A 183,923-nucleotide genomic window follows, 5' to 3' on the forward strand; every position below is an offset into this window, starting at 1 on the left:
CGTCACCGGGCTGCAGATCCTGAACCTGAAGTGCCGCGATCAGCGCCGTGGTGCCGTTGTTCACCGCCACCGCATGACGAGTACCGACCAAAGCCGCGAACTCGTCCTCGAGCCGCTTGACCTTGGGGCCCTGCGCGACGATCCCCGATCGCAGAGTGTCCAGCACCTCGCGCTCGACTTCTTCCCCGAACGAGATACTGGATATCGCGATCACTGAGTTACCTCCGATAGATTCATTCGACTGTCGTCGGAACGAAATACTCCGACAACCAACGAAGCGTATCGAAACGCAATTCGATACTTCGAGAGGATTCCGGAACACGCATGTCTTCACGTCCTGACTGCCATATCCATCCCACCGCCCTGGTCGGCGCCGAAGTACTGATCGGAACCGGTGTGACGATCGGACCGAATGCAGTCCTGACCGGTCCACTCGACATCGGCGACGACTGCTGGATCGGGGCGGGAGCCGTGCTGGGAGCACCACCGGAGATCCTCGGCGCACACCATCCCACCTCGTGGTCCGACAGCGCCGGCCTCGGAATCCGCATCGGCGCCCGAACCACAATCCGTGAACTGACCACCGTCCACCAGGGCAGCGAACGACGCACCGAAATCGGTGACGATTGCTTCGTGATGAACCGTGTCGGCATCGAACACGACGTTCTGGTCGGTGACCGGTGTGTCGTGTCGTCCGGGACTACGCTCGCCGGGCATGTCAGCGTCGGAGACGGCGTCAATCTGGGGATGCATACCGTCGCTCATCAACGACGCGTCATCGGATCCGGATCCATGATCGGAATGGGAACCGTGGTGGTCAAAGATGTTCCTCCGTTTGCCAAGGCCTTCGGCAATCCGGTGTCACTGCACGGCGTCAACCGGATCGGTATGAGCCGTTCGGGCATCTCCGAAGAAGCTATCGAGGCAGTTGCGGCGATCTACGCCGCCGGAAGCTTCGACGGTTTAGCCGCCTTCCCGGATTCTCTGCGCGACGCCTTCACCTGGTGGCGCGAACGGGCCGACAAACCACTCGTTGTGTAGCTGGGAGAACCCTGGTTGGTATCGTCAGGCAAATGACGAACGGGTGGGAAGTTTCAGGCGCGTGAGTACACCCCCCGAATCCGAACATCCCAAACCCGAAATGCCGGTCGACGATGTCGAGCCAGCCGCGAAGCCGAACACTCTGCGCGGACTGCTCGTCAACGGATTCAAAGTTCTGGTCACCGTCGCGATCGTCATTGCAATCATTTTTGCGGTGAAGTCCCAATGGGCCGCCGTCAAAAGCACGATCACCGAACTGAACTGGTGGACGCTCGCTGCGTCGTCGCTGTTCATCTTCCTCGGCATGGGCGCCGCAGTGCGATCCTGGCAACACGCACTCGGTGCCCTGGAACAACCGATCCCGGCGTTCGACGCTGCCCGCGCTTATCTGGTCGGCCAACTCGGCAAGTACCTTCCCGGCAGTGTGTGGGCATTTGTGCTGCAAACGGAACTCGTGAGGCGCGCCGGCGTTTCCCGGGCCGCAGGCTTTGTCGCAGTGCTGGTCACGGTCGGGTTGAGTACAACTTCGGCGTTGGTCGTGGGACTCTTCGGTCTACCTGCTCTGTTCGAGGTCAGCACGGTAGCAGCGGTCGGCGTGATCATCCTGGTACCGATCGCATTGGTCTGCGCGTACCCACCCGTCCTCACCCGTTTGGTGAACCTCGCGCTGAAATTGCTCCGCCGCGCACCCCTGCACAAACCGCTCACAATGCACAAAATAGCCCTCGCGCTGGGTTGGTGCGCAGCTAGTTGGGTGCTCTACGGCATCCAACTGTGGCTGCTCGCGTCCAGCTCGGCGGGATTCGAAATTCGTGGGCTCGTCCAATGCATCGGGGCTCTCGCCCTCGGTATGTGCGCGGGCGTCCTGGTATTTGTCGTCCCGTCCGGAATCGGTGTCCGCGAAGCCGTCATCGTCGCGGCGCTTTCGCCGTTCATGGATGCGGGCGTCGCGCTCGGCCTCGCGCTGGCGTCGAGGCTGCTCTTCACCCTCTGCGAAGTCTTTGCCGGCGTCGTGGCTGCGCTCTCGGGATCGCGGGTCCTGCGCAACGCTCTCGTGCACGAGCGTTCCCGGGTACCCGCTCCCAGCAAAGCCTGAGCTGACAAGTCCAGTAAGCCGCTCAGTCCACGACAGCTTCCGAAGCTGAATAGCCTGCCTCGGTGACAGCCTTCTGTGGACGCCACCACTGTTCATTGTCGCGATACCACTCCACGGTGGCTTCCAATCCACTGCGGAAATTGCGATATAACGGCTGCCATCCCAGTTCCCGTTGAATTCGCGACGGATCGATCGCGTACCGCATGTCGTGCCCTGGACGGTCAGTGACAAAGTCGAATTCGTCTGGTTTGCGCCCGAAAATCTCGAGCAGGGCTGCAATCACCGTCCGGTTATCCGTTTCACCATCCGCGCCAATCAGGTACGTTTCGCCCGACTTGCCTCGTTCCAGGATGTCCCAGACCGCACGATTGTGATCGTCGACGTGAATCCAATCGCGAACGTTGCGACCTTCCCCGTACAACCGGGGACGCACACCGTCGATCAGATTTGTGATCTGGCGCGGGATGAACTTCTCGACATGCTGAAACGGGCCGTAATTGTTGGAGCAATTGGAAATCGTTGCCTCGATCCCGAACGAACGCACCCATGCCCGCACAATCAGATCGCTCGACGCCTTTGACGCCGAATACGGACTCGAAGGGTTGTACGGCGTCGACTCGGTGAATCGCGTCGGGTCATCCAGTTCAAGATCGCCGTACACCTCGTCCGTCGAGATGTGGTGATACCGAACCTCATGCGCCCGAACAGCCTGCAGCAGCGAGAACGTGCCCATCACGTTGGTTCGGATAAACGGTTCCGGATCACTCAACGAATTGTCGTTGTGGCTCTCCGCCGCAAAATGCACCACCGCATCGGATCGCGATACCAACTCGTCCACCAAGCCCTGATCGGCGACGTCACCGTGAATGAAGTGGATACGATCCTCCACCTCGGCAAGTGAGCTCCGATTACCGGCATAGGTGAGAGCATCGAGAACCGTAACCTCGACGCCCGGACGCGAAGTCACCGTCTGGTGAACAAAATTGGCGCCGATAAACCCGGCACCCCCGGTGACCAGCAGTCGCACGTTCATCTCCTCAAGCTTGCCGAACCCTTCGAACCTTACCGCCCGTCGGCGCCTGACCGGTTTGCTCGTCGGATCTGACCGCTTTGCCCATTAGTGCCCGATCCGTTTGCCCATCGGTTCCCGATGCGTTTGCTTCGATATGCGCACGTGAAGGACACTGCACGTATGCGTGGAATCATTCTGGCCGGCGGCACAGGCTCTCGCCTGCACCCGATCACTCTCGGAGTGAGCAAGCAGATGCTGCCGATCTACGACAAGCCGATGATCTACTACCCGCTTTCCACCCTGATGTTGGCGAACATTCGCGACATTCTCATCATCACCACGCCGCACGACTCCGAACAATTCAGGCGCCTACTCGGTGACGGTTCCCAATTCGGGGTCAATCTGACCTACGCGATCCAGCACGAACCGAACGGACTCGCAACAGCATTCGTCCTTGGCGCCGAACACATCGGGAGCGAATCTGTTGCACTTGTCTTGGGCGACAACATCTTCTACGGTCCGGGTCTGGGCACCCAGTTGAAGCGATTCTCCGACATCGACGGAGGGGCGATCTTCGCCTACTGGGTCTCCGATCCCACTGCCTACGGGGTCATCGAGTTCGACGACGCCGGACGCGCGATCTCCATCGAGGAAAAGCCGGAATCCCCGAAATCGAACTACGCCATACCCGGACTGTATTTCTACGACAGCGACGTTGTGGACATCGCGCGAGACCTGAAGCCCTCCGACCGAGGCGAATTCGAGATATCCGACGTCAATCGCCACTACCTCGATGCGGGTCGTCTACAAGTCGATATCCTCCCCCGTGGAACTGCCTGGCTCGACACCGGCACCTCGAACTCCCTTCTCGAAGCCGCCAACTACGTGCGGACAATCGAGCATCGTCAGGGCCTCAAAATCGGTTCACCCGAAGAAGTTGCCTGGAGGCAGGGATTCATCACCTCCGACCAAATGCGCTCCCAAGCGGAAACATTGGGTAAATCTGGCTACGGCGATTACCTCCTCGCCCTACTCGAACACGGCAAGGAATGGTGACATGGACATCCGCGAACTGAAAATTTCCGGAGCTTGGGAAATCACTCCCCGACAGTTCGGAGACAACCGCGGCGTTTTCCTCGAATGGTTCAAGAGCTCAGCATTCACGGCCGCAACAGGCCGCAACCTCGAACTGGCGCAAGCTAATTGCTCGGTTTCTGCAGCGGGCAGTCTGCGCGGAATCCACTTCACCGACACACCTCCCGGGCAAGCCAAGTACGTCACCTGCGTCAAAGGGGCGTTCCTCGACGTGATCGTCGACCTGCGCGTCGGATCCCCGACATTCGGCGAATGGGATTCCGTCCTGATCGACGACATCGACCGCAAAGCGGTCTACCTGTCCGAAGGCCTGGGGCACGCCATTCTGTCCCTCGAGGACGGATCGACCGTCATGTATCTCTGCAGCATCGAATACTCCCCGCAATTCGACCGCGACCTCGACCCTTTCGATCCGGAACTGAACATCGCCTGGCCAACAACCGACCGGGCGGGTCACCCCCTGGCCTATGAACTGTCTGCAAAAGATAGTGCCGCACCATCACTCGAGGCACTTCGCACGCAAGGACTATTGCCCAGGTTCTAGGGGCCCAGATTCTAGGCGCCCAGATTCTAGGCGCCCAGGTTCTAGTGCCCCGTTTTGTGACCGCACCACCGCCGAATCGGTAATCTGCACCAAAATAGATACACCGGTACTGGTAACCGACGGGCATGGGTACACAGGCGACATGGGTACACCGACGACATGGGTCCACGGATGAGCGAAGACAGTGGTAGCCGCGGCACCAAACGGGGCCTGTGGCTCGCCGTACTGCTCGTCCTGGGACTCGGTGGTCTCACGCTGGCCGCGCCGCCGCTGACACCGAGCTCACTAATACCGAACTCACTGCAACCGAGCTCACTGCAACCGAACGCCCAGTCACCCGTCACGGTCATCACCACCACCCCGCCGCCGCCTGCGATTTCGCTGACGCCACAAGAACTGGTCGCGCGGGTCGTCTCCAGCATTGTCACCATCACTTCGTCCGCCAGGTTCACCACCACGGCAGGAACAGGTATTGTCCTGTCTCCGGACGGGGTGGTCTTGACCAACCATCACGTGATCAGCGGTGGCACCGAAATCACGGCCGTGAACATGTCCAATGGACTGATCTACGACGTAGAAGTACTCGGTTACGACAGCGGCCAAGACCTCGCAGTACTCCGGCTCGTCGGAGCGTCCGACCTTCCAGTTGCCACCGTGGGAAGCTCACAGACAGCCGCGCGAGGCGATCCCGTTACCGCCATCGGAAATGCCGATGGAGAAGGAGTTCCACTTCCTGCGCTCGGCACTATCACCGGTTTCGGGGTCACAGTCAACACTCGCAATTCGACGGATGGCTCACGAAATCAGCTGAAGGGCCTCATCGAGGTCAATGCCGACATCCGGCCCGGCGATTCCGGCGGACCACTTGTGAATGCTGCTGCCGAATTGATCGGAGTCAGTAGCGCCGGCAATGCCATCGCCATCGAAGATCGAACGGAAGTCTCACCCGCCCCGCAGTCTTACGCGATCCCGATCGACACGGCGCTTCCGATTGTCGACCAAGTACTCAGTGGTCGCTCCTCGGAGACGGTACGTGTAGGCCCCACGCCGGTGCTCGGCGTAGCAGTCAAAGATCACGTGGGCTCCCCGCCTGGTGCGGAAGTGGTTGCAGTGAGCTTCGATTCGCCAGCAGAGCTTACCGGGTTGACCGAAGGTGACGTGATCACGAATTTCGGGGGAGCTCCTATCGCCTCGACGTCCGACCTGAATATCGCGATGAGCATGCGTCACCCTGGCGATACGGTCGACCTGATCTGGTTCGACGCGCAAGGCCAACAGCGGTCAGATTCCCTCGTCCTCGACGAGGGACCGCCGCGTTGAACTGCCACGTTGACCTGTATCAAGCTCTTCAATTCGGCTCAGGATCTTGATCCTCTCTCGAAGACCGTCTCTGCCGATTCGGGTCTCCTCGATGTAGTTTCTTGCGCCACGCAATGATCGAATGCGCTCGTTCCAGCAATTCTCGTGGATGGTGCCGGGAGTTCACTCGAGGCCGCCGTTCCGGATCGATATGCGCCGGCGGTGTCCACTCCGTTCTTCCGGTGTACCCGTCGTTCTCGTTCCGCGCGTTGGTGATCCAGCCCTGCGGGCCCTTTTTGACCAAGCTGTGGCAGCTGTCGCAGACGAGTGTGAGGTTTTCGATGTCGGTGAGTCCGTCATCATTCCATTCGGTCATGTGGTGGACGGCGCACCGCGAGGGCGGTGCGTCGCAATCGGGCCGCGTACATCCCCGGTCAGCTGCAATAAGTGCCAGGCGCTGATCAACAGTCGCGAGGCGCTTCCCACGACCGAAATGCAGCGGGCGGCCGTCATGATCGAAGAGAACCAACACCGGATGGGATTTCTCGGACATCGCGAGCGCGTCCCGAATCGGCAGAATACCGCCGGTTGCCGTGGTTGCCACGCCGCCGATCGATTCCTCCAACTGCTCCAATGTCATGGTGACGATGACTGTCGCGGGAAGGCCGCGATGGTTGCCCAGCACACCTCCGTCGAGGACACATTTCAACAGCGCTGAAAATGCGTCGTGGTTTCGCTGACCGGCGGTACGTGTGTCACGTGACGCGGCTGCCGCAATTGCCGACTCGCCCACCTCAGAGCAGTCCCCGCCAGGTGATTCCGGATCATCCGGGTTGTTCATCCCTGGTCTCGCCCATTTGGCCAGCACAACATCAAGTTGTGCCTTTGCAACCGGATCGAGCTCACCGGAGATCCGTGCCATCAGATCTGCGTCCTGTCTGCGCACACTGAGGTACCGCCGACGTCGCCGATCCCTGTCATCGGTTAGTTCACCGTCTGGGTTGAGCCAAGCCAATGCCTCGATGCCAGCAGCCGTCACTCCTTCCGGAGTGCCCGTGCGCGCGTATTCGGCGAGCACCATTTCGAGGCTTTGTCGGTCTTCGAAATCAAGTGCCGCAGGCGCTTTGTGCATGACATCCGCGATCGCCGATATGTGATCACGGCCGATATCCCCGTCACGTGCTGCATCAGCGGTTTCGGGGAGCACCGCGGGAGTCTGCTCCCCGAAGGCCGAAACTTGTTGCACCACAGACCGTGCCGCCCGCACACGCCGTGATGCGTCCGACGCAGAAATACGGAGAACCTGCACGAGCAGTTGATTCGGCGACCGAAGCCCCTGCCCCACGTGCAGGCTACGTTCCATTCCTTCGGCCACGAGTTGATAACCAACAGCATCGATCAGCCGAACTGTTCGCTCGAGATCTCGCAAAGCAGAGATGATTCCGTCGTCGGTCAACGCCGCAGACGAGCACTGCACCAATTCTTCGGCAGCGCACGACAACACATCGACCAACTGGCGATGACCCCCGTCATCTGGTGCAATATCGCTCACTGAACCCCCCGGTTCGAACTTGCACCACACCCTATTCCGAGGGTCCGACAAGAAACTCCGGCAAGACGAGCGTCAGATGAACACCGTCAAGACTCAGGCGATGCGCGCCCGAATAAACGTTGCGACGTCACGGAGAGCTGCACGGCTTTCGGGCAGACTCGGCCACACCGCTGGGAATGCGTGAATCTGCCCGTCCCAGATTTGCAGTGAACATTCGACACCGGCTATCGAAAGTCGTTGCGCCATCAGTTCCGCGTCCACTCTGAGCACTTCGGATTCCGCTGCTATCAGCAGCGACGGCGGAAGCCCTGCAAGGTCTCCGTCGACCGGCGACGGCATTACGCCGCCCAACGAACCGATTGCTGTCAAGGCAGAAACCGGGGCGATGACATCGCGTCGAGCATTGGCGTGTGCAGATTTTGCGGTGCAGTCCAGGTCGAGGAATGGCGACAAGCCAACTAACCCTGCAGGCGCAAGATCAGTGGCAGCCGCCGCCAACGCTGTTGCGAACACCAAAAATCCGCCCGCCGAATCACCGGCGAAGACAATCTTTTCCGGTAATCCGCCCTGCGCGAGAAGCCAGTGATACGCGCTCAGGCAATCATCAACCGATCCACTGATGCTCGTGTACGGCAACTGCCGGTATGCAACATGCAACACCGGCAAACCTGTCCGCTTGGCAATGCTCGCAACCACTGGACGATGTGTGTTGAGGCCACAACACATGAAGCCGCCCCCGTGCAGGTACAAAACCGCTCCGTCGCGAATATCGGCCGTAGAACCGGCTGTGCGCACCAGTTCTCCGTCGAAGCCCGATCCCCCGCCGGAATCAGGAAAACGAATCATCTCTCGATCGATTCCCGACGGAATTCGCATCCGTGCCGCGGAGTCCAATACCGCTGCGCGCCGAATTGCGCCGTATGTCAACGGCGCCACTCCGACAACCGGACGCACCATCGCGCGACACACGTTGTACAGAATCCGCGACGAGGTACTCGGGCTGCCGAACCGCGTGCCGGTTCGGCGAGTGATTATCGGAGACAGGGACATCCGCCTAGATTAAGGGCGGTCAGTTTCCGGCGAGGTCGACTTCGTCAAGATCTTCGACGATAGTGACTTTTCGCTTCCGCCCACCGATCACTTTCCCGAGGTTGCGTAGTCCACCGGACGTCGGCTTGGGTGCGGGCGGAATGCGCTGGGGTGCAACGCGGGTGCGGGCTGCACGTTGTACCGGTTTAGGAGCGGGTGCCACCGGCGCAGCAGGAACAGGAGCAGCCGGCGCGGCATATCCAACCGACTCAGCGACTTCCACAACCTCGCGAACGACAACCTCGCGCACCACAACCTCAGCCACCTCGACAGGCTCGGGCACTTCAACAGGCTCGGGCACTTCGACAAGCTCCGGCAAGACAACCCGCTCCTCAACAAACGTCGCCTCAACCTGCGCCGGCCCGTCGAAGACGGGGAATTCCAGCGCCCATCGGACGCGGCTGTCCAACCAACGTGAGTCGAGTTCGCGCAGTAGATCCGGATGCCACGACGCTTCCTGCGTGTCACCGAACGCCCGTGTGTCATCGCTGACCCACAGTATTTCGGTGCCGGGATTCCGATCGGCCAGATCGAGCAGGGTCAACCAGTTCAGTGTCGCGGGGTAGCCGTCACGCTTTTTCTTGTCGACGTACGGCCGTTGCATCGCTATCGCGCGTTCGGCCATAAGTAGGTGCGGCACGTCGACAGGGTCGATGACCTCTATGCCGATTCCCTGCAGATCGTCGACCAGATCTTGCACATAGCTGTCCGCTTTGTCGTGGGCGGCGTCGATGAATCGGGTGAGGTCCCGGCGTAGACCGAGTCGGTCGTACATCCGCGCTTGCACGCTGAGAGCGGCGATCATGTCCGCGGATTCCTTGCGGTAGCGATTTGCGACGTCGAGGGCAACGAGGCGCGGGACCACAACGCGGAGTCCGCGAGCTTTGGCGTCGGCGACGGAATTGTCGAACCGTGCGCCGCGGACCAAGGCGGAGGAGTCGAGGACGATGATCATGACCTGCATTCTCCCTCAAGAACGGGACGAATGCGCCAATTCACGCGGCCCTTAATTCACACAGCCCTTAATTGCTGCAACTCTTACTTGATATTGAAGATCACAGCTCGCTGGACGATGAAGTTGATGACCGTTGCGGTGCCCTGCGCGATGACAAACGCCAGAGGCATGCGCCACCATTCGTCGGCGAGCACATGCAACATCACTGCGTTGAGCCCGACCTGAACGGCAAAGGTCACCGCGTACAGCACGACAACAGCGATAAACCGGGCGCGCGACGGCTCGGCCTTGAACGTCCACCGGCGATTGATCAGATACGCCGTGGTGGTACCGGCAACGAAGCTCAGAGCTTTTGCTGCGGTGTACGACAGCCCCAACGCGTGGAGCAGCGCATACAGCCCGTAGTCCACGATCGCCGACAACCCGCCCGTCGCAACAAACCGGACGATCTGCGTTTTCAGGTCGAGAGCGTCATCGGCGAGGTCCGTCGTGACGGGAATCTCCACCGGCAGAGGGACGTGGGGTTCGTGCTGGTGGTTCGCAGGCGTTTCGGGCACGACGACGAGCGTAACGACTCCAGCCCAAGCCGTCCGGCTGTACTCCCAGGTAACCTCTACGTTGATGTCCACGACAGCAGAAGAGACGCCCAAGCAGGCTCTCCACACCCAAGCCCGCACCCTCACCGGTTGGGGACGCACCGCCGCCACCACCGCACAGGTGTTGTCCACCCCCGACGTGGAAGTGATCGCAAGTGCGGTCGCCCAGGTTGCGGAGAAGAACGAGTCCAAGCCGTCGCATTTGCGACGCGGTGTCATCGCGCGCGGCCTCGGCCGTTCGTACGGTGATCCGGCGCAGAACGCAGGCGGCTTGGTCATCGATATGAATGCGCTCAACCGTATTCATCGCATCGATCGTGACACCGCTTTGGTGGACGTCGACGCCGGGGTGAACCTGGATCAGCTGATGAAGGCTGCTCTGCCGTTCGGCCTGTGGGTTCCCGTGCTGCCAGGTACGCGCCAGGTCACGATCGGCGGCGCCATCGGTTCCGATATTCACGGCAAGAACCACCACAGCGCGGGAAGCTTCGGCAACCACGTCGTGTCGTTGGATCTGCTGACGGCTGACGGCAAGGTTCGCACCCTCACCCCCAAGGGCGGGCGTAACGATCCCAAGGCTGCGCTGTTCTGGGCCACGATCGGCGGTATGGGCCTGACGGGCATCATCCTGCGGGCCACCATCAAGATGACGCCGACCGAGACGGCATATTTCATCGCCGACGGCGATGTCACCAACAGCCTTGACGAGACCATCGCCTTCCACAGCGACGGTAGCGAAGGCAACTACACCTACTCATCCGCATGGTTCGACGCGATGTCCGCGCCGCCGAAGCTCGGCCGGGCAGCTATTTCGCGGGGCAGTCTGGCAAAGCTCGATCAGCTTCCGACCAAGCTGCAGAAGGACCCGCTCCGGTTCGACGCGCCCCAACTTCTCACCGTTCCCAACGGACTCCCCAATGGGCTGGGCAACAAGCTGATCTTCGGCGCAATGACCGAGGCATGGTTCCGCAAGTCCGCGACGTACCGCGACAAGGCCCAAAATCTGACGCAGTTCTACCACCCCCTCGATATGCTCGGGGAGTGGAACCGCGCCTACGGATCCAATGGATTCCTGCAGTACCAGTTCGTGGTTCCGCCGGAGGCTGTCGAGGAGTTCAAGAAGATCATCGTCGACATTCAGCGCAGCGGTCATCACTCGTTCCTGAATGTGTTCAAGCTGTTCGGCGAGGGCAATCAGGCTCCTCTGAGCTTCCCGATCCCGGGTTGGAACATCTGCGTCGATTTCCGCATCAAGCCGGGCCTCAACGAATTTGTCACCGAACTCGACAAGCGAGTCCTCGAATTCGGCGGACGCCTGTACACGGCCAAGGATTCGCGGACGTCCGCAGAGACCTTCCATTCCATGTACCCGCGCATCGACGAGTGGATGGCGACGCGCCGAAAGTACGACCCCACAGGCGTTTTCGCCTCCGATATGTCCAGAAGGCTGGAACTGTGATCAACGCTGTAGGTAACCCGCAAACTGTTTTGCTTCTCGGTGGAACGTCCGAGATCGGCCTCGCGATGTGCGAGGAGTACTTGAAGAAGTCGCCGCTGCGCATCATTCTGGCGACGCTGCCCGGCGATCCCGGCACCGATGCCGCGGTCAAGGGCCTCGAAGCCAAGGGCGCCACCAAGGTTGAGGTCGTCGACTTCGACGCTGTGAAGTTCGACAGCCACCCCGACGTCATCGACAAGGCATGGGCCGGCGGCGACGTAGATGTCGCGATCGTTGCGTTCGGTTTGGACGGTGACGCCGAGGAGCTGTGGCAGAACCAGCGCAAGGCTGTCCTGGTCGCAAACGTCAACTACACCGCGGCAGTCTCCGTCGGCGTGCTGATCGGCGAGAAGATGAAGGCTCAGGGCTTCGGCAAGATCATTGCGATGTCGTCGGTTGCCGGTGAGCGCGTGAAGCGCGCCAACTTCGTCTACGGCTCCACCAAGGCCGGTCTCGATGGCTTCTATCTGGGCCTCGGCGAGGCTTTGGCGGAGTTCGGCCCGAGCGTAACGGTGGTTCGACCGGGCATGGTGCGCACCAAGTTCAGCGCCCACGTCAAGGAAGCACCCCTGACCGTCAACAAGGAAGACGTCGCGCGGCTTGCTGTTGCAGCGTCGGACAAGGGCAAGGAAATTGTCTGGGCACCGGGCCCGTTCCGCTTCGTGATGATGGCTCTGCGCCACGTGCCGCGACCTATCTTCCGGAAGCTGCCCGTCTAAGCTCTTTTTCGTGTCACAGACAACAGCTGAACCAGCTCTGACAACTGCCTCCCCGTCGCCGTGGCGTAATGCCGCGGCGACGGTGGTGGAAATGGCGCTCGCGGCACTGGTAGCGGTCGTCGTCGCCGCTGTCGGACTGTTCGCGTTCAGCCGGGTCGACTGGCCGGCGTTCACGTCGTCGAATGTCACTCAAGCCGTCACGACGGTCTTGCAGGTTGTCTGTATCGCCGTGATCGGCGTCGCCGTGCTGATGTTCCGCGCCCGCAAAGCGCAGCGAACTGCAAAGCTCCTCTCGTGGGCGGGGCTTTCGGGCTTCGTCACCACGACGCTCGGACTCCCTCTCGCCGCAACCACGCTGTATCTGCACGGGGTTTCGGTCGATCAACAATTCCGCACCGAATACCTGACCCGGCTCACGGATTCCGCTGCGCTGCAAGACATGACGTATGTGGATCTCCCGCCGTTCTACCCGGCCGGCTGGTTCTGGGTCGGTGGACGCGTCGCAAATCTGCTGGGTATGGACGGCTGGGAAGCCTTCAAGCCCTATGCGATCGGCTCGATCGCCGTTGTCGCCGTGATTGCACTCGTGTTGTGGACCAAGCTCATTCGACGCGACTGGGCGGTAGTCGCGGCGTTGGCCGTTACCGCGGTTGTGTTGGCGTACAACTCCCCTGAGGCGTACGGCGCCGTCGTCAACCTCCTGATTCCGCCGGTGCTCATCCTCGCTTGGGGCGCCCTCGATCGCCCGGGTTCGTCCCGGTTTGCCGGAGCGGGAGCAGTTCTCGGCACCGGCTTGTTCCTCGGATACGCAGCGACCGTCTACACGCTGTACCTCGGATTTGCCGCGTTTGCGGTAACACTGATGGGTATCGTCGCGGCGGTTCTCGCAGCCCGCGCCCAGAACACCTGGAAAGCCGCACTAGGACCACTGATCCGACTGGTCGTCATCGCCGTCATCGCCGGCGTGGTCGCTCTGACTGTCTGGGCTCCCTACCTGCTCGAAGCGCTCTCGGGCGCTCCCGCCGAGTCGGGCACCGCTATGCATTACCTCCCGGATTCCGGCGCGGTACTCCCCTTCCCGATGCTGCACTTCTCACTCGTCGGCGCGCTGTGCATGTTGGGCACGATCTGGCTGATTTCCCGGTTCCTGTTCTCACGCAGGGCACGGGCGCTGGGTATCGGCGTGATCGCCGTGTACCTGTGGGCCCTGTTGTCGATGATGTTCACGGTTGCCGGCAGCACTCTTCTCGGATTCCGGCTCGAGCCGGTTCTGATCGGGCTCCTCGCCGCGGCAGGTGTGTTCGGCTTCTTCGAGTTCGCCGGCTGGATCGTGTTGGCCACCAGCGAGAATCCGCGGGTCAAAGCAGTACTCGTTGCTCTCGGCGTCATCGGCGCGATTTCCTTTGCGCAGAACATCCCGCAGGTGCTGGCCCCGGATATCGCTGTGGCATACAGCGATACCGACGGAAACGGCGAGCGCGGAGACAAGCGCCCGCCGGGAGCCGAAGCGAATTACGCGGACATCGACCGCATCATCCGCGAACAATTGGGCCGCGAGCCCCACGATCTGGTGGTCCTGACAGCCGATATCGGCTTCCTGAGCTTCTACCCGTACTTCGGTTTCCAAGGATTGACGTCGCACTACGCAAATCCGTTGGCAGACTTCCGGGCCCGCGCGGAGCTGATCGAGAAGTGGTCGGAACTCGAGACACCCGACGAGTTGATTGCCGCATTGGATGCCGCACCGTGGCGCAGCCCCGACGCATTTGTCTTCCGCCAGGGCGCCGACGGATACACCCTGCGCCTGGCCGAGGACGTCTACCCCAACGATCCCAATGTCCGCCGGTACACGGTCACCTTCCCCAAGGAGCTGTTCGACGATCCTCGCTTCACGATCACCGAGCAGGGACCGTTCGTGGTTGTCACCCGCAACTGACGCGGTACCCCCGATAACAGTAAACAAACGGGATATTCTTCACAGTCGGCTTGCCGGTGACGGTCGTTGACGCGCCCCCTCCGCACCCCTAACTTCATAACGTGACAAAAACCGATGCCCGCACGGCCATGATCGATGCGGCCGAGCGATTGGTGGCGGAGCGCGGTTTAGCAGCACTGACCTTGCGCGACGTCCAGATCGAGGCTGGGCAGGCAAACAAGTCGGCAGCGCAGTACCACTTCGGTTCACGCGAAGGCTTGCTGTCCGCGGTGATCGAGTCACGCATGAAGCCGGCTGCGGAGCGCCGACACGATCTCCTCAACGCGATCGACGTCGCACAGCAACCGCCGACCATGCGCCAACTCGTGGAGGCGTCGGTGCTGCCGTTGGCCGAGCAGACGATCGAACGTGAGCACAGTTTGTACGCGCGCTTTCTGGTGCAGTCCATCTTCGATCCAGGAATGTCGACGGTCATCCGGGACCACCTGCAGGCAGCGACCTTTCGCGACGTTCAGCAGCGCATTGCGTCGGCGTCGGAGTTGCCGGCCGATATCGCGGATCTTCGCGCGGGCACACTCAGCGTTTTGGCCATCGTGACATTTGCTACCTGGGAAGGACGAGTTCACAGCCCTGCACAAGCCAAGCTCATCGTGGCCGATCTGATCGAGAGTTGCCTCGGTGCGTTGAACGCGCCGGCACCCCAACCCTGATCACACCCGGCCCCAGTTAGACCCCTAGTCAGACAGGGGTCGAGTTTGTCCTCGCCACCACCGGGGTATTCGACTGCTTCACGACGCGGTTGACATGACAACTGCGCACCCATCGTGGCGGGGCAGGTGATGACATTGAGCGAACTCGTTGCGCAGAGTCACGAATTGGTTCCACATCGCGCGATCCTGGACGCAGCAGAGCACACTCTTGTCATTGCGCGAGGTAAGCCATACGGCCCCGAGCAGGCATTTCACGAGCTGCTCCGTGTTGCGACAGAGCATCGGATCGCGGTGCTCACTTTGGCGCGGGCTCTTATCGACGTGTCGCAGACACGTGAGCCTGAGAGCCTTCCGAAGGATCTGCCGCATACCGTCGCTGCGGCGCAGTGGGGTGCACTTCTGGATCTCCCCACCCGGGAAACACTGCACGCGCACGACACCGACGACGCCGAGGTAGAAAGTCACCCAGCCGACGAACCTGCTGTCGATTACCTGCTCTCGACAGATCTTGCCGGTCGCATCGTCTTTGTGTCGCTGGCGTTCACCATCGCTGCGATTGTGGGATTCTTTGCCCACGACTGGGCGCTGTTACTTCTTGTGACGGCGGCATGCACGGCGTGGGCGGCGGTGGCACTCGCAATGAAGGCCTTCCGCGCCTCCCGCACTCACCGCCGGTCGATCCCTACCGAATACCGGTCGAATACGCAGGCTCCCAACAACTCTCACCGTCACACTGTTGCAGCGTGACGGTGAGAGTCGTAACGATCAAAGCCTCTGCCCTTTAAAGTCAAAGTCTCTGCGGCGCTCCGTATGTGACGACCGTGTCCCCATTGGATGTCACGGCCTTTGCGTACGGCCGGATGGTGACCGGACCGATGGCACCCTGCACGTATCCGTGGATTCCTTGCATCCGCACCGTCGCTTCGCGGCCGTCGAATGTCTGATCTTCGAGCAACTCCACGTCGGTAATTCCACCCGGCGCCAAATCCACGTCAAGTTCCTGTGACGGGATGATGTCTCCACCGAGTACAAATGCATTCGAGATATCGAGTCCCAGAGCCGGTTCGGGAATAAACCCGATTCCGAGGTTGGTTCCGCTCTCCACGCCCCAGTCGAGTCCGGGGCTGTTGAGGACAACCGTGGCACCGGTCAACGCGATCGGGTAGCCGATTTGGTAGCCGATCGTCAGTTGGGTTCCGGTGAAACTGTCCGCATCTGGGCCGTCGATGCGCACCGACGCAACGCCGTCGTGGAAGAACTCGACGCTCAGTGGCGAACTGTCGAGCGGCGGGACTGTGTGGATGGCTGTGTCCATCTGCAGGACTTCTATGCGGTTTCCCTTGACGTCCGTGATCGAACTCGCGTTGTCGACTCCCGCCGACGCGTTGGTGCTGCCGAACGCGACGGCAAGGGCGGCCACTGCCCCGACAGCCCCGAGGCGAGCCCCGTTACGAGCCTTGTTCCTACTCGCTGCGCGTTTACCCCCTGCGCCGCCGCAAACCCGTGTGTTCGTCATGCACAAGCACCATCCCATCAGGTTGTGACCCCGATGGGTTCCCGCTTTGTCGAGAACGCGATCCGTCGGGGCTGTTTGAACGAATTCGGGGTACACGAATTCGAGCAGGACACCTCCGAGGTACCCATGTCACAAAGCCGCCAAACTCGACCGACCGGTTATCTCGAATGAGGCACGAGCGGGCCTGAACTGCCCCGAATACGGCCTGCTCGCGCAGCTACAGGCTGGCCTCGAGGGCATCGTTCGTTACGCTGGCGGGATAAGTTATCGAATCGATACCTTCAGCGGGTACCTCGTAACCACCGAGGAGCCGCCGAGACAACCACCGAGACAACCACCGAGGTTGGTTTCATCCGAAAGGCGCCGACTGCATGACCGAGACTCTGCCCGAACCTCAACAACAGCTGGTCGAGGCGACACCAGGGCGGGTCCGTTCAGTTATCAGCCGAGGCCGGATGGTCGATCTCGCGATCATGGTGCTCTTTGTCCTGGCCGCGTTCTGGGTGATGTCGAATCTCTGGCGCAACCTGGAGTCCGGTTATCTGGTCAACGCGGGCCGCGACCAGTCGATGTGGGAATGGTTCTTCGCCGACACCGCGCACGCGCTCTCTCAGTTCCGCACACCGTTGTACAGCGACCTGCTGAATTATCCGCTCGGTGTGAACCTGATGGCCAATACCGCGATGTTCGGCATCAGCATGCCGCTGGCGCCGCTCACCTTGCTTTTCGGGCCGACGCCGACTTATGCGATCGGGCTGACCTTAGGCCTGGCCGGTACCGCAATCGCCTGGTACTGGACATTTTCTCGGCATGTGCTGACGGGCGTTTCCGTTCGGGTGAAGTGTGCGGCCGCAATTGGTGGCGGGTTCTGCGGATTTGCCCCTGCCATGATCTCGCACGCAAACGGTCACCCGAATTTTGTGGCCTTCTTTGTCATTCCGTTCATCTTCATGCAGGTTATCCGCGTTTCACGTGGAACCAATGTGGTCAGGGACGGCGTCGTCCTTGGCCTGCTCATGGCGTGGCAGATCTTCCTCGGCGAAGAACCACTCCTCATCTTCACCATGTCCGCGATGGTGTTCGGCGCGGTGTACGCACTCTCGGATCTTCCGAGAGCGCGGGCTGCGATCAAGCGCAGCCTGCCCGGCTTGGCCGTCGGCGCAATCGTGTCCATCCTCATCACTGCGATACCGCTCCATTCACAGTTCTTCGGCCCCGCAAGCTACGACGGCGTCGGCCACGGCCAGGCGGGAGCCGACTTCGGCGCGTTCACCACCCTCCCCACCGAATCGATGGGCGGCGACAAGACCGGCGCCGAGTACCGCATGAACCCCACCGAGGAGAACTCGTACTTCGGTTGGCCGATCGTCATTCTGATCTTCTTCGCGACGGTATGGCTGTGGAAGATGAAGCTCACTCGCGCCGCTGCGGCCGTTATCGTCGTGATGGGCGTGCTGTCACTGGGGTCCGAGCTTGTCTACAAGGGCGATCACACCGGCATCACGTTGCCCTGGAAGTTCCTGGCCCACTTGCCGCTGTTCGAGTCGGTCCTGGAGTCACGCTTTGCCATGGGTGCAATTCCCGCCATCGGTTTGCTGCTGACATTGGGTACGTATCGCGCGCTGGTGGAGCTTCGTAATCCCCGCGGCGGCAATTCTCGCGGCCCTGGCCTGATATTGCCCGGCGCGTGGTTGGCGGTGCTGGCACTCGCAGTGGTTGTCCTGATTCCGACCCGCATCGATACCGTCGAACGCCCGGACACCCCGAAGTTCATCACCAGCGGATCGTGGGAGAACTACGTCAGCGACGGCAGCCTCGTGTCGGTTCCCGTGTCCAGCGGTGAAGAAGCGCGGGCCATGCGCTGGCAGATCGATGCCGATTTCGGCTTCCCGATCGCCGGCGGCTACTTCGTCGGCCCTCATTCGATTACCCGCGGCGGCATCTACGGGGCTGAGTTCCGCCCCACGTCGTCGCTTCTGGTCAAGACCAACGAGACCGGTCAGATCCCCGTTGTCGACGCCACCACCCGCGCCGACGCCCTCACCGACCTGCGGTTCTGGCGTGCCGACGTCCTGGTACTCCCGAAAGCAAGCAACGACAACGCGTTGCGTCAGACGGTCAACGCTCTGGTGGGCTTCGACGCCACCTCGGTCGACGACGTCTGGGTGTGGGACGTCCGTGACCTCGTGAGCGGTAAGACGACCAACAAGTAGCGCTTCCTTAAGTCGTCTCTCAGGATGTAACGGGCGACACTCGCCTAACATCGTTCCTTGTGCCGTCTGACGTAGTAGTGCCCCCGCAGTCTCCGCCCACTGGCCCCGACGCTCGCCCCGAGTCGGATGCCCAACGGGTGCAGAAGGCACGAATCATCGCGATCGTCACCGGTCTGCTCGGCATGCTGCTGGCGCTCGCCACCCCGTTCCTCCCGGTCGATCAGAAGGCAGCAAGTGTCAGCTGGCCGCAGGACGGATCGTTGAACAGCGTCTCGGCGCCGCTGATCTCCTACTCCCCGACCTCCCTCGACATCACCATCCCGTGCCCCGCGCTTGGCCAGCTCGGCGAAGACGGCGGCACGCTGGTCTCGACCATGCCGAACGGTGCGCCCGACCGCGATGCGCGCGGCCTGACCGTTCGGACCACCGCGGATCGCCTCGAGGCGATCACCCGCGAATCGGTCCTGATCTCGGCGCCATTGGGCGAACTCACCGGATGCACCGCGCTGACCATCACCAGCGACTACCAGCAGACCGTCGCCACCGTCACCGGAATCGACGGCCTTACTACAACCCTGACCGGCGACTACCGTCCGCAGGTTGTCGGCATCTTCACCGATCTGCAAGGCGCTCCACCTGCGGGCCTGTCCGTCAACATGGACATCGACTCCCGATTCTCTTCCAGCCCAACACTTCTCAAACTCTTTGCGATGATCGTCGCGGCACTCTCCACGATCGTCTCGCTGTACGCGCTACACCGGATCGATGGCGTCGACGGCCGACGCGCACGACGGTTCCTCCCGGCGCGGTGGTGGAAATTCACGGGCGTCGACGGCCTGGTCATCGGCACGCTCCTGCTGTGGCATGTGGTGGGCGCCAACACGTCCGACGACGGATACCTCCTCGGCATGGCCCGGGTTTCGGAACATTCGGGATACATGGCCAACTACTTCCGTTGGTTCGGTGTTCCCGAGGCACCGTTCGGTTGGTACTACGACGTCCTCGCGGCGTTCACCAAGGTGAGTACTGCCAGCATGTGGATGCGGTTGCCCGCGTTGATCGCCGGCATCCTGTGCTGGATGGTGATCAGCCGCGAGGTGATCCCGCGGCTCGGTGTTGCGGTGCGCCGCAACAAGGTTGCCATCTGGACCGGCGGCCTCGTGTTCCTGGCGTTCTGGTTGCCGTACAACAACGGTTTGCGTCCCGAACCGATCATCGCGCTCGGCGCTCTGCTGACGTGGTGCTCCATCGAACGTGCCGTTGCCACAGGCCGTTTGCTGCCTGCGGCGGTTGCGGTGCTGATTGCCGCGTTCTCCCTCGCTGCCGGCCCGTCGGGACTCATCGCGATCGGTGCACTGCTCGCCGGGGCGCGCCCCATTGTGCAGATCTTGATCGCCCGAGGCAAACGAGTGGGTTTCTTCTCGCAGATCATGCCGGTCCTCGCGGCCGGAACCGTCGTACTTGTTGCGGTGTTTGCCGATCAGACGTTGGCAACGGTGCTCGAATCGACCAGGGTGCGAACAGCTATCGGCCCCAACGTCCCGTGGTTCGAGGAACGAGTTCGCTGGGACGCTTTGATGACCATCTCCCCCGACGGCTCGTTGGCACGCCGCTTCGGCATGTTCGTGATGATCGTCGGACTGATCTTCTGCGTCATGCTGATCCTGCGGAAGGGCCGGATTCCCGGCACCGCGATCGGGCCGTCGCGCCGGATCCTGGGCATCGTGTTCGCGTCGCTGCTCCTCATGCAGTTCACGCCGACCAAGTGGACCCACCACTTCGGTGTGTACGCGGGGCTGGCGGCGACGGTGGCCGTGCTCGCCGCGGTGGGAGTCAGCGCGTCGAGCATGCGTTCCAAACGGAACCGTGCGCTCTTTGCCGCAGGCATCCTGTTCATCCTGGCCGTGGCGTTCACCAGCTCCAACGGCTGGTGGTACGTCTCGAGTTACGGCGTCCCGTGGTGGGACAAGCCGCCGTCCATCGCCGGCAAGGGCTTCTCCACCGCGTTCCTCGGCCTGACGATTCTCGCGTTGCTGCTGGCTGCGTGGTTCCACGTTCGTGAACCCCTCGAGAAGTCGACTCCGAAGAAGAACAACGGCCGGACAGCTCGCCTGCTCGCAGCGTCCCCGTTGACGATCGCGGCAGGCGCGGTTGTGCTGTTCGAGGTGTTGTCCCTGGTCAAAGGCGCGGTCGCGCAGTATCCGGCGTACTCGATCGGCAAATCCAACGTCGAATCCGTCTTCGGCGGAACTTGTGGCCTCGCCGGCGAGGTCCTGGTCGAATCCGATCCCGATACCGGTGTTCTGCAGCTGATCGACCGCCCCGCCGACCTGGCAGGCGCAGGCGCTTTCGGGGCAACCGAATCAACAGGATTCACCCCGGACGGAGTGGCGAGCGACCTGACCGCAGATGCCGAGGACAAGGCTGCCGGCAGCGCCAACAGCCTCGACACCACCACGTCGGCAAACGGCACCACCACCCCGGGAACGGGCGCAGGTACCGGAGGCGGATCGGCGTCGACGGCCGGAATCAACGGAAGCAACGTTGCGCTCCCGTTCGGCCTCGATCCCGCGACCACTCCGGTTCTCGGCAGCTTCGGCTCGTCGGAAGCCGCTTCCCTGACCACCGGTTGGTACGCCTTGCCGCAGCGCAGTGACGCGGCGCCGCTGCTGACCATCGCTGCCGCCGGGCGTATCCGCTACGTCGACACCGACGGCATCGTCACACCAGGTGCAGTTGTCCACGTCGAATACGGCAAGACGCAGGCCGACGGCAGCGTGACAGCGCTCGGCCAGATCGATCCGATCGATATCGGCCCGTCTCCGTCGTGGCGCAACCTGCGTGTCCCGATGGATCAGCTCCCCGCCGATGCCGACACCGTGCGTGTGATCGCCAGTGACTCCGACATCGGCGGCGAGAAGTGGGTTGCACTCACCCCGCCGCGGGTTTCCGACATGCGCACTCTGCAGAGCGTTGTCGGATCCACCGATCCGGTACTGATGGACTGGGCTGTGGGTCTTGCGTTCCCGTGCCAGCGTCCGGTCGATCATCTCTACGGCGTGGCCGAAGTTCCGGACTGGCGCATCCTTCCCGATCGCATCGGTGCGGAGTCCACCAATGCCTGGCAGGACCACTACGGCGGCGGTCCGCTCGGCTGGACCAGTGAGTTGCTCGCAGCCCGCACCTTGCCGACGTATCTCGACAACGACTGGGATCGCGACTGGGGTTCGCTCGAGCAGTACACACCGCTCGATCCGGCGGCGGAACCCGCTCAGATCGACGTGACAACCGAGACCCGTTCGGGCACCTGGACACCAGGTCCGATTCGTTACCAGTCATAACTGTTACCGGTGGACCTACCAAACCTCCCGGGCACGGTAGGTCCACGGGTAACACTCGCATAACATCGGTAGCCGTGCCAGACGTCGCCACAGTGCCACCCTTAACTCCGAGTTCGCCGCCATCCCGTCCGGATGCACTGATGCGCTTCCGACAAACGCGATTGATCGCGATAATCGCGGGCCTCATCGGTTTTGTTCTGGCACTCGCCACCCCGCTTCTTCCTGTGGTGCAGACGACGGCAGCGGTCAACTGGCCGCAGAACGGCGTCATCGGCGACGTCGAGGCACCCTTGATGGCTCAGGTCCCCATCGACGTCAACGCGTCGATACCCTGCACCGCTGTCGGCTCCCTTCCCGCGGGCGGCGGCATCCTCATGTCCACGGCCCCCGCTCAGGGGGACGGTGCGGCCCTCAGTTCCATGTTCGTGCGTGTGTCCGAAAGCAACGTCGACGTCCTTGACCGCAATGTCGTCGTGGCGTCGGCTTCGCGTGAGGACGTCGAGTCCAGTCGCTGCAACGCCATCACGTTCAACTCCGACGTCGACCGGACCGCCGCAGCATTCGAGGGACTCACCTACCCCGACGGCAACCCCGTTCGTGGACAACTCGACGGCGACTTCCGCCCCCAGGTGGTCGGTGTCTTCAGCGACCTCCCCGACGGCGCGGCCCCCGAGGGTCTCGGATTCTCGATGACCGTCGATTCCCGGTTCTCGTCCAGTCCGACGACGCTCAAGCTGGTTGCGATGATCGTGGCCGTCTTGTCCACCATCGTGTCGCTGATCGCCCTCGCCAAGCTCGACGGAATCGACGGCCGCACTCACCGCCGCTTCCTCCCCGCACGCTGGTGGAAGTTCTCCGGACTCGACGGCGTTGTTGTCGGCACGTTGACGTTGTGGCACTTCATCGGCGCAAACACCTCCGACGACGGCTATCTCCTCACCATGGCCCGCGTTGCTCCCGACGCCGGATACATGGCCAACTACTTCCGCTGGTTCGGCGTCCCCGAAGCCCCGTTCGGTTGGTACTACGACGTGCTGGCGGTGATGGCCAAGATCTCGACGGCCAGCCCGTTCATGCGCCTGCCCGCGTTGATTGCCGGAATCCTGTGCTGGATGGTCATCAGCCGTGAAGTTGTTCCACGCCTCGGACGTGCGGTCCGCCGGAGCAACGTCGCGCTGTGGACCGGCGGGATGGTCTTCCTCGCATTCTGGCTCGCCTACAACAACGGTCTGCGACCCGAGCCCATCGTCGCGCTCGGCGCCCTGCTGACGTGGTGTTCCATCGAGCGCGCCATCGCGACCGGCCGACTGTTCCCGGCTGCCGTTGCAGTGCTGATCGGCGCCTTCACGCTCGCTGCTGCCCCCACCGGATTGATGTGTATCGCAGCACTTCTCGCGGGTATCCGGCCCCTCATCCGAATCGTCGTGAAGCGTCACCGTGAGGTCGGCACACTCCCACTGCTTGCACCGATCGCGGCGGCCGGAACCTTGGTGCTTGTCGTCATCTTTGCTGATCAGACGCTGGCCGGCGTTCTCGAGGCCACCCGCGTCCGGACCATCATCGGACCGAATCTCGAGTGGTACAAAGACTTCCTGCGGTACTACTACCTCTTTGTCGACACGGTCGACGGCTCGGTAGCCCGCCGATTCGCCTTCCTGACGATGATCCTGTGCCTCTTCACGACGCTCTTCGTGTTGCTCCGACGCGGCCGGGTTCCCGGCGCCGCGACGGGTCCGTCGTGGCGTCTGGTCGGAGTTGTCTTCGGCACCATCTTCTTCATGATGTTCAACCCCACCAAGTGGACTCACCACTTCGGTGCGTACGCCGGCATCGCCGGTTCGCTCGCGGCACTGACAGCTGTTGCAGTATCCGCGTCGGCACTGCGATCGCGCCGCAACCGCTCGGTGTTCGTGGCCGGCCTGCTCCTGATGCTGGCGTTGACCTTTGCCGGCATCAACGGCTACTGGTATGTCTCGAGTTACGGTGTGCCGTGGTTCGACAAGACCGTTTCCTTGAGCGGACACGAATCAAACACCCTGTTCCTCGCACTCTTCGGGCTCGCTCTGGCCGTCGCGGCCTGGCAGTACCTGCGTGAGGGATTTGCGGCGGCACCGGAAAAGCCGAACACCGTCAAGGGCAAGCGGATTCGCAAATTTGCCGCAGCACCTCTGACCGTGATCGCCGGCCTCATGGTGCTCTTCGAAGTCCTCTCTCTCCTCAAGGGCGCCGTCTCCCAGTACCCGGCATACTCACTGGGCCGTAGCAACATCGAAGCCCTCGCCGGAAAAACCTGCGGCATGGCCGAAGACGTGTTGGCCGAGACCGACGTCAACTCCGGCAACCTGGCGCCTATCCCCCGTCCCGGATTCAATGCCGAAGACCCCCTGGCCGGCGAAGAGGCGAAGGGCTTCTCCGCCAATGGTGTTCCCACCGATCTGACCGCGGACTACATCGAAGTCAAGCAGGGCATGGGAAACACCGACACCCAAAGCGTCGGACCCACATTCGAAACCGGTTCGGACTCCGGAACCAGCGGCGGCACCGGCAATATCGGCGTCAACGGGTCCACCGCCAAACTCCCCTACGGCCTCGACCCGGCCACTACGCCCATCATGGGCAGCTACCAGGCCGGCGTGCAGGAACCGGCGTCACTGATCTCGAGCTGGTATCAATTACCCGCTCGCAGTGAACAATCTCCGCTCGTTGTCATGTCGGTAGCCGGACGCGTCTGGTCCGTCGACAACACCGGAGCGGTGACCTACGGCCAGTCACTGCTGGTCGAGTACGGCAAGACGCAGCCGGACGGGACAGTGGCACTGCAGGGTTCGTACATGCCCCGCGACATCGGGCCGGCGCCGTCGTGGCGCAACGTTCGGATCCCGATCGACGAACTCGCCACCGACGCCGACGCCGTCCGCGTGGTTGCCTTCGATCCCAACCTCACCGGCGATCAGTGGATGGCGTTCACACCGCCACGCGTGCCGAAGCTCGAGTCACTCAACTCGTACCTCGGCAGCGAGCAGCCGATTCTGCTGGACTGGGCTGTCGGCCTTCAGTTCCCGTGCCAGCGTCCGTTCTCGCATGTGAACGGCGTCGCAGAGATGCCGAACTTCCGCATCCTCCCGGACCGGCCACTGGCTGTCAGTTCGACCGACACGTGGCAGTCCGCGGACAACGGCGGGCCGCTCGGGTTCACCGAGGTCCTGGCCGAGGCCACGGCAGTCCCGACGTACCTGAAGAACGACTGGGCCCGCGACTGGGGATCTCTCGAACGTTACGACCGGTACTTCCCGAATGCCGTTCCGGCAGAAGTGGAGACGGGCACCGCAACCCGCTCGGGAATGTGGATGCCCGGCGAGATGCGGGTGCACTAGACGGCACTACCTACTCGGGTGCGACGTACGGAGACGGCCGAGACCGCTCCGACAACTACGACGCACCCGAGTAGCTGCGCAGCACTTGGCCGTTCACCCAGGAGAACGACCGCCAGCAGTACGGCGAGTACCGGCTGCATGAGCAGTAGCGTCGCACCCACCTCCGCAGGCAGCCGAGGTAGCGAATAGCCCATCAGCATCCAGCCGAACACCTGGCCGACCAGAGCAAGAGCGGCCAGCCAGATGAACGCTTCCCAGCCGGGGGTGAAATCGATCTGCCCCCACAGTGATCCGATCAGGGAACCGGCAATACCTGCCGAGGCTGTCGACACCAGTACCTGACTCGCCGCACGGTCGGCCGCGCCGATCCGGCCGACAACGAAGATGTAGCCGCCGTAGGCGATTCCGGAGATCAGGGACAGCACTGTTCCCCACAGCAGATCCGTCCCGGCCGCTGCGCCGCCGAACACACCGCCCGCCAAGGCAATTCCGGTGAACATGAAGGGCAACGCAAACAGAAAGCGCAGCGGAACGCGATTGCCGAACACCAGCCAGGACAGTGCGGGCACCACGATCACCTGCACATTCACGACGACGCTTGCTATCCCGGCGCCGATCATGAGAATCGACTGCGACCACAGAGCAAAGTCCAGCCCGAGCAGGATGCCGCCCAATGCTTGCAGCACCAGCGCCCTTCGGGTTGGCATTCCCACCCGTCGATACTCGCGCCACGCCAGCAGGGCCAGCGGCGGCAAGGCCAGGAAACACCGGAAGAAGACCGCCGTCGACGGCGATACATCTGCCAGTTTGATCAGAATCGAACTGACGGAGATAGCAGCGGCGCCGCCGATGACCAGTAGTCGAGGATCGAAGCGAGCCTGAGTAATTCGGGTGGGCGTGCGCGTGGGTGAGGTCAAGGTGGTCACTCCCACAATGTTCCTGCCGCTAACTATTCAGCACAAGCAAATATTCGGATCGCATATTGCGTAGCATTACTACCGTGTTGAACCTCGAAAGGCTGCGTGCCCTGCACGCCGTCGCAGAAAACGGATCAGTTGCCGCTGCCGCGCGCACTCTGCACGTCACGCCGTCGGGCATCTCACAACAGCTGAACAAACTCGAGCGCGAAGTTGGTGTGGCGCTCCTCGTTCCCCAAGGCCGCGGGGTACGGCTCACCGAAGCGGGCCGCGTCCTCGCCCGGCGAACCGCCGAGGTTCTCTCGGTCCTCGCGCAGGCCGAAGCCGAAATCGCGTCGCTGCACAGCGAAGTGACGGGACGACTGCGCCTGGGTGCACTCGTCTCTCCCAGCCGGACGGTGCTGCCGAAAGCTGTCGCCGAGATCAAACGCGCGCATCCTCAACTCGAAATCACCTTCACCGAAGGCGAATCCGAGGAACTTCTCCCCGCCCTCATCCGCCGCGACCTGGATGTTGTTGTGGTCGACAGCTGGAGCACTCTGCCCATCGAACTCCCTGACGGACTCTCGTTCACCCCGGTGTACGACGACGTCGCGGTGGTCGCCATCCCCGCGTCACATCCGCTGGCGGAGAACAAGGTTGTTGCGCTGCGCGAGTTGTCCGACCACGCGTGGGCGAGTTGGACGCGCGGCACGGATTTCCACACCTTCACCGTCAGAGTCTTGCGCGCACAAGGATTCGACCCACGAATCGATTACGAGGTAGCCGAGTTCCCCGCGCAAGTGGAATTTGTGGCGCAAGGGCTTGCCGTAGCGCTGATTCCGCGTCTCGCGAGAGTGATACCACCGGTAGGTGTTCGGATGCGCGACACACTTCCGCCGCTGCGACGCGATATCTATGTAGCCTGGCGAACCGACAGCGAGCGGCCCGCTGTGCGGGCAGCGATCGAGGCGCTGCGTGAACAGTTCGATGCCCTGGATACAGCGCTGGATACGGCACAGGACACGGTTGACTAGGACAATTCAACGACAACGGCCCGGCACTTCGAAAGAAGTACCGGGCCGCGACAACTGAACGGTTACAGCGGCATCAAGTTGTGCTTGCGCGGGTTCTTGAAAATCGTCTTGTCCTTGAGCAACTTCAGAGCCTTACGGATTTCGAGACGCGTCTGTGAGGGCTCGATCACCGCGTCGATGTATCCGCGCTCAGCCGCGATGTACGGCGTCGCGACAAACTCGTTGTAGTAGTTGATCAGCTGAGCACGCACAGCGGGGGCATTGTCGCCGGCTTCGGCGAGCTGACGCCGACCCATGATGTTGACGGCACCCTCGGCGCCCATTACTGCGATACGTGCCGTCGGCCACGCGAGGTTGATGTCGGCGCCGAGCTGCTTGCAGCCCATGACGGCGTACCCGCCGCCGTACGCCTTACGAACCACCACGGTCACCTTCGGCACAGTGGCTTCGATGTACGAGAACAGGAAACGCCCGCCGCGCTTGATGACGCCGACTTTTTCCTGATCGACACCGGGAAGGAAACCCGGTGTATCGACGACAAAGACGAGCGGGATGTTGAACGCGTCGCACAGGCGGACGAAGTGCGCAGCCTTGTCGGAACTCGCCGCATCGAGGGCACCACTGAGGTACGTGGGCTGATTCGCGACAACGCCCACAGGCAAGCCGTCGACGCGGGAGAACCCGGTGATCACGTTGTGCGCGACCTGGGCTCCGATTTCGTGGAAGGTGCCGTCGTCGAAGATCCGCAGAATGATGTCGTGCATGTCGTAGCCGGCGTTGTCTGCGTCCGGCATGAAGGCATCGAGTTCGAGGTCCGTCTCGGTGATCTCGGGTTCGAGGCCCGGATTGATGAGCGGCGCCTTCTCCTGCCATGAGGAGGGCATGAAGCTCAGGTACTCACGCACCCACTCGAACGCAGCCTTCTCGTCCGGGGCGACGTGATGGATGTTTCCGTTCTCTGCCTGCTTGCGCGCTCCACCGAGGTCGTCAAGGCTGACCTCTTCGCCGGTCACCGATTTGATGACGTCGGGGCCGGTGACAAACATGTAGGACTCTTCGGTGGCAACCACGACGTCGGTGTTGATCGGCGCGTATACCGCTCCACCGGCACACTTTCCGAGAATCACCGAAATCTGCGGGCACACGCCGGACAAAGGCTCCTGACGTGAACCCATGTTGGCGTACCACGCCAGTGAGGAGACCGCGTCCTGAATTCGGGCTCCACCGGAATCGTTGATGCCGACGACCGGGCAGCCCACTTTGAGGGCAAAGTCGTTGACAGCGGCGACCTTCCGGCCGAACATCTCGCCGGCAGCGCCGCCGAACACCGTCTGATCGTGCGCAAATACAGCGACGGGGCGCCCGTCGACGGTTCCGTGTCCGGTCATGACGCCGTCGCTGTACGGATTGCCTTCGCCCGCCATTTTGACCAACGCGCCGATCTCGATGAAACTGCCTGGATCGAGAAGCATGTCGATGCGCTGACGGGGCGTGCTGTGCCCTGCCTCGTCGCGCTTGGCAATGGCCCGGGCGGAGCCGGGTTCCTTTGCCTTCTCCAACTTTTCGCGGAGTTCAGCAAGCTTCTCCGCGGTGGTTGTCGTCACTTCTGAACTCCGGTTTCCGCTGCTTTGATCTGGGCTGTTTCGATCTGGGCCAGCTTGGTGGTGAGGTCTGCCGCGACCTTCGAGATATACGGCTCGTCCACGATCTGCAGGTGATCCCCGCCGATGTAGACGACCTCGAGGTTCTTCACGTAGCTGCCCCAACCACCGTCTGCCTTACGGGTTTTGAACGCAGGCTCGAGCGTCATCAGTTCGTCGTGGTACTTGTCTGCCATGTAGATCACGACGTCGCCGTCGTAACTCTGGAACTTGGCGGTCTGGATGGCGCGATTGTCCAGGAACGACGTCCGCTGGTGCTCGATGATGCCGCCGGGGATCTTGACGCCACTCATCTTGATCATGTCCATCAGGAACTGCATCTGATCTTCATCGGATTCGATTTCTGCCAGAACATCCACGGGCAGTGGGACATCCAGGTTGTAGGTGCGCTTCGCGAAGGCTCCGTACCGCTCCCACCGCTTCCGTCGCTCCTCAGCAGTGTCGGGAACGTCCTCGCCGGCCATGACGGTGTCGAGCATGCCGACAACCCGCACATCGGCCCCCTGCTTGCGCAGGATGGCTGCGACGGCATACGCCAGCACGCCGCCGAGCGACCAACCGCACAAGACGTACGGTCCGTCACCCTGAATTTCACGGAGCAACGGCACGTATTCTTCGGCGCGCTTCTCGATCGGGCCTTCTGTGCGCTCGAACCCGTACATCGGCGTGCCGGCAGGCAGACGCTTGAGCAGTGGTTCGTACGCAACGGTGGATCCACCGGCCGGGTGGAACACGAATACCGGTACGGCAGTGGAACCTTCGGGGCGGCCGCGCAGAATACGCACCACTCCGTCGATCTTGCCCTCGTCTTCGAGGTACTGACGCACAACGTCCGCAAGGTCTTCGATCGTGCCTGAACCACGTACGTCGTCGACGGTGACTTCGCCGCCGGCCCGCTCGGACAGCCGGACAGCCAACTTCTGTGCCAGATCGTCGTCGACGGTGGGCAGAGCATTGAAAATGCCCTTGGCCGACTTGCCGGTGACCACTGCCCACGTCGCAAACGTCAAGCGTTCAGCGGCATCTCGCGGCGGGACGTCGGAACCTGCGTCGTCCGCTGTGCCCGCACGGGAAGGATCGGCAGCAGGCATCTCCACCGGGAGCTCTACTGAAGGCGAGACCACCTCGTCGTCGCCGGCATCCGCCGCCAACTTTTCGGCGGCCTGCTGATCGGCCATCGCCTGAACCTCTTCGCGGTTCTCGATGGCGTAGCGCAGGTACTTGTTGACCTCGAGCAGGCTTGCATCCTTGACTGCCTGGAGCTGCAACTGCGGAATGTCGAACTCGTACTCGACGCGGTTCTTGATGCGCATCGCCATGAGCGAATCGAGACCGAGTTCGATGAGCGGAACCTCGGCCGGCAGATCTTCCGGCGAGTAGCCCATGGATTCGGCTACAACGATCCTCAGACGGTCGTCGAGGCTCTGCGAACCGTGGGGATCCCACTTGTCGCCGGCATCTTCGACTACCTCGGCAAGAGCTTCCATAGTGCCCGTCGGACGGGCCGGTGCGGCGACGACAAGCTCGGGCAAAGCCTCACCCGACGTGACAACCGCGTCGAACAGCAACCGGAAGGAGCCGTTCTCGCGGGCATGCACCTGCACCGACGCTCCGCCCGGGTGCGGGTTGAGCGTAGTGGTGACCGTCGTGGCGCCTGAAAGCTCGCCGTGCGGGACGGCCGCGGTGAGCGTCACATCCGAAAGAACCTGAGCTGCAGCGGCAGTCACCAGAGCGGCCAAGTCGGAGACGACGGATGCGTCGGCTTCCCACACGTGGCGGCCGTCGGGCAGTGCAACGTGCGAACCGGGAGCGCGTCCCGAGCCGCCCGCATTGACCCGAATGTCGAGCCAGTACGGCTTGCGCACAAAAGCAGTGCGTGGCAGAACTGCGAATTCACCTGCGGGAAGCAGAGATTCGAGATTCACAGCGTGACCGTGAACGTACAACTGAGCCAAAGCCGACAGCACGCCGACGGACTCGTCTTCCTTACGCTTGAGCGTCTGAATGAGCTGCATGTCGTGCAGGCCGGCATCGAATGCCGTTGCGGCGACGGACATCAAGGTCACCGGATTGGGAGCAAGTTCCACAAACGTGGTGTGACCGTTGGCAACTGCCAGACGCACAGCGTTGGTGAAGTACACACTGTGGCGCAGTCCCTTGACCCAGTACGCTTCCTGGTGGATCGGCTCGTGGCCGGCCTTGTAGAACGTGTCCTGATCGACGGACGAGTAGACGCCCACCTTCAACGTCGACGCTTCGATACCGGCCAACTCGGCAGCCAGTTCGCCGAGCAGCGGATCTACCTGCGACGTATGGCTTGCACCCTTGGTCTGCAGAACGCGAGCCATCTTGCCGTCGGCCTCAGCGGCGGCGACGATTGCCTCGATATCGGGCTGCGGTCCACCGATCACCGTGTGCGTCGGCGCCGCGTACACGCAGACCTCGAGCTTGGGATACGTGGGCAGTAGCGCTTCGATCTCGGTCGCGCTGTATTCGAGCAGAGCCATCAGGCGGATGTCGTCACCGACCAGGGCGCCCTCGGCTTCGCCCATCAGACGCGAACGCGAACAGATAACGCGGACAGCATCTTCCAGGTTCAGGCCACCGGACACGTAGGCCGCCGCAGCCTCACCCATCGAGTGCGGAACAACAGCGGCGGCGTCGGCGCCGTGATGACGCAGCAGCGCGGCCAGGCCGACCTGAATGGTGAAGATCGCGACCTGAGCGGTTTCGACGTTGTACTCGAACGAGTCGTCGAGGAACATCTCCGCCACCGAGTACCCGGCCTCGTCCTGGATCAGCACGTCGACCTCGTCGACGGCTGCCTTGAACGCCGAGTTCTCCAGATACAGCTGCTTGGCCATCTTGCGGTGCTGCGAACCGAAGCCCGAGAACACCCACACCGCCCCCTTGGGCGACGGTGCGTCGGCGGAGAACACACCGGCAGCGGGCTTTCCGGCAGCAACGGCGCGCAGGGCGCTGATGGCTTCGGAACGAGTCTTGACCACAACGGCGGCGCGTGAGCGGCCGTGATTACGACGCGAGAGTGTGCGCGCGACATCCACCAGCGGCGTCGTGCTGCCCTCTTCGGTTTCGAGCCAGTCCGCCAGATCAGCGGCCGCGCGGCGACGACGCGACGGCAATGCGCCGGACACAGCGAGCACAACCGTCTGGTCTTCGACGAGCCCCATCGACTGCGCTGCGTCGGCAAGAACACCGGCAGCTTCGGTCTCGACATCCAGAGTCTCGACATCCAGATCAGCATCGGAGTCCGAAACAACAGCGGCTGCCGGCACGTACTCCGTCACCACGACGTGCGCGTTGGTTCCACCGAAACCGAAGCCGGACACACCGGCGATGGCCTTGCCGGTGTAGCGGGGCCACTCCGTGGCCTCGGGCGTCACCTGCAGGTGCGCCTTCTCGAAATCGATGTGTGGGTTCGGGCCCAGGTAGTTGAGCGTCGCGGGAATCTTGTTTTCCTGCATCGCCAGGACAACCTTGATCAGGCCGGCAGCACCGGCTGCGGCCTCGAGGTGCCCGAAGTTGGTCTTTGCGCTGCCGAGCAGTGCCGGCTTGTTGTCGTCACGTCCACGCCCGACAACGCGGCTGAGCGCGTCGGCCTCGATGGGATCACCGAGATCGGTGCCGGTGCCGTGAGCTTCGATGTAATCGACGGTGCTCGGCAGAATGCCGGCGTCGCGGTACGCAAAACGCAACACGTCGGCCTGAGCGTCCGGGTTGGGCGCGAGCAGTCCGTTGGAGCGGCCGTCCTGATTGACGGCGGAACCGGCGATGACGGCAAGGATGGAATCGCCGTCACGCTCGGCATCTTCGAGACGCTTGAGTACAACAAGTCCGCCGCCCTCGCTGCGAACGATTCCCTGTGCCTGAGCCGAGAAGGCGCGCAGTTTGCCGTCGGGAGCGAGCATGCCGATCTGATCGAACCCGAGAGTTCCGGGAGGGGCCAGCAGCATGTTGATGCCGCCGGCAAGAGCGATGTTGGAATCGCCGCTGCGCAGCGAGCGCACAGCCTCGTGCACTGCGACCAGCGAAGACGAGCACGCGGTGTCCAGCGCGATGGACGGCCCGCGGAAGTCGAAGAAGTACGAGACACGGTTCGCGACGACGGCCGTCGACGTTCCCGTCAGTGCGTACGGGTGGGCGTTCGTGGGGTCGCTGACCGCGAGCAACTGGTAGTCGTTGGCGGAACTGCCGATGAAGACACCGACCTGCTTGCCTTTGAGATCGCTCGCGGGAATGTGCGCATGCTCGAGCGCTTCCCAGGTCAGTTCGAGAGCGAGGCGCTGCTGCGGATCGACGTTGACGACCTCGAGCGGGGACATCGCGAAGAACTCCGCGTCGAATCCCTTGACGTCGTCGAGGTAGCCGCCCTTGGTGTTGGCGTTCTCGATCGCGGCCTTGAGAGCGGGATCGGACTTGAACTCGACCCAACGATCCTCGGGCAGGTCGCTGATGCCGTCGCGGCCCGCGGACAGCATCTCCCACATCTCCGACGGCGTATGTCCGGCGCCGGGGAAACGAGTCGACAAGCCGACGATGGCAATGTCGTGGGCATCCGTGCTGGCGCCTGGCGCGTAGTACGACGCGTCGACGCTCTCTTCCGGCACCTCGGGCTCGCCCTCGATGATCCGAGTGGCCAGCGACGCGATGGTCGGGTGCTGATACGCAACGGTGGCAGTCAGTGTGATTCCGAGCAGATCCTCGATGTCGCCGCTCAGGGCAACCGCATCACGTGATGCGAGCCCGAACTCCTCCATCGGACGATCGTCCGTGATCGTCGTGGCCGGCTGACCGGTCGCGTCGGCGATCCAGTTGCGTAACCACTCACGGAGCTGCGCGACACTCATGTCGACACCGCTCGCGTCAGCAGTAGCGCTCACGTCTACGGAACTGTCCTGCGCACCATCTTGTTCAACCATCAACTCACCAAGCTACCGATCATGAAGGGGATGTTCCTCAAACGCTATCGGGGAATGCCGTCTGCTGATAGCCACCACGCAGCGTCCCCTCGATGTAGCTTGCCTTGCACGCGCGGCGAGCGATCTTGCCGCTGGACGTACGCGGAATGGAACCGGCCGGAACAAGCAGGATGTCGCGTGCGGTCACACCGTGACGAGTCGAGATCGCGGCGCGGACCGTATCCGCGATCGGCTGCGGGTCGGCTTTACCGGCACCGGGTGCACGCTCGGCCACGATGACCAACTGCTCCGAGGAATCGTCGTCGTCGAACGTCAGACCCGAGTGGGAATTCGAGAAGACGACGGCAGGCAACTGGTTTGCCGGAACGGCAAACGCCGCGATGAAGCCCGGACGCAATGCGGGGCTCGCGTCCTGAGCGGAAGACTCGAGATCCTGCGGGTAGTGATTGCGGCCGTCGACGATCACCAGGTCCTTGACGCGACCGGTGATGTACAGCTCGCCGTCGACGTAGACGCCGTAGTCGCCGGTACGCATCCAGTGCGCGTCCAGCGGCAGATCGTCGGTGTGGCTGTCTTCCGGCAGGCGGTTGGTCAGCGTGTTGTGGAACGTCTCGGCGGTCTCTTCGGGGCGGCCCCAGTAACCGACGCCGATGTTCTCGCCGTGCAGCCAGATCTCGCCGACGTGGTTGTCGGGGACCTCGGTCTGCGTTTCGGGGTCGACGATGGCGGCCCACTGGCTGCGTGAGACGTATCCACAGGACACCTGCGCGATGGCGTTGTCGGCGTGCTGATCGACGATGACCATGCGGCCGTTGTTGAGCTCGTTGCGGTCGACGTAGATGACCTTGGCCTCGTCGGAATGCTTGGTCGACGACACGAAAAGCGTCGCCTCCGCCATGCCGTACGACGGCTTGATCGCCGTCTTGGGGAGACCGTAAGGCGCAAACGCCTCGTTGAATTTGCGCATCGACGCCGTCGTGACCGGCTCACTGCCGTTGATCAGGCCGATGACGTTGCTCAGGTCGAGGTGCTCGCCGTCCTTGGGCAGGCCACGGGCAGCAGCATGCTCGAAAGCGAAGTTGGGGGCGGCCGCGAAGGTGCCTGCGCCGTCCGAGGCCGCCGCGAGTTCCTTGATCCAGCGGTTGGGCCGCTGAACGAAGGCGCGCGGACTCATGATGGTGATGTACTTGCCACCGAACGCAGGCAGGATGACCGTCAGCAGACCCATGTCGTGAAACAGGGGCAGCCAGGTGACGCCGCGCGAATCTTCGGTGAGCTCGATGGAGTCGACCATCTGCAGTGCATTGGTGCCGACAGCACGGTGGGTGATCTCCACACCGGCCGGAACTCGCGTCGAACCCGACGTGTACTGCAGGTAGGCGATGTCGTCGAAGCCGATATCGGGGCGAACCCAGGTTTCGCCGACGGTATCGGGAATGGCGTCGACGGCGATGATGCGCGGGCGTTCGGCGGCGGGCAGCGAACGGAACAACGCACGCACACCTGCGGCCGATGATCCGGCAGTCAGGATTGCCGACGGCTTACAGTCCCCGAGAACGGCGTGCAGGCGATCGGAGTGGCCGGGCTCGTCCGGATCGAAAAGCGGAACGGCGATGGAACCGGCCTGGATGGCCGCGAAGAACGAAATGACATAGTCGAGACCCTGAGGTGCCAGGATCGCCACGCGGTCGCCAGGCTTGGTGACCTGCTGGAGGCGGGCGGCAACAGCACGCAGACGTACACCGAACTGGTGCCACGTCAGCTCCTGTGCTTCACCGTCACGCTCACGCGAGTAATCGATGTAGCGGTACGCGAGCTCGTCCGCGTTCACACGCGAGTGTTGCTCGACGTAGTCGACCAGAGTGAAGCCCTCTTTCAGGCGAATCCGGCCCTTCTCGTCGAGAAAACCATCGAACAGCGCGTTCATTCCATCTCCTCCGAAGCGATCACACAAGCATTTTTGGTCATGCTTGCGCCCCAGACTTCCTTCGCTCTCTCGGGTATATCGTCAATCAATCGAAACGCACTACGTGCGCAACTCACCTGAATCACTTCATCGATCCCAAACCATCGATATGTTACAGATCGGCATCATCCGCATCGCCGCGCGTGCTCGGCCTCAGGGATCGTGGCGAGCGAAGAACCGATCGTGGCGATCGTGTCCAGCGGCGTCGACACAGCCGATTCGCACTCCTCGAAAGTGCCGACTGCCAGGCACGCAGAGCCTGGCGGCTCCGGGGCGCCGCGCGTGCGCTCCACCGCTGCACCCCGCGGGATGCCGTGACCTGGAGTTGTGATCATCCCCACCCTGCAGCGAACTGCGAGCCGGGGCGCGCGACGCGCACCAAGGCTGTGGGTGGAACCCATGGATCACTCCTTCGTAGTCAAGGCTGGAACATCCGAACTTACTCGCCAGTCACGTTCGTGACAGCACTTTAGAGGACCAGGCGAGCAGTGGTCGCACTTTGCCACGACCAATCCAGCAGACTACTCGCCGACGCACCCCAGCCAGACAAAAAGGATCAACTGTGCGGCGGCGTCGGCGCACCGTTGATCATGTCCGCTGCCCACTGTGCCACCCATTGGGTCGCCGTCGTGCCCTCCGAATCAACTTGGAAGGAGTTGTACATGGCATGCACAGGATTGTTGTAGTACTCCGCCAAACGCGGCAGCGACGTCATGAGGTTGCCCGGATTCATCGCTCCTGCCGGGGCGTCACAGATTCCGTCACTCGGCGCACAGATCTGATAGGTGCGGTCGTTCAGCTTGCCGAACCCACCCTCACGGGGACCCGTCATCGTCAGACCCGGCAACTTCAAACCGTTCAGCGACAGCTCGGCACCCACACCGGCAACGCTTGGGCCAACGGTAATTCCGTACGCGGGATCACGACGCCCGTCCGCGATCAAGCCGACACCGAGCACCAGATCTGCCGGCACTGCGCCCGTCCCGTTGCCGATACTCGCGGCTACGTCACCGGCGATGACCGCGCCCTGCGAGAAGCCGGTGAGTACGTAACTCGTCAGTGGGCACTCGGCATGGCGCTGCACCAGAAAGTCGTTGGTGGCAGCAGTTCCCGCACCCCGGCTGTTGTTGTACGACTGCTGCCCGTCCGGCGGAAACGCCACCGGATTCGAGAACTGCGCAACGTAAGGAACCGTGTAGACATCCGCACGTGAAGCGTCGAACTGATTCTGCAAAGGACCCGTGACGTTGAGCATCAACGAAGCCGGATTTGCCGCCGGAGCATACGGATCGTCGGCAGCGCTGGACTCCCAGGTTCCAGGGATGGCAACTACCTGGACATCGGGACAACTAGCCGGCTGCGACGCCGGTTTCTCCGGTCCGGGTGGCAACGGCTCGGGTGTCGGCACCCGCCCGGCAAGGATGTACCAACCGCCGATCACCACGGCAGCGACCACCAGAATGATCAGCAGCGGGACCAGGCAACCCCGACGCTTTCCGCCTCGCGCCATCATCTATTTGCAGAATGTGGCGTTGGCGACATCGATGTAGATCTGAGCGTTGGCGGTGGCCTGCTCTGACGTGATCGCAGTGCCATCCGTCGCCGCGGAACCCACGACGGCCGTCACCAACGCAAGAATCTCCTCGTCCGAGGTGCCCTGAACATTCGCGGCGCAGATGTAGTTGGCCGTGTTGATCGCGATGCTGCCGTCACCCTCGGGAGTAACTCCCTTGGCCTTCAAACCGTCGAGGAATGCCTGTGCTTGCGGGTTGACCTCTACTTCTGTCGGACCGGGGAAACCCTCGATGCTCTGGGGCTGCTCCGGCGGAGCCGTAGCGGCCGCTCCGGGACTGGTGGGCGCTGCGGACGCCGTTGTGGTCGCGCTCGCGGAAGCCGAACTGCTCGCAGCCGACGACGATGCCGCGACGGACGTCGTGGTCGGGGTGGAGGTGACCGTCGAGTCGTCACTTCCACAAGCGACGAGCATCCCACCGGTGATCAGTGTCAGAGAGCCCACTGCGATCGCGCGCGCAAAAGTATTTCGGTTACCCGAGAAAAGCGACATCAATGTCCGTCCTTGCCTTCAGTCGAAAGTCCATCATCAGGTTACGCAACGCACAGCGGGCAGGCACCGATCCGTGATCGGGCCCGCCCGCCGTGCGTTGTGTGTCGTACGTTGCGTCCTACGGGTGAATCTCGGTCTTGCCGTCGATCACCGTGATCCAGCCGAACTGGAAGTTCTGCTGAGTTCCACCGGGGATGTCGAACTTGTCACTGAGCGGGTATCCGAGCTTGCCGCCTTCGTAGCCGACACTCTTCCATCCGTCGAAGATCGGGCCGTTGGCGACGGACCAGGCGCCCGTTGCGGGGCTCCAGTAGATGTTGCCGCCGTCGAACTCCGTGAAGCGACCGTTGTCCTTGATCGCCACTTCGTTGGACTTCGGGAACCCGAGCCATCCGTTTTCCCAACCGAGTTCGCCGTACTTGCCCATGATCATGCCGAGCACGGCGTACGTGCCGTTTGCACTGTTGTACATGGCGCCGATTTCGAAGCCCTGCACATTTCCGGCCTTGCCGGGGGTCGCGATCTCCGCTGCGGTGGGGTACTTGAGCGGACCGCCCTCGTAGCCCTGTGCTGCCCATTCGTTGAGGATCGCTCCGCGGACGGCGTGTGCGCCGGTCCACCAGGTCCAGTAGATGGAGCCGTTCTGGAAGTGGTTGAACCGTCCCTGACCGTCGGGGGTTCCGAGTTCAGGGGTCGTCGGGAAGCCGAGCGGGCCGGCAGCTGCGCCGGTGTTCATGTACTCGCCGGCGATACGGCCCGCGATGGGGTTAGCGCCGGTGGCGGAGGTCCAGTAGATGCGGCCGTTGCGGAAGTCCTGAGCCAGGCCACCCGCGACGCTGTACTCGGCAGTAACACAGTCACCGATCCAGCTGTTTGCCGCTGCGGTTGCCGCGATGGCACCCGAAGCGCCACATGCCGGCTTCTCCACGTCGGTGCCGAGCGCGTTGGCTAGCTGCGGCCACAGCTGATGAAGCTCGAACTGCCAGTACGGCCACGAGTGCGTGCCGGACGGGCGGTAATTGATCTGCGCGGGAATGCCGAGCGAGTTGAGCTTGGTCGCAAATGTCTGCGAGGTCAGGCGCGCAAGAATCTCGAGGCCCATACCGGCGTAGTTGGTGCTGACACCGGGGATTCCCGACGGCTGATCGTACGGTCCGGTGGTGCCGCTACCGCTCGAGACGTACAGGCTGACGCCCTTGAGCTTGTCGGCCTGGGTGTACGGATCGTGGGCTGCCCACTGCGGGTTCGACGGCGGGCCCCACATCGCTGCGGAGTTGAACTTGCCCGCGTCGTTCATCGCGAACTGGATTGCCTGCGGCATTCCGAGCGACGTCGTGGTGAGGATGCCCGAGAGCGACGCGGCGAACTTGAAGAATCCGGGGTTGCGCGCGGCAAGAGACATCGCGGCCGTGCCACCCATGGAGAGACCGACCACGCCGCGGGTCTGCGTTGTGCGCCAATCGTTCTCGAGGATGGACGGAAGTTCCTTGGTGAGGAACGTCTCCCACTGGTAGAACACACCGTTGTCGGCCTCGAGCCAGTCGGAGTAGAAGCTGGACTGTCCACCGACGGGGAGAATCACGTTGACGTTCTTGTCCGCGTAGAACGACTCGGCGTCGGTCTCGGCGGTCCAGCCGTTCTCGATGTCCGTGGCGCGAAGGCCGTCGAGCATCCAGACGGACGGGAAGGTTGCCGACGGGTTCACGTTCCAGTCGCGGGCCAGAAGGATCTGAACCTGAATGGGGATTCCCATCGACGGGGAGTTGATCCACAGTGCGACACGGCGCTCGCTGAGCCATTCGACCTTGCCGACGGTGGCGCCGCCCTGGTTCTGGGTTGCGGCGGGCGCGGTGAGGGCCGGACTCGGCGCAGCGGCAGCGGTTCCTGCCGTGGTCAGACCTGCTGCGATCGGCAGAACCAGCAGTGCTGCCAGCGCTCCGACGACCTTGGTTCTATAGGTCCCGAAGGACCGACTGCGGTCCCGCTTGGCAAGGCCTACTCGCATGAGTTCACTCTCTTTCCCTTACTTCCGGTCCGCGTGTCTTACTACCCGGTGTTTCACGTACTCGGTGTCTCACGTATTCGGTATCTCACGTGTTCAGTGCCTACGCGGCGAGGCATCTCTGCCTCGCACACCACCTCGGCGACCAGAGCCCTGTCGAAACTCTTTCTACACGGAAACGACTCCGACTAGGGGTTGCCGCGCTGTTACTGGTGGTGCAATTGTTACCGAAGTTCCTGTTTACGGCATCTCCAAAACAGAAGTGCCGTTCCGGTCTTCCTCACGGAAGTCCGGAACGGCACTTGTCTGTCTAGGTCTTGCGGTGATGCAGCGCCACGCAGTGATGCACGGTAAAGCGGTGAAGCATGGTCACCAGGCGTTCATGGTGTCGAGGATCTGGCCGCGGGCCTTGAACAGTTCCTCGGACCAGTACGCCCACGAGTGGGTGCCGTTGGACGGGAAGCTGTAGGTGGCCGGAATGCCGAGCGTGTTCATCCGGATCTGGAATGCACGGGTGTTGGCCAGCGCAAGTGCTTCGAGGCCCATGGCGTTTGCCGTGTTGTAGTAGCCGACCAAGCCCTTGGGGTTGTCGTACTTACCGGTCAGACCGCTTGCTGCGGAGATGTACATCGACAGGCCCTTGAGGCGAGGCGCGAAGACGAACGGGTCGTTGCGCAGCCATGCCGGGCTCCACGGGGGTCCCCACATGGAGTCGACGTTGAAGCGGCCGGCATCGAGCATCGCGACGCGGATTGCTTCACGCATACCGGGAGCCGAGATGTTCAGGTAACCCGACAGCGAGCCGGCGAACTTGAACTGGTCGCGGTGGTACGCGGCGAGAGTCAGTGCGGCACTGCCACCCATCGACAGGCCGAGGACAGCGTTGTTGTTAGGCGAGACGCCGTAGTTCGCGAGGAAGTTGGGCAGCTCTTCCGTGAGGAAGGTTTCCCACTTGTAGGTCATCTGCTGACCGTTGAAGTTCGAGGGTGCGTACCAGTCCGTGTAGAAGCTGGACTGTCCGCCGACCGGCATCACGAGGGTGATGTTGTCGTTGCGGTACTGCTCGAGAGCGTTGGTCTCGAAGGACCACGCATTGGCATCGTCACGAGCGCGGAGGCCGTCGAGCAAGTAGAGGGCAGCGTTTCCGCCGCGAGCGGCCCACTGGACCTGAACCTTGATGTTGCCCATCGTGGAGGGCACCCACAGCTCTTCGAATCCGCCCCACGGCGCGGTCTGGACCGGCGCAGCGTGCGCGGGAGCAGCGGTAGCAACTGCGCTACCGGCGACGCCTGCGGCAAGGGGAAGCACGAGTGCTGCCGCACCGATGGCAAGTGCTCGGTGCTTGAGGCGCTGTGTCAGCCTCGTCGGGGCAAATCGCATGGATACTGCTCTCTCTCTTCGTCTGCGGTAGCTACCCCCGACTAGGGGAAGTACCGACGGATTCCGTCGGGGAACAGGTATGTGCGCCAGCCTGGACAAACCAGACTGGCAGCGGACCTCGTTCCAAGTCACACTGCGCTCGGTGGACCCTATGTCACAGGTTTGGTTGTGACAAATGGATCTCAACCACCGGGCGCTTCTCCCCTGGTGCTCACGGGAGCATTTCGGGTAGGTGAATCGTCTTCGGATACATCGGCGCCGATCACGGGAGCGTTACGGGATCGCAACATGTTTTCTCCTACGGCATAGTGATCTGCATCACTTTTGGGTTTCAAGTGGCACAAGACCACATCGCTGTAGTTCGTACGCGGGCACTCGATCGAATCGATATTTTGCCAAGTCGAATGCCTGACGGAAGTTCTGCTTGAATCGCGCCCACGTCAATTCACTGCGGTAGGAGGTCAGCAACTCCTGCGTTTCCGGACAGGTCAGCGCCAGCTTCGCGTCAGCTACCCATTCCTCGTCGAGGAAGAAGGGCAGCCACGGGTGGACGTCGACCATCCCGGTGTCCGCAACCACCCAATCCGGATACAGGTTCTTGTCGTGACCGATCCGGCCGTCTTCCAGCCTCTCCGTGTGCGCGGCGAGCGGGTACGCCAATCCCATCTGATCGAGCACACGAACGTCGAGCCCGACGTTCATGCTCGTCATACCGAGGTTCAGGAAGAAAACGACATGCTCGCCCGATTCGTCTATCGGCCCTGGCGGCGGAACGACGAACCACGCGTTGTAACTGGGAGACGGAATGAGTAGTCCACCGTCCGGGGTGTCCGCGATGGTCTCGACCATTGCTCGCATCCAGGGGTAGTCGAGGTAGTCCTCGGCTCGGATCGGATGCTCGTGACCGGTGTTGAGAGCGTAGAACGCACGCTCGTCGACGATGCCCGAGCGTCCGACGATCGAGCCTTCCGGCATGCCGGTGGTATTTGCGGCGACGGCTGCCCACACGATGGTCCCCACCCACAGCACTGCGGAGACACCGAAGATCGCGGTGTCCCGGTTGCGGCCGAATGCCGTGCGCGCTGGGACGCGAAGCGGAATGACCGCCACCGGGATCAGAAGGCAGAACAACACCGGAAGCAGGACGCGGCCGTGCATGAAGTCGCCACCGACTCGAACCGAGTACACACCCAGAATCAGGCCGCTACCGAGAATGAACGTGACAACGGCGCGTGGGGTGCGCAACCACGCCTGCAACCGCACCCAGCGCGACCCTGAAACGGTCTGGGGCGCGGACGTGCGCTCGTTCCTGCCGATCGCAAGAAGTAGCAGCGCACCGACCAGGAGAAACAGCAAAGGCAACCACAGCAAGTACGGTCCGACGAGATTCCACAGATAGGCAAATCCTTGCGACCACTTTGCACCGCCTGCATCCTTCGAGACCGCGGTATTGGGGTACGGAAGCCCGTAATAACCCATGCGCCAGATCTGGTACGCCACCGGAACGAGTCCGGCGACAACCACGATCATCGCGCGGACCTTCCACGTCAAGCCTGCGGACACGACGATCATCATCAGCGCGAGAGCACCAGGGATCGCCATCTCCGGGCGCACGAGGGGCCCGAGCCCGGCAACAAAAGAGAGAATCAGAATCGACGCCGTCGACGGTACTGACGCCTGTGCCCACCGAACCATCAGCAACCACAGCAGCGCGATCCAGAAGATCACCAGGCACGTCTCGAGGCCGGACGTCGCAAAATCTCGGGCGGGCGGAACAGCAATGTAGACGAGAACGCCGGCCGGAACGAGGAAAACCGTCCCGCCGACGCCTGGTCGCAGATCGCGGTACAGGCGGGCCGTTCCGAGCATCGCCAAGACCACAGCTGCGGTCGAGAGCACCAAAGCGATTGCCAGGACGACATATTCGAGCCGGATCTGCGTCAGCCAGCCGAAGGCGTAGACGATGTAGGTCCACGCGGTACTCGTATTCGCCTCGACGCGTTCACCGGCATTGAAGACGGGGCCGTTGCCGGCCAGCAGATTTCGCACCGTGCGCAGGACGATCAGTCCGTCGTCGGCGATCCATCGACGCTCCCACGCTCCCCAGAACGTGAGGACGGCAGCAAGCACCACCCCGCCGAGGAAAACTGCTCGGTTAGGGGTGGTGCTCGGTGCCGCGGTGTCGGCGACCTGGTCGGCTTCAGTGGCCGGCTCAGACGATGTAGACAGCGACACCCACTACTCCGATCCACGCCACTGCGAGGAATTGCAGAACCCGGTCACCGAGCGCGATTTCCTCGGGCTCACCGGCTTCGCCGCCGTCGACGTCCACGGCGTACCGCAGCACTGCGACAGTGAAGGGGACCATCGAAATGGCGTACCAGTTGGTGCCCTTGATGTCGTCCTGCTGGAAGGCCCACAGTCCGTAGCAGAGCACGAGTGCCGTCGCGGCCATCGTCCACACGAACCGCAGGTAGGTCATCGTGTAGCTCTCGAGCGACTTGCGGATCTTGGCGCCGGTACGTTCGGCCAGCTTCAGTTCGGCGTACCGCTTTCCGGCAGCCATGAAGAGCGAACCGAATGCCATCATCAGCAGGAACCACTGCGACAGTTCGATCTCGGCTGCGACGCCACCGGCTATGGCGCGCAACAGGAATCCGGACGACACGATGCAGATGTCGATGACGGCCTGGTGCTTCAAACCGAAGCAGTAGGCAAGCTGGATGACGATGTACACGGCCATCACCACGGCAAGTTGCCAGTTGGCGATGAACGAGAGAGCGATCGAACCGGACAGCAGCACCACGGCCATGCCGTACGCGATGTTGACGGGCAGAACTCCGGCCGCGATGGGGCGGAAGCGCTTGGTGGGATGCGCTCGGTCTGCCTCGACGTCCATCGCGTCGTTGACGAGGTAGATGCCGGACGCCGCCATGCAGAACACGACAAATGCCAGCGCGACGGGCAAGAGCACGTCGGCTTCGGTGGCTGTGCCTGCCGCGATGGGCGCGGCGAGCACGAGAACGTTCTTGACCCACTGGCGTGGGCGGAGCGCCTTGACGATGCCGGCGGGCAGGGACTTAGGGGGTCCGCTGACCGTGGCCGCTTCCTCGCTCATTTCTCTCCATATTTCTGTTCGGCCTTATGCACCAGCGCCGCGGATGCGGCGCCCAGTGCCGCACCGGCAAGCACGTCGGTCGGGTAATGAACTCCCAGAACCAGGCGCGAAAGCATCATCGGGGGCACCAGCAACGCCGGTAAGGGTAGCCCGGTGAGTCGACCGATCAGGAATGCCGCCGCCGTCGTCGACGTGGCGTGCGAGGACGGGAAGCTCAGCTTGCTCGGCGTCGAGACGTTGACCTGCAACGACGGGTCGGACGGGCGTTTGCGCCGCACGACACGCTTGATCACGACCGACGCGGCGTGTGCCCCGAAGGCACCGACGGCAGCGCCAGCCCATTCGCGGCGACGCGGCTTGTCGACGGCAGCGCCGACGGCAGCGATCGCGATCCAGCCGAGTGAGTGCTCACCGAAGTGCGACATTCCGCGAGCAACGGCGACGGCTCCAGGCACCTGCCCGACGGTCGACTGGATTCCGGCGAGGATCCTGACCTCGGGAGATACAGCCTCGGGAGATACAGCCTCAGGAGATACCGAAGACACGTTCCCACCTTTCCGTGCTGGTCAGTGAAGGAACGGCATCCTGGTACTGCTTCTTCAGTTCGGGGAACCTGGCAGCAAGTTCGCGGCGCAACCGGGTGGCTTCCTTGAGCAGTTCGAGTGCCTGCTTGGGGTTGCGCTTGCGGTAGACGACTCCGCGGCCGTCGGCGGTGGTGACGGTGACGCCGTCCACCTGCGAGAGCAGGAACCAGCGGGCGTCGATGGTCGGCACGTTGAGCTGGGGTCGCTCGAGGTGTTCGGCCTTGGCCGGCTTCACGTTGTGAACGGCGGCCCGAAGGACTCGGGTCACCTTCGCGACGGTGGTGAGCGGCAAGCTCACGTCTCCGACGTCGGCACCTGACGGCAGTGGCAGTTCCGTCGACGACGGCAGTACGACGGCGTCGGAGAATTCCTTGCGCTGGGCGTGTACCTCGCCGAGTGCGGTCGGCAGCATGTTCGCGACGTGCTCGGGGCCGGCGAGGAAGTCGGCGATGGCCTTGTTCTGGATTGCGACGGTGGAGTACTCGAGGCACAGCAGGTGCTTGAGCGTTGCCTTCACCGTGTTGACCACGAGGCCGCGTCCGTTGCCCGGCATGTGCAGTGCGGCAACGACGAGACGGTTGCGGAGGTGGAAGTACGCCTGCCAGTCGATGGCGTCGTCCTTGTCGCTCCACGCCATGTGCCAGATCGCGGCACCCGGAAGTGTGACGGTCGGGTAGCCGGCTTTCTTTGCGCGCAAACCGTATTCGCAGTCATCCCACTTGATGAAGAGCGGGAGTGGCTGCTTGATTTCTTCGGCGACCTGGCGCGGGATCATGCACATCCACCAGCCGTTGAAGTCGACGTCGATGCGGCGGTGCAGGAGCTTCGATTCGCGCAGCGGCTTCTTCGAGAAGTCGTGGTCGTATTCGACGTTCGGCGCTGCGGTCCACATGAAGATGCCGCGGTTGACCACTTCACCCATCACATGGAGGTGGCTGCGTTCCTGCAGGTTGAGCATCTGGCCGCCCACCAGCATCGGCGATTTCGCGAACCTAGAGAAGGACAGGGCGCGCAGGATCGAGTCGGGTTCGATCTCGATGTCGTCGTCCATGAACAGGATGTGCTGGCACGACGTGTTCTTGAGTGCCTCGTACATGATTCGGCTGTATCCGCCGGAGCCGCCGAGGTTGCCCTGATCGTGGATGGTAAGCCGATCACCAAGCGCTGCAGCGGCTTCGGTGAATCCGGGTTCGTCGCGCACCTTGCGGGTGCCTTGATCCGGCATGATGACTGCCTTGATCACGTCGGACACCAGCGGATCGGATGCCAGCGCGGCAAGTGCCTTCACGGCGTCCGTCGGGCGGTTGAACGTCGGAATACCCACGGCGACAGTCGCTTCGCCGGGAGCCTCGACGGGGGCGTACCAGCCGCCACTCTCGACAACCACGGCCGAATCGGTGGTGATGTCGAACCAGATCCAGCCACCGTCTTCGAACGGCGCCAATTCGATCTCGAACTCGAGACCGGCGTCGCCGTCGTGGAATTCCTTGCCCTCCACGTGAATTCGCGAGGAATCCGCCTTGGAACGGTAGATGTCGACGCGGCCGTGGCCGGACAGTTCCAGACGCAGGACCACCGATTTCAGGATGGACCAGCGTCGCCAGTAGCTGGCGGGGAAAGCGTTGAAGTAGGTGGCAAACGAGACCTCGGTCTCGGCGCCGAGCGCTACAGACGTGCGCGAAGTCGAGTGCGCCCGCCGGCTGTTGGACCAGGACTCTTCCAAGTAGAGCGTACGAACGTCGAGTGGTTCACCGGCGCGCGGCAGGATGATCCGCTGGAGAAGCGACTTACCGAGGTAACTCACCTCGTCCCCCACGTCGGCGTTTTCACCCTCGAGTAGATGACGTGCGTTCATTCGCTCTCCCCTGCCAATTCCGCACCCGATTCCAGATGCGGACGCAGGGTGTTCTCGAACATCGTCAGCGCACTGGCAATGGCCATGTGCATGTCGAGGTACTGGTAGGTGCCCAGGCGGCCACCGAACAGCACCTTGTTGTCAGCGGTTTCCGCCTTGGCGCGTGAGCGGTACGCGGCGAGCTTGGCGCGATCCTCCGGCGTGTTGATCGGGTAGTACGGCTCGTCGGTCGACTCGGCGAAGCGTGAGAACTCGCGCATGATGACGGTCTTGTCGGCCGGGTACTCGCGTTCCGGGTGGAAGTGGCGGAACTCGTGGATGCGGGTGAACGGGACGTCCGCGTCGTTGTAGTTCATGACCGGGGTGCCCTGGAAGTCGCCGACTGGCAGAACTTCGGTCTCGAAGTCGAGGGTCCGCCAGCCCAGCTCACCTTCGGAGTAGTCGAAGTAGCGGTCGAGCGGGCCGGTGTAGATGACGGGTGCGTCGGGGTTGGCGCTGCGCAGCTCGTCCCGGACGTCGAAGTAGTCGGTGTCGAGACGGACCTCGATCTTGGGGTCCGTGACCATGTTCTCGAGCCACGCGGTGTAGCCGCCGACGGGCAGGCCCTCGTACGTGTCGTTGAAGTAGCGGTTGTCGAAGTTGTAGCGGACCGGCAGGCGGCTGATGTTGGCCGCGGGCAGCTCCGTGGGATCGGTCTGCCACTGCTTGGCGGTGTAGTCACGCACAAAGGCTTCGTACAGAGGGCGGCCGATCAGCGAGATCGCCTTCTCCTCGAGGTTGGAGGCGTCCTTCGCATCGATCTCGCTGGACTGTTCCGCGATGAGCGCGCGTGCCTCTTCCGGCGTGAAGTACCGGCCGAAGAACTGCGAGACGAGGCCAAGCCCCATGGGGAACTGGTACGCCTGGCCCTTGTGCAGCGCAAAGACGCGATGCTGGTAGTTCGTGAATTCCGTGAACTGGGTGACGTAGTCCCAGACCTTCTTGTTGGAAGTGTGGAACAGATGCGCTCCGTACTTGTGGATCTCGATGCCTGTCTCCGGCTCGGGCTCGGAGTAGGCATTGCCACCCAGGTGGTGACGGCGATCCAGAACCAGCACTCGCTTACCCAACTGGGTGGCGGCGCGCTCGGCGATGGTCAGCCCGAAGAATCCCGAACCGACGACGATGAGGTCGTACTGAGCAAGGGCGGTCTCTGAATTTGCAGCGGTCACGATGAACCAGGGTATCGGACCTGATCTACCGGGGGCGTATTAGCAGTCGTGATCACACCCGCTGTGGAACCGATACCCGGTTCGATACGTCCAAGCACGTGGGCTGCCCGGGTGGGCAGCGGGAGGTGGGGCCCAACATGACACGCATAGCCGGAGCGCTGATGCTGGCGACCGTTCTGATCTCGGTGGTGACCGGATGCGGTCGCAGCGTCGAAGGGACTGCGCGGGCGCAGGCGGCAACGGCCACGCTCGAACAGTCCCCAACCAGCACCACACCGTCCCCCGAACCAGCAGCCGACGACGGTTTGTGCAACATTCCCGACGACGTCGCGACGGAGTTGAACGTCGACAAGTCCACCGCTGAGCGGTCGATGGAATCGGCTACCACGCTGCTGGACGACTGCGCGTGGCGTGGCCCGGATTTCGAGTTGCGAATCGCGAGCTACGAAGTTGTTGCGGCCCCATTTGCAGCGCGTCTTGCGCAGGAAGTCTCAGCCGACAGCAAAGAAATCACCATCGGCACACATCAGGCATTTGTTCTCACCCAATCCGAGGAGGAGTTCGAACCCGGCTGCGTGATCGTCCTGGACATGATGGACAACAGCATCGTGGTCATCAGGGAAGACGACACCTACATCAGTCGCGCCAGCATGTGTTCTCGCGTCCGTTCTGCCGCGACCACCATCGAAGACGCCCTGGAGTGAGACGGCCAGGGCGTCCTCGAGAGCTGGCGTCTACAGACTCTTCGCGATGATTCCCTTCATCACTTCGTTGGCGCCGGCGTAGATCTTCTGCACGCGGGAGTCTTCGTACATGCGCGCGATCGGGTATTCGCGCATGTAGCCGTAGCCGCCGTAGAGCTGAACACAACGGTCGACAACGGCACACTGCTGCTCGGTGAGCCAGTACTTGACCATCGCGGCGTCGGCGCCGTCCAACTCACCGTTGAGGTGATCCTCGATGCAATTGTCGAGGAAGACACGGCAGGTGCGTGCGATCGTCTGGCACTCGGCCAGTTCGAAGGCGGTGTTCTGGAACTCGAAGAGGCTGTGCCCGAACGCTTGACGCGCCTTGGTGTACGCGACGGTCTCCTCGACTGCACGCTCGATGGTGCCGATGGCCTGAGCGCCGATGATGAGACGCTCCTGCACCAACTGCGCCATCAGCTGACCGAAGCCGAGGCCTTCGGACTCGCCCAGGAGATTCGAGACGGGAACGCGGACGTCCGTGAACGAGAGCTCGGACGTGTCGGCTCCGTGCTGGCCGACCTTGTCGAGCACGCGGCCCACGGCAAAGCCCTCGCAGTCACGCAGATCGACGATCAAGAGCGAGACACCCTTGGCGCCGGCCTTGGGGTCCGTCTTGACGGCGAGCACGATCATGTCGGCGCTGCCACCGTTGGTGATGAAGGTCTTCGACCCGTTCACCACGTAGTGGTCACCGTCGCGGATAGCCGACGTCGTGATTGCCTTGAGGTCGGAACCTGTTCCCGGCTCGGTCATTCCGATGGCGCCGAGGATTTCGCCCGTCGCCATGCCCGGCAGCCACGCCTGCTTCTGCTCTTCGTTGCCGTACTCGAGCACGTAGTGCGCGACGATGCCACTGTGCACGGAGTTACCAAGCGCGTAGTCGCCGCAGTACCCCTGCGCCTCGAAGACAGCGAGGTCGTGCGCGAAGGTTCCGCCGCCCCCGCCGTATTCCTCGGGAATGGAGCAGCACAGCAGGCCGAGCTTGCCGGCTTCGAGCCACACGGAACGGTCGACGCGATGCTGAGCGTCCCACTGCTCACGCTTGGCGATCAGCTCACGATCGAAGAAACCGCGAGCCAGTTCGGCGACTGCGGTGATCTCGTCGTCGTACCACGACGGCTTGCGCTTGGTTCCCATGATCAGACTCGCTTGAGCAGGGCGGCGAGGGCCTGGCCGCCACCGATGCACATGGTGACGATGCCGAATTCGAGGTCGCGGCGCACCATGTCGCGGGCAGCGCGCAGCGTCAGGATCGCGCCGGTTGCGCCGACGGGGTGGCCGAGGGCGATGGCGCCGCCGTACGGGTTGGTCTTCTCCGGGTCGAGGCCGGCGTCGCGGATGACGGCGATGGCCTGCGAAGCAAATGCCTCGTTCACCTCGGCGGTGCCGATGTCGGACGGCTTCAAACCTGTTTGTGCAAAGAGCTTTTCGAGGGCGAGCACGGGAGCGTAGCCCATCAGGCCTGGCTCCATGGCTGCCGTCGTGACGGCTTCGAGCGTGACCAGACCGGTCAAGCCGCGCTTGGCTGCCTCGGTGCCCGTGGCGAGAACGAGGGCTGCTGCGCCGTCGTTGATGCCCGACGCGTTGCCGGCGGTGACGGAGCCGCCCTCTTCGAATGCGGGGCGCAGCTTCGCGAGGGTTTCCATCGTGGTGCCGGGCTTGGGGTGCTCGTCCTCGGTGACGGTGACGGAGCGACGGCCACCGGTTTCGACCGCGGTGATCTCCTCGGCGAAAGCGGCCTTTGCGGCGTCGGTGGCTGCGCGTCGCTGCGATTCGACGGCAAACTCGTCCTGCTGCTCGCGGCTGACGCCGTACTTACGGGCGACGGCTTCGGCGGTGCGGCCCATGTGGGCGTTGCTGAAGGGGTCGGTGAGCATCGCGACGGTGCCGTCGACGAGGCCGTGATCGCCCAACTTGAAGCCGGCGCGGGCGGAGAAATCGTAGAACGGCATGCGGGACATGCTCTCGTCGCCGCCGGCGAGCGTGATGGCGGCGGCGCCCCAGCGCATCTGCATGGCTGCCGACCAGATTGCCTGCAGACCGCTGCCACAGAGGCGGTTGACGGTGTACGCGGGAACGTTCTCGGGCAGTCCGGCTGCGATGCCGACGCGGCGCGCGTTGTAGGCGTCTGGACCGACCTGGCCGATGCAGCCCATGACAACCTCGTCGATGTCCTCGGGTGCAACGCCGGCGCGGGTCAGCGCGGCCTTGGCAGCCGTGGCGCCGAGCTCGTGTGCGGGGACGTCCTTGAAGACGCCACCGAAGCTACCGACCGGGGTGCGAGCCCCGTCGACGATGACGATCGGTTCGGGTGTGGTCATGATTGTCCCCATCTGCTGTGCGCACGGCGCTCGAAATTCTCGTTCCGTGGCCGATACTAGGACATCTAAGTATCGCGCAGATGGGGACGTAGGCGTCAGGCCTTTGTGGTGGCTGCCGCTGTTGTCGTTTCGACCGTTGGAGTTACCTCAGTCGGGGTGGCCCCGGTCTTGTGGTCGTCGGTCTTGTGGTCGTCGGCCTTGTCGTCGTTCCGGTAGCGGTAGAGCCCGATTCCCACGAGGATCGCCGCCAGACCCAGGGATACGAACATCTGACTACGGGTCGAGTCGAGGACGACCATGCCGATGCAGAGCGCGATGATTGCCGCGATGGTGGCGTAGGTGAGGTACGGGAAGAGCCACATCTTCAGTTCCAGTTCCTGGCCTGACGCTTCGAGCTTGCGACGAGTTCGCAACTGGGACACGGAGATAACGAGCCACACGAAGAGCGCGATCGCACCGGAGGAGTTCACGAGGAACAGGAACACCTTGTCCGGGGACAGGTAGTTCATGCCAACCGTCAGGAATCCGACGATGGTCGAGACCAGCACGGCGCGCATCGGGACGCCGGTCTTCTCGATGCGGGAGAGCGACTTCGGGGCGTCGCCGCGTCCGGCGAGGGAGAAGATCATGCGGCTTGCGGTGTACAGGCCGGAGTTCAGGCAGGACAGGACGGAGGTGAGAACAACGACGTCCATGATGTTGCCCGCGGCCGGGATGCCGTACGAGTCCATGACGGCGACGTACGGGCTGAGCGCGACAGACGCGCTGTCCCACGGCAGCAGGGTGACGACAACAGCGATCGAGCCGATGTAGAAGATGAGGATTCGCCACACGACGGATTTGACGGCTGCGCGAACAGCTTCCAGCGGATTAGCCGATTCACCAGCGGCAATGGTCGCGATTTCAGCTCCGAAGAACGAGAACACCACCACAAGGACCGCGGCAAGCATCGCCCCCGTGCCGTTGGGCAGGAACCCGCCGTGGCCGGTCAGGTTGGTCATGCCTGGTGCTTCGACGCCGGGCATCCATCCACAGATCGCGACGACACCCATGCCGAGGAACGCGATGATGGCAACAACTTTGATGGACGCGAACCAGAACTCGAACTCACCGAACGACTTGACCGAGATGATGTTGGTCAAGGTCAGCACGATCATCAGAATCAGTGCCCAGGTCCATTGCGGAACACCCGGTACCCATCGGTTCATGATGAGAGCGCCTGCGGTGGCCTCGATTCCGAGGACGATGATCCAGAACCACGCGTACAGCCAGCCGATGGAGAAGCCGGCCCAGCGGCCGATGGCCTTGTCTGCGTACGAGGAGAACGACCCGGTTTCCGGGGACGCCGCCGACATCTCACCGAGCATGCGCATCACGAGGATGACGACGACGCCGGCAAGTGCGTAGGAAATCAGGACGCCGGGGCCCGTTTCCTGGATCGCCACGCCGGAGCCGACAAACAGTCCGGCCCCGATGACGCCTGCGATCGCGATCATCGACAGGTGCCGCTTCTTCAGCGTGTGCTGAAGCGCGGGTTGGTCCGTACTGGACATCGAAACTCCTTGTGGGATTCTCCGGTGGGATTTTGGTGGCGCTTTTTGGCTAGCGCCAGTGTCGGACCTCGAACCCCCTCGCGACAGGCTCCACTTTGTACAAACGTGACCGCAGGCACTACATAGTGGCGCGAACGAGGTGCCAGACTGAACCCATGCCCATCACCCTGCGCCAGCTCTGCGCGACCGAACAGTTCGGCCTGCGAGTACTGGCCGGGCAAGATCAGCTCGACCGCACCCTGACCTGGGCACATGTCTCCGAACTCCCCGACCCGACGCCCTTCCTCGACGGCGGCGAATTACTCCTCATCACCGGGGTGTCGCTACCCATGACGGCCGCGGGAACAACCCGATTCGTGCGGACCCTGGTGGGCGTCGGAATTGCCGGAATCGGTTTCGGAACCGGCCTCGGATACGAGGAAGTACCGCAGGCTCTCGTAGATGCGGCCACACGTTTCAACGTGCCTCTTCTCGACGTCCCACTGCGAACGCCGTTCATCGCACTGACAAAAGCGGTGTCCCGGGCACAGTCCGAGGACGACATGAAAGCCCTGCGCAACAACTATCAGAGCGTGCGGCGACTCCTCCAAGCCGCTGTGACGGTCAACGGGACCCGAGCAGTTGTGCGCCGGGTCGCGGAGTTGATCGGCGGATGGGCCGCACTGCTGGACTCGGCAGGCCACACCGTCGAGATATCGCACACCGCCGCGGCCGCGGGAATCGAGCGCACCGCCCCCGAGCGTGAGGCCCGTCCGATGGAGGTCAGCTTTGTCACGAGCGAGAACGAGGACGTCATCTCCCATCCCCTGACAACGTCGCGGGGAAAGCTGATGGGATACCTCGTCGCCGGCTGCCCCGGCGCCGTCGGGTCACTGAATCAGGGCATCGTGATCACCGCCGCTTCCCTTCTCACGTTGATGACGGCCCGCACGCGAGATGCACAGCTGACGATGAATCACTTACGCACGGTGGCGATGCATCAGCTCTTCGAGGGCCAGAATACGCTCGCGCGCAACATCTCCGGAGAGCTGTGGGGCGGATTTCCGATTGAACCCTTTCAGGTCTTCCACGTCGCGGGCTCCGTCGGCCTACTCGAGAGCGTGTCCGTCTCATTGCTCGACGGCCTCAGCCGCGATTTGGCATTCGGCATCACCGACGGCGCGCTCATCGCCGTCGTCTCGGCCACGGACAGCGAACGAATTCTCGCTCGTATCAAAGGTATCGACGTAACCGTCGGAGTGTCGGACATGCTGTGGTGGGACGATCTCTCGCGGGCCAGAAGGCAGGCCGCGCAGGCAGCAGCCGAGGCCAGTGCCCGTAACCTGCCGTCGATGCGTTTTGCGGAACTCTCCGAAAGTGGATTGTCGGCGTTTCTCGATCCCGATCGGTCGACGGCTTTTGCGGCGGCCCACCTTCGCCCACTACTCGAAGCAAAGGGTGGCAGCGACCTCTACCGGACCTTGGCCATGTGGCTGGCCCACAACGGAGTGGGAGACGCTGCGGCCACTGCACTGAACATTCATCGACATACGTTGCGCAGCAGGCTCGCTCGCATCGAGAGCCTGCTCCAACTCGATCTCAGCTCCCCTACCGAACGGGCCGAACTGTGGCTCGAATATCGACTGCTCGGCGACGCCCCCACCATCTGATCTCCGGGCCGTAAACGACCTGTCGGGCCTACACCGGATTGCGGCGAGGCCCGACAGAATCGTTTTTGTGCGAGGTAAATATCGACCGATCTTCCCCTAGCTCATATCCGTCGGTATCCACTCGCGGAGCACGTTGGCATCAACTACCTGCGCACCCAAAATCTCGGTCCAGATGATGGTTCCATTTTCGAAGACGCGGAAGGTACCGGCCTCGGAGGGCAATTGCATCTCCGGGCCGACCGGAGCGCCGAGAGTGCCGGTGGCGCCACCGAACTCTCGATACTTTGCCTCGATCTGCGTCTCGACAACCGTACCGGACGAATCAGTAATTTGCGAATTTAGTTCTGGCGCTACAGCTTCCGATACCGGACTCTCTACCACACCAGCGCCGTCACCGATAGTGAACCAGTCGGATTTCAGCCCCAATTTCATCCTCGCCTGCATTCCGGTGACACCGACGGTTGCCTTTGTTCCGACAACTTCGAGAGCCGTGACGCGGCCGCCGTCGACGCCGAGGCCGTTTCGGGAGAGAACTTTCAGCGACGTCAATTCGCCGACCCCGAAGGCCTCCGCGATCTCGCCGGCGGAAAACATCTGCGTCCAGTCATGATTGGGCGAGATGGTGTCACCTTCGTCTGCCACAGCCGGGAATGCTCCCCCTGAGCTGTAACCGCCTGTAGACGAGGAGAATTCGGTGGCAACGATGTCGCCGTCGCGTGAGAGAACTGCGCCGGTGGTGCTGCGCACGGCCTCGGTGGTTCGTGGATCTTCCTTGCCTGCGCCGCCGTAGACCTGGCAGTCCTGCGTGTCGCAGGTGTCGGCGTAAGAGCTGCGATGCTCGACTGCGGCATACGACCGCGCGGCGACGGCCTGCGCCCGCAGTGCTTCTGCCCCACCGGAATCGGCCCAATCGGCCTTCGCCTCGACCGGCACGACTCCGAGTAGGTAGTCCTCCATGTCGAGCAGGTTGACCGTGCGCGCCGCGCCGTTGTCGAGCACAACACCGAGCGCGCCGCGATACGGGGCGTTGTCGTCGCACATCGTCAAGAATTGGTCGGCGGGCCGGTCCGGGGACAGATCGACCGGGTCCACCCACGGATGATTCATGACCGCTTCCCAGACGACACCGCCGCCGCAGCCGCTGGTGACGACCACGCTGGCGCCGCCGCCCGGAAGCGCGGTCAGGTGGGCGGCTTCACCGGGCGCGGTGCGCTGCCCGTTCACGACCATTCCGGCGGCGGAGTACACGTCGAGGGTCTCGTCGTCGCGGGCCGTCAGCCGAACGCTCATCTGAGCGGGCGGCATGGAGTCGAGAACAGTGCCGCCGTAGTAGTGGCTGAGAATTCGCTCGCCGGACCAACCCTGGTTTTTGGCGTAGCCGTAAGCGCCCCATTGACCCATTCCGCGGCCGTGACCGTTGCCATGGCCGGAGAGAGTGAATTGGGTGTCGGCGGACACGACGGGCATAACCGACGGCTCGTCCTGGTAAAGAGTTCCGATACCTCCGACGGCAATTCCGAGCGCCAGAGCGGGAATCAATCCCAGCACGGAGATACGCATCACGGAACGGCGTCGACCGGGTCCACTCACCAGGAAACGGCGTCTAACAGGCTTTTTACCTGCGGTTCCGCTTCGCTCGTTCTTCGCCATCAACGCTCTCCTCATCGCCACCGGACTCACGGGGCTGCGAAGTCGGTTCTCCGCACGTGGTCCAGTCCACAACGATTTGGCTAAAGTCTCACCCTAAGGTTGAGCGTTATGGACTCTTGTGACTAGTGTGGCAAGAGTGCCTGGACTTAGCAACACCAGTCACACGAGTCACATCCGCATCACGAGTTGCAGACATATGCGACCGAAAGATGGAGTTGATCCGCGCAACATGGCCTCCGACCTGCTCGGATCCGGTTCCGGCCGATTCTGTTCGAGGCCGTTACCGGCCCTGAAATTCGCTCGTAAGTAACTACAACCGAGGAGTCATCCCTTGCCACACCGTCGACCGAAGCCCTCATTCGTACTTGGGGCCGTAGCCGCACTGGCTGTCGCAAGTCCTTTTGCGGTATACGGCCTCACCAACGACACGCCTGACGTCCGCTCGGCAAACGAGACGTCGTCCGTGGCGGTGCCCACCCAGATCTCGCAGGTTCTGCTCGCGTCGGTTCCCGACATCGTCATTCCGCTCAAGGAACTGACGGGGCTCGATCTGCCCGACATCAACCTCGGCGATCTCAAGGCACTGATCCCCACCGACATCGCGCTGCCTCCCGGAATCACGATTCCGACGGAGCTTCTGCCGGCACCGGCCGATCCGGCTGCGCCGACGGAAACGCCTGTTCAGGATGAGGAATTCCCCGGCGCTGTGGTCAAGCAACTCACTCGCGACGCCCCGTTCAGCATGGTCGCGTTGACCTCGGACACCGTTGACTCGGCGAAGTCCAAGATCCGCGCGCTGTCCGAGGACGGCATCTGGGGCCCGTGGTTCTCCCCCGATGCCATCGACGCCGAACAGGCGACGAACACTCTTTCCGCTACCGAACCCCTCTACGTCGGACTCACCAAGGCCATCCAGATTCTGACTCCGCGGGACGCACCGGCAACCGACGCAGCTCCCGCGCCCGCCTCATCAGCGCCGGCAGAGGTAGCGCCCACCACCGAGGCCGCCCCGGCTCCCGAAGGCGAACTCGGTTACACCCCGGCATCGGTGTCGAAGCCGCTTCGCCAGGTCGAGACCACCGCTGACGAGGTCACGGCCGTACTCATCGATCCGGGCACCAGCCCGTCGGACGACAATCTGCAGGCAGTTGCGGCACCGTTCTCGACCGGCGGTCCCGCAGTGATCACTCGCTCGCAGTGGGGTGCTGACGAAGGCTTGCGATGCGACGGCCCGACGTACGACGACGGCCTCGGCGGTGCCACCGTGCACCACACCGCGGGCGTCAACAACTACACGAAGGCCGAGTCGGCTGGGATCGTCCGTTCGATCTACGCCTACCACGCACAGACGCTCGGCTGGTGCGACGTCGGATACAACGTGCTCGTCGACAAGTACGGCCAGATCTTCGAAGGCCGCGCAGGCGGTTTGGACAAGCCCGTCCAGGGTGCGCATGCCGGTGGTTTCAACGAGAACACCGTCGGTATCGCGATGATGGGTGACTACTCCACCGTTCAGCCGTCGTCGGCGATGCTGAATTCGGTTGGTCAGTTCCTCGGGTGGCGGCTCAAGTTGGCCGGTCTCAATCCGATGGGCCGCACCACCATGTACTCCGAAGGCACGCCGTACACGCCGTACCCGCAGGGTGCTGCAGTCGATTTGCCGATCATCTTCGCTCACCGTGACGTCGGAAGCACCGCCTGCCCCGGCGATGCCGCGTACGCCCGCATGGGTGAAATCCGCCAGATCGCAGCCAATGCGGCTAACGGAGTAACGGCCCCGGCCAACCCCGTCACGCCTCCCGTGCAGAAGCCCAACACTCCGGCTGACACCGTTGCCGGTGGCACGGGGTCTTCCGTGACGGACCTCGTCAACCAGGTTCTGAAGTTGACCGACAACTCCCCGCTCGCACAGAAGTGGATCGCCGAAGGCGGCGACCTCGGCCGACTCGGTGAGGCCATCACCGGAGAACTGCAGGCAAAGTTCGGCAATCTGGGAGCGTTGTTCCAGAACGGCGCTATCTACACCTCCCCCAACGGGGGCGTGTACACCGTGGTCGGCGAGATCTTCAAGGCATGGCAGAGCTACGGATCGGATCTGGGTTCCCTCGGACTCCCCATCTCGGACGAGTACTCGATTCCGGACGGATTCCGTAGCGACTTCGAGAACGGCGCCCTGATCTTCAACCAGATCACCGGTGTAGTCACACAGATTCTCAATGCCGTGGGATAACTCCTGCGGGAAGTCCTCGGGCGCTGGTGGGTTTTACGACCACCAGCGCTCGAGGACTTTTGCGACCCCGTGCTGGGAATTGGTCTCGGTAACTTCGTCTGCCGCAGCTTTTGCCTCGGGGTGGGCGTTACCCATCGCGACGCCCAGATTTGCCATCGCGAGCATGGGAATGTCGTTGGGCATATCGCCGAACGCCACCAGGCCAGACAGGTCGAACCCGAACTGATTCGCCGCAGCCACGAGGCCCGACGCCTTCGTGATGCCGGGAGCCGAGAGTTCGATCAGCCCGTTCTCCGTGGAGTACGTCATGTCTGCCAGCGACCCGACGTGCGGGGCCAGAGCGTCGTACATCGCGGTGCTTGTCATTCCCGGCCGACGGATCAGCAGTTTTACAGCCGGGACCGCCAGTACATCGTCCTCGGACATCTCCGTGTTGTCGGGGTTGAGCCACGCATGTTCGTAGTCCGGGGAGCTGACAAATTGTGGGGTGGCCGCGTCGTGGGCGCTCTCCCCCACTCGTTCGGCTGCCAGGCCGGCAGCGGGAAGCACGGAGAGTGCCAGCCCCGAGAGTTCGATCAGCGCCTCCACCGACAAGGTTGCGGCGCTGAGCACGCGGTCGGCATAACTGTCGTAGACAACAGCACCGTTGGCGCAGACCGCCAAAGGTGCGTATCCCAGGCTTTCGACGACTGGTGAAATCCAGCGCGGCGGGCGACCCGTTGCCAGGAGGAAGGGCGTCCCCGATTCCACGACGGCATGAATCACCTCGCGGGTGCGAGCGCTGACCAACTCGTCCTCGTTGATCAAGGTGCCGTCGACATCAGTCGCGACAAGAGTTGGGCGGGCTGGGCTGGTCGGACGCTCTGGGCTCACCCCGCCATTGTGCCTGTCAGGTACGACGGTCTCGCTCAGCGCGTCCGCAATGGACATTCCGACACTATTGATTGAACGAGAGGTAGGACATGAGCGATCCGCGGGTGGAATCGGCTGCCTATCAGGCAACCAACCACGCGCGGGTGATCACGGATGCGGATCTCATGGCCATTGTTGAAGGGCTGACCGGCGAATCGGAACCCCCGACGAGAGTTGACCTTGCATCTCCCGACCCTGATCTCATGCAGGGTCTGTTCGACTGATCGATGCTGAAAGCGACCCGCGGCCCCAACTCTCTCGATTTGAGTTGGGGCCGCGTCTCTGTGCTGACGTTCGCTGCAGTTAACGATTTCCGCATAATCGCTCAGCTTCGACGCGATGGTGGAGAGTTCGGCAATCACCGAATCCAACGTAGAAAGCGCATCAGCGTGTTGCTCGCATCAGAAACCATCGGAAGATTCGGGTGCTCATGTCAAGGCTGGAATATCGATCAATTCCTTGTCAGCCAAGGGCTTTTCCCCTCTCGCGGCCTCGATGGCTCGTGGCGATAATCCTTGATCGAGTACGAATGTCATCAGTTTGTCCACAGTCGATTTCGCCGCATGCAGGTGAGTCAGCTGCCCGGATTTAGGATCGCTGAACGCAGCGAGTCGATTGATACGAGCAGAGAGTTTCGTCTCCACATCTGCCAACTGATACCACAGCGATTCGTCATGAGGAAGTCCAAGCAGCTTGTGCGCATGCTCGGTCGATACCCGCAAGATCAACGTGGTCGAATCCGCAATCGGCTGTTCCGAGGCGCCGCCACCCACTGCTGCAGATGCGGCCACTGCGGCACCAGTTGAAGCCAAGCCACCAAGCATGGCAAGGCCACCGACCATTCCACCGGGTCCAAATGCTGCGAGGCCACCAGTGAGAGCCGCCGCTCCGAATGCCGTTGCCGGCGCAGCCATTACGAGTCCAACCGGACCTGCTGCTACCAACGCGAGACCGACCGCAGCTGTGACCACCCTGCCCCAAGGAACACCACCGCGACTGTCCAGGCATTTCTGGACGTCTTCGAGGGCGGTACTCACTATCGTTCCGAGTTGACGATTGAACCCGAGTTCGACGGCGATGTCGGCGAGCGCACCTCTAGGTGCGTTGCCAACATCAAGCTCGTACGGATCGATGATGTTTGTCAGCGCGAGAATTACCAACTCGCCGACCACTTCGTGCACTTCCCACCTATGCGGAAGCATCGGTAGCTGCCCGCTGGCCAGTTGCTGCATTTCAGTCGCGACAGGCTGTCCGCCGACCGACGCAGCCTGCTCAATTTGAGCGACGACGTTGTCCTGGACGATGTCGAGCGCATGTGCGTAACGTTCGGCCAGCGCCTTGTCTTTGATATTGCGACGCACCGAATGCGCGTAGTGCAACATCAGCAACACCGAGGCCTCGTTGTCATTGAGACGAACCGCGATGTCCGACGTTCGCAGTGCGACTTCCTTCGACGGATAGAGCAGATCTGCCACCAACGCGGAAACTGCGCGGTGCCCGAGATATGCACCAGAAGCATGCGATGCGCCGTTGTCGATGACAAAATCCTGAGCACCCGGGAACGTAGTCGCCAACCCTCGACCGCCCGTGACAACGTCCCCGACATCAAGAAAGTTCGACCAGTCATCGACCCGGCCGTACGGAAACTTCTTGAGTAGACGCTCGCTGCCGTCATGGACGGCCTGAACATTCGCCGGACTTCCGATAGTGATGAACCTACGGACATGGACGTCTTCAGGAAGATGGTCGAGAAGGTCGATCGCGATAACGCTGCCCAGACTGTGGCCGATCAGAATGATCTCGCCGGAGGTCGGCAGATGATCGAGGATGTGTCGAAGGATCGCTCCCCGAACCGGTTCCTCCCGTACATATTTGCGTACTTGCTGCAGATCGAAGAACGGTAGCGATCCGATTGCAACCTGCTGCAGCGAAGCGAGTACCTGCCCCGGGACGCGGTGGAACCCGAAGGTGCGCACTCCGCCCTCGAGACCCAACTTCCGCTGGACTTTCGCCTGACGCCGCTCGAATCCACGCCGACTAGCCGAGTCGTCACGTGGTTTATATGTCACCGGCGGCAATTTCGCGCTGATACCGCTTGTGGTGAGGAACGAACTGTAGTGAGGCGCGATGACCGTGTCCCGGTTGACCGCACCGAAACCGGCCTGCGCGAGACCGCGATCGAGGCCGTCGAGCCAACCCGATTTCGGGTCGCCGTCACCAATTCCGTGCAGAAAAACAATCTTCACAACCGCGTTCCTCTCGAGGTTCGAACCCTGATATCGCCGTAGCTCATGCCGCTATTCACTACAAGAGTTGGAGAGAGGTGAGGACCAGTGGCAATCTCATCCGAGTTCTTAGCGCTTAGCCGTTCAATACCGTACCGAGCACGTCCGACACTTTCCCAACCAGCTGGCAAAATCTCGTTCACAACAGTGACATGGCAGGTAGATCAATTAACGAGAGCGACCCGCTTGATGTGTCGGAGAAGATTCCGTTGCGGATTTACTCCGCATGCCACTCGGCGGCGGTAACGATGCATTACTCATACGAGATGATACGAAAGTGAAACAGTTGGAAGCGCATGAGGTACCCCTCCGCAAAGTGTTCTGCAGTGACTACGATTTCCGGATCCCGGAGTACCAACGTCCATATTCCTGGGGGACAGAGCAAGCCTGTCAACTACTCGAAGACCTGACAGAAGCCCTCGACCGAGGACCCGACGAACCGTATTTCTTAGGCTCGGTAGTCCTCGTGAAGTCGAGCGACGAAACCTCTGCCGATGTCATCGACGGCCAACAACGTCTCACCACCCTGACGATTCTGCTAGCGGTACTGCGCGACCTCACTACCGATTCAGGCCTTGCCCGTGAACTCGAAGTGATGCTCCAAGAACCGGGCAGCAAAGTCCAGGGACTGGCATCAAAGCCACGACTGACCCTCCGCGACCGGGACACAGAATTCTTCACCCAGCACGTCCAGAATCCCGGTCAACTCCAGGCACTCTTTGCACGTAAACCGGAAACACTGGCAACCGACGCGCAACGATCAATCCATGCCAACGCGAAAGCACTATGGGAATTGCTTCACTCGCGCGACGAGAATGCCCGTCTCGGCCTCGTACAATTGCTCGGGCAAAAGACATTCCTCGTCATCGTGACCACACCTGATCTCAACAGTGCACACCGAATCTTCTCCGTCATGAATGCGAGAGGACTCGACCTCTCCCCGGCCGACATCTTCAAATCACAAGTCGTCGGAGCAATATCGGAAGTCTTGTCCAAGGTCTACGCAGACAAATGGGAAGATGCCGAGGCCACTCTCGGCCACGACGATTTCGGTGATCTGTTTCTCCATATCCGGATGATCTTCTCCAAGGAACGTGGAAAACGGGAACTACTCAAGGAATTTCCCGAACAAGTTCTCAATGCGTATCTCCCGGATCGAGCTACAGAATTCGTCGACGACATCGTCGTCCCCTACGCCAACGCCTACGCACAGATGCGAGATCACTCGTACACCGCCGCCCACGGCGCCGACCTGATCAATGCATGGTTCCGACGGCTCGACAAGATCGAGAACAACGACTGGCGACCCGTCGCGCTCTGGGCTCTGCGCCACCACAGCGACGAACCCGCCTGGCTTGATGCATTCCTCAAACAGCTCGAACGACTCGCCGCCAGCATGCTGGTCCGTCATGTGTACAACACACCCCGTGTCCGGCGATACGCGGAAATACTGCGTGAACTCGATGCCGGTGCCGGACTGAATGCGCCTTCCTTTGATCTCACTTCAAGAGAGATCGAGGAAACTCTCCAGGGGTTGGAAGGCGACATCTACCTCTACACCAAAGGACGCCGCTACATCCTCCTGAGACTGGACGAGGCATTGGCGAAAAGCCCAGGCGTGCGATACGAGCATCGCCTCATTACCGTCGAACACGTACTCCCCCAGAACCCCAGTCCTGGATCGCAGTGGCTGAACGATTTCACCAACAAGGAACGCCAGGAGTGGACACACCGCCTCGCGAACCTTGTTCTGCTGAACCAGGCCAAGAACTCCGAAGCGCAGAACTTCGACTTCGAGAAGAAGAAATCGAAGTATTTCACTGGTAAGCGCGGAGTGGCGACATTCGCACTGACGAGCCAAGTACTCAGTGAACCGGAATGGACACCCACAACCATGCAAGACCGGCAGAAGACCCTATTAGGAGCACTGCGGGACGAATGGGATCTCGCCTAATCAGAGGCGAACACCTGGATCAGACAACCAATCTGCGCCGGAACGATCTGTAGAGAACCAGTTATCTGCAGCGCACACTCCACTAATCCACCACGGCAAGCCCCTCTGCTCGATCGTCCATTCGATCGGGCAGAGGGCGAGGACCACCATGCATTTCACAATGCCAAGATCATCAGATGTGAGCGATACCCGTATCTTCATCACCGAGGTGACCGCCAGTGCCTATTGTTTACAGCGAAAAATCATCCGTTACAACAGTTTCGAGGTATCTAGCGTCGACCGAGCCGAGGAAGAAGTAGATGCGTTTGCGCACCTACAAAGCCAATATCCCCGCTCACCTCGACTTTCGGCCCTTCCAGAATACGAGGGTAAATCGTCCACACCGATGGCTCGCCCACTGCCCAAGAGTTGCGAAGATCATCGAAAACCGCAGTAAGAAAAATTGGGTCGTCGAACAGACAATGCCCTCACTGTCCCCACCACCACCGGAGACAGGCCTACGCGACCAAGCAATGGTGGTTGGTTCAGAGTGCCCGCTTCGCGCGATCCGCCATATCCATTGCCGCAGCTTCCTCCGGAGTGGGCGCTCCTCCCCCGAGCCGGCGCGGGACCCAGTACCCACCAGGCTCGTGAGCAAACCCATCCTGAACGTGATGCAAGATGGCGTCCATCTCGATTCTCAGGATTTCGGTAAGTGCCTCTGCCGGTTCTACCGGATCAATTGGCGCCCCAACCTCCACGGAGATGGGAAAGTGGTTGCGGCCCAAATTCTTCGGTCCGCCTTTTGTCACCAACCGCTGCGCACCCCAGACAATCACGGGAATGATCGGCACATTCGCTTCGATTGCCATCCGGGCCGCGCCGGACTTGAATTCCTTGATCTCGAAGCTCCGACTGATTGTCGCCTCCGGATACACGCCAACCAATTCGCCACGACGCAACGCGTCGACGCCGACCTGGAAGGCCGCGGCACCCGCCGAGCGATCCACTTCGATGACGCCACATCCGCGCATGAGGAACGCGAGAACCTTGTTGTTCGCCAATTCCGTTTTGGCCATCACCCGAAGCTTCCGCTTCGACTCGCGCACGGCAAGGGCCGCATGGATGAAGTCCAGGTAGCTCGTGTGGTTGATCGCGATCACCGCTCCGCCGGTATGCGGAACGTTCTCGGTGCCGGTTCTGGTAACCGCCAGACCCTGTAGACGGCAGAGAACACGCGCGGTGGTCTCGACTGCCGTGTACACGGGTTCGGCGGTCACGGGCTCAGCCTTCCGACTTGCGGGCCTCGCGTGCTTTTGCCTTGGCCTCAGCTTCTTCGGCATCCATCTTGTCTGCCTGTTCGAGGGTGGGCGCACTGCCACCCAATCGTGCGGGTACCCAGTACTCACCTGCGGGGTGCTGGTAACCCTTCTGAGCTTCGAGCAGCAGTTCCTGCATCGTCGTGCGCAGCTTGGCTGTCAGCTCGCTGGCCGGCTCGAACGGTTGGATGGGCTCACCGACAGCAATGGAGATCGGAGTATTGGTGCGGCCCAACCGCTTCGGATATCCCTTGGTCCACACGCGCTGTGCACCCCAGATCGCGACGGGGACGATGGGAACACCGGCCTCGATGGCCATGCGGGCAGCACCGGACTTGAATTCCTTGATCTCGAAGCTCCGACTGATCGTGGCTTCCGGATATACGCCGACCAGTTCGCCGCGCTTGAGGAAATCGACGGCCGCCTTGTAGGAATCGGCACCGGCACCACGATCGACGGGGATGTGCTTGAGGGCTCGCATGATGGGCCCGGAAATCTTGTTGTCGAAAACTTCCTTCTTGGCCATGAACCGGATGTACCGCTTCGGGGTGCGCGCCGGCAAACCCGCGTAGGTGAAGTCCATGTATCCGGTGTGGTTGATCGCGATCACCGCACCACCGGTTGCGGGGATATTCCGATCGCCCTGAACCGAGAACTTCAGGCCTTCTAACGCGAAGACGGTACGGGCGATGCCGATGACTGTTCTGTATACGGGGTCCACAGGTTCCCAGCCTAGCGGTGAACCCGTGATCTGACCCACCGCGTGGGCGCGTGTTTCCCATGGTGACGTCGGGTTATCCGCGATGCCCAGGGGTTGCCTGATCGAACCCGCCGCGCGGAGGGCCTACCCTGGTACCGTCGCTCAGCACATTTTCAGGAGGCATACCAGTGCAGGTCACCAGCGTCGGTCACGCCGGATTCCACATTCAGACGACCGCAGGCTCGATCCTGTGCGATCCGTGGGTCAACCCCGCGTATTTTGCGTCGTGGTTCCCGTTCCCGGATAACTCGGAGTTGGATTGGGACGCCATCGGTAATTGCGATTACCTGTACGTCTCGCACCTTCACAAGGATCATTTCGATCCCGAGAACCTGAGCAAGCACGTCAACAAGGACGCCACAGTCCTACTGCCGGACTACCCGGTCCCGGACCTCAAGCGTGAGCTCGAGAAGCTCGGTTTCCACAAGTTCTTCGAAACCGAGGACTCCGTCAAGCACACGGTCTCGGGCCCCAAGGGTGACCTGGAGATCATGATCATTGCCCTGCGCGCTCCGGCTGACGGCCCGATCGGCGACTCCGGCATCGTGATTTCCGACGGCGAGACCACCTGCTTCAACATGAACGACGCGCGTCCCGTCGACATGGACGTACTGGGCGAGCAGTTCGGCAAGATCGACATCCACCTTCTGCAGTACTCGGGCGCCATCTGGTACCCGATGGTGTACGACATCCCCAAGGGCACCAAGCGCAACTTCGGCAAGCAGAAGCGTCAGCGCGGCATGGACCGCTGCCGTAGCTACATCGAGCAGGTCGACGCCACCTGGGTCGTCCCGTCGGCCGGCCCGCCGGTATTCCTCGACGACGCTCTGCGTGACCTCAACGACGATCACGACGACGAGGGAAACATCTTCCCCGATCAGATCGTGTTCCTCGAGCAGATGCGCATCCACGGCAACAACGGCGGCCTGCTGATGATCCCCGGCTCGGTCGTGGATATTCATGGCAGTGAAGCTGTTCTGTCCCATCCGATTCCGGATGCAGAGGTCGACAAGATCTTCTCGAACAAGGCCGAGTACATCGAGAACATGGCCCAGAAGATGGCTCCCGTTCTCGCTGCCGAAAAGGCATCGTGGGCACCGGCCGAGGGTGAACCGCTCCTCGAAGCGATCAAGGCAAAGTTCGAGCCCATCATGGCCCAGTCGGACGTCATCTGCGACGGCATCGGCTACCCGGTCGGACTTGTCATGGGCGACGAGACGGTAGTCCTCGACTTCCCGAAGCGCCTCGTCCGCGAGCCCATCGACGGTGAAGGCAAGTACCGCTACGGATTCCGCATCGCACCCGAGTTGGTTCGCACCGTCCTGCGCGACGACGAACCTGACTGGGTCAACACCATCTTCCTCTCCACCCGCTTCCAGGCGTGGCGAGTGGGCGGGTACAACGAGTTCCTCTACACGTTCTTCAAGTGCCTCACCGACGAGCGCATCGCCTACGCCGACGGCTGGTTCTCCGAAGCCCACGACGACACCGCGTCAATCGAGCTGGGCGGTTACGAGATTCAGCGTCGTTGCCCGCACCTGAAGGCCGACCTCACCAAATTCGGTGTGGTGGAAGGCAACAAGCTCACGTGCAACCTGCACGGCTGGCAGTGGGATCTCGAAACCGGCGCCTGCAAGACGTCCAAGGGACACGAGTTGCGCACCCGCAAGCTCTAGCCTCGACCTAGCCGAAAGTGGGGCTGCAGGTCGTCAGACCTGCAGCCCCACTTCATGTTACGGGCGAAGAACGATCAATTCCGCTCTACGAGCCGAAGATGTTACCCAGCGAACCCGATCCACCGGGTTCCGTGCCCGCCTCAGTGACGTTGATCGTCGACCCGGTAGATTCCGACGCCTTCATCCCGGGACCACCGCTGAACACCGCAGTGATCGAATGATTACCCGCAGTGGCGAAGGTGTGATCAAGAACAGCAACACCATTGACCACGTCCACCGCTGCGCCCAACGGCACATTGCCCTCGAAGAACTGCACTGTGCCGACGCTGCCCAGCGGAGACACATTGGCCTTCAACTGAACACTCTTACCCACAACACCTGAGGCCGGAACATTCAACGTTGTCGTCGTATCCACATCAGTCGACGCTTCAACCGTCACATTGATAGTCTCCGCGTTCGACGTCGAGCCGGCCAACGTACCGGAACCGCTGTACACCGCAGTCACCGTAACCGTGCCGACGGCGTTGAACGTGTGTGCCAGCGTCGCTGCACCGTTGACTACAGGAACCGAACCAACACCGACACCGTCAACCTTGAAGGTGACCGTGCCGCCCGACGGAGCCGGATCACCTGAAGGCTGACCGGCAACCGCAGCGGAAAGATCCAGTTCCACACCGACCTTCGCTTCACCGGCAACACTGAGCACGGTTGTCGAAGTCGTGTCGACCACCACTGCATCAGACACCGTCACCGTCGACGGACCCGCACTCGACGCCACAAAACCAGCGCCCGAGAAGTCTGCCGTCACCGACTGCACACCAGCAGCAGCAAACGTGTGCGAAAGAGTCGCAACACCATTCGACACAACAGCGGTACCAACCTCGACACCGCCAACCTTGAACGACACCGAACCCACCGCATTTGCCGGAGCAACCGTCGCCGTCAAATCAACCGCGTCACCCGTCGTCGCCGCAGCCGGAACACCCAGCACCAGAGACGTTTCCACATCCACCGGAACCGGATCAGAGACCGTCACCGACGACGGACCCGCACTCGACGCCACAAAACCAGCACCCGAGAAATCAGCCGTCACCGACTGCACACCCGCAGCAGCAAACGTGTGCGACAGCGTCGCAACACCATTCGACACCACAGCAGAACCAACCTCGACACCGCCAACCTTGAACGACACCGAACCCACAGCAGAAACCGGAGCAACCGTCGCCGTCAAATCAACCGCGTCACCCGTCGTCGCCGCAGCCGGAACACCCAGCACCAGAGACGTTTCCACATCCACCGGAACCGGATCAGAGACCGTCACCGTCGACGGACCCGCACTCGACGCCACAAAACCAGCACCCGAGAAATCAGCCGTCACCGACTGCACACCCGCAGCAGCAAACGTGTGCGACAGCGTCGCAACACCATTCGACACCACAGCAGTACCAACCTCGACACCGCCAACCTTGAACGACACCGAACCCACAGCGGAAGCCGGAGCAACCGTCGCCGTCAAATCAACAGCAACACCCGCCGTCGCAACAGACGGAACCGACAAACCCAGCGTCGTATCAACATCAGGCGGAGCCAAGACGGTCACAGTGACCGGAGCTGAGATCGGACCGACACCAACAGCATTCGCCGCAACGGCAGTCACGGTCAGGGTGCCGACCTCGCTGGTGACGATGTCACAGCTGAAAGCACCGGCAGCACCAGCAGTGACCTTGCACGTCTTCTCACCAGCTATGACAGTGACCTCCGAATTGGCCTCAGCAGTCCCGGAAACCGTCACAGTGCCGCCGACAACAACAGATGTCGGGTTCACGGTGACTGCGGTCGGCGCCGCAGGGGCGGTCGGCGCAGCTGCCACAGTCCCGGTCTGCGCGGCCGAGGTCGATACTGCGTTGGTGGCGTCGCTGAGGTACTTCGCGGTGATCGAGTACGGCTGGCCCGCGTCCGCGCCGGACGGAGTCCACGCGTAGGTAGCGGTGCCGTTGGCGATCGTGCCGGTACCGAGGAGGTTGCCGTTGTTCAAGAAGTCGACGTTGCCGGTGGCACCTGTTGTGACGGTGGCCGTCAGAGTCGAGGCTCGATCAGCCTGCGGTGCAGGCGCTACGGTGAGGCTGGTCTGCGTTGCAGCCTTTGCAACGGTGATAGACGGACCCGTATTGGCGGTTTCAGAGCCCGTACCCTGGTTCGCGCTGATGCCGGCGCCCGTTATCAAGGCGACGTCGCGGGCACAGTTCTGGCCGACGGTGTACTTGACCGTGTAGTCGATGTTCCGATCGACGGCGCTGCGGATCCACGATCCTGTCATGCTCACAGATGTGGAGGTCGAACTCGTGCCGACGCCATTTCCGGCGACTTTTGACGAATCCACGACGTAGGTGAGGCAGTCCGGGTGAATGTCCTTGAAGGCACTGATGGTCGGAGCGAGACCACCGTTCCAACGGATGTTGTTCGTGACGGTAATTGTCTCGCCGGGGACGGGCGTACCGTTGCTGATCGTTCGGTTGAATGTCCAACTGCCTGACGCCGTCGATGTGCTCACGGGCGCAGCGGACGCCGTCATGACGCCGAACGTCGTGGCGAAGCCCACCGCCATCGCTGCGGTGCTGACGCCGGCTAACAACCGACGTAACTTCTTGTCTTTCATGTACTTCGAGCCCTCTCTTGCGATGCGCTGACTGGACGGAACAACCGCCGCAGCCAGTGCCACAGCAGCAGTTGAGCTGAATCCGAATCTGCTTTGCGCAGCAGAAGGGAAGCCCACCCAGCGAGCCGACATTTTGGTTAGGAACTGTTGATCAAAAGTTGAATCACAGAGTAGCTAGAAAACTGCTACCTGTATCAGTTTTGGTAAGACGGACGTCCAATAAGGAGCAAAATGTTGCTGGCCACCGTCTTGGGTGAGCTAAGCAGGCCGAAATAGACAAGAGCGGAGCTGCAGATCATCAGACCTGCAGCCCCGCTCTGCGCGAAACAACTACCCCCAAGCCGAACACACCTGGTCGGGCGGAAAAGCAGCCGAGGCCGCGACAAAATCGTCGCGGCCTCGGCTTTTCAGCTAGGAAGAAGTCAGCGCAACACATCCGTGCCGACAAACGGAACCAGTGCTGCCGGCACGCGAACGGTGCCGTCGGCCTGCTGGTGGTTTTCGAGGATCGACACGATCCAGCGCGTCGTAGCCAGGGTGCCGTTGAGGGTGGCAGCTGTCTGCGGCTTGCCGTTCTCGTCGCGGTACCGAACACTCAACCGTCGCGCCTGGAAGGTCGTGCAGTTGGAGGTCGAGGTCAGTTCGCGGTACGCCTGCTGCGTCGGAACCCATGCCTCGCAGTCGAACTTACGGGCAGCCGAGGAACCAAGGTCTCCGCCGGCAACGTCGATGACGCGGTACGGAATCTCCATGGCGTCCAACATGTCCCGCTCCCAACGCAGGAGACGCTGATGCTCGGCGTCGGCGTCCTCCGGTCGGCAGTATGTGAACATTTCGACCTTGTCGAACTGGTGGACGCGGATGATGCCGCGGGTGTCCTTGCCGTAGCTTCCCGCTTCACGGCGGAAGCACGAGGACCAACCGGCGTAGCGCTTCGGGCCTTCGTTCAGCTCGAGAATTTCACCCGAGTGGTAACCGGCCATCGGGACCTCGGAGGTGCCGACGAGGTAGAGGTCGTCTTCCTCGAGGTGGTAGATCTCATCGGAGTGAGCGCCGAGGAAGCCGGTACCGGCCATGATCTCGGGGCGCACGAGCACCGGCGGAATCATCATCGTGAAGCCGTTGGAGATAGCCTTCTGCGCCGCGAGCTGCAGCAGTCCGAGCTGGAGCATCGCGCCGTACCCGGTCATGAAGTAGAAACGCGAACCCGAGACCTTCGCGCCGCGCTCCATGTCGATGAGGTTGAGCGATTCACCGAGCTCGAGGTGATCCTTCGGCTCGAAGTCGAACGACGGAATGTCGCCGACAGTCTCGAGGACGATGTAGTCGTCTTCGCCGCCGGCCGGAGCGCCCTCCTGCACGACGTTGGAGATCGCGCGGTGCGCGGCGTCGAGCGCGGCCTGCGCCTCGTGCTGCGCGGCTTCGGCTTCCTTGACCTTGGCCGCAAGTTCCTTGGACCCCGCGAGCAGTGCGGGACGCTCCTCCGGAGATGCCTGTCCGACCTTCTTGCCGAACGCCTTCTGCTCGGCGCGGAGGTTGTCTCCGGTCAGCACAGCGGCGCGTCGGGACGCGTCGGCTTCGAGCAGAGCGTCGACCAGTCCGGGATCTTCTCCACGGGTGCGCTGCGACTCGCGGACGATTTCGGGATTCTCGCGGAGGAACTTGAGGTCAATCACGACTAGGAACTTTACCCACTCACCCCAGGTAGCCAACGGTCACGTCCGCGGCCGCTCCGGGCGACGCTCAGGATTCGAGCAGGGAAAGATAGTCCTCGCGTCCGAACATCCGGGCCGCGTCGATAGCGCTCGGATGCCCGCCGCGCGGGTCGGCTCCCCCGCTCACCAGTGCTTTTACGACGGCGTCCTCACCCTTGAAGACGGCACCGGCAAGGGGTGTCTGGTTCTTGTCGTTGGCCCGATTGACGTCGGCGCCACGCTCGATCAGAGCAACGACGGCATCAACGTGGCCGTGATATGCGGCCAACATCACCAGCGTGTCGCCGCTGCTGTTGGTCAGATCCACCGGAATCCCGGCGTCGATGTACGACGCCAGAGAAGCCGCGTCGCCGGTCCGCGCCATGTCGAAGAGGCGCCCGGCAAGTTCGACGGCTTCGGGTTCGAGCCCGGATTCTTCGGTCATAGTCCATAAAATACCTGCTTCGGACGTAAACGTTTTGCCGTGAAGGTTCGGTACGGCATGGAAAACAGGCATGATGGGATCGATGCCTGAAGACAAGATCGAGAAGCCGTCCGATCCGGCGGGCCCGACGGGCGCGTCGGGGAAGAAAACCGTCTCAGCGCACCGCACCAGACGCGTTCTGGCTGCTGTTGCGGTGGGCGCGGTTGTTGCCGCCATTGCGACAATCGCGATTTCCGGCGGCCTGAACAGTGGCGACAAGCCAGCTGCCACTGTCGGCGGAATCGGCTCTCAGGCCACCAACAAGTCCGCCGAAGAAAACGCCTTCACGTCGGCCGGCGCGGGCGATTGCCTGAACTGGACGCCTGCGACGGCATCCGGTGGTGATCGCACCGACATGTCCATCGTCTCGTGCGACACCGAGCACCGCTTCGAAGTTGCCGGCCCGCTCGACTTGTCGGTGTTCCCGGGCGCGGAGTTCGGCCCCGGATCGCGATACCCGGGCGCGCTGCGGTTCGCAGAACTGCGCGACGAGCACTGCACTCCGATCGTGAACTCGTACCTCGGCTCGCGGTTCGACCCGAAGGGCAAGTTCAGCGTCGGACTGATGTTCCCGAGTGAATCGTCCTGGACGTCCGGCGACCGTTCGCTGCGCTGTGGTCTGCAGTTCTCGACCACAACCGGTGAACTTCTGCCATTCATCGGCAGGGTTGCCGATCAGGATCAGTCGAATGTCTGGGACGTCGGAACCTGCATCGGCATCAACCAGAATCTCCCGACCGACCCCGTGGATTGCGCGAACCCCCACGCATACGAGGTCATCTCGGTGATCGATCTCGGCACCCAGTTTCCCGCAGGCATGCCGTCGGTCGAGGATCAGGACGCCTATCTCGAAGGAGTCTGCACGCAGGCTGCCAACGAGTACCTGGGTTCAGCCGACGCGTTGCGCGACAAGACACTGACCCTGTTCTGGGACAACATCGCCCTCGAGAGCTGGTTGGCCGGCAGCCGACGCGTCAACTGCTCCGTCGGCACGGAAGTCGCCACCGGCGGGTTCGCGGCCATCACCGGCAGCGCCAAAGGCGAAATCCTGATCAACGGCGCGGCTCCGGTCCCGCCGCCTTCAGCACCGGAAGGTCGGTCAGTGCCGACACCGTTGCCCGGCGCGTCCCCGCCGTCGTAAGCCATGACGGTAACCATGAACGACGACCGGTTCGAAGACCTGGTCGGCGAGGCACTCGATCTCATTCCGCCGGAATTGGCAAAGGCCATCGACAACGTTGTTGTCCTGGTCGAACCCCGTGACCCCGAGGAACCGGGGCTTCTCGGGCTGTACCAGGGCATTGCCCTCACCGAGCGCGATTCTCAGTACGGCGGATACCTGCCGGACACGGTGACCATCTACCGCGACGCGATCCTCGACATCTGCGAGTCCGAAGAAGAGGTCGTGCACGAGGTTGCGGTCACGGTCATCCACGAGATCGCCCACTACTTCGGAATCGAAGAGGACCGCTTGCACGAACTCGGGTGGGGTTGAGAAACCAGTCCGATTTCGAGGGAACCGACAGCTCCCGGCGCGCATCAAAGTAGGTGCGGGGAGTTTGACGTTCGGCGTCTGTAGGGCGACGGATGATGATCCTCGCCCATCATTCGCACTGGTCACCTAGGAGTTCGGCACATGCACGTCGATCCTCACGCACTGATTACCGCTGCCCTCGAACTCGAAGCCGGGGCCGCACGGCTGCGCGGAGTCGTCGCGTCCACAAGACCCGCCCGGCAAGTCCTGCCGTCCGGCTCCGACGAAGTGTCCACCAGCGCCGCGAGCAGTTTCAATGCGACGTCCGAAAGCTTGGCATCGTCAGCCGACCGCGCTGTTGCCGAACTCGAAGACGCAGCCGCCGCACTGCGCCGCTACGCCGCCGCCTATGAATTCGAGGACAACCGGACGCAGGCGGATCTGGCTTCGGCTCCACTCTGATCCTCGTCCGCAGACACGTCACTACTTCGCACATTTTCACTTCTGGGGGGAAGAACAATGGTCGGCATCACCGGCGTCATCTGGTATCCACGCGGCGCAGCGCCCAATTCGGCTGCGTTGATCGCCGGCGCGGGCCCGGTGCCACTCAGCGTCGCGGGCGGAGCCTGGACGGCAGTATCCGCCGGACTCGGAGACACTGCGTCGACGGTCAGCCGAGTGATGGCAAATCTACGAATCGGCTGGACGGGCGACGCTGCCGATGCCGCTCTCGCCAAGTTCAAACCGTTCGAGGAGTGGGCGGCGCGGTCTTCCATGCTCGCCCAGAAGACCGGCGGCAAAGCGCAGGTTCAGTCGGCGACGTACACCGTCGCGGCTATCGCCATGCCGTCGTTACCGGAAATCGCTGCCGTCGAAACAGCCAAGCTGGCCGCGTACACGCTCGGCGGCGCCCTCACCGGATCGGCTGCGGTGGCTGAACTGGCTGCAGAGCAGCTCAAGCTCCGGGCAGCGGCGGCCATGGAAACCTACGATTCCGCTACGGCTCCCCTCGCCGTGCGGGACGAGTTCGAGCCGCCGCCATCCATCACCATGTCCGATGTTGCCGGCCAGGGCTCTCCGCAGAATGTCAGCGTCGCCGAACAGACCGTCAACGCATTTGTCGAGCCGGTCCGCACTGCTGCGGCGGCAATCACGTCGGCGCTCTCCAACCCTGCAGTCACTGCGGCCGCTTCCCAGCTCGGCGCCGTATTGGGCGGAGCCAACGCCGCCACTACCGCAGCAACAGCAGCCGCAACGACGGCCACCGCTGGGGCTGGTGCCGTATCGGCGGCAGTCGGCCTGGGCGGCGGGCTGGGCGGCGGGCTGGGCGCGGGTGCACCATCATTCCTGAGTTCACCATTGACTGCCCTGACCGGCGGTAACAACGCCGGGCGGCATGCCGCAGCCACCACCGCAGCGGCCGCCACAACACCCGTCGGCGCACATTCGACCAGCGCAGGGCTTTCGGTCAGTTCTGCCGACCAGATCACGCCCCGCGCGGCGTCCGGGACAGTAGTCAATGCTGTCGGCACCGAAAGTGTGCGCTCCGACGCCGTCCGCGCTACGCCGAGTTCCGGAACGGGCCCCGTCGCCAGTGGTCGACATGCCGCGGCGGATGACGACGACACCGAATTCCATGAAACCCCCGACTACCTCAAGCACTTCGAGCATTTTGCCGATGGGCGTACCGTCATCACCTCGGTGATCGGTGCCGCCGATGTGGAATCGCGCCTGTGAGCACCCTTGATCTCGGAATAGCTACCGACACCGACGCTTTCCCCTCCGTCGATCTGACGTCGGCGGAGATCGAGTACGCCCGCGAGCGCCTTGGCCTCGACGTGCTCCCGGTGGTACTCGGCGGCACAGCACTTTGGGATTCGGTAGCCGAATACGATGCGGCAATGCGCAGTGCAGCAACATCTTTGGCTGCGCGAGATCTTCTACTGGGCGGCGAGATCCATCACGGCGTTGCTGCGACACTGCGCACCCTGACGCGCCCCGCATGGGAACTTGCGCTGCGCAGCCACAACCAGGGAACACTGACCCGAGTGTGCGTTGCCGCCGATGAATCACTGTGCGTGGAAGCATCTTTCAACGAAGAAACCAAAATCTACACACTTCACAAAGTCGTAAATCCGGCAGATGCGGTGGTGCGCGCACTCGGCCCGTCGGAACCCATGCCGATTGCCGTGATCAACGCACCCACCGACATGCTGAGCGCCGCACTGAACGCCGGACCCGACGCAGACACCGTCGCCGACGCTCTGACCCAAGCCGGGGTACCACCCGTCGAGGCCGGCCAGCTCGGCAGTGCGATTGTCACCTGCACGTCCTTCACGGAAATTGTTGCCGTCCCGCGGGGCGTCGGCATCGAGAAGCTCCCCGCCGGAGTGGTGTCGGTCTTCAACACCGCGCATGGCCGCATTGTCGCGTCGTCAAGCACGTCGGCCGACGGTACACAGTGGAGCTCGATCAGTTCCGGAACACCCCAACGGCTCCGACAGGCGGTGAATTCGCTGGTAGAACTGCTGTCCGAATCGCCTGGTGCCGTCTCCCGGTAACCTAGGGCGATCCCCTAGACGCCCGGAGCCTTCACCCAGCATGCCTTTGACCACCCCCGCCACCACCGTCGAGTCACCGCACAAACCAAGAACACGGCAGTACCGCGAAGACCTCAACGGGCTTCGGGGACTCGCTATCGCCTTGGTGGTGGTCTTCCATGTGTGGTTCGGCAAAGTGTCCGGCGGGGTCGACGTCTTCCTGGTTCTGTCCGGCTACTTCTTTGTCGGTTCGCTGGTTCGCCGGGCCGAGGCCGGTGGCTCGCTCAATCCCCTACCGGCGTTCAAACGGGTATTCGTCAGATTGTTCCCCCCGATCGCGGCAGTGACGTTCCTGACCGCGGCGGCGGCCTTGGTGCTGTTGCCCCGAACCCGATGGGCCGGCCTCGCCGACGAGCTGACAGCTGTTCTCGGCTTCTTCCAGAATTGGCAGCTTGCGCTTACGTCGAGCGACTATCTGGCGGCCGACGGTTCGGTGTCTCCGCTCCAACACTTGTGGTCGATGGCCGTGCAGGGTCAGTTCTATCTAGTAGCCATCGCAGTGGTGCTGGTGGTTGCGTCATGCGTATCACGCACTCGCCCAGAGCTTCTGCGACCAACACTGACGCTGGTGTTCGGCGCGTTTGCGATCATGTCGTTTACCTACGCCGCAGTGATGTCCGGCCACGATCAAGCCTGGAACTACTACGATTCCGCGGCCCGCCTGTGGGAGCCGTCGGTGGGCGCACTCGCGGCGTTGATGCTGACACGCTGGAATATCACGCGGGTCGGGGCGTGGCCACTTGCACTGAAAACAGCTCTCGGCATCGCCGGATTGGCGTCGATTCTGCTGTGTGGGTTCTTCCTCGACGGCGCCGAGCAATTCCCCGGACCGTGGACGCTGGTTCCCACGCTCGCGGCCATCGCACTGATAGTCAGCGGCGAGGGCAACAAGACTTGGACCGCACACATTCTCGCGCACCCCGCCCTCTCGCAGCTTGGCTCCTTCGCCTTTGCGCTGTACCTGGTGCACTGGCCGATCCTGGTGTTCACCCTCGTTGTGACCGGGCGCCCGGAAGCCGGATTTGTGGGCGGGACGTTGATTATCGCCGCATCGCTCGCGGTGGCCTACGGCTTGCGGATGGCGGTCGAGGTACCGATCGAGCGCGATGCTCCGGCACGGAGGCCGATCCTGCTGGCCTCCGTCGTCGGTGCGGCGGTCATCGTCACCGGAATGTTCGGTTGGCAGGCCTACGTGGGAAGTCAGAGCACGGGTCAGCGCGCAGCCGATACCCTCGACATCCCCACCCACCCCGGCGCATTGACGTTGACCGACGGGGTTTCAGTCCCGCAAGCCTCCATGGTTCCGTCCATTTTCGACGCACCACTGGATCTTCCGATAACCACGCTCGACGGCTGTATCTCGGATTTCCAGCAGATCGACATCGTGACCTGCACGTACGGCGACGTGAACGCAGACCGCACGATCGCCCTGGCCGGGGGATCCCATTCCGAGCACTGGATCACCGCACTCGACGAACTCGGCCGCAGCAATGGTTTCCGGGTCGACACGTATCTGAAGATGGGTTGTCCGCTGGTCGCGGGAGAGAGCCCCGCCGTCAGCGACGTACCGGATTGCGCGCCGTGGTCGAGCGCGGTCATCGACCGACTTGCCGCCACCACACCCGATTTTGTGTTCACGACCGCCAGCCGGCCCAGCCCGGACGGTCCCGGCGACGTGACGCCCGAAGCCTACGTCGAGGTGTGGCACGAGCTGGAGCAGAGCGGCATTCAGGTTCTCGCGATCCGCGATACACCATGGCTGCACCACGACGGCGTTCCGTATCGCGCCATCGACTGCCTGGCAACCGCTACCTCAGCGGATCATTGCGCCTTGCCGCGGGCAGACATGCTCAGCGACATCAACCCGGCGTGGGACGCAATTACGGAACTCTCCAACGTGCAGCTACTGGATCTGAGCGACGGTGTCTGCGGCCCCGACCTGTGCCGCGTGACGGAGGGAAATGTGTTGGTGTACCACGATTCCCACCATCTCACGGCAAGCTACGTCCGAACCTTGACGCCGGAACTCGGCCGTCAGCTGGGTTCAGCGACAACCTGGTGGTGAGCTGGAGCGTCAGCCCATCACGTCGTCGGCGCCCGGAATGAGCCGGTGCTCGAACGGCGGGTTCACCGTTCCCCAGCGCAAGCAATCCCAACCGCCGTCGGCGCGCGGCAGTAGTTCGACGCTTTCGGTGTTCGCAAGGTGATTGTTCGCCGCGAACAGCCCCGGGATGCCCGCGAGCTGAGCTGCGACCAGCCTGATGGCGGCGCCGTGGCTCACGACAACGATATCGCCGGTGCCCGACGACCCTTCGAGGAACTCGTCACGCAGCGAGTTGACCACGGGGATATACCGTTCCAAGACGTCGTAGCCGGTTTCGCCACCGGGTATACGCATACCGAGGTTGCCGGTATGCCAGTGATGGAAGGTTTCGACAAACAGACGGTGCGCGTCTTCGTCTGTCCGATCTTCCAGGTCACCTGCCTGCACTTCATGCAAACCGTCTCGCACGTCCAGCGAGACACCGGCGGCCTGTTCGACGAATCCCGCTGTCTGCCTTGCACGCAACGCCAAGGACGACACCAAGGCGAGTGGCGGCGCGGCGGCCAGACCCTTACCCAGAACTTCGGCCTGCGCCAGCCCTTCCGGGGTGAGTTTGGCTCCGGGCAACGCTGTGTCGAGCCGCTTGGCTACGTTGGCTTCGGTCTGGCCGTGCCGAACGAGAATGAGCCTGCCGGTCATCGTTCTCCCTCTCCGCGCTTGAGGTCTTCGATCCACGCGATCGCTGTTTCATCCGAAGGAGGCTGTGGCCCTGTTGAATTCGCGGTCGCCCACGACCCCAGGAAGCGCACTCCGGATTTGCGATACAACGCGCGCATCGCTTCTGCCACCAGGGAGTCCTCAACATGCCCGACGCAGTCGACGAAGAATCGGTAGGTTCCCAGCTCCGTGCGCATCGGACGAGACTCGATTCGCGTCAAATCGATTCCACGAGCGGCAAATTCGGAGAGAGCCTGAACCAGCGATCCGGGAGCGTTGTCCAGATGGAGCACCAAGGCGGTGCGGTCTGCGCCGGTTCTGGCCGGTACCGGCGCAGGCTTGGTGACCAGCACGAAGCGCGTCACGGCGCCGCCGACGTCGGCGACATTGTCTGCAAGGCTTGACAATCCGAGCATCTGGCCGGCCAAGGCCGTGGACACACCGGCGTCGACGGTTCCCGCCTGCACGTCCAGCGCGGCACCGGCATTGGACGAGGAGATCACAACTTCCGCGTTCGGGAGATTGGCCGCGATCCATCCCCGTACCTGGGCGCTCGCGTGCGGGTAGGCACCGATGGTGCGCACCTGATCCGCACTGATGCCGTCGCGAACGAGGATGGAAAAGCTCACCTCGATCTCGGTCTCGGCCACGATCTGCAGCGGCGAACCCAAGGCGAGTGAGTCCAGCGTCGGCGCGACACCGCCTTCCACCGAGTTCTCGAACGGCACCACGGCGCCGTCGACAACGCCGTCACGAACCAGGTCGAGCGTCGAGGGTGGGCTACCGGCAGGCACCCGTTCGACCAGCTCGTCGAATGCGCCCTCTGCCTCGAACTGGGCGAGCGCTATCTCCGTGAAGGTTCCCGACGGACCGAAATACGCGATTTTTGGCACGCCTCAAAGGTTACGCAACGATCAGCTCAAACCTGCCGAACGTAGTGCCGTTTCCACCGAAGTCGGGTCGGATACTTCGATCGTGAGGAGAACCTCGCGCAACGCGGACTGAGCCTCGGGGATGAGCGCAGCCAGTTTTGCCGGCTGCGGGTCGAGAATGGCAGCGCGGGCGTCGTCGCCGCGCAGGGCCGCCATGGTTCCGCACAGCAATCCGATCACCTCGTCCGCGTCGGCCGCTCGGGCGACAAAACCCACCGATTCGTGGGCAAGCACGGCCAGAAAATCGGCGATTTCGGCAGGTGAGTGCCCTGAATCGAGGCCGGGAATGCGTCCTCCTTCACAGAGCAACGCAGCAGATTCGGCCGGAGACAGAACCTCGTCGCCGCCGTCGACGTACACCGCGAGTGGGGCGGGCACGCGAAGTGCGATGGCGTCGTCGATCTGTTCGGTTGTGCACTCCAGATCAAAGCGCACCGCTTCGTACGACGCACCGGCATCCGCTCGCAACCGCGCGGGGTCGATATCGAGGAGAACTACGACGCGTCCAGCGGATTTGGCTGCGAGCAGCGCCGATGCGGGAACAACGCGGGGTTCGCCAGGGGCGCCGAGGAGGAGTCCGTCGAGCAGTCCACGGGAACTTTTCGGGGGCAACCCGAGGGAAAGAGGTATGGCCACCGCTCCACCGTAGTGGCGGGTGGGGTCGGGGATTTCAGGCGAGTTGCGCAAAAGTCTTGCGATTCACACCACAGCAGCTTAGGTTAGGGTTACCTCATCAGCCGGTGAGGTAACCGGAAACACCCACCGAGGGGGCAGCATGGCTACGAAAACGAGCACCGGTCCATCCACCGCCGAACGAGTACGTAGTGCCTGCGCCCGAGCCCAGGATGCGGTTCTCGCGATCGAAGGCAGCGAACCGACCGTCACATCGGTGCACCACCTGCGATCCAACGGCGACATCGTTGTGGCCGTCCCCTCCGGCTCGGCTGCAACAGCACTTGCCTGGAGCGCCGGAAACGGCGGCCTACCTGCAGTGTTGGAGCTCACCGACCACGCTCCGCTGGCCTTGCGTGAACCTGTCCGCTCACTCGTCTGGCTGCGCGGCACACTGCACGCGGTGCCGGACTACGAATCGCGGGTACTGGCCGACGACGTCGCCGCCGAGCACCCGCACCCCGCACTCCTCGACCTCGGTCACACGTCGGTACTACTCCGGTTGAGCCTCGCGTCGGCCGTTGTCGCAGACTCGTCCGGAGCCGAACCCGTCGCCGTGGAAGACCTGCTCGCCGCTCACCCCGATCCGTTCTGCGAAATGGAAACGGCGTGGTTGCAGCACCTCGACGAAGATCACAGCGACCTTGTGGACATGCTCACACGCAAACTGCCCTCATGCCTGCGCACCGGACGGGTACGCCCCCTCGGAATCGACCGGTACGGACTGCGTCTGCGCATCGAGGACCACGCAGGCGACCGGGACGTCTGGATGCCGTTTGCCAACCCCGTCGACGACGCCATCTCGCTGTCCCGCGCAATCCGCATCCTTGTCGGCTGCCCGTTCCTCAACGGCCTGCGCCCCGGCGGTTCACATGTCACAGGCGGCGCCGCCAACGGATAGCGTTGCGCGGGTGAATGCCCGCCAAACCGTCCGCTCGTGGTTGAACCCACCCGCTCCCGCCGGACCTGCTCTCGATGCGTCCGAACGTCGCGGTGTGCGGATCGAGATCACGATCGTCCTGCTGGTCACCTTCGGCCTCAGTGGCCTTTCCGGCATCTTGTCGCTCCTCGAATCCCTCGCGACGCCCGTCGCATTGTCCGATCAGACGGTGGCGCTCAATCCGTCGCAGGCAGCGATCGACTGGATCGACCTCGCTCGTCAATTGCTGAGTGTGACAAGACTGTTCGCGTGGGCTGCACTCGGCCTGTACCTGCTCTGGCGGGCGGGTATCGGCCCGACCGCGGCCGGCCTTCCTCCCAAACCGAAGCTACGACGCGACATCGCGCCCGGCTTTGGCCTTGCCGCCTTGATCGGCCTTCCCGGACTACTGTTCTATCTCACGGCGCAGGCGTTGAACATCAATCTCACCGTCCAGGCGAGTGCCCTCGACGATCACTGGTGGCGCGTCCCGATTCTGATTCTCTCGGCGATCGCGAACTCGAGTGCCGAAGAAGTTCTTGTTGTCGCGTATCTGATCAGCAGGCTGCGCCTGCTCGGGTGGGGCGAGAACTCGTCGTTGCTCGCGTCGTCGCTGCTGCGGGGCAGCTATCACCTGTACCAAGGTTTCGGTGGTGGTGTCGGCAACGTCGTCATGGGTCTGATCTTCGGTCGGTACTGGCAGCGAACGGGACGCCTGTGGCCGTTGATCATCGCCCACGCGCTCATCGACATGGTGGCGTTCATCGGTTACGCCCTGCTTCGCGATCATGTGGGTTGGTTGCCGTGACCGGTACCGTGAACTGGTGACCGGCGACTCCCCCTATCCTCAGCGCCCGCCGCGACCGGGTCCTCCACCTCAGGGTCCGCCGCCGCGGCGTCAGCCGCCGCGCCCGCCCGAGGGACAGCGCCCGCCCGAGGGAACTCAGGTCATTCGCCGTGACGGCCGGCCACCCCAGAACCAGCCACCCCAGAACCGGGCGTGGTCGCAGACCCCGCCACCCCAAAACCGCAACAACTGGGCCCCGCCGCAGCAACCACAGCCGTACCGGGACCCCCAGCAGAACCGGCAAGCACAGCAGGATCGGCAAGCGCAGCAATACCGTCAAACTCCCCCGCCACCCCCGCGGAGGACGCCGCCGAATCAGCCACCCCGCCAGCCACCGCCGCGTCAGCAGCCGCCGTCGGCGCCTCGTCGACGCAAGAATTGGGGCAAGCGCATCGGCATCACGTTGCTGGTGCTGCTTCTCGCGTTTGTCGGCGCGATTTTCTACGTCGACAATTCACTGAATCGGATCGACGCACTTCCCGACTACGCCGGCCGCGTCGCGGATACACCTGGCACGAACTGGTTGATCGTGGGTTCGGACAGCCGCGACGGTCTGACTCCGGAGCAGGAGCAGGCGCTCGCGACCGGTGGCGATACCGGACCCAAGCGCACGGACACGATCATGCTGGTCCATGTGCCCAAGAGTGGGAAGACCACGATGGTCAGCATTCCGCGTGACTCGTATGTTCCGATTCCGGGTGAGGGTTCCGACAAGATCAATGCCGCATTCGCGTGGGGCGGAGCGCCGTTGCTGGTGCAGACCGTCGAGGAAGCAACGGGTTTGCGGATCGACCACTACGCGGAAATCGGATTCAGCGGTTTTGCGGGGATCGTCGATGCTGTCGGCGGGGTCAACGTGTGCCTGGATTCTCCGATCGACGATCCCCTTGCCGGTATCAACTTGCCTGCTGGGTGTCAGGACCTGACGGGCTCGGAGGCGCTCGGATTTGTGCGTACCCGCGCAACGGCGATGGCCGATCTCGATCGCATGAACAATCAGCGCAAGTTCATGTCGGCTCTGCTGTCGAAGGCCACCAGTCCTACGACGTTCCTCAATCCGTTCCGGTTGTGGTCCCTTGCCACCGACACGGCAAAGTCGCTTCAGGTCGACAACGGTGACCACATCTGGAATCTGGCGTCACTCGCGTGGGCTTTGCGCGGCGGCATGACAACTACAACGGTTCCCGTCGGCGGATTCGATTACGTCGACGGCTCGGGTGACGTTCTGCTGTGGGACAAGACCAAGGCATCACAATTCTTCGACGCGCTCGCCAATGATCAGCAGATTCCTGCGGAATTGGTCACACCCGGCTGAGCAACGTAGATCCCGGACGGCGGCCTGCACGCAGTAACCTGGAGACATGACACAGGCGAAGAACTCGAGCGAATTCACCCTTCTTCTGCGTGAGCAGATCCGGAACGAGTTCACGGCGTCTCAGCAGTACGTCGCGGTGGCCGTGTACTTCGATTCGCATGATCTTCCGCAAATGGCGACGCGTTTCTACAACCAGGCGAGCGAAGAACGCTCCCACGCCATGATGATGATCCAGTACTTGCTGGACAACGATCTCGACGTCGAGATTCCCGGAGTCGGCGAGGTTGTCACGAAGTTCGAAAATGTGCGCGGACCTGTGGAATTGGCGCTCGAGCAGGAGCACACCGTCACGGCTCAGATCACGCGTCTGGCTCGCACTGCTCGTGACACCGGAGACTATCTGGGTGAGCAGTTCATGCAGTGGTTCCTCAAGGAACAGGTTGAGGAAGTCGCGAGTATGACCACGTTGTTGTCGATCGTGGATCGAGCAGGAAACAATCTTTTCCACTTGGAGAACTTTGTGGCGCGCGAGATGAACAATCCGCCCGCAGCCGATGCCACTGCTCCGAAAATTGCGGGTGCCGGGGCTTGAATAATTAGGTTTCCATTAGTTTGGAAACGCTTACCACAATAAGGCTGCACTGGGATGACAGTGCCCCTGACCTGCACTATCTTGGGGTTCATGACTTCTGGTGACACACACATGACTAAATTCCATGCGCTCCTCCGAGACCAGATTCGCAACGAATTCAACGCCTCGCACCAGTACACGGCAACTGCTGTTTATTTCGACTACGCCGATCTTCCGCAGCTTGCCAAGCACTTCTACAAGCAGGCCGTTGAAGAGCGCAATCACGCGATGATGATCGTCCAGTACTTCCTCGATCGCAGCATCAACGTCGAACTCACGGGTGTCGACGGCGCCAAGTCCGACTTCAAGGATGTCCGGGAAGCCATTGCGCTTGCACTCACCCAGGAGAAGTCCGTCACCGAGCAGATCGTTCAGCTCGCGAGCACCGCTCGTGAGGAAGGCGACTACTTGGGTGAGCAGTTCATGCAGTGGTTCCTCAAGGAGCAGGTCGAGGAAGTTGCGAGCATGACAACACTTCTCACCATTGCGGATCGTGCGGGCGCCAACCTGTTCGACATCGAGGATTTTGTGTCTCGTGAGATGAGCGTCGTTGGCGATTCTTCGGGAGCACCCGCAGTTGCCGGTGGAGCCGTCTAACGCCGCAACTCACTGCCGGCCAGCAGAATCGAGCTGATCAGCTCGGGTGAGTCGGTCATCGGAACATGCCCTACCCCAGGCAAAACTATGAGTTTTGCTTGCGGGAAGGGCTTTTTCACGCGCTGGGCCTGATAGACCGGCAGGATCAGGTCGCGTCGGCCCCACGCAACTGTCACGGGCACAGCCGGATTCACGATCGGCGGCAGCACAAAATCGAGTTCCATCCCTAGATCGACAAGCTCATTCGAGATAAGTGAACGGCAGTCGGCCAGGGCAGCGGAGTAGTCGACGTGACTCGGATGCGCAAAGAACGCGGCAAGCGCCGGATAGCGAATCAGCTTGTACTGCAACGCGCGGGGCAATCCGTCGCCGAAGAGTTTGGCCGTGCTTCGGAGTGCCTGAAACGTGCCTATCGCGCGCACCTGATCCAGATGATTGACAAAAAATCCGGCCGGCGAGAGCGCCGTTGCCGAAGCAACGTCGCCGCGTGCCGCAAGGCAGAGTGAGATCCACCCGCCGAGAGAATTACCGGCGACGTGGGCGCGCTCGCCCGGCGGCGTCACCTCTGTGATGAATGCACTGACGTCGTCAATCAACTGGCCCATGACATCAGTCCCGAGTTCGGGCAGCGCAGAATCCCCGTGGCCGGGGAGATCAACCGTGACGACGCGCCGATACGGCGTCAACTGATCCAAAAGCGAATCCCACGCCTGGCGCCGATGAACAATGCCATGGACGAGCACAAGCGTGGGACCGCTACCGGAGATGTCGTGCGCCAAGGTCATCCGTAGAACTTTATACGTGACCCTGCGTAACGTCTATAGAAGCGCTATCAGCGCAGCGTGACCTGACGTCCACGCAGTCCGTCGCGCGAACGCAGTTCGGCCGACGTCAAAGGTGCGTCGACGGCCAGGGCCTGCGCCAGGCGATCGCCGAACTCGACCGTTGCCGCAACCCACTCGTTTGCGTGCTTCTCGGGGTCCAGGTCGAAGACCGGAACCAGCAGTCCGTGGGTGCGGAAGGATCCCGCGTAACGCGAACCCTCACCCAGGTTCAGTCCGCCGGCAGCGTGAACGCGCGCCAGTGCAAGCATCAGATCGTCTTCGCTTTCGGGGCGAACCCAACGCAGGTGCGCCTTCTCTCCGGCGTCTACCCACCAGGCTGCGACGAGGCCGTCACCTTCGAGGCGAGCCGACGGCATGATTGCCGCGTTGGCCTGCTCAACGGTGGCCTTGACCTGGGCATCCGTTTCGGTACCTTCGGGGATCCACCAGTTGAAGTCCTGGTAGACGGTGATGTCGAGCAGTGCGGCGGGATCGACGACAGCGGTGACAGCCGGGGTGTCCTCGGCGGGATCGGCAGCGGGGAGCGCGTCGCCGGGGGCTGCGTCGGCAACCCACGTCACGGATGCGGCGAGGTCTGCGCCCAGATCTGCGGAGTGAGCCTGAACCTGAACACCGACAAATCCGGTTGCCGTCTCACCCTCGTTGCGGACGAGAGCGGCAACAGCGCCGGGAAGAACCGTCGCGACGGTGACGGGACGATCCGAGCCGATGACGGGCAGCGGAGCCGTGGCCGAAGGAACGAATTCGCGCATGGCAACCAGGTCGCACTCTGCCGCGAGGCCTTCGAACGGGCGGTTGACCGCGCCTGATGCGGCGTCACGCTCTGCTTGGCGGGCTGCGAGCTTCGCTGCGCGCCCACTGTCTACCTTCGGTCCACTGTTTCTCTTGCTCTTCTTAGCCACGAGGGCAAAACTACACGGGATCACCCGCGATCAAGCACTGCCCAGCCATTGCTTGGTGCGTCCGGGATGGTTTGTGGCCACCCAACTGACCCCGAGCTCACGGCACAGGTCCACATCCGCCTTGTCGTCGACGGTCCAGCAGTAGGTAGCGCGTCCGGCCGCAGCAGCGCGGTCCACAAGATCGGGATGCTCTCGCAGCGCCTTGACGGACGGGCCGATCGCGGTCGCACCAACAGCCGTCGACGCTCCGCCGCCGAGATACCGCGACGCGTCGCCGAGAAGGACCGTCGGTAGAAGGGGGGCTGCTCGGCGCACACGCCACACCGCGCTGGCCGAGAAGGACATCACGACGGCCCGGGAATGATCCGCGGACGGCGGCGACGCTATGCCGAAGCGGTGCAGTTCGGCGAGGAGCTTCGCTTCGACCAGTCCGCCGTACCGCACGGGGTGTTTGGTTTCGATGAACAGTTTCACCGGACGCGAGAAATCCAGCGCCAAAGTGATGAGTTCGGTCAGGGTCAGCAGATCTGCGGGCTCGCCGGTTGATCCGAAGTCGAGTGCGGTCAGGGAATCGAGAGTCATCTCGCTGACGATGCCGGTGCCGCTGGACGTGCGGTCGACCTTGCGGTCGTGGACACAGACCAGGTGGCCGTCGCGGGTGAGCCGGACATCGCACTCGAGCCCGTCTGCCCCCTCTTCGAGGGCAAGCTCGTAAGCGGCAAGCGTGTGTTCCGGCCGCGCAGCCGACGCGCCTCGATGCGCTACGACAAGCGGGCCTCGGCGATCCGGGCTCACTGAGCGGCTGCTTTTTCCGGCACGGCATTTTCAAGCACCGATCGTGGAACCGGCACCCATCTGGTCGCGGTGTCCGGTTCGCCTCGCCAATCCTTGTGCTCGATACGCCGAATCACCACCAGCAGGAGCGCAGCGGTGGCAGCGGCGATCAACGCGATGAAGGCCGAGAGGAGCACTCCGTCGGCCATTGCCTGGAGGCCGGGTCGCGAGCGCCAATACGCGTTCACGACAAGGAGGAAGCCACTGAACGCCCAGAACCCCCACCAGATCTTGACGAGCCGGATGCCACGCGGGTCGCGGCGCACGAGTTCGAGTAGATATAGGGGCGGCATCACGAGATTGAGGACCGGCACGGCGCAGCCGACCAGGATTTCACCGCGTGAGCGCGGATCAGCGCGCTTTTCCCGCGCGTACAGGTCGCGGCGCGCACGTAGCAGCCAACACACCGCGGCCACGGCGGCGAGGACAGCCGTAAGCAGCCCACCGAGCTGCGTGAAGTAGACGGCGGCGTCCGACAGCCGCAACAACAGTTGTGGGACCAGACGGGTCTGGTTGTACACCAGGATCGCGTAGCGGCCGAGTTCCGCGAAGACGGCCAGTCCGTACAGAACTGCCGCAATGGTGAGCAACGAGCCGACGCGATCGGCCATCCGGTCGGCGCGAGACTCCTCGGCTGGGCTGGTGTCGACGACGTCGGTGAGTCCCCACGTCGGGACGGCGTCGTATCGGGGCGTCGACGGGTCGGCGCGGGGCGGTTGCGGATCTCCGACGCCACGTGGTTCCCCGGGGTTGCGGGCGATCCACCGGAAGCCGCGACGGGAGGGGGGCAGATACACGTCGGTGCGGACCGGCATGAGGAGGACACCGCCGCAGCGGGGACACCATCTACCCGCCGGACCGACGACGGGCCATCGTGCGGCGCACCGTGCGCAGACCTGTAGCTGGTTCACACGCTCGATTCTGTCACGCCGTATCGGTAACGGCAGCAAATGGTTTCGGAGCTGTTCCGTAACCTGAACTTCATCTCCAGGTACAACTTTGTGCCGATAATGTGACCTGCGACACCGAAAAACTCGAGTTATCCACACTATCCACAGGTTCATCCCCAGCTTGGGATGAATCCACAGACCTTTATCCACAGGTCAGGGCTCATGGGTTGTGGGTTTACTGACAGGTGTTAGCGAACGATGCACAGGCTCGAGGATGAATTTGACAAGCGGGCGAATTCCCTGTGAATTCGCAGCCGGAGTCCACCGGACAATCCGTTCACGCGGCACCTGGCAGCACTGTGGGACGGCACCTGGCAGCATTGCCAGGCGATGACTCCTCCGATGCCGAAGCTCTCCCGATGACCAAGCCCACTGCCAGGTACGTTTTGCCGATCGCACTCGCGTCGATCGCGATCGCACTCGGTATTCGAACGTGCGTGGCATCGCAGAACTACTTCTACTGGGACGATCTCATCCTGATCGGACGCGGAGCTCGCTTCCCCCTCTTCTCGAGCGAACTGCTGCTCTACGACCACGACGGTCACTTCATGCCGGCAGCCTTCTTCCTGACGGGCCTCGTGACGCGAATTGCCCCGTACCAGTGGGCTCTTCCGGTGATGCTGCTTGTCCTCGGTCAGGCGTTGGCATCACTCGCGCTGCTCCGCACGCTCAGACTGGTGCTCGGATGGCGTCCGGCGCTGCTGATTCCGTTGCTCGGCTATCTGTTCATCCCGCTCACTCTGCCCGCATTTGCCTGGTGGTCGGCGGCGCTCAATGCGCTTCCCCTGCAGATTGCTCTCGCCTGGGTGTGCGGCGACGCGATACAACTCGTGCGGACCGGCCGACGGCGCTATGCCGCCTCGGGGACAGCAGTTTTTGTGGTCTCGTTGCTGTTCTTCGAGAAGTCGGTACTCGTGCCGTTTGTGGCGCTCGTGTTCGTCGTCTTGTATCTGCGCACGCAGTCCGACGCGTCGCCGATTCGCACAGCTGCGAAAAAAGCCAAGGCCCTGTGGATTCCGTGCGCCGTTGTGCTCGCGATCTGGATTCCGGTGTACCTGTTCACCGTCGAGTCGCCGGTGACGGGCAACGGTCGCAGCATGTCCACGGCCCTGCTGCACCACGGAACTTCCTTGGGAATGCTCCCGACTTTGTTGGGTGGGCCGTGGCAGTGGGAGCGATGGATTCCGGGTCCCGCGTGGGCGAATCCCCCGATGTTCCTGGTCATTGCCGCCTGGATCATGCTTCTCACCGCACTCATGCTCACCGTGCGCTCCCGACAAGGCGCTGCCTGGATCTGGATCTGCGCTGCTCTGTATTTCCTGGTGTCGGTTGCCGCGATGACCGCCACCCGCACCGCCGAGGGCACGACGTACGAATTGGCTCAGACCCTGCGGTATTTCACGGATTCGGCCACAGTGTTCGCCCTCGCGATTGCGCTCTACTTCGCGGCGCCACCCCGGGTCGAACCCCGCGTCGACTCCCACACCGACTCCCACACCGACTCCCACACCACGGTGCCGATCCGCGCTATTGCCGTGGGTCTTTCGGTTCTGTTTGTCGTCAGTTCCCTGGTCTCGACATTCTCGTTCGTGAACGTCTGGCGAGAAAGCCCGACCCGTGACTATCTTCAGAATGCCCGGGTGTCGTTGGCGCAGAACACGGATGCGCCGCTGCTCGATCAGCCGGTCTCGATCTGGGTTCTCCTTCCTTTCACCAACCCGAACAACATGGCTTCCCAGGTACTCGGCCCACTGCCCGATCGACCCGAATTTGGTTCCAGTACACCGATTCTGCGACTGATCAACGACAACGGCACTGTCGTCGACGGCGAAGTCACGTTCACGCGACGGATTCTCGAGGGCACGGAACCGCAGTGCGGAACACGTGTCGACGGCCCGACAGAACTGACGTTGGACGGACCGTTGGCCGTCTGGGATTGGACAGTTCAGCTCAACTATCTCGCGAGCGCAGACGGAACGATCGACGTGTCCTTGACCACCGGTGACGCGGTCGCCGTTCCCGTGAAGCAGGGCTTGCACTCGGCATTCGTGCAGGTTGTCGGCGACGGCACAACCGTCAAGGTATCGCCGCGGACCCCAGGACTGTCACTGTGCCTTGCCGCCGGACAGGTGGGTGTTGTTGTTCCCGCGCTGCCCTGACGCACCCGCAATGGCAGAGTTGAGCGCATGGATCTACGTATCTTCACCGAACCCCAACAGGGCGCTACTTACGAACAACTACTCGCGGTGGCCCAGACGGCCGAAAAGCTCGGGTACGGAGCGTTCTTCCGTTCCGATCACTATCTGGCCATGAATTCCGACGGCCTTCCCGGACCGACCGACGCGTGGATCACGCTTGCGGGCATTGCCCGCGAGACGTCGACGATCCGCCTCGGCACGCTCGTGACGTCGGCAACGTTCCGGTACGCCGGCCCGCTTGCCATCTCCGTCGCGCAGGTAGACCAGATGAGTGGCGGCCGCGTCGACTTCGGTATCGGCGCCGGCTGGTACGAAAAGGAGCATGAGGCGTACGGGATTCCGTTCCCGGCGCTGAAGGACCGCTTCGAACTGCTCGAGGAAACCCTCGACGTGGTGACGGGCTTGTGGCGCACTCCCGTCGGCGAGCAGTTCGACTACGACGGTAAGCACGTGCAGATCAAGAATTCTCCGGCATTGCCGAAGCCGCACCAGGCCGGCGGACCGCCCATTCTGATGGGCGGCGTCGGTAAGAAGAAGACACCGGCCTTGGCCGCGCGGTACGCCAGTGAGTTCAATATCCCGTTCCAGTCCGCGGGCGACACCAAGGAGATCTTCGGACGCGTTCGTCAGGCCTGTGTCGATATCAACCGGGACCCGAGCGAGCTGACGTATTCCAACGCACTGGTCTTGTGTTGTGGACGTGACGAGGCGGAAATCGCCAAGCGAGCTGCTGCCATCGGCCGCGAGGTAGCCGAACTGCGTGAAAACGGCTTGGCGGGAACGCCGTCGGAGTTGGTGGACAAACTCGGAGCATTTGCCGAGGCCGGTTCAGAGCGTATGTACCTGCAGACGCTTGATCTGAGCGATCTGGATCATCTCGAACTGGTGGCGAGCGAGGTCATGCCGCAGTTGGCGTAGGCCTTCGGCCTGTGCGCCTTTTTGGTAGCGCCCACTACCAAAAAGGCGCACAGGGGGCGAAGCCCCTAACTGTTCGCGTCGAGGAATGCGCGCAGGTCCCGGTCCCACTGTGCGTCGCGGCTACGGTCGAGCCATACCCGAATCAGCATGAAACCGATGGTCAGCAGCGACATGATGCTGAACCACGTGAAGATTCCGGTCACAACCGCGGCTACGTCAGCTGCGCTCTGCGTGATCGGGGCAATGGTTTTGTCACCGTTGTTGTCGACGTAGATGTCGACGGAAGTGCCGGCAGGCGTGGTCTCGTCGACGGTGATGTCTTCGCGATGAACCTGTCCGTTCCAGTTCCACTGAGCCGGTGCTGTTTCGGTGTTCGCAGGAATGTAATCGGCGGTCGCGACACTGGACGTGACCGAGTCGCCCGTCGTGACGGCGGCGATGGAATGGGTGCTCCTGGCCTGGTCGGCGATCAGGGCATTCTGGCTTGCCGCCGTAGCGCCGCCTGCCCAGATGGCAAACGGCACCAGCAGGATCGCAAGAACGATCAAGCCGAAGGACATGAATCCTTCGATGCGATCACTACGCCTGACCATCGGGTCGTGGCCGACGTGAATGGTGCGTCGGAGCAACGACGCTGTTGCTCGCGTACTAGCGGACATGATGCGCTCAGTTCTCTCGACAAGACACTCTTACTATCGAGATTCCCTTTATTTCGATCTAGTTGCAAGTATTAACGATCGGAATCACATGTGTCCTCCAACACCAACTATTCGTGAGGCGGAAGAATATCGGTCTGTGCCGGCACCTGATCTTGGCGCAATAGTCCTACCGGGCAGCTGACTCCCGTGGCATGCACTGGGCAATATCCGCCGGGGTTTTTTGCAAGATATTGCTGGTGATAGTCCTCGGCATAGAAGAAATCACGCAGCGGACCTATTTCCGTCGTAATTGCGCCATAACCGGCGTCAGTCAATCGTTTGCCGAATGCAAGTGCAGATGCGTGCGCGATCTGTTCCTGATCTTCGGAAGTCGTGAAAATCGCGGATCGATACTGCGAACCTTGGTCGTTTCCTTGACGCATCCCCTGCGTCGGATCGTGGTTTTCCCAGAAATGAGCCAGGATCTGCTCGTACGAAATGACGGCCGGATCAAAGACGACGAGCACTACCTCGGTGTGCCCGGTGCGTCCCGAGCAGGTTTCCTCGTACGTGGGATTGGGGGTGTATCCGCCCGCATATCCGGCAGCGGTGCTGTAGACGCCCGGAAGCTGCCAGAACTCCTTCTCCGCACCCCAGAAACAACCCATACCGACGACGACGGTCTGCATCCCCTCGGGGAACGGCGGCGTCAGCGGATGCCCGTTCACGTAATGCGCGGCAGGCACTGGCATCGCGGTCTCACGTCCTGGCAGTGCGTCCTGCGGACTGATCAGGGTGGATTGTGCGGACGCTCGCCCCAGAATGTCGTCGTACCAGCTCATTCTTTGATTCTACGCGTGAGCGCTTGTTCCGCCATGCCGTGACGGCTCGGGCACCTGGCAGTTCGACCCAGCGATAGCCGAATTCCGCGACGACCGCCGTGACAACAAGAAAGAGGCCGAAGGCGAGTGTCGGACCGACGTGCGGCGTCGTGTTCTCGACGACGCGATACAGGATCAGCGTGTGGACGAGGTAGATGATGTAGCTCCGCGTCGACAACCACTTCACGAACGCCCAGCGCGTCGGGCCGCCGTCGTAGCGGCCGATGAGGACCACCGCGGCGGCTACGACGGTGATGGTCCACAAATAGTTCTCACCGGCCCAGTAGACGCGGAACTCGGTGGCCACGAGGATCACGTGGATCTGCGCCAGAACGGCGACGATCAGCCATCGCCCCGGCGCCAGCCGCGCCCACGCGAGGTACATGATCTGTCCGAGGAAAACCGCCGGGAGTGTCGCCGCGATCTTCGAGAGCATCGGAACGGTGTACGGCATCGGTGCGTAAATGTTGTAGAGCAACACCAGCGAACACAGCGCTGCCCCGCCGAGCGGCATGATGACCGGCCGCATCCGCAGAATCGGCCGCATCGCCACGCAGGCAAGGTAGAACAGGAATTGGACCGTCAACGTCCAGGTCACACCGAGAACAGCCACTTCAGGCGTGAGAAAGAACCCGCCGAGGAAGAAACTCATCAGCGCCTGGGTATTCGAAATACCGTCCTGGCCACTGAACATGCCGTTGATACCGAGACGAACCAACAGGATGGCTATCGCAATTGCCACCCAGAATGCCGGTACCAGTCGACTCAATCTGTTGGTCAGGAATTTGCCGGGCCGATCACGTATCGCGGACCGAGTCACCAGGGCGCCGGTCAACATCATGAACGTCGCGACTCCGACAAAAGACAGGTGCTGATTTAGCTGGGCCGGTTCGATCAAGGCGCCGTACACGACGTCGATCAGCCACCAACCGGAGCCGAGATCGTCGATGACGTAGAACGAGATGTGGGAGTAGATCACCGCCGCAACAGCGAGTGCGCGCAGCAGGTCAGCGCCCGGAAGGTACACCCGAGGCGGTGCCGCCTCTGATGACTCCGGGAGAAAAACTGGTGCGGGCATCGAGCAAGTTTAAGGTTCCGTTCACCTTTACGACGAATTTCCGGATGCCCCAATGTCCGAGATCACGCAGTTTTCGGTTACCCGAACTTTATTGTGAGGGAATGACTACCTGAGCTGAACTGTTGCAGACCGTGTACGAATGTTATTGGGTGGATACCCAAGATTGATCCGCAATCCAAGCACCATACTCTCGAAGAAGCAGGGCTCACGGAGCCCGCAAAGAAGGGACCCTCGTGTCTGTTTACACGCTGCCGGAACTCCCCTACGACTACGCAGCCCTCGAGCCGCACATCTCGGGCAAGATCATGGAGCTGCACCACGACAAGCACCACGCGGCATACGTCGCCGGCGCCAACGCTGCACTCGAGAAGCTGGCCGAGGCTCGCGAGAACGACACCATCGCCGCGCAGGCCAACCTGCTCGAGAAGAACCTGGCTTTCCACCTCGGTGGCCACACCAACCACACCGTTTTCTGGAACAACCTCAGCGCTGACGGTGGCGACAAGCCCGAAGGCGAACTCGCCGCAGCGATCGACGACAACTTCGGTTCGTTCGATCTCTTCCGCGCACACTTCTCCGCGAACGCCAACGCCATCCAGGGCTCCGGCTGGTCCATCCTCGCGTGGGATTCCATCGGCGCACGCCTCGTCATCGTCCAGCTCTACGATCAGCAGGGCAACATCTCCATCGGCCTCACGCCGCTGCTGATGCTGGACATGTGGGAGCACGCTTTCTACCTCGATTACCAGAACGTCAAGGGCGACTACGTCAAGGCATTCTGGAACATCGTGAACTGGAACGACGTCACGGCACGCTTCGAGCGCGCTCGTACGCAGACCGCAGGCCTGATCGTCTAGTCACGTTCTTCTTGCTCTACGCGGCGGCGCTCCTTCACCAGGGGCGCCGCCGTTTGCGTCAGCAAGGCACCAGCAAGAAGGGCTGTCGCCACGCCGAACACCAAAGCGATTGTGCGCGAATCCGATCCACTTCCCGGCGCAGGCGTTTGATTCACCGCCACAGGATCGGACAGCACCGACATCAGTTGAACCTGCTGCGGAGTGGTCAACGCCGGCAGCCCGGATTTTGCGGTGTCCAACCCGGTCACCAACGACGTCGCAACCGACTTGAGAGTCCCGAACCCCTGAGTGATCTGAGTCGTCACATCTTCGAGCATCTGCGGAGCTTGGTCTGCGATCGGAATCAATCCATCACTCAATTGACCGGCAGCGCTGTTCAATTGAGCACTGGCACCCTGCAATTGGCCGACGGCAGTACGCACCAAATCGCCGAGCGCCGTATCGGGGCCCACCGACCCACCCAACATGGACGGTACCGCGTTCAATTGCGCAGTCACGGCACCCAAGTCGGTACTCACGCTCGCCAATTGCGCCGTAATATCCTGCGGCACCGGCAATCCGCTCAACGCACCGGTCAGCGAGTCGATGCGCGACTTGAGATCTGCGGTGGACGACGACGCCTCACCCAACGTCAAGCCGAGCGAGTCTGCGCGCGTGGCCAATTCCTCCGCCGACCCGGCAGCCTGATCCACGACGCCGGAAACCTGCTCCGCGACACTCGTCAACTGCAACGAACCCGCGCGCGCTGTTTCCAGGTACGGCAGGATCGTGTCTGCCCCGGCCTTCACCTGGTCGATCGACTTCTCGGCGCCGGCTGTTCCCGCTACCAGCATCTGCGCGGTCACCAGATTCTGATCGAATGCCCGACGAGCAGCGGACGTCTGTGACATCAAACCCTTGATACCGTCGGCACTGACCTGCGCCGACACCGCGCTGGTCAGCGCCACCGCCTGCGCTCCGTCAGCGCCCTGAACCTCGAGGTCGATGCTTGCCTGCTGCGGATCCGGGCCCAGCATCGAGGCAACCGACTCACTGAAATTCTCCGGCACGGTGAGGGTCGCAAAATAGTTACCGCCGGGGCTGTCCACGACGTGGAATTCGAAGTCTTCACTCGCGCTCAGTGTCTCGACCAGCGTGTCACCGGCGCGTAGTTCCTCTCCGTCCAGCATGGTTCCGGCATCGGTGTTGACTATCGCAACTGCCCGCGAGTTGTTCTCGCTGCCCGAGAACCACACCCAGCCCGTACCGGCCACCGCACCCACCACAACAGCTGCCAAACCACCCACCGCCAGCCGTCGACCAAGTAGCGACGGCTGGCGGTGGGTGTTCTCGGTGTTGTTCGCGGTGCTCATGGCCGAGACGATAGATGGCGATCTTGTAGAAATACTGAGAGTTACCTCAGCCGGCGATCACCGGATCGTCCGCCAGCGCATCCGTCCTGGCCTGCAACCGCGTCCTCATCGTCTCTACCTCGGCGGCAAGAGCCTCCTCCGTCAAACCGTCACTGAGCGGAATCGACGACGCGACATCGTCCAGAATTCCCAGCGCGCGGCCACTCGAGAAGAGCTGCTCGTACAGTTCGCGGTACGCCGTGTCACAGGTCTCGGTGAAGGCCGTCGACGCGAGGAACCGTTCCTTCAGTTGGTTGCCTCCCATTCCGCCGCCCATGCCCCCGCCCATGGCCCCGCCGGGCGCCTGCTCGGCGCCTTCCTGTCCAGCAGCCGACTCTCCCGTGCCCATCTGTCCCGCGTCCATCTGTCCTGCACCACGCGCTGCACGGCCGGGGGGCATTGCGCCTTCTGTCATTGCGCCCTGCGGTGCGGCGCCGTCCGTCGCGGCTCCTTGCTGAGCGCCGCCGCGCATACCGCCACCTCCCATGCTGATCGAATCATGCGGTCCCGCTTCGGAATTACCGCTCAGCGCCATGTTGAGATCCCACGCAACGACGGAGATTTTCTTCGACTCGAGGTCGTACCACAGATAGTAGTTCTTGCCCGGCCCCGCCATGTCATCACCGTTCACCAGAAGATTCTGCGTCGCAACGTATCTGGCGAAGGAATCGACGTCGACCCAGTTTGCGAGTTCTGAGTCGAACTGCTCGTCGGTCGCCGAATCCAGCCACTTCAGGAAGCTGATGATCGGCTGAAGGTCCTGCGAACCTTCAGCATTGATCTGCTTGAACTGGTCGACGTAGGTCGTCTGGTCGTCACCTTGATAGGTGAAGCTCGAGTTGGCATCGGCCTTGTAGAGCACTCCGTCACTGTCGAACAGTGAGTTCGCATAGCCCTCGTCTGGATGCTCGAGTATCAACCGCGTCTGGGTTTCGGAGCCGTTCACCGAGTACCCCGCATAGCTGTATCGCTGTGTTGGCTGGCCGGATTCAGCGGTGAGCGACAGCGCCATCGCCTCGTTCAGCACTGGGCTTCCCGGCCGAATCGACAGCTGCGTCATACCTTGGTAGGCCCGCCCGGACACATTCTTGTCAAAGCTGATCAGGAAAGGCAGGGACGCCGGATCATCGGCTGACAGGCTGACCATGCCGCCGCCCCCGCCACCCCACTCGGGTGCGGCTGCGCCATCAGGTATCACCGCACCGTCAGGAACTACTGCTCCATCAGGAACTACTGCTCCATCAGGAACCACTACACCGTCCGGGATTTGCATCCCGCGTCCGCCGGATTCAGTACTACTCAGGCCACGAAGCGTGGAGTTACCTTTCAGTCGCAAGCCGACATCGGTGACCAGGGTGCCGTCGATCGTGATGTCGGCCTCGATCCACTCCTTCTCACCGTCGGTTGCGTAAGCATCGATCATCTTGTCGTAGTCGGATTCGCTGAACTCCACACTGAAGGTGTGTTCAACCGATGTGTCGAAGAAATCAACTGAGCCCGTGATGTTCTCGGTAACCTGCGACGCGATGACCGTGGCGTCGCCGGTTATGTACGGACGCACCCGAGTCTGACCGAATACGCCGGCAAGCACAGCCACAAACGCGATGAACGCAGCAGCCAACTTCCAATGCTGACGCAGAGGCGTTGGCACCCTGCGGATCAGCCGCCTACGGGGTGCAACCGGCGCTGCATCCTCGCCCATCAGATATCAGTCTGGTCGTAACCGGTCAGGACTGTGACTCGCTGGCCGGCGTTGACGCCGCTGAGTGCCGAGATCAGTTCTGCGGGTTTCTTACCCGGCTTCAGTTGCGCGGTGTAGTACAACTCGGTGAGTGCGCCCGAACGTACCGATTCGGTGGAAACCAGTTCGAATTCCTTGGTGTAATCGATCAGAATGTCTTCGACCAGTGCGGTGTATCCGGGCTCCGGGGGAACCTGGATCTTCACTACCTGACGTTGCACGTCGAGCTTGAACATGTTGAATTTGCTCATCAGGACCAAGACCAGGCAGATGGCGATGGTTGCGGCAATTGCCAGGAGGTAAAACCTTGTACCCGTGGTCATTCCGATTGCCATGACGAGGAAGATGAAGCCCACGTCGCGAGTTTCCTTGATCGCGTTGCGAAATCGCACCACGGAGAGCGCGCCAACGAGCGCAAACGCCCGTGCGACGTTCGATCCGACAACCAGCATGATGAGGCTGATGACCATGCCCACCATCACCAATGTCTGCACGTACGACTGACTGTACGAAACGTTCTTGTGCGTCAATCGGTACACGTAGCCGATGGTCGCGGACAGCACGAAGGAAAGTGCAAGCGAGACAATGATGTCGAAGGTCGAAAAGGTGCCGCTGAGATCTTGTAGATCGAAATTCATTTACAGTCCTGATGTGACGAGGGAGCTCTCGAATGGAATCGAGGGCGTGAGCAGTTCTTCACGGGCATGCAGGCGCGAGCGCGGCGCCATCCCGAAGGCTTCGACGCTCTGGCAGTATTTGGAGATTCGCACGACGGACATGTCCATCCGTGCTGCCATATCCGTAACCCAATAAGGCACACGCTCATTGGCTTTGATCTCCACGATGCACAGGTGCGGTGGAATGATGAAGCGATTCTGCGCTTCGGCCGCGAAGTGGAAGTCGCGATCTCGGCCGTGAATTTTGTGATCGATGGTCACCCGCAAGCCGAGGTCGGCGTCGATACCGACAAACGCTTCACGCAGATATCCGGTCGTGACCGACGGCCGGAGGTCGAGATTGCCGATCAGCGTGGACACTTCGTTGACAAAGGGCTGCGCCGTTCTGTCCACGTCGATGTCGCGTCGGCCGTCACACAATTGCCGCGCAACATCGTAGGAAACCTGAACGCGCCGCTTCTGAGTCACACGATTGACCCGTTGCTTGATCTCGACGTACACAGGCGTCTCGTCAACTGCGTCGGACGGGCGACCGTACAGGCGAATTCGGAGTTTCCGGCGAAACTTGAGTCCTTCGATCTTTTCCCAGTAGAAGCGAAGGCTCTGTGTGTCGTAGTACAGGCTGGTCACCGGGTATCCACCGATCGGCGAATTCACATCGGAGTCCATGTGTGCATTCAGTTCCTCGCGCAATGCGGGAACGTCTCGTTCGTGGGCTAGATACTTGATCTCGTACCGGTTGAACGCATGGAGCGAACTAGCCGTGTGCAGAGATCGTTCGGGCGTTCCCAATGACGTGGCCTTTCTTCGTCGACTGGGAAACAGTCCACTCCACCAGGCTTTGGTAATCCTGGAGTAAAGCTGCCAAGTTCCTGTCAATCTCGAAGAAAGGTTGCGTCAACCTGAAGTTGGCTCGGCGTTCACCCGTGACTGTCCTTCAGGCGGCTCCTCGTCCGCTTCCGGTTTCTCCACAGAATCCGGTGGCCCTGCGACTTCTTTCGGGCCGCTGATCAGGATGTCGGCCCACCGGGTTGCCGGATCGATGTCGAGCAGGACGGCTTTCACCAGGAGTGAGAGCGGAATAGCCAGCAGCGCACCGAGCGCGCCCAACACCCACGACCAGAAGATGAGCGAGAGGAAGGTCATCGTCACCGACAGACCAACGGCGTCGCCGACAAACTTGGGTTGGATAATGGACTGGATGACGAAGTTGATCACGGAGTACACGACGATCACCCACACCATCAACCATGGTCCGCCCTCGAGGAGTCCGAGCAGTGCCGGCGGGATCACACCGATCACAAATCCGATGTTCGGGATGTAGTTGGTGATGAACGACAACAACGCCCACAGAATCGGCAGAGGGATCCCCATCAACCACAGTGCGCCGCCGTCCAGCAACGCGACGATCAGACCGAAGACGGTGGACACCACCAGGTACTTGCGGGTTCCCTTGGCAAAAGTGGAAAGAGCGTATGAGATTTCAGGGCGCTCTTCGGCCAGGATATGCAGTCTCGACCGGATACTCATGCCGTCGAAGGCCATGAACAGCAGTAGCGCCAAAATGAACACGAGGTCCGAGAACACTCCGAGTAGGCCCTCGAGAGCTGTCTCGACCACTCCCAAAACCTTGGTGAGATCGATACTGCTGACCGTGTTTTGGATCTGCTCGGTATCAACTCCGAAGCTAGCCAGACTACTTCGAGCCTCGTCCAGGAGCGCACCCATCTTGTCTGAGTACTCCGGCAGGATCGTAGCCAATTGAGCAGTCGAGACAACCAACGACGCGGCCAAGCCGATCAGGATCAAATACACCGTGACCAGGGCGCCGAGCATGCCGAGCCACTTCGGCCAGCCGTGCTTCTGCGCCCAATCCTGAATCGGCTGAACGGCAACGGTCAGCATCAAGGCCAGAAATACAGGACCGAGAATTCCACTGAAGCCCTTCATCCCGGCAACCGCGACCACTGTTGCGGCAGCGCCGAGCAGCACGATCAGCCCGCGCGGAATCGACCAATGTTCGCTGCCTGTGACAGTCGGTGCCGGGGCGGGGACGGGAACAGGAGCGGGAACCCGCTTAGAGAACACCAGCTTCCTTTGCCCGACTCCTGATCTGGAACGCACCGACGATCATCAGAATGCCGAAGAATATTGCGTACCAACCAAGCAACCAGGTCAACCCGATGATGCCTTCACCAGGGAAGATGAGCAGGATTATTCCGAAGATCACGGCCAGCACCGACGCGGCGAGTAGCCATCCCCACCCGGAGCCCGACAAGCCCTTGAGCTTGAAAGATCCGACCACGCCCAGGATTCCGAACAGGATGGCGTAGAACGCGATGATGTACAGCAGTACCACCGCAGTGATTCCGGGCCATACCAATGCGACAACACCGGCTGCCACCGAGACCACGCCCGTGAAGACGAACCATCCCCATGAACTGAGATGCGCTCGGTCGCGGATTGCCCGCACCAGGGTGACCACGCCGTCCACGATGGAGTAGATACCGAAAACGAAGACCAAGGCCACCACGGTTATTCCCGGCCACACGAGGGCGATGATTCCGAAAATCACGCCGAAGATTCCGCGGACCAGGATCATCCACCAGATCTCTTTGCCGTACAACACAAACGGGTTCGTTGCGACCATCAGTAGCCTCCGAGCATTTCAGTTCGTCGGACGAATACCCGGTGCCGTCCACGATCCCGAGAGCACCGAAGCCTTGGGCCAATACAGTCGCAAGAATACGTTGAATCCGTCTGCCGGGCTGGGTAACCAGTTCTTTTCCTTCGAGCCGCCGGGAGACTCGTGCTGAATGTAGATATTCAGGGAGCCGTCGTCCTCGAACCCCAGGTCACTTCGGTCACCGATGGCGTATCGATCAATCGGATTGTCCACGAAGAACTGTCGCTCGTTCATCATTGTCAGCGACCAGAAACCTTCGACCGGCGGAAGCTCGTCCTCGTCGAAGTGCAGTACGTAGTTCTTCTCCCCGGTCAGGGCGTTGCCGTCGATGTCAGTGGTGGCATGCGGGTACACGGCGTCCGCGTCGAGGTTGGCGCCGAATCCCAGCCATACGATCAAAGCCCGCTGCGCATAATGCGTTCCGTAGTGCCCCAACCCACGGTGCATGGTCCAGCCGTTCTTCGGGGAACTTTCGGCGTCGGCCGCGATAGTGTGCAGCAGATCCATGCCGCTGCGTGCGGCGCGGTCCAATGCGTCGCGCACTTCGGGTGGCCGCGACGTCCACGCGAGTCCCGAGCCGATTCCTATGTCGCCGAGCTGCTTCATGATCTCGGAATCCTCGGGACGCGGTGGATTGTCGTCGAGTAGCGCGTCGAGTGCGGTGAAGAACGCCTGTCCGTCCATCGCGGCAACCTGGTCGACCGGGGGTGTGAACGTATCGACTGTCGGGTCGAGCGAGCCTTCGGGCGCCGTGTATCCCGCCTTGTTGTCCGTCCACTGCGACAGTGGTGTCAGCCGGGTTCCGTCCTGCAACGTGTGTACTGCGGCGAGGTCGGTGCCGCCCGATGTGGCGTAGCGCGCCACTATCCAATTCATCGCCGTCGGCGAGCGGAGAAGCGTCGTACCCCGCGGCACTTCGCCTTTCCATGTCGGACCCGCCACGACGTACGGTCCACCGGTGCGGCCTACTGTGCGGGAACCGGGCACGGTGAAGACATCGCTCCACGCGTCGAGAATCGGGACCAGCCAGTACCTCGTCCCGAAGTCCGGCAACGTCAAGACCTGCGGTTCGGTCCGCAAGTCCAACCACGCCGACGAGTAGAGAGTGTCCGCGTTGGGTGAGACCACATCCGTGAACGACGCATCCGGGGTTTCCCGCGCGTACGCAAACTGGTTGAGCGGCGCTTTCATGCCCTGTGGCGTCGCCGTTGCCGTCATCACGTCCCGTGAGACCGCCGCGATCAACAGTGGATATCCGAATATCCAGGCCTGCGTTGCCAAATCATCCAACGACGAGCGCTTCGAGGCAGTCATGCCCGGTGAATACCACCGCCCTCACCTGCGCAAACCACCGCCGGCACCTGCGCACATCACCGCTGGCACTCTCCTACTCTTGTGTGCCAGCAGTGTTTAGGCGCATATTTTACCTACCCAACGACGTGTGCCGGATTTACCTGTCATCACCTCGGGGAGGAACAGAGATGAATAGAAATGAAGCGATAGGCATCTCACCGTTCCAGCAAGCCGGAGCGTTGCAGGGTTTTGTCATTTCGGGGCGTTGGCCCGACACCACCAAAGAATGGGCGCAACTGCTCGCATTGGCTGTGCGGGTCGCGTCACTCCCCGGTCTGTTGCCCACCTCGACGGTTTTCGGCGTGCGCGAGGACGTCCCGGATGATCCACAACCGGGCACTGTGGGATTGGTGATGGCCGAAGGTCCAGTTCTCGGAGATTTTGCTCTGCCACCTGGACGTTTTTCCGAGCATCAACCGCCGGCGCTGATCATGCTGCACCCACCCTCCGAAACGACTCCCAGCCTGCCGGAATGTGAGGGCAGCGCCTCTGGGTGTGTTCTGCTTCCCGGACTGCCGTACCTCGGCTTGGACCATCGCGCGGCCTGGGTGGAAGCCGAGGCCGACGGGACGGTCGTCTCGATGATCAGCCGGGTAGGCATCGATCCGATCAGCGATCCCGACACCGCAGTTTTGGCAATGCTCCTCGCCTGCTGACGGCAACGGTAAGCGATAAGTTCGGGCTCCCAAACTTGCTGTGCGCTTTGCCAATTCGCGAAACGCAGGCTAACCTCGGTAACAACGAAGGGGAGTAGCCCCCAATCGCCTGTGTCGACATACTGGTTCAACGCGTTCCGCCTGGTGCGGATCGCGAAGCACCCGGCCTGGCGAACCGAAGGTTTCTGACCTCGGTGGGCGAGACCTTCGGCCGGACAAACGCACCCGTTGCGTCTGTCCAGGCCGGAGGCCCCATATTTCCTCCGACCGATACGGACCGGAGGAGTTAATCTTGCTAGCCGCAATACTTTTGAGCTTCGGCGTCATCTTCGTCGCCGAACTCGGCGACAAATCCCAGCTGATGGCAATGACATTTGCCCTGCGCTATCGCTGGTGGGTTGTTCTCGGCGGAATCACCGTAGCCACCACCCTTGTTCACCTGGTGTCAGTGGCTGTCGGGCACTACCTGGGCGTCGCACTGCCCACGGCGGCAATTTCCATCGTCGGCGGTATCGCCTTCCTGGTCTTCGGCCTCTGGACCCTGCGCGGTGACGATCTCACCGAGGACGAGCAGAACAAGGCCGGACGCGTCACGCGCTCCGCCTTCATCGCCGTCGCGTCGGCCTTCTTCCTGGCAGAACTCGGCGACAAGACCATGCTCGCCACCATCACCCTCGCTACCGACAACAACTGGATCGGCATCTGGATCGGATCGACCGTCGGCATGGTGGCGGCCGACGCTCTCGCCATCATCGTCGGCTCGGTGCTGGGCAAGCACCTCCCGGAGGGATTCATCAAGATCGGTGCCGCGGTGCTGTTCTTCGTCTTCGGTGTCTGGCTGCTGCTCGAAGGTATCTTCCCGGACTCGTCCGCCGGCATCATCGGCGGCGGAGTTGTCCTGGCAATGTCCGTGGTGGGTGCGCTGGCCCGGATGGTCTGGAAGCGCTCCCATCCGAAGCCTCCTTCAGAGCTTGGTTCTGATCTCCTCAGCAATCGGCTGGAACTGCTCGAGGAAGGTAAGCGCCCAACCGAATGACGCGACGCCCTCGTAGTCGAACGAGTAAACCTGATCGTTCTTGACGGCGCGCAGACGCTGGAAGATGGTGTCGTTCGCCAACTTCTCGTTGATCGGACCCTTACCACTGTTGGTGATGATGACGTCGGCCTCGTCGAGTAACTCCAACTGCTCCTTCGGGAACCACTCGTTGCTGCCGGCGGGAATTGCGAGTGAGCGGTCGTTGAACTGGAACCCGGCCTCGCTGATGACCGTCGTCTGATACTTGGTCGGCGAGTACAGCGAGAAGCCGCTCTCCTCGAAGTACGTGGTGTAGACGACCTTCACCTTGCTCAGCACGTCCGCGTTGTCGCTGCGGAACTTGGCAATCCGCGCCTCGTACCGGTCTGCCAACTCCTGAACTTTCGCACTCTGGTTGAGTGCGTCCGCGACCCCGAGGGCACGCTCCTTCCACGCGTACTGGCCGTCTTCGGCAAAAACCGCGGTGGGTGCGATGGACCGGATCTGCTCGAAAAGATCCGGGTTGTTCTCCGAAAGGAGGTTGGTCATCACGATCAAATCGGGAGACAAAGCCGCTATCGCCTCGGCGTTGGGCTCGTACCAGCGTCCCACCTTCGGGAGAGACCGCAGCGCGGACGCATAGGGTTCCGGGACGCCGTCCGCGTTCTCGTAGTCCACCGGCAGTCCGACGGGTGTGAATCCGGCGTCGAACATCGCGGGGCCCGTGTAGTAATCGGCGCTGACCACCCGCTGCGGATTAACGGGCACCTCCACCTGGCCGTTGACGGTGGTGATCGTGCGCATCTCGCCCTCGGCCGTTTCGCCCGAACTGGTTCCGCAGGCGGTAAGCAATCCGATCCCGGCTAAAGCACCGGCCCCGAGGAAACCTCGCCGGGTGAGTGCGGCGGTGATGCGAGCGAATTCGGCATCGGTATCGGTATCGAGTGTCGGCAGCAGAAGTGATGTCATTAAGTGTCCTGACAGTAACTGAAATTAGGGTGACCTAAAAAATATCCTCACCTGCGGGGTTACGGTGAAGAGTAACGGTCAATGGTTGTCTCTTTCACGCCACAGACAACTGGTCTGACCACTTGACCTCTTGCCAGAAGGTGACCTATCGTCAGTACATGTTCCAACCCGTTGCACGTACCTCGGCTTCCGGCGCAGTGTTCGATCAGATTTCGGTGAAAGTGCTGGCCGGAGAGCTTGCGGCGGGCGAAAATCTCCCCAGCGAGCGCAAGCTCGCCGAGGCGTTCGGCGTCTCGAGGCCCGCGGTCCGAGAGGCAATTCAGAAGCTCGCCCAAGCGGGACTAGTCGAGGTCCGCCAGGGCGAATCCACGTCAGTGCGTGATTTCCGGCGCCAGGCCGGACCCGAGCTTCTCCCGCAATTGCTGATACGCGACGGTGTCCCCGACCTGGCCGTGGTGCGCAGTGTCCTGGAAACTCGTGAGTTGATGGGACCGCAGATCGCGGTGCTTGCCGCCCGTCGCATCTCCGCGGAATCTGCCCGAGAACTCGACACGGCCGTGGATCAACTAGGCGCCACCGAAGATCCGGTAGAGCTGCAAGACCGCGCTCTGACGTTCTGGGACGTCGTCGTCGACAGCGCGGATTCCATTGCCTTCCGTTTGATCTTCAACAGCCTGCGCGCTGCATACGAACCGGCCATGACTGCACTTGCCTCCGTCATGGTCGCCGAAGTCGGCCAGACCGACCTGTATCGAAAACTGGCCTCCGCCATCACTTCACACGACGAGTCCACTACCGAGGCGTCAGCCGCACAGCTCCTTCACACCGGCACGACGGCAATCGGCGACGCTCTCACCTTCCTGGAAGGACTGAAATCATGAGCAAGCCCATCACTCTCGCCGATGCCGCACGGACGTTCCGCAAGTCACCGACGCCGTGGATGATCGGCACCATGTTGGTGGCTGCAGCGTCGACGCGCATCGCGCTGGGCAACTGGCAGATCACCGACGCACTTGTTCTGCTCGTGATGCTTGCCGCATTCCCCTTCGTGGAGTGGATCATTCACGTCTTCGTTCTCCATTGGAAGCCGCGGACCATTGCCGGCGTCACACTCGATTCACGCCTGGCGCGCAGCCATCGGGAGCACCATTTCGCCCCGCGAACCGTCTCACTCATCTTTATTCCGTGGCAGACACTCCTGATCGTGATTCCCGTCCTGACCGCTGTCGCACTCCTAGCGTTTCCCCGCGTCGAACTCGGCCTGACCTTCCTGACCTGTATTTCCGTACTCGGTCTCGGTTACGAGTGGACTCATTTCCTCATCCACAGTGACTACAAGCCGAAAACTGCTCTCTACCGGTCAGTTTGGCGCAACCATCGCAACCATCACTTCAAGAACGAGCACTACTGGTTCACCGTCACCACCGCGGGAACGGCCGATCGCGTACTGGGCACGTACCCCGATCCAAAATCCGTCGAGACGTCCCCGACCGCCAAGAATCTGCACGGCACCGCGTCGAAGCTGTGAAGAAACGCCGATTCCTGGCCCCCAGCTGGCAATGAACTTGAACTTGACTGTGTATCAGTGATTTTCGTTGAAACCCACTCGAACCGTGCTTAGTGTCGATGGAGTCAGAAGTTCGAAAAACGCTGTAACCGAAGGACACAACACATGTTCAACGATGTATTCAACAACGTCATCCACCCGATGGTCACGAACTTCCAGCAGTTGGGTCCCCAGCAGTTCATTCCCCAGCAGTTCATCCCTCAGCAGTTCATCCCTCAGGGCCTGTTCCAGCAAGCGCCGCAGGCAGCAGAGCAGGTAGTGACGATCTTCGGTAGCTGATACCGCAATCCACAGATAGCGCCACTCAGGGGTCGTCCGTCCAATATGCTGGACGGACGACCTGAGTGCCTCCGCCTGACAAGGATCCCCATGAGCCCCAACACCCCCGTCCACGCATTCACCGATGACGCCATGGGCGATCTCGACGCCACCGGCGTCGCCGCCCGGATCGAATCGGGCGAGGTGACCGCACGGGAAGTCATGGAGGCGTCGATCGCGCGCGCCGAGGCAGTGCAGGGGCAATTGAACGGTCTGGCCTGCACAGACTTCGATCGCGCCCTCGCCAGGAGCAACCGGCCGGCCGCGGGCATCTTCGCCGGTGTGCCCACCGCGATCAAGGACAACACCGACAGCGCCGGCCTTCCCACCCAGCAGGGCAGCACCGCCTTCACCGCAGTCCCCGCCAAGGCTGACAGCGATTTCGCGAAGCAGTTCCTCTCCACCGGGGCCATTTCGATCGGCAAGACCCGCCTGCCCGAGTTCGGATTCAGTGCGTCCACCGAGTACATGACGGAAGAACCCGTGCACAACCCGTGGAACCCGGCCTACTCGTCGGGCGCTTCCTCGGGTGGCGCTGCCGCACTGGTTGCTGCCGGAGTCCTCCCGATCGCGCACGCCAACGACGGTGGTGGATCGATTCGCATTCCCGCCGCTGCCTGCGGACTGGTCGGACTCAAACCCACTCGCGGCCGTACCATCGCCGATCCGGCTGACAAGTCGATGCCGATCCGGCTGATCGCTCAGGGCGCCGTCACCCGCACGGTTCGTGACACTGCACGATGGATGTCAGCGGCCGAAAATTACTACCGCAATCCACGACTCGCACCGGTTCGCCTGATCGAAGGACCGAGTTCCACACGATTGCGCGTCGGCGTGATCACCGATTCCGTGACGGTCACCAAGACCGACGACGAGACACGCAAGTCCGTCGAAGCTACGGCTGAACTCCTTGCAAGCCTTGGCCATCACGTCGAAGACGCGGCATTGCCCGTCGGACCGGAATTCATCGACGACTTCAGCATCTACTGGGGCTTTTTGTCGTTTGCCATCTCCACCGGTGGCAAACAGATGCTCGGGCCCGACTTCGACAAGTCGGCGACCGACAACCTCACGAAGGGCCTCTACACGCTGTACCGGAAGAACCTGGTGAAGACGCCGCGCGTGCTCTACCGCCTGCGACGGCTCCAGCAGCAGTACAGCGCCATGTTCTTGAAGTACGACGTCGTGCTCTCGCCGGCCCTGGGGCACACCACCCCTGAACTCGGATACCTCTCTCCCGCTCAGCCTTTCGAGGAACTCTTCGACAAGTTGATTGCGTACACGTCGTTCACGCCGCTGAACAACATCTCCGGTGGTCCCGCGATTTCGCTACCGATGCACCAGACCAGCAACGGTTTGCCGTTGGCTTCGCATTTCTCCGCCGACCTCGGCGACGAGCGCACGCTCCTCGAATTGGCCTTCGAACTGGAAGAGGCTCAGCCCTGGAGAAGAATCCAGGACTGAGCCTCACCGGTAAATACCCTCAGTCTCGCGGCAATCCGAGCATGCGCTCACCGATCACGTTGAGTTGCACCTCGGTTGTGCCGCCGTAGATGGTGGTGGCACGGCCCGAAATGAGCTGCTCCATCGCCTTGTCGCTTGGCTGACCTGGGATGCTGACCGCTCCGGCAGCACCCAGTTCGGCGACGACGAACTCGGCGATCGACTGGCTGATCTTCATCGCCAACAGCTTGCCGACGCTCGACGTAGTACTCACGTCGATTCCCGAAAGTTGCTTGAGCACAACGCGGGAGCCGATGAGGTCGATCGCCTGGCTCTCGGCAACCAGCTCGCCGACGCGGTAGCGTCCGATCGGGCTCAGGTCTGCTGACTTCGCGAACTTCAGCAGATCGGAGTCCGAGGCGTACGCCTCCATCTTCTGGCTCAGTGCGACGCGCTCGCCGGCCAGCGTCGTACGCGCGACGTTCCAGCCGTCGTTGACCTCGCCGACCACGTTCTCGTCGGGGATGAAGACGTCGTCGAGGAAGACTTCGTTGAACAGCGCCGAGCCCGTCATCTCACGCAGCGGGCGGACGGTGATGCCCGGTGTCGACATGTCCAGGACGAAGTACGTGATGCCCTGATGCTTCGGCTTGCCGGCGTCCGTGCGGGCGATCAGCATTGCCCAGTCGGAGAACTGCGCAACCGTGGTCCAGATCTTCTGACCGGTGATCTTCCAACCGCCGTCAACCTTTTCGGCCTTCGTCGACAATGATGCGAGGTCGGAACCAGCACCGGGCTCACTGAAAAGCTGGCACCACACCAGCTCACCCTGCAGGGTCGGTACTGCCAGTTCCTGCTTCTGCTTGTCCGAACCATGCGCTACGACGGCCTGCACGGCCCAGGTGCCCATCAGGAGCTGCGGCATCGAGATACCGGCAGCCTTGATCTCCTGGGAGATGACGATCTGCTCGAGCGGAGCGGCGCTGCGCCCGTACGGCTTCGGCAGGTGAGGCTGAACCCAGCCGCCGTCGCCGAGCGCGATCAGCTGGTCGTCCTCGTCGAGCTCGACCAACTGGGCAAGCTCGGCCGCGATGCCGCCGCGGATCTCCTCTGCCTCGGGCGGCAGTTCGAGAACCGAAGCCCGGCTGACACCGTCAAGTGCCTGCTGCGCAACACGGTTGGCACGATCCTCGCGGGTACCGAGAATGCCGCGGATCGACAGCGCGCGCCGGTAGTACAGGTGGGCGTCGTGCTCCCACGTAAAGCCGATGCCGCCGTGAACCTGCACGCAGTCCTGAGCTACCTGTACTGCGGCGTCCGGCACGATGACTGCGGCGATATCGGCGGCAAAATCTGCCGTGTCGTCGCCCTTGTCCAATGCGCTTGCCGCATCCCACACAACGGCGCGTGCCTGCTCGAGTGCAATGCCCATCTGCGCACACTTGTGCTTGACGCCCTGGAACTGGCCGATGGGTCGCCCGAACTGCACGCGTGTCTTGGCGTACTCCGACGCAGTGGAAACACACCAGGACATGACGCCGACGTCTTCGGCGCCGAGAACGACTGCGGCAATGGACCGTACCCGCGCCTCGGTGAGACCGTCGAGTATCCGTTCGGCGCTGATCTGAACATTGTCAGCTTCGATCCGCGCACTGCCGCGCAGCACGTCGACGCTGTCCTGCACGGTGATCGCGACTGCGCTGCTCTCGAGCACCGCGTAGCGAACACCCTCGGGCAACTGGATCGGGACCAGCAGCACGTCGGCATGTTCACCGCCGAGCACACCGTCGAGTGCGCCCGTGATCTTGTATCCACCGTCCGACGGCTCGGCCGCCAAGGGAACGCCCAAGGCAACTGCTGCCGTACGACTTCCGTCGATCAGACCGGGAAGGAACTCGGGTCCCGCCTTGGAATCGGCGGCGCTGAGGACTGCGCTTGCCAATACCGTCGGAACAAACGGGCCGGGAGAGACAGTGCGGCCCAATGCTTCCAGTGCCACCGCCAAGGTCAGCAGACCGGCGCCGTGACCACCCTGTTCTTCCGGAACCGCGAGCCCGAGAAGGTCTTGCCCGACCAGGGCCGTCCAGAACTCGGGGAACTTGTCCTCGGTCCGTGACTCCACCGCCGCGCGCACCTGCTCGGTGGTGATGGTGCGCTCTGCGAAGGACCGCACCGAATCTGCGAGTGCGATGTGCTCCTCACTCAGCCCGAGGCCGAGTTCGTATGCGTTGCGTGCCATGCGCTTACAGACGTTCTGCGAGGTCGGCGGTGGTCCAGGGACCCTCGCTCTCGATGGTGTTCACACCGTGCCAGCCGGCGAGTTCCGTGATGGCCCCACCCTGAACGGCATACACCTTGCCGGTCAGCTTGCAATCCGCTGCTGCAAGATAGGCCACCAACGGGGAGATGTTGGACGGCGCAAACGCGTCGAACTCACCCTCGGGGACCTCGGCGGCGAACAACGCGCCCATACCGGGTGTCGCCAGCGTCAGCCGAGTACGCGCGATCGGCGCAATAGCGTTGACACGCACGCCGTATCGATCGAGCTCGTCAGCGGCCACCAAGGTCAGGGCTGCGATGCCCGCCTTGGCGGCGCCGTAGTTGCCCTGGCCCGCGTTGGGCATGAAGGTACCCGAAGCCGAAGCGGTGTTGATGACCGAAGCGTTGACGGTCTCGCCTGCCTTGCTCTGGTCCTTCCAGTACGCGGCAGCATGGTGCAGCGTCGCCGCGTGCCCCTTGAGGTGCACGGCAATGACTGCATCCCACTGGCTCTCGTCCATACCGGCAATGAAGGCGTCACGAAGAATGCCGGCGTTGTTGACCAGTACGTCGAGTCGGCCGAACTCACTGACGGCCTGCTTGACGAGGCCCTCGGCGCCGTCCCAGGTGGCGATGTTGTCGGTATTGGTGACGGCTTTGCCGCCTGCAGCGACGATCTCGTCGACTACCTGCTGCGCGGGGCCGGCATCCGCGCCGGATCCGTCGTTTGCGCCGCCGAGATCGTTGACCACGACGCTCGCACCCTCACGAGCGAAGAGCAGCGCATGCTCACGGCCGATACCGCGTCCTGCTCCGGTGATGATCGCTACGCGACCGTCGAGACTTCCCATCAGTTCAGATTCCCATCAGTTCAGTTGTCGGACATGAAGACTCAGTTGTCGGCGATGACCGCGAGGCCGTCCTTGATGACGAGGTCGCCGACCGCGCTGGTTTCGTACGAGTACGACGTGACTCCGTCTGCCGAACCCGACTTGTAGAACACCGTCTCGATGTCCTGGGTCGGGAGCACGGGCTTCGCGAATCGCACTGCGAGACGGCGCAACCGCTCGGTCTCGCCGCCTGCCAGTTCGGTCAGAGCTCCCCACGACGTGAACGCCATCGTGCACAGTCCGTGGTTGATGATTCCGGGGAGCCCGGACATCCGAGCAATCTCCTCGTCGAGGTGGATCGGCATCGGATCGCCGGAAGCCGGTGAGTACCGGAACGTCTGGTCCTCGTCGATATGCTGGTTCATCACCGCTGCGGGACTACCCGCGCGAAGAGCGTCGTCGAATCGGTGTTCGGGAGCCTTCTCACCCAGGCCGGGGCCTGCGTCGACCTTGCGGAAGAAGGCCGTCATCCACTGCTCGTTGACCAATTCACCCTTGTCGGTTTTGGTTTCGACGTAGATGACGACGGTGGAGCCGTTGTCCCGGCCCTCGAATCCGATGGGCTTGGCACGAGCGACCAGATGGTCACCGGGGTAGATCGGACGGTGGAACAGGAAGTCCTGCTCACCGTGAACGAGCTTCATCAGCAGTTCGACCGGCGCCACCGACAGCGCAGCGGGTGCCATCGACATGAAGACGGGTACCACCGCGAAGACCGGCGGAGCGATCTCGCCTTTCAGGTGTCGCTCGATGGGATCGTTGGTGGCAGCGGCATATTCGGCGATGCGCTCGGCTGTCACCTCGAAGTGCTCCGGATCGGTCCATACGTCCAGCCCGGACGTATCGAATTCGACCGCGTTGGTCTTCGGTGTTGTCATTGAGCCGTTACCCGACCAGCTCGGCGAACTTAGCCAGCGAGGCCTCGAGATCAGCCTTGGCGTTCTTGGCAACTGCCTTGCCGATCGGCCCGACGATCATGGTGCCCTTGAAGCTGGCGTCGACGGTTGCCTTCGAACCCGCACCGTCGGCCTCGACCGAGAGAACGAATTCGACGGTGACGCCGGCCATTCCGGTACCGGCAATCTTGACCATCTTCGGAACCTCGACCTCTTCGACGGTCCACTCGATCTTGTTGGCCATACCCATCACGGAGACGACCTCGGTGAACTTGGCGCCCAACGCAACCTCGGTGGGGAGTTCACTCTTCCAGCCCTGGTGAATGGTGAGCCACTCTTCCCAGCGAGACAGATCGGAGAGCGCATCCCAGGTCTTCTCGGGGGATGCGGGCAGTACAGCGGAGACGGAAACGGAAGCCATGATGAAACTCCTAGTGGGTAGCTAACGGGTTGTGGGTGTGATTCAGCGTGCGTAGGGCTTGTATGCGGTCACGACAACTGCGCCGCCGAGTCCGATGTTGTGCTGGAGCGCGACCTTCGCGCCGTCGACCTGACGCTTGTCGGCGGTTCCGCGGAGCTGCCAGGTGAGTTCGGCGCACTGGGCGAGGCCGGTTGCGCCGAGGGGGTGTCCCTTGGAGATGAGGCCCCCGGACGGGTTGACCACCCAGCGTCCGCCGTAGGTGGTGTCGTCGGCGTCGACGAGCTTGCCGCCGTCACCTTCTGCGCAGAGTCCGAGCGCCTCGTAGGTCAGCAACTCGTTGGTGGAGAAGCAGTCGTGGAGTTCGATGACGTCGACGTCGTCGGCGGTGATCCCGGCCTGCGCGTATACCTTCTCAGCGGCCTTACGAGTCATGTCCGCGCCGACGAGACTGATCGCGCTCTTGTCCTCGAAGGTGCTGTTCATGTCGGTGACCATGGCCTGCCCGACGATCTCGATCGCCTGAGCAGCGAGTCCGTGCTTCTCGACGAATGCTTCGCTGGCGATGATCGCCGCGCCGGATCCGTCCGAGGTGGGCGAGCACTGGAGCTTGGTGAGCGGCCCGTGGATCTGGCGTGCTTCGAGGATCTGCTCGAGGGTGTACTCGTCCTGGAACTGGGCGTACGGGTTGTTCAGTGAGTGCTTGTGGTTCTTGACCGCGATCTTCGCGAACTGCTCTGCAGTGGTTCCGAAGCGTTCCATGTGCTCGACGCCGGCCGCGCCGAACATGTACGGAGCGGGCGGCATCGCGAACTCCTGCAGCTCGGCGAGAGCGAGGAGGTGCCGCATGAGTGGCTGTTCACGGTCGTCGTAGGTGGATCCGAGGGACCCGGACTGCATCTTCTCGAAGCCCAGCGCCAATGCGCAGTCGGCCTGACCACTCTTGACAGCCTGCGTGGCGAGGTACAGCGCGGTCGATCCCGTCGAACAGTTGTTGTTGACGTTGACGATGGGGATGCCCGTCAGACCGAGCTCGTAGACAGCGCGCTGACCTGCGGTGGACTCGCCGTAGACGTAACCGACGTATGCCTGCTCGACCTCGGTGTAGTCGATACCCGCGTCTTCGAGCGCCTTGGTACCCGACTCGCGTGCCATGTCGGGGTAGTCCCACTCGCGGGCTCCCGGCTTCTCGAACTTCGTCATGCCGACGCCGACGACAAAAACCCTGTTACTCATTGCCACTCCTGAAGAGAACGGTATCTGTGTGTGACACGCTGTCCCACCAAAGTATGTGAGACATCTTGTCCAGTCAATGGCCGGGTGAGTATCGTTCGATTTATGACAAAAACAGCCGAGTCGGCGCAGCCCGACGGGCGCAGCACTCGCTGGAACGATCACAAGGAGCAGCGCAAAGCGCGGATCCTCGACGCAGCCCTCGATGCAGTCAACGAAGGTGGCGCCGACGTCGGCGTCCAGCAGATCGCCGAGCGCGCCGACGTCCCCCGCTCTGTTGTCTACCGGATCTTCAAGGATCGAGCCGACCTCGACGAGCAGCTGCGAGTTCGCATCCTCGAGATGATGATGACCGACCTGACACCCACCCTCACGCCGCAGGGTACGGTCGGCGAGGCTATCTCACGGGCAGTCGAGACCTACCTCCAGTGGATTGTGAAATACCCACGACTGCACCACTTTTTAGGCAAGGGCTCGCCGAGCACCCGAGCTACCGGTTCGAAAGTAGTGACCGGAACCAAGACAGCCATCGCCGTCCAGTTGGGAAACCTGTTGGGTGGGATCCTCGCCAGCCGCGGCAAACCGTCGAAGATGGCAGAGCCCTTGGCTTTCGGCGTCATCGGCTTGGTCGACGTCAGCGTCAATCGTTGGCTCAGCCAACCCGGTTCCGACGTGTCCGGCACTGAATTGGCCGAGTTCCTCGAGCTTTCCATCTGGCAGGTTCTCGACGGAAATCTGCGACGGATGGGTGTGGACATCACTTTGGAGACGCCGATATCGGAGTTGTAGGCAGCAAAGTGCACCGGGGCATGTTTGATCCCCGGTGCACACGTTGGTTTTTCAGGCCGCTGTCGGCGGTGTGTTCCCGGGAACGGGAACTTGATACGGATCCACGGACATCGGTGGATAGAACCGGGTTTTTCGGTCGTCTCCGATGTCGACTCGCCACTCGGTGTGATGCATCATCCGATGGTGGTGACCGCATAACAAGATCAAATTATCGAGATCCGTGGGGCCGTCATCGAGCCAGTGGATCAGATGATGGGCGTCGCACCAGCCCGGTGGAGTGCCGCAACCGGGGAAGGCACATCCGCCGTCCCGAACCGTCAGGGCCCGCCGCTGCGGGACGCTGGCAAGGCGCGCTTTCATACCGTGATTGAGCGGAACACCGTTGCTGTCGAGAAGGATTCGGGTGACCTCGCAGTCGCAGGCCAGCATACGGGCGGTGTCGAGGCTGATGGGGCCGGCCCAGTTGGTGATCGCATACCCGAGTTCCTCGGTGGAAGGCAGCATGTCTTTGAGGGCCTGAAGATCGGTCATGTCTTTTGCGGTGGCGGTGATCGTCAGGTGCGGTTTCACGCCGCCTTCGACGGGACCGAGACCCGCGGCTTCGTAGCGGCGCAGCATTTCACAGAACCCGTCGGCGCGTCGAAGTGCCGGGGTGCGTTCGTCTTTCACACCGTCCTTCTCCGGCGTGGGCGCCGAGAGGGCAGACAGTAATGCGATGAGACGGGCACCGTTGACGGCGTCGAGGTCACCTTTCACGCAGACCCGCCCGTACAAACCGCGGGAAGCGTAGAACTCGTTGAGCTCGGAATCCTCACCGGCCGGTACCCCGTCGGCGCGGTTGCCGTACTGCTTCTGAATCCGCCGGATCGCGGCGCGGACGGAATCGCAGTCGGTGACCTTTTTCGAGGCGAGGGTCAGGAGGATCTCGCGGGCTTTCTCGACGTCGGCGAGGCTCATGTTCTTGGGCGGGTGCTGGCAGAAGTGGGCGACCTGACGCGCTTTCAACGCATCGATATCACCGTCGTGAAAGGATTGTCCGACAACAGGTTCGAGCATGAACAACCGCGCCAGGCCCACCAACTGACTGCATTCGCCGATCTCGAGGTTGGTGGACAGATGCAGCCACTGCGCGATAGCGCGGAATCCTTTGCCGCCGAGGGTGTCTCGGGTGAACATTTCCGTGATCATCACAACCATGCGGGACTGCATCTCGTGCCGGGAGCGAGCGAGGTCGAGTACCTCGGTCTTGAGGCCCTCGCCGTCGTATTGCCACGCTTCCCGACTGTCCATGAACTAATTTTAGTCGAACATAATTTCGATTCCTAGGGACATATCGGACACGTTTAAGCGAATCTGTGCTCGAGACTTGTTGACATACAAGAATATTCAATGAACCGTGACCCACAGTTGCGCACTGCCATCGTGCCCAATCATGCAACGATTCGAAAGAACCCGTCTACTCCGAAGCGGGCTTGTAACCCTTGCCCTGCATCCACGCCAGAACGTCGAGGATCCGCACTGCGGGCACAACTTCGCCCAGACCTGCCAGATCGCGTAGGCCCTGCAATCGCGATTGGAGTTCCCCGTCGCGCAAGGCGCCGCGCACCGGCTCCAGATGGGCGGCCTTCGTTCCGAGTTCTCGACCGACGACGTCGTCGTAGATCGGGAAGAGCCGCGGGCGTTTGCGAGCAATCAGCTTGGATGCCATCGTGCGGCCGACGCCGTGGATCTCGCGCAGCGCTGTCTCCAGCCGCCACACCGGAGATTCCGGCGTCAAAGGATCAACTTCGTCCACCAGATCGCGATCTGGACCTACATCGGCCAGGAGCGCATTCAGTGAAGCGTTGCTCTCTCCCAGCAGGAACAATGCACCCTGGGCCGGAACCTGAACCGAGAGAAGTGTCACTGCGACAAGATCTTCCGCAGTGAAGACGTCCGCATCGCGACCACGATTACCACTGGGATCCCAGGAATCCCACAACGCACCGGTACGGAGATACCCTGTCTTTCGGAGCGGCCTCGTGAAGTACTCCTGCAACACGTCGACGGCGCCGGCATCGTCACCGTCTCGCAGCACACGCGGCAAGCGGATGGACATTTGCTCAACCATGATCGACCGACCTTTCGAGTACGTACTTGGCAAATCCGGGGTTGTGGTACTGCCGGAAAGGCCCTTTGCCCTTGGCTACCAGGTGCTCCGCAAGTGGCCGAACGGTCGACGCGTCGACGGGCAGTTCGGCGAACTGCTCCAACGCTTCCGAGTCCTCGAGGCTGCAGTCGATCATGGTCCCGTCGCCGTCGGCTGAAGCTAACGCAGTACGCCGGATGCCGAGCAAATCGTGTTTTGCAGCAAGTTCCTCGATACTGCAACCCGTTCGGGATTCCAACGCCGAACTCGACACGAAGACCGACATGACGTGTTCGATCGGTTGCCCGCCGACAAGATGACACTCGACGCTCAGCACTTCCATCGGACCGATGTTGAGGGTGAACAATCGATGGCGATCCGCGGATCGGTTTGTCGACGGCAGGCAGCTGATCGTCCACTGCTCGATCTCGACTGCCGCCGGAGCATCGAATGCGTAGGAAAGAACCTCTGCAATCAACTCGGCGAGATCCTCGAAGAGTGGGTCGCCCTGCAATCGCTCGAAGTTCTCGACCGAGGCGGCGGGGCGCACAGGTGCTTTGCTCACCGCGGCCCCCTCTCGTCCGATGAGGTCGAAACCTTACGTCTCACCTCGCATCAAAGGTACCCAGCGCTGTGGGGCCCTCGCGCGTTCGCCCTCACATAGAGCGCCGCGTTATGGTTCTCAACACGTACCACTGCCTTACCGATCGCTAACTCGAGGAGCATACGAAGTGGAAATCAAGGGAACCGCAGCACTGGTCACCGGAGCAGCTTCCGGACTGGGAGCAGCTACGGCCAAGCGCCTCGCCGACGCCGGCGCCACCGTCTTCGGCCTGGATCTGCCCGCGTCGATCGAACGCGCCGGCGACAACGTCCCCGCCGGTGTCACCCTCATCCCCACCGACGTGACCAGCGGCGAAGAGGTCGAAGCTGCCATCAACCAGATCGTCGAATCCGGCTCTCCGCTGCGAATCGTCGTCAACTGCGCCGGCGTCGGCTGGGCCGGACGCATCCTGTCCAAGAACGGCCCGCATGACCTCGAGCTTTTCCGCACGGTCATCACTGTGAACCTGCTCGGCACCTTCAACGTCATGCGCTTGGCCGCCGACGCCATCTCCAAGACCGAGGCTGTCGACGAGTCAGGCCAGCGCGGCGTTGTCATCAACACCGCATCTGTTGCCGCATTCGAAGGCCAGATCGGACAGATCGCCTACTCCGCATCCAAGGGCGGCGTGCACGGCATGACGGTTCCGGCTGCCCGCGACCTGGCTCAGTTCGGCATCCGCGTCAACACGATCGCTCCCGGCATCATCGACACCCCGATGCTCGCCGGCGTCACCGACGAGTACCGCAAGGGCCTCGAAGCCGGCGTTCCGTTCCCGTCGCGTCTGGGCCAGCCGTCCGAGTACGCGCAGCTCGCTCAGATGATCGTCGAGCACGACTACCTCAACGGCGAGACCATCCGCATGGACGGCGCTCTCCGCATGACACCGCGGTAGGTTTCTGTTGCCTTGTGCGCCTTTGTCAACCGCCCGCGGTTAACAAAGGCGCACAAGGGCTATGACCGTTTGAGGTATTCGGCGACGTCCGCCGCCGGTATCGGCTCGCTGATGTAATAGCCCTGAACCAACTCACAACCGGCGAATCACCTTCACTGAGCTCAGTGATGAATGATCTGTCGATTTTGCGAATGTCCACGGGCAGTTTCTTCAAACTCTCGAAAGACGAGTAGCCGGTTCCGAAGTCGTCCAACGCAATTGCGATCCCCGTCGCACGAAGACGGTCCAATTAGGCGACGCCGAGCGACGGACCGATCCACTCCGGATACTGCACAGCCATCGGCATAGTCGGCATGACATACCCGGGAGGCGAAATCAGCGCTCTACTCCCTTGGGTGTCTACGGTGAACGTCGGGAACTCTTGTTTCCACCAATCGACGCACCCTTGCGAGATCGCATTGCCCGGAATCGATTTTTCCTCCACGATTTTCCAGTTCCCGAAAACATTCCACGAGGGTGGGCGTTGGGCACGTGGATCATGACCTCCCACATCGGTGTCTACGATTCCCGAACTGCCCGCCAATTCAGCCGTATTCTCCAAAACTATACGCACTGAACCATCGAGAACAACCGAACTGTCAAATTTCGACGGCTTCTCATGAACCAAATAGTCACACACAATTGCCGACACCGAATCTGAACTCTCCGAAAAATCGACAATATTCCGGAACCAAGTAAACCTATTATCGTAGTCGGGAGTCTGATTCACGCTCCACGAACTAATTGAAGAACGATCCCTGGAAATGTCACGAATCGCATCGATGTAGCCCGGATAAGTAAACTCTGGTCCGCCGGTATGGGTGTACGCAGTGGCTTCGGCAGTCGCTCGAATCAATTCAGCACCGCGACCGAATAAGTCGACACCAGGATCAGCCGACCACACCGTTGTGTGCGGAAACTCCGACGCCGGTGCGACATCGGCAGAATTCGTCGGCGATCTGTCGCTGCCACACGCTGAAATAGAGGCCACACATATCAGCGCTACCGCCACCGAAAGTGCCCTGTTAGGGAGCATTCCACGCCACCGCATTATATTTTTCCAGCATCCGCGTCGCATGGAAATCAGTTGAGGAACCAAACGTCGAAAACATTGTGTCAATATCACCCAGCCTATAAGGTTTTTCGTTGGTCGCCTCCTTAATTTGATCCCAAGATTTCAATTCTCCATCATCGAATGCCCACCGGTAAACTTCCTTGAATTCAGGTGGTAATTCCGGTGCCGCATTCAGAATATTGTAAGCCTGTCTAGCTGAATCGAAACCTGCGAGTTTAGCCGTTTCAGGCCCTGAAGGCTGGGCACCGATTACCGACTCCTTCAACGGATCACCCCCGGCACCGATCATGGCGTTGATGTAATCCCCGCCAGGGAGGTTTCCGATTCCCAAGGTTCCGAGACTCATCAAGGCGCCATATGCATTGTTCTTGCGTGCATATATTTCGGCTGCCTGCGCCGCCTTGTCGTCGTAACCATCCTGAGTGCCACGCATCAATCCGTAGTCTGTCAGCCCCGCCAGCCTTCCCGCAGTATCCAAATTGTTGGCTGCACTTTCCCCCATAGGGTTCAGCGCATATGCACCCTGCTTCGCGAGCATCTCCTGGTATGCCGCTCGGGTAAAGTTCGTGCCAGCCGTTTCGTCGGTATTCATCAGAGCGAACACATTTGCCGAGCCAGTGTAGTGACGAAACCCGTCGGGATCAGTCCACCCTCCGATGCTGAAACCTGGATGATTCTCAGGATCTTCACCAGCCAGATCAGAAACGTAGGGACTCATGCTATTCGAAACTGTCTGCAACAGATCGGGATTGAGCTGACCAGTCGACTGGCCGTCGGCTTCAGGGATATTGGACAGCAACTTCCACGCGTCGTCAGTACTAACCGCTTCCCCAACAGCTGACATGATGCTGCCGGTACGAGTTGCCGTGGCCACATCGGTGGGATCATTCAGATTCTCCACAGTGACATCACCATCCGGGAAGTCGAAGAGCGTCGACGCGGCTTTACCGTCGTCAGTCCAGTTGTGGGACAGCACATCCTTCACGAAGTCGCTGCCGATCTCTGGATTGTTGACAACGGCATCGACGGCAATTTTGTCATGTCCCACAGCGGCGAAGATCTGCTCGGTGACAGCCATGTCCTGGGTACCACGCCCATCGACCATGAAGTACTCGAACTTGTGTTCCGGGTTCTGTTCATGAGCGACCTGCGCATCCAGGTATTTCTGCCCCACGTCGAGAAGCGCACTGTCCAGGGTGCTTCCGCTCTTGTACTGATCGTCGCCCATCGAAACGATGTCGGCGATCGCCTGATTGTCGGCAACCCCGTTGAGTGCGATGCTGGGAAGGCCGAATCCGCCAGCTACTTCAAAGCTGTTTACCACCAAGTCATCCCGAGTCAGAGACTCTCGCATCATGTCGGGTAGAAGGTTCAGACCGCCCTTGGTCGGAACGTCCGGATCACCCTCGACCGTCGCGCTGACGTTCTCGTTGGACAGTATCTGCAGCGAGTTTGCGACCGCAGCCTGCGCATCGGGCGGCAACTTCGAGAGCAGGTCTTCGATCTCCTGGGGCGATTTCCCATCCAGTGATCTTCCCAGCTGATTGAGGTATTCCATCTGCGACGCCGGGATTATCGCAGTTTCACCACGCTCCAACGCCGTTGCCTGTTCCGGTGTCAGGTGGCCGGTTTCCGTGATCCGCTGCAATTGTTCCGGCGTCATCGACGCCGGATGTGTGGCTAGAGCGTCAGAATCACTCTTACCCTGCTCCCCACCCGAGGTAGCTGCGGATACAAATGTCACACGTAGCCCGTCACGAGCGCCTGCCAGGGAGCTTCGCACAGTGTTGTCCGCATTCTCGGTGGCATTTGCGGCGTCGGTCAGTTCACGTTGCCGTTCGACCATCAGGGCAACACGGGCTGTGTCCGGTTCGGCCGCGGTGTCGGTGAGAAGAAGCGCGTCCGAGACCACAAATCTATCCGCTTCTGCTGCAAGAACAGCCATTCGGGCCCGCTGCAAGGGAGCGTCGATCTCGTGAAAGCCTTGCTGTGCGGTTTTTGCCAGAGCTTCGAGAGCATCGACAACCTCGCCGGCAGTCTTCCTGTCTGCGGCGGCCCTGTCCTGAGCCGCTTCCGCGGTCTTTCCTTCCCAGTAAGCACCGTGGACGGTGGTAACACTGCTGAGGTACCGGGAAAACAGATCTTCCGCCTTGCTGCCCAAGGTAATCCACGCGTCGGCAACGGCAGTGAGCGACGCTGGATCCCACGATTCGATCTGTGCACGCGTCGGGGTCATGCGGTGGGTTCCTGGGCGACCCAGGCGCCTGTGGCGTCGGTGTACGCGGTGGCAAGTTCGGCCGCAGACTGCTCGTCGCGACTGCGGAACTTTTCGGCGACGTTGATCATGATGTCGCCGGTCTCGCCCAACCGTTCCTGCAATGAGGGAACCAGCACACCCTCGACAAGCTCGTGCGAGATCGCTGATGCTTCGAGAAAAGAGGTCAGCACCGTATTCGCAGGCGCAAAAGGGAGATTCCCGAGCAAGGGCCCAGGCGCCATGGGGACAAACGTGCCACCAGTGGCGGGACGAGCACCGGCCGACGGTCCCACGCTCAGCCGACCAGCTTCATCCGCGAGCCCGTGTAGCACCCCGCCCAAGCTTTTCAATTCAGCAATATCGGCCGCAAACGTACCCACGATCCCCCCTCGGACGTACGAGTCAGACCCCCCGACTCATGCAACGCGGGCCAAGTATACGTCGAGTAAGCCGGATTACAGGTCCGAGGCGAGGGGAATTTCCTTCTCCGCGCGGTCCGTCATCCACTCACGTAAGACCTTGGTGGCGATGACATCATCCTCGTTGTACTGCAGGATCCGCGTCCGTTGCGTCTCGTCCGGCTCACCGTCGTAGCCGACCGCCTCGCGGTACCACGCCATCGACGCTTCACCACCGGCTTCGGCGTCGCGCCAATGGAATCCGGCAACGGGCGCAATCTTTTTGAGCCCCTTGCCATCCGGGCAGATGAACTGATCGCTGACGGCTTGGTAGATGTCAACCCACTGCGGACTGTCGATAAACTCCCGGATCTCTTCCTTGGTCGGAATGCCCGGTTCACCGGCAAATCGACGCGCAGAATCCAGAAGCCATTTGTCCTCCGCCGAACGTGAATAGCAGTAGGCGGCAAAGGTTTTACCGGACACCGCTGCGCCCGCACGCTCTGCCATCAGCCAACCCCAGAACTCCGCAAACGATCGCGCCTCGTCCCGTGTCGGCAACGGATCCCACGTCGCAAATCCCCGATACATCGAGAAGCCACCGACATTGAGCAAAGTTCCCCACAAATAGGCACCGTGCTCCTGGTAACTCTCCATGTCGACATCGATCTCGATATCGGCGCGCGTCACCGAGATCTTGTCGAACCGTCGTACCAACGGAGCGCCCGCCAGCCACGCCTTCGCGATGACGACGGCGTCGTCGAAGTTTCCGTGTGGCCAATCCTCGAGCGGCTCGCCCTCCCAGGCCGCGAGCTGATCGATGGTGTTGCATCCGGCGTCACGCAGAAGCTCGGCCCGGGAACCGACCGCAACCAGGCTCACATCACGGTTGCGGACCAACTCTTCCTTGCACTCCGTCCACCACGGGCACGATTTGCACTCACTGACCTGAGAGGGAGACGTCAGCACCTCACCGCGCGCCACGGCAATCCTGTCGTCGTAGCGCTCGTCGTAGTCCTCGAGAATCGCACTCAGGTCGTGAACGAGGATGCAGTCGCCGTTGTAACCGATCGCACCCGCCTGCAACGACGGACTCGCCAGTCCCCGGCGCTCGAGCATCCGGTAGACCTGCGCGACGCGCATCTGATCACGAACCTGGCCTCGCACCTTGCGCTTCGGATCGACTGCAGGCTCCCACTCGAACAGGCCAGATGTGATCGCACCCTGCCCCGGGTCGGTGACCTTGTGGTTGACAACGATCACCGGGATATAGCCGCCGCCGTCGGTATCGCGGATCAACATTTCGCATCGACCCTTGCGGCCGGTGTCACGTTCGACAGGCAACACGGCGCCCCAGATGCGGTCGGCGCCGGCTTCACATGCGGCCAGCGTGTCGCGAGCTTGCGCCGCCGTCGACTGATCGGCGTTGATCCGCACCCAACGATCCGGAGCGGCGCCGATCACCAGCTCCGCGATCTCCGCACGCTTGGCCGTTGCCGATTCCTGACGCTGCTTGATGCCCGTATCGAGAGGCTCCGACGCCCACTTGCCCGGAAACAATCCGTCGAGGCGCACCCGATGACGGCAACGCGTGAGCGCCCCTGAATCGATCAGAGGGAGCGAGGGCGCGGGGCTTTTATCGGAACACACGATGACGAAGATTATGTGCTCCCCTAGGCTGAAGCCGAAGCGCAGGTACCTGGCAGCGCACAAACACCTGGAAACGGGGTCCTTTTCGATGGGGTTGTTCAAGAAGCGAAAGTCTCGTGCCACCCGCAAGGCGGAGGCGAAGGCTCTCAAGCACAAGGCCGAGGTCGAGGCGAAACTCAACGCCAAGAGCCAACGCAAGCGCGACAAGGTTGAGACCAAGTCGATCAAGAAGCTGGAAAAGGCTGAGATCGAGTCGACGCACAAGATCGAAAAGGCGCAGATCGCCACGCTGAAGGCCCAAGAAAAGGCCGCTGTGAATCAGGGCCTGACCGTTGCCAAGGTGCGCAAGTACCTGGGTGTCGCTCGGCTACTGGCTCCGGTTCTGCTGCCGATCATCTATCGAGCGGCAACCGCGGTTCGTGGTCAGTTGGATACCGCGCGCGCTCAGAAGATGGGCATCGCCGTCGACCAACTGGGCGACTACACCGGCCACGGAGCCAAGCTGAGCGCCCGCATTGCGGGAGCGGAAAGCTCGGTCACCGAAATCCTCAGCCACAAGCCGAACGACGCCGAGACGCAGCGTTTTGCCGCAGCCATCCGTGAGCGTCTGAGCGACCTGAGCACCGCGGTGCGGGCGGCCGAGCAGATGCCGCAGGCTCGCCGCAAGGCCGCCCACCACGCTATTTCCTCCGAACTCGACGGCGTAGAGGCTGATCTGCTCGCACGCCTCGGCGTCCGCTAGACCTGCTCGAGTGTCCACCGACGCGCCCACGACAGCACTCCTTCGGGGTAGTGCTGTCGGGGCTGTGTCGACCGCTCTTGCCATCGCAGCGCACGGCCTGGCCGGCGGCGATGTACCGCCGGCGTCGGCGCTGACCCTGCTGATAGCCGTGTGTTCAGCCGTGGGCGCGATCACCGGAACGCTTCCCGTTCCGACCCGCGGACCACTACCACTCATTGCGGCTCTCGGCGCCGGCCAACTGGCAGCGCACACCACCATGACACTCTCCGTGCATTCTCATTCCCCTTCTCCGGGGCTGGCGATGCTCGGAGCACACATAGTCGCCGTGCTCGTCTGCGCGACCCTCGTGTTGGCTGCCGAGCGACTGTTCGGAGTCCTCACCCGCGTCGTGCAGGTTGTGCTGTCCGCGCCGGCGATGCCCGTCGCAGCGCTGATCCGCCGATTCCCGACGACGCACCACCTCGGCCCCAATGGCGCACTCCTTCGCGCCGGCATTTCCCCGCGCGGACCTCCCGCTCTGGTCTGAAGAACTCGCACTGAAACCCTTCACCAGACCAAGAGGACACATTCCGCATGAAGAACACCCTGATTTCGCGTGCGCTCATCACGGCAGCAGCAACCGGCGGGGCAATCCTGCTCGCCGGCGGAATCGCGTCGGCGCACGTCAGCGTCGTAGCTCCGGGAGCGACCCAGGGCGGGTACAGCGTTTTGACCTTCCGCGTACCCACTGAATCCGACACCGCGTCCACCACCAAGGTGACGGTGGCACTGCCCGACCTCAAGTCCGCGCGCACCGAACCGATGCCAGGTTGGACTGCCGTCGTCGAGAAGGACCCGACGTCGTTGGTCGCCAAGTCCGTCACCTGGACGGCAGATCCCGGTGTCGGCGTGGGCCCCGGCCAGTTCCAACAGTTCGTTCTCTCCGCCGGCCCGCTACCCACGCAGGACGAGGTCTCGTTCAATGCGGTGCAGACGTACAGCGACGGCAACGTCGTCAACTGGGATCAGGCCGCCCTCGCCGACGGCAGTGAGCCCGACAAGCCGGCGCCGTCCTTGACCTTGGCACCTTCGACGGGCGACGCGCACGGAAGCAGCGCCGATACTCACGCCACGAACGAGACAACTGCGACAGAATCATCGAACGACAACACCGCCCGCTGGCTCGGAGGAGCCGGACTGGTTCTCGGCGCGCTCGGCGCTGCACTGGGCCTGGGTGCACTTGTGAGGAGCAAGCGTTCATGAGCACACGACTGAAGGTCGTCACTATCGGCCTACTTGCCATGCTCGCGTCCATGCTCGGGGTGAGCACAGCCAGCGCGCACTCCGCGGTGGTCGGGTCGAACCCCGAGAACGGCGCATCCATCCAGGTTCCCCCGGACAACGTTTCCGTCAGTTTCAACGAAGCACTGCAAGCGCAGTTCGCGGCGTTGACCGTCACGGGCCCCGGTGACAGCCGCGATCAATGGTCCAAGGGCGAGCCCTCAGTCGAGGGGGCAACTGTGAGTGTGGACCTGGGAGATCTGGGACCCGCCGGTGTGTACACGATCGCGTATCGCGTCACGTCCGCCGACGGCCACCCGGTTCAGGGAACGTTGAACTTCACACTCACCGAGGCCGGTCCCGGCACCCCGGTCACCCCGGCCGCGTCGGACGGTGACAGTTCGTCGTCCGAGTCGTCGTCGAGCAGCATCCCGGTGTGGGGATTCATCCTCGCCGGTGTTGTCGTCTTCGGCGGCGCACTGTTCTTCGTGCTCCGCAAGCCGAAGTCGAGCTGATCCGTGAGCGGTACGGCAAACAGGTGGTGGTTGCTGTTTGCCGTACCCACAGCACTGCTGGGAGTGCTGATCGCGTGGGGATTAGCGAGTCCCGCCGGCCCTGAAGCGTCCAGCACGGTACGCGTCCTCGCCATCGGATGTGGTTCCGTGACACTGGGAATCGCCACACTCGCCTGGATGGGCCGGGGCGAGCGTCGGCCGGCTTCACCCAACAGCGCGATGTGGACACAACTCACTGCCATCGCCGCCGTGTGGCTGGTTGCCGAAATCGCCTTGCTCGCACTGAGTGCCGCTGCCGCCGACGGACAGCCGATCACCGCGTTGACCGTCGGCCACTTCGCAACTTTTGTCGGCGAAGTCAATGTCGGCCGGGTCGGAGCAGCCATCATCGTGTGCGCTTTTGCCGTCGTCTGCTACGGCGTCTACGGATTCAAGAACCCTGAAACAGCGCCCGTCGCACCGGCATTGGTTGTCACCGCACTCGCTCTCGCCACCCGACCCATCACCGGTCACATGGCGCAGCAGAGCTTCGGTTCCATCCTCGATGCCATCCATGTACTCGCTGCCGGCTTATGGTTCGGCGTCCTCGCCGCACTCGCGCTCGCCATGCCCGCTCGCGGTGCCTGGGCACTCTGGCTGCCCAAATACTCTGCTCTCGCGTGGCGATGCGTTCTTGCGCTGGTCATCACGGGAGTTGTCAACGCAGCCGTACGACTCGGATCTGTGACCGCGTTTGTCGACACTGCCTACGGCCGCGTCGTCCTCGCCAAGCTCGTTGCCGTTGCCCTGCTCCTCGGGTTGGGATGGTGGTGGCGTCGTACCTGGGTCGTCGCGAGTGCCGCCCACCGCATGAGCGCCGACGGATCGCTTCGCCGCGCAATCGGCGAAGTTGTCCTCATGGCAGTTGCTTTCGGGCTTGCAGCGGCCCTTGCCACTACCGCTTAGGGCCTTCGGCCCCGTGCGCCTTTTTGGTAGCGCCCACTACCAAAAAGGCTCACGGGCAGCGAAGCTGCCTGATCCACTTCCTCGTATCTGCCGGATCGATGACGTCGTCCAACTCGAATGTTGTTGCCGCCATCAGCGCCTTGCCTTGTGCGTAGGCCAATTCCACGAACTGACCGAACAGGGTTTCCCGCGCAGCCGGATCTTCGACTGATTCGAGTTCCTTCCGGAAGCCCAGTCGGACAGCGCCTTCAAGCCCCATCGGCCCGATCTCGCCGGTCGGCCAGGCCACAGTGAACTCGGGCGCGTGGAATGACCCGCCGGCCATCGCCATGGCACCGAGACCGTAACCCTTACGCAGGATCACCGTCCCGAAAGGCACCGTGAGCCTCGCTCCGGCCACGAAAAAGCGACCGAATCGCCGTACCGTCGCTTGTTCCTCGGAATCCGGCCCCACCATGAATCCCGGAGTGTCGCAGAGCGTAACCAGCGGAATCCGATGTGCCTCGCACAGTTCCAGGAAGTCCGACGCCTTGTCCGCTGCTTCCGCATCGATTGCCCCGCCCAGATGCTCACTACTGTTCGCGAGCACGGCAACCGGTACGCCTTCCACCCGGATCAACGCCGTCACGACGCCGCGACCGTAATCGCGCCGCAACTCCAGCACCGAATCGACGTCGGCAATCGCCTCGACGGCGCGTCGCACATCGTACGAACGCAGCCTGTTTTCCGGCACTACATGCCGAGCCAGCCGAGGATCAGGCGCGGTCCACTGCTGCGCCGCACCCTGGAAGTAGCCGAGATACTTCTTTGCCAATTCGACTGCCTGAGCATCGTTCTCGGCAACCACGTGCACAACGCCGTTTCGCCGTTGAATGTCGATCGGCCCGATGTCCTCCGGGCGGTAGGTACCCAGTCCACCGCCCTCGACCATCGCCGGTCCACCCATTCCGATGTTGGCGTCCGGCGTGGCGATCAGGACATCGCACGCACCCGCCAACGCGGCATTGCCGGCAAAGCAACGACCCGATACGACGGCCACCAACGGCACTCGGCCGCGCAATGCCGCCATCGCCCGGAAGGTACCCAGTTCAAGCCCCGACCCTGCTCCGGCATCCGTATCACCGGGGCGACCACCACCGCCCTCCGCGAACAGCACCACGGGAACACGTTTACGGGCGGCGAGCTCGAGCAGTCGGTCCGTCTTGGCATGATTGCGCATACCCTGCGTACCGGCAAGAACCGAGTAATCGTACGAAATGACAACGCTCTCACCGCCGTTGATTGCTGCCACGCCACCGATCAATCCGTCGGCGGGAGTATTTGCGATCAGGTCTTCTTCACTGCGACGGCTACGCTGAGCCGCCAAAGTCAAGGCGCCGTATTCGACAAAGCTGCCGTCGTCGATCAGGTCCTCGACATTTTCGCGTGCCGTCCGACGACCCAGCTTGTGCCGTTTGGCTACCGCTTCGGGCCTCGCCGCATCCAAGGTCACCTCATGTCGAGCAAGGATTTCCGCGAGGTCAGGACGCACCAGATCCAGGTCGAGGTCCTCGGAACGCTCCACTCGCTCGGCCGCTGTGGCATCGCGCACCACCATGAGCGGCTCACCCGCAACCACTGCCTTGCCGACCCTGCCGAGTACGCGAATCACCTCGACGTCGGATTCGGCAGCCAGGACATGCTGCATTTTCATCGCTTCGAGCACAGCGGCCTGACTGCCCCGGTGAACGGCATCGCCGACAGCGGCAATCTCGACGACAATTCCGGCCATCTGCGCGCGCAGGACGGTCTCACCCAGCACTGCAACGGGAGGCTCCGAAACCTTGGCTTCCGGGACGAGATCGGCAATACGTCCCTCGAGCCAGTCGATATCGACGACGCCGTCACGGAAATCCTTCTCCGACAGGATCGCCCGCAGGAAAAGAAGGTTGGTCGCAATCCCTTCGATCGCAAACTCGTCGAGTGCGGCAATCGACTTGCGCACCGCCGCAGCAAAATCTGCCCGACGGGTGTGTGTGATCACCTTCGCCAGCAAGGAGTCGTAGCGGGCACTCGGCGACAAACCCGCCGCACCGAAGGTGTCGACTCGAACTCCCGGTCCGCTCGGCGGCGCAAACACGTCAAGCGTTCCGGTTTCCGCGCGCGCACCGCCGTCGCGCGTCATGGTTTCCATGTTGACCCGCATCTGGATTGCGATACCCGACGCCGCCGCAACGGTTCCCTGATGCCCAGGAACTCCTGCTGCACAGGTAATCCCCTCAGGAAGATGCAATGATTCGAAACTCACGCCGTCGGCGATCATCAACTGCACGGCAACCAGGTCGACACCGCTCACCTCTTCCGTGACGGTGTGTTCCACTTGGATACGCGGATTGACCTCGAGGAAAACGAATCCTCGCTCCTCCACGAGAAACTCCACTGTTGCGATCCCACGGTAACCGACCTCCGCACACAACCTCGCCGCGGCGGCATGCAAACGCTCGCGCAGTGGTTCGGAAAGACCTTGCGCGGGAGCAATTTCGACAAGTTTTTGATGCCTGCGCTGAACGCTGCAATCGCGATCTCCCAGTGCCGTCGCACAGATACCCGCCGCGCCGGGCGCCGACACAACCTGGACCTCGATATGGCGAGCACGTTCACTGAGCACCTCGGCAAACAGTTCGGCACTGCCGAAGCCGGCCCGAGCCTCCGCCGCACACACGCGGTAAGCGTCGTCGAGCGAGGGCAGATCGCGCACGACACGCATGCCCCGACCGCCGCCACCCGCAAGTGCCTTGATCATGATTCCCCGCGAATGCCGCGCGAAGAACTCCCGCACCTCGTCGAGGCTTGCATCGCCCGCCGTGGCCGGCAACACCGGAACGCCGGATTCCACAGCAGCGCCGCGCGCGCGTGACTTGTCCCCGAAGATACGGAGCACCTCAGCGCTCGGACCCACGAATACAAGGCCCGCACTGGCACACGCCCGTGCGAAATCCGGATTCTCACTGAGGAATCCGTATCCGGGATGGATATGCGTGACCGATGAATCGAGGGCGATCGACAACAGCGAGTCTTGATCCAGATACGCAGACGCGCCGCTGCCTGGCAGTGGAAACGACTCTGTCGCAGCTTCGACGTGTGGGCTTGTTGCGTCATCTTCGGCGTAGACCGACACGGTCTCGATCCCGAGTTCGCGGGCTGTTCGAATGATGCGCAGAGCAATCTCGCCTCGATTGGCGATCAGCAGTCTCATTCCGAGGTTTCGCAGTCAGTCACCGCCACAGTGTGTTTTGACGTTGACGTCAATGTCAAGCATGGGGGATCGCCCGCGCCACTAGATCACGTCGGCGTAGAGATACACGTTGTCCTGGTAGTTGCCGACCCCGTCCGAGAACTCCAGCTCCCCACCACACGTCACCACGGCAAGCTTGCGCGGACCGTCCGGCCCGGCCAGAACACTCTCCTCGATTCCGTCCGCCTTGGCTCGCGACACCACCGCCGTCACCCGCCACCGTGTGCTGTTCCCAGCGGCATCCGACGTACGGATCTCCTGCCCAGGCTCGACTGTCCCGAGATCGAACAACGCACCGTTACCCTGACCGGCAAGATTCACATGCCCGGCGATCAGTGTTGTGCCCGTCTGCGAATCCAATGGCGCACCGTCCAACCAGATGCCGACCTCGCTGACGTCGCCGGGAGGGGTCAAGGCTCCATCGATGACACTCGCGTCGACGATCGGTGCCTGCACCCCGAGCGGATCGAGGGACAAAGTAGCAGGCGACATCTGCGCATCAGCAGTAGCGAGCACCGCCGGCGCCGATTGGCCGGCCGTGGGCGCCGGCGGTATCGCCGTACTCTCACCCGACCGAGAGCCGAGGTATGTCATGAGTAAGCCCACAGTTACCGCGATAATTATTGCCGCAGTAGCAAATACGCGAGACTTGCGCCTGCGCACAGGTTCCGCGGAACTGGTGCCTGGCTCGTCCGGTACGGGATTCGGATTCATCGACGTCATCAGAGATGTTCCTTTGTCGTGAACGAGCATCGTCCGGTGCTGACGGGGAGAGTCGGCACCGGACGCTGCTCGATCGAAACTGGTTCAGATTTCCGCTGCTACGAGCGGCGGCGGCGGACGGCGATTGCTCCGCAGGCAGCCAGCCCGATCAGGCCGAGTCCCGCAATCGCAATTCCGACGTGCGGACCTGCAGTCTCGTCAGCTGCGCCACCGTCGATAGAGGTCGGACGCTCACCCGTCGGAGCCTTCGGGGTCGTTTGCGTGACCACACGCGGGGTGGGTACCGCAACCGTGGTCGGAGCGGGAGCAACCGGCACTCCGGGGATCACCGGGATAATCGGAATGATCGGAACGATCACGTTGGGCTTGGTGGTTGTCGTCGGAACAGTCGTCGACGGCGTCGTGGTCGGAGCTCCTGGCGTCGTGGTCGGAACAGTCGTGGACGGCGTTGTGGTCGGAGCCGCATCGAAGGTCACCGTCGCATCACCCTGGAGCTTGGCCGGGGTGACGGTGTTGAACGTTGCAAAAACCTGGCACTCGGCGCCGGCGTTGTTCCAGTGGATGCTCTCGAACGAGCTGGGTGCGCCGGAGACGGATACCTTGACCGCGCCTGCACCCGGGGACGTGACGCACAGCGCCACATCAGTCGGATCATTGCCCTCACCGGTGACAACCAGGGTGTTTCCGGTCAGCTTCACATTTGCGTTCGGCTCACACAGTTCCAGAGTTGCGCCTGCGGGAGCGCTCACGGTGAGTGGCTTGCCGTACATGTTGGTGGACACCGTGAACGTTGCCTTGCCGCCGCTGGCGAGAGTGCCACTGGCCGGGTCTGCGAGCGAAATACTCAGGGCGGGTGTCACATTCATGACCCCGAGAATCCGAGCCTGCTCAGCCGGACCGAGATCCGCGTCGCAATCGACTACGGCGTCGGTTCCTTCGAGGTACTCCTTGTCCGATACACACCAGATAAGAAGCTGACGATTTACCCTGTTCGCAGCCGTCGAATCATCAGCGACGCCACCCGGCGTGAACGGGTGGGGATTCTGAATCAGGTAGCTGATGAGCAGTTCCTGTTCCTGAGTCAGACGATCGTTGCCGCCGACCGGAAGCGTCGGTCCTACTACGTTGAACTGCCCGCCATCGCTGTAGCCAGGCTCGCCATCAGGCGAGATCTCATCGCACGTCTCTTCCTTCATGTCGGTGCAGTACATCCACTCCGACTGTGGACCACTGGCCTCGGGGACGTCGCGCACACCACAGATAGGCGCAGGTGACCGCTGGTCGTTGTTGTAGTACAGCGGCACCACATTTCCGGCGTTGTAGTAATCCAGGCGCACACCATCGATAACCATGTCGTCCGCGTAGGGATAGTCAGCGGACGTCTGCGTGCCTTCGCACATCGGCGCAGTGAAGGCGGCCGCCGCCGACGCCGGCGCCGCTGTTGCCGGCCCTGCCAAACCGGCGACAATTCCACCGACCAATGCAAGCGTCGACACAGCGGACACGGATGCCAGCCCGACCTTTTTCCGCCGTACCACGGCTGATGACGATGACGATGTGTTCATGGACGATCTCCTCGCGAAGTAACAGTTGGGGCACCCAGCAGGCCAACATGGCATTAGCCATGTGATTGCCAACACAGTTCGACGATTGAAACTTGCTGCGCGCTTGCTGTCAAACGTCACTATTCGGAGGAAAGCGCCCATAGCGTCGCAAAACAGCCAAAAGGTTTGTTATGTGACACTTTGTCACAGATACACGGAGAAACCGGCGATAACCTGCGTATTTATCCACAAGGGCGAACAGTTCCCGAAACGATTTCCCAACCCGGAAGAAAATCGTCACAAATTCAACAATCGACACAGTTACAAGACGATAGCTGTGCTTCCCGATAGCTGAATGGTGACAAATCGACCAAACGACTATCTGTTGATCGACTCACGGCGCGTCGCGATCCCATAGCGCACGCGGCCCGAGAATGAATGGAATCACGCAATTCGACCCGCACCATTCGCGTGCTGCCGCCCGGCACGAACGGGCGCAATGTCTACACCGACCGCACGAAATCAACCAGACAACCGTAATCTTTCCGACTAAGGACTGACCGGTCTGAAGGGTGCTCGGCTCGACTTGTCGCAGAGCTAGGTACCCACTGTCCACTTTGCTCCAGAAGGAGATCAAGCGATGCCCGAAAACGCTGGGCCGATGACGCCTCTTCAGATCAAGAACGCTGCGGCAGATTTGATGCCTGCGCTTCGATCGGAATTGATCGAACTGGTACGGATACCGTCGATCGCGACCGATGGCTATCCCGCAGCACCACTCTTCGAGGCCCACGATTTCATCGTGTCGCTCTTGGAGAAATCCGGGGTCACCCAGATCGACCGTCTCGAGATTCCAGGCAAGACGGCACCCGTCATCATTGCGACCATCCCAGGACCGGTCGGGGCGCCCACGGTTCTCATGTACTCGCATTACGACGTCGTTCCCGCCGAAGACCTCGAGCTTTGGGACACACCGCCCTTCGAGCCCACCGAACGCGAAGGCGCGCTCTACGGCCGCGGGACGGCGGATTCCAAGGCAAACGTGATCGGCATGATCGGGGCGCTTCGCGTCTTCGACGGAAAACCGCCTGTGACAGTCAAACTCGTCATCGAAGGCCAGGAAGAATTCGGCAGCCCCTTCGACAATTATCCGCCCGAAGCACCGGAACTCTTCCAGTCCGACGCCATGGTGATCGCCGATGTGGGAAGTGTTCGCCCCGGATCACCCACCCTGACCGTCGCATTGCGCGGATCCGCCCAGGTGATCGTGGAACTGACCACTCTCGGAGCCGACAAACACAACGGCCTCTACGGCGGTGCCGCTCCCGACGCGCGCCTCGCGCTCATCCGCGCACTCGCATCGCTGCATGACGACAACGGTGATGTCGCCGTCGACGGTCTGCTGCGCGAGGAATGGACAGGAAGCAGCTACACCGACGAAGAATTCCGCACCCTCGCCGAAGTACGTGACGGACTCCCCCTCCTCGGCACCGGCGGAATCGGTGAACGGATCTGGTCCGGTCCGGCGATCACCGTTACCGGAATCGACGCACCGCCCGTCGACGGCGCAGTCAACGCCGTCGCGAGCACCGCACGCGCAGTGATCAACCTGCGCGTGCATCCGCGTCAGCCTGCATCCGAAGCGCAGGCAGCACTGGTCCGGCACTTACAGGCACTACGCCCGTTCGGCCTCGAACTCGACGTCAAAGCCGGAGAAACCGGGGACGGCTTTGCTGCAGAACAGGGCGGCCCCGCATTCGACGCGGCCATGTTCGCGCTCTCGGAGTCCTGGGACGGCGAAGCCGGACAGATGGCCGGCGGCGGTTCCATCCCGATCGTGATGGCTCTCGACACTGCCGTGCCCACCGCCGAGAAACTGCTCTTCGGCGCAACCGACGGGTACGCAAACATTCACGGCCCCAACGAGCGTGTGCTTCTCGACGAATTCGAAAAGGCCGTTGTCGCGAAAGCTCTGTTCTTCCAGGAGTACGCCCGCACATTCGAAGGAAAGAAATGAGCACCAAGACCGAAGAAGGCGCCGCGCACACCCCGGCGAAGAAGAAGTTCGAGTTTCCCGGCGCCGTCACGATGCTGGCCATCGTCACGGTACTGGTATGGATTGCCGCGCTGTTCATTCCGGCCGGACGCTTCGGCGTCGACGTCGACGGATCACCCGTCCCCGGTAGCTTCGAAACCGTCACGTCCCCGCTGACTTTCTTCGAACGCATCCAGCAGCTGATTCTCTCCCCCGTCAACGGCCTCTACGGTGTCCAGGATCCACTCACCGGATTTGTCGACACCGACAACATCGGTCGGCTTTTCGGATCTGTCGGCGTCGTTCTGTTCATCATGGCCCTCGGTGCATTCATCTCTGTCAGCTTCGCCACTCGCAGCCTCGAAACCGCTGTCTCGCAACTAGCTACCAAGCTCAGCGACAAGGGTTGGCTGCTCATCACCGTCATCATGGTGCTGTTCTCGCTGCTCGGATCGACCATGGGGTTCTCCGTCGAGACGTTCGGCTTCTACGCGCTCCTCATCCCCCTGATGACGGCTCTCGGCTACGACCGCATGGTCGCGGCGACGATGATCATCCTCGGCGCACTCGTCGGCAACATGGCGTCGACCGTCAACCCGTTCTCGATCGGCGTCGCGTCCGGTGAAGCCGGCGTCTCCATCGGCGACGGCATCGTCCTGCGCGTCATCCTGTGGGTCGTATTGACCGCAGTGGCAGTGGTATTCGTACTTCGCTACGCAGCCAAGGTGAAGAAAGATCCGGCCACCTCGCTCGTCGGATTCGACATCGACGACGACGAGGAAGAAGAGGCAGCACCACCTGTCGACATCGACAGCAAGCTGACCGGAATTCAGAAACTGGTCCTCGTCATCACCGGACTCACCTTCGGTTTGATGATCTTCTCCGTCATCCCGTGGTCGAGCATCTTCGGCGGTACCACCGGGCCGGCCGAGTACGACGCGTACCACGTCACCGCCACCGAGCCATACTGGTTCGAATTGAACTGGTGGTTCCCGCAACTGGCGATGCTGTTCATTCTCGCAGCCGTCCTCGTCGGCATCGTCGCCAAGATGGGCGAGAAGAAAACCGTCTCACTGATCACCCGTGGCGCCGGCGACATGGTGGGGCCCGCCATCGTCATCCTGCTCGCGCGCGGCGTCTCCGTGATCATGACCAACACCGAAACACTCGACACCATCCTCAATGCGATGGAACAGTTGGTGTCCGGCGCGTCCGCGGGTGTGTTCGCGATCCTCGTGATGCTCGTGAACATTCCACTGGCCTTCCTGATTCCGTCCAGCTCCGGACACGCCACCCTCGCAATGCCACTGCTCGCACCGCTGGGTGATTTTGCCGGAGTCAGTAGGTCTTTGGTGATCACGGCCTTCCAGATGGGCCACGGCCTGATGCTGATGGTTGCACCCACCAACGTCGTCGTTGTCGGTGGACTCGCAATGGCCAAGGTCGGTTACGACAAGTTCCTGCGCTTCGTCTGGCCGCTACTGTTAATCAACTTCGTGATCGTGGTCGTCGTGATCGGCGCCGCCGCGGTTCTCGAGTAGAAATGGGTCAGGCGTGGTCGGCGCTGCGAGCTGCCTGTTCGAGGCGGTCTCGATATTCGGCCCACCACGCCTGATCACCCGGCGCCACGTTGGCGTTGTCGGATCGCAGACCTGCAGCGTCGTCGATCATTTCGCGCACGATATCGGCGTGGCCGACATGACGATGAATTTCCGTGACAACGTGCACGAGTACCTGATGCAGGGTGACGTCACGGAGTTCCAGCGGCCATGTCTTCACCTCGCCCGGTGCATCAAGATCCAGCTCATTGATCGTGGCATCCGAAAAGACCCACGTGCGACGGTACGTGTCGAGTATGAAATCCCTGGATTCGTCTGCGCGGGCCCACATATCGACATTGGGCTCGTCCGAGCGCAACCACTGCGGCAGGTCCGGCACCCGGCGTCCGAACACCGGGCCGAAGTACCCGAGTTCGACGCCGATCATGTGCTTGACCAATCCCAGCAGATTGGTGCCGGTGTGCGTCATCGGTCGCCGGATCTCGTACTCCGACAACCCTTCGAGCTTCCAGAGCAAGGCGTCCCGTGCCGACTGAAGGTATCGCTGCAGATCGTCCTTGTCTTGCGCGCTTGTCATGCCTGTCAGTGTTGCACCGATGCCTGTCCTTGCGTGAGATAGTGCGCAGGAGAGCTGATTTCCCCATAACAACCACCGAGTGGAGTGAGCAGTTGACAGCGGTCGAAGATCTGGCCGAAGTGGCGTCGCGGGCCCTCGCGGCCGAAGCCGAAGTACGTTCGGTCCGATGGCAGAGCCGAACTGCAGTGGAAAAGGCTGCGATCGGTGCCCGGGATCTGTTGGACAAGGATCGAGCGGCACTGAACCAACCGACGTACAGCGGCCTCTCGCCGTCACCGCACATGGCCCGCCAACTCGAACTGATCACCCGCCTTCAGCCACCCCTGCCGGCCGACGCCAGCATCGGCGCTGCAGCTCAAGCAGAAGCTGACGCGGTAGCAGCGGTCACCACCGCCCGGATTGCGCTCGAAGCAGCACATCTCGCAGTTCTCGAAGCCCGTGTCGCCGCCCTCGATGCCGGCGACAGTGACGACGTTGCCGCTGCGATCCGCGGCTATGTCCCGCTCGCGGCCGGTAACCCCGCGGTTCGGCACATGCAGGACCTCGGCAGCCGTATTCGCGAGGAATTCCGACACGTATTCAACGGGAAACCTCGATCCATTGCGTTCCGTCTGGGCCTGAGCCTCGGGCTAGGGTTCGCGTATCTGGCATTCATCCGACTTTTCCAGTGGGACAGCAAGGAAGACCGACTGCCCTATCTCGCTCTGTACGCATTGTCAGGGGTCATCGGCAGTGTGGTCTGCACCAATGCACTGAGCTTCGACGCCGGCCGGGTGCGCGCCGCGCTCTCCGGTGGTACCCGCCTGTGGCATGTGCTGGTCGCCAAGAACATCGTGATGCTGATCCTCGTCGGCGCCGCCGGCTTTGTTCTCAGCGTCGTTCTGTCATGGCGCGCCGGAAACAGCACCGAATTGTTGAAAGCCTGCGGGCAAGTCCTGACCATGATCCTGCTGTGGCTCGGAGTCGCCAACGTCATGTCGGTGAGCTTGCCGTTGCGTGCCGAACCGATTCTCGAACGTCGTTACGACGGCACGTGGAAACCCTTCATGCTCTCCTTCGCCATCTCGTACGGTGTCGGGTTGGTCGTCAATCTCATGCTGTACTGGCGTGTTTGGGCCAAGACGACGCTACTCGAGCAGATGGGTGGGCCGTGGATTCCGGTGCTCATGCTGGTTGCGAGCGCCGCCGCGACGTGGTTACTCCTGACGGTGCTGGCAGTGCTGCTGGCCGAGCAGCCGCGGTTCCGTCGTGCGTTGCAGCGCGAGATGATCGTCTATCGCGACGCTGCCGAAACCGCGAACGCGTAGAAACCAGACAGTCGGACTAAAGTTGCAGATGATCATTTCACCAGGCCGGAACACCGACCTCGAAGAAGGAACAAGAGAACTGATGGCCAGTCAAGACCAGTTCGGTCCTATCGAATATGTTGCCGTCGAGTTTCCCGACGGCGCAGTAACTGCCGACGGTTTCGAGCAGTTGCTCGAGATCGTCGACAACGGAACCATCCGCATTCTCGATCTCGAGTTCGTTGTCAAAGCTGCGGACAACTCGCTGCGCGTGGTTCCGGCATCCACGTTCGACCTCGCCGACTTTGATCTGTCCCAGTTCGACGGTGCCGCGTCCGGATTGCTCGACGCCGGCGACATCGCCGCCGTGGGCGAGGACATCGCCGCCGGAAGTGTTGCAGCGGTTCTCGTCTACGAGGAGTTGACTGTGCTCCCCGTTCTGGATGCGTGGGTTCGCAGCGGTGCCCGAGTGATCACCGAAGGTCACATTTCAGTCGACGAACTGGCCGATGCCTTGAATGAAACGGAGAACAACGAATGAGCTTCCTCAGGCGGGCCAGCCGAGTAGCTGTCGCGAGCTCCATCCACGGAAATGTTCAGCGCCGCCAGCGAACTCGCTGGGCAGCAGAAGATCAGGCCAAGGCAGCAGCACAGGCTGTTCCACCGATTCCGGATCTGCCGCCGCTGCCGCCTCAGGTTGCGCCGGCAGCATCGATGGACGCAAAGATCGAACAGCTCACCAAGCTCGGTGAGCTCAAAGCCGCCGGCATCCTCACCGACGCCGAGTTCGACACCCAGAAGGCCCGGATTCTCGGGAACTGAGCGTCATCGTGCTCATCCCCGCCGATTGCGGGGATGAGCACAGCCCTTACTTCGAGACCTCATGCGCGAGCGAACTAGATGCCCGGGAGAAGTATCGGTTTGACGATTTCCCCCGCGAGAGCGCGCTTTTCGGCGGCATTGATCTCGGAGAGAGGGAATGTGGTGACGAGGCGGTCGAAGGGGAATTGTCCGGCCCGCCACAGTGCGATCAGGGTGGGGATGAAGGTGTGCGGGTTGGCGTCACCTTCGAGAATGCCGGTGATGGTGCGACCGGCAGTCAGAGCAAGTGGTGCGATCATCAAATCGCCCTGTTGCACGCCGACCAGTCCCAGAGTGCCGCGCAGAGCAAGGGCATCAAGGGTAGCCGCGATGACGGTGGGTAGCCCGGTGGTGTCGAGGCCGTATCGGACTCCGGCCGGAGCAATCGCGCGGATCTGTTCTGTCAGATCACCCACTCCGGGAACGATCGTGTCCGTGGCACCGAGTTCGCGGGCCAGTTCGAGCCTGTCGCTGTTCAAGTCGACAGCGATGATCGGTCCGGCGCCGGCGACCTTGGCGGCCATGACCGCGGACAGGCCGACTGCACCCGCGCCGACGATGACGATGCCTTCACCGGGACGCACCTGGAGCACTTCGAGGACTGCACCGGCGCCGGTTTGAATTCCGCATCCGAGGGGGCCGAGCAATTCCAGCGGCAGTTCTTTGTCGACGACCACGGCGTTACGTGCGTCGACGACCGCGTGGGTGGCGAAGGACGACTGGCCGAACCATCTTCCGGCGACGGGTTTTCCGGCGGTGTCGGTCAGCGGGGTGGAGCCGTCGAGGGCGTTGCCGACGAGATTGCGGGCCAGGAAGGTGTCGCAGTACGCAGGGTGAGCGTCGAGACAGTTGGCGCAGGTGCCGCAGGAGTCGAAGCTCAGGACAACGTGGTCACCGACTGCGACGGTCTGCACCGCGGATCCGACGGCTTCCACGATTCCGGCGCCTTCGTGTCCGAGAACAATCGGTGGGGTTCCGAACCCTGCTGCGGCCCTGGGTAATACATCGGTGTGGCAGTGGCCGGCACCGACGATCCGGACAAGGACCTCATGCGGGGTCGGGTCGGCCAACTCGAGGTCCTCGATACTGAAGGGGGCTTCTTCGCCACGGAGGACGGCTGCTTCGATTTTCATTGCTTTCCTGCGTCTTTCGAGTCAGTGACAGTGGTGAGACAGATTGATTTGATCTGTCGGCGTTGTGAGCGCCCGTCAGTACAAGTAGTCCTCGCCGCTGGCGCGGACGGTGATGTCACTGATGCTGATGCCCCACGGTTGATCGATGACGTGAACAACAGCATCGGCTAGATCGTCGGGCTTGATGAGCCAGTATTCGATCGAGTCGACGTCCTTCTGCTCGGGACGCATGGTGCCCTCGGTCAGGTGACCGACGTTCTCCATGTAGATGCCGGCGCGCTGACCGGTGAGCCCGAGGATCGCTTTCTCGTTGACGATCCAGCTCGCCAGGTTGGTGCCTGTCACGCCAGTTGGCTTGACCGTCGTGACCTTGATCTTGCCCTTGGCCTCGATTCGCAGCGAATCCGAGATCGTGGTGACTGCAGCCTTTGTCGCGCTGTAGACGCCGGAACCGTCGATGCCTGCGTTGCCGAAGATCGACGAGATGTTGACGACCTGGCCACGACCCTGTTCGATCATCTGGTCGTAGACGGCGGAGATTCCGTTGACGACGCCCTTGATGTTGATGTCAATTGCCTTGTGCCACTTCTGCCATGCACGCTCGTGGTCGGCAAAGTAGGCGAGAGGCATAACCCCGGCGTTGTTGACGAGTACGTCGAGCGCTCCGAATTCCGCAATTCCGTGCTGTGCTGCAGCAACGACCTGGTCCATATCGGTGACGTCGGCAACCTTGTAGGTGCCAGTGAACCCTGCTGCCGCGATACCCTCGAACACAGCCTTCAGACCGGCTTCGTTGATGTCGACGCCGACGACCTTGGCGCCCTGCGCTGCCACCTTCTCGGCGATGAGCTGACCGAACCCACCGCCCGCGCCGGTGATGAGAATGACCTTGTCCTGCAAGTATTGAGACATAATTTTCCCTTTTCTTCGGAAGCGTGAGTTCTGTGTGGATCACACCGAAAGTTCTGTGTGGATCACACAATGTTGATGGCATCGAGGACCGCCGCGACGGTCTTCCGATCGCCGGAAACATCGACCGCGGACCGCCATGCAGATCGGGTGGTCCCCCATCGCAGGAAATCGGTGGCCTGGGTCGTCGCGATGTTCTCGGGCACGTCACCGGTTTCGGTGACGGTGACTCCTTCGCCGCCACGAGCCAGGACGAAAGTGCGCTCGGTGGCACCGGTAAGTCGAAGTGCCACAGGCGATGTCAAGGCGGCAGCGACGGCTTCGCCGCACATCTGTGGGAGTCCTGAGACCATCCAGTCGATCGCCGGATCGATAGCAGCCGCCACGTCGACATCCCCGTGAGAGATCGGTCCGAACGGTGCCAGAAGATCCGACGTCAGATGAACGAGATGGTCGAACGACACCGCGTCGCTGAGCTGATGCAGACGATAGGTCCCGAGGTCGAGCATCTCGAGTGTGTTGTTGCGAAGCTCTTCGCCCTGCAGCGCGGTTAGCGTCGCGAGACCTGCTGCGGACTGTTCCCGGTAGTAGTCCAGAATCTGCTCGTGCGGTAGATCTGCGCGCTCGCGAACAGCAGCGTCGTTGAGCCGCTCGGACATTCCACTGGGGTTCGGCGGGAACACGAGGTCCGGATCGGCGATGAAGTTGAAGAAGAACGCCATGTGGCCAACGAGGTCGTGAACGCGCCAGCCGTGGCACGCACTGTCGGCTTCCCATTCGGCGGTCCCGAACTGCTCGGCGATTTTGACTGTGTTTTCTGCCAGCGCGCGGGCGCCGGCGCGTCCTGCGTCGGACATGGTGACTCGATTCTCAAGAGGATGCGAGGAAGATGGATTTGAGCTGCTGGTACGACGCGAGTCCTTCTGGACCGAGTTCGCGGCCCACACCGCTGGCTTTGACTCCACCGAACGGTGAACCCCAGTCGAGGTTGAAGGTGTTGACGCCGAACGAGCCTGTCTCGACGCGTCGGGCAATTTCGATTCCGCGTTCCTCGTCGGAGGTCCACACCGTCCCACCGAGGCCGTACTCGGAGTCGTTGGCAAGTGCGAGCGCATCATCGACGTCGTCATAGGAAATGACGGACAGCACCGGCCCGAATACCTCCTGCCGTGCGATTGTGCTGGCGTTGTTCACGTCGGCGAACACGGTGGGCTCCACAAAGAATCCCGTGTCGAGGTCGGTAGGACGTCCACCACCGGTTGTGATGGTTCCGCCCTCGGAACGACCCTGCTCGATCAAGGACAGCACGCGATCGCGTTGCCTTGCGCTCACCATGGGGCCGACGAACGTCGACGGGTCCATCGGATCGCCGACCTGCAGGCCCGCCGCCATGGCAGTGATGGCATCGATGTAGGTCCGACTGTGGCTGCGCGGGACCAAGATTCGAGTCGACATGTAGCAGGTCTGCCCGCTGTTGAGCAAAGATGCCGTCGCGAGACCGGTTACCGTCTGCTCGACATCCGCGTCGTCCAGAACCAGGGCTGCCGACTTACCGCCCAACTCCAGGGTGACGGGGCGAAGCATTCCGCCACACACCTCGCCGATGTGTCGACCGGCTGCGGTGGATCCGGTGAACGCGACCTTGTCGATCCCAGGATGCGCCACGAGATACCGGCCGATCTCCGGTCCACCCGTCACGACGTTGATGACGCCCGCAGGAAGGTCGGCCGCAATGGCAGCTTCAGCCAATACGTAAGAGTCCAAAGTAGTTTCGGGCGACGGCTTCAATACGACGGTGCAACCCGCCGCTAGAGCCGGAGCGATCTTGAACATCGACAGCACCGCAGGGAAGTTCCAGGGCGCGATGGCAGCGACGACGCCGATGGGCTCGCGTCGCACGATCGTCGTGCCCGGCATCGGTTGGCTGACGCGTCGTTCCTCGGGGGGCGTCGACTCGGCGAGGTTTGCGTAATAGCGCAAGAGTTGGACGGGTGCGGCGCCCTCGGCGAATCGGGCGAGTTCGATGGGCATGCCGTTCTGGTGAGTGACCGTCGTCGCGCGGTCCTCGGCTCGTTTCTCGAGTTCGTCGGCGAATCTGCGAATGGCGTCTGCACGTTCGGTGGGGGAAAGTTCCGCCCAGTCGCTCCGCCGCAACGCGTTTCGAGCCGATGTCACCGCCGCGTCGACGTCCGTCGTCGTGGATGCGGGGAACGAACCTATCTCCTGCTCGGTGAGAGGTGAGACAACCGGGATGGTTTCCGAACTGTCCGGTGTCCTCCACGCTCCGTCGATGAACAGTGCGGTGTGGTCGGTGCGCGATGTCATTTTCTGGCTCCTCCGAGGATGGCGTTCGACGTTGAACAAGTCATCTGTGTCGATCATCACTGCCCACGCGAGGATTAAATTGACTTCACGCGCCAATTTATTTACATTTCGACACATGGCGGATCTCATCAGTGCTTCGTCGTTGACGCGATTGCCCGAGTTGATCTCCGAACTCGGGGGTGATCCCCACGAGTTCTGTGACCGTGTGGGCATCGATCCGGCCATGATCGGCACCTACGACAGCTTCGTTCCGTTCAGTGCGTTGTCCACCTTGCTCGGACAATGCGCACAGGAGCTTGGGGTTCCGGATTTCGCCCTCAGGCTTGCGAGCAGACAAGACCCGGACATCCTCGGTCCGGTGGCCATCGCGGCCCGCAGTGCCGAGACGATCGGCGACGCGTTGCACGACGTCGCCCGTTATGCCCACGTGTACAGCCCGGCGTTGGCCGTCGATCTGACGATCGGCGACACCGAGGTGTCCTATGGGCTCGACACCGTGCTGCATCGACTGCCGTACCGCTCGCACGTCGTGGAACTGGCGATGGGAGTGACGCTCCAGACGTTCAGGATGATGGCGGGCCCGGATTTTCATCCGACGCACATCTCATTCCAGCATCCGCGCATCTCCGAACTACACAGGTACATCGAATATTTCGGGTGCTCGGTCGAGTTCGGCTCAGATCGGAATCTGTTGACCTTTCCGCGCGGAGTCATGCATCGTCAGCTGCCCCGGGTGGATCCGTTGGCGTACGGCGTTGCTGTGCGTTTCATGGCGGGTCGAGATCCGAATGTGGCGTTTTACGACGCGGTGTCCGCGTTGATCGTGCGGTCCCTGCCCGCAGGCGTGGCCACACTGAAGCAAGTCGCGACATTGATGATGCTGCACCCGCGAACACTGCAGAGACGGCTGGCCTCTGAAGGCAGAACTTTCGAATCACTCGTCGATGATTCGCGGCGCGAACTCGCTCTCAGCCTTCTCGCCAACCCGAACGTCCCGGTCTCCGCAGTGTCACGGCAACTTGGCTATTCCGAACCGAGCACCCTGACCCGGAGCTGTAAGCGGTGGTTCTCCACAACGCCACTCGCGAAGCGGAGGGAATTGACCGGGCGCAGCAGTTGATTGCGTAGTTTGCACAGCGACACAGGAATGGAAATCTTTTCCATTACTATGTCTGCCTGACCACCAATGCTGGAATACCCGCCTGTAGCGACTCAGTCGACTCCACCGAATGAAGCCACGTCGGTCGCGCAATCGGAGACTGACGAATGACGTCCACGGCGCGCGCAGCGATCATGGCTGTCGCAGCCGATTGACTCCGGCCGGACGCCCACAGCGTCGGGCCGGTTTCGGTGCGGGCCATGACAATCCAGCGATCCGAACCCCACATCTTCTTGGGAACTACTTTCTGCAAGGGCGGTGCCCACGTCATCGCGGCCAAACCGAGCGTCGCCGCCGAGGTATCCAGACGCAAGTAGGTTCTCACCGGCACGCCGAGATCACGCGTCAAAGCATGTTGATCGGAGAAGTCCGCGCGCACCGCTGGACCCTTGCGGTAGCCAGGCGCCTCGGCCGGGACGTCGAATACCTTCATTCCCGTGTAGTTGCGGACGAGTTCACCGCTCGGATCACGAAACCTGGTGCCCAACATTCCGTACGTCCACGCCGTGGCCGCGGGGCCGTGAAGTTCGCCGCCGCCAAGACCTACCATGATGTCCACCGGTCCGCTGCCGAGTCGATGTGCCTCCGCCGCAAGAACACTGGTCAATCCCGGCGCTAATCCGACACCCAGCAGCACGGGACCGTCGACGTTTTCCAATGCATCGCAGTGCGCCGACGTCGCGGTGATGTCCACAAACGTAGCTCCACCGCGAACTGCTTGCTGCGCCAACCGGACGTCTTCGAATCCCGACGCGTTGACCACCACGTCGTAGCCCGATACGGCCCGAGAGTAGGCGTCCTGATCGGTCAGATCGACAGCCACGTCGGCGCGAGCGGCGTTGCGCCCGGCAGAAAACGCTGACACGGCGGGGTCCGTACGGAACTCCTCCATCAGCGGGACACCCACTGCGCCATAGCCGCCCAGAACCAGGACCTTCATTTTCTTGTTCCCTCCGAGTAGCTGGAGCTTCACTCTAGAGCTAAACTCCAGCGCATGGTGGGGGTGGAAACAGTGGCACAGGCGACCGCACGATCGAAGATCATCGCGGCGGCGCGGCATGTCTTCGTCAATCCGGGATACGCGGCAGCGACTATCAAACAACTGGCCGACGCGGCCGACGTTTCGGTCCAAAGCGTCTACTTCGTGTTCGGCAACAAGCCGAGCGTATTGTCGGCGCTGCTGGAAGTCGAGGTCGCCGGCGACGAGGCTCGGATAAGCACTCTGGATCGGCCGTGGGTGGCGGCAGCACTCGGTGCGCCACATCCCCTCGGACAACTACGCATTCAGGTTCATCACGGGCGACTCATCCTCGAACGAACCGCAGACATCCTGCTGGCCTTGCGCGCCGCCGCATCCGCTGACGAGGACGCGGCACTGCTGTGGCAAACCAATCTCGCTCAGCGGAGAACCGTGCAACAGCACCTCATGATCGGGCTCGTGGAGAAAGACCCGTCCGTCGATCTCGAGACCGCGATCAACGTCGCGCTCACTTTGACGAGTGCCGAAACCTATACCGATCTCGTGGTCGAGTCGGGGTGGACCGGCGAGCAATACGAAGAATGGGTGGTCGGCACACTTGCCTCCACCCTCGGCCTGGACCAAGCGAAGAAGTCCAGGCCGCGCCGCGTGTGATCAGGCGTTTGGTTTGTCCAAGGTATGACGCGGGTTGTTCCACAATCGCTCTGTCAGGTCGTGGAAAACTGCCAGAGTGATTGTGTCGTCGTCACGCCGAAGCAACGATTGACTGACCGTCGCGCGAACCAAAGTGCTGTCGGCGTGAACAAATTCCTTGATCGAACCCGGCTCGGAACTCAACTCGCGGTGAGCCTGCTCCGCACTGACGTCGTCGGCATCCTTGTCGTACATGATGTCCTGCAGACGCAAGGCTGCGACGGCTTTCTTCGGGTAGCCGAGCATGTCGGCAAAGGACGGATTGGCAAAAACAATGCTGCCGTCGCGGTGCACGGCCACCACCGGTACCGGCAATCTGTCCAGCAGGATCAACGGCGGCATCTGCTCGAGATCTGCGATCGGTGATTGCGTCGGCGGCGCAACATTGCGGCGGCGTTCCATAACACGTCCTCTCATGTTGCCCAGTCGCAACAGTCTAGCGTCCCAGCTAATCGTCGGTTGACTTCCGGTTGGGGAATTTCGACGGTCACTGGAGACCACGCCCCCGCAGTCAGGCCGCGAATACCTCCCGATCGACTGTCAAGGATCCATCAACCACACGATAAACATTATCCATCCGATGCAGGTGTCCGCGGTCGTGTGTCACGAGAAGAGTTGCAGCATTGTGTTCTCGCACGACTCCGATGATCAAATCCATGACCGCCGCGCCACGTTCCTGATCGAGCGCGCTCGTGGGCTCATCCACCACCAACAGTTGCGGATCGTTCATCAAGGCGCGCGCGAGATTCACCCGCTGACGCTGACCACCGGACAGTTGCCCTGGACGCTTCCCGCTGTGATCTGCCAATCCAACCGCATCGAGCAAATCCATCGCTTTCGTTTTCGCGGCTTTGCGGCGCGCCCGCGACGTGAACACGGACTGCCCCAGATGCGCCATCACCTCGAGCTGTTCGAGGGCCGTCAACGACGACACCAGATTGGATTGCTGGAACACGATGCCGATGGACGTGCGTCGAAGTTCGGACGCGTCGCGGCGGCCGAGTGTCGCAAGATCCGTGGCTTCGCCGCCGGTGCGCAGGTAGACGCGGCCCGAGTCCGGGCGAATAAGCGTCGACGCCACCGCGAGCAGGCTGGACTTTCCCGAACCCGACGGGCCGGTGATCGCGGCAATCTCCCCGCGATCGAGTCGCAGGGACACGTCGTCGAGAGCGGTGACGCGGGATTGTCCGTCGGGAAATGTCAGGTTGACGTTTTGGATGTCGAGAACGGTGCTTCCGGCTGCAGAGGTCATCGCGAACTCCCTAGTGCTGTGAGCGGATCAGTGGTGAAGAGGAATCGAAGAGCAAACGCGGCGCCGAGCAGGCCGAGCCCGATGAGCGCCACTGCGGGCACCAGAGTTGTGGACGCGTCCAATACGAAAGGCATCGAATCGCCGATCACCGAACCGGCGATCGCAGTCAAGCCGATTCCGAGCGAAACGCCGACAACAAGCACGATGAACGCCTGGCCGAGCGCGTCGCGGACCAAGGAACCCGACGTCGCGCCGAGCGCTTTCAACGTTGCGATATCCGGCATGCGCTGGATCGTCCACACCGTGAAGAATGCGCCGATCACGAGAGCCGAGATCGCGAGCAACATCACCGTCATCAAGGTCAACGACCCGTTCTCGGACTTGTACGACCCGATGGCATCGAGCGAGCCGGTCACCGTCGTCGACGTTGTTGATGCCGCATCGTCGATTGCCGAAGGATCCGACGCGCCGGATACAGCCAGAATTGTTGCTACCCCGCCGCGCGGATTCAGGTCCTGCCAATCCGCGAGTGTCGTCCAGACGACGGGAGTGTGGCTGTACCAGTCATCGCCGCGAACTGCGGTGACGGTGAACTCCTCCGAGCCGATGCTGACTCGGTCACCGTCGGCTGCGCCCAGTTCCCGGGCGGCGCCCTCGCTGAGGACCACCGTTCCCGGAGCGTCGGGCGTCCGGTTGCCGAAACCGCCGTCAGCGCCGAACAGCGCCACCGACTTCTGGTTCGAGCCCACCACACCGGCCTTACCGCGGCCGATGCCGACGGGATCCACAGTCTGCGCGCCTGCCGTCCAGGCTGCGAGTTGATCAGCGGTGAGTGCCGACTCGTCGAACGACGCACCCGCCCCGGTATCGGCGAACACGACGGTATCCGCCGTCATCGACTCGATGGCAGAAACATTCTGATGGCGTAGCCCGGCGGTCAAACCGCTGAGAAAGCTGACCAGCAGTGCAACCAACAGAACCACCGCCGAGATCAGCGCGAAACGACCTCGCGCTGCCCGTAAGTCCTTCATTGCGACAAACACTGTGAATTCCTTTCCTGTGCTTGCCTCTACACTCCCGCTGATCCACACTCTTTCCATCGCACCTCGGACGGACATCGCGGCCAACCGAAGTAGGACCCGCGATTACAACTTTTGATGGATGGCGCGGCGCCGAACCTGGTTAAGCTGGGCGAGATGCACCGATCACCGCTCACACCTGTCTTTGCCGGCCTCCAACTCGGCCTGCACATACTGGTTGTTGCGCTGGCCGGCGTTGTTTTCCTGAGGGCGATCGTCGACGAAACCGCACTGATGCCGTACATCATCGCCTTGACGGTGATCTTCACCGCGGTCTATCTGTTCGGGGTGGTCAAGCGCCTGCGCGGGAATGCCGCGCGCTGGTGGCTGGCCATGCTGACCCTCGTGTGGATAGTTCTGATGGGGTTGTCCGCCGAGGCGGCCTACCTCGTTTTCGGTCTGTTCTTCCTCTACGTTCACCTGCTACGACGCCCGTGGAGCCTGGTAGCGGTAGTGACCGCGACGTCGGTCGCGGTGATCGGAACAGGTCTGCACCGGGGATGGTCCATCGCGGGGGCAATCGGTCCGATGATCGGCGCCGCTGTCGCGGTTGCCATCGGACTCGGCTATCAAGCGCTGTACCGGGAGGCCGCCGAGCGCGGTCGCCTGATCGACGAGTTGATGAACACGCGTGAGGAATTGGCGTCGACGTCACGAGATGCCGGCAAACTTGCAGAACGCGAGCGACTGGCCGCCGAAATTCACGACACTGTTGCACAAGGTCTTTCGAGCATCCAGATGCTGCTGCATGCCGCAGAACGCGCCGATCCGAACAGTCCTGCCGTGCGTCAGATCAGCCTCGCCCGCGAAGCTGCAGCAGACAGCCTTGCCGAAACCCGGCAACTGATAGCGGAATTGACACCCGCAGCGCTGGATGGTCAGTCGCTGTCCGACGCCCTTGGCCGAATCTGCGAGCGCGCGTCCAGCGCTCACATCGAGGCCCGTGCCGTAGTCGAAGGCGAGCCGATCGCGCTACCGATGCCGCTCGAGGCAACCCTCGTCCGGATCGCTCAGGGCGCGGTGGCGAACGTTCTGCGCCACGCCCACGCCACTCGAATGGCCGTGACACTCACATATTCCACGGACACCGTCAGCCTCGACATCGTCGACAACGGTGTCGGTTTCGACATCTCGGTCCTGGATCGCGGGCCCGCCGAATCTTTTGGACTCAACGCAATTCGGCGACGCGTCCAACTCCAGGGCGGCACCTTCGACATCGAGTCGGAGCCAGGGCACACTGCAGTCACCGTGACCTTCCCCCTCGAGATCGGCGACGAATGATCCGTTTACTGCTGGCCGACGATCACGCCATCGTGCGAGCGGGTTTGCGCGCTCTCCTCGAGAGTGAACCCGACATCGAAGTAATCGGCGAAGCGGGAACAGCCGAAGAAGCCATCGCATTCTGCGTCACCACACCAGTCGACTTGGTACTCATGGATTTACGGTTCGGCCCTGGAAAATCAGGCGTCGACGCCACCCGATCCGTCTGCGCACTGCCTGACCCACCTCACGTACTCGTGGTGACGAATTACGACACCGATGCAGATATCCTCAGCGCCGTCGAAGCCGGAGCCAGCGGATACCTACTCAAGGACACTCCGCCGCCAGAACTCCTCGCGGCGGTCCGCTCTGCCGCTGCGGGCGACAGCGTTCTTTCTCCCGCAATCGCATCCAAGTTGATGACCCGGGTCAGAAAACCCGAAACCAGCCTCAGTCCACGAGAAATCGAGGTTCTGAAGCTGGTAGCGGCCGGAAAGTCGAATCGCGAAATCGGCAAGGAACTGTTCCTCAGCGAGACTACGGTCAAATCTCACCTGGTCCATATTTTCGGCAAGCTGGGTGTGAAGTCACGAACCTCCGCGGTCGCCCGGGCTCGGGAGTTGGGCTCGATCTAACCTGTCCGAATTGCCTCTTGATTCGAATAGGTGTTCGAGTATAATTGAGGTCACGGGTGGGGAGGCCTTGATGACGACGGTTTTCGATTCAACTGTGGTGGGGGATGTTGTAGCCGGTCCGGCGGCGGGTGTGCGTGGCAGGTTGTGGCGGTTGCGTCCGTCCGAGGTTCGGGATGTCGCTGTCTGTGTGTCTGCGGAAATCCTTCGGTTGGAAGCGATTCGGGTTGCCGCAGTAGATGAGTTGGCGCTCAATCCTGATGAGCAGGTGCTGTGCTACCGCGGTGTTGGTCGCTGGTTGGCGGCGAACACGATGCTGCAGAACGCGGCCGGTAACAAGATTGCCGCACTCGGTGCCGCACTGCGGGTATTCCCGGATATAACTGCCCAATTCGAGGCCGGCGATCTCTCGCTCGATCATGCGGCAATAATCGTCGCGTTCTGCGAATCCCCACCAAAAGGAATGCCGGAGAACGCTCTACCGTCCTGCATGGCAACACTGCTCGCTGCCGCATCCGGGGTCGAGGCGACCACCATAAAACTCCGCTACGCGATTGCAGTTTTGCAGCGGATCTTCGAATCCGACGACACTCCGCCCGGTGAGGATGACGACCTCAACGTCTTGCGGATCTCGCCGACGTTGAACGGTCGGGTCGCGATCAAGGGCGATTTCGATGCACTCACTGGTGAAATGTTGTTGTCGGCTCTCTCGGGTCTGTCGATGCCGAAACCGGCCGCCGACGGGACCCCGGATCAGCGGTCGGCTGCCAAACGCACCGCAGATGCCTTCACGGAGTTGATCCGCCGCTACCTCGACAATGCCATGACCGGTGTTGATGGTGGTCAGCGTCCGCACGTGAATGTGCATATCACCGCGAAAGACCTTGCCGAGCATCGGGAATGCGCCACCATGCGCAACGATGTCGCGGCGGATGACGATGAGCCTGATTTCGAGGACCTTGACGTCGGGTACATGCCCTGGATGGGGCCACTCAGCGTGAGCCTGACCCGGATGCTCGCGTGCGATTGCATGCTCTCCACAGTGTTGATGGACGGCAAGGGTGCGCCGCTGGATGCGACCCCGCACAAACGCCTCGTCACACCCGAACAGCGGACGGCGCTGATCGCCCGGGACAAAGGCTGCGCCTTCCCCAACTGTGATGCGGTACCTGCTTGGTGCGACGCCCACCACATAAAACCGTGGTCGGTCGGTGGACTGACGGTGATGGACAACCTCACCCTCCTCTGCCGAAATCATCACCGATTGATCCACAGCACCAGCGGGTTCCGCGGCATCTGGGAAGTCAAGATGGGCGATGATCACAAACCGTGGTTCATCCCACCGTCCGCGATCGACCCGAAACAGCGACGCCGCCGCTCCACCACCCGCCAGGGCCCCGTCCACCGAGACTGAACCCGATAATCGCGGGATTGTGTCCTCCTTGCGACAGCATCTGTCCCCACATCGACAGGCCGAAACCCTATGGTCGAAGCATGTCTTTCTGCGAGCCCGCCCGCGTCGTATCCGTCGTGTCCCTGACTCCGCACATGCGACGGATCAGCATCGAGGCCGAAGGCGACTGGCATTGGCCGACCGGCGGGCAGGGTGACGAGCGAATCGACCTCGCCTTCCCCAAACCCGGCGAAACAGAGGCGAATTACGAATTCTTCAACAATCCCGACTACGGCAAAGCCGAACTGGGGACCGAGCCGCCGTGGCGGCACTACACAGTGCGCAAAGTGCACGACGGCGGTCGACGTCTCGACATCGACTTCGTCGTGCACCCTGGCGGTATTGCTGCGGATTGGGCCTTGCGGGCCGAACCCGGACACCTACTCGGCGTTTTCTGGTCCGATAGTTCGCGCTCTCATTACCAAGCCCCGGCCGGCCCACGCTGGCAACTGCTTGTCGCAGACGCAACGGGACTCCCGGGTTTGGGCAGGATTGTCGAAGAACTCCGCGAAGGCGATGTCGCACACGCGATCATCGAGGTGGAAACGGAAGAAGATCGACAGGCATTAGTCACTCGCGGCGAAGTCACGTACACGTGGCTCACGGGCAGTGGTCTCGGAAAGGCGCCGAGCGCACTTTTCGATGCTGTCGAGAAGGTGGAGTTCCCTGACTCCGCTACTGAGAATACCTACGCCTGGGTGGCGTGCGAAAGCGCAACAAGCCGACGAATTCGTAAGCATCTGAGGGAAGTTCGTGGAATCGCCCGCGACAAGCACAATGTTGTCGGGTACTGGCGAGAGGGCGCCGACGGTCATGTCTCCGGCATGAACAGCGAGGACGTTACCGTCGGCGCCTGAGCGCGGTGATCACTCTGCCGAAGTCTCGGCAGGATCTTCAGTGGACTCACCGGCAGATTCTTCAGCGGGCGCTTCAGCCGGCTTCTGGGCCAGCAGTTCGAACAGCGCGCGTCGCGCCTCAGCAAGAATCGCCTGCGCCTGAGCTACCTGCTCGGGTGTTCCGCCAGTGGCTACCGCAACGACGGCGCCTCGGAGAAGACCCGTCTCGGTGCGAAGTGCGGCACTTGCCTCGGTGAACTCCGGTCGTCCGCCACGGCCACCAAATTCTCCGCGTCCTCCACGACCTTCAGGGCCGCCGTGACCTCGACGATCAGGGCCGCCACGGCCGCGTCGGCCTTCGAGATTTCCGCCGCGTCGGCCCTCGGGGCGGCCTTCGCCGAATCCGCGACCTTCACCGAATCCGCGGCGTTGACCGCGATCCCGGCGCTGGTGTCCACGTCCGCAGTCTTCGCGGCGTTCTTGCATTTCTGGGTTGTTGTGTGGGGCGTACATGTTGTCCTCCTGGACTGTTTGTGTTTGTTTGACGTATCGACGATATATCGACAATAGATCGAACGCAAGGGTTTGAAGAAAAATTCCTGCCCCGCCCGGGAACGTAGGCTGACATCGTGAATCCCGACCCCGCAGCCCAGGCCGCCGACGTACTCCGACGGATGGCCCTCGACGAAACACTCAAAGAGCGCACGATGGCCGATCCGGCATCCGCAGCAATTGCGCGCAGAGTCGCCGATCGCTACATCGGTGGCGAAACGATGGACGAAGCCTTCGGGCGCCTGCCGGCGATCTTTGCCCGTGGGCATAAGGGCAGCATCGAATACACCGGGGAGAGTGTTCGTGACGCTGATGTCGCGAACGCCGAAACCGACGTGTTTGTCGAACTGGCGGAGCGCATCGGCAAGACGGGCGTCGACAGCACGGTGTCATTCGACCTATCGCACATCGGTCTCGTCGTCGATCCGGAGTTGTGTTACCGCAACGTCGTTCGGCTCGCCGAAGCAACCGAGCGTGCCGGAGCCGAACTGATGATCTCGGCCGAAGGCTCCGACCGTACCGATCTTGTACTCGACATTCACGGCCGGTTAGCGGAACGGTTCACTCACGTCGGTGTCACCGTTCAGGCGAGACTGCACCGGACGGCGCAGGACATCGCAACACTCCTCGATCGGCCCGGGCGCATCAGACTGGTGAAAGGCGCGTTCCTGGAACCGGATTCAATTGCATACCCACGCGGAAGTGCCGAGTTGCAGGACGCATACCTGACGTACGCGTCGAAGATCGTCAAGGCCGGACATCTCGTGGCGATCGCAACACACGACCGCGACATCCTCGAACACTTCGAGCAGAACATGGTTCGGCATTGGCTGCGGAACACGTCGAGTTCGAGATGCTGCTCGGCTTGGGAACCGAGCAACTGGACGCTTTGCATGCCGACGGTTTCACCACTCGCGAATACGTGATCTTCGGGACCGAGTGGTGGCTCTACGTCCTCAATCGCATTGCCGAGGAACCAGCGCGCGTCTACACAGCAATTGCCGACGCCGCAGTCTGATCAAAACATGCAGTGGGGCCGCACTGGCCCCACTGCATGTTCTCCCTACTGCTCGAGATGCATCTTGATACGCGCGAGGGTGGTGTCGATCCCGGCCGCGATGATCTGTTCTCGGCCGCGGCCGAGAACTCCACTGCCGGACAGAATCCGCACATATCGGGGCGCAGCCGCAAAGATTTCACGAGTCTCGGTGAGCAGAGTCCCCGTTCCCGACGGCTCGACCAGAAAGCTCCATCGCGCCTTCGACTCAGCTACTTCGAAGGCGAACTTCTGCCCACCAACAACTTCGGTAATGGTGCAGCGGGTACTCCACCGCACCAGACCATGCTTGTTGGTGCCCTTGAATGTTGCGCCCACCGTACCCGGCTTTCCGGAAGTCCAGGCACCACCGGTATTTTCGGGACTGAAGCGACCCATTCCTTCGAGGTCGCTGACCAAGGTCCAGACGGAGTCGGGCGTGGCTTCGATGTAGGCGCTCGAGCGATCCACCTGCACGCCTACCGACCCGGAACCCAGGACATGATCTTGATGGCATGGGGCATGATCTTGGCCCACAGCTTGGCCGGAACTCCGCGTGGCCCACCAAGATTCATGACCCGAGTGGTCGCAACCGTCTGCGGCTCGGTGTATTTGATCAGACCTTCGGCACCGTGTCGGCGTCCGACGCCCGAAACTCCCATGCCGCCCATCGGCGCAGCGGTGCTGCCCCAGGTAGGTGCGTAACCCTCGTCGACGTTGACGGTTCCGGCGCGGACTCGTGCGGCAATAGCTTCACCGACGGCCTTGCTTCCCGCCCACACGCTGGCATTGAGACCGTACTCGGTGTCGTTTGCAGCGGCGATTGCCTCTTCGGCGTCCTTGACGGGGTAGATCGAAACGAGGGGGCCGAAGGTCTCGTCGCGGTAGCACTCCGCGTCCTCCGGCACGCCGGTGAGGAGCGTGGGCTCGTAGAACAGCGGTCCGATATCCGGGCGCGCCTTTCCACCGGCAATGACGGTGGCGCCCTTCACCACAGCGTCGTCGACATGCGAGGAAATAGCCTTGACCTGGGCTTCGGAGACGAGGCTGCCCATCTCGATTCCGAATTCGTACCCGGCGCCGATGTTCATCTTCTTGACGCGGTCACCGAACATCCGGATGAACTCGGGTGCGATGGACTCTTCGACGTAGATGCGCTCGATGGAAATACACAACTGGCCGGAGTTGGAGAAACACGCGCGCACCGCTGCGTCGGTGACCTCACGCAGATCTGCGCCGGCCAGAACGATCATCGGGTTCTTGCCACCGAGTTCTGCGGAGAATCCGATGAGACGGCGGCCGGCCTGCTCGCCGAGTAACTGTCCGGTGGCAGTGGAACCAGTGAACATGAGGTAGTCGGTGTTCTCGACCAGCGTTGTTCCGACAACGCCGCCCGGACCGGGAACAACAGCAAAGAGATCGCGGGGAAGCCCTGCCTTGTAGAGCAATTCGACGCAGGCAAGAGCGCAGTACGGAGTCTGGCTGTCGGGCTTGAGAACAACACCGTTACCGGCGAGAAGCGCGGCAATGGCGTCGGACACCGCCAGCGTCATCGGGTAGTTCCACGGCGAGATGACGCCGACAACACCCTTGGGCTGGTACCGCACAACCGTCTTGGTCAAGCCGGGAAGCATGCCGGAAACTCGGCGCGGACGCAGCAGCTTCGGGGCGACGCGCGCGTAGTGCCGCGCCGTCATCGAAATGTCGAGAACTTCTTCTTGCGCAGCCGCTCGGGACTTGCCGGTCTCCGCCTGTGCCATGTCCATGAGTGCGTCGCGGTTCTCGAGGATGAGGTCGCGGTAGCGATGGAAAATCGCGGCACGCTCGAGGACGGGGCGCTTTGCCCACTCCTTCTGCGCGACGCGGGCGCGAGCGATAGCGGCAAGTGCGTCGTCGGCGGTGCCAACGGGGATGGTCGCCAGCTCCTTGCCGGTGAACACCTCGGTAATGGACTTCGTCGGGCGATCGGCAGCATTGTCGATGGCGATCAGTTCGGCGAGCCGCGAGAAGGTCGCAGCGGACGGAGCTGGCATTTCGGTACCCCTACTGGTGAGTAGTTCTTGGAGTTACGTATAACTTACCCCGTCGGTGGTGCCGATCACAGTACGGCGTTTTGCAATCATCAGCGACATCACAGCGGCGATCGCGCACAGAGCGCCTGCCACGTAGAAGGCCGCGTCGTACGAGCCGATCTGATCACGGACCAGGCCCGCCAGGAACGCCACCAGGCCGGCACCGATCTGGTGCGACGCCAGCACCCAACCGAACACGATGGGAGCGTCGGCGCCGAAGTGCTGACGACACAGCGCGACAGTCGGCGGAACCGTCGCCACCCAGTCGAGTCCGTAGAAGATGACAAAGGCGATCATCGGCGGGTTCACCGTGTTCGCGAGGAGCAGCGGCAGGAAGAGCAGCGAGATTCCGCGAAACAGGTAGTAGATGCCGAGCAGTTTCCGCGAGTCCACCCGGTCGGTGAACCACCCCGACGCGATGGTTCCGACCATGTCGAGGATTCCGATCAACGCCAGCAGTGACGCGGCCGTGGTGATCGGCATCCCGTGATCGTGCGACGCCGGGACGAAGTGCGTGCCGATCAGGCCGTTGGTGCTCGCGCCGCAGATCGCGAACGTGCCCGCAAGAAGCCAGAACACCTTGGTCTTCGAGGCCATGATCAGCACGGAGATTGCACGGCCCCCGGCGCCGCCGCGCTGATGAACCGGCGCAGCGGGCGCGACGTAATCGGCGGGTGCACCGTATGGCGTCGTCCCGACGTCCGACGGGTAGTTGCGCAGGAACAACAGCACAAACGGCACGACGGCCAACGCGGCGAACGAGACCGTGAAGGCGACGCTCTTCCAGTCGTAGGTTTCGGCGATCTTTGCCAGGACGGGCAGGAACACCAATTGGCCGGCCGCACCACCGGCTGTCAGGATGCCGGTGACGAGCCCACGCTTCTCGACAAACCAGCGGTCGACGACGGTGGCGACAAAGGCCAGTGCCATCGATCCGGTCCCCAAGCCGACAAAGACGCCCCACAGCAGGATCAACTGCCAACTCGACGTCATGAAGATCGTCAAACCACTGCCGAGCGAGATCAACGCCAGCGCGGAGGTGACAACAGCGCGGATACCGAAGCGCTCCATCAGGGCCGCCGCGAACGGCGAGGTGAGTCCGTACAGGACCAGGTTCACCGATACGGCAGCCGAGATACTGGCACGTGACCAGCCGAAATCCTCGTGCAAGGGTTCGATCAGAATGGACGGTGCCGCTCGGAAACTGGCAGCACCGACCAGCGCCAGGAAGGCCACGATCGCCACCGACCAGGCACGGTGAAAGCGCGGCGGGCGCACCCGCTGTCGGCCCGATTCAGGGAGAGCGATCTCAGAAGTCACAAGAGGATTCTGCTGTACCGCGCCCAACCGCGACAGTGGCCAGATTGCCAATATATGAAAGAATCAGGCCATGAGCGGACCGCATCGCGTTGTTGTCCTTGCCCTCGACGGTGTCATTCCCTTCGAGCTCGGCATCCCGGCGCGTATCTTCGGACGCGCGGTCGACGCCGAGGACAAGCCTCTGTACGAGATCCTCACCTGCACTGTCGATGGCCGGCCCGTGCGAACGGATGCCGATTTCAGCATTACAGTCGACCACGGCAGTGAACTACTCGCCACAGCGGACACCGTCGTCATTCCGGCGTCGTACGAACTTGGTCCCGCCTACGAGGACGGTTACCTATCCCCCGAGTTGGCGGCGGCATTCGAACACATCCGCCCCGGGACGCGGCTTGTGTCGATCTGCACCGGCTCGTACGTTCTGGCTGCGGCCGGCCTGCTCGACGGCTTGAGGGCCACCACTCACTGGCGCAACACTGATCACTTCCAGCGCATCTACCCCAAGGTGAAGGTGGACCCCGACGTCCTGTTCGTCGACGAGGGCCACATTCTGACCTCCGCCGGAGTGGCCTCAGGAGTGGACCTGTGCCTACACATCGTGCGGCGCGATCACGGCATGGAAGTGGCGAACACCGTCGCCCGGCGATGCGTCGTACCGCCGTGGCGCGACGGTGGGCAAGCCCAGTACATTCGACGCCCACTTGCCGACAAACCTTCCGAATCGACTGCCGCCGCTCGGCATTGGGCTCTCGAGCATCTCCGGGAACCGATCACTCTGACGGACCTGGCGAATCGCGCCAACATGAGCGTCCGCACCTTCAGTCGCAGATTCCGCGACGAGGTCGGGACAACACCGAACCGCTGGCTCACCGCTCGGCGTATCGATCACGCCCGCGAACTACTCGAAGAAACCGATCTCTCGATCGACACGATTGCGACGCGCACCGGATTCGGGACCGCCACATCGATGCGTCAGCACCTCAGTGACACGCTCGGCGTCTCGCCGAGTGCCTATCGCCGCACTTTCCAGGCACCGGGGTAAATCTGCCATTCCCGGCAACTACCCTGGAGGTATGGCTGAATCGACCCGCCCGAATTTCCTCCAGTACTGCGGCTACCTTCTGGGCAAGACACTCCCTGACAAGTACCAGGATTGGGTTCGGAACGATCTGGTCGGACCGGGCGCCCAGGTTCGCTACATCGTTCGTTTCACGGTGCCGGCGACGCTCATCCTCCTGCTGTTTCTCCTGATTCCGGGACCCATTTGGATCCCTCTCGCCATGATGGCGCTACTGCTCATCCCGCTGGCCTATTTTGTCGTGGCGCTTGGCAACATCTACCGCCGTCACCGCCTTCAGAGTCACGGCCTCGATCCCGAACTGATGAACGAGAAAGCCCAGCGCCGCGCCGATCGCACTCGTGAGGACTACGAAAAGCGGCACGGCCGCTGACAGCCTCACGAGTGCGATCGGCCTAGCGAGGTCAACAAGCCCCGGGGTTCACCTCTCCGCCCGCGAGCATTCTTGTCGTGAAGTCCATCGCGTCGTTGTAGGACGCCGCGATTGCTCCGCGGTGATCGGCACCCTCGTAGGTCTTGAACTCGATGTCCGAGCCCTTGGCGCAGTAATCCTTGACTGCGCCGGACGTACTTGCCACCGAGACAAGAACATCCGTGGTTCCCTGCGCGAACAAGGTGGGCACCTTCGGGGTTACGGTCGACAGTTCCTGCTCGTTCAGGTTTGCTGTCAACGCCGTCAGATCTGCACCCTCACGGAAGATCTGATCAACGGGGACAGTCGGTACCGCACGCACTGCCGCCAGGCACCCCGTCCGGGCAGCCTCGAGGAGCGGCTGGGCCTGATCCGACAGCAAGTCTTCAGGAACTACAGACGGATCAACTGCCTGTACGCCCAGCAGGATGACCGGAACAAACGGCACTCCCCCTGCCATAGCCTGATTTCCCGTAGCAACCATTGCCGGAATCTGGGCCGTGCCGTTTCCGGGAGCTATCGATACCGCACCCTTCAGATTCAGTTCCGGTGCGCGGTCCTTGCCGATCTGCGACGTGAAAGCGGCTGCCTGCCCACCTTGGCTGTGGCCCATCGCAAACCAGTCCTTGCCAACCTGATCGTCCACCTGCCGAGCGGCTCGAACGATATCGGTCACGGTATTGGCAGCGCTGGTCCCGTTCATGTACGAGTGACCGCCGGGGGTACCGAGACCCTCGTAGTCGGTTTGGACCACAACGTACCCACTGCTGACCCACTGGTCGAGAGTTTGATCGACCACCGACAGGTAGTCGTGAACCGGACCGGCGGGAGTATCCGCCGACGGCGCACAGGCGTCGGCAACTCCGGTTGTGCCGTGTGCCCAACTGATCACCGGCCAACCACCTGCCGGGGCAGGCGTCTTGGGGATAGCAACAACGCCGGAAACGAGAATCGGTTCACCTGAGGCACTTTGGGACATGTAGGTGATACGTTCGTTCTTCGCCGCGCTGGGCAGTGCGGCAGATTCGGTGAGATTGTGCGCGGTGATCAGAGTTCCCGGCGACAGTTGTGGTGCCTGCGGATCTCCGAAGGACAATGACCCTTCGGCCGATGCCGGGGCAGCAAAAGCTGCTACCGATGCAGCCGCACACAGTGCCAGGGCTCCACTGGACACTCGGATCAGACGCTTCTTGCGGTCGATCTTCACGAAAACTCCTCCAGATGAGTGAAAGTCAGTGCAACGCAACCGTTGCGCCGATCAAACCTTGTGCCTCGTAGATCTTGGCTGCGACTTCGTCTCGCATAGCCACGAACTCGGGGGTCGAACGGACAGCGGTGTCGACGGGTTCGCGATTGTCACCCTTGAACCACACCTTGCGGTCGTAGATGACGCGACCCGGCCTGGCGCCCATCACAATCACTCGGGTTCCGAGGAAGATCGCCTCTTCCACACTGTGAGTGACGAAGAAGACCGTCTTACGACGCTCGCGCCACAAGTCGAGCAGTTCGAGCTGCAACTTCTCGCGGGTCATGGCGTCGAGTGCACCAAAAGGCTCGTCCATCAGGATAATTCGCGGGTCTGTGATAAGTACACGCGCAATCTGGCAGCGTTGCTGCTGGCCACCGGACAGCTCGTAGGGCTTACGGTCACCATACAACTCCAAGCCGACCATTTCCAGCATCCGATCGGCCTCGGCGGCACGCTCGGCGCGAGGAACTCCCCGCATCTTCAGCCCGAACTCGACGTTCTTCCGCACCGACAACCACGGGTACAGATTTGCTTGCTGGAACACCACACCACGATCCGGGTCGGGCCCCTTGATGTGAGTGTTCCCGACCATGATGGTTCCCTCGGTCGGCGCTTGGAAACCGGCAAGCATTTGGAGGAGCGTCGTCTTGCCACAACCGGACGGTCCGACTACACAGACAAATTCTTCCGGTTCGAAAGTCAAGCTGGTGGGGGCCAGCGCGAGTACCGATTCACCTGCGGTGACGTACTCCTTCCGAACTTCGGTGAGTACGACGCGAGTGCTGAGGTCTGTAGCCGTGCTTGTCATGACTGGCCCACTTTCGTCACTGCATCCGTGTAGATTCCCTCGGCGTAGGTGCTGCTGGGGCTTACTGCGTCGATGTTTCCCTGCTGAAGCAGGAATTCCGCAGTGCCGAAAAGACTTTGAGTGAACTCGCCGCCGAGGAAGGCGGGGCCGGCTTGCTCCGCCGCCGAGAGGTACGTGTAGCCCGCCAACTGCGGCTTGACGACGTCGGGGGCAATACCGAGTTGAGCAGACATCGATACTGCGGCACCAGTGGGATCGGCGTTGATCCGGCCAGCTGCGTAGTCCTGCAGCTTGGTCCACATGAGCATGAATTCCGGATTGGCGGAGACGAATTCAGTGGTAGCACCCGAGAGATCGAACGTCGGCGCGCCATGTGCCGCAACATCAGCGCTACTCATGATGATGTGACCGTCGGCCGTCAGCTTCGACAGCGTCGGATCCCACACCCAGGCCGCGTCGATCTGTCCACCCTGCCACGCTCCGAGCATTGCGTCCGGTTTCAGACTCATGAGGGTGACATCGGCAGTCATGTTTGCCGCTCCGAGGGCTGCAAGCAGACTGTAATGCGACGTACTGCCGAAGGGTGTCGCGATTTTCTTGCCCTTCAACCCTTCCAAGGTATTGATCGACGGGTCTTTGACAACGAGAGACTCGGCTTCGCCGATCACGTCCTGGATCCAGACGACCTGCATGGGGATATTCAGCGGTGCCGACAACGCCATTGTTGCCGGACTCGACCCCAAGGTTCCCAGATCCAGGCTTCCGGAACCGAAGGCCTGCACTACATCCTGCCCCGAACTGAACTTGCTCCACATGATATCCGCATTGGGCATGCACGCCTCGAGCAGTCCCTGATCCTTGACGATCAGGTCACCGTTCGGAATGTCCTGATACCCGATCCGTGCCGATGTAGTCACCGATTCATCCACTGTGACAGGACAACTCACTGAGCTGTCCATCGAGCGGCTCATCTCACCTCGACCCGTTTCCACACACGCGGTCAAAGTTGTTCCCAGAGCTGCAGCGGAAACCACCGCGATTGCAATTCGCCTCGACTGACCGGTCATGCCTTACCCTTCCATGGTGCTACGAGTGTTCCGATTGCCTTGATCGCGGAGTCGAGAACAAGTGCGGCGCAACCTATGACGATGATGCATGCGATTGTGAGTGGTGTATTGAGCTGCGTGCCGGCAAGATAGGCCAACCCGCCGATACCGGGTATGCCGTTGTTGAGTTCCGCGGCCACCACGGTGGTCCACGCAAAGCCGACCGCGATTCGAATACCGTTGATCACTTCCGGCAGCGTCGACGGAAAGACCACATTGGTCAGTACCTGAGTTCGGCTCGCACCCAGAGCTCGAGCGGCGTTGATCTGATCGACCTTCACCGAGGTGACGCCGTTTAGTGTGGCTATCGCGATCGGCGGGAAGGCAGCGAGGAACAGCAGCCAGATCTTGGAGGTGTCACCGATACCGAACCAGACGATCAGCAGGCCGATATAGCCGAGTGGCGGCAACGCACGCAGAAAGTTCAGGTACGGCTCCACGAAGGTTCTGATCGGGACGGACATTCCCATCGCAAAACCGATCAGCGGACCCACGATCACGGCCGCGCCGACGCCCGCCGCTATGCGCTGACCGCTGGCGATCAAGTGTTCCCAGAGAAAGTAGTTCTGTTCGCCGAGCACTTCGCGGTCGACACCGGGCGCCACCTGATGCCAGGTGTTGGCCCGAATGAACGCATCCCACACCGAACCTGGTGAAGGAAGGAATAATTCGTCGATCACACCGGCTGCGGTAACACCCCACCACACCACGAGGAACGCAACCAGAGCCGCAATCCGGACTCCGATTGAGCGCACCCGTTCCGGCGTGAAGATCGGTGTGCGCTTCTTCGCGGACACTGCGGGCGGAGGAGTAGGTACACGCGTAGCTTCTGTTGAACTCGGTGAAGCAGTTGAACTCGGTGAAGCAGTGGTGGTCATGCCGTCCTCCTGTGCACTCGCTGAGCTGAGGTCTGGTCGCGAGCCAGTACAAGCATCGAGTCGACGTTGACTCGGCTCGGGCGGGTCACAACCCAGGCAACGCATTCCGCGATGTCGTCCGCGGTCAACGGATCGGCGCCGGCGTACACCGCATCGGCACGCTCCTTGTCGCCACCGAAGCGCACAATGCTGAACTCCGTCTCCACCATGCCGGGATCGATCTGGCAGACACGGATGGGTTCGCCGAGCAGTTCGAGGCGAAGAACCCGAGTGAGTGCTGTCACAGCATGTTTCGCGGCGTTGTACCCAGCGCCGCCGAGGTAGGGCTCGCGTCCGGCAATCGACCCGATGGTGACGACAGTAGCGTTTCCGCTCTCACGAAGGCGCGGGAGAAGCCGCTGTGTGACGCGCAGTACACCGAGTACGTTGACGTCGAACATCGCGGTCCAGTCGGCTTCGTCGGTGTCGGCGATACTGTCGGCTCCCAATGCGCCGCCGGCATTGTTGACCAGCACGTCACACCGCTCGATCGACGCGCAGAAGGCGTCGACCGATTCGACGTCCGTCACATCGAGAGACAGAGCGCGAGCACCTGTTTCACGTGCCAACTCCTCGAGTCGATCCATTCTGCGTGCACCCATCACCACGTCGAAACCCTCTTTGACGAGGTGGCGCACCGTAGCGGCACCGATGCCGCTGCTGGCCCCGGTGACCACGGCAACTGGAGCTTTCATGACGGACATAGTTGTGAACTCCTCGATGAATGATGTTTCGGCCCTGAGAGATCCGCAGACACGAGATCCCGACGGCGGTGAATGAACTGCTCACCAGTGTGCTCGTGATCTGGCCCCCACTCCAGTGCCACCTGCGTGGTGAATTTCTCGGGCCAGTCGTAACGTAGCCGTCTCGTGTTAACGCGAAGGTTCCATCGTGTAACTGGCCCCAGGAGATGCCCTCGAATCTGGATCTGGCGCAGGACCACAACCATTCCCCATCCTTGAGTGGACTGAAGAAGTTCCAACCCTCGATCAGGAGGTTTCTGCCATGGCAGCTCCCGCAATCAGCACGTCACAACGCACGTACGAGTTGGATCGCGCACACGTCTTTCACTCATGGTCGGCACAGAAATCCTTGCAGCCCATGGTGGTCGAGCGCACAGACGGCTGCTACCTGTGGGACGGCGACGGCAAGGAATACCTCGACTTCTCGTCGCAACTCGTGTACACGAACGTCGGTCACCAGCATCCCAAGGTTGTCGCGGCGGTACAGGAGCAGGCTGCGAAGCTCTGCACCATCGCGCCGGCACACGCAAACGAGGCTCGGTCCGAGGCAGCGCGTCTGATCGCCGAGATTTCACCCGAGGGAATGGACCGGGTGTTCTTCACCAGCGGCGGCGCAGACTCCAACGAGCACGCAATTCGCATGGCGCGCTTGCATACCGGTCGCTACAAGATCCTTTCGGCGTACCGCTCGTACCACGGCGCTACTGCCGAGACGATCAACCTGTCGGGCGATCACCGCCGGTGGCCGAACGATTACGGAAACTCGGGCGCCGTTCATTTCCACGGACCTTTCCTGTACCGATCCGAATTCCGTTCCGAGACAGAGGAACAGGAATGTGAGCGAGCTCTCGAACATCTCGAAACTCTGATCCGCTTCGAAGGTCCGGCCGCGTTTGCCGCGATCATCGTCGAATCCGTTCCCGGCACCTCCGGCATCATGCCGCCGCCGCCCGGATATCTGAAGGGGGTCCGTGACATCTGCGACCGATACGGCATCGTCATGATCTGCGACGAAGTCATGTCCGGCTTCGGTCGCACGGGCGCCTGGCTGGCAATCGACCACTATGGCGTCGTCCCCGACCTCATCACGTTTGCCAAGGGGGTGAACTCCGGTTACGTGCCATTAGGCGGAGTCATCGTCGGCGAGAAGATCTACAACTCGTTTGCCGAGCGTCCGTACCCCGGCGGCATGACGTACTCCGGCCACCCGCTCGCCTGCGCCGCAGCGGTGGCCACCATCACCACGATGCACGAGGAGCGCATAGTCGAGAACGCAGAGTTCATCGGTCGCACGTCACTCGGACCGGGCCTACGCGCTCTCGCGGACAAGCACCCGAGCATCGGGGACGTCCGCGGTCTCGGAGTCTTCTGGGCACTCGATCTCGTGACGAACCGCGAGACGCGCGAGCCCCTGTCACCGTATGGCGGCACCAACGCCGCGATCGGCCAGACGATGGCCGCCGCCCGCGACGCCGGACTGCTCGTCTTCAACAACTACCACCGCATCCACGTCGTCCCGCCGTGCACCGTGACGCCGACGCAGGTCGACGCCGCACTCGCCATGCTCGACACTGCCCTCGACGTGGCCGATTCCTACTACGACGGTCCCCGGTGACAGCCTCGGCCGTCCACGCCAGTGCGCTCGACGACGCGCGCACGCAACTCGCGGAGGCAGTGGCGGCCCTGGGCTACCCGGACGGCCTGCACCGCATCCTCGGGTCCGCCAGACGTGAGACGACGGTCAGCGTTCCGCTGGTCCGCGACAACGGCGACGTTGAAGTGTTCACCGGATACCGCGTGCAGCACAGCATCGCGCGCGGACCGGCGAAGGGCGGGATCCGGTACAGCGCCGGAGTGAATCTTGACGAAGTGCGGGCTCTCGCAATGTGGATGACGTGGAAATGCGCGCTCCTCGATATTCCGTACGGCGGGGCAAAAGGTGGGGTGGACGTCGATCCCCTGACTCTCTCGCCGGCCGAACTCGAACGACTGACCCGGACGTACACCCAGGGAATCTCACCCGTCATCGGACCGGACAACGATATTCCCGCTCCGGACGTCGGCACCGACGAGCAGACGATGGCCTGGATGATGGACGCCTACTCCGCAACTCGCGGCCGTGGTGTCCCGGGCGTGGTGACGGGCAAGCCGCTTGATCTCGGCGGTTCGCTCGGCCGCCGGACGTCAACCTCACGCGGTGTTGCGCACATCGCGTTGTTGTCTCTGAAAAAGGCAGGCATAGAACCGAACTCGGCCACCTCCGTTGTCCAGGGATACGGCAAGGTAGGAGCCGACGCTGCCGACTACCTCGCCGACGCGGGAGTCCGGATCGTCGCTGTCAGCGACAGATTCGGCGCGGTGCACAACGCCGACGGATTGAACCTGCCCCTTCTGCGAGCCCACGTCACCGAGCACGGTTCCGTCGCAGGCTTCCCCGGAGGTGAGCAGATCGACCCCGCTGCCGTTCTCGAACTGGATGTCGACCTCCTGGTTCCCGCTGCGGTTGAGGGAGTTATCCACGGCGGCAACGCACATCGCATCCAGGCACGTATTGTCGTGGAGGGCGCAAATGGGCCAACCACCGCCGAGGCCGACGCCGCACTCGAGCGAGCGGGAGTGTTGGTGGTCCCGGACATCCTGGCCAACGCCGGCGGAGTCGTCGTGTCCTACTTCGAATGGGTTCAGGCACAACAGGGTTACTGGTGGACTCTCCCCGAAGTAGAACGGGGACTCGATGATCGGATGACTGCAGCCTGGGCTGCGGTACTGGATCAGGCTGGTGCTACCGGCACCACGCTCCGACGCGCCGCGATGACCCTGGCGGTCGGTCGCGTCGCCCGGGCCCACCGAGCGCGGGGCCTCACTCACTGATCCGGCGAGATTCATCCAGTAGTCGGTGAGCAATTCCGCCGAGCAGTGCGATACCCGGTTCGATCGAATTCTGGTCTATCGAACCGAAACCCAGCCGCAGGCAGTTTCGGGAGCCTGTCCCTGGAAAGAAGTAGCGGGAGCCGTCGGCCACCAGGATCCCCTGCAGGGCTGCACGTTCCGTGAGTTCGGCAGCGTCAAGATCCTCCGGGCCGGTGTACCAGACACTGACACCGCCCGGAGGAAACGACGGCGTCTCAACTCGAGGCATGTACTTGTTGATCGACTCGGTAATGATTTCCCAGTTCTGCTTGAGTCGGCGACGATGCGAGCGCAGCACCTTGTGGTAATCCCCGGACATGATGAACAACGCCAGCGACCGCTGAATATGTCCCGGGAGATGTTTGGTTCGATGGTGCCGTTCTGCTCGAAGTGCCGCAATGACAGGCGGATCCGCCACGATGTACCCGATGCGCAGGCCGGCCGAGAGAAACTTCGAGAAGGAACCGAGGTAGATCACCCGGCGGTTGTCCCCCAAGGATTTGAGGGACGGAGTCGGCCTCCCACGAAAGCGGAATTCGCTGTCATAGTCGTCTTCGATCACAAAACCGTTTCTCTCCTCCAACAATTCCAGGAGCAGTTTGCGGCGAGGCAAGCTCAATGTGACGTTGGTGGGGTGGTGATGACTCGGCGTGAGATACATGGCGTCGAAGACAGTCGATCGGTCGAACACCGCCCCACGCCCGTCAACGGGAATGGGAGACAGTTCCACACCGGAGCGCTTGAAAATGTGCATCGCGTCGAGGTATCCGGGGTTCTCGAAGCCCATGATCTTGTCGGGTCGCAACAGGACGTCGGCAATCAACGACAAACCCTGCTGGGTTCCACTCGTCACCAAGATCTCGTCAGCCGCTGCTTCGATGCCACGGGACGGAAGAATCTCCTTGCGCAGCGCCTCCACCAGCAGCGGATCGTCCTGATCGACGGCGTCACGCACGCTGTATCGCAGATGCGGTCCCGTCATCGCCTCACTCGCCGCGCGCAACCAACCGCGGACCGGGAAGGAGCGCAGTTCGGGCTGAGAACTGATGAACGGGTACGGATAGTCGAAGGCGTCGGGATGGCCCAGAGTTCGGGTGAACTCGACGCTCTCGCGGGGCTGGAGCAATGTCGACCAGTCAACTGGCGGAGCGGGCGGCGACGACTCTGCAGAAGGTGTTCGAGTGAGCGGGGCTGCCGCGTAAAGACCACTGCGAGGACGACTCTCGATTACTCCGAGCGCGATCAGCTCGTCATAGGCCGCTGCCACCGTATTTCGGGAAACGCCAAGTTCCTGCGCCAGGTAGCGCGTCGACGGCATGGGTCGACCACCGTCGAACACTCCACGTGCAAGCAGGTCTTCGAGCATGGCCCGCACGCGCCGGTACATCGGCGTGTTGGTGGCCGAGTCGAGATACGCCGACCTGCCCTCGAGGAACTCTCCGAGATTTTCGTGTGATCGCAACCTGCTCCTCCTGATTCTGGCCCCATTAATGCTCCCACGATCTGGATCTTCCGTCAGTGCCAGATCGCCCAGAGAATGGGATTGTGATTCTTCTCCTGGTTGCCTGCGTACTTGTTGCCTCCTCGGCGATTCAATCGGCAACCGGCTCGGGTTTCGGCTTGATCGCCGGACCCGCCCTTATTCTGATTGCCCCGTGGCTTGTTCCAGTCCCGCTACTGATTCTCACCATCCCGATGATGCTGATGGTGGCGGCGCGAGAACGCGGGCATTGCGACACACGCACGGTCGGAATCGCAACCGCCACAATGATTCCCGGTATCGCCGCAGGCCTGTGGGTCATACAGCGCGTTGAAACGGCGTCCGTTCAACTCCTGGTGGCCGTTCTCGCGCTGGCAGCAGGGGCGGTGATGCTCGCGGGTAAGTCCGTGACCGGATCGCGGCGAACCCTGGCAGGCGCCGGGGCCGCGGCCGGGTTCATGGGCGCATTGGCCGCGATGCCCGGGCCACCGCTGTCGCTGACCTATCGGCCGGACGATGCTGCCGCCCTGCGATCTACGTTATCGACGATCTTTCTTCTCATGGCTGCGGCGACGCTTATCGCACTCCATCTCCAGATCGGTGTTACCGGAAGCGAATTGCTTGGCGCACTCGCATTGTCTCCCCTGCTGGTGTGTGGACACCTGCTCGGCTCGTACCTGGCGCGGCGGATCTCCCTGGCGGTCTTGAGTCGCACAACCACCTACATCATCCTCGCCGCGGCAACCGTGCTGTTTGCCAAAAGCGTAGCCGGACTGGCCATGTGAATCCGAGTTTTAACCCTGCGGCCACCTGGACGTCTGTCCTATGGCCACCTACGGACGCTTAGCCGATCTAACTTCCTGTTCGTCGTGCCATTTCGGCGCGAGCAGAAAGGACTCATCACCATGCGAAGCCCCCGCTTCGGATTGCTGGCGGCCGCAGGCGCTGTCGGACTCATGCTTGTCACGACCGGCACCTCTGCCATTGCCGACGCGTCACCATTCAGTTCATTCGACACCGGTTCTCTCGACACCGGCTCTCTCGGGGCCCCGGGCACACCTGCCGTCGGGGGCTTCACGTCCAAGACTCCGTATTCACCCGGCCAGGCCATTGGCGGACTCCAGGCCGTGCCCGCCGGTTTCACGCCCGTGTACACGGAAAACGTTGCACGTCATGGTTCCCGCGCGCTCTCGAGCCTGAAGTACGACGACCTGAGCCTGCAACTCTGGGAGATCGCCGAAGCCGAGAACGCTCTGACTCCCGTCGGCAAGGAGTTCGGCCCCGTACTTCGTGAACTCATGGCGGCCAACCAGACGTTGGGCTACGGCAATCTGAGCGGCCTCGGCATTGCCGAGCATCGCGAGATGGGTGCCCGTGTGACGGAACGCCTTCCGCAGCTGTTCGACGCAATTGCCAAGCAGGACGGCTCGATCACCCTGACGTCCTCGGGCGTGGACCGCGCAGTGGACAGTGCCGCCAACTTCGCCCAGGGCGTGAGCACCGCATTTCCGGCGATCGCCGGAAATATCGGAGCTGTCACGTCTGATCCTGACGTCCTCTACTTCCACGATTCCGATCTGAACGCGGACTACAAGGAATACGAGGATTCCGATCCTCGCCTCGAAGCCGTGGACGAGCAGATCGAGAACCTGCCTCGCACTCGCGACGTGTCACGTCACATGATGGAGAAGCTGTACTCGAAGAGCTTTGTGGATCGTCTTGTCGCCGGCGAGTTCTCACTCGTCGACCGGGGCAAGGGCTCGGAAGAGATCAACAACGAGGTCGATGCCGCGTACATGCTTTACAACACGTACATCATCACCCCCGGCATGTCCGAGGAAGGTGACTGGAATTTCGGTCGCTTCATCGACCAGGACGACGCTCAGTGGCTGGCATACACCAACGACGCAGAGGACTTCTACGCCAAGGGACCGGGATTTGCCGGTGAGGACGTTACCTACCGGATGGCGACGGTGCTCCGCGACGAATTCCTGGCGGGGCTGAAAGAACATTCAGGTGCAGATTCTTTGCCCGGGGCCGACTTTCGGTTTGCGCACGCCGAGACGATCATCCCCTTTGCTGCACTGCTGAAGCTGCCCGGCAGCACGGTCGCACAGCCTGAGGGCACCTTGTACACGTATGACAACAACCCGTGGCGCGGCGAGCAGGTCAGCCCGATGGGCGCCAACATCCAGTGGGACGTCTTTGCCGGACCGGACAACGCACAACTGGTTCGCATGCTCTACAACGAGCGTGAAACCGCGTTTGCAGCGCCCTGCACGCCGGTAGCAAGCGGAAGCTTCTTCTACACGCCCGCGGAACTCGAGCGCTGCCTGCCGGAAATCTCCCCTATAGCTTGAGGCCGGGCCCCCGGACGACGCGGACGCGCCCATGCTTGGTGCAACGCCAGCATGCGCGCTTTCTCGTCGTCTTCCATCAACAATGCATCGCAGATACGAACCATGACCCGAGACGAAACACCCACGGACGTACCCTGTTCCAGCCTTTGATAGTGATTGAAACTGATGTCGGCGATCTGCGCGACCTCACGTCTACTGAGGCCGTGCATGCGACGAGCACCCTCGCATCGAATACCGACCTTCTCGGGCGCAAGGCTATTACGCTTCTCGACGAGCAGCCGGCTCATCAACTGACGTGCACTCGACCCGTTCACGCCGCAGCCTTCTCCCTCACCTGAAATATACTTTTACCGAACATGTTTCAGAATATGGGACAGCAAGGTCGTGGCGGTATCTCCGAGATGACAGATAATCACGCGATACCGCCACTGCTGCGGCGTCAGGACACAGAGTCAGGCACAAGTCAGGCTATGAACCGTCCAATTGTCGGATTGCTTTGGCAGATAGGGCTACTGCCCCAGTTGATGGAACCGAAAGCGGTCGCAACAACGTTGCCGACACCGGTATTCACAGTCGCCGACAGATAGGGGTACGTCCCCATCAGATCGACGATTCCGGCCTTACCGGTGTCGGTGTTGACCCACGCGACCGTGACCTGCCCGGCGGCCGGTATCGGTGCTGCTGCCGGGAAGGACTCGAAGCGTATGTCGCCCTTGGCGATCGGCGGATTGGCTTCAGGCCCGGACTGCCCGGTGAGACCGGTCATCGACGCCAGTGACCCCTGGTTGGGACAACCGATGGTCACTGCAGCACCACCGAACGGATGGGGTGGATCCGCCGAAGCGGTGCCCACGTATGCGAGTGACGCAACGATCGGCAAACCTACGGCTGCCAGGATTCGGGCAGTACGGGAGATACTCATTGAAACTCCTCGGGTCGACAACTCCCTGATCGGATACCCCTGGTACAACACCCGAAACGACCGAACAGTGGCAATTCGACACCTCTAGACAACATGCGTTGTCAGAACTACTCTCGGTGGCACAGCTCACACCGAAGCCATGGGAGTGTTCACATGAAGCGCTACGACCTTCGCGCGCGCACAGATCAGCTCGATCCCGAGACCGACTACGAAGAGATGTCTCGCATTCTTGCTGCTCAAGAGTTTCCCTGGGACATCAACCAGGCCCTCAGTTTTGCGCTGTTCCGCACCTACGCGGTGCCGTCGATCGGCAAACTGCTCTTCTCCACGGGTGAATTCACCGACCGGGTCCAGAAACGGTACGACGACACCAGCCTCATTCTCGACGCCGTCCTCGAACACGGCCTGGGCAGCGACCAAGGTCGATCGAGTGTTCGCCGGATGAACCAGATGCACGGCTCGTACGACATCTCCAACGACGACATGCGATACGTGTTGGCTACTTTTGTCGTCACTCCGGTGCGCTGGCTCGAATCGTACGGTTGGCGCCCGTTGACGCCCAACGAAATAGCCGGATCCACCTTCTATTACCGCGAACTCGGCCGTCACATGAACATCAAGGACATGCCAACGACCTACGACGGATTCGCGAAGCTCTTGGACGAGTATGAGCGCGAACACTTTTCGTTCGATCCGGGTGCCAGGGCGGTTGCCGACTCCACACTGGAACTCATGTGCACGTTCCCGCCCAACAACCTAGCGCCGAAGCCCCTGATCAAGGCATTCGCCTACTCACTCATGGACGATCACCTTCTCGAGGCGTTCGGGTACAAGCGCCCACCTGCGGTGGTTCGTGCGCTCTCCAGGGGCGCACTCAAAGCACGCGGCCGCCTGCTGCGATTCTTCCCACCGCGCACCGCCCGGAAATTCGCCCGCGATCTTCCGAATATCCGCAGCTACCCAGCCGGCTACAAGGTCGACCAACTGGGAACCTTTCCCACGGGGTGCCCCGTCAAGCACGTGAAGCCGAGTGAACAAGCCCAAGCGTGACGTGGCGGTAAGACAAGAATGGGGCGCTTCCTTCGGCACAGTTCGCGAAGGAAACGCCCCCGAAAAAATCAGATCGCGGATTCCAGTTCGTACTTACCCAGACCGGGCGCACCGGCAAGAAGTGGTCCCAAATCCTTGATAGCTCCCGGACCCGCCCGCCATTCGCGGTAAGCGGCATCAGCCTCGGCAGACGCCCACTTCTCGACGCACAACCAGTGCGTTTCGTCCTCGGCATCGATCACCACGTCGACGCCTTCGCAACCCTCGAAAGCACGGGTTTCAGCCAAAACTCGCCCGAACACCTCGCGCGCGGTATCAAGGCTCTCCTTCTTCAACCGCACATCCAAAATCGCGAAAATCGTCACAGAACACTCCTAGTCGTCAACTGCAGTGAATCGAATAATTCAAGGCCACGTTATCGGAAGCACATTCCGCTGACGGTGTGATCGCGTGAAGTTGAAGGAAGCTTTTGTCGCTCTGCCGACTATTCTGTCGTGCATGACCGAGCCTGTAGCCACTGCTGACCTTGCCGACGAAATTGGACCAGACATCCGTAGCTGCGACACGCAGTTCACTGCGTTCGGTGGCCGTGAGGTTTTTGCCGGCCCCATCACCACCATCAAGTGCTTCCAGGACAACCTGCTGGTGAAGCAGACCCTCAGCGAACCGGGCAACGGCGGTGTCCTCGTCGTCGACGGTGATGCGAGTATCCACACCGCACTGGTCGGCGACATCATCGCCGGCCGCGGAGTCGACAACGGCTGGGCCGGGGTGATCGTCAACGGTGCCGTCCGTGACTCCGCAATCCTGCGCACCCTCGACATCGGCGTCAAAGCGCTCGGCACCAACCCACGCAAGAGCACACAGACCGGTTCCGGCGAGAAGAACGTGCCCGTCGAAATCGGCGGCGTCACCTTCAATCCCGGTGAGATCGTCTACAGCGACCAGGACGGGGTAGTCGTCCGCGAAAGCTAGAAGTAGAGCTCGAGATCAGGCGGGAGCTTCCACCTTGGCGGCCATCCCGCCGATCTCGACTACATCACCGTCGCGCAGCTGACGACCACGACGGTCCTCCACCTCACCGTTGACCGACACCATGCCGTCGGCGATGACTTCCTTGGCTTCTGCGCCGGATTCGATGAGGTTGGCCAGCTTGAGGAACTGGCCGAGACGGATCATTTCGTCGCGGATCGGTACTGCGGGGATGTTGGCGCTCATGGCAATCATTCTGCTCCTCGCACAAAACCGGACACGAACGGCCACACTGAACAGTGAGACTGATCGACCGGTATGGGAGGACGCTCGATGGCACCTATCAGCGAGATAACGGATACAACCGCGGAGTTGGTTGAAACTCCGCCGGAGAATCCGCGAAAGGCACGCCGCTTCCAGTCGGGACGGCTGAGCCAGGTCCCGCATATCTCGGGCTTGATCCTCGGAGTCTTCTCCGTCCTCGTCTTCTTGTGGAGCCTGTCGCCGACGCTGCGTCATATCGTCCGGGTCCCACGCGAATACATCGACAACTACTACTTCGACGCACCGGATACGAGCTTGTCGTGGGCGCTCGTCGTCGGTCTTCTTGCTGCCGCACTAGCCAGTCGCAAGCGCATCGCGTGGTGGCTGTTGACGGTCTATCTCTCCGTGATCGCCCTGAGCAACATCTTGTTCACGTTCACCGACAAAAATCCGAATAATGCCGTAGCTGCTGTCGTACTGCTGGTCGTCATCGGAATTCTGATCGCGGCCCGCCCCGAGTTCTACACCCGCGTACGACGCGGAGCCGGCTGGAAAGCTCTCGGCGTACTGATCGGCGGTTTGGCGATCGCCACCCTGTTGGGCTGGGGACTGGTCGAACTCTTCCCAGGCACACTTCCGGAAGATCAGCGTTTTGCATGGGCGCTTAACCGTGTCACCGCTGCAGCGGCGGTCGACAACGAAGTCTTCGACGGTCATCCGCATGCCTTCGTGAACACGATCCTCGGTCTCCTCGGTGCTATCGCACTCCTCGCTGCCGTCATCACGCTCTTCCGCGCCCAACGTTCCAACAACGCACTCACCGGCAACGACGAGTCCGCGATCCGCGGGCTCATCCAAGGTTTTGGCGCCGACGATTCCCTCGCCTACTTCGCCACCCGACGCGACAAAGCCGCGATCTTCGCTCCGAGCGGCAAAGCCGCGGTCACCTATCGCGTCGAGATCGGCGTCTGCCTGGCCAGCGGCGATCCGATCGGCGACCCCGAAGCCTGGCCGCACGCCATCGAAGCGTGGCAGGACCTGGCCTCGAAGTACGGCTGGGCAACAGCCGTCATGGGTGCCAGCGAAACCGGTGCAACCGCCTACAAGCGGGCCGGACTCAACGTCCTGCAGCTCGGCGACGAGGCCATCCTGCGTACCCGCGAATTCAATCTCAACGGACGCGACATGCGCCCCGTTCGACAGGCAGTCACTCGCGTACGACGCGGCGGCGTGACCGTCCGGATGCGACGCCACCGCGACGTGCCCCCGGTCGACATGTCCGCCGCCATCGTTCGCGCCGACGACTGGCGCGACACCGAAACCGAACGTGGCTTCTCCATGGCACTCGGACGACTAGGCGATCCACTCGACGGCGACTGCCTCCTCGTCGAAGCCGTGATGGACGAAGGTACCGACGACGAGTCCGTCGTCGGCATGCTGTCGCTCGTCCCGTGGGGGGCAAACGGAGTCTCCCTGGACCTGATGCGTCGTAAGCCGACGGCACCCAACGGTGTTGTCGAGTTGATGGTCTCCGAGCTTGCCACGCGCTCCGACGAATTCGGCATCGTTCGGGTCTCACTCAATTTTGCGGTGTTCCGCTCCGTGTTCGAGGAGGGCTCGCGCATCGGCGCCGGACCGATCCTGCGTATCTGGCGATCGGTGTTGGTCTTCTTCTCCCGTTGGTGGCAACTCGAGGCTCTGTACCGCTCCAACGTGAAGTATCAGCCGGACTGGGAACCACGCTTTTTGTGCTTCGAGGACAATCGCGAACTCCCACGCGTCGGATTCGCGTCGGCGATCGCCGAGGGTTTTGTTGTTCTCCCCACCTTCAGTCGCAGATCGAGCAAGGCCACCAAGCACACCGGAATTCACGAAACGCTGCCTGCTGCACTGGTCACCGCCGAAGGCATTCACGCCGACGGCAGCCTGCCGGACTCCGCACCGGCGATGGCAGCACCGGGACCGCGGCGACCCGAGCAGGTTCGCGTGCGAATGAACAAACTGGCGACGCTCGAGGGCGAAGGCATCAGCGCATATCCCGTCGCCTACCCTCCGACTCACACGATCGCCGCGGCAGCACAGTCACCGGAAGGCACCCGCGTACGCATTGCCGGACGAATCCTGCGGGTCCGCGACTACGGCGGTGTTGCATTCGCCGACGTGCGCGACTGGTCCGGCGACATTCAGGTATTGGTGGACCAGGATCACGTCGGGCGCGAGAAGTTGACGGAGTTCGCTGCCGAATTCGATCTCGGCGACCTGATCGAGGTCAGTGGAACCATTGGTCGCAGCCGTAAGGGTGAACTGTCGCTGATCGCGCTCGAATGGCGCATGAACGGCAAGTGCCTGCATCCGTTGCCGGACAAGTGGAAGGGCCTGTCGGATCCCGAAACTCGCGTTCGTCAGCGGTACCTCGACATCGCCCTCAACCCGAAGGCCCGCGACCTACTCGAAGCCAGAAGTGCCGTCGTCAAGTCGCTGCGTGATTCACTCGGCAACCGTGGGTTCCTCGAAGTGGAGACGCCGATCCTGCAGCAGGTTCACGGCGGCGCCAACGCCGCACCGTTCCTGACGCACATCAACGCGTACAACCTCGATCTGTACCTGCGCATCGCGCCCGAGCTGTACCTGAAGCGGTTGTGCGTCGCCGGTATGGAGAAGGTGTTCGAGATCGGTCGCGTGTTCCGCAACGAAGGTGTCGACTTCAAACACAACCCCGAATTCACGATCCTCGAGGCGTACGAAGCGCACAGCGACTACGAGGGCATGATGCGGATGTGCCGCGAGCTCATCCAAGCTGCGGCTGTGGCGGCTTTCGGGCGCGAGATCATCATGCGGCCAGGAGCCGACGGCGAACTGGTCGAGGTCGACATCTCCGGCGAGTGGCCCGTCAAGACGATGCACGGCGCCGTTGCAGAAAAACTCGGCGTCGATGTCTCTCCCGAGACAAGCCTAGAAAAGCTGCAAAAACTGTGCGACGACAACGAAATCCCGTATCAGTCCAACTGGGACGCGGGCGCCGTGGCACAGGAAATGTACGAGCACCTGGTCGAGGACTTCACCGAGTTCCCGACGTTCTACACCAATTTCCCCACCTCGATGTCGCCACTCACCCGTCCGCACCGCAGCATTCCCGGTGTCGCCGAGAAGTGGGACCTGGTGGCGTGGGGAGTGGAACTCGGCACGGCATACAGCGAGCTGACGGACCCCGTTGATCAGCGCAATCGCCTCACCGAGCAGTCGATGCTCGCGGCCGGCGGCGACCCGGAGGCCATGGAGTTGGATGAGGAATTCCTCCAAGCTCTCGAGCACGCAATGCCGCCGACGGGTGGACTCGGAATGGGTGTCGACCGTGTTGTCATGCTGATCACCGGCGGCAGCATCCGCGAAACCTTGGCGTTCCCCCTCGCGAAACCACGCCAGTAATCGAGGCACTGATGCCGGGACTGTTCCACGTGAAACCACCGGGCGAGTTGATGACGGTCGGCGGGGACAGCCTGCATGTGCTCGTGGAGGGCGACGGACCTGCCGTCGTCCTCTGCGGCGGACTGGCCGGCAACTGGTTCGACTGGGACGACTGCGCGCGCAACCTCAGTCTCGACCGCACCGTAGTCCGGTTCGATCGGCCCGGCTTCGGACTCAGCGAGCCTTCGGCCCAAATCCCAAGCGTTCGCGGCGAAGCGCAGCGTATCGCCGACGTTCTCGATGCCGTGGGAATCACTGAACCAGCTGTGGCAGTGGGTCATTCGATAGCCGGTTTCTATGCCGAGGGTTTTGCGAGGCTGTTTCCCGAGCGAGCAGCGGGCATCCTGCTCCTCGATTCTAGCGCCGAGAAAAACCCGAAGCGGCTCGTCCCGCGCAACCTCTTGCTCACGGCCTCACACCTGGCCGCTGCAACCGCCAGTATCGCTGGGCTGCAACGACTTCTGGGCACCACCACGCGAAAGATCCTCAACCAATCCGTGCCCCCGACAGGCCCGTCTCACACAATGGCCGAATGGGTTGGGCACATCTACCGCGAACCGCACTATCTCGAAGCCGCCATGATCGAATATGTCGCCTACACCGATATGGCGATGGAGCTCAACAAGTTACGCGAGTCCGAGGATCACCGACTGCCGGACATCGGCATCAGCGTCGTAGCTGCTCACACCGGCCACTCGACCCCGTGGTCGGTGTCCTGGATGGCCAAACAACAGCGGCTCGCAACATACCTGGGCGGGCGCTTCCACGTCCTGCGTCCCGCCCACCATCACGCGATGATCGATCAGCCCGAAAAACTGGCGGAGCTGATCCGGTCCGTCACATGAGAATGATATTCTCATTTTCATGGTCCTCGCGAACGGCTCGTCGCCACAGGTGCTTGCAAGCATGAAAACCTTCACCTCCGACTTCGGGCTGGCCTCGTTCCAGCCGACGCGGGAGCGCTCGCTGATGCGCGCCGATCTCACCGACAAACTGCGGTCACACGGGGGCCAGGCTTCCCTGGGAGTCCTGGTCACCGTGGCGGATTATGTGACCTCCGACCCGGCATTGGTGGCCTGTCGGCCCGATTGGACTGCAACCCAAGATCTCTCACTTCATTCGGCCGGTCCACTCACCGAGGGGCCGATCGTCGTCGACAGTAACCTCGTGCGCATCGGCAAGAAGACGATCATCGTCTCCGCCGATGTCTACGACGGCCACGGCCTTACCGACCTCCGTGAGTTGGCCGACGCAATCGACTCGGGCAGCGGTCCCACCCTCGCAGCTCGCGGACTCGTCACCTTTGCCCGCATTCCTCGTTCGGCCGCTGGGGACGCGGATTCGTACACCCCGGACCAGTGGATCGGCACACTCAGGGAGCATCCGACCCAAGCGGTCGAGGGAACGATCTACTCCCGATTGGGAATGCGGGTCATCGATGCTTCGGCCGGCGTGCTCGAACTCGAACTCACTCCGTTTGTGGTCAATCAGATCGGCACGATCATGGGCGGCGCGCAGGCCCTGCTCGTAGAGTCGGCGGCCCAGGCCATGCGGCCCGAGCTGGTTGCAACAGATATGCAGATGCACTACCTGTCGCAAGTCCGAACTGGACCAGCGCGGTCCTACGGCACGGTGATCCGCGACGCCGCGGATCACGCAGTACTGAGCATCCAGCTCGTCGACGCCAGTGCGGACGACCGGCTGCTGGCATTGGCAACGGTGACGCTCCACAAGCCGCTGCATACGCAGCCCAACCGTCTTACGCAGCCCAACCGTCCAGAATGACGCTGACTGCGTGATTCAGGCGGAGAGCGTCGCCGCCCCAGTCGGGCACTATCGCATCGTCGGCGATCTCACCGCTGAGCAATCGATCCGCGAAACCCACTGACGGCGGCGCCGGTTCCATCACCGAACCGCCACGAAGCCGGAACTCGAATTGTTGCTCTCCAATCGCAGTAATCATGAACTCATCGCGGTGCAACGCCCGATGGCACGTGCCGCACAACATGATCAGGTTGTCGAGATCCGTCTTCCCACCAGCACGCCAGAATCGAACGTGATGAGCGTGTAGGAAGCGCGTGCGTCCGCATCCTGGTGTGCGGCAACACCCGTCGCGGTACATGAGCGCAGTCATCTGCTTTGCACTGGTAATGCGGGTGCGCCGACCCAGACTGAGCATGCACCCCTGCTTGGTGGTTGCGGCCCGCACCCGTGCGTCGCACAGCACTTCGTCGGCGTCAGCGTCCTCGAGCGCGGGCCCACCGGACACGCGTACAACCTTCTCCTCACGTAGAAACACCACTTCGGCTGGGCGGGTACGTTTGCCGGCATCCGTTGCTACCGCGAGGATGTCAGCCATTGCGACCAGCGCCGGACCGATGTTGCGCAGTGGGCGCCGCACCGTATTGGCAACCTGTGGTTCTTGTGGTTCTTGTGGTTCCCCAGCTGCTTCCGTCGTGCGCGTGCGATCTCGTTCCGCATTTGTCAACGCCGCCAATACCTTTGCACCGTCTTGCGCTGCGAGGCGTCCCTGGAAAACGAAGTCGCCAGTATCCGGATCCCAGTGCCACCGGGTTTCGAACCGGTCCAGTTTCGGCTTGCCCTGATCATCGCTCGTTGCCTTACGTAAGCCGGCAACAAGACGGTCGATCTGGCCGGACGGAGCACTCGTGCCGAGGCGCACCATCTGTTTGTCGTTGAGCGGCGTGGCGACACGAGTCAAAGATCGGACTTTGGAATAGGACAAGCGACCTTCTTCAAACGCAGCACGCATGTTCGGCAGCGTGGTGAGAGCTTTTGCAACCCGGACATATTCGCGCCCGGTATGCTGGCTGAGCCCACACTTCCAGGACAGCCAATGGGCGCACGAATGCAGGCCAGGCCCCGTCCAGCCGCGAGTCTCGTCGAATCGCGCCACCAAAGTCAGAAATCTGGCGGTAGCTGCCGCAATGTGCCCGGCAAGTGCGCAGATTTCGGTACCGAGCCGGTCGGCTGTATCCCTATCTGTTGCCGCAACACTATCCCTGGTCACGCCACTATCCCTGGTCACGCCTCTGTCTGTTTTCGTCATGATGTCCCCCCACCGTTACGAATGTGCGTCGACAGTAGACGCGGGTACCGACAGGTTTGCCGAAAACGTCCCCGCGGGGACGTCTCGACCTCGAAACCTCGAACTTCTCACTCAACAAGACTGCCGAAATTTGGCCGCACTCAACCTGTTAGAACGGAAGGGTGCCCCACGAATCCCCGAATCTCACCCTGCCCGACAACACCTTCCGCGACAACGAATGGTGGCGCAGCGCCGCGATCTACCAGGTGTACATCCGCAGCTTTGCCGACGGCAATGGTGACGGCGTCGGCGACATCGCCGGAATCCGAAATCGCTTGAGCTATCTGGCAGAGTTGGGCGTCGATGCCATCTGGGTCAACCCGTGGTACCCGTCGCCGATGGAGGATGCGGGCTACGACATCTCCGACTACCGCAGCATCGAACCGTCATTCGGCACGATGGAACAGGCCGAGGCCATGATCGCCGAAGCCCATGATCTCGGGATGCGCGTCATCCTCGACCTGGTGCCCAACCACGTCTCCGAGGCGCATCCGTGGTTCCAGGAAGCCCTGCTCGCGCAGCCCGGATCGGCCGAGCGCGGACGGTTCCACTTCCGCCCGGGCAAAGGTGCGGCAGGCGACGAGGCACCTAACGACTGGGTCAGCTCCTTCGGCGGTCCCGCGTGGACGCGCGTCAAGGATTCGGACGGCAATCCAGGTGAGTGGTACCTACACCTCTTCACACCCGGACAGCCGGATGTGAACTGGCGCAACGCGGATATCCGCGGCGACTTCGAGACGACGTTGCGGTTCTGGTTCGACCGTGGTGTCGACGGATTCCGCATCGACGTCGCCCAGTCACTGTGCAAAGACGCGGATCTGCCCGACCTGAACGGGCTGACCTACCCCACGCCGGTCCCCGCCGACGGTTCCGAACCGGTGGAGCATCCGCACTTCGACCGCGACGAAGTCCACGACATCTACCGTTCCTGGCGAGCGGTGGCCGACAGTTACGATCCGCCGCGCGTATTTGTCGCCGAAGCCTGGGTGGGCAACCCCGCACGCCTCACCCGTTACCTGCGCCCGGACGAACTCCACAGCGCCTTCAACTTCAACTTCCTGCTCGCGCCGTGGAACGGAGCGACGCTACGCAGCGTCATCGACACAACGATCACGTCGCATGCTGCAGTGAATGCATCTCCCACCTGGGTACTGTCCAACCATGACGGCGTCCGTCATCTTTCCAAATATGCGAGGCCGCAGACAGATTCGCGCACCTGGTTCCTCAGCCAGATCCGCGACATCCCCGGCGACTTCGAACTCGGCGAGCGGCGGGCACGCGCCGCGGCGATGCTGATGCTTGCACTCCCAGGCGGGGTTTACATCTATCAGGGCGAAGAACTCGGCCTGGCCGAGGTGGAGGACATCCCGGACGATCAGTTGCAGGATCCGATCTGGGAACGGACCGGGCACCGCGAGCGTGGCCGCGACGGCTGCCGAGTTCCGCTGCCGTGGTCGGGCGACACCGCCCCATACGGCTTCAGCCCCCCGAACGCCAACCAGGCGCCCTGGCTGCCACAGCCGCAGGGTTGGAGTGAGCGCACCGTCGAGTTCCAGACGGGCAAGGCCGACTCCACTCTCGAGCTCTACCGCAGCGCACTGTCCCTACGCCGCAGCCTGTCGGCGCTGGCCACCGAGCCGCTGACTACCGCGACGCTGACCTGGATGAACGACGACAACGATCAGGTGCTGGACTTCCGGCGCGGCAGTGCGCTGCGCTGTGTCGTCAACACGTCTTCCGAGCCAATCGCGCTTCCCGACGGTGACGTTCTGCTTGCCAGTGGTCCACTACCCGGCAACGGCACGATCCCCGCCGACACGGCCGTCTGGCAAGGTGTCCCGTGTGCAACTACTCCTGATCCGACACGCGCTCCCTGAACTGGCAGAGGTCACCGAGGGTCGTGCTGATCCCGCGCTGACAGACGAGGGCCACGCCCAGGCACACCGGCTGCCTGCGGCGTTGGCCCCGTACCGGATCACGGGGCTGTTCAGCAGCCCACAAAAGCGTGCTCTGGAAACCGCGGGTCCGGTATCGGACGTTCTCGGACTCCCGGTCACCGAGCATCCGGGCCTGGCCGAGTACGACGCCGAGCAATCCCACTACATTCCGATGCACCAGGTCTTGGAGCGAGCACCACAGACCTACGAGCGCATCAAAGCCGGTTGGCTACCCGAATCGATCGACGCCGACGCATTCCGCACTCGTGTCCTCGGAGCGATCGACGACATCGTGGCGTCAACGGACAACGACGCCACCGTGGCGGTGTTCTGCCACGGCGGCGTCGTCAATATCGTTCTCCAGGAGTTACTCGGCCTGGAGCGTCCGCTGACGTTCCCGATCGAGTATGTCTCCGTCACTCGTATTCTCGTGTCCCGCAACGGCAATCGACGGGTTGCGTCGGTCAACGAAACAGGTCACGTTCGAAACATGTTGCGCGTCTAGCTCAACTCACACGTTGTGGCACGCCACCTGGTGTCCGCCGTCTACGAGTCGTAGCTCCGGAACTTCCTCGGCGCAGCGATCCGTGGCGAGAGGGCACCGGGTGCGGAACCGGCAGCCGCTCGGCGGGTTCAGCGGCGACGGAAGTTCGACGACCTTCTGGTCGACGTTCTGCGCCGCAGTCACCGTTGCGTCGGGATCGGGGATCGAGGACAGCAGCAACTGCGTGTACGGATGCAGCGCACGGTTCTGCATGTCTT

General features: G+C 62.1%; 163 protein-coding genes (1 of these 163 only partly in view). 73 read left to right on the plus strand and 90 right to left on the minus strand.

What is annotated here, in order from left to right; translation table 11 throughout:
• A protein-coding gene (locus FEZ60_RS20765; RefSeq protein WP_172936886.1) for a DegT/DnrJ/EryC1/StrS family aminotransferase crosses the window boundary here: on the minus strand, positions 1 to 214 show its start. It extends 887 nt beyond the left edge of the window; 214 of the gene's 1,101 nt are visible here — the first part of the coding sequence; it begins with the start codon at positions 212 to 214; the stop codon falls past the left edge of the window.
• A 110-nt stretch (positions 215 to 324) separates the two neighbouring features.
• Between FEZ60_RS20765 and FEZ60_RS20770 the strand changes: the two genes are divergently transcribed.
• Positions 325 to 1,041 carry a DapH/DapD/GlmU-related protein gene (locus tag FEZ60_RS20770; protein ID WP_172936887.1) on the plus strand — a complete coding sequence of 239 codons (717 nt, stop codon included), beginning with the start codon at positions 325 to 327 and terminating at the stop codon, positions 1,039 to 1,041.
• Positions 1,042 to 1,141: 100 nt separating this feature from the next.
• The gene (locus tag FEZ60_RS20775; RefSeq protein WP_033235141.1) at positions 1,142 to 2,137 is read left to right on the plus strand and encodes a lysylphosphatidylglycerol synthase transmembrane domain-containing protein; all 996 of its coding nucleotides are present in this window, start codon (positions 1,142 to 1,144) and stop codon (positions 2,135 to 2,137) included.
• Between the two features lie 22 nt (positions 2,138 to 2,159).
• Here the strand turns inward: FEZ60_RS20775 and rfbB are convergent, their stop codons facing one another.
• Entirely contained in the window at positions 2,160 to 3,164 is a 1,005-nt protein-coding gene (rfbB, locus tag FEZ60_RS20780; protein ID WP_172936954.1) for a dTDP-glucose 4,6-dehydratase, read from the minus strand.
• Positions 3,165 to 3,329: 165 nt separating this feature from the next.
• Here rfbB and rfbA point away from each other — a divergent pair, with 165 nt between their 5' ends.
• The 3 genes from rfbA (at position 3,330) to FEZ60_RS20795 (ending at position 6,108) form a co-directional block, all read left to right on the plus strand.
• The gene (gene rfbA, locus FEZ60_RS20785; protein ID WP_033235232.1) at positions 3,330 to 4,205 is read left to right on the plus strand and encodes a glucose-1-phosphate thymidylyltransferase RfbA; all 876 of its coding nucleotides are present in this window, start codon (positions 3,330 to 3,332) and stop codon (positions 4,203 to 4,205) included.
• A 1-nt stretch (position 4,206) separates the two neighbouring features.
• Entirely contained in the window at positions 4,207 to 4,788 is a 582-nt protein-coding gene (gene rfbC, locus FEZ60_RS20790; RefSeq protein WP_033235142.1) for a dTDP-4-dehydrorhamnose 3,5-epimerase, read from the plus strand.
• Positions 4,789 to 4,959: 171 nt separating this feature from the next.
• Entirely contained in the window at positions 4,960 to 6,108 is a 1,149-nt protein-coding gene (locus FEZ60_RS20795) for a trypsin-like peptidase domain-containing protein (RefSeq protein ID WP_172936888.1), read from the plus strand.
• Positions 6,109 to 6,136: 28 nt separating this feature from the next.
• Here the strand turns inward: FEZ60_RS20795 and FEZ60_RS20800 are convergent, their stop codons facing one another.
• The 4 genes from FEZ60_RS20800 to FEZ60_RS20815 all read right to left on the minus strand — a co-directional run bounded on the left by FEZ60_RS20800 (position 6,137) and on the right by FEZ60_RS20815 (position 10,240).
• Positions 6,137 to 7,639 (minus strand): HNH endonuclease signature motif containing protein, encoded by a 1,503-nt coding sequence (locus tag FEZ60_RS20800; RefSeq protein WP_258957014.1) that lies wholly within the window; start codon positions 7,637 to 7,639, stop codon positions 6,137 to 6,139.
• Between the two features lie 93 nt (positions 7,640 to 7,732).
• Positions 7,733 to 8,689 (minus strand): alpha/beta hydrolase, encoded by a 957-nt coding sequence (locus tag FEZ60_RS20805; protein WP_172936889.1) that lies wholly within the window; start codon positions 8,687 to 8,689, stop codon positions 7,733 to 7,735.
• Between the two features lie 19 nt (positions 8,690 to 8,708).
• A complete protein-coding gene (locus tag FEZ60_RS20810) occupies positions 8,709 to 9,683 on the minus strand; it encodes a PIN domain-containing protein (protein ID WP_045066365.1) in 975 nt (324 codons plus the stop codon).
• 83 nt (positions 9,684 to 9,766) lie between these two features.
• Complete coding sequence (locus FEZ60_RS20815; protein WP_172936890.1) at positions 9,767 to 10,240, minus strand: GtrA family protein; 474 nt, start codon at positions 10,238 to 10,240, stop codon at positions 9,767 to 9,769.
• Between the two features lie 64 nt (positions 10,241 to 10,304).
• Here FEZ60_RS20815 and FEZ60_RS20820 point away from each other — a divergent pair, with 64 nt between their 5' ends.
• From FEZ60_RS20820 to FEZ60_RS20840, 5 genes are all read left to right on the plus strand, one after another.
• Complete coding sequence (locus FEZ60_RS20820) at positions 10,305 to 11,738, plus strand: FAD-binding oxidoreductase (protein WP_092805617.1); 1,434 nt, start codon at positions 10,305 to 10,307, stop codon at positions 11,736 to 11,738.
• Positions 11,735 to 12,496 (plus strand): decaprenylphospho-beta-D-erythro-pentofuranosid-2-ulose 2-reductase, encoded by a 762-nt coding sequence (locus FEZ60_RS20825; RefSeq protein ID WP_033235147.1) that lies wholly within the window; start codon positions 11,735 to 11,737, stop codon positions 12,494 to 12,496. Before FEZ60_RS20820 ends, FEZ60_RS20825 begins: the two co-directional genes overlap by 4 nt.
• 91 nt (positions 12,497 to 12,587) lie before the next feature.
• Complete coding sequence (locus tag FEZ60_RS20830; RefSeq protein WP_172936955.1) at positions 12,588 to 14,432, plus strand: galactan 5-O-arabinofuranosyltransferase; 1,845 nt, start codon at positions 12,588 to 12,590, stop codon at positions 14,430 to 14,432.
• A 101-nt stretch (positions 14,433 to 14,533) separates the two neighbouring features.
• Positions 14,534 to 15,142 (plus strand): TetR/AcrR family transcriptional regulator, encoded by a 609-nt coding sequence (locus FEZ60_RS20835; protein ID WP_239654673.1) that lies wholly within the window; start codon positions 14,534 to 14,536, stop codon positions 15,140 to 15,142.
• A 129-nt stretch (positions 15,143 to 15,271) separates the two neighbouring features.
• Positions 15,272 to 15,889, plus strand: coding sequence for an ANTAR domain-containing protein (locus FEZ60_RS20840; protein WP_242484738.1), 618 nt, complete (start codon positions 15,272 to 15,274; stop codon positions 15,887 to 15,889).
• Between the two features lie 40 nt (positions 15,890 to 15,929).
• Here the strand turns inward: FEZ60_RS20840 and FEZ60_RS20845 are convergent, their stop codons facing one another.
• Positions 15,930 to 16,676: an MspA family porin gene (locus FEZ60_RS20845; protein ID WP_172936956.1), complete on the minus strand. Its 747-nt coding sequence runs from the start codon at positions 16,674 to 16,676 to the stop codon at positions 15,930 to 15,932.
• 353 nt (positions 16,677 to 17,029) lie between these two features.
• Between FEZ60_RS20845 and FEZ60_RS20850 the strand changes: the two genes are divergently transcribed.
• From FEZ60_RS20850 to FEZ60_RS20860, 3 genes are all read left to right on the plus strand, one after another.
• A complete protein-coding gene (locus tag FEZ60_RS20850; protein ID WP_172936892.1) occupies positions 17,030 to 18,871 on the plus strand; it encodes a glycosyl transferase in 1,842 nt (613 codons plus the stop codon).
• 182 nt (positions 18,872 to 19,053) lie between these two features.
• Positions 19,054 to 22,212 carry an arabinosyltransferase domain-containing protein gene (locus tag FEZ60_RS20855; RefSeq protein ID WP_172936957.1) on the plus strand — a complete coding sequence of 1,053 codons (3,159 nt, stop codon included), beginning with the start codon at positions 19,054 to 19,056 and terminating at the stop codon, positions 22,210 to 22,212.
• A 74-nt stretch (positions 22,213 to 22,286) separates the two neighbouring features.
• Positions 22,287 to 25,586 (plus strand): arabinosyltransferase domain-containing protein, encoded by a 3,300-nt coding sequence (locus FEZ60_RS20860; protein ID WP_172936893.1) that lies wholly within the window; start codon positions 22,287 to 22,289, stop codon positions 25,584 to 25,586.
• On the opposite strand, the gene FEZ60_RS20865 is transcribed toward FEZ60_RS20860, so the two are convergent.
• On the minus strand, positions 25,583 to 26,521 hold the full coding sequence (locus FEZ60_RS20865; protein ID WP_172936958.1) for an EamA family transporter: 939 nt from the start codon (positions 26,519 to 26,521) through the stop codon (positions 25,583 to 25,585). The two genes, FEZ60_RS20860 and FEZ60_RS20865, sit on opposite strands and share 4 nt — an antisense overlap.
• A 65-nt stretch (positions 26,522 to 26,586) precedes the next feature.
• Here FEZ60_RS20865 and FEZ60_RS20870 point away from each other — a divergent pair, with 65 nt between their 5' ends.
• Positions 26,587 to 27,519 (plus strand): LysR family transcriptional regulator, encoded by a 933-nt coding sequence (locus tag FEZ60_RS20870; protein ID WP_045066351.1) that lies wholly within the window; start codon positions 26,587 to 26,589, stop codon positions 27,517 to 27,519.
• Between the two features lie 62 nt (positions 27,520 to 27,581).
• Here the strand turns inward: FEZ60_RS20870 and FEZ60_RS20875 are convergent, their stop codons facing one another.
• The 13 genes from FEZ60_RS20875 to glf all read right to left on the minus strand — a co-directional run bounded on the left by FEZ60_RS20875 (position 27,582) and on the right by glf (position 48,301).
• Positions 27,582 to 29,123, minus strand: coding sequence for an acyl-CoA carboxylase subunit beta (locus FEZ60_RS20875; RefSeq protein ID WP_045066350.1), 1,542 nt, complete (start codon positions 29,121 to 29,123; stop codon positions 27,582 to 27,584).
• Positions 29,120 to 34,048 carry a polyketide synthase Pks13 gene (gene pks13, locus FEZ60_RS20880; RefSeq protein ID WP_242484761.1) on the minus strand — a complete coding sequence of 1,643 codons (4,929 nt, stop codon included), beginning with the start codon at positions 34,046 to 34,048 and terminating at the stop codon, positions 29,120 to 29,122. Before pks13 ends, FEZ60_RS20875 begins: the two co-directional genes overlap by 4 nt.
• 109 nt (positions 34,049 to 34,157) lie before the next feature.
• Positions 34,158 to 36,047, minus strand: a complete 1,890-nt coding sequence (fadD32, locus tag FEZ60_RS20885; RefSeq protein WP_033235157.1) for a long-chain-fatty-acid--AMP ligase FadD32 — start codon at positions 36,045 to 36,047, stop codon at positions 34,158 to 34,160.
• 164 nt (positions 36,048 to 36,211) lie between these two features.
• Complete coding sequence (locus FEZ60_RS20890; protein WP_033235158.1) at positions 36,212 to 36,487, minus strand: hypothetical protein; 276 nt, start codon at positions 36,485 to 36,487, stop codon at positions 36,212 to 36,214.
• A 155-nt stretch (positions 36,488 to 36,642) separates the two neighbouring features.
• A complete protein-coding gene (locus FEZ60_RS20895) occupies positions 36,643 to 37,596 on the minus strand; it encodes a cutinase family protein (protein WP_095888091.1) in 954 nt (317 codons plus the stop codon).
• Between the two features lie 3 nt (positions 37,597 to 37,599).
• Positions 37,600 to 38,151 carry a DUF732 domain-containing protein gene (locus tag FEZ60_RS20900; RefSeq protein ID WP_092805595.1) on the minus strand — a complete coding sequence of 184 codons (552 nt, stop codon included), beginning with the start codon at positions 38,149 to 38,151 and terminating at the stop codon, positions 37,600 to 37,602.
• 118 nt (positions 38,152 to 38,269) lie between these two features.
• Positions 38,270 to 40,156 carry an alpha/beta hydrolase-fold protein gene (locus FEZ60_RS20905; protein WP_116103832.1) on the minus strand — a complete coding sequence of 629 codons (1,887 nt, stop codon included), beginning with the start codon at positions 40,154 to 40,156 and terminating at the stop codon, positions 38,270 to 38,272.
• 366 nt (positions 40,157 to 40,522) lie between these two features.
• Positions 40,523 to 41,533 carry an alpha/beta hydrolase family protein gene (locus FEZ60_RS20910; RefSeq protein WP_045066340.1) on the minus strand — a complete coding sequence of 337 codons (1,011 nt, stop codon included), beginning with the start codon at positions 41,531 to 41,533 and terminating at the stop codon, positions 40,523 to 40,525.
• Between the two features lie 318 nt (positions 41,534 to 41,851).
• Complete coding sequence (gene zomB, locus FEZ60_RS20915) at positions 41,852 to 43,768, minus strand: flagellar motor control protein ZomB (protein ID WP_033235161.1); 1,917 nt, start codon at positions 43,766 to 43,768, stop codon at positions 41,852 to 41,854.
• Positions 43,746 to 44,651: a decaprenyl-phosphate phosphoribosyltransferase gene (locus FEZ60_RS20920; RefSeq protein WP_092805591.1), complete on the minus strand. Its 906-nt coding sequence runs from the start codon at positions 44,649 to 44,651 to the stop codon at positions 43,746 to 43,748. The genes zomB and FEZ60_RS20920 overlap by 23 nt, the downstream gene beginning before the upstream one ends.
• On the minus strand, positions 44,648 to 45,196 hold the full coding sequence (locus FEZ60_RS20925; RefSeq protein WP_045066337.1) for a phosphatase PAP2 family protein: 549 nt from the start codon (positions 45,194 to 45,196) through the stop codon (positions 44,648 to 44,650). Before FEZ60_RS20925 ends, FEZ60_RS20920 begins: the two co-directional genes overlap by 4 nt.
• Positions 45,177 to 47,090, minus strand: a complete 1,914-nt coding sequence (locus tag FEZ60_RS20930) for a glycosyltransferase (protein WP_116103835.1) — start codon at positions 47,088 to 47,090, stop codon at positions 45,177 to 45,179. The genes FEZ60_RS20925 and FEZ60_RS20930 overlap by 20 nt, the downstream gene beginning before the upstream one ends.
• Entirely contained in the window at positions 47,087 to 48,301 is a 1,215-nt protein-coding gene (glf, locus tag FEZ60_RS20935) for a UDP-galactopyranose mutase (protein ID WP_045066334.1), read from the minus strand. Before glf ends, FEZ60_RS20930 begins: the two co-directional genes overlap by 4 nt.
• A gap of 137 nt (positions 48,302 to 48,438) precedes the next feature.
• Between glf and FEZ60_RS20940 the strand changes: the two genes are divergently transcribed.
• Positions 48,439 to 49,005, plus strand: a complete 567-nt coding sequence (locus FEZ60_RS20940) for a DUF3558 family protein (RefSeq protein ID WP_172936895.1) — start codon at positions 48,439 to 48,441, stop codon at positions 49,003 to 49,005.
• Between the two features lie 30 nt (positions 49,006 to 49,035).
• On the opposite strand, the gene FEZ60_RS20945 is transcribed toward FEZ60_RS20940, so the two are convergent.
• From FEZ60_RS20945 to FEZ60_RS20955, 3 genes are all read right to left on the minus strand, one after another.
• On the minus strand, positions 49,036 to 50,187 hold the full coding sequence (locus FEZ60_RS20945) for an acyl-CoA dehydrogenase family protein (RefSeq protein WP_033235166.1): 1,152 nt from the start codon (positions 50,185 to 50,187) through the stop codon (positions 49,036 to 49,038).
• A gap of 2 nt (positions 50,188 to 50,189) precedes the next feature.
• Complete coding sequence (locus tag FEZ60_RS20950; protein ID WP_045066844.1) at positions 50,190 to 51,371, minus strand: thiolase family protein; 1,182 nt, start codon at positions 51,369 to 51,371, stop codon at positions 50,190 to 50,192.
• A 95-nt stretch (positions 51,372 to 51,466) separates the two neighbouring features.
• Positions 51,467 to 52,924: an amino acid permease gene (locus FEZ60_RS20955; RefSeq protein ID WP_172936896.1), complete on the minus strand. Its 1,458-nt coding sequence runs from the start codon at positions 52,922 to 52,924 to the stop codon at positions 51,467 to 51,469.
• A 155-nt stretch (positions 52,925 to 53,079) separates the two neighbouring features.
• Between FEZ60_RS20955 and FEZ60_RS20960 the strand changes: the two genes are divergently transcribed.
• Entirely contained in the window at positions 53,080 to 54,573 is a 1,494-nt protein-coding gene (locus tag FEZ60_RS20960) for a PucR family transcriptional regulator (RefSeq protein WP_172936897.1), read from the plus strand.
• A 96-nt stretch (positions 54,574 to 54,669) separates the two neighbouring features.
• On the opposite strand, the gene FEZ60_RS20965 is transcribed toward FEZ60_RS20960, so the two are convergent.
• Positions 54,670 to 56,223 (minus strand): SpoIID/LytB domain-containing protein, encoded by a 1,554-nt coding sequence (locus FEZ60_RS20965; RefSeq protein WP_172936898.1) that lies wholly within the window; start codon positions 56,221 to 56,223, stop codon positions 54,670 to 54,672.
• 331 nt (positions 56,224 to 56,554) lie between these two features.
• On the opposite strand from FEZ60_RS20965, the gene FEZ60_RS20970 reads away from it, so the two are divergent.
• Entirely contained in the window at positions 56,555 to 58,453 is a 1,899-nt protein-coding gene (locus FEZ60_RS20970; RefSeq protein WP_172936899.1) for an N-acetylmuramoyl-L-alanine amidase, read from the plus strand.
• Positions 58,454 to 58,486: 33 nt separating this feature from the next.
• Here FEZ60_RS20970 and FEZ60_RS20975 read toward each other — a convergent pair whose 3' ends face one another.
• Positions 58,487 to 59,383, minus strand: coding sequence for an HAD family hydrolase (locus FEZ60_RS20975; protein WP_242484739.1), 897 nt, complete (start codon positions 59,381 to 59,383; stop codon positions 58,487 to 58,489).
• Between the two features lie 32 nt (positions 59,384 to 59,415).
• On the opposite strand from FEZ60_RS20975, the gene FEZ60_RS20980 reads away from it, so the two are divergent.
• Positions 59,416 to 59,589 carry a hypothetical protein gene (locus FEZ60_RS20980; protein WP_172936900.1) on the plus strand — a complete coding sequence of 58 codons (174 nt, stop codon included), beginning with the start codon at positions 59,416 to 59,418 and terminating at the stop codon, positions 59,587 to 59,589.
• Positions 59,590 to 59,793: 204 nt separating this feature from the next.
• Here FEZ60_RS20980 and FEZ60_RS20985 read toward each other — a convergent pair whose 3' ends face one another.
• Positions 59,794 to 61,611, minus strand: a complete 1,818-nt coding sequence (locus tag FEZ60_RS20985; RefSeq protein WP_116103845.1) for an alpha/beta hydrolase — start codon at positions 61,609 to 61,611, stop codon at positions 59,794 to 59,796.
• Positions 61,612 to 61,927: 316 nt separating this feature from the next.
• Here FEZ60_RS20985 and FEZ60_RS20990 point away from each other — a divergent pair, with 316 nt between their 5' ends.
• Positions 61,928 to 63,604, plus strand: a complete 1,677-nt coding sequence (locus tag FEZ60_RS20990) for a DUF262 domain-containing protein (RefSeq protein WP_172936901.1) — start codon at positions 61,928 to 61,930, stop codon at positions 63,602 to 63,604.
• Between the two features lie 524 nt (positions 63,605 to 64,128).
• Here FEZ60_RS20990 and FEZ60_RS20995 read toward each other — a convergent pair.
• Together FEZ60_RS20995 and FEZ60_RS21000 are read right to left on the minus strand one after the other, a co-directional pair.
• Entirely contained in the window at positions 64,129 to 64,863 is a 735-nt protein-coding gene (locus tag FEZ60_RS20995; RefSeq protein ID WP_172936902.1) for a 1-acyl-sn-glycerol-3-phosphate acyltransferase, read from the minus strand.
• A 4-nt stretch (positions 64,864 to 64,867) separates the two neighbouring features.
• Positions 64,868 to 65,623 (minus strand): 1-acyl-sn-glycerol-3-phosphate acyltransferase, encoded by a 756-nt coding sequence (locus FEZ60_RS21000; RefSeq protein WP_172936903.1) that lies wholly within the window; start codon positions 65,621 to 65,623, stop codon positions 64,868 to 64,870.
• Between the two features lie 167 nt (positions 65,624 to 65,790).
• Here FEZ60_RS21000 and FEZ60_RS21005 point away from each other — a divergent pair, with 167 nt between their 5' ends.
• On the plus strand, positions 65,791 to 67,338 hold the full coding sequence (locus FEZ60_RS21005) for an MBL fold metallo-hydrolase (RefSeq protein WP_033235170.1): 1,548 nt from the start codon (positions 65,791 to 65,793) through the stop codon (positions 67,336 to 67,338).
• A gap of 85 nt (positions 67,339 to 67,423) precedes the next feature.
• On the opposite strand, the gene FEZ60_RS21010 is transcribed toward FEZ60_RS21005, so the two are convergent.
• The 3 genes from FEZ60_RS21010 to FEZ60_RS21020 form a co-directional block, all read right to left on the minus strand.
• Positions 67,424 to 70,057, minus strand: coding sequence for an Ig-like domain-containing protein (locus tag FEZ60_RS21010; protein WP_172936904.1), 2,634 nt, complete (start codon positions 70,055 to 70,057; stop codon positions 67,424 to 67,426).
• A 359-nt stretch (positions 70,058 to 70,416) separates the two neighbouring features.
• Entirely contained in the window at positions 70,417 to 71,670 is a 1,254-nt protein-coding gene (gene serS / locus FEZ60_RS21015; RefSeq protein ID WP_033235171.1) for a serine--tRNA ligase, read from the minus strand.
• Positions 71,671 to 71,737: 67 nt separating this feature from the next.
• Complete coding sequence (locus FEZ60_RS21020; RefSeq protein WP_092805552.1) at positions 71,738 to 72,133, minus strand: ankyrin repeat domain-containing protein; 396 nt, start codon at positions 72,131 to 72,133, stop codon at positions 71,738 to 71,740.
• 82 nt (positions 72,134 to 72,215) lie between these two features.
• Between FEZ60_RS21020 and FEZ60_RS21025 the strand changes: the two genes are divergently transcribed.
• From FEZ60_RS21025 to FEZ60_RS21050, 6 genes are all read left to right on the plus strand, one after another.
• On the plus strand, positions 72,216 to 73,313 hold the full coding sequence (locus FEZ60_RS21025; RefSeq protein WP_230590200.1) for a septum formation family protein: 1,098 nt from the start codon (positions 72,216 to 72,218) through the stop codon (positions 73,311 to 73,313).
• A gap of 3 nt (positions 73,314 to 73,316) precedes the next feature.
• A complete protein-coding gene (locus FEZ60_RS21030; protein WP_033235174.1) occupies positions 73,317 to 73,667 on the plus strand; it encodes a metallopeptidase family protein in 351 nt (116 codons plus the stop codon).
• A gap of 141 nt (positions 73,668 to 73,808) precedes the next feature.
• On the plus strand, positions 73,809 to 74,108 hold the full coding sequence (locus tag FEZ60_RS21035) for a PE domain-containing protein (protein WP_033235175.1): 300 nt from the start codon (positions 73,809 to 73,811) through the stop codon (positions 74,106 to 74,108).
• Between the two features lie 57 nt (positions 74,109 to 74,165).
• Positions 74,166 to 75,383: a PPE domain-containing protein gene (locus FEZ60_RS21040; protein ID WP_172936905.1), complete on the plus strand. Its 1,218-nt coding sequence runs from the start codon at positions 74,166 to 74,168 to the stop codon at positions 75,381 to 75,383.
• Positions 75,380 to 76,207: an ESX secretion-associated protein EspG gene (locus FEZ60_RS21045; RefSeq protein WP_172936906.1), complete on the plus strand. Its 828-nt coding sequence runs from the start codon at positions 75,380 to 75,382 to the stop codon at positions 76,205 to 76,207. The genes FEZ60_RS21040 and FEZ60_RS21045 overlap by 4 nt, the downstream gene beginning before the upstream one ends.
• Positions 76,208 to 76,247: 40 nt before the next feature.
• Positions 76,248 to 78,311: an acyltransferase family protein gene (locus tag FEZ60_RS21050; RefSeq protein ID WP_172936907.1), complete on the plus strand. Its 2,064-nt coding sequence runs from the start codon at positions 76,248 to 76,250 to the stop codon at positions 78,309 to 78,311.
• A gap of 9 nt (positions 78,312 to 78,320) precedes the next feature.
• Here FEZ60_RS21050 and FEZ60_RS21055 read toward each other — a convergent pair whose 3' ends face one another.
• Genes FEZ60_RS21055 through FEZ60_RS21065 form a run of 3 tightly spaced genes read right to left on the minus strand, consistent with a single transcriptional unit; the run spans position 78,321 to position 80,575 of the window.
• A complete protein-coding gene (locus tag FEZ60_RS21055; protein ID WP_116103854.1) occupies positions 78,321 to 78,989 on the minus strand; it encodes a histidine phosphatase family protein in 669 nt (222 codons plus the stop codon).
• Positions 78,986 to 79,900 (minus strand): prephenate dehydratase, encoded by a 915-nt coding sequence (pheA, locus tag FEZ60_RS21060; RefSeq protein WP_033235179.1) that lies wholly within the window; start codon positions 79,898 to 79,900, stop codon positions 78,986 to 78,988. The genes FEZ60_RS21055 and pheA overlap by 4 nt, the downstream gene beginning before the upstream one ends.
• Before the next feature lie 21 nt (positions 79,901 to 79,921).
• Positions 79,922 to 80,575 (minus strand): hypothetical protein, encoded by a 654-nt coding sequence (locus FEZ60_RS21065; RefSeq protein ID WP_116103857.1) that lies wholly within the window; start codon positions 80,573 to 80,575, stop codon positions 79,922 to 79,924.
• A 139-nt stretch (positions 80,576 to 80,714) separates the two neighbouring features.
• Here FEZ60_RS21065 and FEZ60_RS21070 point away from each other — a divergent pair, with 139 nt between their 5' ends.
• From FEZ60_RS21070 to FEZ60_RS21090, 5 genes are all read left to right on the plus strand, one after another.
• The gene (locus FEZ60_RS21070) at positions 80,715 to 81,512 is read left to right on the plus strand and encodes a DUF2470 domain-containing protein (RefSeq protein ID WP_172936908.1); all 798 of its coding nucleotides are present in this window, start codon (positions 80,715 to 80,717) and stop codon (positions 81,510 to 81,512) included.
• 10 nt (positions 81,513 to 81,522) lie between these two features.
• Entirely contained in the window at positions 81,523 to 82,338 is an 816-nt protein-coding gene (locus FEZ60_RS21075) for a CPBP family glutamic-type intramembrane protease (RefSeq protein WP_172936909.1), read from the plus strand.
• Positions 82,339 to 82,480: 142 nt separating this feature from the next.
• Positions 82,481 to 83,692, plus strand: coding sequence for an LCP family protein (locus tag FEZ60_RS21080; RefSeq protein ID WP_346343395.1), 1,212 nt, complete (start codon positions 82,481 to 82,483; stop codon positions 83,690 to 83,692).
• Positions 83,693 to 83,738: 46 nt separating this feature from the next.
• The gene (locus tag FEZ60_RS21085; protein WP_092805526.1) at positions 83,739 to 84,284 is read left to right on the plus strand and encodes a ferritin; all 546 of its coding nucleotides are present in this window, start codon (positions 83,739 to 83,741) and stop codon (positions 84,282 to 84,284) included.
• A gap of 90 nt (positions 84,285 to 84,374) precedes the next feature.
• The gene (locus FEZ60_RS21090; RefSeq protein ID WP_033235246.1) at positions 84,375 to 84,920 is read left to right on the plus strand and encodes a ferritin; all 546 of its coding nucleotides are present in this window, start codon (positions 84,375 to 84,377) and stop codon (positions 84,918 to 84,920) included.
• Here the strand turns inward: FEZ60_RS21090 and FEZ60_RS21095 are convergent.
• The 4 genes from FEZ60_RS21095 to FEZ60_RS21110 are packed head-to-tail and all read right to left on the minus strand — an operon-like array spanning position 84,917 to position 88,316.
• On the minus strand, positions 84,917 to 85,705 hold the full coding sequence (locus FEZ60_RS21095; protein WP_172936910.1) for an alpha/beta fold hydrolase: 789 nt from the start codon (positions 85,703 to 85,705) through the stop codon (positions 84,917 to 84,919). The genes FEZ60_RS21090 and FEZ60_RS21095 overlap by 4 nt on opposite strands.
• Before the next feature lie 47 nt (positions 85,706 to 85,752).
• Positions 85,753 to 86,667, minus strand: a complete 915-nt coding sequence (locus tag FEZ60_RS21100; protein WP_033235247.1) for a DUF5926 family protein — start codon at positions 86,665 to 86,667, stop codon at positions 85,753 to 85,755.
• 30 nt (positions 86,668 to 86,697) lie between these two features.
• Entirely contained in the window at positions 86,698 to 87,462 is a 765-nt protein-coding gene (locus tag FEZ60_RS21105; RefSeq protein ID WP_045066271.1) for a glycerophosphodiester phosphodiesterase, read from the minus strand.
• Positions 87,459 to 88,316 carry a DUF4328 domain-containing protein gene (locus FEZ60_RS21110; RefSeq protein ID WP_242484740.1) on the minus strand — a complete coding sequence of 286 codons (858 nt, stop codon included), beginning with the start codon at positions 88,314 to 88,316 and terminating at the stop codon, positions 87,459 to 87,461. The genes FEZ60_RS21105 and FEZ60_RS21110 overlap by 4 nt, the downstream gene beginning before the upstream one ends.
• A 494-nt stretch (positions 88,317 to 88,810) precedes the next feature.
• Here FEZ60_RS21110 and FEZ60_RS21115 point away from each other — a divergent pair, with 494 nt between their 5' ends.
• Positions 88,811 to 90,610 carry a hypothetical protein gene (locus FEZ60_RS21115; RefSeq protein ID WP_172936912.1) on the plus strand — a complete coding sequence of 600 codons (1,800 nt, stop codon included), beginning with the start codon at positions 88,811 to 88,813 and terminating at the stop codon, positions 90,608 to 90,610.
• A gap of 27 nt (positions 90,611 to 90,637) precedes the next feature.
• Positions 90,638 to 91,567, plus strand: a complete 930-nt coding sequence (locus FEZ60_RS21120; RefSeq protein WP_116103863.1) for an LLM class F420-dependent oxidoreductase — start codon at positions 90,638 to 90,640, stop codon at positions 91,565 to 91,567.
• A gap of 65 nt (positions 91,568 to 91,632) precedes the next feature.
• Here FEZ60_RS21120 and FEZ60_RS21125 read toward each other — a convergent pair whose 3' ends face one another.
• The 3 genes from FEZ60_RS21125 to FEZ60_RS21135 all read right to left on the minus strand — a co-directional run bounded on the left by FEZ60_RS21125 (position 91,633) and on the right by FEZ60_RS21135 (position 94,164).
• Positions 91,633 to 92,226 (minus strand): hypothetical protein, encoded by a 594-nt coding sequence (locus FEZ60_RS21125; protein WP_233364292.1) that lies wholly within the window; start codon positions 92,224 to 92,226, stop codon positions 91,633 to 91,635.
• Positions 92,227 to 92,333: 107 nt separating this feature from the next.
• Entirely contained in the window at positions 92,334 to 93,047 is a 714-nt protein-coding gene (gene msrA, locus FEZ60_RS21130; protein ID WP_045066262.1) for a peptide-methionine (S)-S-oxide reductase MsrA, read from the minus strand.
• Entirely contained in the window at positions 92,965 to 94,164 is a 1,200-nt protein-coding gene (locus tag FEZ60_RS21135) for an acyltransferase (protein ID WP_172936913.1), read from the minus strand. The genes msrA and FEZ60_RS21135 overlap by 83 nt, the downstream gene beginning before the upstream one ends.
• Before the next feature lie 233 nt (positions 94,165 to 94,397).
• Between FEZ60_RS21135 and FEZ60_RS21140 the strand changes: the two genes are divergently transcribed.
• Positions 94,398 to 95,021 (plus strand): superoxide dismutase, encoded by a 624-nt coding sequence (locus FEZ60_RS21140; RefSeq protein ID WP_033235191.1) that lies wholly within the window; start codon positions 94,398 to 94,400, stop codon positions 95,019 to 95,021.
• Here the strand turns inward: FEZ60_RS21140 and FEZ60_RS21145 are convergent.
• The 7 genes from FEZ60_RS21145 to FEZ60_RS21175 all read right to left on the minus strand — a co-directional run bounded on the left by FEZ60_RS21145 (position 95,018) and on the right by FEZ60_RS21175 (position 102,830).
• Positions 95,018 to 96,373 (minus strand): hypothetical protein, encoded by a 1,356-nt coding sequence (locus tag FEZ60_RS21145; protein WP_172936914.1) that lies wholly within the window; start codon positions 96,371 to 96,373, stop codon positions 95,018 to 95,020. The two genes, FEZ60_RS21140 and FEZ60_RS21145, sit on opposite strands and share 4 nt — an antisense overlap.
• 46 nt (positions 96,374 to 96,419) lie before the next feature.
• Entirely contained in the window at positions 96,420 to 98,114 is a 1,695-nt protein-coding gene (locus FEZ60_RS21150; RefSeq protein WP_172936915.1) for a CotH kinase family protein, read from the minus strand.
• Positions 98,114 to 98,791, minus strand: a complete 678-nt coding sequence (locus FEZ60_RS21155; RefSeq protein WP_172936916.1) for a DUF4956 domain-containing protein — start codon at positions 98,789 to 98,791, stop codon at positions 98,114 to 98,116. The genes FEZ60_RS21150 and FEZ60_RS21155 overlap by 1 nt, the downstream gene beginning before the upstream one ends.
• Positions 98,792 to 99,622: a polyphosphate polymerase domain-containing protein gene (locus FEZ60_RS21160; RefSeq protein WP_141485365.1), complete on the minus strand. Its 831-nt coding sequence runs from the start codon at positions 99,620 to 99,622 to the stop codon at positions 98,792 to 98,794.
• Between the two features lie 105 nt (positions 99,623 to 99,727).
• On the minus strand, positions 99,728 to 100,840 hold the full coding sequence (locus FEZ60_RS21165; protein ID WP_346343396.1) for an AI-2E family transporter: 1,113 nt from the start codon (positions 100,838 to 100,840) through the stop codon (positions 99,728 to 99,730).
• Between the two features lie 67 nt (positions 100,841 to 100,907).
• The gene (locus FEZ60_RS21170) at positions 100,908 to 101,480 is read right to left on the minus strand and encodes a DUF308 domain-containing protein (RefSeq protein WP_033235197.1); all 573 of its coding nucleotides are present in this window, start codon (positions 101,478 to 101,480) and stop codon (positions 100,908 to 100,910) included.
• Between the two features lie 18 nt (positions 101,481 to 101,498).
• A complete protein-coding gene (locus tag FEZ60_RS21175) occupies positions 101,499 to 102,830 on the minus strand; it encodes a DUF1254 domain-containing protein (RefSeq protein WP_092805502.1) in 1,332 nt (443 codons plus the stop codon).
• Between the two features lie 167 nt (positions 102,831 to 102,997).
• Here FEZ60_RS21175 and FEZ60_RS21180 point away from each other — a divergent pair, with 167 nt between their 5' ends.
• A complete protein-coding gene (locus FEZ60_RS21180; RefSeq protein WP_095887617.1) occupies positions 102,998 to 103,525 on the plus strand; it encodes a peptidase in 528 nt (175 codons plus the stop codon).
• 292 nt (positions 103,526 to 103,817) lie between these two features.
• Positions 103,818 to 104,561, plus strand: a complete 744-nt coding sequence (locus FEZ60_RS21185) for a TMEM165/GDT1 family protein (RefSeq protein WP_242484741.1) — start codon at positions 103,818 to 103,820, stop codon at positions 104,559 to 104,561.
• Here the strand turns inward: FEZ60_RS21185 and FEZ60_RS21190 are convergent.
• On the minus strand, positions 104,490 to 105,509 hold the full coding sequence (locus tag FEZ60_RS21190; protein WP_172936918.1) for an ABC transporter substrate-binding protein: 1,020 nt from the start codon (positions 105,507 to 105,509) through the stop codon (positions 104,490 to 104,492). The genes FEZ60_RS21185 and FEZ60_RS21190 overlap by 72 nt on opposite strands.
• A gap of 158 nt (positions 105,510 to 105,667) precedes the next feature.
• Here FEZ60_RS21190 and FEZ60_RS21195 point away from each other — a divergent pair, with 158 nt between their 5' ends.
• The 4 genes from FEZ60_RS21195 to FEZ60_RS21210 all read left to right on the plus strand — a co-directional run bounded on the left by FEZ60_RS21195 (position 105,668) and on the right by FEZ60_RS21210 (position 108,858).
• Positions 105,668 to 106,390, plus strand: a complete 723-nt coding sequence (locus tag FEZ60_RS21195) for a GntR family transcriptional regulator (protein ID WP_172936919.1) — start codon at positions 105,668 to 105,670, stop codon at positions 106,388 to 106,390.
• Complete coding sequence (locus FEZ60_RS21200; RefSeq protein WP_172936920.1) at positions 106,387 to 107,037, plus strand: sterol desaturase family protein; 651 nt, start codon at positions 106,387 to 106,389, stop codon at positions 107,035 to 107,037. Before FEZ60_RS21195 ends, FEZ60_RS21200 begins: the two co-directional genes overlap by 4 nt.
• 144 nt (positions 107,038 to 107,181) lie before the next feature.
• A complete protein-coding gene (locus FEZ60_RS21205) occupies positions 107,182 to 107,355 on the plus strand; it encodes a hypothetical protein (RefSeq protein WP_172936921.1) in 174 nt (57 codons plus the stop codon).
• Between the two features lie 90 nt (positions 107,356 to 107,445).
• The gene (locus tag FEZ60_RS21210; protein WP_172936922.1) at positions 107,446 to 108,858 is read left to right on the plus strand and encodes an amidase; all 1,413 of its coding nucleotides are present in this window, start codon (positions 107,446 to 107,448) and stop codon (positions 108,856 to 108,858) included.
• A 19-nt stretch (positions 108,859 to 108,877) separates the two neighbouring features.
• Here FEZ60_RS21210 and FEZ60_RS21215 read toward each other — a convergent pair whose 3' ends face one another.
• Genes FEZ60_RS21215 through FEZ60_RS21235 form a run of 5 tightly spaced genes read right to left on the minus strand, consistent with a single transcriptional unit; the run spans position 108,878 to position 114,536 of the window.
• Positions 108,878 to 111,076, minus strand: coding sequence for an acyl-CoA dehydrogenase (locus FEZ60_RS21215; RefSeq protein WP_172936923.1), 2,199 nt, complete (start codon positions 111,074 to 111,076; stop codon positions 108,878 to 108,880).
• Between the two features lie 4 nt (positions 111,077 to 111,080).
• Complete coding sequence (locus tag FEZ60_RS21220) at positions 111,081 to 111,947, minus strand: SDR family oxidoreductase (protein WP_095887611.1); 867 nt, start codon at positions 111,945 to 111,947, stop codon at positions 111,081 to 111,083.
• Between the two features lie 41 nt (positions 111,948 to 111,988).
• On the minus strand, positions 111,989 to 112,864 hold the full coding sequence (locus tag FEZ60_RS21225) for a MaoC/PaaZ C-terminal domain-containing protein (RefSeq protein ID WP_172936924.1): 876 nt from the start codon (positions 112,862 to 112,864) through the stop codon (positions 111,989 to 111,991).
• A gap of 7 nt (positions 112,865 to 112,871) precedes the next feature.
• Complete coding sequence (locus FEZ60_RS21230; RefSeq protein WP_003944139.1) at positions 112,872 to 113,303, minus strand: SRPBCC family protein; 432 nt, start codon at positions 113,301 to 113,303, stop codon at positions 112,872 to 112,874.
• 42 nt (positions 113,304 to 113,345) lie between these two features.
• Positions 113,346 to 114,536: a lipid-transfer protein gene (locus FEZ60_RS21235; protein WP_007735955.1), complete on the minus strand. Its 1,191-nt coding sequence runs from the start codon at positions 114,534 to 114,536 to the stop codon at positions 113,346 to 113,348.
• A 102-nt stretch (positions 114,537 to 114,638) separates the two neighbouring features.
• Between FEZ60_RS21235 and FEZ60_RS21240 the strand changes: the two genes are divergently transcribed.
• A complete protein-coding gene (locus FEZ60_RS21240; protein ID WP_172936925.1) occupies positions 114,639 to 115,322 on the plus strand; it encodes a TetR/AcrR family transcriptional regulator in 684 nt (227 codons plus the stop codon).
• Positions 115,323 to 115,373: 51 nt separating this feature from the next.
• Here the strand turns inward: FEZ60_RS21240 and FEZ60_RS21245 are convergent, their stop codons facing one another.
• From FEZ60_RS21245 to FEZ60_RS21255, 3 genes are all read right to left on the minus strand, one after another.
• Positions 115,374 to 116,612, minus strand: coding sequence for an HNH endonuclease signature motif containing protein (locus FEZ60_RS21245; protein ID WP_172936926.1), 1,239 nt, complete (start codon positions 116,610 to 116,612; stop codon positions 115,374 to 115,376).
• 166 nt (positions 116,613 to 116,778) lie between these two features.
• The gene (locus FEZ60_RS21250) at positions 116,779 to 117,432 is read right to left on the minus strand and encodes a DUF6308 family protein (protein WP_092805451.1); all 654 of its coding nucleotides are present in this window, start codon (positions 117,430 to 117,432) and stop codon (positions 116,779 to 116,781) included.
• A complete protein-coding gene (locus FEZ60_RS21255) occupies positions 117,425 to 118,015 on the minus strand; it encodes a hypothetical protein (RefSeq protein ID WP_116103878.1) in 591 nt (196 codons plus the stop codon). Before FEZ60_RS21255 ends, FEZ60_RS21250 begins: the two co-directional genes overlap by 8 nt.
• Before the next feature lie 166 nt (positions 118,016 to 118,181).
• Here FEZ60_RS21255 and FEZ60_RS21260 point away from each other — a divergent pair, with 166 nt between their 5' ends.
• Positions 118,182 to 118,949 (plus strand): SDR family NAD(P)-dependent oxidoreductase, encoded by a 768-nt coding sequence (locus FEZ60_RS21260; protein WP_092805447.1) that lies wholly within the window; start codon positions 118,182 to 118,184, stop codon positions 118,947 to 118,949.
• Between the two features lie 25 nt (positions 118,950 to 118,974).
• Here FEZ60_RS21260 and FEZ60_RS32950 read toward each other — a convergent pair whose 3' ends face one another.
• From FEZ60_RS32950 to FEZ60_RS21285, 5 genes are all read right to left on the minus strand, one after another.
• Positions 118,975 to 119,238, minus strand: a complete 264-nt coding sequence (locus FEZ60_RS32950; protein WP_172936927.1) for an EAL domain-containing protein — start codon at positions 119,236 to 119,238, stop codon at positions 118,975 to 118,977.
• Complete coding sequence (locus FEZ60_RS21270) at positions 119,239 to 120,000, minus strand: hypothetical protein (protein ID WP_172936928.1); 762 nt, start codon at positions 119,998 to 120,000, stop codon at positions 119,239 to 119,241. It abuts the gene before it with no gap.
• Positions 120,001 to 120,013: 13 nt separating this feature from the next.
• Positions 120,014 to 122,299: a hypothetical protein gene (locus FEZ60_RS21275; protein WP_172936929.1), complete on the minus strand. Its 2,286-nt coding sequence runs from the start codon at positions 122,297 to 122,299 to the stop codon at positions 120,014 to 120,016.
• Positions 122,296 to 122,700 (minus strand): hypothetical protein, encoded by a 405-nt coding sequence (locus FEZ60_RS21280; RefSeq protein WP_346343390.1) that lies wholly within the window; start codon positions 122,698 to 122,700, stop codon positions 122,296 to 122,298. The genes FEZ60_RS21275 and FEZ60_RS21280 overlap by 4 nt, the downstream gene beginning before the upstream one ends.
• Positions 122,701 to 122,775: 75 nt before the next feature.
• Positions 122,776 to 124,332, minus strand: a complete 1,557-nt coding sequence (locus FEZ60_RS21285) for a TM0106 family RecB-like putative nuclease (protein WP_033235445.1) — start codon at positions 124,330 to 124,332, stop codon at positions 122,776 to 122,778.
• Between the two features lie 124 nt (positions 124,333 to 124,456).
• Between FEZ60_RS21285 and FEZ60_RS21290 the strand changes: the two genes are divergently transcribed.
• From FEZ60_RS21290 to FEZ60_RS21310, 5 genes are read left to right on the plus strand one after another with little or no spacing between them, the layout of a single operon-like run.
• Complete coding sequence (locus FEZ60_RS21290) at positions 124,457 to 125,110, plus strand: DUF6474 family protein (protein ID WP_045066229.1); 654 nt, start codon at positions 124,457 to 124,459, stop codon at positions 125,108 to 125,110.
• Positions 125,111 to 125,120: 10 nt separating this feature from the next.
• Positions 125,121 to 125,636 (plus strand): hypothetical protein, encoded by a 516-nt coding sequence (locus FEZ60_RS21295; protein WP_141485352.1) that lies wholly within the window; start codon positions 125,121 to 125,123, stop codon positions 125,634 to 125,636.
• Positions 125,637 to 125,683: 47 nt separating this feature from the next.
• Complete coding sequence (locus tag FEZ60_RS21300) at positions 125,684 to 126,352, plus strand: YcnI family protein (protein WP_033235400.1); 669 nt, start codon at positions 125,684 to 125,686, stop codon at positions 126,350 to 126,352.
• A complete protein-coding gene (locus FEZ60_RS21305; protein WP_141485351.1) occupies positions 126,349 to 126,885 on the plus strand; it encodes a copper resistance CopC family protein in 537 nt (178 codons plus the stop codon). The genes FEZ60_RS21300 and FEZ60_RS21305 overlap by 4 nt, the downstream gene beginning before the upstream one ends.
• Positions 126,886 to 126,888: 3 nt before the next feature.
• The gene (locus FEZ60_RS21310; RefSeq protein WP_045066226.1) at positions 126,889 to 127,830 is read left to right on the plus strand and encodes a CopD family protein; all 942 of its coding nucleotides are present in this window, start codon (positions 126,889 to 126,891) and stop codon (positions 127,828 to 127,830) included.
• A gap of 49 nt (positions 127,831 to 127,879) precedes the next feature.
• On the opposite strand, the gene FEZ60_RS21315 is transcribed toward FEZ60_RS21310, so the two are convergent.
• The 3 genes from FEZ60_RS21315 to FEZ60_RS21325 form a co-directional block, all read right to left on the minus strand.
• A complete protein-coding gene (locus FEZ60_RS21315) occupies positions 127,880 to 131,065 on the minus strand; it encodes a carboxyl transferase domain-containing protein (RefSeq protein ID WP_033235397.1) in 3,186 nt (1,061 codons plus the stop codon).
• Positions 131,066 to 131,146: 81 nt separating this feature from the next.
• Complete coding sequence (locus FEZ60_RS21320; protein ID WP_080711780.1) at positions 131,147 to 131,827, minus strand: class F sortase; 681 nt, start codon at positions 131,825 to 131,827, stop codon at positions 131,147 to 131,149.
• Positions 131,828 to 131,925: 98 nt separating this feature from the next.
• Positions 131,926 to 133,392 (minus strand): hypothetical protein, encoded by a 1,467-nt coding sequence (locus FEZ60_RS21325; RefSeq protein WP_172936930.1) that lies wholly within the window; start codon positions 133,390 to 133,392, stop codon positions 131,926 to 131,928.
• A 619-nt stretch (positions 133,393 to 134,011) separates the two neighbouring features.
• On the opposite strand from FEZ60_RS21325, the gene FEZ60_RS21330 reads away from it, so the two are divergent.
• Both FEZ60_RS21330 and FEZ60_RS21335 read left to right on the plus strand, forming a co-directional pair.
• Complete coding sequence (locus FEZ60_RS21330) at positions 134,012 to 135,388, plus strand: M20/M25/M40 family metallo-hydrolase (RefSeq protein ID WP_202026376.1); 1,377 nt, start codon at positions 134,012 to 134,014, stop codon at positions 135,386 to 135,388.
• Positions 135,385 to 136,947, plus strand: a complete 1,563-nt coding sequence (locus FEZ60_RS21335; protein ID WP_172936931.1) for a YfcC family protein — start codon at positions 135,385 to 135,387, stop codon at positions 136,945 to 136,947. Before FEZ60_RS21330 ends, FEZ60_RS21335 begins: the two co-directional genes overlap by 4 nt.
• Before the next feature lie 7 nt (positions 136,948 to 136,954).
• Here FEZ60_RS21335 and FEZ60_RS21340 read toward each other — a convergent pair whose 3' ends face one another.
• Positions 136,955 to 137,542 (minus strand): DinB family protein, encoded by a 588-nt coding sequence (locus tag FEZ60_RS21340; RefSeq protein ID WP_172936932.1) that lies wholly within the window; start codon positions 137,540 to 137,542, stop codon positions 136,955 to 136,957.
• Positions 137,543 to 137,634: 92 nt separating this feature from the next.
• On the opposite strand from FEZ60_RS21340, the gene FEZ60_RS21345 reads away from it, so the two are divergent.
• The 3 genes from FEZ60_RS21345 to FEZ60_RS21355 all read left to right on the plus strand — a co-directional run bounded on the left by FEZ60_RS21345 (position 137,635) and on the right by FEZ60_RS21355 (position 139,650).
• Positions 137,635 to 138,849: a hypothetical protein gene (locus FEZ60_RS21345; protein ID WP_242484742.1), complete on the plus strand. Its 1,215-nt coding sequence runs from the start codon at positions 137,635 to 137,637 to the stop codon at positions 138,847 to 138,849.
• A gap of 82 nt (positions 138,850 to 138,931) precedes the next feature.
• Positions 138,932 to 139,369: a DUF6325 family protein gene (locus FEZ60_RS21350; RefSeq protein ID WP_033235441.1), complete on the plus strand. Its 438-nt coding sequence runs from the start codon at positions 138,932 to 138,934 to the stop codon at positions 139,367 to 139,369.
• Entirely contained in the window at positions 139,366 to 139,650 is a 285-nt protein-coding gene (locus tag FEZ60_RS21355) for an SHOCT domain-containing protein (RefSeq protein WP_092805431.1), read from the plus strand. The genes FEZ60_RS21350 and FEZ60_RS21355 overlap by 4 nt, the downstream gene beginning before the upstream one ends.
• Before the next feature lie 74 nt (positions 139,651 to 139,724).
• Here the strand turns inward: FEZ60_RS21355 and FEZ60_RS21360 are convergent, their stop codons facing one another.
• The 4 genes from FEZ60_RS21360 to FEZ60_RS21375 form a co-directional block, all read right to left on the minus strand.
• Complete coding sequence (locus FEZ60_RS21360; protein WP_033235392.1) at positions 139,725 to 140,822, minus strand: NAD(P)-dependent alcohol dehydrogenase; 1,098 nt, start codon at positions 140,820 to 140,822, stop codon at positions 139,725 to 139,727.
• Positions 140,823 to 140,897: 75 nt separating this feature from the next.
• Positions 140,898 to 141,734: an SDR family oxidoreductase gene (locus FEZ60_RS21365; protein WP_172936933.1), complete on the minus strand. Its 837-nt coding sequence runs from the start codon at positions 141,732 to 141,734 to the stop codon at positions 140,898 to 140,900.
• A gap of 62 nt (positions 141,735 to 141,796) precedes the next feature.
• Positions 141,797 to 142,588 (minus strand): maleylpyruvate isomerase N-terminal domain-containing protein, encoded by a 792-nt coding sequence (locus tag FEZ60_RS21370; protein ID WP_172936934.1) that lies wholly within the window; start codon positions 142,586 to 142,588, stop codon positions 141,797 to 141,799.
• Between the two features lie 13 nt (positions 142,589 to 142,601).
• Positions 142,602 to 144,056 carry an aldehyde dehydrogenase gene (locus FEZ60_RS21375; RefSeq protein WP_045066833.1) on the minus strand — a complete coding sequence of 485 codons (1,455 nt, stop codon included), beginning with the start codon at positions 144,054 to 144,056 and terminating at the stop codon, positions 142,602 to 142,604.
• Positions 144,057 to 144,171: 115 nt separating this feature from the next.
• On the opposite strand from FEZ60_RS21375, the gene FEZ60_RS21380 reads away from it, so the two are divergent.
• Complete coding sequence (locus tag FEZ60_RS21380) at positions 144,172 to 145,176, plus strand: AraC family transcriptional regulator (RefSeq protein WP_172936935.1); 1,005 nt, start codon at positions 144,172 to 144,174, stop codon at positions 145,174 to 145,176.
• A 46-nt stretch (positions 145,177 to 145,222) separates the two neighbouring features.
• On the opposite strand, the gene FEZ60_RS21385 is transcribed toward FEZ60_RS21380, so the two are convergent.
• A complete protein-coding gene (locus FEZ60_RS21385) occupies positions 145,223 to 146,155 on the minus strand; it encodes a hypothetical protein (RefSeq protein ID WP_202026378.1) in 933 nt (310 codons plus the stop codon).
• Between the two features lie 54 nt (positions 146,156 to 146,209).
• Here FEZ60_RS21385 and FEZ60_RS21390 point away from each other — a divergent pair, with 54 nt between their 5' ends.
• Positions 146,210 to 146,848 (plus strand): TetR/AcrR family transcriptional regulator, encoded by a 639-nt coding sequence (locus FEZ60_RS21390; protein WP_033235382.1) that lies wholly within the window; start codon positions 146,210 to 146,212, stop codon positions 146,846 to 146,848.
• Here the strand turns inward: FEZ60_RS21390 and FEZ60_RS21395 are convergent, their stop codons facing one another.
• The 3 genes from FEZ60_RS21395 to FEZ60_RS21405 form a co-directional block, all read right to left on the minus strand.
• Entirely contained in the window at positions 146,849 to 147,289 is a 441-nt protein-coding gene (locus FEZ60_RS21395; protein WP_033235381.1) for a PAS domain-containing protein, read from the minus strand.
• A 109-nt stretch (positions 147,290 to 147,398) separates the two neighbouring features.
• The gene (locus tag FEZ60_RS21400; protein WP_172936936.1) at positions 147,399 to 148,139 is read right to left on the minus strand and encodes an ABC transporter ATP-binding protein; all 741 of its coding nucleotides are present in this window, start codon (positions 148,137 to 148,139) and stop codon (positions 147,399 to 147,401) included.
• A complete protein-coding gene (locus FEZ60_RS21405) occupies positions 148,136 to 149,182 on the minus strand; it encodes an ABC transporter permease (protein ID WP_045066832.1) in 1,047 nt (348 codons plus the stop codon). The genes FEZ60_RS21400 and FEZ60_RS21405 overlap by 4 nt, the downstream gene beginning before the upstream one ends.
• A gap of 114 nt (positions 149,183 to 149,296) precedes the next feature.
• Here FEZ60_RS21405 and FEZ60_RS21410 point away from each other — a divergent pair, with 114 nt between their 5' ends.
• The 4 genes from FEZ60_RS21410 (at position 149,297) to FEZ60_RS21425 (ending at position 153,420) form a co-directional block, all read left to right on the plus strand.
• Positions 149,297 to 150,499 (plus strand): sensor histidine kinase, encoded by a 1,203-nt coding sequence (locus FEZ60_RS21410; protein ID WP_095887597.1) that lies wholly within the window; start codon positions 149,297 to 149,299, stop codon positions 150,497 to 150,499.
• The gene (locus FEZ60_RS21415) at positions 150,496 to 151,113 is read left to right on the plus strand and encodes a response regulator transcription factor (RefSeq protein WP_172936937.1); all 618 of its coding nucleotides are present in this window, start codon (positions 150,496 to 150,498) and stop codon (positions 151,111 to 151,113) included. The genes FEZ60_RS21410 and FEZ60_RS21415 overlap by 4 nt, the downstream gene beginning before the upstream one ends.
• Before the next feature lie 70 nt (positions 151,114 to 151,183).
• Positions 151,184 to 152,524 carry an HNH endonuclease signature motif containing protein gene (locus FEZ60_RS21420; RefSeq protein WP_172936938.1) on the plus strand — a complete coding sequence of 447 codons (1,341 nt, stop codon included), beginning with the start codon at positions 151,184 to 151,186 and terminating at the stop codon, positions 152,522 to 152,524.
• 80 nt (positions 152,525 to 152,604) lie between these two features.
• Positions 152,605 to 153,420 (plus strand): siderophore-interacting protein, encoded by an 816-nt coding sequence (locus FEZ60_RS21425; protein WP_172936939.1) that lies wholly within the window; start codon positions 152,605 to 152,607, stop codon positions 153,418 to 153,420.
• Between the two features lie 9 nt (positions 153,421 to 153,429).
• Here FEZ60_RS21425 and FEZ60_RS32605 read toward each other — a convergent pair whose 3' ends face one another.
• Positions 153,430 to 153,912, minus strand: a complete 483-nt coding sequence (locus tag FEZ60_RS32605) for a hypothetical protein (protein ID WP_242484743.1) — start codon at positions 153,910 to 153,912, stop codon at positions 153,430 to 153,432.
• A 116-nt stretch (positions 153,913 to 154,028) separates the two neighbouring features.
• Here FEZ60_RS32605 and FEZ60_RS21435 point away from each other — a divergent pair, with 116 nt between their 5' ends.
• Positions 154,029 to 154,877 (plus strand): proline dehydrogenase family protein, encoded by an 849-nt coding sequence (locus tag FEZ60_RS21435; RefSeq protein ID WP_346343391.1) that lies wholly within the window; start codon positions 154,029 to 154,031, stop codon positions 154,875 to 154,877.
• A gap of 137 nt (positions 154,878 to 155,014) precedes the next feature.
• On the opposite strand, the gene FEZ60_RS21440 is transcribed toward FEZ60_RS21435, so the two are convergent.
• From FEZ60_RS21440 to FEZ60_RS21450, 3 genes are read right to left on the minus strand one after another with little or no spacing between them, the layout of a single operon-like run.
• The gene (locus FEZ60_RS21440; protein ID WP_172936940.1) at positions 155,015 to 155,458 is read right to left on the minus strand and encodes an SRPBCC family protein; all 444 of its coding nucleotides are present in this window, start codon (positions 155,456 to 155,458) and stop codon (positions 155,015 to 155,017) included.
• An 8-nt stretch (positions 155,459 to 155,466) separates the two neighbouring features.
• Entirely contained in the window at positions 155,467 to 157,020 is a 1,554-nt protein-coding gene (locus FEZ60_RS21445; RefSeq protein WP_033235373.1) for a succinic semialdehyde dehydrogenase, read from the minus strand.
• A gap of 33 nt (positions 157,021 to 157,053) precedes the next feature.
• Positions 157,054 to 158,379: an MFS transporter gene (locus FEZ60_RS21450; RefSeq protein WP_172936941.1), complete on the minus strand. Its 1,326-nt coding sequence runs from the start codon at positions 158,377 to 158,379 to the stop codon at positions 157,054 to 157,056.
• A gap of 70 nt (positions 158,380 to 158,449) precedes the next feature.
• On the opposite strand from FEZ60_RS21450, the gene FEZ60_RS21455 reads away from it, so the two are divergent.
• A complete protein-coding gene (locus tag FEZ60_RS21455; protein ID WP_045066200.1) occupies positions 158,450 to 159,421 on the plus strand; it encodes a helix-turn-helix domain-containing protein in 972 nt (323 codons plus the stop codon).
• Positions 159,422 to 159,452: 31 nt separating this feature from the next.
• Positions 159,453 to 159,830 carry a DUF5313 family protein gene (locus FEZ60_RS21460; protein WP_033235370.1) on the plus strand — a complete coding sequence of 126 codons (378 nt, stop codon included), beginning with the start codon at positions 159,453 to 159,455 and terminating at the stop codon, positions 159,828 to 159,830.
• 31 nt (positions 159,831 to 159,861) lie between these two features.
• Here FEZ60_RS21460 and FEZ60_RS21465 read toward each other — a convergent pair whose 3' ends face one another.
• The 5 genes from FEZ60_RS21465 to FEZ60_RS21485 form a co-directional block, all read right to left on the minus strand.
• Complete coding sequence (locus FEZ60_RS21465; RefSeq protein WP_230590241.1) at positions 159,862 to 161,076, minus strand: lipase family protein; 1,215 nt, start codon at positions 161,074 to 161,076, stop codon at positions 159,862 to 159,864.
• A 25-nt stretch (positions 161,077 to 161,101) separates the two neighbouring features.
• Positions 161,102 to 161,926, minus strand: a complete 825-nt coding sequence (locus FEZ60_RS21470; protein ID WP_033235369.1) for an ABC transporter ATP-binding protein — start codon at positions 161,924 to 161,926, stop codon at positions 161,102 to 161,104.
• On the minus strand, positions 161,923 to 162,843 hold the full coding sequence (locus FEZ60_RS21475) for an ABC transporter substrate-binding protein (RefSeq protein ID WP_346343392.1): 921 nt from the start codon (positions 162,841 to 162,843) through the stop codon (positions 161,923 to 161,925). Before FEZ60_RS21475 ends, FEZ60_RS21470 begins: the two co-directional genes overlap by 4 nt.
• 146 nt (positions 162,844 to 162,989) lie before the next feature.
• On the minus strand, positions 162,990 to 163,910 hold the full coding sequence (locus FEZ60_RS21480; protein WP_172936943.1) for an ABC transporter permease subunit: 921 nt from the start codon (positions 163,908 to 163,910) through the stop codon (positions 162,990 to 162,992).
• A complete protein-coding gene (locus FEZ60_RS21485) occupies positions 163,907 to 164,653 on the minus strand; it encodes an SDR family NAD(P)-dependent oxidoreductase (protein ID WP_095887591.1) in 747 nt (248 codons plus the stop codon). Before FEZ60_RS21485 ends, FEZ60_RS21480 begins: the two co-directional genes overlap by 4 nt.
• Before the next feature lie 301 nt (positions 164,654 to 164,954).
• On the opposite strand from FEZ60_RS21485, the gene FEZ60_RS21490 reads away from it, so the two are divergent.
• Both FEZ60_RS21490 and FEZ60_RS21495 read left to right on the plus strand, forming a co-directional pair.
• Positions 164,955 to 166,307, plus strand: coding sequence for an aspartate aminotransferase family protein (locus tag FEZ60_RS21490; RefSeq protein ID WP_172936944.1), 1,353 nt, complete (start codon positions 164,955 to 164,957; stop codon positions 166,305 to 166,307).
• Positions 166,304 to 167,563, plus strand: coding sequence for a Glu/Leu/Phe/Val dehydrogenase (locus FEZ60_RS21495; protein ID WP_172936945.1), 1,260 nt, complete (start codon positions 166,304 to 166,306; stop codon positions 167,561 to 167,563). The genes FEZ60_RS21490 and FEZ60_RS21495 overlap by 4 nt, the downstream gene beginning before the upstream one ends.
• Here FEZ60_RS21495 and FEZ60_RS21500 read toward each other — a convergent pair.
• Entirely contained in the window at positions 167,553 to 169,064 is a 1,512-nt protein-coding gene (locus tag FEZ60_RS21500; RefSeq protein ID WP_141485335.1) for a PLP-dependent aminotransferase family protein, read from the minus strand. The genes FEZ60_RS21495 and FEZ60_RS21500 overlap by 11 nt on opposite strands.
• A gap of 83 nt (positions 169,065 to 169,147) precedes the next feature.
• Between FEZ60_RS21500 and FEZ60_RS21505 the strand changes: the two genes are divergently transcribed.
• The 3 genes from FEZ60_RS21505 (at position 169,148) to FEZ60_RS32610 (ending at position 171,780) form a co-directional block, all read left to right on the plus strand.
• Positions 169,148 to 169,867, plus strand: coding sequence for a TSUP family transporter (locus tag FEZ60_RS21505; protein WP_172936946.1), 720 nt, complete (start codon positions 169,148 to 169,150; stop codon positions 169,865 to 169,867).
• A gap of 120 nt (positions 169,868 to 169,987) precedes the next feature.
• The gene (locus FEZ60_RS21510; RefSeq protein WP_172936947.1) at positions 169,988 to 171,442 is read left to right on the plus strand and encodes a histidine-type phosphatase; all 1,455 of its coding nucleotides are present in this window, start codon (positions 169,988 to 169,990) and stop codon (positions 171,440 to 171,442) included.
• Between the two features lie 152 nt (positions 171,443 to 171,594).
• On the plus strand, positions 171,595 to 171,780 hold the full coding sequence (locus FEZ60_RS32610; RefSeq protein ID WP_242484744.1) for a hypothetical protein: 186 nt from the start codon (positions 171,595 to 171,597) through the stop codon (positions 171,778 to 171,780).
• Positions 171,781 to 171,905: 125 nt separating this feature from the next.
• On the opposite strand, the gene FEZ60_RS21520 is transcribed toward FEZ60_RS32610, so the two are convergent.
• On the minus strand, positions 171,906 to 172,364 hold the full coding sequence (locus FEZ60_RS21520; protein WP_033235361.1) for a hypothetical protein: 459 nt from the start codon (positions 172,362 to 172,364) through the stop codon (positions 171,906 to 171,908).
• A gap of 153 nt (positions 172,365 to 172,517) precedes the next feature.
• On the opposite strand from FEZ60_RS21520, the gene FEZ60_RS21525 reads away from it, so the two are divergent.
• Entirely contained in the window at positions 172,518 to 173,414 is an 897-nt protein-coding gene (locus tag FEZ60_RS21525; RefSeq protein WP_033235360.1) for an oxygenase MpaB family protein, read from the plus strand.
• Positions 173,415 to 173,482: 68 nt separating this feature from the next.
• Here the strand turns inward: FEZ60_RS21525 and FEZ60_RS21530 are convergent, their stop codons facing one another.
• Positions 173,483 to 173,779, minus strand: a complete 297-nt coding sequence (locus tag FEZ60_RS21530) for an antibiotic biosynthesis monooxygenase (RefSeq protein WP_033235359.1) — start codon at positions 173,777 to 173,779, stop codon at positions 173,483 to 173,485.
• 133 nt (positions 173,780 to 173,912) lie between these two features.
• Between FEZ60_RS21530 and rraA the strand changes: the two genes are divergently transcribed.
• Positions 173,913 to 174,389 carry a ribonuclease E activity regulator RraA gene (rraA, locus tag FEZ60_RS21535; RefSeq protein WP_033235436.1) on the plus strand — a complete coding sequence of 159 codons (477 nt, stop codon included), beginning with the start codon at positions 173,913 to 173,915 and terminating at the stop codon, positions 174,387 to 174,389.
• Between the two features lie 15 nt (positions 174,390 to 174,404).
• Here the strand turns inward: rraA and FEZ60_RS21540 are convergent, their stop codons facing one another.
• A complete protein-coding gene (locus tag FEZ60_RS21540) occupies positions 174,405 to 174,632 on the minus strand; it encodes an RNA-binding S4 domain-containing protein (RefSeq protein ID WP_033235435.1) in 228 nt (75 codons plus the stop codon).
• 87 nt (positions 174,633 to 174,719) lie between these two features.
• On the opposite strand from FEZ60_RS21540, the gene lysX reads away from it, so the two are divergent.
• From lysX to FEZ60_RS21555, 3 genes are read left to right on the plus strand one after another with little or no spacing between them, the layout of a single operon-like run.
• Positions 174,720 to 178,076, plus strand: coding sequence for a bifunctional lysylphosphatidylglycerol synthetase/lysine--tRNA ligase LysX (lysX, locus tag FEZ60_RS21545; protein ID WP_172936948.1), 3,357 nt, complete (start codon positions 174,720 to 174,722; stop codon positions 178,074 to 178,076).
• Positions 178,077 to 178,087: 11 nt separating this feature from the next.
• Entirely contained in the window at positions 178,088 to 178,960 is an 873-nt protein-coding gene (locus tag FEZ60_RS21550) for an alpha/beta hydrolase (RefSeq protein WP_084702579.1), read from the plus strand.
• A gap of 19 nt (positions 178,961 to 178,979) precedes the next feature.
• Positions 178,980 to 179,900 carry a hypothetical protein gene (locus tag FEZ60_RS21555; RefSeq protein WP_045066177.1) on the plus strand — a complete coding sequence of 307 codons (921 nt, stop codon included), beginning with the start codon at positions 178,980 to 178,982 and terminating at the stop codon, positions 179,898 to 179,900.
• Here the strand turns inward: FEZ60_RS21555 and FEZ60_RS21560 are convergent.
• Positions 179,875 to 181,146, minus strand: a complete 1,272-nt coding sequence (locus FEZ60_RS21560) for an HNH endonuclease signature motif containing protein (protein ID WP_239654668.1) — start codon at positions 181,144 to 181,146, stop codon at positions 179,875 to 179,877. The genes FEZ60_RS21555 and FEZ60_RS21560 overlap by 26 nt on opposite strands.
• A 200-nt stretch (positions 181,147 to 181,346) precedes the next feature.
• On the opposite strand from FEZ60_RS21560, the gene FEZ60_RS21565 reads away from it, so the two are divergent.
• Both FEZ60_RS21565 and FEZ60_RS21570 read left to right on the plus strand, forming a co-directional pair.
• Positions 181,347 to 183,101 carry a glycoside hydrolase family 13 protein gene (locus FEZ60_RS21565; protein WP_346343393.1) on the plus strand — a complete coding sequence of 585 codons (1,755 nt, stop codon included), beginning with the start codon at positions 181,347 to 181,349 and terminating at the stop codon, positions 183,099 to 183,101.
• The gene (locus tag FEZ60_RS21570) at positions 183,067 to 183,666 is read left to right on the plus strand and encodes a histidine phosphatase family protein (protein ID WP_141485327.1); all 600 of its coding nucleotides are present in this window, start codon (positions 183,067 to 183,069) and stop codon (positions 183,664 to 183,666) included. The genes FEZ60_RS21565 and FEZ60_RS21570 overlap by 35 nt, the downstream gene beginning before the upstream one ends.
• Before the next feature lie 6 nt (positions 183,667 to 183,672).
• On the opposite strand, the gene FEZ60_RS21575 is transcribed toward FEZ60_RS21570, so the two are convergent.
• On the minus strand, positions 183,673 to 183,923 hold a 251-nt coding region (locus tag FEZ60_RS21575), incomplete at its 5' end, for an oligopeptide/dipeptide ABC transporter ATP-binding protein (protein ID WP_346343394.1).

This window comes from Rhodococcus sp. MS16 (assembly GCF_013277795.1).
Classification (GTDB): domain Bacteria; phylum Actinomycetota; class Actinomycetes; order Mycobacteriales; family Mycobacteriaceae; genus Rhodococcus_F; species Rhodococcus_F globerula.

What these genes read in the sequence shown, in the direction of transcription:
- FEZ60_RS20910 (WP_045066340.1), bottom strand. Translation starts at nt 41,533, where the DNA reads ATGCGATTTGCCCCGACGAGGCTGACACAGCGCCTCAAGCACCGAGCA.
- FEZ60_RS21055 (WP_116103854.1), bottom strand. Translation starts at nt 78,989, where the DNA reads ATGACCGGCAGGCTCATTCTCGTTCGGCACGGCCAGACCGAAGCCAAC.
- FEZ60_RS20975 (WP_242484739.1), bottom strand. Translation starts at nt 59,383, where the DNA reads ATGTCCATTGCGGACGCGCTGAGCGAGACCGTCGTACCTGACAGGCAC.
- FEZ60_RS21305 (WP_141485351.1), top strand. Translation starts at nt 126,349, where the DNA reads ATGAGCACACGACTGAAGGTCGTCACTATCGGCCTACTTGCCATGCTC.
- FEZ60_RS20895 (WP_095888091.1), bottom strand. Translation starts at nt 37,596, where the DNA reads ATGGCGCGAGGCGGAAAGCGTCGGGGTTGCCTGGTCCCGCTGCTGATC.
- rfbC (WP_033235142.1), top strand. Translation starts at nt 4,207, where the DNA reads ATGGACATCCGCGAACTGAAAATTTCCGGAGCTTGGGAAATCACTCCC.
- FEZ60_RS32605 (WP_242484743.1), bottom strand. Translation starts at nt 153,912, where the DNA reads ATGTACGCCCCACACAACAACCCAGAAATGCAAGAACGCCGCGAAGAC.
- FEZ60_RS20950 (WP_045066844.1), bottom strand. Translation starts at nt 51,371, where the DNA reads ATGACCACACCCGAACCGATCGTCATCGTCGACGGGGCTCGCACCCCG.
- FEZ60_RS20810 (WP_045066365.1), bottom strand. Translation starts at nt 9,683, where the DNA reads ATGATCATCGTCCTCGACTCCTCCGCCTTGGTCCGCGGCGCACGGTTC.
- msrA (WP_045066262.1), bottom strand. Translation starts at nt 93,047, where the DNA reads ATGAGCTGGTACGACGACATTCTGGGGCGAGCGTCCGCACAATCCACC.
- FEZ60_RS21125 (WP_233364292.1), bottom strand. Translation starts at nt 92,226, where the DNA reads ATGTCCGCTAGTACGCGAGCAACAGCGTCGTTGCTCCGACGCACCATT.
- FEZ60_RS21070 (WP_172936908.1), top strand. Translation starts at nt 80,715, where the DNA reads ATGGCTACGAAAACGAGCACCGGTCCATCCACCGCCGAACGAGTACGT.
- FEZ60_RS20845 (WP_172936956.1), bottom strand. Translation starts at nt 16,676, where the DNA reads ATGGGATGGTGCTTGTGCATGACGAACACACGGGTTTGCGGCGGCGCA.
- FEZ60_RS21320 (WP_080711780.1), bottom strand. Translation starts at nt 131,827, where the DNA reads ATGACGTCGATGAATCCGAATCCCGTACCGGACGAGCCAGGCACCAGT.
- FEZ60_RS20905 (WP_116103832.1), bottom strand. Translation starts at nt 40,156, where the DNA reads ATGCGAGTAGGCCTTGCCAAGCGGGACCGCAGTCGGTCCTTCGGGACC.
- FEZ60_RS21390 (WP_033235382.1), top strand. Translation starts at nt 146,210, where the DNA reads ATGGTGGGGGTGGAAACAGTGGCACAGGCGACCGCACGATCGAAGATC.
- FEZ60_RS21395 (WP_033235381.1), bottom strand. Translation starts at nt 147,289, where the DNA reads ATGGAACGCCGCCGCAATGTTGCGCCGCCGACGCAATCACCGATCGCA.
- FEZ60_RS21415 (WP_172936937.1), top strand. Translation starts at nt 150,496, where the DNA reads ATGATCCGTTTACTGCTGGCCGACGATCACGCCATCGTGCGAGCGGGT.
- FEZ60_RS21170 (WP_033235197.1), bottom strand. Translation starts at nt 101,480, where the DNA reads ATGGTCGCAACGAACCCGTTTGTGTTGTACGGCAAAGAGATCTGGTGG.
- FEZ60_RS21150 (WP_172936915.1), bottom strand. Translation starts at nt 98,114, where the DNA reads ATGGGCGAGGATGCAGCGCCGGTTGCACCCCGTAGGCGGCTGATCCGC.
- FEZ60_RS20795 (WP_172936888.1), top strand. Translation starts at nt 4,960, where the DNA reads ATGAGCGAAGACAGTGGTAGCCGCGGCACCAAACGGGGCCTGTGGCTC.
- FEZ60_RS21355 (WP_092805431.1), top strand. Translation starts at nt 139,366, where the DNA reads ATGAGCTTCCTCAGGCGGGCCAGCCGAGTAGCTGTCGCGAGCTCCATC.
- FEZ60_RS21420 (WP_172936938.1), top strand. Translation starts at nt 151,184, where the DNA reads ATGACGACGGTTTTCGATTCAACTGTGGTGGGGGATGTTGTAGCCGGT.
- FEZ60_RS20840 (WP_242484738.1), top strand. Translation starts at nt 15,272, where the DNA reads ATGACATTGAGCGAACTCGTTGCGCAGAGTCACGAATTGGTTCCACAT.
- FEZ60_RS20965 (WP_172936898.1), bottom strand. Translation starts at nt 56,223, where the DNA reads ATGGCGAAGAACGAGCGAAGCGGAACCGCAGGTAAAAAGCCTGTTAGA.
- FEZ60_RS21145 (WP_172936914.1), bottom strand. Translation starts at nt 96,373, where the DNA reads ATGAGCACCGCGAACAACACCGAGAACACCCACCGCCAGCCGTCGCTA.
- FEZ60_RS21225 (WP_172936924.1), bottom strand. Translation starts at nt 112,864, where the DNA reads ATGACAACACCGAAGACCAACGCGGTCGAATTCGATACGTCCGGGCTG.
- FEZ60_RS21445 (WP_033235373.1), bottom strand. Translation starts at nt 157,020, where the DNA reads ATGCCAGCTCCGTCCGCTGCGACCTTCTCGCGGCTCGCCGAACTGATC.
- FEZ60_RS21385 (WP_202026378.1), bottom strand. Translation starts at nt 146,155, where the DNA reads ATGAAGGTCCTGGTTCTGGGCGGCTATGGCGCAGTGGGTGTCCCGCTG.
- FEZ60_RS21025 (WP_230590200.1), top strand. Translation starts at nt 72,216, where the DNA reads ATGCCTGAAGACAAGATCGAGAAGCCGTCCGATCCGGCGGGCCCGACG.
- FEZ60_RS21200 (WP_172936920.1), top strand. Translation starts at nt 106,387, where the DNA reads ATGAGCAAGCCCATCACTCTCGCCGATGCCGCACGGACGTTCCGCAAG.
- FEZ60_RS21090 (WP_033235246.1), top strand. Translation starts at nt 84,375, where the DNA reads ATGACTTCTGGTGACACACACATGACTAAATTCCATGCGCTCCTCCGA.
- FEZ60_RS21180 (WP_095887617.1), top strand. Translation starts at nt 102,998, where the DNA reads ATGAATAGAAATGAAGCGATAGGCATCTCACCGTTCCAGCAAGCCGGA.
- FEZ60_RS21400 (WP_172936936.1), bottom strand. Translation starts at nt 148,139, where the DNA reads ATGACCTCTGCAGCCGGAAGCACCGTTCTCGACATCCAAAACGTCAAC.
- FEZ60_RS21205 (WP_172936921.1), top strand. Translation starts at nt 107,182, where the DNA reads ATGTTCAACGATGTATTCAACAACGTCATCCACCCGATGGTCACGAAC.
- rraA (WP_033235436.1), top strand. Translation starts at nt 173,913, where the DNA reads ATGACCGAGCCTGTAGCCACTGCTGACCTTGCCGACGAAATTGGACCA.
- FEZ60_RS21455 (WP_045066200.1), top strand. Translation starts at nt 158,450, where the DNA reads ATGAGCGGACCGCATCGCGTTGTTGTCCTTGCCCTCGACGGTGTCATT.
- FEZ60_RS21230 (WP_003944139.1), bottom strand. Translation starts at nt 113,303, where the DNA reads ATGGCTTCCGTTTCCGTCTCCGCTGTACTGCCCGCATCCCCCGAGAAG.
- FEZ60_RS21020 (WP_092805552.1), bottom strand. Translation starts at nt 72,133, where the DNA reads ATGACCGAAGAATCCGGGCTCGAACCCGAAGCCGTCGAACTTGCCGGG.
- FEZ60_RS20955 (WP_172936896.1), bottom strand. Translation starts at nt 52,924, where the DNA reads ATGTCCAGTACGGACCAACCCGCGCTTCAGCACACGCTGAAGAAGCGG.
- FEZ60_RS20855 (WP_172936957.1), top strand. Translation starts at nt 19,054, where the DNA reads ATGCTGCTGGCGCTCGCCACCCCGTTCCTCCCGGTCGATCAGAAGGCA.
- FEZ60_RS21510 (WP_172936947.1), top strand. Translation starts at nt 169,988, where the DNA reads ATGCGAAGCCCCCGCTTCGGATTGCTGGCGGCCGCAGGCGCTGTCGGA.
- FEZ60_RS20820 (WP_092805617.1), top strand. Translation starts at nt 10,305, where the DNA reads ATGTCCACGACAGCAGAAGAGACGCCCAAGCAGGCTCTCCACACCCAA.
- FEZ60_RS21380 (WP_172936935.1), top strand. Translation starts at nt 144,172, where the DNA reads ATGGCGGATCTCATCAGTGCTTCGTCGTTGACGCGATTGCCCGAGTTG.
- FEZ60_RS21480 (WP_172936943.1), bottom strand. Translation starts at nt 163,910, where the DNA reads ATGACCACCACTGCTTCACCGAGTTCAACTGCTTCACCGAGTTCAACA.
- FEZ60_RS21340 (WP_172936932.1), bottom strand. Translation starts at nt 137,542, where the DNA reads ATGACAAGCGCGCAAGACAAGGACGATCTGCAGCGATACCTTCAGTCG.
- FEZ60_RS21275 (WP_172936929.1), bottom strand. Translation starts at nt 122,299, where the DNA reads ATGACCCCGACGCGTGCACAGATCGAATCGTGGGATCCAGCGTCGCTC.
- rfbA (WP_033235232.1), top strand. Translation starts at nt 3,330, where the DNA reads ATGCGTGGAATCATTCTGGCCGGCGGCACAGGCTCTCGCCTGCACCCG.
- FEZ60_RS21035 (WP_033235175.1), top strand. Translation starts at nt 73,809, where the DNA reads ATGCACGTCGATCCTCACGCACTGATTACCGCTGCCCTCGAACTCGAA.
- FEZ60_RS20920 (WP_092805591.1), bottom strand. Translation starts at nt 44,651, where the DNA reads ATGAGCGAGGAAGCGGCCACGGTCAGCGGACCCCCTAAGTCCCTGCCC.
- FEZ60_RS21370 (WP_172936934.1), bottom strand. Translation starts at nt 142,588, where the DNA reads ATGTCCGACGCAGGACGCGCCGGCGCCCGCGCGCTGGCAGAAAACACA.
- FEZ60_RS21155 (WP_172936916.1), bottom strand. Translation starts at nt 98,791, where the DNA reads ATGAATTTCGATCTACAAGATCTCAGCGGCACCTTTTCGACCTTCGAC.
- FEZ60_RS20890 (WP_033235158.1), bottom strand. Translation starts at nt 36,487, where the DNA reads ATGGGTTCCACCCACAGCCTTGGTGCGCGTCGCGCGCCCCGGCTCGCA.
- FEZ60_RS20900 (WP_092805595.1), bottom strand. Translation starts at nt 38,151, where the DNA reads ATGTCGCTTTTCTCGGGTAACCGAAATACTTTTGCGCGCGCGATCGCA.
- FEZ60_RS21485 (WP_095887591.1), bottom strand. Translation starts at nt 164,653, where the DNA reads ATGTCCGTCATGAAAGCTCCAGTTGCCGTGGTCACCGGGGCCAGCAGC.
- FEZ60_RS20960 (WP_172936897.1), top strand. Translation starts at nt 53,080, where the DNA reads ATGCCCATCACCCTGCGCCAGCTCTGCGCGACCGAACAGTTCGGCCTG.
- FEZ60_RS21325 (WP_172936930.1), bottom strand. Translation starts at nt 133,392, where the DNA reads ATGAACACATCGTCATCGTCATCAGCCGTGGTACGGCGGAAAAAGGTC.
- FEZ60_RS21550 (WP_084702579.1), top strand. Translation starts at nt 178,088, where the DNA reads ATGCCGGGACTGTTCCACGTGAAACCACCGGGCGAGTTGATGACGGTC.
- FEZ60_RS20775 (WP_033235141.1), top strand. Translation starts at nt 1,142, where the DNA reads ATGCCGGTCGACGATGTCGAGCCAGCCGCGAAGCCGAACACTCTGCGC.
- FEZ60_RS21135 (WP_172936913.1), bottom strand. Translation starts at nt 94,164, where the DNA reads ATGCCCGCACCAGTTTTTCTCCCGGAGTCATCAGAGGCGGCACCGCCT.
- FEZ60_RS21360 (WP_033235392.1), bottom strand. Translation starts at nt 140,822, where the DNA reads ATGAAAATCGAAGCAGCCGTCCTCCGTGGCGAAGAAGCCCCCTTCAGT.
- FEZ60_RS21410 (WP_095887597.1), top strand. Translation starts at nt 149,297, where the DNA reads ATGGATGGCGCGGCGCCGAACCTGGTTAAGCTGGGCGAGATGCACCGA.
- FEZ60_RS21210 (WP_172936922.1), top strand. Translation starts at nt 107,446, where the DNA reads ATGAGCCCCAACACCCCCGTCCACGCATTCACCGATGACGCCATGGGC.
- FEZ60_RS21375 (WP_045066833.1), bottom strand. Translation starts at nt 144,056, where the DNA reads ATGACATCGCGCACCGACCACACCGCACTGTTCATCGACGGAGCGTGG.
- FEZ60_RS21040 (WP_172936905.1), top strand. Translation starts at nt 74,166, where the DNA reads ATGGTCGGCATCACCGGCGTCATCTGGTATCCACGCGGCGCAGCGCCC.
- FEZ60_RS21555 (WP_045066177.1), top strand. Translation starts at nt 178,980, where the DNA reads ATGGTCCTCGCGAACGGCTCGTCGCCACAGGTGCTTGCAAGCATGAAA.
- FEZ60_RS21050 (WP_172936907.1), top strand. Translation starts at nt 76,248, where the DNA reads ATGCCTTTGACCACCCCCGCCACCACCGTCGAGTCACCGCACAAACCA.
- FEZ60_RS21095 (WP_172936910.1), bottom strand. Translation starts at nt 85,705, where the DNA reads ATGACCTTGGCGCACGACATCTCCGGTAGCGGTCCCACGCTTGTGCTC.
- FEZ60_RS20805 (WP_172936889.1), bottom strand. Translation starts at nt 8,689, where the DNA reads ATGTCCCTGTCTCCGATAATCACTCGCCGAACCGGCACGCGGTTCGGC.
- lysX (WP_172936948.1), top strand. Translation starts at nt 174,720, where the DNA reads ATGGCACCTATCAGCGAGATAACGGATACAACCGCGGAGTTGGTTGAA.
- FEZ60_RS21525 (WP_033235360.1), top strand. Translation starts at nt 172,518, where the DNA reads ATGAAGCGCTACGACCTTCGCGCGCGCACAGATCAGCTCGATCCCGAG.
- FEZ60_RS21030 (WP_033235174.1), top strand. Translation starts at nt 73,317, where the DNA reads ATGACGGTAACCATGAACGACGACCGGTTCGAAGACCTGGTCGGCGAG.
- FEZ60_RS21490 (WP_172936944.1), top strand. Translation starts at nt 164,955, where the DNA reads ATGGCAGCTCCCGCAATCAGCACGTCACAACGCACGTACGAGTTGGAT.
- FEZ60_RS21115 (WP_172936912.1), top strand. Translation starts at nt 88,811, where the DNA reads ATGACCAAGCCCACTGCCAGGTACGTTTTGCCGATCGCACTCGCGTCG.
- FEZ60_RS20940 (WP_172936895.1), top strand. Translation starts at nt 48,439, where the DNA reads ATGACACGCATAGCCGGAGCGCTGATGCTGGCGACCGTTCTGATCTCG.
- FEZ60_RS21085 (WP_092805526.1), top strand. Translation starts at nt 83,739, where the DNA reads ATGACACAGGCGAAGAACTCGAGCGAATTCACCCTTCTTCTGCGTGAG.
- FEZ60_RS21460 (WP_033235370.1), top strand. Translation starts at nt 159,453, where the DNA reads ATGGCTGAATCGACCCGCCCGAATTTCCTCCAGTACTGCGGCTACCTT.
- fadD32 (WP_033235157.1), bottom strand. Translation starts at nt 36,047, where the DNA reads ATGAACGCGCTGTTCGATGGTTTTCTCGACGAGAAGGGCCGGATTCGC.
- FEZ60_RS21195 (WP_172936919.1), top strand. Translation starts at nt 105,668, where the DNA reads ATGTTCCAACCCGTTGCACGTACCTCGGCTTCCGGCGCAGTGTTCGAT.
- FEZ60_RS21240 (WP_172936925.1), top strand. Translation starts at nt 114,639, where the DNA reads ATGACAAAAACAGCCGAGTCGGCGCAGCCCGACGGGCGCAGCACTCGC.
- FEZ60_RS21470 (WP_033235369.1), bottom strand. Translation starts at nt 161,926, where the DNA reads ATGACAAGCACGGCTACAGACCTCAGCACTCGCGTCGTACTCACCGAA.
- FEZ60_RS21120 (WP_116103863.1), top strand. Translation starts at nt 90,638, where the DNA reads ATGGATCTACGTATCTTCACCGAACCCCAACAGGGCGCTACTTACGAA.
- FEZ60_RS21190 (WP_172936918.1), bottom strand. Translation starts at nt 105,509, where the DNA reads ATGACATCACTTCTGCTGCCGACACTCGATACCGATACCGATGCCGAA.
- FEZ60_RS20930 (WP_116103835.1), bottom strand. Translation starts at nt 47,090, where the DNA reads ATGAACGCACGTCATCTACTCGAGGGTGAAAACGCCGACGTGGGGGAC.
- FEZ60_RS21250 (WP_092805451.1), bottom strand. Translation starts at nt 117,432, where the DNA reads ATGGTTGAGCAAATGTCCATCCGCTTGCCGCGTGTGCTGCGAGACGGT.
- FEZ60_RS21520 (WP_033235361.1), bottom strand. Translation starts at nt 172,364, where the DNA reads ATGAGTATCTCCCGTACTGCCCGAATCCTGGCAGCCGTAGGTTTGCCG.
- FEZ60_RS21290 (WP_045066229.1), top strand. Translation starts at nt 124,457, where the DNA reads ATGGGGTTGTTCAAGAAGCGAAAGTCTCGTGCCACCCGCAAGGCGGAG.
- FEZ60_RS21175 (WP_092805502.1), bottom strand. Translation starts at nt 102,830, where the DNA reads ATGACTGCCTCGAAGCGCTCGTCGTTGGATGATTTGGCAACGCAGGCC.
- FEZ60_RS21300 (WP_033235400.1), top strand. Translation starts at nt 125,684, where the DNA reads ATGAAGAACACCCTGATTTCGCGTGCGCTCATCACGGCAGCAGCAACC.
- FEZ60_RS21220 (WP_095887611.1), bottom strand. Translation starts at nt 111,947, where the DNA reads ATGGGAAGTCTCGACGGTCGCGTAGCGATCATCACCGGAGCAGGACGC.
- FEZ60_RS21245 (WP_172936926.1), bottom strand. Translation starts at nt 116,612, where the DNA reads ATGGACAGTCGGGAAGCGTGGCAATACGACGGCGAGGGCCTCAAGACC.
- FEZ60_RS21235 (WP_007735955.1), bottom strand. Translation starts at nt 114,536, where the DNA reads ATGAGTAACAGGGTTTTTGTCGTCGGCGTCGGCATGACGAAGTTCGAG.
- FEZ60_RS21315 (WP_033235397.1), bottom strand. Translation starts at nt 131,065, where the DNA reads ATGAGACTGCTGATCGCCAATCGAGGCGAGATTGCTCTGCGCATCATT.
- FEZ60_RS21350 (WP_033235441.1), top strand. Translation starts at nt 138,932, where the DNA reads ATGGCCAGTCAAGACCAGTTCGGTCCTATCGAATATGTTGCCGTCGAG.
- FEZ60_RS20830 (WP_172936955.1), top strand. Translation starts at nt 12,588, where the DNA reads ATGGCGCTCGCGGCACTGGTAGCGGTCGTCGTCGCCGCTGTCGGACTG.
- FEZ60_RS20770 (WP_172936887.1), top strand. Translation starts at nt 325, where the DNA reads ATGTCTTCACGTCCTGACTGCCATATCCATCCCACCGCCCTGGTCGGC.
- FEZ60_RS21540 (WP_033235435.1), bottom strand. Translation starts at nt 174,632, where the DNA reads ATGAGCGCCAACATCCCCGCAGTACCGATCCGCGACGAAATGATCCGT.
- FEZ60_RS20850 (WP_172936892.1), top strand. Translation starts at nt 17,030, where the DNA reads ATGACCGAGACTCTGCCCGAACCTCAACAACAGCTGGTCGAGGCGACA.
- pks13 (WP_242484761.1), bottom strand. Translation starts at nt 34,048, where the DNA reads ATGAGTGTCGCGCAGCTCCGTGAGTGGTTACGCAACTGGATCGCCGAC.
- FEZ60_RS21335 (WP_172936931.1), top strand. Translation starts at nt 135,385, where the DNA reads ATGAGCACCAAGACCGAAGAAGGCGCCGCGCACACCCCGGCGAAGAAG.
- FEZ60_RS21110 (WP_242484740.1), bottom strand. Translation starts at nt 88,316, where the DNA reads ATGCCGGTCCGCACCGACGTGTATCTGCCCCCCTCCCGTCGCGGCTTC.
- FEZ60_RS20980 (WP_172936900.1), top strand. Translation starts at nt 59,416, where the DNA reads ATGAGCGATCCGCGGGTGGAATCGGCTGCCTATCAGGCAACCAACCAC.
- FEZ60_RS21365 (WP_172936933.1), bottom strand. Translation starts at nt 141,734, where the DNA reads ATGTCTCAATACTTGCAGGACAAGGTCATTCTCATCACCGGCGCGGGC.
- FEZ60_RS21425 (WP_172936939.1), top strand. Translation starts at nt 152,605, where the DNA reads ATGTCTTTCTGCGAGCCCGCCCGCGTCGTATCCGTCGTGTCCCTGACT.
- FEZ60_RS21330 (WP_202026376.1), top strand. Translation starts at nt 134,012, where the DNA reads ATGCCCGAAAACGCTGGGCCGATGACGCCTCTTCAGATCAAGAACGCT.
- FEZ60_RS21215 (WP_172936923.1), bottom strand. Translation starts at nt 111,076, where the DNA reads ATGGCACGCAACGCATACGAACTCGGCCTCGGGCTGAGTGAGGAGCAC.
- FEZ60_RS20945 (WP_033235166.1), bottom strand. Translation starts at nt 50,187, where the DNA reads ATGGGAACCAAGCGCAAGCCGTCGTGGTACGACGACGAGATCACCGCA.